Origin of the sequence: Falsiroseomonas oleicola, assembly GCF_019029495.1 — a bacterium.
Taxonomy (GTDB): domain Bacteria; phylum Pseudomonadota; class Alphaproteobacteria; order Acetobacterales; family Acetobacteraceae; genus Falsiroseomonas; species Falsiroseomonas oleicola.
Genome location: NZ_JAERQM010000008.1, coordinates 1 through 220,000, shown reverse-complemented (window position 1 = coordinate 220,000; position 220,000 = coordinate 1). Strand labels below are relative to the sequence as shown.

Below are 220,000 nucleotides of genomic sequence, written 5' to 3'. Positions count from 1 at the left end.
CCCGAACCTGTATGAACAACGCCTGTTCCAGGCCCGTCCGGGCGAGGCCGGCGCCCTGGCCGAGGCCCTGGCGCGGGAAGGCGAGCCGGGCCAGATCGCCGTCTGGACCAGCTTCGCCGGCCCGATCAATGAGGTCGTGCAGCTTCTGGCGCATGCCGACCCGGCCGCGCGGCTGGCGCATAGTCTCCACGGGCGGGACGGGGTGCTCGCCCGCCACGCGGCCCGGATCCAGGAGGTGGAGACCAGCCTGATGCGGGCCGCGCCGCATTCGCCGTTTCGCTGATCGGCTTTTCCTATCACCCCCAGAGCGTATACCCCCCTGCCAAAACCCGTCGTGATCCGGTTTGATCCGGACATCACCAGACCCCAGAGGACGACATGACCGATTCTCCGAAGATCATCGATGACAAAGCGCTGTCCGGGGTGACCGGTGGCGCCATCGGTGGCGGCAATGACAGTGTCCGCGGCGGCAGCGCCGACAACTACATCAACGCCCAGGGCGGCAATGACAGCGTGGCCGGCGGCGGCGGCAACGACATGCTGGATGGCGGCGAGGGCAACGACCTGGTCATGGGCAACAGCGGCAACGACACCATCACCGGCGGCGCCGGCGACGACGTGCTGATCGGCGGCACGGGGGCCGATGTCATCAACGGCGACCAGGTCTGGGGCGCGCAGGGCAATGACGTGATCCGCTGGCACCCCGGCGAGGGCAACGACACCATCAATGGCGGTGGCGGTACCGATCAGCTCGTGCTGGAGGATACCGGGATGACGCTGCAGCAATTGTTCAACGCCATCACGCCCGACCCGGGTTCACCGCGCCCGACCATGTCGAGCCATTCGATCAACCTGACCGGGGTGAGCGGCACCATCACCATCGGCGGCGAGACCATCCGCTTCACCAACATGGAATCGCTGGTGAATGGCAGCTACCAGTACTTCTCGGGCCGCGGCGAGTAGCTGGAGAGCGGGCGCCTCAGGCGGTGGCGGGCACCGCCATCGCCTGCTGTGCCGTCGCGCTGATCGAGGACAGCACCGGCCGGCCCATGTCCCGCGCCAGCCCGGCCAGGAAGGGCTGGGTCGGCAGTTGGGAGCAGCCGATGAACAGGGCGTCGCAATCCGCCGCCATGGTCCGGCGCGCCAGCGCCTCCACCTCCGGCGGCTGGATGGCGCAGAGCGCCTCCAGGTCCTTGGCCCGCAGCGAGTCCATCCGCTTCACCGTGATGCCGCCATCGGCCAGGAATTCCGCGAGCTGCGCGTTCACCTCGTCCGAATAGGGCGTGACCACCGCGATCTCCTTCGCGCCGATCTGCTGAAGCCCCTGCACCATGGCGCGGGCCGTGGTGACCACCGGCAGGCCGGTGACCTGGGCGAGTTCCCGCGCCAGTTCGGCATCGCCCGCCGGCCCGGCGATGAAGCCGGCGGCGGTGCAGCCATAGGCCAGAAGGTCGTGGGTGGCCGGGGAGAAATGTTCGGCGGCCAGCTTCACGGCGGCCTCGCGATAGGCGGGCATCGTCTCCCGCGTCAGCAGGCCCGTGGTGCGGGGGATGCCGATGCGGGTGACGGTCGAGCCTTCGGGCAGGAAGCCCAGCATCTCCCGCTCCATCGTCGTATTGGTGGCCGGCACCATCAGCCCGACCCGGATCGCACGCGGCATGGCAGCCTCTCCTACAGGGGTTTCAGCGGCGGCGTGGCGCCATCCGGCAGCGCCGGGTCGGCGGTGTTCAGCACCATCGCCAGCATCGTGTAGTAGCCGGCGAGCGCCAGCAGATCGAGCACGGCCGCCTTGCCGAAGCGCGCCTCCGCGGCGGTGTAGAGGGCGTCGGTCGGCTTGCCGTCGCGATGCACGGCCATGGCGAAATCATGCACCATCGCCTGGTCCGCATCCATCGGCTCCGGGCGCCGCCCCTCCGCGATCGCGGTGATGATAGGCTCGGGCAGGCCCTCGTTCCGGGCGATGCGGGCATGGGCGAAGAACTCGTACTGGCAGTTCCAGCGCCGCGCCGTGACCAGGATCAGCAACTCCACCAGGGATTGCGGCATGCCGGTGCCGAAGCGCAGATGCTCACCCAGCGCCTGGATGCGCATGGCGAGAGGCGGGTTGTGCAGCAGCGCCAGGAAGGGGCCGCGGACGGAACCGCGCGGCCCGCCGGCAATGGCGGCCGCCACCTCCCGCTGCGTCTCCGTCATCTGGTCGGGCGGAATGGCCGGGAAGCGTTCGGTCATGCGGGGACTTTCGCCATGGGGTGGTTCATCTGCGCCGCGGTCAGGATCGGCCGGGTGATGGAATGTGGCGCCTTTCGCGTGCCGGGCGGAAGGGCACGCCAGTGCAATGCCCGCAGCTCGCCGAATTCATGCGGCAGCCGGACCCAGGATTCGCCGCCATCCTGGCTGCGGAAGACCTGGCCGAGATTGGTGCAGACCAGCACCAGCATCGGGTCGGCGGGATCGGTCGCGATGCACCAGACCGTGCTGTTGGCCACCCCCGGCAGGCCCGCATCGGCCCAGGTCACGCCATGGTCGCGGGAGATCAGCAGGAAGCCGTCATTGCCCGGCGGGCCATTGCCATTGCCCAGGAACACCACGCCCGAATCATCGGCGCGGGGCTGCACGCCACGGGTATAGGGCCAGGGCGCTGGCAGGTCCTGATGCACCCAGTTGGCGCCATCATCCTCGCTGCGGTGCAGGCCGCGATTGGTGGTGGCCAGCAGCGCCTTGCCACCGCCCGGCAGGCGGATCACCGCCAGCCCGTGCACATCGCCCGAGACCAGCCCGTTGCCGCGTTCCGCCCAGGTCAGCCCACGGTCGCGGCTGACGAAGATGCTGCCGATCTCGACGGAGGCCCAGACCGTGCCGTCATCCACCGGGTCGAACAGGATCTGCGTGACCCGCGTCGGCCCCTTGTTCTGTTCCGAGAAGGCGGCGATCCCCGGGGCGGGCACGGCGGACCAGCTCTGCCCGGCATCGGCGGAGCGCCAGAAGCCGGCCGGGCGGGTGCCGGCGATCAGCACATCCGGGTCCTTCGGATCGATGGCGATGGCCCAGACATCCTCCATGGGGGAGGGCAGGTGGATCCAGCGCGCGGTCGTCTCATCCCAGCGATAGGCGCCCATGTCGGTCGCCGCGAAAAGCCGCTCCGGCGTCGCGGGATGGCTGGCGAAACCCCAGACGCGGGCTTCGAGATACATCCCCGAATGGCTGTTCGGATGCACCCAGCTCGCGCCAAGATCGTCGCTGAACCAGGCCGAGTGCCCCGCCGTGCCGGCATAGAGCTGGATATCCGCCACCGTCTTTCCTCCGCCCTTGACCTCTTGGTAAAATCAATCCCACCATACGAGAAGAAATGTCAAGTCACCCGACGGGAAGGGTGTCACAAGGGAGGAACAAGATGATGACATACCGCATGAGCCGCCGTGGGCTGCTGGGCGCCGGCCTGGCCCTGCCACTCGCCGCGCCAGCCTTGGCGCAGGGCTTTCCGAACCGGCCGGTCCGCATCGTCATCGGCTTTCCGCCGGGCGGCGGCATCGACATCCTGGCACGGCTGATGGCGCCGCATATGGGGGCGAAGCTCGGCCAGCCGGTGGTGGTGGAAAACAGGCCGGGCGCCAATGGCCTGGTGGCGACCCAGGCGGTGGCACAGGGGGAGGCCGATGGCCATGCCATCTTCTTCGGCACCACCGGCAATCTGGCGGTGAACCCGGTGCTGTATCCGAACATGCCGGTGGATGTGCTGCGGGATTTCGCGCCGCTGTCGCATGTGGCCTCCCTGGCCTTCGTGCTGGTGGTGAATCCGGAGGTGCCGGCGCGGAGCCTGGCGGAGTTCATCGCCTTGGCGAAGGCGCAGCCCGGCAGGCTGAACTTCGCCTCCTCCGGCAATGGCGGGCTGCCGCATCTGTCGGGCGAATTGCTGAACAGCGCCGCCGGCATCCAGACCATCCACGTGCCCTATCGCGGCAGCGCGCCGGCCTTCACCGATGTGATCGCCGGCCAGTGCCAGTTCATGTTCGACGCCCTGGCCATCGCGCAGCCGCATATTGCCTCTGGCCGCGTGCGCGCCCTGGCGGCGACGGGCCCGACGCGGCTGGCGGCGTTGCCGGATGTGCCTGTGGCGAAGGAGACGCTGCCGGGATTCGAGGTGACGAACTGGTACGGCATGAGTGTGCGCGCCGGCACGCCGCCCGCCATCGTCAACCGCCTGCATGCGGAGGTGGTGGCCGCGCTGGCGGTGCCGGAAGTCGCGGAGCGTGCCGCGGGGCTCGGCCTGGATCTCGTCGGCAGCGGCCCGGACGCCTTCGCCACCTTCCAGCGCGCCGAGATCGAGCGCTGGGGCGGCGTGGTGCGCCGCGCGAATATCACTGCGAGCTGATCGGCACTTCCCGGTTGTCCGGCCGGGCGGGGGCGTGCCAGCCTCCGCCCACGCGCGAACCGGAGGTGCAACGATGCCGGCGAAGAATCCCATCATCCTGCTGCATGGCTATTCGGACAAAGGCCTGTCCTTCGAGCCCTGGAAGCGCCAGCTTGTCGCCGCCGGCCATGCCGAAGCCGATGTGCATATCTGCGAATACAAGAGCCTGACCAATGAGGTCACCATCAAGGACCTCGCCGAGGGCTTTGATCGCGCGCTGCGGACCAGGCTGGAACCTGAACAGGCCTTCGACGCCATCGTGCATTCCACGGGCATGCTGGTGATCCGGTCCTGGCTCGCCACCTATGGCGGTCGGCGGGCGCGGTTGAAGCGGCTGGTGGCGCTGGCGCCGGCGACCAATGGATCGCCGCTGGCGCATCGCGGCCGCGGCTATCTCGGCGCCATCTTCAAGGGCAACCGGATTCCGGGCACGGATTTCATGGAGGCGGGCGACCAGATCCTGGATGGGCTGGAACTCGGCAGCCGCTTCACCTGGGACCTCGCGCATCAGGACCTGCTGGGCAAGGAGCCCTTCTACCAGCGCGGCAAGGACTCGCCCTATGTCTTCATCCTCTGCGGCACGGCGCGCTATTCGGGGTTGAAGGCGCTGGTGAATGAGGAAGGTTCGGACGGCACCGTGCGGCTGGCGGGTTGCAGCCTGGACAGCCAGAAACTCTGCATTGATCTGGCGGTCGATGCGGAGGCGCTGGAAGTGGATAGTCCGAAGCGAATCGCCGCGAGCGATGTCGCGGCACGTAAAGCTTTGCCCATGCGGCTGTATCCCGTGGCGGGCAAGAACCACTCCACCATCCTGGCGAAGCCCGACGGCACATTGCGCGACCTCGTGATCTCCGCGCTGGAGGTGAAGGACGATGCCGGCTTCGATGCCTGGCGCGACACGGCGGAGGATGTGACGCGGGAAGCGCGGGACGGCATCGACCAGTACCAGCAATTCGTGGTGCGGGCGATCGACGAGCGTGGCGATCCCATCAGCGACTATTTCATCGAGCTGTTTTCCCGCGACCAGGCGGCGGACAGGCGCGTGCCCTTCGACCTCGACGTGCACGCCTATCGCGCCGATCCTTCGCTGCGCTGCTTCCACATCAATCTGACGAAGCTCTTCGCGCGCTTTCCCGCGGGGCAGGTGCCGGATCTCTGGGTGCGCATCATCGCCTCCTCCGGCTCCGACCTCGTCGGCTATCACGGACTGAACAGCGAAAGGATAACGCCGGATCTGGCGGCGATGAACGAAACGGGCGTCTGGGATGCGGAGGTGAAGCTGCCAGCGGTGTTCGGCCGCGCCGGCACCAAGCTGTTCTGGCCCTTCACCACCACCTTCCTGGAGGTGCGGCTGAACCGGGACCCGATGCCCTTTGGCCAGGTGGCGAACAAGGTCTGCTATTTTGTGTGATGCCCTCAAGCGCCGGGCGGCTGCATCCGCAGCCTTGGCTCGCCGCATATGCGGCGGCGGCCATTCGGCCGCTCGGCCGGCGAAAATGCCGGCCGCAGGTCCCAAGACCATGCTCATAACGTCAGGATAAATGCCCCGGGGCCGATTTCCAGGCCGCGCGAAACCGCTGTAGCATCCCGCTGCGGATGATGGAGCGGGCATGAGCGATCAGCAGGCGATGGCGCAACCCACTGCGAAGGGACCGCTTTCCATCGCGGTCGATGCCGGCGGCACCTTCACCGATATCGTGCTGGTGGACCGCGCCAGCGGCCACCGCTGGCAGGCCAAGGTGCCCTCCACCCCCGCCGACCGGTCCCAGGCCTTCGCCGATGGCATCGCGCAGATCCTGGCCTCGGCGGCGCGACTGGCGGCGGAGGTGACGCATGTGCTGCACGGCACCACCGTCGCCACCAATGCCATCCTTGAACACAAGGGCACCCAGGCCGGGCTGCTGACCACCGCCGGGCTGCGCCATGTGCTGGAGATCGGCCGTCACGACATTCCGCGCCACGAGAACCTCTACGCCTGGGTGAAGCCGCGCCGGCCGATTCCGCCCGAGCATGTGCTGGAAGCCCGTGAACGCCTGGCCGCCGATGGCAGCGTGGTGACGCCGCTGGAGGAGGCGGATGTGCGCGCCGCCGCCGCGGAATTCCGTCGCCTCGATGTGAAGGCCGTCGCCGTGTGTTTCCTGCACGCCTATGCCGATCCGCGCCACGAACAGCGGGCGGGCGCGATCCTGGCGGAGGAACTGCCGGGCATTCCCATCACGCTGTCCACCGAGGTGCTGCCGGTGTTCCGCGAATACGAACGCAGCATGGCGACCGCGCTGAACGCCTATGTCATGCCCGCCGTCGCCACCTATGTCCGCCGCGTCGAGGACCGGCTGCGGGAGGGTGGCATCGCCGCGCCGCTGTTGCTGATGAAGTCCAGTGGCGGCGTGATCCGTGGCGAGGGGGCAGCGAGGCAGCCGGTGCAGACCGCACTCTCCGGCCCCGCCGCCGGCGTGGTCGGCGCGCGTGCGCTGGGGCTGCGGGCGGGGCATCCGCGGCTCATCACGCTGGATGTTGGCGGCACCTCCGCCGATATCAGCCTGATCGACGGCGAGCCGCGACTGACCAGCGAGGGCCGGGTCGGCGACTGGCCGCTGACCCTGCCGATGATCGACATCCACACCATCGGCGCCGGCGGCGGTTCCATCGCGCGGGTCTCGCCGGAGGGCGCGCTGCTGGTCGGGCCCGAAAGCGCTGGCGCGGTGCCCGGCCCCGTCGCCTATGGCAAGGGCGGCGAGGCGCCGACGCTGACGGATGCGAATCTCGTGCTGGGCCGGCTGCCGCCCTCGCTGCTCGATGGCGGCATCACGCTGGATGTCGATGCGGCGGCACGCGCCATCGAGACGCGCATTGCGAAGCCGCTGGGCCTCAGCCTCGCCGATGCGGCGCGCGGCATCGTCGCGGTGGCGGACAATGCCATGGCGGGCGCGATCCGCGTCGTCTCCGTGCAGCGCGGCTTCGACCCGCAGGATTTTTCGCTGCTGCCCTTCGGCGGCGCGGGGCCGTTGCAGGCCGGCGCCATCGCGCGGCTGCTCGGAATGAAGCGTATCCTGGTGCCGGCACGGCCCGGCGTGCTTTCCGCCGAGGGGCTGCTGGCCGCGCCGCTGCGCAACGAATTTGCGCGAACCGTGATGCTGCGCGCGCCGGTCACGGATCTCGCGCCGCTCACCAATGCCTTCACCGCGCTGGATGCGGAAGCCGCCGCCTGGCTGGTGGCGGAGGCGGTGCCGGAGGAAGCGCGGGAGATCCGCTGGCGCGCCGGCATGCGCTATGTGCATCAGGGCTTCGAACTGTATGTGGACTGGCCCGGCCGCCGCGCCGATGCGGCCGCGCTGGCCGAAGCGGTGGAGCGCTTTCATACCTTTCACGAACAGCTCTACACCTTCGCGCAGCGCGACACGGCGGTGGAGATCGTGACGCTGGACGTGACGGCCCTCGGCACGCTGCCCGGCCCGGCGCCGGCCAGCGTTCCGCCTGCTGGCGCGGTGACGGCGATGGGCGATGCGCTGGTGCAGCTGGCCGATGGCCCGGCGCGCGTGCCGGTCTGGCACCGCGACAGGCTCGGCACCGGCGCGGTGCTGCGCGGCCCCGGGATCGTCGTGCAGATGGATGCGACCACCTGGCTGCATCCCGGCGACGTCGCGACGATGGATGCCTTCGGGAATCTGGTGGTGGAGGTGGGGGAGGCGTAGCGCCTACCCCGCCATCGCCCCCCACCAGTCATCCGCATCGCGATAGGCGCCGTGGCGATGGAACATCGCCTCGTTCCCCCCGCGCTGCGCCCGCAGCGCCGCGGTAGCCTCTTCGTCCACCTCGCGGTCCGGCCCGTCCCGAAACACCACGCCGTAATCGTCCCGCGCACCATCCAGCGTGATGAACCCCCCACGCAGGTCCTGCCGCACGCGCCAGGGCTCACGCTCGAAGGGATGGCCCCAGCCGCCGCCGCCGGTGGATTCCATGCGCACCACATCGCCGCGCTGCATGGGAATGCCGCGTGCGAGGCGCGGCAATTCGCGTTCCTCCGGCGTGCCGGGGTTGAGCAGGAACCGCCCGGGCCGGCCGGCCTGGCCGCCCTTCACGCCCCAGGGCGGATTGTCCACATTGTCCATGCGCGTGTTGAGCGTGGTGCCATCCACCAGCACCTCCATCTCCCGCACCATGCCCGCGCCGCCGCGCCAGCGACCGGGGCCACCGGAATCGGCGCGGACGGCATAGGTGCGGATGCGCACCGGCATGTCGCCTTCCAGGAACTCGATCGGATAATTCTGCTGCGCGACGTAGTAGATGACGTCGATGCCGTCCGCGAAGGGTCGTGCGCCCTGGCCCGTGCCATGCCCGCCGGACTTGTAGAACAGCGACCCGTCCTTCGGCTGCCGCCCCGTCAGCGTGTAGATGGTGTAGATGGAGCTCGCCGCAGGGCTCTCGCCTCCCGTCGCCTGCGCGATCAGGCCGAGGCAACTGGAGATCACCCGCGCCAGCGTGTTGGAGCGCTGGCCTAACGGGGCGGGGAAGGCGGGCTGGATGATCGTGCCCTCCTTGGTCCGCACATCGGAGATGGCGCGCAGCAGACCCTCATTCATCATCAGCCCGGGCTCGTCCTGCAGCAGGTACAGGCCGAAGCAGGTGTTGGGCACGGTCGGGTTCATCAGGAAGTTGATCGGCCCCTGGGCCTGCGGGTCCGATTCCGTGGTGTCCAGCGTGAAGCCATCTTCCCGGGATTCCAGCTTGAAGCGCACGGTGAAGGGGCCATTGCCCTTGCCGTCGCCGTCGACGCGGTCGGCGAAACGCCAGGTGCCACCGGGCGGGAACAGTTCCGCCAGCCGCCGGCGGAAGACGCGGGAGGACTGCTCGATCATCGCCTCCACCGCGCCCAGCAGCGTCTCCGTGCCGAAGCGGGCAAACAGCTCGCCGAGCCGCTTTTCGCCCAGCCGCACGGCCGCCGTCAGCGCCCGCGTGTCGCCGCGCGCATGCTGCGGGAAGCGGGAGTTGCGGACAAAGGTCTCGAACAGGTCGGTGTTCAGCACGCCTTCGCGGTACAGCCGCACCGGCGGCACCATGATGCCTTCCTGGAAGATGCTCTCCGTCCCCGGCGTGTTGGAGCCCGGCCAGGCGCCGCCGATGTCGCGGAAATGCGCCCAGCTCTGCGCGAAGGCCACCAGCCGGTCGCCGACGAAGACCGGGGTGGCGAAGACCTGGTCGGAGGTGTGGGAGACGCCGCCGCGCGAGATGTAGCAGTCATTGTACCAGAAGATGTCGCCCGGCCGGATGTCCTCCGCCGGGAAGCGGTCCAGGATCGGCCGCATCACATCGCCGAACAGCGCCAGCTTGGTGCCGGTGACGAGCCTTCCATCGGCGCCGTAGAAGCCGATGAAATAGTCCTGCTTCTCCCGGATCACCGGCGACATGGCGGTGCGTTCCAGCAGCGCCTCGCATTCCGCCTGGGCCGAGCGCAGCGCGCCCTTGATGATCTCGACCGTGACGGCATCCGGCGGGGTCATGCGGCTTTCCTCGGCCATTCCTGCTCGCCGAGATCCCAGAACAGGCCGGCGGCGATTTCCAGCCCTTCCCGCATGATCGGCAGCAGCGCGTGTTCATTCGGCGCGTGCTGCGAACAGCCGCTGTAGGAATGCGGGATGTAGAGCGTCGGCAGGCCGAGCGTCAGCGCGAAGCTGTCATTCGGCAGCGACCCACCGGCATTCGGCACGATCATCGGCACCTTGCCCGTGGTGCGCTCAATGGAGGCCGCGGCGAGGCGCGGCCATGGCCCATCCGGGTCCATCCGCGTCGCCGCCCATTCCGCGCCGCTGCGAATGCCCTCCACCATCACATCGTCGAAGCCGGCCTCGGCCAGATGCCTGCGGATGGCCGGGATGAAGGTCGCCGGATCGCGATCCACCGTGTAGCGAATCTGGCACCTTGCAAAGGCTTCCGGCGGCACGGCATTCACCGGCGCCTCCGGATGCCCGCATTTGAAGGCGAGGACCTCGAAGGTGTTCCAGCCAAAGACCTTCTCGGCGGCGGTCAACCCGCGCTCGCCCCACCAATGGTTGATCTCCGGGCCGTCCTCGCCGCCATCCACCTGGCATTGCGCCAAGGCGGCGCGCACGCTGTTGGGGATGCGCTCCGGCAGGATGTCGCGCGCCAGCACATGGCCGTCGCGGTCGATGATCGCGGCGATGGCATGGGCCAGCCGGACGCCGGGGTTGGCGAGCAGCCCGCCCCAATTGCCGGAATGGTGCCCGCCCTCGCGGTATTTCACGCGCAGGTCCATCGCCAGCGCGCCGCGCGTGCCGAGCACCAGCGCCGGCACATCCGGCACCAGCCGCGGCCCGTCGGAGGCCACCAGCACATCCGCCGCCAGCTCGTCCCGATGCGCGCGGCAGAATTCGTCGATGCCGGGGGAGCCCACCTCCTCGCTGGTCTCCAGCAGCAGGATGACGTTGAAGCCCAGCTTCCCCCGCGTCCTCAGCACCGCTTCCAGCGCCGCGAGGTTCATCGTGTGCTGGCCCTTGTTGTCGACCACGCCGCGGCCATAGAGGCGCTCGCCGCGCTGCGTCAGCACCCAGGGGGAGAGACCCTCCAGCCATTCCGAATCCAGCCCGCGAACCGTGTCGCCATGGCCATAGGTCAGCAGGGTCGGAAGGCCCTCGCCTTCGATCCTGCGCGCGATCAGGAAGGGGCCGCCCCTGCCGGTGGGGTTGGGGTGGATGGCGCAGGTGAAGCCGATGCGTTCCAGGTCGGGCGCCATTTCCTGTTCCAGGTAGCGCCAGAGATGCGGGCCGCTATCCGGGTCCTGGCTGGCGGTGGGGCAGGCGACGCGGCGGGCGAGCAGCGCCAGCAGGCTGCCATCCTCCAGCATGCCCCGCGCGGCGGCGATGGCGGCCTCCCGGCTCATGCCGCGCTCGCCTGCTGCACGCGGCGCGTGGCGGCGCGCAGCGCGGCGACGAAGCGGTTCTGGCCGCGCAGCAGCTCCACCTGTGCGGGCTTCTGCAAAGCGGCCTCCAGCGTCGCCAGTTCCGCCGCCACGGCCAGGCCGGGCAGGGGTGGCACGGTATAGGCCGGGTCATGCGCGAAGCGCGCCTCCCGCGTGTAGTTGATCGGCACCAGGATGCGCGACAGCTCCTGCACGGCGGCATTGCGCGCCGCTACCGGCGCGCCTTCCAGGCCCGCCAGCGCCGCGCGCAGCCCGGCCACGGCGGCCTTGGCCGGGGCGAGGTTGGCGGCGCCCTTCGAGGCCTCCTCATATTTCGCGATGGTCGCGTCGAATTCGTCGCAGGTCGCGATCCAGTCGAAGGGCAGCACTTCCGCATTCACGATGCGCAGGATGGACAGAAGATAGATCTTCATATCCGTCATCAGCACGCCCTGGTCGGCGATCTCCAGCGTGTCATTCTCCGTATGCCAGGCGATGTTCGCGCCGCAGCCGGAGACATCGTAATAGCCTTTCTCCTTGCGCAGCGCCTCCGGCATCGTGCTGGACAGCATGAAGAAGCTCGGCAGGCCGATATTGTTGAAGGAATAGTCGCCAGCCTGTGGCGGCCGCATGGTCTTGATGTCGGCATCCGGCACGATGTCCCGGATCGCCTGCGTGGCCAGCGCGGCGCTTTCGGTGAAGGCGCGGGTCTGGTGGTAGCTGGTGGCCCAGCGGCAGCCGGGGCTGTCGCAATTCACCTGTGCCAGGCAGTTCTCGTCGAGGTCGGTGGCGAAGGCATCGGTGAACCAGGTGGAGCCCGCATAGCGGCCGGTGGAATGGCCCGGCCACCAGGCGATCTTCACGCCGCGCTTCAGATCGCCGCGCCTGGCCCAGAGCACGCGCGCGATTTCCAGCATCGTCGCATCGCCCGTGGCATTGTCGCCGACGCCGACTTCCCAGGAATCGTAGTGCCCGTGCAGCAGCACGAATTTCTGTGCGTCTTCGCTGCCGGGGATGGTCACCACGGGGATCTTTTGCGGGAACCAGCCTTCCAGCATGTCGGTCATGATGGTCGCCTCGCCGCCGGCTTCCGCCAGGGCCATCAGCTTCTGGCCGTCCGGGTTGTTCACGGCGACCACGGGGATCTTCGGCTTGCGCGGCAGGTCGTGCAGGTCCGGGCTGCCCCAGATGGTGGTGCAGGTGCCCCAATGGATGTCGATGCCCGGATTCACGGCAATCAGCCCCAGCCCGCCCCATTCCTCGATCAGGCTGGTCAGCGCCGGATTGCCGAAACCCTGCATGATGACGATCTTGCCGCCCACCGTTTCCTTTGCATGCGCGACGGAGGTGATCGAACCCCCGAACAGCGTCGCGATGTCGCGCGAATAGGAACGCAGCGCCTTCGGATTGGCCGTCAGCTTCACCAGCGGCGCGGTGCGCCCGCCCGGCACCGGCAAGGCGGAGGAGGGCGGCTTGGCGCGGTAGGTGACGCCGCCGGCGGTGACGGAAGCATCCATCGGCACGGAGAGGCAGATTTCCGGCTCATTCACCTCCACCGGAATGCCATGCCTGCGCAGCTTGGCCACAATGACATCGGCCGCCTTGTTCACATCCTCCGGCTTCCAGCGATGCATGCCGGCGAAGGTGGTCACCAGGTCCCAGGGCGCATCGAGTGTCATGGCATCGAGGAAACGCTGTTCTTCGGTGGTGATCGGCATGCGGAGGGTCCCCTCGATCGGCGGCGCGGCGCACGATGCCAGCACCCCGCGCGGCCCTGCGCAAGCCACCCTGGCCGATGTCCGGATGCGATCGCTGGCGTCGCAGGAAAGTATGGTGCGGCTGGCACGGATTGTGCTGACATCCACGCGCCACCAGGGGATGCCGTCATGAATCGTCGCGCCATTCTGCTTGCCGCCTCTGCCCTCACGGGCCTTTCGCGCCTGCCGCTCGGCGGCGCTTCCGCCCAGGCGCAGGGTGCGCAGGGCGATGCGATCCGTCCGCTCGTGCTCATCACCCGCCCCCAGGCCGCGGCCCCCGCGGCCTATCAGGCGGCGGAGCTGATTGCACAGGAATGGCGCAAGCTCGGCCTGCAAATCGAGCTTCGCCCCCTGCCGAACCAGCAGATGAGCCAGGTGGTCTGGTATGAGCGCCAGCGCTGGGACTTCACCATGTGGCAGATGGTCGGCAGGCCGGAGCGCGGCGACCCGGATGAGATGGTCTATAACCTGCTGCACTCCGCGAACATCGCCACCGGCTACAACTTCGTGGGCTACAACAACCCCGCCTATGACCGCCTGGCGGAGGCGCAGCGCAGCGAGATGGACCAGGCGCGCCGCCAGGCCCTGGTGCGCCAGGTGCAGGAGGTGGTGAACCAGGACCAGCCTTACGCCTTCCTGGTTCATCCGGTGAATCTGCAGGCCTTCAACAAGCAGGTCTTCGTCGAATCCAGCGCCGTCAACCAGGCCGGCCTCGGCATCCGCAATTTCTGGAACTGGATCAGCCTGCAGCCCGCCGGCGCGCAGCGCGACATCATCGTCAACAGCACGGAGCCGGTGAAGGCCACCAACCCCTTCTACGTCTCCGGCGCGCCCGATAGCTGGGTGACCGACCTGGTCTGGGACCGGATGATGCGCGTGGGCCCCGATGGCCTGCCGCAGCCCTGGGCGGCGGAGAAGGTGGAACAGCCTGACGCGCTGACCATCATCTGCACGATGCGCGACGGCATGGCCTTCCACAATGGCTATCCGGTGACGACGGAGGATGTCGTCTTCTCCTTCGAAGCGCCGGGCGTCGGCAATGAATCGCCGATGTACCGCCCCTTCGTGCAGAACATCGCCAGCGTGGTCGCCACCGATGCGAAGACCGTGCGCTTCACGCTGAAGCGCCCCGATGCGGCCTTCCGCATCGCGGTGCTGGCGAAGCTGAACATCGTGCAGAAGAAGACCTGGGCGCCCGTGCTGGCGGAGTATCAGAACCGCCCGGAGAATCTGGAATCCTATGTCGAGGAACGCCCGGTCGGCTCCGGCCCCTATCGCTTCGTCCGCTCCCGCGTGAATGAGGAAGTGGTGCTGGAGGCCAATCCGAACCACTGGGCGAAGCCCAAGGCGGATCGCTGGATCATGCGCATCATCACCAACACCGAAGCCACACTGGGCGCCTTCCGCCGCGGCGAGATCAACGTGTTGGCCGATTATTTCGGCGACCCCGACCTGGTGAAGGAAATGGCGGCGCAACTGCCACGCATGATCGCGGTGAAGGAGGAGGTGGATATCGGCTTTCAGTTCGTCGGCATGAACCTGCGCCGCGCACCCTTCTCCGACGCCGCCTTCCGACGTGCGCTGTCGGCCGCCGTGAACCGGGAGATGATGGCGGGCGCGGCCTGGAACGGGCAGGCGGTGCCGGCCAATTCCATGGTCTCCCCGGCGCTGGCCGCCTGGCATGATGAGGGGATCGCGGGGCGCGTGCCCGGCGGCAACCTCGCCGGGGCGCAGCGCCTGCTGCAGGAAGCGGGCTACCGCGTGGTGAATGGCCGGCTGCACTACCCGGCCGGGGTGCGCGAAACCACCACGCCGTTCCAGTGAAGGGCGCCGGCCTGTCGTGAAGCGTTTTGGGGCGCGGATCCTGCATGCGGCCTTCGTCCTCTGGGCGGTGGCGACGCTGACATTCCTGTTGTTCCGGCTGATGCCAGGCGATCCGACACTGAACTTCCTGTCGGATTCCTTCAGCGAGGAGATGCGCGCCGACCTGCTGCAATCTTTCGGCCTCGACAAGCCGCTGCCGGAGCAATACCTGATCTACCTGACCAGCCTGCTGCGCGGCGACCTCGGCGTGTCCTTCCTGCAGAAGCGCCCGGTGCTGGACATATTGATGGCGGCGCTGCCGAATACGGCGGCGCTGACCATCACCGCGCTGGTCATCGCCTATGTCTTCGGCATCATCGCCGGCGCCTTCCTGGCCTTCGCCCGCGGCACGGTGACGGAGGGCATCGCCATTCCGGCCGCGCTCATCACCCGCGCGGCGCCGGAATTCTGGCTGGGCATGCTGCTGCTGTCCTGGCTGTCCTTCGCCTGGGGAATATTTCCCTCCGGCGGCGCCAATGTCGCGGGGTCCGAATTCACCTCCGAATGGGCGCGCATGACCTCGCCGGATTTCCTCTGGCACCTGGTGCTGCCCGCGCTGACGCTGGCGCTGTATCTGCAGGGCCTGCCGCTGCTGTTGATGCGCGCCACCATGCTGGAGGTGCTGAATGACGAGTTCATCGTCATGGCCCGCATGAAGGGTCTGTCGCGCTGGGCGATCGTGATGCGGCACGCAGCGCGGAATGCGCTGCTGCCGGTGGCCACGGCCTTCGCGCTGGGTCTCGGCAGTTCCTTCGGCGGGAATGTGGTGATCGAGACGGTCTTCTCCTGGCCGGGCCTGGGGCGCGTGCTGGTTTCCGCCGTGCAGGGCGCGGACTATCCGTTGGCGCAGGGTGCCTTCATCATGATCGCGGCGGTGCTGGTGCTGATGAACATGGTGGCCGATCTGCTCTATGCCTGGCTCGACCCGAGGGTGTCCGTCGGTGCCCGGCGCTAGCGCGGTGGCGCGCCGGCCGGTGCTGCCCGGCTTCGTCCGGGCGACGCTGGGCTTCCTGCGCAGCCAGCCCTTTGCCATTGCCGGCCTCGCCATCTATCTGCTGTTCATCGTCATGGCGATCTTCGCGGACCAGATCGCGACGCATGACCCGCGCGAAATCCTGTTCCGCGGTGCCTATCGCGTCGCCCGCTATCTGCCGCCCTCCGCCACGCATTACCTGGGCACCACGGCGGGCGGGCGGGATGTGTTTTCGCAGCTTGTCCATGGCTCCCGTTCCGCCCTGAAGGTCGGCGTCACGGCGGCCTTCTTCGTGGTGGTGATCGGCACGCTGCTCGGCCTTCTGTCCGGCTATCTCGGCGGCTGGGTGGATCGCGTCATCATGCGGATCTCGGACATCATCCTGGGTCTTCCCTTCCTGCCCTTCGTGCTGGTGATCTCGGCGCTGACGCGGCCGGGCACCACCACGCTGGTAGCCTCCGTTGCGCTGATGCTCTGGCCCAATACGGCGCGCGTCATCCGCTCCCAGGTTCTGTCCCTGCGCGAACGCGGATGGGTGGAGGCGGCGCGTGTCACCGGCTGTTCCACGCCGCGCATCATCTTCGTGCATATCGCGCCGCAGGTGGCGCCGCTTGCCGCGCTCTATGGTTCCATCGCCGTGGGCTGGGCGATCCTGACCGAAGCCTCCGCCTCCTTCCTCGGCTTCGGCGACCCGGCCGCCATTTCCTGGGGCCTGATGCTGCAGGACGCCTTCGCCAACCAGGCGCTGTCCCGAGGCGTGTGGAGTTGGTTCGTGCCGCCGGGCATCTGCATCGTGCTGCTGGTGCTGGCGGGCTTCCTGGTCTCACGCGGGTCCGAGAAACTGCTGTTTCCGAAGCTGGGGGATTGATGGACGCGCTGCTGTCGGTTCGCGACCTTGCCGTGCACTACCGCACCGCCGTCGGGCCGGTGCGTGCCGTGGATGGCGCCAGCTTCGATGTGCCGGCGCGTTCCATCGTCGGGCTGGTCGGCGAAAGCGGCTGCGGCAAGTCCACCCTCGGCCGGGCACTGATGGGTGTGATGCCGCGCAGCGCCAGCATTGCCGCCGGCAGCGCGGTGTTCGAGGGGAGGGACCTCGTCACCCTCTCGCCCGCCGAACGCCGCAAGCTGCTGTGGCGACGCATGGCCTTCGTGCCGCAGACGGCGATGAATGCGCTGGACCCGGTGCAGCGACTTGGCGCGCAGATGCTGGAAGTGCTGGTCGAACGCGGCGGCCTCTCCCGCGCCGCCGCTGGCGCCCGGGCGGCGGAGTTGTTCGCGCTGGTCGGCCTGGATGCCGGGCGGCTGCGCGACTGGCCGCATCAGTTCTCCGGCGGCATGCGCCAGCGCGCCTCCATCGCGCTGGCCCTGGCACTGAACCCGGCGTTGTTGATCGCGGATGAGCCGGTGACGGCGCTGGATGTGATCGTGCAGCGCCAGGTGCTCGACGTGATGCGGGAACTGCAATCGCGGCTTGGCCTGTCCATGATCCTGGTGACGCATGACGTCGCCGTGGTCGCCTATGCCTGCGATCGTGTCGTGGTGATGTATGCCGGCCGCGTTGTGGAAAGCGGCCCGGTGCGCGCCGTGCTGGAAGCGCCGCTGCACCCCTATACCATGGGGTTGATGAACGCCTTCCCGGACCTGGAACGCGCCGGTGGCGAGCTGGTGCCGATCGAGGGCTCGCCGCCCTCTCTGCTGCATCCACCCGCGGGCTGCCGCTTTGCCGCGCGCTGCCCCTTCGTCTCATCACGCTGCACGGAAGATCCGGTGTTGGTCGAGCAATCCGCCGACCACCACGTCGCCTGCTGGCGCGCGGCGGAAGCGCCCGCGCTGCGGCCCCTGGCCTCGGAGGCCACGACATGGTCCAACATCGCTAAGGACGCGACATGGTCGCGATGATCGCCGCGAATGACCTCGTAAAGGCTTTCCCCGCCTCCCGCCGCATGCGCGACGTGCTGCGGGGCCATCGCCCGGTCTTGCGCGCTGTGAATGGCGTTTCGCTGGAAGTCGCGGCGGGCCGTGCGCTCGGCATTGTCGGCGAAAGCGGCTGCGGCAAGACCACCACGGCGCGGCTGCTGCTGCGGCTGGAGGAAGCGACCAGCGGCACCGTTCTGTTCGAAGGCCAGAACGTCTCCGCCCTGCGCGGCGCGGCGCTGCTGCCCTTCCGGTCCCGCGTCCAGCTTGTCTTCCAGAATCCCTTCGACGCGATGAACCCGCGTTTCACCATCCGCCGTTCCCTGACCGAACCCCTGCGCAATTTCGGCCTGGCGCCGGAGGAGTGGGAGGCCCGGATTCGGGAGGCCATGGCGCGCGTCCGGCTCGACCCACCCGAGGCCTATCTCGATCGCCATCCGCACGAACTCTCGGGCGGGCAGTTGCAGCGCGTGGTGCTGGCGCGCGCCCTGGTGACGCATCCGCGTGCCATCATCGCCGATGAGCCGGTCTCCATGCTCGACGTCTCGGTGCGCGCCGGGGTGCTGAACGTGCTGCGGCGGGCGCGGGACGAGTTGCAACTCGCCGCCATCTATATCAGCCACGACCTGGCGCTGATCCGCTATGTCTGTGAGGATGTGGCGGTGATGTATCTCGGCCGCATCGTCGAAAGCGGCCCGACGGCGGAGGTCATCGCCGCACCCGCCCATCCCTATACCCGCGCATTGGTCGCCGCCGTGCCGGTGCCGCGGGTGGACCAGGATCGTGGCGACCTGCCGATCAAGGGCGGCCTGCCGGACCAGATGAATCAGCCCAGCGGCTGCGCTTTTCGCGATCGCTGCCCGGCTGCCTTCGCCCGCTGTGCGGAGGAAGCGCCGCCGCTGCGCACCATCGCGCCGGGCCGCCACGCCGCCTGCCACCTGGCCTGAGGGTTCCGATATGGATGATGTGGTCGCGCGACTCTGCAACCCGGTGACGCTGGAGATCGTGCGAGGCGCGATCCGCGCGGCGCAGGCGGAGATGGAGGCGCTGATCGAGCGCACCGCCATGTCCGCCTTCATCCGCGAGAAGAAGGATTTCTACACCGCCCTGTTTGACGACGATGGCGTGATGGCCGTGGGGTCCAATGTGCCGGTCTTCGGCGATATCTGCGGCCCGGTCTTTTCCGCCTTTCCGATCGAGACGATCCGCGACGGCGACCTCTACTGGTACAATGACTGCTACGGATCGCGCGGCGCGGTCAGCCATTCCAACGACCAGGTCTTCCTCGCGCCCGTCTTTCTCAACGGTGCGCGCGTCGCCTTCGTCATGGGCTGGGCGCATTTCGCGGATATAGGCGGGCTGCGGCCGGGTTCCATCAGCCCCGACGCGACCGAGATCTTCCATGAGGGTGTCATCATCCCGCCCACACGGCTGATCCGTGAGGGGGAGATCAACCAGGCGGCGCTCAACATCTTCTACCGCAACTCCCGCTATCCGGAGCAGGCGCAGGGCGACACCCGCGCGCTGATGGCGAGCGTGGAGCTCGGCGTGGTGCGCATGCGTGAAGTCGCCGCACGATTCGGCGCGCCGGTCCTGGCCGATGCGCTGCGGCAATTGCTGGACCGCACCCGAACCACCGTGCGCGACAGGCTGCGCGGCACTTTTCCGGTCGGCACGCACCGCTTCACCGACCGCATCGATGGCGACGGCCATGGCAGCGGCACCTTGCGGCTGCGCTTCGCCTTGACCCGCACGGAGGAGGATCGCTTCATCCTGGATGCGACGGAGACCGACGACCAGTCGCCCGGCCCGGTGAATTTCCTCATGAACCCGGACGTGCCCGGCATGGCGCTGGGCCTCTATTTCCTCGGCGGCGATGCGACCCAGGTGGTGAATGCCGGCGGCCCGCAATCGCTGGACGAAGTGCGGCTGCGCGAGGGGTCGCTGTTGCAGCCGCGCTTCCCCGCGGCGCTCGGCATGCGCGGCCTGACCATGATGCGCATGCTCGCCGCGCTGAACGGCCTGGTCTCCGTGGCCGGCGGCGAGGCGCCTGCGGCCCATGCCGCCTATGTCATCATGCTGCTGCGTGGGACGATCAACAAAAGGCCCTTCCTGATGAGCGATGGCCTCGGCGTCGGCTATGGCGCGCGCGGCTTTGCCGATGGCATCGACGGCGTGTATTTCGTGGCGCAGGAAAATTACCCGGTCGAGTTCCTGGAGCTGGAATATCCGGTGTGCCTGCGCGAATACGGCCTGCATTGCGACAGTGGCGGCCCCGGCCGCTGGCGTGGCGGCTGCGGCATCCTGCGCGAATATGAGGTGATGGCGGAGGAATCCGTCCTCGCCGTGCGCCTCGACGGCGTGGAGAACCCACCCTGGGGCGCGGCCGGCGGCCAGTCCGGCCGGCCGGGCCGCGTCGTGGTCAATCCCGGCACGCCGCAGGAACGCGTGCTGCGGCCGCTGTCGGACGGCAATCGCCTCGTGCGTGGCGACATCCTGCGCATCGAGACCGGCGGCGGCGGCGGCCGCGGCCATCCCTTCGATCGCCCGGCGGAGGCGGTGCTGGAGGATGTGCTGGGCGGCCTTGTCTCCGCCGATGCCGCCAGCCGGGACTACGGCGTCGTCATCGCTGGCCATGCGGTGGATCAGGCCGCCACTGCGACCCTGCGCGCGCAGCGCCCGCCGACAAAGGCCTTTCATCGCGGGAGCTATGCCGATGTCCTCGACTGAGCCGCGACCGCTTTCCGTCGCGGTCGATATCGGCGGCACCTTCACCGATATCACCTTGCAGGATGCCGCGACGGGCCGCGCCTGGACGGCGAAGACGCCCTCGACCCCGCATGATCCCTCCGAGGGCTTTCTCAATGGCGTGCGACTGGTGTTGGACACCGCTGGCGAACAGGCGGCACGCATCGGACGCGTGCTGCACGGCACCACCATCGCCACCAATCTGATTCTGGAAAACAAGGGCGCGCGCACGGCGCTCGTCACCACCGCCGGCTTCCGGCATGTGCTGGAGATCGGCCGGCAGGACATTCCCCGCCGCGCCAATCTGCACGCCTGGATCAAGCCGCAGCGCCCCGTGCCACCCTCCCGCGTCTTCGAGGTGACGGAGCGTGTCGCCGCCGATGGCGCGGTGCTGACGCCGCTGGACGAGGCCAGCGTGCTGCGCGCCGCCGAAGCCTGCCGTCAGGCTGGCGTGGCCGCCGTCGCCGTCTGCCTGCTGCACGCCTTCACCGCCCCCGCGCATGAACGCCGCGTGGCGGAACTGCTGCGGGAGGCGCTGCCGGGCATCGCGGTGACGGCCTCCGTCGATGTGCTGCCGGTGGTGCGCGAATATGAACGCTCGCTGGCCGCCATCCTCAACGCGCAGGTCATGCCCGCCGTCTCGACGTATGTGCGGCGGTTGGAGGATCGGCTGGCGGCGGAATCCATCGACGCGCCGCTGCTGCTGATGAAATCCAACGGTGGCGTGGCCGGCGCCGCCTCCATCCGCCGCGCCCCCGCCGTCACCGCGCTCTCCGGCCCCGCCGCCGGCGTGGTGGGCGCGCGGGCGGTGGCGCAGGCGGCGGGTGTCCCGAACATCCTGACGGTGGATATCGGCGGCACCAGCGCGGATATCTGCCTGATGCAGGGCGGCAGCATCAACCTGACGCAGCGCGGCAGCGTCGGCGACTGGCCGCTGCCCTTGCCGATGCTGGACATGGTGACGATCGGCGCCGGCGGCGGCTCCATCGCCCGCGTCACCGCGGAAGGCGCGTTGGCCGTTGGTCCCGAAAGCGCCGGCGCCCATCCCGGCCCGGCCTGCTACGGCCGAGGCGGCACGCACGCCACCGTCACCGACGCGCATGTCGTGCTCGGCCACCTGCCCACCGCGCTGCTTGGCGGCCGCATGCATCTGGATGCGGCGGCGGCGGAGGCGGTGGTGATGCGGGAGGTGGCGGAGCCGCTGGGTCTCGGCCTGCACGAGGCCGCGCGCGGCATCCTCGCCGTGGTCGATTCCAACATGGTCGGCGCGCTGCGCGTGGTTTCCGTGGAACGCGGGCATGATCCGCGCGACTTCACCCTGGTGCCCTTCGGTGGCGCCGGGCCGCTGCATGGCTGCGCATTGGCAGACATGATCGGCATCGGCCAGGTGCTGGTGCCGCCCGCGCCGGGCGTGCTTTGCGCGCAGGGGCTGCTGTCGGCCGATCTGCGCGCCGAATTTTCGCGATCCGTCCTGCCCGGCCAGGCGGATGTCGCCGCCATCGATTCCGGCTTTGCCGCGTTGGCGGCGGAAGCTGAGGCCTGGTTCGTCGAGGAAGGTGTGCCGCCCGAAGCGCGCAGCACGGCGCCCGTGGTGCTGATGCGCTATGCGGGGCAGGGCGGCGAATTGCCGGTGCCCTGGCGTGGTGCGAGCGCGCCAGGGGATTTCGCGGCGGCGCATCGCGCGCTGTATGGCTTCGACCTGCCGCAGGGCCGGGCGGAGATCGTCACGTTGCGGCTGGAGGCGGTGGGCGCGCTGCCGACGCCGCAGACCACGGCGCTGCCGCCGGGCCAGGGCCTCGCGCCTTATGGGACCCAGCTCGTGCATTTCGAATCCGGCGATGCGCAGGCCGGTCTCTATGACCGCGCCGCCCTCGGCCAGGGCGATGTGCTGCGCGGACCCGCCATCCTCACCCAGCTCGACGCCACCACCCTGCTGCCCCCGGGATGGAGCGCGGAGGCGCTGGCCTTCGGCGCCCTGCTGCTGCGCCGCGACGGAGAAAGCCTGCCCCGATGATGCATCTCGCCGCCTTCCTCTTCACCCCCGGCAGCCATTCCGCCGGCTGGCGGCACCCCGATGCCGTCCCCGAATGCGACATGGAATTTTCCGAGTACGTCCGCATCGCGCAGGTGGCAGAACGGGGAAAATTCGACACGATCTTCTTCCAGGACACTGTCGCGGTGAATGGCAGCGGCGCGCTGGATGGCGTCAGCCGCTATCGCCCCAGCCAGGGCCGCACCGCCTATCTGGAACCGACCACGCTGCTGGCGGCACTTGCCGTGGTGACGCAGCGCATCGGCCTGGTGGCCACCGCCACCACCACCTATAACGAGCCCTACAATATCGCCCGTCGCTTCGCCTCCATCGACCATATCAGCAATGGGCGCGCCGGCTGGAACCTGGTGACGTCCCAGATCGAGGACGAGGCCGGCAATTTCGGCGCCGACCACCACATGCTGCATGCCGAACGCTACGAACGCGCGGAAGAATTCTACGACGTTGTCGCTGCCCTGTGGGACAGTTTTGGCGAGGGCGCGCTGATCCGCGACAAGGCCAGCGGCAACTACATCGACCCCAGCAAGATCCATTTCCAGGATCATGTCGGCAAGCATTTCAAGGTGCGCGGCCCGCTGAACATGGCGCGCTGCCCGCAGGGGCGGCCCGTGGTGACGCAGGCCGGCTCCTCCGGCCCCGGCATGGAACTGGCCGCCCGCACGGCGGACCTCGTCTTCACCGCGCAGAGCGACCTTGGGGAGGCGCAGGCCTTCTACAAGGACCTGAAGGCACGCGCCCGGAAACACGGCCGCGACCCGTCGCATGTGAAGATCATGCCCGGCCTGATGACCATCGTCGGCGCGACGGAGGCGGAGGCGCAGGCGAAGTATCGCGACCTGCAGGGCCTGCTGTCCGACGAGAATTCCATGCGGCTGCTGGCGCGGCTCTGCGGCGATCTCGACATCTTCGCCCTGCCACCGGATTCACCGCTGCCGCCACTGCCGCTGAGCAATGCGGCGCAGGCGCGCCAGCGGCACCTGATGGACAAGGCGGCCCGGGAAAATCTGTCGATCATCCAGACCGCGCGCTATCTCGGCACTTCGCTCGGCCATCATCTGCTCGTCGGCACGCCCCAGCGCATCGTCGACACCATGGAGCAATGGGTGACGTCCGGGGCCTGTGACGGCTTCACGTTGCTCTCGCCGCATTACCCCAGGCCGCTGGAACAATTCGTCGACCTGGTGGTGCCGGAATTGCAGCGACGCGGGTTGTTCCGCACCGACTATGCTGGCCATACGCTGCGCGACCATCTCGGCGTGCCGGTGCCGCCGAACCGCTACGAGATCGCCAACGCCTGATTCAATGCAGCGCCACCCCCGCCGGCCGCGCCGTAGGCAGGGCGGCCAGGCGCAGATGCAGCCCGGCGGCCGAGATCTCCGCCGCGAAGCGCCGCGCGCCACAGAGGGCAGGGGCCAAAGCGGATTGCGGCAGCCAGTCCGCCAGCACCGCGATGGCGCCCTGCATGTCATCGGCCTGAAGCGCCGCGATCATGTGCAGCATCAGCGCCTCATCCGCGCCGACGCCGGGGCAGTGGCAGCAGCGCACTTCCAGCAGCCGTTGCGCCTGGCCGGCCACCACGGACATGACCATGTCAAAGCCCACCGCGCCGGTGGAGCGGACGCCACCTTGGCGGAAGATTTCGCGCCAATCCGGGTGGGCCTCCCCCGGATACATCAGCGGCGCCACCCAGGCGCGCAGCGCGGCGACGACGAACAGGGCGCCGGGCGTCAGGTCGTCGATCGCGGCCTCGCCGGGGTTGAGAGGGTGGTTGGCGTTGCAGGGTTCGGTGGGCATGGCATTCTCCCTTGCGTGCCTGCAGGGTATTGCGAATGAGAGTCGTTCGCAATAACCTCTGCGCGGCAACCCAGGAAGGAAAGCCCGCTCATGTTCTTCGCCAGCAACCGCTTCCGCGTCATTCCCAGCGAGTCCGAGCGCTTCGAGCAGATCTGGCTGACCCGTGAAAGCCGCCTGCATGAGGTGCCGGGCTTCATCGCCTTCCACCTGCTGAAGGGCAAGCAGGAGGAGGACCATATCCTCTATGCCTCGATGACCATGTTCGAATCGCGCGAGGCCTTCGAGGCCTGGACGAAGTCGGACCAGTTCCGCCGGTCCCACAGCAGCGCCGGCAGCAGCAAGCCGACCACCATCGGCCCGCCGCAGTTCGAGGGCTTCGAGACCTTGCAGACCATCAACGCTCCGGCCAAGGCCGCCGCCTGAACGGTCGCGACGCCCCGATCCTGGTCAGTCGGAGTCGAGCAGGCTGGCATGCACCCAGCCGGCCGGCTCCGACGCATCCCCGACCTGCACCCAGCCGCCTGGCGCGTGGCCATGGACGGTGAAGGACCGGCCACGCTCCGCGACCCACAGGATGTCGGAACTGCCGCTGGGTCCGGCGCGAACCCGTACCGGGCTGACCACCGTCACGGCTTCAAGCAGGCTGTCGGGCGTGTGGGGCTGGGGGGCCGGCTCCGCGACCGGCGTTGGGGCGGACATCGGCGTCGCGACCGGCGCAGCGTCGGCTGCTGCTTCCGGTGCCGTATCGGGTGCGCCCCCGGCGGCTTCGGCTTCCGCGGCCTTGCAGAAGCGCTGCCGTGGATAGCCGATGGCGCCACCCCGCCAGAGGCCGGGTCCATCCTCCATCACGACCATCGCCGCGCGGGTGGGCACCGCCTCGCCGGCGACCATGCGCAAAGGCGGCGCCGGCAGCACACGGGCGATCAGGTCGCCCTCGCTGCCATCGGCGGTGACCCATCGGGCGCAAACCACATGGTCGCGGGGGTTGGGCAGCGAGAAGACGGCGATGTCGCGCAGCTCGCCCTGCATCTGGGCATCGCGCAGATGCGCCCGCAGGGACGCCACGGCGGCTTCCCGCGCCGTCACTTGGGCCCCGGGGCCGTCCTCCGTCCCAACTGGATCGGTCGGGCCCGCCGAACGCCAGCCCAGGGCAACCGCACCACCGATGACGAGGACCGTCGCGGCAATGAGGGGCAGAACGGCCTTACGCATGGCAGGGGGACCAGTACCGGAGAAGGGGAAGCCCTTCAGACGCGCGGCGGGACGGAAAGTTCCGCGTCAGGGGTGCGGCGGCGGCATCTCCACCCTGCCGCCGCCCTGCTTCCAGGCGGTGAAGCCGCCGCCGAGATGCGCGGCGCGCTCCAGCCCCATCTCCTGCACCGTCCGCGCCGCCAGGGCCGATCGCCAGCCGCTGGCGCAGTAGAACAGGAAGCGCTTCGGCTCGGCGAAGATCGGCTTGGCATAGGGGCTGTCCGGGTCCACCCAGAATTCCAGCATGCCGCGGGGGCAGTGGAAGGCGCCGGGAATGCGGCCCTCCCGCTGGATTTCGCGCGGGTCGCGCAGATCGACGAAGACCACCTCGGGGTCCTCATGCAGGCTGAGCGCGGTGGCCACCGGCACCGTCTCGATCATCGCCTCGGCTTCCGCCAGCAGCGCCTTATAGCCCTTCCTCATCGCCATGCTCCCCGGATCGCGCCTTCGCATCGCGCGATCCGGGTTGCGTCGTCAACTGCCGCTGGTGATGCCATTGGCGCGCGCCACGGCACCCCAGCGGGCATGGTCGGCGCGCACGCGGGCATCGAAGGCCGCCGCCGTGCCGCCGCCCGGCACCGCACCCTGGGCCATGATCCGGTCCCGCACCGTGGTATCGGCCAGGGCCTCCTCCAGCGCCGCATTGACCCGGGCCAGGATCGCCGGCGGGGTGCCGGCGGGGGCGGAGATGCCGGTCCAGGCGCCGACCACGAAATCCTCCAGCCCCTGTTCGCCGGCGGTCGGAATGGTCTCGAAGCCCGGCACGCGCGCGGCGCTGGTCATCATGAAGCCGCGCACCTGTCCCGCCCGCAGCGCCGGTGCCATGACGGAGAGTGAATCGGTCATGATCGGGAAGCGCCCGGCGATGAAGTCCAGCAGCGCGGGGCCGCTGCCGCGATAGGGGATGTTCTGCATCTCCGGCAGGCCCAGCCGCGACCGCAGCAATTCCATGGCCAGGTGCGGCAGGCTGCCGGCGGCCGGGATTCCGTAGTCCAGCATGCGCCCCTGCGCCTGGATCCAGGCGGTCATGGCCCGCACATCGGTGGCCTCCACGGAGGGATGCGCGCAGAAGGCCAGCGGTGCGTCCAGGATCATGCCGATGTTGCGCAGATCCAGCGGATTGAAGTTCACCGCCGGGAAGGTGTGCGGGTTGATGACCATTGGGCTGGAGTTGGCGGCGAGCAGCGTATAACCGTCCGGCCGCGCGCGTATCACCGCCTCCGTGCCGATATTGCCGCCGGCGCCACCGCGATTCTCGATCACCACCGATTGGCCCAGCGCGCGGGCCAGGCCGGGCTGCACGATGCGGGCGGCAAAGTCGGTCTGCCCGCCCGGCGGATAGCCGACGACCAGGGTGATGGGCCGGCTCGGCCAGGTCTCGGCGGTGGCCAAGCGTGGCGCGGCAAGGCCCGTGGCGGCCAGGGTGGTGCCGAGGCCGAGCAGGCCACGGCGGGATATCGTGCAGGATGTGGGCATGGTTTCGGTCTCTCCGGTTCAGGTCAGAGCGGCGGCGAGGATGGCGGCGGCCTCGGGGGCGGGGCCTTGCAATTCCGGGCAGCGGGCGCCGGCGCGCGCGGCGATGGCGCGGCGCTGCGGGTCCAGCGTCAGGAAGACCACCCACGCCGGGGCGACGCCGAACAACTCGGCCATGCGCGGGATGAGGTTCGCTTCCGTGGTGATCTGCTCCGCCGGCAGGCGGCGTCCGCCGCCCCCGCTGGCGGGCAGATAGAGGCACAGCGCGTCGCCCTGGGTGATGGCGGGGTCCAGCGCCTGGAAGAAGGCGTCGTGCAGGTATTGCAGCCCGCGCCAGCTCGCCTCGGCGCTTTCCGGCGCCTGCCAGGGGGAGGCGATGGCGACATGGCCCTGCGCGGCCAGGCCTTGCAGGATGTCCGCGATATCGGCGCGTGGCGCCAGCGGCGCCTCGGAGGAGGAGGAGGTGAGAAGGCCGGGGCGGTCCACCAGCAGCAGGGGCCGGTCGCTGGGGAAGGACAGGCCGAGCCGCTCCTCCCGCCAGGTGATCGGCTGGCCCGGCGTCATCTCGAAGACGCGGTAGGGGTGGGGCGGCTCGCAGAAGGCCGGGCAGGCGCCGATCAGTGCCTGTCCCAGCGGCACCATCGGCGTCCCGCCATGCCAATGGCCCGACAGCAGCAGCCGCCGGCCGGGCGCGGAGGCGGCGCGCGCGGCGATATCCCCAGCATCGCCGTAGAGCAGGGGATAGTTGTAGTCGACCTCCGGATGCACGACGAAATGCTGGAGATGCAGCTCCTCCGTCGCCGGGGTCGCGGCGGCGGTCAGCGCCTCGAAGCGCTGGCGGGACTCGCCGAGCCGGAGCGCCTGATTGCCCTCCTGCTCCCAGTCATGGAAGGCATGGGCCTCCAGCGTGCCGATGCGCAGGTGGCGCGGGGCATTGCCGAAGACGACATCGAAGGCGGCGGCGTGGTCGTGATTGCCGGGCAGCACCATCCAGGGCAGGCCGAGGCCTTCCAGCCAGCGCCGCACCAGCCGGTAATCGGCGATGGCGCCCTGCACCAGCGCGCGCAGGTCATGCGCCTTGTCGCGGTCGAGCAGCGCATGCGGCACGTCCAGCAGGTCCCCGGTAACGGCCAGAAAGTCAGGCGCCTCCGCCGCGATACGGGCCGAGAGGGCTTCCAGCAGCTTCGGCAGATGCCGCGACAGGCGGTGCACATGGCCGTTATGACCGGGCAGGGCCGCGCGCAGATGCAGATCCGTGACCTGGAAGACCTTCGCCATGCCGTATCCGCCCCGCCGTGCCCGGGCCTTCGATAGCCGCTTGGGCAGTGAAATTTTGTAATTCTTATATTACAATATCTCGGATCGACGGAGAGAGTCCATGCGCAGCGACAGGGAACAGATGCTCTGGGTGGGCTGGCTGCACCTGGTGGAGGGGGTGACGCAGGACGCCATCGCCCAGCGGCTGGGCCTGACCCGGGCCAAGGTGAACCGCCATGTCGCCGCCTGCCGGGAAAAGGGCCTGATCCAGGTCTCGATCGACACCGATCTGCGCTTCTGCTTCGAGGTGGAAAGCGCGCTGCTGCGCCGGCATGGCCTCCAGGCCGCCTATGTGGTGCCCTCGCCGGAGGATCCGGCGCTGACCGCGCGCGTCGTCGGCACGGCGGCCGGCGCCTATGTCTCCCGCCATCTCGAACCGGGGCAGACCCTGGCGCTGGGCTGGGGGCGGACGCTGGATGCCTCGCTGCGGGGGCTGGAGCCGCGTTCGGGCAGCGGCAATGTGGTGGTCGGGCTGATGGGCGGGCTGGCCCAGGCCGGCAGCATCAACCCCTATGACATCGCCGCCCGCTATGCCCGTGGGCTGGATGCGGCCTGCTACTACCTGATCGCGCCGATCCTGGCCGACACCGCCGAGGCGGCGGAGGTGTTTCGCGGCATGCGGATCGTCCGCCAGGTGCTGGACCGGGCGGCGGCGGCCGACCTGGCGCTGGTCGGCGCCGGCGACCTGGGGGCGGATACGATCGAGCTCGCCTCCGGCCTGCTCACCGCCGAGGACCAGGCGCGGCTGCGGCGGGCGGGGGCGGTGGGCAATGTCTTCGGCCTGTATATCGCCGCCGATGGCCGGCTGGTGGCGGATGAGGTGAATGCCCGCCGCGTGCATATCGGCGAGGCGGCGATCCGCCGCATCCCTGGCCGCATCGTCGCCGCCGGGGGGCTGGGCAAGGTGGAGGTGCTGCGCGCGGCGCTGGCCTCCGGCCTCTGCACCACGCTGGTGACGGATCTGGAGACGGCGCGGCGGCTGCTGGATTAGCTCCGGAGGACCGTCACGCCCGCCGCCACATGCGGCAGCGGCGTGCCGGTGGCCTTGCGGAAACCCTCGGCGAAGGCGGTCCTTTCCCGCGCCTCGCAATCATCCAGGTAGCGCAGCAGGCGGCGCTCGGCGCGGGCGCTGCTGCCGGTCTGGCGGCGGAAGGACTGCCAGAGCATCAGGGCGTTCACCGCCCAGCCGTCATAGGCATGGTCGCCCAGGCGGCGGCGGATGGCCGGTGGCAGGGCGTCGAAGGCGGCCCAGTCATCGCCGGGCCAGCGGCGCCAGAGGCGTGGGCGCTCGGTGACGTCATTATCGGCCTGGGGGGCGGCCGGGGGCAGGATCAGGGGCAGCGGCATCGCGTCGAAGGGCATGGGGGGGCCGATATCAGACCAAGTGTCGAAGTATGTTATAATGTTCCATTCGATCGGCGAAAAGGGGCGTCGACGCCCCGGCGTCACGGCCTTCCGGCGAATTGCGGCGCCGCCTGTTCCCAGACCGCCAGGATCTCGGCGCTCGGCATCACGTCGTAGCGGGACCGCTGCACGAGCAGGGAGGCCGCGTGCAGATCCGGGTCGTGATTGGCCACCGCATCCTCCACCACCACCGGGTAGTAGTCGTAGAAGCCGGCATCCCGCGCCGTGGATTCCACGCAGCCCTGGGTGATGAAGCCGCAGCACACTACGCTGCGGATGCGATGGACGCGCAGCAGCATGTCGAGATTGGTGCCGACGAAGGCGGAGCTGCGCCATTTCTGCACGACGATATCGGTGCCGGTCGGCTGCAGCTCCGGCACGAATTCCGCGCCCCAGCTTCCGGCCAGGCACACCTCCGGCTCTTCCGTGATGCCGTTGCGAACCGTCAGGAAGCGCAGCCAGGCCGGGGAGGTGGAGCGGCCATTGGCGAGCTTCTGGTTCTGGATGAAGAAGACGGTGACACCCGCTGCGCGGGCGCTGTCCACCAGCCGCGCGCAGGCCTGGATCGCCGCGGGCATGGTCGACATGTCCTTGCCCGCGCGCGCAAAGATGCCGCCCTCCGCGCAGAAATCGTTCTGCGGGTCGATCACCACAAGGGCGGTATGCGCCGGGTCCACCAGCTCATGCGTCTCGGTGAAGACCTGCTGGTTGTCGATGGTGATCATGGCGTGGCTCCGCGAGGCAGGGTCTGGTGCAGGTGTTCCGCGATGTCGCGCCGGCGTGCGACCCAGACGGCATCGCCCCGGGCTTTCAGGGCCCGCAGAATGCCTTCCACGGCGCGGAAGCGCGCGGGGCGGCCGCAGATGCGCAAGTGCAGCCCGATGTTGAGCAGTTTTGGCACACCGCGCGCGCCTTCCTCGATCAGCTGGTCCATCGCCGCTTCGGCATAGCTGACGAAGTGTTCCGGCAGCACGAAGCCGTTCGGGTGGAAGAACTTCATGTCGTTGCAGTCCAGCGCATAGGGCAGCACCAGCATGCCCGCATCCCAATAGGGCAGGTCGTCGTCGAAGGCGTTGCTGTCATAGCGATAGCCATGTTTCGCCAGCAGCCCGCGGGTCCAGGCGGAGGCGCTGCCACGGCAGAAGAAGCCCACCGGCCTTTCGCCCGTCGCGGCCTCGATCGCTGCCGCCGAGCGCAGCAGCGCCGCCTCCTCCTCCGCCTCATTCGAAAAATCCGCATGCGGGCGCCAGACCCAGCCGTGATTGGCCGCCTCATGCCCGCGCCGCACCACCTCCGCCGCCAGGTCTGGCGTGCGTTCCACGGCCCTGCCGCACATGAAGAAGCTGGCTTTCACCCCATGCCGGTCGAAGGCTTCCAGGAAGCGCGGCAACCCGGCGCGCAGGCCGTATGCAAAAATGCCCTCCTGGCCGAGGTCGCGGCGGCCGGGTGGGACCACGCTGATGACCTCGCCGATCCGCTCATTCTCCGGATCGCCGGCCTCCACCGCCATCTCCGCCCCTTCCTCGTAGTTCACCACCAGGGAGACGGCGAGCTTCGCGCCGCCGGGCCAGGCGATGCGGGGCGGGTTCAGGCCGTAGCCGACCAGGTCGCGGCGCATGGCGAAATATCCTCACTTTTGGCCCGGATGTTGCAAGCCCCGTGCCGCATTCGCTGCCAGGAGAGTCGCCATGCTTCGCCTTTCGCGCCATCTCGCCGCCGGCTGTCTGGCCGTCGCGGCCGCCTTCGGCTTCGCCGCCCCGGTTGCGGCACAAACGCAAATTCCGTTGCGCGTTGCCGGCAATTTCAGCCAGAACACCAAGCATGTGGATGGCGTGGAGCGGCCCTTCTTCGCCGGTCTCGGCGCGGCCTCCGGCACCCCGCTGGCGGTGAACTACAACCCGCTCGACGTGCTCGGCATCCAGGCGGCGGACAGCCTGCGCCTGTTGCGCTCCGGCGCCTTCGACGTGATGAGCGTGCAGATCGGCATGGTCGCGCGCGACGATCCCTTCTTCGAGGGGCTGGACCTGATCGGCGTTTCCACCACGGTGCCGGAGCTGCGCCGCGCCGTGGAATCCTACCGCGAGGCCTTCGATCAGCGCCTGCAACAGCGCTTCGGCACGCGGGTGATGACGCTCTGGCCCTTCGGGCCCCAGATCATCTACTGCAATGCGCCGATCAATTCGGTGCGCGACCTGCGCGGGCTGAAGGTGCGGTCCTTCACGCCGACCATGTCCGCGCTGCTGCAACATCTGGGCGCAACGCCGGTGACCCTGCAGTTCAGCGAAGTGTACCCCGCCTTGCAGCGTGGCGTGGCAAGCTGCGCCATCACCTCTGCCACCAGCGGCAACACCGGCAACTGGCCGGAAGTGACCACGCATATCCTGCCGCTGGGCCTGTCCGGCGCCGTGCAGGGCCACTTCATGACCATGGCCGCCTGGCGCCGCTTCTCGCCGGAACAGCAGACGGCGCTGACCCGCGAGTTCCGCCGGATGGAGGATGCGATGTGGGACATCGCCACCAATTCCAACGGCGATGCGCTGTCCTGCTCCACCGGCGGCGCCTGCACCGAGCACAAGCCCTTCCGCAACACGCTGGTGACGGTGAACGAGGCGGATGCGGCGCTGGTGCGGGAAGCGGTGGGTGCGGTGATCCTTCCGACCTGGCGCGACACCTGCAACCGCGTCTGGGCGCAATGCACCCAGACCTGGAACGGCACCGTCGGCGCCGCGCGCGGCTTCACGATCAACTGAGTGCGTCGCGGTGGAGCGTTCAGCCAAAACGCTCCACCGCCCCCGCCGCAATCCGGAAGGCGGCCGCGAAATCGTCCATCTCCATCGCCTCCTGCGGATTGTGGCTGCCGCCATCGTTGCGGATGAACAGCATGGCGGAGGCCACCCCCTGGCCCGCGAAGGTCGCGCAATCATGTCCGCCGCCGGAGGCCATCGCCATGGTCGCCACCCCCGCCTCCGCCGCCGCCGCGCCCAGCGCCGCGCGCAGCCGCTGATCCATCAGCGCGGGGGGAACATGCAGGGCCGGGCCGAAATCCACCTCCACCCCATGGCGCGCCTTGGCCTCCGCCGCGGCGCCGCGCAGCCAGGCCTCGGCGCGATGCAGCGCGGCCACATCCTCGCTGCGGATATCCAGCGTGAAGCGCACTTCGCCCGGCACGCGCGTCGGCGCATGGCGCGTCGCATCGGTGAAGAACTCGCCGATGGTGCAGACCAGGTCGGTGCCGGCCGCTTCCTCCGCCGTCCAGAACTCGTCCAGCCCGGCGACCAGCCGCGCCGCCGCGATCACGGCATCGCGACGGCTGCGCCGTGGCGCGCCTCCCGCATGGGCATCCTGCCCAATTGCGCGGCAGTTGCGGTGACGCAGCGAGCCGCGGATGCCGGTGACGATGGCGGCTGGGAGGCCGGCCTCCACCAGCACCGGCCCCTGCTCGATATGCGGCTCCAGGAACCAGGCGATGCGCTCGGCGGAAAGGCTGGCGCGACCTTGGCGGATGAAGTCAGGTTCAAAACCTTCTTCCGCCATGTGATCGGCCAATGTGCGGCCCGTGTCGCTGCGTCGCAGGGTGTCGGGCGCCTCCGGCGACAGCAGGCCGAAGGCGGCGCGGCTGCCGAGGTAGTTGGCCGGGAACCACACCATCTCCTCCGCGCGGATCGCCAGCACCGTCAGGTCCCTCGGCAGTCGTCGGCCGAGATGCCGCAGCCGCGCCGCCACGGCGAGGCCCATGGCGACGCCGGCCGCCCCATCGAAGTTGCCGCCATGCGGCACGCTGTCCGCATGGCTGCCGATCATCCCCGCGGGCAGGCTGCGATCCGCGCCGGGCAGGGTCATGAACAGCGTGCCGATGGGGTCCACATGCACTTCCAGCCCCAGCCCCTCCGCCGCCTCCCGCGCCAGGCGGTGGGACAGGCGCTCGCCGGGGCCGTAGGAGGCGCGGGTGACGCCGGGCGCATCGAGGCTGCCCTCGCGGATCGTCTCAAGATAGGTTTGGGCCAGGTCCAGCGCGCGGGCTTCGGCGGTAAGGGTCATGGAGAACTCCGATGAACGGTGACGGCGGCATCATCCTGACGGCGGAGGCGCTGATCGCCGGTGCCACGGATACCACGGTGCGTGAAGGTCTTGGCGTGCTGGTGGCGGAGGGGCGCATCACCGCCATCGGGCCGCTGGACGACCTCGCGGTGATGGCGCCCGGCGCGGAACGCCTGCATCTCGAAGGCTGCGTGCTGATGCCAGGCCTGGTGAATGCGCATCAGCACGGGCGGGGACTGACACAAATACAGCTCGGCTTTCCGGACATGATCCTGGAGGCCTGGCAGACCACGAAACGCCGGCGCGGTTGGCTCGACCCCGCGGCGATGGTGCCGCTGGCGGCGATGCAGATGCTGGCCTCCGGCGTCACCGCCACCATCCATGCGAACACCACCTGGGGCGAGGCCGGCCGCCAGCCCGACGATCTGGCGCGCACCATCGCGGCGTACGACGCCGCCGGACTTCGCGCGCTGGTCGGCATCGGCGCGCAGGACCGCGCGAGCCTGGTTTTTCCGGCGGAAGACCAGCCCGGCTTCGTCGCAGGTCTGCCGCCCGAACTGCGCGAACTGGTCGGCAACCCCGACCCGCCGATCTTCGCGACCACGGCCGATGAGGCGGCGACGCTGCATGACCGCATCGCCGAAAGCCTGCCGGGCCATGGCCGCATCACCCTCGCCTTCGCCCCTGCCGGCCCGCAATGGGTCAGCGATGCGCTGTTCACCGGCCTCGCCCAGGCGGCGCGCACCCGCGGCGGCGTGCCGATCCACATGCATGCGCTGGAAAGCGTGGCCCAGGCGGCGGCGGCGCAGCGCCTGTACCCCGAAGGCACGCTGGCGCGGCTCGAGGCGCTGGGCGTGCTCGGCCCGGCCACGTCGCTCGCCCATGCGGCGCATCTGACGCCCGCGGATATCGCGGTGGCCGCGCGGACAGGCACGCGGCTTGTGCGCAATCCTGCGAGCAACCTGCGCCTCGGCTGCGGCACGGCGCCGTTGGCGGCCTATCTCGCCGCCGGCGTCGGCGTGGCGGTCGGCACGGATTGCCAGACGATGGATGACGACGAGGATCTGTGGAAGGAGCTTCGCCTCGCCGCGCGGCTGGCCACCGTGCCGTCCTGGCAGGCTGCGGGGCCGCCCGATTCCGCGACGCTGCTCGGCATGGCGACCACGCAGGGCGCGGCGACGATGGGACTGGCGGGGCGCATCGGGCAGCTGGCGCCCGGCCTGGCGGCGGATGTCATCGCGGTTGATCTGCGGCGGGTGCGCGGCGTCTATGCCGATCCCTCCGTGCCGCTGCTCGACCTGCTGCTGGCCCGCGCCGATGCGCGGGATGTGCGGCTGACCATGGTGGATGGCCGCGTGCTGTACCGCGACGGCGCGTTCCCCCAGATGGATGCGACGGCCATCGCGGCCGCCGCGGCGGAGGCCGCCAGCCGCGCCCGCGCGCCCTGGAGCCCCGGACGCGAGGCGGCAGTGGCCGGGCTGGTGGAGGCGGTGCGCGCGCACTACGCGGCGCGCGCCCCCTAATCGAACATCAGCCCCGGCAGCCACAGGGCAATCGACGGAAAGGCGATCAGCAGCAGGGTCAGCAGGATCATCACGCCGAGGAAGGGCAGGGTGCCCTGGATGACCTCGGCCACCGAGCCGCCGCTGCGCACCCCCTGCACCACATAGAGGTTCATGCCGACCGGCGGCGTGATCAGCGCGATCTCGCACATGATGACCAGGAAGATGCCGAACCAGACCGGATCGACGCCGAGTGCGACGACGATCGGGAAGACGATGGGAATGGTGCCCACCATCATCGACAGCGTCTCCAGGAAGCAGCCGAGGATCAGGTAGAAGACGACCAGCACGAAGAGGATGCCGATCGGCCCGACGCCCAGCGAGGTGACAAAGGCCGACAGCGCCTGCGGCACGCCCAGGATGCCGAGGACGAAATTCAGGTAGAAGGCCGCCGCCACGATCAGCACGATCATCGAAGTGACGGTCACCGTCGTCTCGAAACAGGCATGCAGCATCGAGACCTTGAAGCGCCCGTAGAACATCGACAGCAGGAAGGCAAAGACCACGCCGACGGCCGCGCTTTCCGTGGGCGTCGCCCAGCCGGCATAGATGCTGCCCATCACGACCACGAACAGCGCGACCGGCGCCGCCAGCCCGCCCAGCGCGCGCAGCCTTTCACCCAGCGGCAGGCGCGGTTCCGGCGCCCCGGCCAGTGCCGGCCGCCAGAGACACAGCACGGCCACGATGGCCATGAACATCGCCGTCAGCAGCAGCCCCGGCACCACGCCCGCCGCATAGAGCTGGCCGACGGAGGTATTCGTCATCGCCCCATAGATGATCATGTTGATGGAGGGCGGAATCAGGATGCCGAGTGTCGAACCGGCGGCGATGGTGCCCAGCACCAGCCGCGGATCGTAGCGCCGATCCGCGAACGTCGGCAGCGCCACCGTGCCGATGGTGGCCGCGGTGGCGACGGAGGAGCCGGAGACGGCGGCGAACATGGCGCAGGCGCCGATATTCGTATGCAGCAGCCCACCCGGCAGCGGTCCCAGCCAGACCGACAGTGCCTTGTACATGCGGTCCGTCGCGCCGCCCTTCACCAGAAGCTCCCCCAGCAGCACGAAGAGCGGCACGGCGAGCAGGGTGAAACTGTCCGTCGCGCCCCAGAACTGCGTGCCAATGGCGTTGATGACCGGCCCGCCGAGATAGAGATCCGCGCCCAGCAGCGCGACGGCGCCCATCACCACGCCGATATGCAGGCCGGTCATCATCAGCGCCAGCATCAGCACGAAGCCGATGGCCGCCTGGGCGATTCCGAAATCGCTCATCGCAGGGCATCCTTGCCGGTCTCGGCGGCGATTTCCTCATCCACCGTGGGCGGGCCGTACCAGGCATTCACCTCCCGCACCCGGCCGCGCAGCAGCAGCGCCGCGGCGTGCAGGGCGAGGATGCCGGCCACCAGCCCGAACAGCGCGAAGCCGGCGAACCAGACGCCCTGGGGAATCCACAGCGGCACCTGAAGCGGGCTGGTGGAGACCGACATGAAGTCGATGCTGTCGGCAACCTCCGCCCATCCCCGTGTCGCGACGAGGCCGGCGAAGGCGGCGATGGCGATGGCGGCCAGCACATGCGCGAAGGCCCTGGGCCAGGCCGGCATGCGTGACAGGAACAGGTCGATCCGCGTATGCCGGCGCACCAGCAGCGTATGGGCGAAGCCGAAGGCGCAAAGCCCCGCCAGGGTATAGCCGCCGATCTCGTCGGTGCCCTGGAGCGAAACGCCCAGATAGCGCCGCGCCACCAGGTCGGCGCAGACCAGCAGGCTGTAGCCCAGCAGCCACCAGCCGCAGAGCAGGGTGAAGAAGCGCGTCACCGGTGTCAGCCGCCGTGCGACCGGATTCGTGCCAGTTGGAGCGACGCTGGGGGAGGAGAAGGCCATGGACACCTGCTGCAAGGATGCCCCCGCTTTGCAACTTCGGTGCCATCGCTTGACCTTGACGCAAGCTGCGGCGAATTTTGTGCATGCCCCGCACCGCGCTCGAATTTCGTCACCTCGAAGCCTTCCGCGCCATCATGCGCAGCGGCACGGTGACGGGTGCCGGCGCGCTGCTCGGCGTTTCCCAGCCCGCCATCAGCCGTCTTCTGGCGCAGACCGAAACCATCGCCGGCTTTCCGCTGTTCGAGCGGGTGCGGGGAAGGCTGGTGCCCACCGCCTCGGCCCAGGCGCTGCATGAGGAGACGGAGCGTATTTTCACCGGCGTGGAGGAGCTGGCCGCCCTGGCCCAGCGTCTGCGCCTTGGCGCGCCGCGCCGCGTCGTCATCGCCTCCCTCCCCACCGTCACCCTGGCCGTGCTGCCGGAGGCGGTGGCGGCCTGGCGCGCGGCGGGGCGGGCGGAAACGCTGTCGATCCATTCCCGCACGGCCGGCGGCGTGATCGGGCTTGTGGCGTCGCGCCAGGCCGATCTCGGCATCACCATCAGCGCGCCGACCATTCCGGGCCTGCGATCCTCCCTTCTGCTGCGCAGCCGCGCCTGGTGCGTGCTGCCGCAGGGTCATCGCCTGGCGCGCAAGGCCGTGGTGCGCGCGGCCGACCTGCAGGGGGAGGCCTTCATCGCCTTGTCGCGGGAAGAAGGGCGGCAGGGCCTGGTGGAGGCGGCGCTGCGCGACAGCGGCGCGCAACCGGTGGAGGCGGTGGAATGCCGCATGACCACGGGCGCCGTCGCCATGGTGGCCGCGGGCTGCGGCATCACCATCGCGGATTCGCTGGCCGTCGCCACCTTTCTCGGGCGCGGCATTGTGCTGCGCCCCTTCGAGCCGGTGGTGAGCTTCGACTATCGCCTGATCTGGCCGGAGGCCGTGCGCGACGGCTTTGGCCGCGCCGCGTTGGCGCAACGCATCCGCGAGACCGCGCGCGCCGTGCGCGACCGTGTCGCCGCGCATGTCGCCGGGGCATAGCGCCAGCGGTCCCGGTATAACCGATTGGTATGGTGCGGTATCCCACGCGCATGCGAGGCTCCGCCGGATGAATGGATCCGACGCCATCTTCGCCCCCGGCTTCCGGGACAGCCCCTATTGGTGGGAGGCCGCGCCGCCCGGGGCCAGCACCGCGCCACTGCCCGATGTGGCGGAGGTCGTCATCGTCGGCGGCGGCATCGCCGGCCTGTCCACGGCGCTGGAACTCGGCCGCAACGGCATCAAGGCGCTGGTCATCGACCGCGAGACGATCGGCTGGGGCGCCTCCTCCCGCAATGGCGGCGCGCTGTCCGGCGCGGGCAGCCTCGGCAAGGTCCGCGCCGATCTGAAGGAGGCCTTTGGCGAGAGCCTGGTCAATGAGATGGTGGAGGAAGGCGAGGCCGCCTATGAGGATTTTGCGAGTCTGATCGCGCGCGAAAACCTCGATTGCGATTTCGAGCGCAGCGGCCGCTTCGTCGGTGCCCATGCGGCGAAGGCGATGGAAGGGCTGAAGCGCCGCGCCGAGATGCTGAACGCGGCAACCGGTGCCGAGGAAGCCTTTGTCGTGCCGCGCGGCGCGGTGGCGGAGGAGATTGCCACCACGAAATACCATGGCGGCATGGTGATGCTGCGGGCCGGCGGGCTGCATCCGGCGAAGTATGTGCGGTCGCTCGCCGAGGCGGCCACGCGGCATGGCGCCACACTTGTCTCCGGCGTCACGCTGGAAAGCTACGCAAGGCAGCCGGATGGCAGCTTTGTCGTCACCACCGACAAGGGCCGTATCGGCACGAAGCACCTGATGCTGGCGACCAATGGCTATACCGGCGCGGCTACCCCCTGGTTCCGCCGCCGCCTGATCCCCGTTGCCAGCTACATGATCGCGACGGAGGAGCTGGGCGAGGACCGCGTGCGCCGCGCGCTGCCGAAACTGCGCGTCTATGGCGACACGAAGAAGATCCTCTACTACTTCCGCCCCTCGCCGGACCATCGACGCATCCTGTTCGGCGGCCGCGCCAGCTTCGTGCAGACGGATCCCCGAAAGGCCGCGGCGACGCTGCACCGCTTCCTGGTGGACCTGATTCCGGATCTGGCCGGCGTGCGCATCACCCATGGCTGGAAGGGCAATGTCGCCTTCGCCTTCGACATGATGCCGCATGTCGGCATCCAGGATGGCGTGCACTACGCCATGGCCTGCAATGGCAGCGGCGTGGTCGGAATGACGCATTTCGGTCGCGTCGCCGCGCAGCAGATCCTCGGCGGTTCCAACCGTGTCTCCGCCTTCGCGCGGCTGAGCTTTCCCACGAGGCCGCTCTACACCGGCCATCCCTGGTTCATGCCGCTTGTCGGCACAGCCTATCAACTCCGCGACCGGCTGGATGGCTGGCGCGTCACGAATGGAGGCGTCTGATGCTGTCGTTCAGCAAGATCCTGGGCCGCAAGACCCAGGGCCGCAAGACCCTGGGCCGCAAGACCCTGGGCCGCAAGACCCTGTCCCGGCTGCTCGCCCTGGGCGCGATGTGCCTGCCGCTGGCCGCGCCCGCTGGCGCGCAGACGCTGACCATGGCGACGCAATCGACCTTCGGCATCGATCCGCATTTCTTCTTCAACGGCCCGAACATGGCCGCCGCCCGGCACATCTACGACACCGTCATCAGCCGCGACGAGAACAGCCGCCAGGTGCCCGGCGCGGTGGAAAGCTGGCGCGCGGTGGAGCCCACCATCTGGGAGCTGAAGCTGCGCCCCGGCGTCACCTTCCATGACGGCTCGCCCTTCACGGCGGAAGACATCGCCTTCTCCATCGCCCGCATTCCGAACGTGCCGGGCAATATCGGCCCCTATACCATCAACCTGCGCACCATCGCCCGTGTGGAGATCGTCGATCCGCTGACGGTACGCCTGCACACCAGCGAGCCGAATCCGCTGATCCCCGGCCAGATGACGAATGTCTTCATCGTCTCGGCCCGCGCCGCGGCGAATGCGAGCACCGAGGATTTCAACCGCGGCCGCGCCGCCATCGGCACCGGCCCCTATCGCGTCGTCGGCAATGGCGTGTCGCCCACCGGCATGCGGCTTCAGCGCAACGACTCCTATTACGGCACGAAGCCGGCCTGGAGCGAGGTGGAGGTTCGCGTCATCGCCAATGATGCCGCGCGGCTCGCCGGGCTTCTCGCCGGGGATTACGACCTGATCGAGGATGTGCCGCTGACCGACCTCTCCCGCCTGCGGCGGGAAGGGCGGGTGAACATCGCCAGCCGGCCGACCGATCGCATCATGTATCTGTCGCTGAACGTGGCGACCGATCCGCTGCCGTTGGTGGTCGATGGCCATGGCCAGCCGCTGCCGGTGAACCCGATGTCGGATGTCCGCGTCCGCCGCGCCCTGTCCATGGCGATCGACCGCAACGCGCTGGTCGAGCGCGTCATGGAAGGCCAGGCCGTCGCCTCCGGCCAGCTCACGCCGGAGGGTTTTGGCGGCTATGATCCGGCGGTGCCGGTGCCGCCCGCCGATGTGGCCGGCGCGCGCCGCCTGCTGGCGGAGGCCGGCTTTCCGGATGGCTTCGGCCTGACCATCTCCTGCTCCAACGACCGCTACGTGAACGACGCGCGCATCTGCCAGGCCGTCGGCCAGATGCTGGCGCGTGCCGGGCTGAAGATGAATGTGGATGTCACGCCGAGCACGGTGTTCTTCCCGCGCATCCGCCCCGCCCGCGTGCTGCTGCCGATGCATTTCGTCGGCCGGTCCTTCTCCTCCGGCGATGCGACCTATGTGCTCTCCACCTCCTTCCACACGCGCGACGTGCCGCGGAACCTCGGCGGCGCGAACCGCAGCGGCTTCAGCGACCCGGCGGTGGATGCCGTGGTGCGGGAGGTGATGGTGCGGATGGATGACGGGCGTGAGGCCGCCGTCCGCCAGGCGATGCACCAGGTGCAGGACCTGCATGTGCAAATCCCGCTCTATGTGCAGATGTCGGCCATCGGCACACGGCGCGGCATCACCTATACGCCGCGAATGGATGAGCAGGTGGTCGCCGTCCACGCGCGCCCGGCGCAGTGACCGTGACCGGCCGGCCCACCCTCTACGGCACCCGCCACGCGGTCTCCGCAGGGCATTACCTGGCCACCGCCGCCGGCCATGCGGTGCTGGAAGCCGGTGGCAATGCCATCGATGCGGGGGTGGCGGCCGGCATCACCCTCGGCGTGGTGCAGTCGGACATCGTCAATGTCGCGGGCGTCGCGCCGATCATTTTGCGGACCGCCGCCGGCGAGGTGGAGACCATCGCCGGCCTCGGCCACTGGCCGATGTCCTTCCCCGCCGACCTGTTCCTGCGTGAGCACGCCGGAAAGATGCCGCCGGGCGTGCTGCGCACCGTGGTGCCGGCGGCGCCCGATGCCTGGATCACCGCGCTGCAACGCCACGGCACCATGACCTTCGGCGAGGTCGCCGGCGCCGCCATCCGCCATGCGCGGGATGGCTTTGCCATGCACCCGACCATGGCGAAGAACCTGGTGCAGAAATTCGAGTCCTATATGCGCTGGCCCAGCACGGCCGCGATCTACCTGCCCGGCGGACGCGCGCCGGCGGTCGGCGAGAAATTTGTGCAGACCGACCTCGCCGCCATGCTGAGCTATATGGTGGACCAGGAAGCCGCCGCCGGGGGCGACCGCGCCACGGGTCTCGCCGCCGCCCATGCCGCCTTCTACAAGGGCGACATCGCGGCCCGGATCGTCGCCTTCCAGCAGGAGCAGGGCGGCTACCTCTCGCGCGACGACCTTGCCAACTTCCGCAGCCGCATCGAGCCGGCGGTGACGCGGATGTGGCGCGGCCATGCCATCTCCACCTGCGGCCCCTGGTGCCAGGGGCCGGCGCTGCTGGAAGCACTGCTGATCGCCGAGCGCATCGGTTTTTCGGGAATGGCGCATAACAGCGCCGAATATCTGCATGTGATCGCGGAGGCATTGAAGGCTGCGCTGGCCGATCGCGAATACCATTTCGGCGATCCGGCGATGGTGGATGTGCCGCTGGAGGCGCTGCTCTCCGCCCCCCACCTCGCCGCCCGCGCCGCCGGCTTCCGGGGCGATGCGGCCTGCCCGGACATGCCGCCGCCGCTGATCGGCAACGGCACGGAACTGCCCCCGCCGATCCGCGAAAAGCCGCCGGAGGTGGAGGCCGACACCTCCTATGTCTGCGTCATGGACCGCTGGGGCAATGCCTTCAGCGCCACACCCTCCGACGGTTCGTGGAATTCGCCGGTGGTGCCGGGCCTCGGCATCGTGCCTTCCGCGCGCGGATCGCAGAGCCGGGTCGATCCGGCGCATCCCTGCGGCGTGGCGCCCGGCAAGCGGCCAAGGCTGACGCCGAACCCGGCGCTGGCGGTGCTGGCCGATGGCGGCGTCATGCCCTTCGGCACGCCGGGCGGCGATGTGCAGGTGCAGTCCATGCTTCAGGTGCTGCTCAACGTGCTGCATTTCGGCATGGAGGTGCAGGAGGCCATCGAGCCGCCGCGCATCGCGACCTACGCCTTCCCGTCCTCCTTCGCGCCTTTCGAGTATTTCCCGCGCAAGCTGGCGGTGGAATCGCGCATCCCGGCGGAGACCCGCGCCGCGCTGACGGCGCTGGGCCATGAGATTCAGACCTGGCCCGAATGGGCCTATGCCGCCGGCAGTGTGGAGGCGATCCGCACCGATCCGGCCACCGGCCTGATGGCCGCCGGCGCCGACCCGCGCCGCCCGGCCTATGCCATCGCGAGCTGAGCGGCGGCCGGCTGCACAGCCGCGCGTGCTCTCGCCGGGGGCAAAGGGGACGCCAAACAATGGGGAAGCGTGGTGCTGCTGGACAGGATTGAACTGTCGACCTCTCCCTTACCAAGGGAGTGCTCTACCACTGAGCTACAGCAGCGTACCGGTGCTTAGGGTGCCGGTTCGTAGCCGTTCAGCCGGGCCGCCGCAACCCCTGTCGGGGCGTTCCGCATCGCAAAAGCTGGCATCCTTCGGCGGCGAGGCCAGATAGGCTAGGTCCGCGCGTAACCGGCCCACCTGGCCCGGCGAAGCCCGAACAGCCTCTCTGCAAGGACCGCAGCTTGTCGAACCTCACCCAGACCCTGCCGCGCCCGCTCGCCCCCGGGAAATTCCAGGACCCGCGGGTCACCGCCAAGGGGGAGCGCCGGGCGACGGTGGCGCTGGCGGGGCTGGAGACGCTGTGGTTCAACACCGGCACGCTGTGCAACATCACCTGCCGCGCCTGCTACATCGAAAGCAGCCCGCGCAACGATGCGCTGGTCTATCTGACCGCCGCCGAGGTCGCCGCCTACCTCGATGAGGCCGATGGCCTGCGGGAGGTGGGCTTCACCGGCGGCGAGCCCTTCATGAACCCGGACATGCTGCCGATGCTGGCCGATGTGCTGGCCCGCCCCGGCGACCTGCGCGCCTTGGTGCTGACCAATGCCATGCGACCGATGACGCGCCGCGCGGCCGGGCTGCTGGCGCTGCGCGACCGCTTCGGGCCGGACCGCCTGGTGCTGCGCGTCAGCCTGGACCACCACACCGCCGCGCATCACGACTTCGAGCGGGGGGAGGGCAGCTTCGTCCTGGCCATGGAAGGCCTGCGCTGGCTGGCGCGCGAAGGTTTTCGAATCAACGTCGCCGGCCGCGCCAGCTTTGGCGGGGAGGATGAGGCGGCGATGCGCGCCGGCTTCGCCCGCCTCTTTTCCGAGTTCGCCATTCCGCTGGACGCCGCCGACCCGGTGGCGCTGATGCTGTTCCCCGAAATGGACGCCACCGTGGATGTGCCGGAGATCACCGAGGCCTGCTGGGGTATATTGGGCAAGCATCCGGACCAGATGATGTGCGCATCTTCCCGCATGGTGGTGAAGCGGCGCGGCGCGGCGCGCCCCGCGGTGGTGGCCTGCACGCTGCTGCCCTACGACCCGCAATTCGAACTGGGGGCGACACTGGCGGAGGCGGCCCGGCCGGTGGCGCTGAACCACCCGCATTGCGCGAAGTTTTGCGTGCTGGGGGGGGCGGCTTGTTCGCGGTGAGAGCACTGCCCAATAGTAGGATTGAGGCTATCCAGTGAGCGACCAGAGCCCACCATTGATGCGCGCGATGCCAAGGCTCGGCCACGTGGGGCTTTCAGCACAGATCATCTGCGAGGCGAGCGCGCGGTGTAGCCGGGCCGTTTGCCTGCTCGACCGCAGTCATGGCCTATGAAACCAGCACAGGTCGAGAAAGGTGACGTCGTGATCCAGGGCTTCCCACTCTTGGCGCAGCCGTTGCAACACGTCGGCATTGCCCTGTTCGGGCCATGGCGCGCTGGGCGGATCGGCGTAGGGACTAGACACGGGGACGAAGCCTTGGTCGAGCATAAGGCCGACGAAATGCAGCATGCGCTCGGTGTCATCGTTGCCTGGCGGGACCTCAGTGAGATCGCGCAGGGCGTCGAGAACACTCGGAAAGGTCACGTCGTCAGTCTTGGCATATTCCCAGAACCGCGAAGTCTGGTCCCTCATGGTGGTCATTTTGACGTCCTTCAAAAATGAAGTTTCCGAACGGAGGTAAAGCCAGGGATGTTGAGGTCGATCGAAGGGCTACCGCTCGACGTGGATGGCCGATACCCGATGATGGTACCGTCATCGAGGCGGTACATCCGCCCCGGATGCCCCCGCGGGGTGATATCAACGGCACCCCTGCCCTGCGTCAGTCGTCCGAGCATCGCCTCGGCCCCCGCCTGCCCTCCGGGCAGGGTGCGGATATTGGCTTCTGCCCCGCCCCGCTGCGATCCAATCGGTTGCCCTCCTGGCGCAACCATGTCCACGAGTTCCTGGCCGCGTCGAGAGACGGTGGGAGCCTGAGGTACTTGCGCCGGACCACGCGAACCGGGAGGCCGATAACCACCACCCCCACCGCCGCCTTCTGGGATGACGCCTGAGCGACCACCCACGACCCCATTTTCCGGTCGTCGAGCCATCGCGGGCACGACCAGGGCGTCGTTTAAAAGATTTCGACGACGAAGCATCAGGCCACGAAACCCAACATCCACGGGTCCCGGCGTTTCAATTTGCCCATCGCGCGCTGGCTGACCGATCCGATCATCGATGCCACCTTCGTCGCCGGACGCGGGAGCACCGCGAGTATGTGCTGCGACGGGCTGGCCGTTGCGGACATAGGCGCGGACATGAACGACACCGCTGCTCGGCCGAGCGTCACCACCATACATGGCCTGAAATCCGTCAGTGACCCAGGCGCGCCAGGCATCACGCTCGGGATGGCCTGCCTGCCAATATCTTTGGTCCGAGACGGCGGCGCGAAGGCCGGCAGCGTCGATGGGCACCTTGTCTGACATGCGCACAAATCTCCGCTGTCGAGAGGGCGTTGGCACCTTTCGAGCATGATAAATTAGGCATAAATTCTGACCTGGGTGGTGCCTTTCAGCGCGAGGCTGTCGGCAGAGGTGGAATGCTGACGGTCGCCGTCGAAGCGCCCTGATGGCCCTTGGCTGACTGCAATGGCTTTCGACCACACGCTAATCCCAGGCGTCGAAGAGGCGGGAGCCAGCGCGCGCCATCCGGTCGAGGATGAGCCTGATATGGCAAGCCGCGCTCAGGACGCATTTCGGGCGAGGGCTGCTCTCCTATCGCCTAACTGCGAGCATTTTGCAAGATAATTTTCCTAATATTGGCGGAGCATGTTCTGGCGTCTTAAGGATTGGCGCCGCAACGCAATCTGCTCCGACCGACGCGCCGATCTCGTTCTCTCGGCCTGCGTATTTGCCGCCGACCCGCTTTTCTGATTGGGAGAGCTGAGCCTGCAGAGCCATCAGCCCGGCCCCCTCTACCCCTTCGGCGTCTGCCTTCGCGCCTCCGCCTGCAGCACCCGAATCGCCTCCTCCAGCACCGCCAGCGTCTCCGCCGGCAGTGCCCCGCGAAACGCCGCGTCGCGCTCCCGCGCCGCCTGCATCAGCCCGTCCTGCACCCGCGCCCCCTCCGGCGAAAGGCGCAGCGCCACTTCGCGGGCATCGGCGCCGGCCGCGCGTTCCACCAGCCCCCGCGCCACCAGCGCCTTCACCGCGCGCGAAGCCTGCGCCTTGTCCAGCCCGCTTTCCCGCGCCAGATCCCGCAAAGTCAGAGGCGCGAAGCCGCCGAGCAGGGCCAGGATGCGCCATTCCATCAGGCTGACACCGAAATCGCGGCGGTAGCGGCGCGCCGCCCCGCGGCTCAGCGCGTTGGCCAGCCGGTGGATGCGATAGGAAAGAAGGTCCCGGATCGTCGCCGGCGCGGGGGGGCTCATCGCGGAGGAGTCTCGCCCCGCCCCGGATTCGCCGCAACCCCGTGCCATAATGCCCCCATGCCCAGCGATCTCGCCCCCTATCCCCCCGCACTGCAGGCCGCCACCCTGGCCCGCCCGGCGCTCTCCGTCGTCGTGCCCGCCTATGATGAGCAGGAGGTGCTGCCCGCCTTCCACGCCCGGCTGGTGCCGGTGATGGAGGCCATCGGCCTGCCGTGGGAGGTGGTCTATGTGAATGACGGCTCCCGCGACGGCACGCTGGCGCTGATGCTGGCGCTGCGGGCGCAGGACAGCCGGGTGGCCGTGGTCAATCTCAGCCGCAACTTCGGCAAGGAAATCGCCCTGACCGCGGGGCTCGACCATGCGGCGGCGGAACAGGCCGTCATCGTCATCGATGCCGACCTCCAGGACCCGCCGGAGGTGATTCCGGACCTCGTCGCCGCCTGGCGCCAGGGTTTTGACGTCGCCTATGCCAGGCGCCGCGCGCGGGAAGGGGAGACCTGGCTGAAGAAGGCCACGGCCGCCGCCTTCTACCGGGTGATGAAGCGCATCGGTGGCAAGGTGGACCTGCCCGCCGACACCGGCGATTTCCGGCTGATGAGCCGCCGCGCCTTGGATGCGCTGCTGGCGCTGCGCGAACAGCACCGCTTCATGAAGGGGCTGTTCGCCTGGGTCGGCTTCCCCTCCATCCCGGTGCTGTATGACCGCGCGCCGCGCGCGGCCGGGGAGACGAAGTGGAACTACTGGCGGCTGTGGAACCTGTCGCTGGAGGGGATCACGGCCTTCACCGTCGGGCCGCTGAAGGTCGCCACCTATCTCGGCCTGTTCACCGCCTTCGGCGCCGTCATCTACGGCGTGCAGCTCATCATCCGCACCATCCTGTTCGGCAATCCGGTGGCCGGCTATCCCAGCCTGATGGCGGTGGTGCTGTTCCTCGGCGGCGTGCAGCTGATGACGCTGGGCATCATCGGCGAATATCTCGGCCGGGTCTTCAACGAGACCAAGCGCCGGCCGCTGTACATCGTGGAGCGCCACGTGCCGAGCGAAGCGCAGCCTCCGGGCTGAACCCCGGCCCCCCCGCAGGAGGCCGGGATTCGGAAGAATCAGTTTTCCGGCTGGAACCCACTCTCCCGCACGATCTCGCCCCATTCCTGGCGCTCGCGCCGGATGCGGGCGGCGAAGTCGGCGGGGCTGGCGGAGATGGTGGGCAGGTATTCCAGCCGGTCCAGCGCCGCCACGATCTCCGGCATCCGCGCCACCTGGGTGATGCCGGCATGCAGGCCGTTGACGATGGCGGCCGGGGTGTTCGCCGGCAGCAGCACGCCGAACCACTCATCCTTGGTCAGCGCCGGCTGCCCCAGCTCGGCGAAGGTCGGCAGGTTGGGGTAGCGCGGATTGCGCTCGGGCGAGGAGATGGCGAGCATCCGCGCCCCGCTGCCCTCCTGCGGGGAGATGTCGCCCAGCACGCCGACGAAAATCGGCAGCCGCCCGCCGATCAGGTCCTGCATCGCCGGCGCGGCGCCGCGATAGGGCACATGCGTCATCCGCACCCCGATCGCCTTGCCCAGCATCACGCCCATGAAGTGCGGCGCGGAGCCAGCGGCCGGGGAGGCGAAGGGCACATCGCCGGCCTGCGCCTTCATCCAGGCCACCAGCTCCGGAAACGTCTTCGCCGGATGGGTGCTGGGCACGGCGATGGCGAAGGGGAAGGTGCAGACGGTGGCGACGGGGGTCAGGTCGGTCAGCGCGTCGTAGCGCACCTCCCGCGGGAAGACATGCGGCTGCAGGGTCAGCATGGAGGCGGGGGTCTGGAGATAGATGCTGCCATCGGCCTCGCCCGATTTCACCGCCTCCACCGCGATGCGCCCCGCCGCGCCGACGCGGCCCTCGACGATCACATTCGGCGCGTAGAGGCCGCGCAGCTTGTCGGCATAAAGGCGGGTGACGACGTCCGACGACCCGCCGGCCGGGAAGCCGACGATGGCGCGGGCATTGCGGTTGATGGTGGGCGCCGCGGTGGTCTGGCCCCAGGCGGGGCGCAGCAAGGCAGGGGCGGCGAGTGCGGCGGCGCCAAGGCCGAGCATGTGGCGGCGGGGCAGGGTGGGCTTCATCTTGGTTCTCCTCCTCGGCGTCGTTGCGCCGTTTCATGATGCAGTGTGCCGTCGCGTCGGCTATAGCACGCTGCGTTCGCTTGAACGCAGCTCGTGCTCTGGAAGGCATTGAATCCAGAGCAAGAAATGCGTTCAGATGATTCCATCTGAACGCATATTGCTCTACGGCGCCATCATTCCGATGGCGCCGCCTCGATCAGCAGTGCGATGCCCTGGCCGCCGCCGATGCAGGCGGAGGCGATGCCATAGCGCCCGCCGCGCAGACGCAGCCCGCGCGCGCAGGTCAGCGCCAGCCGGATGCCGGTGGCGGCGAGGGGATGGCCGAGGGCGATGGCGCCGCCATGCACATTCAGCCGCGCCTCATCCAGCTCGAGTTCGCGGGCGCAGGCCATCACCTGGGCGCCGAAGGCCTCGTTGATTTCCACCAGGTCGATCTGGTGCAAGGCGAGGCCCACCCGGTCCAGCAAAGCGCGGATGGCGGGCACCGGGCCGATGCCCATCACCTCCGGCGCGCAGCCCACCGCCACGGCCGCGACCAGCCGGGCGAGGGGCTTTCGCCCGCGCGCGAAGGCGCCGTCGCAGACCAGCGCGGCGGCGGCGCCATCGACCACGGCGGAGGAATTGCCGCCGGTCTGCACGCCACCGAAGGCCGGCCGGATTTTTGCCAACGCCTCCACCGGGGAAGGGCGGGGATGGGTGTCGGCGGTCAGCTCCGCCACCCGGCGCGGCAGGGTGATGCCGCGATCGCGCAGCCCGTCCCGGGAAAAGGTCTCGGAACGCACGGCGACGATCTCATCGTCGAAGAACCCGGCCTCCCGCGCCGCCAGCGCGCGGTCAAAGGACCGCGCGGCATAGGCATCCACTTCGGCCCGGGAAATGCCGTGGCGCTTTGCCAGTTCTTCCGCCGTGCCGCCCATCGACAGGCCGCAGGCGGGGTCGTCCAGCGCCTCCCACAGAAAGTCCTTGAACCCGACGGGCGCGCCGAGGTCGAAGCCGGTGCGGTGGGTGAAGGCGGCGATGGGGTTGCGGCTCATGCTCTCCGCCCCAACACACAGCGAAAGGCCCGCCCCCTGGCGTTCCACCGCCGTGGCGCCCTGCACCAGCGCCTCGATCCCCGTGCCGCAGACCCGCTGCACCAGCAGCGCCGGCACCGCCATCGGCGCGCCGGCATAAAGGCCGATATGGCGCGGCAGCATATAGGCGTCGAAGCTGGCCTGGGCGACGGAGCCGGCGACGACATGGCCGATCGAGCCTGGCTCGATCCCCGCCTTGGCGATGGCGCCCCGCGCCGCGGCGATGCCGAGGTCGATCGGCGAGACCTTGGCCAGCACCCCGCCGAGATCGGCGAAGGGCGTGCGGGCGCCTGCGAGCAGCCAGGCATCCCGCCATTCGGTGTGCAGCGCGGTCAAACCTTGGCCTCCGTCAGGCAGATGATGTCGGGTCCGGGCGCTTCGTCATACAGCGCCGCCACCAGCGCCGCCCGCTGCGCCAGCACGGCGCGCTGGTTGATCGAGCCCTTGTCGGTGATCTCCCCGGCATCGAGCGACAGCGGCGCGTCGAGCAGCACGGCGCGGGTGACGCGGTTGGAACTGCCGGTGGCCTGGGCGGCCAGCCGCGCCAGACCCTCCGCCAGCCTGTCAGGCAGGTCCGTGAGGCCGGCGCAGGCCTCGCGTTCGGGGATCAGGATGGCGGCGATATGGTCGCGGTCCTGGCCGGCGATCACGGCATCCTTCACATAGGGCGCGCAGGCGGCGATCAGCTTCGCCCGCAGCGGCCCGACGCTGACCCAGGTGCCGGTCGCCAGCTTGAAGTCCTCGGTGATGCGGCCATCGAAGCGGAAACCCTTGTGCAGGTCGGCGGGGTCCAGCGGCACCAGCGCATCGCCGAGTCCGTAGAAGCCTTCCGCGTCGAAGGCGGCGGCGGTGGCCGCCGGATTGCGCCAATAGCCCGGCGTGATGGAGGGTCCGCGCACCCGCGCCTCCATCTTCCCCGCCACCGGCACCAGCTTCAGCTCCACGCCCGGCGCCGGCAGTCCGACCGCGCCGGATTCCGAAAAACCCTCCCGCACCACCAGGCAGAAGGGCGCCGTCTCGGTGGCGCCGAGGCCGGTGAAGATCGGGATGCGGCGGCCGCGTTCGGCCAGGGACAGCGCGTCCAGCGCATCCCACAGATGCTGCGGCAGGCCGGCGGCGGCGTAGTAGATCATCCGCAGCTTTGCGAAGAAGCGCCGGCGCAGCGCCGCATCCTGGCGCAGATGGTGCACCAGCTCCTCCAGCCCGCGCGGCACGTTGAAATGGATGCTGGTCGCGACCTCGCCGAGGTTGCGCAGCGTCTCGGCATAGCCGCCGGGCACCGGGCGGCCGTCATCCATGTGGAAGGTGCCGCCATTGTACAGCACCAGGCCGAGATTGTGATTGCCGCCAAAGGTGTGGTGCCAGGGCAGCCAGTCCAGCAGCACCGGCGGTTCCTCCGCCACGAAGGGAAAGGCCTCCCGCAGCATCTGCTGATTGGAACACAGCATGCGATGGGTGTTGATGACGCCCTTGGGCTGCCCGGTGGAGCCCGAGGTGAACAGGATTTTTGCCACGTCATCCGGCTGCACGGCGGCGGCGGCGGCCTCCACCGCGGGGGTCGGAGTCGTGGCCAGCAGCGCCGCCATCTCCGTGCCACCGCGCACCACCTCCACGTCCGGCGGCACGGCGGCGGCGATGGCTTCCGCGAAGCGGGCGCCCTCCTCGGCGAAGACCAGCCCGGGCGTCAGCAGCGCGAGGCAATGCCGCAATTTCGAAAAATCCCGGGCCAGCAGCGAATAGGCCGGGGAGACCGGCGCCACCGGCACGCCGACATGCAGCGCGGCCAGGGTCAGCATCGCCTGGTCCAGCCCATTGCCGGAAAGGATCACCAGCGGCCGATCCGCCGACAGCCCCCGATCCAGCAGCGCCTGCCCCAGGGCCCGCACCTTCGCCAGCGCCTCGGCATAGCTGATCCGTCGCCAATCGCCGTCCAGCGCCGGATCGCGCCGGGCGATCAGCGTGCGGCCGGGGGCGACATTCGCGAAATGGACCAGGCGTTCGGTCAGGCAGCGGGGATAGGCGCCGAGCTGCGGCACCGGCGTGACCAGCACGGCGCCATCCGGCCGATGCGCGACGCGCACCGGGGCGGCGCCCATCGCTTGACGGGCTACGGACATCCCTATCCCTCCGGGGCGCGGCAGCCCCTGATTGTTATATCCCATAATAGTAGGATCGCGGCCCCCTTCCAAGAGGCATGTCGCGTCCTGTAAGTCACCGCGATGCCCATCGCCCGCCGCCAGCCACGGGACCGTGCCGGATTGTCCGATGCGGCCGCGCCGCCCGACATGTCCCCGCTGGACCAGAAGCTGGGATTCCGCCTGCGCCTGGCGCAGCAGACCGCCTTCGAGGCCTTCCACCGGCTGATGTCGCCGCTGGGCCTGACCCCCGGCCGCATGGGCGTGCTGCTGCTGCTGGAGGCCAATCCCGATATCCGCCAGACGGCGCTGGCGGAGGCGCTGCGCATCAAGCCCTCCAACCTCACCGTGCTGCTGGCGGCGCTGGAGGCGGAGGGGCTGCTCCGCCGGGCGGAGGATGCGGGCAATCGCCGCGCCAACCTGCTGCGCCTGACGGCTGCCGGCCGCGCCCTGCTCACCCGCGCCAAGGCGGCGGAGGCGGAGGTGGAGCGGCAATTGACCGAGAGCCTGACGCCCGCGGAACGCGCCGCCTTGATTGCCGCGCTGGCCCGCGTCGCGGCAGGCTGAACTTGCCCATGCGGGCCGCGCCGCTTAACGTTATGGCGCATAACAAATGAGGGGAAGCCCGGCATGGCCGAGGATCTGGTCAGCCTGGACATCCGCGACGCCGTCGCCTGGATCGGCCTGAACCGCCCGGCCAAGCGCAACGCCATCAGCGATGCGCTGCTGGCCGCGCTGGACGGGGCCGTGGCGCGGGCGCAGGGATCGGCGCGGGCCATGGTGGTGTTCGGCCATGGCCCCTGCTTCTCCGCCGGCCTCGACCTGTCCGAACACAAGGCCCGCACGGCGGAGCAGGTGCTGCATCACTCCCGTGGCTGGCACGCCGTGTTCCGCCGCATCCGCACGGGCCATATCCCGGCCATCGCCGCCATCCATGGCGCCTGTGTCGGCGGCGGGCTGGAACTCGCCGCCGCCTGTCATATCCGCGTGGCGGATGCCACGGCGCGCTTCGCCTTGCCGGAAGGCAGCCGCGGCATCTTCGTGGGTGGCGGTGCCAGCGTGCATGTGGCGCGGCTGATCGGCGCCGCCCGGATGGCCGACATGATGCTGACCGGCCGCAGCCTGGATGCCGACGCTGCCGAGCGGGCCGGCCTCATCACCTATGTCACCCCGGAAGGCGGCGCGCTGGAACAGGCGGCGGAGCTGGCGGTGAAGGTGGCGCGGATGGCGCCGCTGACCGTGCTCGGCGTGCTGCATGCCCTGCCGCGCATCCAGGACATGGCGGAGGAGGATGGGCTCTTCGTGGAAAGCCTGATGGCAGCCCTGGCCCAGACCGGGGCGGAGGCGCAGGCTGGCCTCGCGGACTTCCTCGAAAAGCGGTCGGCCAAGGCGGTGGAGGGCTGAGCATGGAACTGACAAACGCATCGGCGGTGGTCACCGGCGGCGGCTCCGGCCTCGGCGCCGCGACGGCGGAGGCGCTGGCCGAGGCTGGCGCGCGGGTGGTGGTGTTCGACATCAATGCCGAGGCCGCGCAGGCGGTGGCCGCGCGCATCGGCGGCGTCGCGGTGGTGGGCGATGTGGCGGAGGAAGCGCCGCTGGCCGCGGCGGTGGAAGCTGCCGCCGCGCTGGCCCCGCTGCGCCTGGCGGTCGCCTGTGCCGGCATCGCCCCGGCCGGCCGCGTCGCCGGGCGGCAGGGGCCGCATGACCTGGCGCTGTTCGAGCGGGTGATCCGCGTGAATCTGGTCGGCACCTTCAACCTGCTGCGCCTGGCCGCCGCCCGCATGACCACCAACGACCCGCTGCCGAATGGGGAGCGCGGCCTGGTCGTCGCCACCGCCTCCATCGCCGCCTATGAGGGGCAGATCGGCCAATGCGCCTATGCGGCGTCGAAGGGCGGGGTGGTGGCGCTGACCCTGCCAGCGGCGCGCGAACTTGCACGATTTGGCGTGCGGGTGGTGACGCTGGCGCCCGGCCTGTTCCACACGCCGCTGATGGACACGCTGACGCCGGAGGCGCGCGACAGCCTCGGCAGGATGCCGCTGTTCCCGGCGCGGCTGGGCAAACCGGACGAGTATGCGGCGATGGTGCTGGCCATCGCGGCGAACCCGCTGCTGAACGGGGAGACGATCCGGCTGGATGGCGCACTGCGACTGCCGCCGGCCTGATCGGGCCGGCTATCCCGGCGGCGGCGAGGGACGGGCGCGCCGCTGCCAGGCCAGTACGGCCCAGTTTCCGGCGATCAGCACCGGCCAGGCCGCCATGCCCAGCAGCAGCACCTTCAGGAAGGTGGCGCGGGATTGCCGCGCCAGGGCCGCGGCGTCGGGGGCCCAGAGGATCATCACCGGGGCACCCTCCACCGGGCTGCCCCATTCCGCCGCCATCCCGCGGGCGAGGTCGCGGCCATCGGCGATGTTGATGGCCGGCGCCAGCACCGCCCGGTCCAGTGGCGCGGACCAGGGCGCCTGTGCCGCACGACGGCTGGCGCGAAACGCCCAATAGGGCACCGGTTGCCCCGGCGCCCAGCCGGCGGGCACCACGGGCGCCACCTGGAAATGCGTCTCCACCGTCCGCCCCCGGCGCACCGCCGCGCGGGCGATGGGCTGAACGTGAAGGCCTTCGGTGGTGACCAGCATGCGCGTGGGATCGAGCAGCGCCCGGGGGCTCATGCGCGTCTCCAGCAGCAGGAACTGGAACAGCACCACCGCGAAGGCCAGCAGGAAGAACATCAGCAGGCCCTCGAGCGTATGGCGCAGCCACCTCGCCCCGCCCGCCAGGGTGAAGGCGGCGCAGGCCAGCAGGCCGAGGAACGGCCAGTCCAGCATCAGGAACAGCACCATCACGGCGCTGGTGGCGGCCAGCAGAACCCAGCCGGCCAGCAGGCCGCGCAGCCAGGCACCCGGTGTGGGCGGTGGCCAGCCCGCGACGGTTGTATCCGGGCTCCCTGGTCCAGGCTGCCTGGTCGACGCTTCAACCTTCTGCCGAGGCATCCTCAGCCTTCCCCGTCCAACACCGCCCGCAGCTTCGCCGCCCGCGCCTGCCGGCGGAAGGGCTTGCCGAGCATCGGCAGGGCCTGGGGATCGGGCACGCGCTCACCCGGTCGCCGAACTGGCCGGCAACATGCTCGCGCACCGAATGGTCATCCTCCACCACCAGGCGCTGCGGCCCAATCCTGCCCTGGTGCCCTGCAGGGACGTCCCTGGAAGGACGCTCACCAGACCAGCCGATACCCCTTGCCGCGCTGCGCGGTGATGGTGATCCGGCCGGTGGAGGCGGCCAGCAGCTTCTGCCGCAGGTTGGAGGCGAGTTGGTCCACGCCGCGCTGTTCCGGCAGCAGTTTGCGCCCCAGAACGCTTTCCGAGATATGCGTGCGGGTCGCCAGATGGCCTGCGCCTGTCAGCAGCAGGTGCAGCAGCCCCGCCTCGCCACCCGTCAGCCGGGTTTCCTCCGTCCCCGGGCCCAGCAGGCGTTGGCGTGCGGGCTGAAGCGTGAGCCCGGCGATGGTCCAGGATGCTGGCTCGGACACCCGCGCGGCCTCGCCGGCCGCTGGCACCTCCGCCTCCGCGCGCGGCCTGGTGGCAGCGGGTTGTTGGGCGAAGGCCGGGGGGGGTAAGGCCGGCGGGGCGAAGGTCTGGATGGCATCCAGCCGCCGGCTGAGCGCCCGGACCCTGGCCACCATCTCCCGCAGGGAGAAAGGCTTGGCCAGATAGTCGTCGGCGCCCACCTCCAGCCCCACCACCCGGTCCACCTCCGCGCTCCGGCCGCTGACCACGATGATCCCGAGGTCGGGCAGGCTTGCGGCCTGGCGTACGAAGGCGATGCCATTGCCATCGGGCAGGCCGAGATCGACGATGAGAAGGCGGGGATTGTCGTCCTGAAGGCGCTGGCGGCCGCCTGCCAGGGTGGTGGCGGTGACCGTGTTCCAGCCATCGCGCTCCAGCGCGGCGCAGATCGTGGTGGCGATCGCCTCGTCATCCTCGAGCACCAGGATCGGCCGCTGCGCCAGGGGCGCGGCCAGCATGGAAGCGGCGAGCGGGGATGCACCCATGCACGGATTCCCTGGTGCCAGACGCGCGGTAACCAGCAAGTCCCGCCTAACCTATAGTATTGGTTAAGGGCGTGTCCACACGCGACAGGCGAACCAACGCCGAAATTGAGCCTGTTGAGACGGTTGCTCAGCCCGTGGACACCCGGTTGCGCCCCGCTGCCTTGGCGGTGCGCAGGGCTGCCTCGGTCCGATGCAGCAGGGCGGTCAATCCCTCGCCTGGTGCCAGGCAACAGATGCCCAGGCTGCAGGTGATGTACAGCGGCCCGGCCTCCGTCGGGAAAGCGGCGGCGGCGATGGTGGCGCGAAGCCGCTGGGCCGCGGCTTCCGCCTCCGCCGGGCCGAGGCCGGGCATGCAGATGACAAACTCCTCGCCGCCCATCCGTCCGAGCAGGTCCGCGCGCCGCAGGTTCTCGGCCAGCAGATCCGCCACCCCCATCAGCACGGAGTCGCCGGCGGCTTCCCCGAAGGTCTCGTTGATGCGGTCGAACCGATCGATGTCGAGCCATGCGAGGGCCATGCCGGTCGTGGCCATGCCCGGCGCGACCGCCGGATCCTGGCGCGCCGCGACCTCCGCCACCGCGCGCAGCAGGGCACGGCGATTGGGGATGCCGGTCAGCGTGTCGCGGTCGGTCAGATGCGCCAGCTCGTCCATGCGCCGCCGGACCAATGTCGCATCGCGCGCGATGGAGGCGAAGCCGGTGATGTGCCCGCCGGGTCCCAGCAGCGGCACGATCCGCATGTCGATCCAATAGGGGGCGCCATTGCGGGCATAGTTCATCACCTGCGCCGCGCAGCGTTCGCCGCGACGCAGTGCGGCGCCGATCGCGGCCAGGGTGGCGCGGTCCGTGCCCGGGCCTTGCAGCATCCGCGGTGACTGGCCCAGCACCTCCTCCGGCCGCCAGCCGGTCAGCCGCGTGAAGGCCGGGTTGACGTAGCGGATCAGCGGCCCAGGCCGGTCGAGCAGCGCATCGGTGACGATGACCAGATCCTGCGTGTTCTCGACCAACTCGCGGAAGACAATCTCCATGCCTGTTTCATCCAAGCTGTGGCGCGCCGCTGGCCCCACATCTGCCGCATCATTCCGACCCACCGGCCCGCCTTCATCACGCATCCTGCGGGCCCTGGGGGATGGTCCGCGGCGGCATCGCCCATTCATCGCCATCCAGCGCGAGCGCCGCGCCGATGGCGGGGGAGGGCCGCGCCAGGCAGGCGGCCAGGATGGCGGCGAAGCGCGGGTCGAAATGGGTCCCGCTGCAGGCGTCGATCTCGGCCAGGGCGGACGCCACCGTGATGGGCTGGCGATAGGCGCGGCCAGGCTCCACCATGGCGACGAAGGCGTCGGCCACGGCCACGGCGCGCGCCAGGGATGGCAGCCGGGCGGCTGGCAGGCCGGTGGGATAGCCGCCGCCCTGCCACCGTTCATGGTGATGCCGCGCCGCCGCCACCACTTCTGGCGCGAAACCCTGGCCGCGCAGCAATTCGGCGCCTGCCTCCGGATGGCGTCGCACCAGCGCGGCCTCTGCCGCATCCAGGCGCTTGTCGGAGGCCAGGATGCTGGCCGGTACGGCCAGTTTGCCGATATCGTGCAGCAGGGCGGCGACCAGCAGTGCCTCCCGGTCGCCCAGCGTCTCGGGCGCGCAGGCCCACATCGCCATCAGGACCTGCGTGACCCTGATGGCGTGGGCGGCACTCGCCTCATGGTGGTGGCGCAGCCGGCCAAGCCAGGCCAGGCCAGGGCTGGCGCAAGCCGCGATCCAGGTGCCGCGGGGCAGTGGCGATGGCCAGCCATGACCGGAGCCGAAGGCCGGCTGGCTGGTCGCCGCTTCCCCAGAAGTCACATTCATTCCTGAATTTTCCCGCGCGTGATGTGCCCATGATCCTCCGCCCACCCGGCCCGGCGCATGCCTGGACTCGTCCGGAATTGTAGGTGTCTGTCAGCGGAATATGGCGGCGCGCGGGGTGGGGATCAGGACAGACATGCGCCAAGAAATACAACGTATGGTTGTTTCAATTTACCTATAACAACTTTTGACAAAAGCTTGTTGGCTGCGCTCCACGCCCTGGCGTTACCCAGGGGCATACGCATGACGAAGGGGGGCAGGGACGATGACGCGGCACACGCAGCCCCTGCCTGGCCTGGTGAACCGGCCCGCCATGCCTGGCCGGCGCCTTTTGCTCGGTGCCGCGCTGTGCGGTTCTGCCGCTGGCGGCCTCATCCGGCCGGCCGGCGCGGCGGCGGCGATCGGGGACTGGCTGGATTTCCGGCGGCGCTTCCTGCACGCCGATGGCCGGGTGATCGATACCGGCAATGGCGGCATCTCCCATTCCGAGGGGCAGGGGGCCGGGCTGCTTTTTGCCGCGCGCTTCGACGACCAGGCCAGCTTCGCGCGCATCCTGGACTGGACCCGCGGCGCGCTGCGGCGGCCGGAGGACCAGCTCCTGGCCTGGGCCTACCGCCCCGGCGCGCCGATCCCGGTGCCCGACCTGAACAATGCCAGCGATGGGGACCTGCTGGTGGCCTGGGCGTTGGCGGAGGCGGGGGAGCGCTGGGGACGCGCGGATTACCGCGCCCTTGCCACGGAGATCGCCCGCGACCTGATGCGCCGGGTGGTGCTGCGGCAGGGGGACCGGACGCTGCTGCTGCCGGGCTCGGAGGGTTTCCTCAAGCCCGACCACGTGGTGGTGAATCCCAGCTACTACATTCCACCAGCCTTCCGCGCCCTGGCGCGGCTGCTGCCCTCGCCGCAATGGCAGTCACTGGAGGAGGAGGGGGTCGCACTGGCGGACCAGGCGCGTTTCGGACGCTGGCGGCTGCCGCCGGATTGGGTGGCGCTGTCCCGCGGCGCGGGGCGTCCGGCGCCGGCCGCCGGCTGGCCTGCGCGATTCGCCCACGACGCCATGCGGGTTCCGCTGAACCTCGCCTGGGGCGGGCATGTGCAATCCCAGGCGCTGGGCGCGGCGGTGGCCTTCTGGCGCGACCCCGCCCATGCGGCGCCGCCGGCCTGGGTGGACCTGCGAAGCAATGCGCTGGCGCCCTATCCCGGTGATGCGGGGCTGCGGGCTGTCGCGCAATTCGCCGCCGCCGTGCTGGCCGGCGGCGGGCGGGAGGAGACGCTGCCGAAAGTGGCGGAGGCTTCAAGCTACTACCCGGCGGTGCTGACGCTTCAGGCGCGCCTGGCCTGGGCCGATCGCGGACTGACGCCGGGAAGCTGCGCCCGGATGGTGACGATGCCGCCCCCCGCCGCGCCGGCCGAGGCGGGGCGCGGCGGGGTGCTGGGCTGGTTGCGCGGAATCCTGCCGGCGCGCGGCTGAGCCGAGCAGCGCCCCGGCCGGCCTCAGGACATCCCGCGCTATTCCGGCGTGACGCTCAAGGCATTGCCGGTCAGCGTCACCACGCCGGGGCCGGCCACCGTCACGGGTGTGGTCAGCGCCGACCAGGTCAGCGGATTGCCGCCGCTGACCGCGTCGTAAAGGCCGATATGCGTCAGCGTGCCGACCGCGCCGGTGAAGGTGAAGCGGATCGCTTCCGCATTGCGCTGCATGCCGGTGCCGGTGAAGGTGGCGCGCTGGCGGGCATAGCCGCTGCCCGCGGCCTCCCCCGTCAGGCCGGCGGCATCGGTGCCGCCGGTGCCGAGCCCGGCCCAGACGGCGGTGGGCAGGGTGGGCAGGCGGGCGCAGAGTGCACGGCCCAGCAGGTTCTTGGCATAGTCGGTCAGGTTGGACATCCGGGGAATCCTCAAAGCATGTAGGGGAATCACGCATGTTCATGAAGGGCGCTGCTGTCGGGGCTTCATGCGCAGGCGTTTGGCGGGCGGGGCGCCGGCGGCTTCAGAAGCTGCCGAGCAGCGTCCGGGCCAGCTCCGGCCCGGCGGGTTGCAGGCCGGGCGGGGTGCTGATCGGCGCATTGGCCGCCACGGCGACATAGGCGGTGCCGTCGAAGGTCCGCGGCAGGCAGCCCGCCTCCGGCATGTAGCCGCCGATGCGCCTATCCGGCAGCGCCGCGGGTGCCTCATCCGGCCCATGCCAGCCGAGTTCGCGCAGCGCCGCGGTGCTGGCCTCCAGCGGGCCTTGCCAATAGATCATGGTCCAGTCGGTCATTGCTCGATCCTTCTTGGGAAAGGCTTTGTGAAGAGGACGCCGGGCCGCGTCACGGCGCGGCCGCGCCGGCCAGCATCAGCAGCTTCGTCGTGCCGCCATCCGGGCTGAAGGCCAGCAGCGTCGCCAGGCCGCCGGCACGGATCTTCGTCAGCCCGTCCGGATTGGTCGGCGTGCTGCCCGTGAAGCCCGACATGCTGATGGCCAGGTCGCTGCTGCCGCGATTGACGACGAGGCAGGTGAAGCCGTCGCCGGTCGAGGCCCAGTTGATGCTCAGCGTGGTGCCGGCATTGGCCGAGACGAGCCGGCCATTGTGGCTGGCCAGCGTCAGCGCCGTGGCGCCGGAGGTGGCGACCACCGGCAGCCGCCGCGCGGTGAACTGCGCATCGACATAGCCCTTGCGCGCCGCCTGGTTGTCGCTGGCCGGATCCGCCGACAGCAGCAGCGGCCCGGTCAGCGTGACGGTGCCGGAGGTGCTGATGCGGAAACGCTCCGCCAGCGTGCCGCCGCTGCGGGTCTCGACCACGAAGGCGCCGCCCTCGGCCCCGCTGGTCACCGTTTCGCTGATGCCGCCGGCGCGGGCATATTCCACCTGGGTGCCGGCGGCGTTCTTGCCGCTGAAGGCGAGCTGGCCCAGCGAATGGCCCGCCGCGCCGCTGGCCGAGGCACGGCGAAGCGTCAGCTTCATCGGCTGCGTCATCGCCGATGCCGCGCCGAGGACGATGCCGCCATTCGGATTGACGGTGGCATCGCCACCGAGTTCCAGCGGCGCCAGCGCGCCGCTGCCGAGGCTCATCGAATAGGCGACCTCCGCATCCTGGTTCTCCAGGTCGAGCGCGGCGCCAAGGGCTTCGGTGCGGCGCCGCAGCAGCGCACGTTCCTGGTCCGGCGAGGAGCCCAGCGCCTGGAGCCGGTTGCCGACCAGGGCGATGCGGCCCAGGTCGGCCGGGGTCTGCGCCTCGAAGGTGGCGGAGCGGGTGTCGGAGGCGACGACCGAAAGGTTGTCGCCGCCGCTGGCCAGGTAGACCCGGCAATTGGGCAGGTCGCAGGCCACCAGCGTCAGCCCGCCATCGAAGACCTCCACGGCGCGCCCGGCGCCAGCGCCACCGACCATGACGCCGACGAACTGGTTGTCACCCTGGTTGGAGGCGTTGGAATTGACGCGGATGGCGGTGGCCTGGCTGCTGATGAAGCCGCCGACCCATTTGGTGCGGAAGGCGGTGCCCTGGATCAGCGCGCCGATCGTGTTCGGGTCCTTCAGCTCCAGCTGGTCATCGACGCTGCAATTGTGCAGCTGGATCGACTGCGCGCCATCGCCCAGGTCGAAGCCGCGCTCGTAGCCGTAGCAGAAGCAATTGATCAGCTCCGCCACGTCGCTGTTCTCGATGCGGAAGGCGGTGCCGCTGCGGCGACCGTTCCAGACCTGCAGCGTGCCGCTGGCGATCCAGCTTCCGGTGAAGGTGCTGCCCTGCAGATCGACGCGCGTGGAATCGATGACGGTCACGGCAAAGCGACCATTTCCCCCGGGGACGCCGTCGATGCCAAAGATATTGACCACATCGCCGGTGATCAGCCCGTGCGCGCTGGTGGTGGTGATGCGCACCGCGCCGCTGCCATTGTTGGCCACGCCGCCGATGGGGAAGGAGACGCGGGAGACGGCGCTGAGATTGGCCGTCAGGAAGGGCCAGAAATGCACGTCGTGGATGCGGGCGATGTCGAAGCTGTTGGTCATGTAGATGCCGCTGCGGTTGTCGCCACGCAGCCGCTGCACATTCATCCGCTGGCTGCTGGTGCAGCGGATCGCCAGGTCGAAGCCCAGCACCAGCAGGTCCTGCAGCAGCACGTCGTGCTGCCCGGCGCCGGTGGTGCCGATGCTGATCGCGGTGCCTGCCATCTGCTCGCGGATGTTGATGCCGGCACGCACATTCGTGGGTGGCGCGCCGGCGCCATCGCGCAGCAGCGTCACCGCGCGCATGGTGCTGGCGCGCAGCATCTGCATGGTGCGGCTGGAGGAGAGCAGGATGGTGCCGGGGATGTTGCGGTAGTCGCCCAGCGCGCGCTGTGCGCCGGGGATCGACGGCCCCTCCAGGCAGACATTCTCCTTCACCACGATGCTGGCACCGGTGACTCGGTAGCGGCGCGGGCCGAGGCGGACGATGCCGCCGCCCCCGGCCGCGGCCGCATCGATCGCGGCCTGGATCGCGGCCGCGTCATCGGTGGTGCCGTTGCCGGCGGCGCCGTAGTCGCGCACGTGATACATGCGCTCGGCATGCACGCCGGCGGTGATCTGCGCGAAGGTGGCGCGGCGCGTCGTCGCGGCGACGCCGCTGCCCTGCACGATGGGGGCGAGGTCCGCGGCGGCAAGCGCCGCGGCTGCCGGCAATTCTGAGATCTTGGCGTCGGCCATGGGATGTCCGTTTCCAGTTCGGGAAGGGGCGGGGGGATGCGGCGCGGTCAGGTCAGCAGGCGGCCGCCATCCTCGATCAGCAGCGCGCCGCCAGCCTGGAGCAGCAGGGTGTCGGGCAGGGTGACGTTGAAGCTCGGCGAGACGGCCGCCACGGCCGCGTCATTGGTGGCCTGCACACGCAGCCGGTAGCCGGTGCCGGCGGCCGGCGCGGGCAGGCTGGCGCTGGCGCTGCCGGCGGTGACGGTGGCCAGCTGCGGTCCGCGCACCGTGGTGCCGGCGGCATCGCTGATGCTGAAGGCCACCTGCGTCACCGGGCCGGCGAGCGTCGCCTGTGCATCGACGAAGCCGGTGGTGAGGATGGCGGCGGTGATCGGCGCCAGCACCACGGTCATCGCCACGGCGTTGGCCGCGACGCGGATCGAGAATCGCTGCGCGGCGGTGACCTGGACGCTGAAGGGGGCCGAGGCGGTGTCCAGTACCAGGCCGGGCGCCACCTCGTCGCCCACGCGCACCGGGCAGATGGAGATGCTGTCCGAGGCGTTGAGGATGATGATGTCACCGGTGTTGAGGCGCGGCGCCGCAGGGTCGAAATAGCCCGTGGCCAGCGCGACTGAACGCGTGTCTGTGGTGCGGTACAGCCACAGCGTGAATCCGCTGTTGTCGACGAGCGGCACCAGCGCCGTATCGATGTAGGGCATGTTCGGGAGGCTCCGTTCTTGACGCGCGGACGGGGCCGGGCGCGCGGCTGCGCATCCCGGGGGCGAGGAGGGCGTAGAGAAAAAATACCTATGATCCGAACACGAAAACCCCACCAGACGGGTCTGGCAGGGTTCGGTATTCGCGATCCGGCCATTCCGGGCCGTGCCATGGGCGCATCTCGCCCGTTGGTGGCGTTTGATTACCCGCGGGCTAGGAACAAGTCAAGAACAAATTCCTGGGTCCTGGACATCTTCAGCCTCGTGCACGCCCGGTGCGACCTGTGTAGGATCGTGCCGATCCGCATGTGGGAGCGCCCGAACGATGCTGCGTCGCCTGGCCCTGCTGGCTACCCTGATGACCGCCTTCGCCATGCCGGCCGCCCAGGCGCAGGAACGGGTGGTGAATGTCTTCAACTGGAACGACTATATCGACCCCTACATGGTCCAGCGCTTCACGCGGGAGACCGGCATCCGCGTGCGCTACGACATCTATGACAGCCTGGAGACGCTGGAGGGCCGGCTTTCCGCGGGCCGCTCCGGCTACGATATCATCGTGCCGACCGGGGAGCCCACCTTCTCCCGCCTCGCCCGGGCCGGTGGGCTGCTGCCGCTGGATCGTGCGCAGATCCCGAACCTCGCCAATCTCGACCCGGCCCTGCAGGCGCAGGTGGCCTCCTCCGATCCCGGGAACCGCTTCGGCGCGCTGTATCTGTGGGGCAGCATCGGGCTCGGCGTGAACCCGGCGCGCATCCAGGCGCTGGCGCCGGACGCACCGATGGACAGCCTGAAGCTTATGCTCGACCCGGCCCATGCGCGCCGCATCGCGCGCTGCGGCATCAGCATGATGGACAGCGCCTCCGACGTGATCCCGACCGTGCTGCGCTACCTCGGCAAGAATCCCGACAGCACCGATGCGGGCGATCTTCAGGAGGTGTCGCGCACGCTGATGGCGGTGCGCCCCTTCATCCGCAACTTCTCCACCGGCGGCACGATCGAGGCGCTGGCCAGCGGCCAGACCTGCCTCGCCTTCGCCTATTCCGGCGACGCCATCCAGGCCAGCGTGCGGGCGCGGGAGGCGAACCAGGGCGTCGCCGTGCAATATGTGGCGGCGGCGGAGGGTGCGCAGCTCTGGTTCGACCTGCTGGCGATCCCGGCCGATGCGCCCAATCCCGAGAATGCGCATGCCTTCATCAACTTCCTGCTGCAGCCGGATGTGATGGCGGCGATTACCAACCAGGTGCGCTACCCGAACGGCGTCCCCGCCAGCCGCGCCGCCGTGGCGCCGGAGGTTGCGGCCGATCCGGCGGTGTTCCCGCCGGAGGCGATGCGCGGGCGCTTCTTCACCATCGGCCCCGTGCCGCAGGCGGCCGAGCGCGCGCGCAACCGCATGTGGGCGCGCTTCAAGGCGGGGCGATGAGTTTCGCCGAGCGGCCCGGTACGGCCGAGCCCTGGCGCGATCCTTCGGCCGAACCTTTCCTGCGCATCGAGAAGCTGACGAAGCGTTTTGGTGATTTCGTCGCGCTCGATGAGGTTAGCCTGCCGATCTATCGCGGCGAACTGTTCGCGCTGCTCGGCGGTTCAGGCTCGGGAAAATCCACGCTGCTGCGCTGCCTCGCCGGCTTCCTGGAACCCGATGCCGGGCGCATCGTGCTGGATGGCCAGGACATGGCCGGCGTGCCGCCCTATGCGCGGCCGGTGAACATGATGTTCCAATCCTACGCGCTGTTCCCCCATATGACGGTGGCCCAGAACATCGGCTTCGGATTGAAGCAGGAGGGGGCGGCCAAAGCCGTCATCACCGCGCGCGTGGCGGAAATGCTGGCCATGGTGAAGATGGAGGGGTTGGGCGATCGCAAACCGGCGGCGCTCTCGGGCGGCCAACGCGCCCGCGTCGCGCTCGCCCGCGCCCTGGCAAAGCGCCCCAAACTGCTGCTGCTGGATGAGCCGCTCTCGGCGCTGGACAAGAACCTTCGCGAGGCGACGCAGTTTGAGTTGGTGAACATCCAGGAGCGCACCGGCACCACCTTCGTGATCGTCACCCATGACCAGGAGGAGGCGATGACCATGGCAACCCGCCTCGCGGTGATGGATCGTGGCACGCTGGCGCAGGTGGGCACGCCATCCGACGTCTATGAATTCCCCAACAGCCGCTTCACCGCGGAATTCCTGGGAACCGCCAATATCCTCGAAGGCGTCGTCGAAGGCGTCGAGGCGGAGGGCGTCCGCATCGGCAGTTCCGAACTGGATTTCGACATCCTGGCCGAACCCGCGGCCAGCAAGCCGCTGGGCAGCCGCGTCTTCGTCGCGCTGCGGCCGGAGCGCTTGCGGATCGAGCGCGTGGCGCCGGGCAGCGCCCTGGGTGACAACCGCCTGGTCGGGCGGGTGCGCGACATCGGCTATTACGGCGACTTCTTCGTCTATCACGTGGTGCTGGAGAGCGGGAAGGAGGTCCGCGTCAGCCAGCCGAACCTCCGCCGGCGCACGGAACGCCCGGTGGATTGGGAGGATACCGTCGCCGTCACCTGGGACCGCCAGGCCAGCATGGTGCTGCCGGAATGACGCCGCGCCTGCGCCGCCGGCTGGTGCTGGCGCTGCCCTGGGGCTGGATGGCGCTGTTCTTCCTGGTGCCCTTCGCCTTCGTGCTGACCATCGCCTTCGCGGAACCGAGCGAGGGACTGCCGCCCTATGCGCCACTGCTGCGCTGGTCGGGCGAGGCGACGGCCGTGCTGCAATTGAACCTCGCGAATTTCCAGCTTCTGCTGGAGGATCCCTACTACCTCGACGCCTATCTGCGCAGCCTGCGCGTGGCTGCGGTTTCCGCGACGCTGTGCCTGCTGATCGGCTACCCCATGGCGCTGGCCATCGCACGCGCGCCGGAGCATCGGCGGAACCTGCTGCTGATGCTGGTGATCCTACCCTTCTGGACGAGCTTCCTGCTGCGCGTCACTGCCTGGATCGGCATTCTGCAGGACCAGGGCTGGCTGAACGGGCTGTTGCTGGGCCTGGGGATCATCGCGGCGCCGATCCCGCTGCTCTACACCGACACGGCCATGTATCTCGGCATCACCTATTGCTACCTGCCCTTCATGGTCCTGCCGCTCTACGCCACGCTGTCGAAGCTCGACCCGTCGCTGCTGGAGGCGGCGGAGGATCTCGGCGCGCGGCCCTGGCGCGCCTTCCTGCAGGTGACCCTGCCGCTGTCGCTGCCTGGCATCGTCGCCGGTTTTCTCCTCGTCTTCATCCCGGCGGTGGGGGAGTTCGTCATTCCCGAACTGCTCGGCGGGCCGGGGGCACAGTTGATCGGGCGTGTGCTCTGGACCGAGTTCTTCCAGAACCGCGACTGGCCGCTGGCCTCCGCGCTGGCGATCGTGCTGCTGGCCGCACTGGTCGGGCCGATCGCGCTGTTCCAGTGGCGGGCCGGGCGATGAGGGGCATCGGCCGCCTCGCGATCCCGCTCGGGCTCGGCTTCGCCTTCCTCTATCTGCCGATCCTGCTGATGGCGCTTTTCTCCTTCAACGACAGCCGCATGGTGACGACCTTCACCGGCTTCTCGCTGCGCTGGTATGACAGCCTGTGGCGGAACGAGGTGCTGATGGGCGCACTGGGCCTGTCGCTGCGCATCGCCGCCATCTCCGCCACCATGGCGACCATCCTGGGCGTGCTGGCCGGTTTCGCGCTGGCCCGCTTCGGGCGCTTCCGCGGTCGTGCCGGTTTCGGCGCGGTCATGGCGGCGCCGCTGGTGATGCCCGAGGTCATCACCGGCCTGTCGCTGCTGCTGCTGTTCGTGGCGATGGAGTCGGCCTTCGGCTTCCCCGCCGGCCGCGGCGCCAGCACCATCGCCATCGCGCATGCCACCTTCGGCGCGGCCTATGTCGCCGTGGTGGTGCAGTCCCGCCTCGCGGATTTCGACCTGAGCCTGGAGGAGGCGGCGATGGACCTGGGCGCCCGGCCCTGGAAGGTCTTTTCCGTGATTACCCTGCCGCTGATCGCCCCGGGGATCGCGGCGGGCTGGCTGCTGGCCTTCACCCTGTCGCTGGACGACCTGGTGATCGCCAGCTTCGTCTCCGGCCCCGGCGCCTCCACCCTGCCGATGGTGATCTTCTCCACCGTGCGGCTCGGCCTGACGCCGGAATTGTATGCGCTGGCGACGCTGCTGGTGGTGCTGGTCGGGCTGGCGCTGGGCCTGGCGCTGCGGCTGCTGCGGGGGCGGTCGGCGCCCTGATTTCTCCACATCGCTGGCCCATATGAACCCGATGCGCCCGATCATTCCCCTGCTGCTGATCGCCCTTCTGGCCGGCTGCGCCGAGCGCTGGGCCCGCCCTGGAACCTCGGAGGCGGAGTCGGAGGCGATGAACGCCGCCTGCGGGCAGGAGGCGGCGGGGGCGGTGCCGCCGCAGATGGTCTGGCAACAGGTGGCCCCCGCCCGGATCGAGCGGGAGCGCAATTGCTGGCGGGATGGCGACCGCGAGCGCTGCCGCGTCACCGAACGCTACCGCCCCGCCCGCTACGACATGGTCGATGTGGCGACCGCGGCGCGGGAGGCGCATCGCACCGCCTGCATGCGGGAGAAGGGCTTTGTCTTCCAGGGCTACCGGCCCCTTCGCCTCGAATAGCCGGCGCGATCCTGTGGACGTGCCCGGCGGCCGGCGGTAGGAACGTCGCACTGCCCGGAAAGCGTGCAGTCAGGAACCCCGGAAGCCGTCATGAACCTCATCGCCGATCGCCTGAACCGCATCTCCCCCTCCCAGACCATTGCCATGACCGGCAAGGCGCGGGCGCTGAAGGCGGCGGGCAAGGACATCATTTCCCTTTCGGTCGGCGAGCCGGATTTCGAGACGCCGCGCAACGTCAAGGACGCCGCCATCGCCGCCATAGAGCGCGGCGAGACGCGGTATACGGATGTCGCCGGCACCATGGAGCTGCGGCAGGCAATCTGCCAGAAATTCAAGCGTGACAGCGGCATCGACTACAAGCCGGAGGAAATCCTGGTCGCCACGGGCGGCAAGCAGGTGATCTTCGACGCGCTGGTCGCCACCATCAATGCGGGCGACGAGGCGATCATCCCGGCCCCCTGCTGGGTCTCCTACCCCGATATCGTGGCGCTGGCCGAGGGCACCCCGGTCATCGTCCCCTGCGGCCCGAACCAGGGCTTCCGCATGACCGGCGAGCAGTTGGAAGCCGCGATCACCCCGAAGACCAAGTGGCTGATCCTGAACAACCCCTGCAACCCGACCGGCGCCGGCTACAACGCCGCCCAGCTCAAGGAACTGACGGATGTGCTGCTGCGCCATCCGGATGTCTGGATCTTCTCCGACGATATCTACGAGAAGCTGGCCTATGACGGCATGAAGCCGGCCACGATCGTGGAGGTGGAGCCGCGGTTGAAGGACCGCACCGTCACCATGAACGGCTGCTCCAAGGCCTATGCCATGACCGGCTGGCGCATCGGCTTCGCCGGCGCGCCGATGCAGCTCATCAAGGCGATGGACAAGCTGCAGAGCCAGTCCACCTCCAACACCAGTTCCATCAGCCAGGCCGCGGCCATCGAGGCGCTGACCGGTCCGCAGGACAGCGTGGAGGAGATGCGCCAGGCCTTCGAGCGCCGCCGCAACCTGGTGGTCGGCATGCTGAACAAGGCCGAGGGCATGCGCTGCCCGATGCCGGAAGGCGCCTTCTACGTCTTCCCGGACGTGCGCGGCTGCCTGGGCAAGACCAGCGCCGGCGGGGCGAAGATCGACAGCGACGAGGCCTTCGTCCTGGCGCTGCTGGAGGAGAAGGGCGTGGCGGCCGTGCACGGCGCGGCCTTCATGTTCCCCGGCCATATCCGCATCAGCTATGCGACGGACGACGCGACGCTGACCGAGGCCTGCACCCGCATCCAGGATTTCTGTGCCGGCCTGAAGTGACCTTCGGCTTCCGCCCTGCCACAGGGGCGGATTTCGAGGCGCTGCTGGACCTTTCGATCCGCGTCATGCGGCCGCATCTGGAGCGCGTCGGCCGCTGGGACCCGGCGCGCCGCCGCGCCCGGATGGAGGCGGCCTTTGCCGGTGGCGGCATGCTGGTGATCGAGGATGGTGGCCAGCCCATCGGCTGCATCGGGCTGGAGCCAGGGGCGGAGGCGGTGGACCTCCACAGCCTGTATCTGGAGCCGGACCGGCAGGGCAGGGGCCTCGGCGCCGCCATCCTCGTCCAGGCCCTGGCGCGGCATCCCGGCCAGACCTTCCGCATCGAGGTGCTGAAGGACAGCCCCGCACGCCGCTTCTGGGAACGCCAGGGCTTCGTGCTGGTGGGGGAACAGCCATTCGACTGGGTCATGGAACGCCCACCCACGGATTGAGCAGCGGCCCGTCCGGGACTAACTTGTGCTCCTTCGCCTGGAGTCACACGAAAAAATGCCCGCGCTTGCCAATCGCCTGAAGGATATCGAGCTTTCCGCCTCCGCGGTGATGACCGCCAAGGGCCGCGAGCTGGCCGCCAAGGGCATCAAGGTCATCAGCCTGGCCATCGGCGAGCCGGATTTCGAGACGCCGCGCCACGCCATCGATGCCGCCTATCAGGCCGCGCTGGCGGGCGACACCAAGTATCCGCCGCAGGATGGCACCAAGGCGCTGAAGCAGGCGGTGCAGCGCAAGTTCAAGCGCGACAACAATCTGGACTACGCGCTGGACGAGATCATGATCTCGAATGGCGGCAAGCAGGTCATCATGAACGCCCTCCTGGGCACCTGCGATCCGGGCGACGAGGTGCTGATCCCTGCGCCGTTCTGGATTTCCTATGCCGATATGGCGAAGCTGGCGACCGCCAAGCCGGTGCCGGTGACCTGCCCGCAGAATAACGGCTTCAAGCTGCGGCCGGAGGATCTGGAAGCGGCGATCACCCCGAAGACCAAGTGGCTGATCCTGAACTTCCCGAACAACCCGACCGGCGCCGCCTGTTCGCGGGAGGACATGAAGGCGATCGCCGAAGTCCTGCTGCGCCATCCGCATGTCTGGGTGATGACCGACGACATGTATGAGCACCTGGTCTATGACGGCTTCGAATTCTGCACGATCGCGGAAGTCGAGCCGCGCCTGAAGGACCGGGTTCTGACGGTCAACGGCGTGTCCAAGACCTATGCGATGACCGGCTGGCGCGTCGGCTTCTGCGGCGGCCCGAAGCCGCTGATCGCCGCCATGGTGAACATGCAAAGCCAGCTCACCTCCGGCATCAGCACGGTCGGCCAGGCCGCCGCCGTCGCGGCGCTGGATGGCCCGCAGGATGTCGTGAAGGAGCGCGCGCTGATCTACAAGCAGCGCCGCGACATGGTGGTGGAGATGCTGAACCAGGCGCCGGGCATCCAGTGCCACAAGCCGGAAGGCGCCTTCTACGTCTTCCCGAACATCGCCGGCTGCCTCGGCAAGACCAGCAAGGGCGGCCGCAAGATCGACACCGACACCGACTTCGCCCTCGCGCTGATCGAGGAAGTGCATGTCGCGCTGGTGCAGGGCTCGGCCTATGGCATGAGCCCCTATGTCCGCATCTCCTACGCCACCGACACGGATAGCCTGCGTGAGGCCTGCACGCGCATCCAGGAGTTCTGCAAAGGCCTCTCCTGATGACCCTTCGGCCCGGCCGCGACGAGGACGCTGAGGGCTTCATCGCCCTCGTCGACGATTGCTGGGCCGAATACCCCAACTGCGTGCTGGACGTGGATGGGGAGGTGCCGGAGCTGCGCGCGCTCGCAACCTATTTTGCGGAAGCGGGCGGCGCCTTATGGGCGGCGGAGCAGGATGGCCGGATCATCGGCATGGCGGCCACGCGGCCGCTCGGCGATGACCAGGCCTGGGAGATCTGCCGCGTCTATGTGGCGAAGGCCGCGCGCGGCACGGGCCTCGCGCAGCGCCTGCTGAAGGCGGCGGAATCGCATGCACGCGACGCCGGCGCCGAACGCCTGGTGCTCTGGACCGATACGCGGTTCGAGGCGGCGCATCGCTTCTACGAGAAGACTGGCTATGTGCGGCAGGGCTCCATCCGTATCCTGGATGATGTCTCGAACAGCCTGGAATTCCGCTACACCAAGCCCCTGCGCGGGTTGGTGGTGGAGGCGCTGGATGCCGCCGCCGCCGCGAGCGCCGAGACCCAGCTTGCCCGCATCCTGGTGAATTGCGTCGCCGCCGGCGCCAGCGTGTCCTTCTTCCCGCCGCTCGCCCCTGCCGTGGCGCGGGATTTCTTCAAGCGCGTGTCGTCGGATGTCGCGCTGGGCAAGCGCGTGCTGCTGGCGGCCTGGGTGGATGGGGTGCTGGTGGGCACGGTGCAGCTCGTGCTCGACACGCCGCAGAACCAGCCGCACCGGGCCGATGTGGCGAAGCTGCTGGTCGACCCCGCCGCCCGCCGCCGCGGCGTCGCCCGCGCGCTGATGCGCCGGGCCGAACAGGCCGCGCGGGGGCTCGGCCGCCGGCTGCTGGTGCTGGACACGGCGCAGGGGGAGGGGGCGGAGGTGCTTTACCGCGAGCTCGGTTGGGTCGAGGTCGGCGTCATCCCCGGCTACGCGCTGTGGCCCGACCGCACGCCCTGCGACACCGTCTTCTTCTGGAAGAATGTGTGATGGTCACGGTGGAATGGGTGCGGCTGATGGCCGCCTACAACACCGAGATGAATGGTCGTCTGTACGCCGCGGCGTCGACGCTGACGGAAGGCCAGCGGCGTGAGGATCGCGGCGCCTTCTTCGGCTCCGTCCATGGCACGCTGAGCCATCTCATGTGGGGCGACGCCATCTGGATGTCCCGCTTCGCCGGCTGGCCCGCGCCGGGCTGCGGCATCAAGGACAGCCCGGCGCTGCACCCCGACTGGGCCTTGATGCACGCGGCGCGGCGCGACCTGGATGCGCGGATCGAGGCCTGGGCCGAGGCGCTGGAGCCTGCCTGGCTGGAGGGTTCGCTCGGCTGGTTCAGCGGCGCCATGGGGCGCGAGATCAGCCGCCCGCGCTGGGTGCTGGTCACGCATTTCGTCAATCACCAGACGCATCACCGTGGCCAGGTGCATGCGCTGCTGACGGGCCTCGGCGCCCGCACCGGGGACACCGACCTGCCCTTCATCCTGCCCGAGACCAGCTTCGGCTGAACGTCAGCGGGCCAGAAACCCCTCGAGCGCCGTCAGCACCTCCTCCGGCGCTTCCTCGGCCAGATAGTGCCCCGAATTGACGCTGTGCCCGCTGACCGGGCCATTCGCATAGTCGCGCCAGACGGCCAGGGCGTCGTACCAGACCGCGATCTTGCCCTTGGCGCCCCATAGCGCCAGCAATGGGCATTCCACCTTCTGCCCCGCCGCACGGCTGGTGCGGTCATGCACCAGGTCGATGCTGGCCGAGGCGCGATAATCCTCGCAGATGCCCATCACCGTGCCCGGCTGGTGCAGCGCCGCGACGTAATCCGCCCGCGCTTCGCATGTGAAGACATCGCCCTGGCCGCGCGTGGTGTGGCTGGCGAACCAGTCCTCCACGTCTCGGAGAATCATGCGCTCGGGCTTCGGATGCGGCTGGGCCAGGAAGAACCAGTGGTGGTAGCCCATGGCGAAGTCCATATCCGCCGTCTCGAAGTGATGCAGCGTCGGCACGATGTCCATCACGCAGAGCCGTTGCACCGCCTGCGGCGCATCCAGCGCCAGCCGATGCGCCACCCGCGCGCCCCGGTCATGCGCCACCACCTGGAATTCCGGAAAGCCCAGGCCGCGCATCAGCGCCAGCATGTCGGCCGCCATCGCCCGCTTGGCATAGGCGGCATGGTCCTCGCTGGGCGAGGGCTTGTCCGAGAAGCCGTAGCCGCGCAGGTCCGGGCAGATCACGGTGAACCGCTTCGCCAGTTCCGGCGCCACCCGGTTCCACATCGCATGGGTTTGCGGATTCCCGTGCAGCAGCAGCAGCGGCGGACCCTCCCCGCCGCGCCGCAGTCGCAGGGTCACACCCTCGCCGGCGCGGCGTTCCTCCACGAAGCCTTCGAACATCGCATCCTCCCTGCCGGCTTGACCCCCGAACCTGCCGCCGCCAGCCTTGCCCGCACAAGAGGGGGAAACGGCATGGACGGCACAATCGGCCGCATCGGCTTCATCGGCATCGGGCGCATGGGCTGGCCCATGGCCATCCGCCTGATCGAGGCGGGTTTCACCGTGGCGGTGCAGGATGCCGTGCCCGGCCGCGCCCTGGAATTCGCCCGCGCCCATGGCGGCATCGCCACCAGCAGCGCGGCGGAGGCCGCCCTGGGCGCCGACGCCGTCATCACCATGCTGCCCACCAGCCGCGACGTGGCCACGGTGCTGGCCGCCATCCGCCCGGCTTTGGCACGCGGCGCGGTGGTGATCGAGATGTCCTCCGGTGAGCCTTCCGCCACCCGCGCCATGGCGGCGGAGCTGGCACCGCTCGGCGTCGCCATGGTCGATGCCCCGGTCTCCGGCGGCGTCGCCCGGGCGGAAACCGGCAGCCTCGCCATCATGACGGGCGGCGATGCGGTGCCGCTGGAACGGGTGGAGCCGGTGCTGCGCGCCATGGGCGGCAGCATCACGCGCTGTGGCGATGTCGGCGCCGGCCAGGCGATGAAGGCGCTGAACAACCTGGTCAGCGCCGCGGGCTTCCTCGTGAGTGTCGAGGCGCTGCTGATCGGCAGCCGCTTCGGGCTGGATCCCTCCGTGATGGTGGATGTGCTGAACGCCTCCACCGGCATGAACAACAGCACCCAGCGCAAGCTGAAGCAGTTCGTGCTGTCCCGGAAGTTCAACTCCGGCTTCGGGCTGGACCTGATGGTGAAGGACCTGTCGATCGCGCTCCAGGTCGGCCGCGAGACCGCCACGCCCACGCCGCTCGCCGCGCAAACGCGGGAAATGTGGGCCGCCGCCGCCGCCCTGCTCGGCCCGGGCCAGGACCACACGGATGCCGCCCGGTTCAGCGAGGCGCTGGCCGCCGGTGAACTCAACGAAGGGAAGGGCTGAGACGATGTGGCAGGTCCTCGCCCTGCGCTATGCGCATCATGAGCGCACCGCCCAGGCCAATTTCATGTCGCCCGTGCCGGATGCGCATGAGGCGATGCCGATGGACTACTTCGTCTGGCTGCTGCGTGGCCCCGAAGGGCGGGAGATCCTGGTCGATACCGGCTACTCCGCTGACACCGCCGCCCGCCGCAACCGCAGCCTGCTGCGCCCGGTGGAGGAGGCGCTGCGCGCCGTGGGCAGCGACCCCGCCGCCATCCGCGACGTCATCATCACCCATCTGCATTACGACCACGCCGGCAATCTCGACCTGTTCCCCAACGCCACCTTCCATATCCAGGACCGGGAGGTGGCCTTCGCCACGGGCCGCCACATGTGCAGCATCTGCCTGCGCCAGACCTTCGAGGTGGAGGATGTGGTCCGCCTAATCCGCGCCCTGTATGCCGAGCGGGTGCAGTTCCACGATGGGGAAGGGCAGGTTGCACCCGGCGTCACCCTGCACGGTGTGGGCGGCCATTCGGACGGGCTTCAGATGGTGAAGATCGCGACCGAGCGCGGCCCGCTGGTGATCGCGGGCGATGCCAGTCACTACTACGCCAATATGCAGCGGCAGATTCCCTTCCCGATCGTCTTCGACGTCGGCGCGCTGATCCAGGGCTGGCGCAAGGCCCGCGCTTTGGCCGGGGGGGACGAGACGCTGGTGATCCCGGGCCACGACCCGCTGGTGCGCCAGCGCTTTCCCGTCTCCGACCTGGATGCCGAGGCCTGGCGCCTCGACCTGGCACCTCATACCAAATCCCGGTGATCGTGCCGATCACCGCCTCTGTCGCCGGCGCCGGCATCCGCCGGCTTGGCGACGCGCCACTTGGCGCGGCGCCCATCGGGCGCTCGGCCAGCTTCGCTGGCCGCAGGTTTCGATCAATGGGATTTGGAATCACTCGTAGAGAAAGGAATAGGTCGCCAGCCCCAGCCCAACTGCGGCGAATAGCACGGAGACCAGCGGCCATCCCGGCTTCGGCCCACGATGGCCGAACCACCAGTTCAGGGCGAAGGAGCCGAACAGCGCGGCGGTGGGCTCCGACCAGTAGCGCGTGGTGTAGCCGTGCAGGATGAGCGCCACCCAGGTCAGCAGGGCCGCGGCGGAGGAGATGCGCCAGAGAACCTCCGCCGCGGGCTTCTCCAGCCGCAGGCCGAGCTTGCCGGAGACGGTGTGGATATAGGCGGCCACGGAGAGCATCAGCGTGGCGATCATGAATGCGGACATGGCGACAGATTCAGCGCGCCAGGATGGGAAACACAAGGTGGCTGACGGGTTTATCCGCCCATGACACCCCTGTTCGATGGCACCCTGATGGCCGACTACCACCAGTTCCTGCTCTGCGACGCCGTGTCCTGGCCGGATGCGCCGATCTACTGGCCGGAGCCCGTGCTGCGCGCGCGGCTGAATACCGCGCCGGGCATCCTGGTTGTCTCGACGGTTCGGAACATGCCGGTGCCCGTGCGGGTCCTGCTGCATGCGGCGCGACCGGCGCTGGACCTCGCCGGCCTCGATCATGTGGCGGAGGCGCCGTTGCACGCGCCCAGCGGGCGGATCGCGATCCTCGGCCTGACCGATGCGCGGGCAGGGGCGGCGCTGGCACGGGTGCCGCCTGTGCCGCTGCGCGCCCTGGTGACCTTCGCCGGCCTCGGCGCCCTGAGCCCGGACGGGCTGGACGGGGCGGATCGCTACGAGGTCCATCTGTTCCCTGGCACCGTGACCGGCGTGACCGTCACGAAGCAGTGGGAGGAGGCGTAGGATTTCAGCCGCGGGAGGGTAGCAGCAACCGCAGGCCGAGCCCCAGGAACACCGCCCCCGCCAGCCCCTCCAGGCACCGCGCATGGCGCGCCAGCCGATCCGCCGCCCGCCCGGCGCCGGCGATCAGCAGCCCATAGGCGGGCAGCGACATCAGTGGCACCAGCGGCCCGAGCAGCGCCATCTGAAGCCAGGCCGGCCCGCGCGCGGGGTCGACGAACTGCGGCAGGAAGGCCAGGAAGAACAGGATGACCTTGGGGTTGGTCAGGTTGGTCAGGAACCCCTCGCGGAAGGCATGCCGCACCGGCCCTGCCGGCCGCACCGCGCCGCCACCGCGCCAGGCCGCCCGCAGCGCGCCGATGCCGAGCCAGATCAGGTAGCCCGCTCCCACGACCCGCAAGGCCTCGAACAGCAGGGGCGAGGTCGCGATCAGCGCCGCGACGCCGGAGGCCGCCAGCGCCACATGCACCATCGCCCCGGTGACGATGCCCGCCATCGCCGCCCAGCCGCGGCGCGCGCCCCCCGCCAGGCTCTGCCCGATGACGAACAGCATGTCCGGCCCCGGGGTGAGGATCAGCACCCAGGCGGCGGCGAGGAAGGCGAGGAACAGGGTCGGGTCGATCGGCATGGCCCGATGCTGCGCGCGGCCGCGCCGCGCCGGAAACGAATAGGGCTGATCCCGCGCATCAGCCCCGTTGATGGTTCAGCCGAGCCCGGCCATCTCCCGCCACTCGGCTTCCGTCAGCACCCGCAGGCCGAGCTCCGCCGCCTTCTTCGCCTTGCTGCCGGCATCGGCGCCGACCACGACGAAATCGGTCTTCTTCGACACGCTTTTCGTCACCTTGGCGCCGAGCCGTTCCGCCTGCGCCTCCGCCTCGTCGCGGGACATCGTCTCCAGCGATCCTGTGAAGACCAGGACCTTGCCGGCGAAGGGGCTGTCGGCGGTGGCGGCCACCACCGCATCCTCCGGCGTCACTTCCCGCGCCAGATCGTCCAGCGCCTCCCGGTTCCGGGCCTCGGCAAAGAACTCCGCCAGTTCGGTCGCGATGGCCGGGCCGATGCCCTGGATGGAGCCCAGCTCCTCCCGCGCCTCCGACCCGATGGTGGTCGCGGCCAGCATCCTGGCGCGCCATTCGGGGTAGGAATGGTAGTGCCGCGCCAGCAGCTTGGCATTGGCCTCGCCGATCCGGCGGATGCCCAGGGCGAAGATGAAGCGTTCCAGCGGCACGCGCCGCCGCGCCTCGATGGCGGCCAGAAGGTTGGTGACCTTCTTCGCATCGGCCTTGGACCGCGCGCCCCAGCCCTCCCAGCCCCGCATTGTCTCGGCGTGGCGGGACAGGCGGAACAGGTCGGCGGGGGTCTTCACCAGGCCCTCGTCGAACAGCTTCTGGATGTTCTCCCCGCCCAACCCCTCGATATCCATGGCGTTGCGTCGGGCGAAATGGATCAGGCGCTCCACCGTCTGGGCCGGGCAGATCAGCCCGCCGGTGCAGCGCTTCACCACCTCCCCATTCGGACGAATCGCGTGGCTGCCGCAGGCCGGGCAGCGGTCGGGGAATTCGAAGGGTTTCGACTCCGCCGGCCGCTTTTCCAGCACCACGGAGACGATCTGCGGAATCACGTCGCCGGCGCGTTGCAGCACCACGGTATCGCCGATCCGCACATCCTTGCGGGCGATCTCATCCTCATTGTGCAGGCTGGCATGGGTGACCATGACGCCGCCGACGCCGACCGGCTGCATCACCGCCCGCGGCGTCAGCGCGCCGGTGCGGCCGACCTGGATTTCGATATCCAGCAGCACCGTCTCGGCCTGTTCGGCCGGGAATTTCCAGGCGATGGCCCAGCGCGGCGCACGGCCGACGAAGCCCAGCCGGCGCTGCCAGTCCAGCCTGTCGAGCTTGTAGACGACGCCGTCGATATCGTAGCTCAGCCCCGCCCGGCCTTCCGCCATGCGCTTCTGGAAGGCGAGGGCCGCCGTCTCATCCGGCAGCAATTCGGAGGCCGGATTGACCCGGAAGCCCCAACCCCGCAGCCGTTCCAGCCAGTCGGAATGGGTTTCCGCCGGCGCCTCGCTCGCCTCGCCCATGGCATAGGCGAACAGTTTCAGCGGCCGCCGGGCGGTGATCTCCGGGTCGAGCTGCCGCAGCGATCCAGCCGCCGCATTGCGCGGATTGACCGGCACGACCACCGCCGGGCCAAGTTTTTGGCCACGCTCCCGCCGTTCCTCGCGCTCCGCCGCCGCGCGTGCCTGTTGCTCGCGATAAGCCAGAAAATCGGCCTTCTCCATGAAGACCTCGCCGCGGATTTCGATGCGGTCGGGGGCGGCGCCCTTCAGCCGGCGCGGCAGTTCCGCCTCCGGCAGGGTCAGCAGGTTGCGGGTGACGTCCTCGCCCTCCATCCCGTCGCCGCGCGTGGCGCCACGGATGAAGGCGCCGCCCTCATAGGTCAGGCTGATCGACAGCCCGTCGATCTTCGGCTCGCCCACGAAGGCCAGCGCATCCTCCGCCGGCAACCGCAGGAAGCGGCGGACGGAGGCGGTGAATTCGAGAAAATCCGCGTCGCCAAAGGCATTGTCGAGGGAGAGCATCGGCACGCCGTGGCGGATCTTCGCGAATCCCTCCGCCGTCTCCGCGCCGATCTTGCGGCTCGGGCTGTCCTCCCGGATCAGCTCCGGGAAGCGGGCCTCGATGGCGCGGTTGCGGCGCACCAGGGCGTCGTATTCCGCGTCGGTGATCTCCGGCGCGTCCTGCCGGTGATAGGCCTCGTCGTGATGCGCGATCTCGGCCGCCAGCGCGGCGAGTTCGGCGGCGGCCTCCTCCTCGGTCAGGGCTTCGGGCGCACGGGCGCGCAGGGGGGAATCGGTCACAGCAGCCCGCCCGCCAGCAGGCTGTCGGCCGCCATCCGCGCCGCTTCCGTCACATGTTCCCCGGCCAGCATCCGGGCAATTTCCTCGCGCCGCTGCGCCGCGTCCAGCGGTGTCACGCGCGTCTCCGCGCGGCCGGCCTTCACCGACTTGGCAACCGACAGATGCCGGCTGCCGCGCGCCGCCACCTGGGGCGAATGGGTCACCACCAGCACCTGCAGGCGTTCCGCCACTCGCAGCAGGCGTTCGCCCACCGCCGCCGCCGTGGCACCACCGACGCCACTGTCCACCTCGTCGAAGACCAGGGTCGGCACCGGCGATCCGCGCGCCAGCACCACCTTCAGCGCCAGCATCAGCCGCGACAGCTCGCCGCCCGAGGCCACCTTGTCCAGCGCGCCGGGCGCCTGGCCGGGGTTGGTGGAGACCAGGAAGGTCACCCGGTCCACCCCTTCCGGCCCCCAGGCCGCCTCCGGCTTCGCGCTGACATCCACCACCAGCCGGGCGCGATCGAGCTTCAGTGGCGGCAATTCCCGCCCGAGCGACTTTTCGAGTTTCGCCGCCGCATCGCGCCGCGCCGCGGTCAGCTTGCCGGAGGCGTCCAGATAGGCGCCACGGGTCCGGGCCAGGGCCGCCTCGGCCGCCGCCACCTCGCCGGTCCCGGCATCCAGCGCCGCCAGGCGGTCCTTCAGGCTGGTGAGCAGCGCGGGCAATTCGACGACCGGCACCAGATGCTTGCGGGCGGCGGCGCGCAGGGCGAACAGCCGCTCCTCCACCTGTTCCAACCGGCGGGGATCGGGCGCGGCATCCTGCACCAACCGCTCCAGCGCCGTCTCGGCCTCGGCCAGCGCGTCCAGGGCGCGGCCAATAGCCTCCAGCGCCGGCTCGGCCTCGGTATTCGGGGCGGGCAGGCGTTCCAGGGCGCGGGAGGCGCCGCGCAGGGCATTGGCGGGGTTGGCGCTGCGGCGGTCGCGCGGCTGCAGGCTGGCCAGGGCCTCGGCGATGGCCTCGCCCCGCCGCTCGCCCTGTTGCAGCCGCTGGCGTTCGACCGCCAGCTCATCCTCCTCGCCCTCCTCCGGGGCAAGGGCCTCAAGCTCCGCCACGGCATGGCGCAGGAAATCCTCGTCGCGCTGGGCGGCGGCGATGCGTTCGCGTGCCGCGGTCAGCACGGCCTCCGCGGCACGCCAGGCCCGGTGCGCGGTGGTGGTGGCGCCGCGCAGCGCATCCAGCCCACCGGCGGCGTCCAGCAACCCGGCATGCTGCGCCGGATCGGTCAGCCCGACCTGGTCGTGCTGGCCCTGCACCTCCACCAGCAACGCGCCGAGCCGCCGCAGCAAGGCGAGGCCCACCGGCTGGTCGTTGACGAAGGCGCGGGACCGGCCATCGGCGGTCAGCACGCGCCGCAGCACGATCTCATCCTCCGCCTCGATCCCCTGCTCGGCGAGCATGGCGCGGGCCGGGTGCTGCTCGGCGGGGGCGAAGGCTGCGGCGACGCTGGCCTGGGACTGGCCGGATCGCACCAGCCCGCTTTCGGCCCGCGCGCCGAGCGCCAGGCCGAGACTGTCCAGCAGAATGGATTTGCCCGCGCCCGTCTCGCCGGTCAGCACCGTCAACCCCGGCCCGAAGCCGAGGTCGAGGCGCTCGATCAGCACCACGTCGCGAATGGCGAGCGAGGTCAGCATCGCGCGACAGGCGCGTTCAATCGCACCAACCGCGCGCGCGGCGTCAGAAGATGGACCCGACCACGCGGCGGATGAAGCCGGGGCGGTTCGGTTCGGTGCCCTCGGCGCCGTCCACCAGCAGGGCATAGCTGTCCTGGTACCACGGGCTGCCGGGGTAGTTGTGGCCTAGCACGGAGGCGGTGCGGCGGGCTTCCTCGACCAGTCCGAGGGTCAGGTACAGCTCCGTCAGGCGGTGCAAGGCCTCCGGCACATGGTTGGTGGTCTGGAATTCATCGACCACGCGGCGGAAGCGGCCGATCGCGGCGGTGTGCAGCTGGCGCGTCTGGTAGAAGCGGCCGATCGTCATCTCCCGGCCCGCCAGATGGTCCCGGGCGAGGTCCATCTTCAGCCGCGCATCGCGAGCATAGGGGGTGTTGGGAAAGCGGTTGGAGACATCCTGCAGCGCCGCCATGGCCTGTTCCGTGGTGCGCTGGTCGCGCTGGATGTCGTTGATCTGCTCGTAATAGCTCAGCGCCCGCAGATAGTAGGCATAGGCGATGTCGCGATGCGCCGGATGCAGCTGGATGAAGCGGTCCAGCGCACCGAGGGCTTCCGTGTAGCGGTTGCGCATGTATTCGCCATAGGCCGACATCAGCTTGGCGTTGGTGGCGAAGGCCGAATAGGGGTGCTCGCGCTCCACCAGGTCGAACAGCTCGACCGCGCGCTGGTAGCGCTCGGCGGCCAGCGCCTCCATGCCCTGGGCGTAAAGCGATTCGGCCGACTGGTCGCGATCGGCGACCCGGGCGGTGCCGGCGCCGAGCGAATTCATGCGCCCGTCCCAGGCCGAGCAGGCGGCGATGGGCAGGATGAGCAGGAGGGGCATAAGGCGTCGAAGCATCGCGCACCGGTCAGGCATGGGGCTTCCCTATACCATGCCGGGGCATGGTGACGGCAAGGCGTGGCGCCGCCGCTTCGACGCTGCTGTAGGTCATCGCCGCCGGCCTGTCACCCGGCGCCGGAAACCTGGTGATAAGGCGCCGGCTTTACGCCATCGCCGGGGCGGCGGCGGCGGGCAGGCGGGTCGCGACTCCGTCCATCGGCATCTCGCCATCCACCATCCGCCAGGCGCTGCGATCGGCGAACATCGCCCGCAGCAGCTTGTTGTTCAGCGCATGGCCGGAGCGATGGCCAACGAAGCGGGCGGAGAGCGCGGCACCGGCCAGGGCCAGGTCGCCCACCACGTCCAGCAGCTTGTGGCGGACGAATTCATCCGGCCGGCGCAGCCCGCCGGGGTTCAGCACCAGCGGGCCGTCGACCACGATGGCGTTCTCCAGGCTGCCGCCCTGGGCCAGGCCCGCGGCGCGCAGTCGGGCGATTTCCTCGGCCAGGGTGAAGGTACGGGCATCGGCCAGGCCGGCGCGGAAGGCAGCGGGCGTCAGGCGGAGACTGACCTGCTGGCTGCCGATGGCGGTGGCCGGGAATTCGATGCCCATGGAGGCCTCGAAGCCCGGCAGGCTGGCGGGATGCAGTTCGACGAAGGCGTCCTTTTCCTCGACCCGCACGCGGCGCAGAACCTCGATCACGGGGGCCGGCGCGTCCAGGCTGACCAGCCCGGCGCAGTCGATCAGGAAGATGAAGGGCGCGGCGGAGCCGTCCAGGATCGGCACTTCCGGCCCATCCAGGTCGAGGATCGCGTCGGTGACGCCGGAACCGGCCAGCGCCGCCATCACATGCTCCACCGTGCCGATCCGCGCCTGGGGCGCGCCTTCGGCGACGAGGGCGGTGCAGAGGCGGGTATCGACCACGCGGTCGAAGCGGGCGGGAATATCGATGCCGAGATCGGTGCGGCGGAAGACGATGCCGGTGCCGGCCACGGCCGGGCGAAGGGTGAGGGAGACGCGGCGCCCGCTGTGCAGGCCGACGCCCACGCAGCCGATCGCCGTCTTCAGCGTCCGCCGCCGCCGCCGCTCGATCGGAAGGAAACCGTCCATGCTCGTCCTGCGCCCCTGACCTCATCCGGCGGCGCGGCCTTGGCCGCTTGTCCGGATGTGCCTTTCAGAAGCGGTGCCGGCCATCCAAGGCCGGCTTCCGCGGGGCGCCGAAACCCGATTCCCCAGTGCTGTAATGCCATCCCGGTGGCGGGGATGCCATTCAAGCGTTGTTTCTCCGTATTACGTCGCAAGCCATTGAAAAACAACATATGCTGCGCTGCGTTGCGGCCTCAATTTCGCCGCAATCTGCCCTGTTTTGCCTTATATCGACCGGGCCGCATTTCAACTGCCGGTACCGGCCTTGTTCCGGCCTCCGGACGGCGATGTGCGCCGTCCGGGCTTGCATGGGATTGGATACGGGATCGGACAACAACGCCCGAAATGCCAGACCTGCGGCCGGTGAAGCCGGCCGAGGCCGCGAACGCGGCCCGCCGGAAGTCCGGCGAGCCAAGCACCCGGAGGGTGCGCCCGGCGCCTGAGGGCCGGTAAAATACCCTCAGTTGCTCTGGCGGCGCAGGAAGGTCGGGATGTCGAGGCCCATCTCATCCTGCTGCGCCGGCGCGGTCACCGGGCGCGGCGCGGCTGCCGGCTCCATCCGCGGCGCCGGCGCGGCATGGTGCTGCGGCGCCTCCGGCAGGTCGCGACGCATCAGGCCGGTGGCGCGACGGAACAGGTTGTTCAGCCCGCCCGGCTGGGCCTGGGGCATCGGCGCCGCGGGCTGGCGGGTGCCGGCCGGGGCGCGCAGCGCGGGCTCCGCCGGCTGGGCCAGCGTCACCGGCGCTTCCGCCACCGGGGCGACAACGGCTTCGGCCACCGGGGCGGGGTTCGGCGCCGCATAGGTCTGCGCCGGGCGCATCGCACCGGGCTGTGCCTGCGGCTGGCTGTGGGGCTGGGCCGCGACGCGCGGCGTGAAGCCGCCCGGCGCACGGTTGGCCGGCTGGGCCGGGGCCGCATGCGGCACGGGCGCGCTCGCCACCGCCTGAAGCACACCGCCGCCGCCCACCGCGACCAGCTTCGGCCGCTCCGCCTCCCGTGCCTCACGCGCATCGATGCCGGTGGCGACGACGGAGACGCGGATGCGGCCGTTCATGTTCTCATCGACCGAGGAGCCGAAGATCACATTCGCGTCCTCGTCCACTTCCTTGCGGATGCGGTTGGCCGCCTCGTCCACCTCGAACAGCGTCATGTCGAGGCCGCCGGTGATGTTGATCAGAACGCCGCGCGCGCCGTGCATGGAGGTGTCCTCCAGCAGCGGGTTGCTGATGGCTTCCTCGGAAGCCTTCACCGCGCGGCCCTCGCCCTCGGCCTCGCCGGTGCCCATCATCGCCTTGCCCATCTCCGCCATCACGGTGCGGATATCGGCGAAGTCGAGATTCACCAGGCCGGGATTGACCATCAGGTCCGTCACGCCGCGCACGCCCATGTAGAGCACGTTGTCGGCCATGCGGAAGGCTTCCGCGAAGGTCGTGCGCTCATTCGCCAGGCGGAAAAGGTTCTGGTTCGGGATGACGATCAGCGTATCGACGAACTGCTGCAGCTCCTCGATGCCGGCATCGGCCGCCTTGCGGCGCTTCGGCCCCTCGAAGTCGAAGGGCTTGGTCACCACGCCGACGGTCAGGATGCCGCGTTCCCGCGCCATGCGGGCGATCACCGGCGCCGCGCCGGTGCCGGTGCCGCCGCCCATGCCGGCGGTGACGAAGACCATGTGGCTGCCTTCCAGATGGCGCGCCAGCTCGGTTTCCGCTTCCTCCGCCGCGCCGCGGCCGATCTCGGGCTTCGCGCCGGCGCCGAGGCCCTGGGTCAGATAGGAGCCGAGCTGCACGCGGCGATCCGCCTTGCTGTTCTGCAGCGACTGCGCATCGGTATTCGCGACCAGGAACTCGACGCCTTCCAGCCCCATCGAGACCATGTTGTTCACGGCATTGGTGCCGCCGCCGCCGACGCCGATCACGGTGATGCGCGGGCTGAAATCCGTGTGCTGCTGGCTCGGGATGGTCAGGTTCAGGGTCATAGGAGGGGCCTTTCCTGGATGGTCAGCCTTGAGTCAGGCCGTGAAGAGGGGGAGGGGTGGAAGCCGGCGGGGCGCATCAGACGCGCACCCGCAGCCATTCGATGAAGCGTCGGAGCCGGCCTTGCCGGTCCGCGCCGGGGATGATGTCGATCAGCGGGCGGCCTTCGCCGGCACCCCAGGCGAGCAACCCGATGGCGGCGGCGAAGGGCGGACCGCCGGCGGTCTCCGGCAGGCCGCGCACGCTGCGCGGGCGGCCGATCCGCACCTGGCGATCCAGGATGCGGGCGGCCAGTTCGCGCGCGCCGATCAACTGGCTGGCCCCGCCGGTCAGCACCACGCGGGTGCCGGCCTCCTTGGCCAGGCCGGCCGCTTCCAGACGTTCGCGCACGAATTCGAAGGTCTCCTCCAGCCGGGGCCGGATGATGTTGACGATCATGGCGCGCGGCACGCGCGCTATATGATCCTCATCCTCGCCGACCAGCGGCACGGGCAGCATCTCCCGCTCATCATCCGCCGCGGCCATGGCGCCGCCATGCAGCGTCTTCAGGCGTTCCGCATGGTTGATCGGCGTGGACAGCACGCGGGCGAGGTCGTTCGTCACCTGCCAGCCGCCCACCGGGATCTGCGCGGTGTGCAGCAACTGCCCCTCGCTGAACACGGCCAGGGACGTGGTGCCGCCGCCCATGTCGATGACGGTGGCGCCGATGCGCTTCTCATCCTCGACCAGCGTGGCGAGCCCGGCCGCGAGCGGGGAGGAGACCAGTTCCTGCACCTCCAGGTCGCAACGCGCCAGGCAGGCGCCGAGGTTGCGCAAGGCGGCCTGGGAAGCATCGACCAGATGCACCCGCGCGCCGAGCGTGTCGCAGACCATGGCGCGCGGATCCTCGACGCCGGGCGTGGCATCGACGGTGAAGGAGACCGGCGCGCCATGCACCGTCTCCCGACCATCCTCCGTGCCACGGCGACGGCCCTCGGTGAGGATGGCGCGCAGGTCGGCCTCGGTCACGGCACGGCCGCCGATCGGCCATTGCACATGCAGCAGCCGCGAATCCGGCTGGCCGCAGGAGAGGTTGACGATGGCGCCCGAAAGCTGGGTATCCGCCATCTCCTCCGCCTGGCCGACGGCGGCGCGGATGGCGCGCTCCGCCTCCTCCAGGTCGATGATGGAACCGCCCTTCACGCCGCGGCCGCGCTGCCAGCCGAAGCCGAGCACGCGCGGTTCGCCATCGCCCTCGATGCGCGCGATCAGGCAGACCACCTTGGTGGTGCCGATATCGAGCACGCCGAACACGCCGCTGCGCGCGCCGCGGCGGCGGCGTTCGCTGGGCGGTTCCACGCCGATGGGCAGGCGGGACAGCGCATTCATGCGCGGGGAACCCGGATCGCGTTCATCCGCGCGTGCTCCGCACCGCATTGCGTCGCTGCGCCGGCTGTTCCGTGGTCGGGTGCTGGCGCACCACCAGGCGGTCCGGCAGGCGCATGTCGACGGCGACCAGAGGGCGGTCGAGCAGAGCGTTGCGTGTCTGCAGTTCCGCCAGCCGGTTCAGCGCCGGCGCTTCCTGACCCTCCGGCAGCAGCACATCGGTGCCGCTGTGCAGGCGCAGGTTCCAGCGACGTTCGCCGACGCGGACCAGCGCCTGGGTGCGTTCCAGGATGTTGCGATGCGCCAGCAGCAGGTCGTACAGCGCCGCCGCGTGCTTTTCCGCCCCCGCGCCCACCACCAGCGGCAGCGGCCCGAAGGCGTCCAGCGTTTCCGTCTCCACCACCAGCCCGTCGCGGTCGATCACCGCGAAGCGGCCTTGATGCTGCCAGATGGCGAAGGGCGCGCGTTCCACCAGCCGCACCAGAATGGTGCCGGGAAGGCGGCGTTCGACATGGGCGGATTCCACCCAGGCGATGGTCTCCAGCCGCTCCCGCGCCTCGCTCGGGGAGAAGCCGAGCATCGGGTCGCCGAGTTCGGCGCCGATGGCCGCGCGGATCAGGTCGGCAGGCGTGTTCTGCCGGCCTTCCACCACCACCTCCGCCACTTCCAGCCCGGCGGCGAGGCCGAGTTCCGCCGTGTTCTCCACCACCGCGCGCACCCGGCCGGCGGGGTCGGCGGCATAGATGGCATAGCCGGTCGCACCCAGCAGGCCGCAGCCGATCAGCCACAGCCCGGCCGGGCGCAGCAGCCCACGGCGGCGCTTCAGCCACAGCCGCAGCCGGCTCGGCCGGTCGGGTTCCTTGCGCGGCGCGGTGCGCACCGGGGCGCGCCGCGGCGTCAGCGGTTCACGGGCCATTGCGCGCCTCCCTCACCATCCAGGCACAAAGCTCCGGGAAGGTGATGCCGAGATGCGCCGCCTGTTCCGGCACCAGCGAGGTCCGCGTCATGCCCGGCTGGGTATTGACCTCCAGCAGATAGAGCTGCCCGGGTTCGCCCGCCGTGTCGTCATAACGCAGATCGGCGCGGGACACGCCGCGGCAGCCCAGCGCCTGATGCGCGCGCAGGGCGATTTCCATGGCCTTGGCGCGGGTCTCGGGATGCACCGGCGCGGGCAGCGTGTGGCGGCTGCCGCCATCGGCATATTTCGCCTCGTAGTCGTAGAAGACGTGGCCGGTGTCGATCTCGGTCACTTCCAGCGCGCGGTCGCCCATCACGGCGACGGTCAGCTCGCGGCCAGGGATGAAGGCCTCCGCCATGATGCGCTTGTCGAACTTCCAGCCGCGCGCCACTTCCGCGCGGCGGTTGCTGCCTTCCCGGAAAATCTCGACGCCGACGGAGGAGCCTTCGTTCACCGGCTTGACGACATAGGGCAGGGGCAGCGGGTCCGCCGCCTCCAGCTCCTCCGGCGTCACCAGCCGGCTCTGCGCCACGGGCAGGCCGGCGGCGAGGAACACCGCCTTGGCCGCCGCCTTGTCCATCGCGACGGCGGAGGCGCGGATACCGGAATGCGTATAGGGCAGGCCCATCCAGTCCAGCACGCCCTGGATGCAGCCATCCTCGCCGTAGCGGCCATGCAGCGCGTTGAACACCACATCGGGCTTCGCCGCCTGGAGCGCGCCGATGACGGCGCCGAGGTCGGCGCCGACATCGATCGGCGTCACCTCGAACCCCGCCGCGCGCAGCGCCGCCATCACCTGTTGTCCGGTGGCGAGGCTGACCTCGCGTTCCGCCGAGACGCCGCCGAACAGGACCGCCACTCGAGTCATGCCGCGCTCTCCCCGATCCGTCGGATTTCCCAGTCCAGCGCGATGCCGGATTGCGCCAGCACCCGCGCCCGCACCGTCTCGCCCAGCGCCTCCAGCTCCGCCGCCGTGGCGCCACCGGTGTTGAGCAGGAAATTCGTGTGCAGCTTCGACACCTGCGCGCCGCCGAGCGCCAGGCCCCGGCAGCCGGCGGCATCGATCAGCGCCCAGGCCTTCTGGCCCGGCGGATTCTTGAAGGTGGAGCCGCCGGTGCGGGCGCGGACGGGCTGCGTCGCCTCCCGCGCCGTGCGGATTCGCGTCATCTCGGCCGCGATCATGGCGGCATCGCCGGGCGTGGCGCGCAGCCGGGCGCGCACCACGACGCCGCGCGGCGGCAGGGTGGCGTGGCGATAGGCGAAGTGCAGCTCGGCGGCGCTCAGGCGCAGCAGGCCGGCGGGCGTCGCCACCTCCGCCCAGTCCAGGACATCGACGATCTCGCGCCCATAGGCGCCGGCATTCATAGCCACCGCGCCGCCCAGGCTGCCCGGAATGCCGCAGAGGAATTCGAGGCCGGCGAGGCCGGCCGTCGCGGCATGTTCCGCCACCACCGCATCCAGCGCCGCGGCGCCGGCGACGATGCCATCGGCCTCGACCGTCACGTCGCCAAAGCCGCGCCCGCCGAGCCGCAGCACCACGCCGCGCAGCCCGCCATCGCGGATGATGAGGTTGGACGCCGCGCCCAGCACGGTCAGCGGCATCGCATCCGGCAGGTCGCGCAGCAGCAGCAGCAGGTCGTCGATATCCGCCGGCCGCACCAGCCATTCCGCCGGCCCGCCGACGCGGAACCAGGTGAAGGGCGCCAGCGGCGCGCCTTGCTGCACGCGCCCGCGCAGGGGCGGCAGGGTGGCGTGCGGGGCCATGTCGCGCGGCGCCGTCACTTCAACCCGCCGGCCAGGCGCGGCCGCGTGCGCGACTGCAGCGCCTGAAGCTGTTCCGGCAGGGCATGCGCCCAGTTGGTGATGGTGCCGGCGCCGAGGCAGATCACGTAGTCGCCGGACTTGGCGATGGCATTCACCATCTCCGCCAGGCTGTCCGGCCCGGGCAGCGGCACCACGCTGCGATGCCCGCGCGCGCGCAGACCCTCGACCAGCGCATCCCGGTCATAGCCCGGCATCGGTGCCTCACCCGCCGCATAGACATCCGCGACGATCACCGTCCCGGCGTCATTCATGCACGTACAAAAATCCTCGAACAGCGAGGCGAGGCGGGAATAGCGATGCGGCTGGACCACGGCCACAACGTCCCGCGCGCCCGCCTGCCGCGCCGCCTTCAGCACGGCCGCGATTTCCACTGGATGGTGGCCGTAGTCGTCGATCACCGTGATGCCGCCGGCATCGCCGGTGCGGGTGAAGCGGCGCTTGACGCCCTTGAAGCCCATCAGCGCGGTGCGGATGGTGGCCTCGTCGATATCCATCTCCAGCCCGATGGCGATGGCGGCCAGCGCATTCTGCACATTGTGGCTGCCCAGCATCGGCAGGCGCATCGGCTTCAGCGTGCGGCTGCGCCCGGTGGCGCGGTCGCGCACCGCCACTTCGAAGGTCGCGCCCATGCGGTCGGTGATGAGCTTCTCCGCCCGCACATCGGCCTGGGGCGAGAAGCCATAGGTGATGATGCGGCGATCCGACAGGCGCGGGATCATCGCCTGCACCTCGTGATGGTCGGCGCAGAGCACCGCGAAGCCGTAGAAGGGGATGTTGCCGACGAACTGGACGTAGCCCTCCTTCATCGCCTCCGCCGTGCCCCAATGGTCCAGGTGTTCCGGATCCATGTTGGTCACCACGGCGCAGACGGCGGGCAGCTTCAGGAAGGACCCGTCGCTCTCATCCGCCTCCACCACCATCCAGTCGCCGGAGCCGAGGCGGGCGTTGGTGCCATAGGCGTTGATGATGCCGCCATTGATGACGGTGGGGTCGAGCCGCGCCGCTTCCAGCACGCAGGCGACCAGGCTGGTGGTGGTGGTCTTGCCATGGGTGCCGCCGATGGCGACGGCCCATTTCAGCCGCATCAGCTCCGCCAGCATTTCCGCACGACGCACCACCGGCACCAGCCGCGCGCGCGCGGCCTGGACTTCCGGATTGTCCTTCTTCACGGCGGTGGAGGTGACGACGACCTGCGCCGCGCCGAGATTGGCGGCGTCGTGGCCGACCATCACCGGGATGCCGGATTCGCGCAGGCGGGTGACGTTGTAGCCCTCTGCGATATCGCTGCCCTGCACGGTGTAGCCGAGGTTGTGCAGCACCTCCGCGATGCCGGACATGCCGATGCCGCCGATACCGACGAAATGGATAGGCCCGATCGAAAGGGGCAGCGCGCGCATCAGCGGGACTCCGCCATCGCGATACCGCGATGGGTCAAATTCTGAACAAGATCGGCCAGCCGCCGCGCCGCATCCGGTCGCGCCAGGGTGGCGGCCGCCGCGGCGGCACGGGCCAGCACGGCGGGGGTGGTGAACATCGCCTGCATCTGCCGCGCCAGCGCTTCGGGGGTGAAGGCAGGTTGCTGCATGATCCAGCCGCCGCCGGCACCTTCCAGCAGCCGCGCATTGGCCGTCTGGTGGTCGTCGATGGCCTGCGGCAGCGGCACCAGCACGGAAGGCCGCCCGGCGCAGGCGAGTTCCGCGACGGTCGACGCCCCGGCGCGAGCCACCACCAGATGCGCCATGGCCAGCCGCACGGCGATGTCGCCGAAGAAGGGAGAGAGGTCGGCCGGCACCCCGGCCTGGCGATAGGCGGCCTCGACGCGGGGCAGGTCTTCGGCACGCGTCTGCTGGGTCACCACCAGGCGCTGGCGCAGGGCTTCCGGCAGCAGTGCCACGGCACCCGGCACCACATCGGCGAAGATGCGCGCGCCCAGGCTGCCGCCCAGCACCAGCAGGCGGATGGCGCCATCCTCGCCCGGCGCGGAAAAGCCCTGGCCGGTCAGCGCGGCGAGCGCCGGCCGCACCGGATTGCCCACCACCTCCACCGTCGCCGAAACCGGCACGCGCGCGGTGTCCGCAGCCGACAGTGCCAGCAGATCCGCGCCCCGCGCCAGCAGCCGGTTGGCGCGGCCCAGCACGCCATTCTGTTCATGCAGTGCGGTTGCCGGCCGCGTCGCGCGGGGCAGGGTGCGGGCCGCGATCAGCGGGGGGACGGAGGGATAGCCGCCGAAGCCGATCACCGCAGCCGCATCCAGCCGCGTCAGGATGCGCCGCGCCTCCACCGTGCCGGCGGCCAGCGCCAGTGCGCCCTGCGCCGCGCCGCGCAGCCCGCGCCCGGCGAGGCCCGAGCCCCGCAGCACGAAGCGCTCGGCATTGCCGAAGGCCGGGCTCTCATAGGCGGCGCTGCGTGCATCGGTCATCAGCGCGATGCGTTCGCCGCGCGCGACCAGCTCCGCCGCCAGCGCTTCCGCCGGGAACAGATGCCCGCCGGTGCCGCCGGCGGCGATGACGATGGGGCGCACCGCGGGGCCTCGCATCATTCTTCCTCGGCACGGGACAGGCGGCGGCGCGTCAGCGCCAGCAGCATTCCCATCCCGAGTGCGATGGCGATGACGGAGGATCCGCCATAGGAGACGAAAGGCAGGGTCATCCCCTTGGTCGGGATCAGGTGCAGGGTGGAGGCCATGTTGATGAAGCTCTGCAGCCCGAACTGCGTCAGCAGCCCGGCGCAGGCCAGCACCACGAACAGGTCGGTCTCGCCCAGCAGCCGCACCAACCCGCGCACCACGACGAAGGCGAACAGCGCCAGGATCACCAGGCAGACCACCAGGCCGAATTCCTCCCCGGCCACGGCAAAGACGAAGTCCGCATGCGCGTCCGGCAGCACGTTCTTGATGCGGCCCTCGCCGGGGCCACGGCCCAGCAGCCCGCCATTGCCGAAGGCCTCCAACGCCACATCGGCCTGATAGTTGTCCGCATTGGGGTCGAAGAAGCGCTGCACGCGGGACTGCACATGCGGGAACAGGAAATAGGCGCCGACCGCCGCGGCGACGCCACCGGCGCCGGCCACCGCGACGAAGATCATGTTCAGCCCGGCCACGAAGAACTGCGCGAAGAAGACGGCGCTGACCACCAGCAGCATGCCGATATCCGGCTGCCGCTGAAGCAGCAGTGCGATGACGCCGAACAGCAGCACCGCGAGCGCGGTGGCGCCGTAGCGCCGGTTCAGCTTGCCCTCCGCGATCAGCCAGGCGGCGACCACGGCGAAGCAGGGCTTGAGGAATTCAGAGGGCTGGAGGGAGCCGATGCCGGGCAGGGAAATCCAGCGCCGCGCACCCTTGATCTCCGCGCCGATGACCAGCGTCGCCGCCACCATCACCATCGCGCCACCCAGCCCAAGCCAGGCCAGCAGCCGCACCTGCTTCACCGTCAGCATGGAGACCACCACCATCACGCTGGCGGCGAGCGCCAGATAGGCGATCTGCCGGATGAAGAACATGTTGCGCGATGCGGCGCCGATGCGCTCGGCCACCGCCGGGCTCGCCGCCAGCATCATCACATAGCCGAAGCCGATCAGCGTCAGCAGCGCCGTCAGCGTCCAGCGATCGACGGTCCACCACCAGCGTCCGACCGTCGAGGTATCGGCGCGCGAAACCTGGATCATGCCGCCTTCCCCATATCCGCGGATGCCATGGCCTGCACCAAAGCGCGGAAGCGATCGCCCCGGGCGTCGAAGCCGGTGAACTGGTCCCAGGAGGCCGCGGCCGGGGACAGCAGCACCACCGGCGCCGCCCCGCCCCGCGCCGCCGCCGCCGCGGCCGGCAGGGCTGCCTCCAGCGTCTCCGCCACCTCATGCGCCACGCCATGCGCGGCCAGCGTCGCGGCGAAGGCCGGGCCGTCGCGGCCGATCAGGATGGCGCGCGCGATGCGGCCAAACTGCGGCGCCAGGCTCTCGATTCCGCCATCCTTGCCGGTGCCGCCGGCGATCCAGACGACGCGGTCATAGGAGGCCAGGGCGCGCGCGGCGCTGTCGGCGTTGGTGGCCTTGCTGTCATTGATGAAGCGCACGCCGGCGATCTCGCCCACCAGTTCCTGCCGATGCGGCAGGCCGGCGAAGCCGCGCAGCCCGGCGGCGACATCCGCGCGCGTCAGGCCGAGGGAGAGCGCCACGGCGGCGGCGGCGGCGGCGTTCTGGGCATTGTGGGTGCCGGGCAAGGCAGGGGCGTCGCGCAGGTCGGCGATCTCGCCATCGGCGTCGCGCAGGCTGCGCCCCTCGGCCCAGATGCCGTCCTTTACCTTATGGTAACCCGAAATCGGCACCATGCGCGCGGTCAGTCCGGCGGCCATGCCTGTGGACAAATCATCGTCCTGACCGAGCACCGCGAAGTCCTCGCGGGTCTGCCGCGCGAAGATATTCGTCTTCGCAGCAGCATAGCCGGCCATGCTGCCATGGCGGTCGAGATGATCGGGGCTCAGGTTCAACATGACACCCACCTTGAAGCCGACCGACGCGATTCGCTCCAAGCTGTAGCTCGACATTTCGAGGGTGTAGAACCCTTCCGACCCCAACATGTTGAGTCCGAGCGCCGCCGGGCCGAGGTTGCCACCCACCTCCGAGACCCGCCCCGCGCCGGTCAGGATGTGGTGCAGCAGGGCGGTGGTGGTGGACTTCCCATTGGTGCCGGTGATGCCGAGGAAGGCCGCCTGGCTGCCGGCGGCGCGCACCGCGCGGAACAGGTAATCCACGTCGCAGAGGATCGGCGCCCCGGCCGCCCGCGCCGCGACGGCGGCCGGATGCGGCTTCGGCAGCAGATGCGGAATGCCCGGGGAGAGCAGCAGCGCGTCGAAGTCGAAACGGCCCTGGGAGGGGTCGCGCAGCGCGAAGCCGGCCGCTTCCGCCGCCGCCCGGGCCGGGGCGCCATCGTCCCAGCAGGTCACCTCCGCCCCCCATTCCGCCAGCCGCGCGGCCGCGGGCAGCCCGGCGCGGCCGAGGCCGACCACCGCGATCCGCTCGCCGGAGAAGGGCAGAAAAGTGCTCATCGCAGCTTCAACGTCGAAAGGCCGACCAGGGCCAGGATCATGGCGATGATCCAGAAGCGGATCACGATGGTCGGCTCCGCCCAGCCCTTCTTCTCGAAGTGATGGTGCAGCGGCGCCATCAGGAATACGCGCTGGCCGGTGCGCTTGAACCAGAAGACCTGGATGATGACGGACAGCGTTTCCACCACGAACAGCCCGCCGACGATGGCCAGCACGATCTCATGCTTGGTGGCGACCGCCACCGCGCCCAGCGCGCCGCCGAGCGCCAGCGACCCGGTATCGCCCATGAACACCGCCGCCGGCGGCGCGTTGAACCAGAGGAAGCCGAGGCTCGCCCCGATCAGCGCCGAGCAGAACACCGCCAGCTCGCCGGAACCGGCGACGGCATGCAGCTGCAGATAGTCGGCAAAGATGCGATTTCCGACGAGGTAGGCGATCAGCGCGAAGACGCCGGCGGCGATCATCACCGGCACGATCGCCAGCCCGTCCAGCCCATCCGTCAGGTTCACGGCATTCGACGCGCCCATCATCACCAGCATGGCCAGCACGGGGAAGACGATGCCGAGCGGGATCAGCACTTCCTTGAACACCGGCAGCGCCAGCTTGTCGGCCAGCGGCTCCGGCATCAGCAGCACCAGCCATACTGCTGCCACCAGCCCGATCGCCGCCTGGGCGATCAGCTTCTGCTTGCCGGAGACGCCCTTGGTGTTGCGCTTGGTGACCTTCAGCCAGTCATCGGCGAAGCCCAGCGCGCCATAGCCCAGCGTCACCATCAGCACGCACCAGACAAAGCCGTTGCGCAGATCGGCCCAGAGCAGGGTGGATCCCGTGAGAGCCAGAAGGATCAGCACGCCACCCATGGTGGGCGTGCCCTTCTTGGTCAGCAGGTGGCTCGCAGGCCCGTCCTCGCGGATCGGCTGGCCGCCATTCTGCTTGGCGCGCAGCCAGCGGATCAGCATCGGGCCGAAGAACAGCGCGATGACCAGCGCGGTCAGGCAGGCGGCGCCCGCGCGAAAGGTGGTGTAGCGCACCACGTTGAAGGGCGTGAAACCCTCGGAGATGAGCGTGACGAGATGGTAGATCATCGGGGAGGGCTTTCGGTCAGCGCCTGCACCACGGTCTTCATCCCCGTCGCCAGGCTGCCTTTGACAAGAACGGCATCGCCATCGCGCAGCGCGGCCGCGACGATTGGCGCCAGCTCGGCGGAGGTTTCGGCCCAGGCGCCGACCCGCCCGGCGGGCAGGGCCTCGATCGCATGGCGCATCATCGGCCCGCAGGCGAAGACGAGGTCAGCGGTGGCCGCGATATGCGGCGCCAGCCCGGCATGCTCGTCCCGCGCAAAATCGCCCAGCTCGCCCATCTGCCCCAGCACCGCCACCCGGCGCTTCGCGGGCAGCAGCCGCAGCAAGGCCAGCGCCGCGCGCATCGAGGGCGGCTGGCCGTTATAGGCCTCGTCCAGCAGCGTCGCGCTGCCGCCGTCGCGGGTGGCGATGGCCCGGCGGTCGCCGCGCCCCGGCAAGGCCCGGAAGCCTTCCAGGGAGGCTGCCGCGCTGGCGACGTCCAGGTCCAGCGCCGCCACGGCCGCCAGCGCCGCCAGCGCATTGCGCGCCATGTGCAGCCCGGGCGTGCCGAGCCGGAAAGCGAGCTTCGTGCCGGTGATCTCCGCCACGATGTCGCTGCCCTCGGCATCGGCGGCGACGGACACGGCCCGGGCATCACCGCCCTCGCCGAAGGTCAGCACCCGCGCCGTACCGGCAGCCGCCCGCAGCAGCGGCAGGAAGGGGCTTTCGGCCGGCAACACGGCAATGCCGCCGGGCAGCAAGCCCGACAGGATCGCCGCCTTCTCCCGCGCAATGGCCTCCAGGCTGCCCATATGGCCGAGATGCGCCGCCTCGATGGCCGTGATGATGGCGACATGCGGCGTCGCCAGCGCGGCCAGCGGCGCGATCTCGCCCGGATGGTTCATGCCCATCTCGATGATGGCGAAGCAGGCGTCGCGCGGCATGCGCGCCAGGGTCAGCGGCACGCCCCAATGGTTGTTGTAGCTGGCGACCGCCGCATGGGTCGCGCCGAAGGGGGAGAGCAGCGCGCGCAGCATTTCCTTCGTCGTGGTCTTGCCGACGCTGCCGGTCACGCCGATCACGCGCGCATCTGTGCGCGCCCGCGCGGCGGCGCCCAGGGCGCGCAGCCCCTCCAGCGTCTCCGCCACAAGCAGCAGCGGCGCATCGGCGGCGACACCCGCCGGCACATGATCCACCAGCGCCGCCGCCGCGCCGCGCGCCAGCGCATCGGCGACAAAGCCATGCCCGTCCCGCGCATCGCGCAGCGCCACGAACAGGTCGCCGGCTGCCACGGAGCGGCTGTCGATCGACACGCCGGTCACCGCGACATCCGCCCCCAGCGTCCCGCCGGTCGCGGCGCGCAGCTCCGCGCTGGTCCAGAGGATGCTCATGCCAGCCCCGCCGCGTCGCGCACCACTGCGGCATCGTCGAAGGGCAGGGTCACCCGCCCGATGGTCTGGCCGCTCTCATGCCCTTTGCCGGCCACCGCCAGCACATCCCCCGGGCCCAGCGCCGCGACGGCACGCGCGATGGCGCCGGCACGCTCGCCGGCATCGATCCCGCCCGGGCAGGCGGCGAGCACCGCGGCGCGGATCGTGGCCGGATCCTCGCTGCGCGGATTGTCATCCGTCACCCAGCAGATATCGGCCTGCGCCGCGCAGGCCGCGCCCATCAGCGGGCGCTTGCCGGGGTCGCGGTCGCCGCCGGCGCCGAACAGCACATGCAGCTTCGCACCGGGCGCGACATGCGCCCTCAGCGCCCGCAGCAGCCGGTCCAGCGCATCCGGCGTATGGGCGTAGTCGACATAGGCGGCCGCGCCATTGGGCAGCCGCGCCGCCAGTTCCATCCGCCCGCGCACGCCGGCGAGCCGCGGCAGCAGCGCCAGGGTGCGGTCCGGCGCCATGCCGGTGCCGATCGCCAGCGCCGCCGCCATCAACGCATTGTCGGCCTGGAAGCGGCCGGGCAGGGACAGGCGGAGGGTGCGGACCAGCCCGAAACCCTCCACGGTCAGCTCCTGGCCCTCCGGCAGCGGCACCTGCGCGACCAGCCGCAGCGCCTCCCCGGCCTCTCCCACCGTCAGCAGGCGCAGCCCGCGCGCCTGCGCGATGTCGCGCAGCGCGGCCAGCGTCGTCGCATCCATATCCGCATTCGCCACCGCCGCCGCACCTTCCGGCAGCAGCGTGTCGAACAGCCGCAGTTTGGCGGCGCGGTAGGCGGCCATGTCGCCGTGGTAGTCCAGGTGATCGCGCGTCAGGTTGCTGAAGCCGGCCGCCGCCAGCCGCACCCCGTCCAGCCGCCGCTGCTCCAGCCCGTGGGAGGAGGCTTCCAGCGCCGCCGCGCCGAAGCCGGCCTTGGCGAGTGCCGCCAGCGTGGCGTGCAGTGCGACCGGATCCGGCGTGGTCAGCGATGGCCCTTCCGGGAATCCCTCGGCCCGCAGCCCCAGCGTGCCGAGCGAGGCGGCGCGCTGGCCGTCCAGGGTCCAGAGCTGGCGCAGGAAATCGACGCTGCTGGTCTTGCCATTGGTGCCCGTCACCGCGACCACGCAATCGGGCTGCGCGCCATGGAAGGCGGCGGCGATCAGCGCCAGGGCGCGGCGCGGATCGGCGGCCTGGATCATCGGCAGGGTGGCGACTTCCGACGGCCAGCCGGTGCCCTCCGGCGCCAGCACGGCGGCGGCGCCGCGCGACACGGCCTCGGCGATGAAGCGGCGGCCATCGGCCTGGCTGCCGGGCAAAGCGGCAAACAGGTCGCCGGGCGCGACGCGGCGGCTGTCGGCCGTCAGCCCACCCAGCGGTGGAAATTCGCCCGCCGGAACGGTCAGCCCTGAAAGCGCGCGCAGAAATCCATCGAGGCGCCGCATCGTTCCGGGCTCATCGGGGCGCAATGCTCACCTCCCGCAGCAAGGCGGGATTCGGGGCTGGGCGTGCGGCCGCCTGGCTCGGCGCGGGGGCAGGCGCGACGCGCGGGGCGGCGCGGGTGGGGGCTGCCGGGGCGCGCTGCGGGCGGCCGGGCTGGAGGGGCATGTGCAGTGCCGCCTGGATCTCCGCCATGCGATCCGTCTCCGGCGCCATGCCGAGGATCGGCGCGACGCGGCGCAGGATTTCCCCGGCCGCGGGGGCGGCGACCCAGCCGGCCGTGGCGAAGCCATGGCTGCGCGCGTTCGGCTGCGGCTCGTCCACCATCACATACAGCGCGTAGCGGGGCGCCTGCATCGGGAAGGCGCCGACGAAGGCGGCGATGCGCTTGTTCTGGAGGTAGCGGCCATTGGGGCCGATCTTCTGCGCCGTGCCGGTCTTGCCGCCCAGGAAATAGCCCGGCACGTCGCCGCTGCGGCCGGAACCCTCGGTCACCACCAGGCGCATCAGCCGCCGCATGGTGTCGGAGGTGCGCTCGCTGATCACGCGCGTGCCCTCCGCCACCGTGCCCGGCGGCCGCGCCAGCAGGGTCGGCTGGCGCAGGATGCCGCCATTGGCCACGGCGCTGACGCCGGTGATGACATGCAGCGGCGTCACGGAGATGCCGTGGCCGAAGCCGATGGTCAGCGTGTTGATGTCGCGCCAGGCATTGGGGCGCGGAATCAGCGGCAGCGCCGTCTCCGGCACCTCCAGCCCGATGCGGGACCCCATGCCCATGCGGACCATGAATTCGCGGTGCCGCTGCGGCCCCACCGCCGCGGCCATATGGGCGGAGGCGAGGTTCGACGAATAGGCCAGGATCTCCGGCAAGGCGAGCCAGCGGTTCTTGCCGCGATAGTCGTTGATGGTGAAGCGCCCGTAGCGGATGGGGCGGGAGGCATCGTAGCCGCCCCAGACATTCACCGTGCCGAGTTCCAGCGCCATGGCGGCGGTCAGCAGCTTGAAGGTGGACCCCGGCTCATAGACGCCGACGGTGGCGCGGTTGAAGCGCGGATTGGTGCCCTGCTGGTCAGCGCCCGGCGCCACGGCATCCACCCGCGCCGGCTCGGCCAGGTCGAAATCGGGCAGGGAGACCATGCCGAGGATCTCGCCGCTGCGCACATCCATCAGGATGCCCGCGCCGCCGACGCCGTTGTAGTCCGTGATCGCGTGCTGCACCGCGTCGCGGATGGCGAGTTGCACCCGCGCATCGATCGAAAGCCGCAGATCCTCGCCACGGCGCGCGCGAAGCCGCTCGTCGAAATAGCGCTCGACGCCGGCGGTGCCGTTGCCGTCGACATCGACGCCGCCGAGTATATGCGCGGCGGCGCGGCCCTGCGGGTAGATCCGGCGCTCCGATTCCTCGAAATACAGGCCCGGAATGCCGAGCGAGTTCACCGCCTGCTGCTCGCGCGGCGTCAGCGCCCGCGCCAGATAGGCGAATTGCCGCTCGCCGCTCAGCCGGGCCGTCACGCGCTCGACATCCAGTTGCGGCAGCACCTGCGCCAGGCGGCGGGCGACGAAGGCCGCGTCATGGATCTCGCTGGGATTGGCGTAGAGCGCGACGATCGGCAGCGTCACCGCCAGCAATTCACCATTGCGGTCGGTGATGGCGGCGCGGCCGGGCAGGTGCTCGGCCGGTGGCATGTTCTGGCGCACCATGGCGGCCAGCCGCCGGGGTTCCGCCGGGGAGATCAGCGTCGCATCGGCCAGCCGCGCGGCGACCGCGCCGAACAACACCGCGAAGCCGCAGGCGGCGACCAGCAGGCGGGACCGGGTGCGTTCCATCACCGCGCGCCGCAGCAGCTCCGGCTGGCCGATCCGCACGACATCGGTGCGGGCGGTGGCGGCGTGGCCGATGGTGCGGCCGGCGGGGGGCGCGTCCGGGGCGGGGGGGAAGTTGTTCATGCCGGGTCTCAGCGCGTCGTGCTGTTCAGCGTGGCGGCATTGGCGGAGGAAAAGGGTACCGGCGGCGCCAGCGTCGGCCGGCCGAGCGAGGAGGCGGCGCCGAGGGCGGAGACATAGGTCGGCGCCGGCGCCCGGGGTGCCGCCTGGGTCGTGCGGAGCACCGGGGCGGCCGGGCGGGCCGGGGCGACCAGCACTGCCGGCTGCATGGCCTGCGGCGGCGCGGCGGCGCGGCGCGGCGCCACGGGGGTGGCGTCACGCAGGGGCGCGGCGCGCGGCGGCACCGGGGGCGCCGCGCGCCGCGGGGCGGCCTGCTGCGCCGCCAGGGTGGCGGCCAATGCCTGCGGCGCCGGCACTTCGTCCCCGCGCAGCGCTTCCGTCGTCGCAGCGGGGCGTGACGGGGCGGCGCGCATGGCGGTCTCCACCGGACGGGCGGCGGCCAGCAGCAGGGGCGGCGCGGCGGGCGGCGGCGGCGGCAGGGCGTCGACGTCGGTATCCTCGGCGCCGGCGATGGGGGCCGGCATCTGTGCCGCGGCCAGCATAACCTCCGCCTCATGGCGCGACCGTTCCGGCACGAAGAGGTTGGGCGGGCCGGCGAAGGCGACGGCCTGCGGCAGGCGGCGCACCGCTTCCGGCAGCCGGGTGAACTGATGGGGCTGCATCGGCTCCAGCGTCAGGTGCCGCTGCGCCACCTGGCGCAGGCGGTCCGGCTCGTTCAGCATCGCCCATTCGGCGCGCAGGATGGCCGTGCGGTCGCGCGCCTGTTCGGTCTGGCGCCAGACCTCCCGCAGGTCGCGGTCCAGCGTCGTGACCTCATGCTTCACGTGATAGAGCCAGGCACCCGCCCCGGCGAAGGCGGCGAAGCAGAGGATGGTGAAGGGCCGGATCATGGCTGCATTCCCTGGTTCGGCATCAGGTGGCGTTCGACGGCGCGCAGGCGGGCGGAGCGGGCGCGCGGATTGGCATGCGTCTCGGCATCCCCCGGCCGCTGGGCGCGGAAGGTCAGCAGGCTGAAATCCGGCTTCGGCGGCGGCAGCAGCGCGGCGGGGTCGTGGCGGGAGGCGGTGCCGGCGCGGCCGGCCGCACCCACCATGGCGCGCTTGACGATGCGGTCTTCCAGCGAATGGAAGGACACCACCACCAGCCGCCCGCCCGGCGCCAGCATCGACTGTGCCGCGGCCAGGCCGCGCTCGATCTCGCCCAGCTCGTCATTCACGGCGATGCGCAGCGCCTGGAACGACCTAGTGGCGCCATCGATGCCGGAGGGGTCGCGCGGCACTGCGCCGCGCACGATCTCGGCCAGCCGCGCCGTCGTGGTGATCGGGGCCGCTTCGCGTTCGCGCAGGATGGCGCGGGCGACGCGGCGGGCGTGCCGCTCCTCCCCGAAGTCGGAGATGATGCTGGCCAGTTCCCGTTCCGGCAGGGTGTTCACCAGGTCGGCCGCGCTCGGCCCGTCGCGGCCCATGCGCATGTCGAGCGGGCCGTCCTGGCGGAAGGAGAAGCCGCGTTCGGCCTGGTCGATCTGGAAGGAGGAGACACCGAGATCCATCACCACGCCGTCGAGCGATTCCACGCCGCGTTCCGCCAGCGTGGCCAGCATGTCGCCAAAGCAGGCATGCAACAGATGCAACCGGCCCGGATACCGCGCCGCCAGCGCGGCACCGCGCGCGATCGCATCCGGGTCGCGGTCCAGCGCCCACAGCGTGCAATCGGCGGCGGCCAGGATCGCCGCCGCATAGCCGCCACCGCCGAAGGTGGCATCGAGATAGATGGCGCCGTCGCGCGGCTGCAGTACCGCCAGAACTTCCTCCAGCATCACGGGGATATGCGTGCTCATGACACGCCGCGCGGAGTCGTGTTGAGGGGCGTTGCAGCAACGGTCAGACGCAATTCGCGCGCCCGCTTCTTGGCATCCGCGACATGGGCGCGGGCCGCCTCCTCGTTCCAGATCTCGAAACGATCGCCTTTTCCAAGGAAGCCGACCTGCTCGCCCAGCGCGCAGTCCTCGATCATCTCGGCGGGCAGCACCAGCCGGCCTTCGCCGTCCAGCTTCAGCATTTCGCTGCCCGAGATCAGGGTGGCTTCCAGCAACTCACGCTCCTCGGAGAAATGCGGCAGGGCCTGGATGCTGTCGACGATCTGCTGGAAAACCGGGCGCGACCGTGCCTCAATGCAGGGATGTGTGTGGGCAAGCCGGAAGACGAGCTGGTTGGTGGCGGCGGCCTCCAGCTCTGCGCGGAAGATCGCGGGCACGGAAATGCGGCCCTTGCGGTCCAGCTTTCCAAAATGCGTGCCCACGAATTGGGTCATCGCGCGTTGCTGTTGCCCCCAAAAGACGATCCATGGACCGCCATGCCCCCAAGAGGCGGCCCTTGGACCGCCGTGCCCCCGCCTTGTCAGCGCGCCGGCGAGGCCCCCCGACCTCGCCGGCTCGCCCGACCATCCCTTCGAAGCCCGCGCCCCCCAGCGCTGTAATCTGGGCCCCAGTTGGGATAACCCGGGAATACCCGGGATTTTCTGGGCAGGCAAGCTAAATTCCCGGTGGCGCCTGGGACGTGCACAGAAAAAACACGCATTAACAGATCAGTAGCGATCGGCTCTTCCCGGCCGCCGGAGAAAACTGCGCGTGATCGTGGGGTGCTTCATGTATTCGCGATTTGTTCTTGTGTTCTCGCGCCTCGCGCCGTCGATACGACTGGCTGGCGGGACAGGAACGATACCAGCGGGCCGGTCTCCTGACCGGTCCGAGCGTCCCGGTCGGGGCGCTGCCCCGACGCGCCGCGGCCTATGCGTCGTGCCGCAGGCGCGCCTTCGGCGCGGCGAAGCCGAGGAAACCGGAGGCTTCCGCCCGGCAATTGAGGGGGGCCTGGAGCGGTCACGCGGAAGGGCCGCTGGTATGAGTGGTGCCGGGTGGCCTGTAAGCCGGGTTCTGTCCCCATCCGAGGATGATGGACGACCATTCCTCTGGAGCCTGCGTCGCCGCAGGCTTCTCGCGGCCAACCCGGGCGACGGGGCGAGAATGCCCCCGCGTCCATCCTACCCGAAGGTCGGATCACGCCGGCCGCCCCTATTCGGCCTTGCTCCCGGTGGGGTTTGCCGTGCCTCCCACGTTGCCGTGGGAGCGGTGCGCTCTTACCGCACCCTTTCACCCTTGCCGCGGGACGTGTCCCTTGCGGGGCGCGTGCCGAGGCGGTTTGCTTTCTGTGGCACTTTCCCTGGGGTTTGACCCCCGCCGGTCGTTGACCGGCACCGTATTCCCGTGGAGCCCGGACTTTCCTCCAGCCCCCATGCTCCGAAGAGCATCGGGACCAGCGGTCGCCCAGCCACCCGGCACCGCGCGTCACATCGCCGCTTCACGCCCCGCGGTCAATCGGCCGAGCGGTGCAATCGCGCCGGCCCGCCTTTATTCGATTGCCTGGGCCACCGCCGCCAGCCGGGCCAGCGTCGCCGCATGCGCCTGGCCATCCACCCGCGCCGGCGCCCAGTGACGCTGGAAAGCCCGCAGAAGCACCGGCAGGGGCAGGTCGGTGCGGTAGCCGATGCGGCCCAGCAGGGTCAGCGCATCCGCGTGGGGCTCCGCGCCGTCGCTCGGCCACAGGCCGACGCCATTCGCCGCCAGCCCCTCCCAGTCGAACAGCTCGCCCGGATCGTCCTTGCGGTCCGGCGCGATATCCGAATGCGCCACCACGTCGCGCGGCGCGATGGCGTGGCGCGACAGGATATCGAGGCACAGATCGCAGACGGCGGCCATCTGCAGGGCGGGGAAGGGGCGGTAGCCGAATTCATGGCCGGGATTGACGATCTCGATGCCGATGGAGCGCCCGTTGAGCAGGGTCGCGCCACGCCAATGGGAGATGCCGGCATGCCAGGCGCGCCGATCCTCCGCCACCAGCCGGAAAATCGCGCCATCCTCCTCCACCACATAATGGCTGGAGACGCGGGCGACGGGGTCGCGCAGCCGGGCGATCGCCTCGGCGCCGGAACGCATGCCGGTATAATGCAGCACCAGCATGTCCACCGGCTGCGGACGTTCGTCGTGGTTCGGGCTGGGGGCGTCGTGGATGCGCAGGCTGTCCGGGTTCCGCGCCGGTCGCGGGGACAGCATCGCTAAAGCCCGCGCTGCCGCTTGATGCGGTCCCAGGCCGCGTTGATCTCGGCCACCTTGCGGGTGGCGCGATCGACGAATTCCGCCGGCACGCCGCGCGATGCCAGGCTGTCCGGGTGGTTCTCCCGCATCAGCTTGCGCCAGGCGAGGCGCACCTCCTCATTCGTCGCGGTGCTGGGCAGGCCGAGGATGGCATAGGCGTCGATCTCCTCCACCTGCCGCTGCGCCGCGCCACCCTGGCCGCCCTTGGCGCGGTTCCAGGCCGCCTCGTCCAGGCCGAAGCGCAGATGCACGCCCTGCAGCATGCGCAGCTCGCCCTTGGTCATCGGGCCATCGGCGCGGGCGATGTAGAACAGCGCGTTCAGCACATCCTCCAGCATCCCGCGATTGTCGGCGAAGGCCTCGCCCAGCCGTTCGGCGAAGGTTTCCCACCCGCCGGCATCGCGCCGCGCCTCGTCGAACATCTGCGCCACCTGGCGCAGATTCTCGGGCGGGATGCGGAACATCGCCTTGAAGGCGTCGATTTCCGTGCGCTGCACCGGGCCATCGGCCTTGGCCAGCTTGGCCGAGAGAACGATGACGGAAATGGCGAACAGCGTTTCCCGGTTGCCCAGCAGCGCGGCCATGTCCGCCGCGCCCGGCCCGATGCGCCCGCCTGGCCCCTGATCCGCCGCATGGCCCAGCGCAGCGCCCATCACCGCGCCGAGCGGCCCGCCGGTGACGAAGCCGGCGACCCCGCCCAGCAATTTGCCCCAGATGCTCAAGCTGGCCTCACTTTTGTCCAGGTGGTCCTAGTGTCCTGCCCGCGCAGTTCGCTGCACTTCGCAGCGAACGGTGCGGATAAGCAGGCCACTGAAAACAACAGCTAGTGGACCGAAAATGAAATTCGCCGCACTGGCGGCGAATTTCAGGTTCGGGACACTAGCATGGGTGGGGCTGGCGCTACAGGGTGGCCGCGGCGCGGGCGGCCTGATCGTAGAAGCCCGACAGACCGCGCAGCAATTCCGCCACTTCGGAGAGCTGAGCCTCGCTGGGGCCGGCGGCGCGCAGCGGGCGGGCGAGCAGGCGTTCCCGCACGGCCGCATATTCGGCGCAGAGCGTGGCGCCGGCCTCGGTCGCCGCCACCAGCTTCTCCTTGGCCGCGCGGCTGGTCGCGACCAGGCCGGCGGCGGCCAGCTTGCGGATGGCATAGGTCACGATGTGCGCATCCTCGATATCCAGCACCAGCAGGATATCGGCCAGCCGCTTCGGCCGGTCGCGGTGGCGGACCGTGTGCAGGATCAGGATCTCGGTGGGCGAGAGGCCGGGGCGGCCGGCGGCGGCCATGCAGCGCGTCATCCAGCGGTGGAAGCCATGCCCGGCCAGGATCAGCCCGTATTCCACCTCCGACAGGCCGGGGGAGGCGCCGGCGGCGAGATGGGCGGAGGAGACGACGGGGGTCGCGGCTTTGCTGGTCATCCTGGGCCTCCGATCACGACGCAACACGGCCCATGGACCGAATGCGCAACCTGCGGCCGGCATGGCCGGCCGAGCGGCCGACTGGCCGCCGCGGCTTTATGCCGCGAAGCCAAGGGGCGCGGATGCGGCCGGCCCGGCGCCTGAGGGCACTGAAAAAATATTGACGATTTATCGGTAAATCGTCAATGACGCCGAAGCCCGCCGGCCGGCCTTGCGTCGATCCGGCATGGGTGTGATCAGCGACGGACCTTGGGGGTTTGCGGCAATGGGCGGCTGGCAGTTCTGGATCGATCGCGGCGGCACTTTCACCGATATCGTGGCACGCGATCCGGAAGGGCGCCTGACCACCCGGAAGCTGCTGTCCGAGAATCCCGGCCGCTACCGCGACGCAGCCCTGGCCGGCATCCGCGCCTGCCTCGACCTGGCGCCGGAGGCACCCCTGCCGCCCGGCCTGGTGGAGGCGGTGAAGATGGGTACCACGGTGGCCACCAATGCCTTGCTGGAACGCAAGGGGGAGCGGGTGCTGCTGCTGGTCAATCGCGGCTTCGCCGACATGACCCGCATCGGCAACCAGGCCCGGCCGCGCCTGTTCGACCTTCAGGTGAAGCTGCCCGAGCTTCTGCAGGAAGACGTTTCTGAAATTGGCGGCCGCATGGCCGTCGATGGCAGCGAGATCGAACCCCTGGACGAGCAGGCCGCCCGCGCGGCCCTCGCTGCCGCCCATGCCCAGGGCATCCGCGCCGTCGCCATCAGCCTGATGCATGCCTGGGCCTATCCGGCGCACGAAGTCCGCCTCGGCGAACTGGCGCGCGACGCGGGCTTCACCCAGGTCAGCCTGAGCCATGAGGCGAGCCCGCTGCCGCGCATCGTGCCGCGCACCGACACCGCCGTGGTCGATGCCTATCTCTCGCCGATCCTGCGCCGCTATGTGGAGCAGGTGGCCGGCGAGATGCCGGGCGTGAAGCTGTACTTCATGCAGTCCTCCGGCGGGTTGGCGGAGGCGCGCAGCTTCCAGGGCAAGGATGCGATCCTGTCCGGCCCGGCCGGCGGCATCGTCGGCGCCGCCCGCACCGCCGCCATGGCGGGCTTCGAGAAAATCATCGGCTTCGACATGGGCGGCACCAGCACCGATGTCGCGCTCTATGCCGGCGAGTTCGAACGCGCCTTCGAAACGCAGGTGGCCGGGGTGCGCATGCGCGCGCCGATGATGGCGATCAACACGGTGGCGGCCGGGGGCGGCTCCATCCTGAAATTCGATGGCGCCCGCTTCCGCGTCGGCCCGGAGAGCGCCGGCGCCGTGCCGGGACCCGCCTGCTACCGCCGCGGCGGACCGCTGACCGTGACGGATGCGAATGTCATGACCGGCAAGATCCAGCCGGCGCAGTTCCCCGCCATCTTCGGGCCCAATGGCGACCAGCCGCTGGATGCCGATGTGGTGCGCGAGAAATTCGCGGCGCTGGCGGCGGAGATCGAGGCCGCCACGGGCCAGAAACAGGATGCGCAAGCGGTGGCCGAGGGCTTCCTGCGGGTCGCCGTCGCCAATATGGCCAATGCCATCAAGCAGGTCTCGATCCAGAAGGGCCATGACGTCACCCGCTACGCCCTGACCTGCTTCGGCGGCGCCGGCGGGCAGCATGCCTGCCTGGTGGCGGATGAGCTCGGGATGGAGACGGTGTTCCTGCACCCCTTCGCCGGCGTGCTCTCCGCCTATGGCATGGGCCTCGCCGATCAAAGCGTGATCCGGGAGGCGGCGGTGGAAGCGCCGCTGGCCGCCGAGACCATGGCCGATCTCGCCACCCGGCTGGACGCGCTGGAACAGGCGGGGCGGGAGGAGCTGGCCCGCCAGGGCGCCGCCTCCGAGGCGCTGCGCGCCGCGCGCCGCCTGCATCTGCGCTATGCCGGCACGGATTCCTTTCTGCCCGTGCCCTTCGCCGATCACGCGGCGGCGCTGGAGGCCTTTACGGAAGCCCATCGCCGCCGCTTCGGCTTCGCCACGCCGGAACGCCCCGTGGTGGTGGAGGCCTGCGTCGTGGAGGTCACCGCCCCCGGCGAACAGGTGGCCGAGGCCACGCTGACCCCGCGCCCGGATGGCGAATCGCTGCCCCTGCTGGCCCAGGTCCCGGTCTTCATGGCCGGCGCCGCCCATACCGCCCCGGTGCTGGACCGCGACGCGCTGCGTGCCGGCGATCGCATCCCCGGCCCCGCGCTGATCCGGGAGGCCATCGCCACCACGGTGGTGGAGCCCGGCTGGACGGCGGAGGTCACGCCGGCCAACCACATGATCCTGCGCCGCACGACCCAGCGCGAAGCCGCTCGCATCGCCGACGCCACCCGTGTCGATCCGGTGATGCTGGAGCTGTTCAACAACCTGTTCATGTCGATCGCCGAGCAGACCGGCGCGGTGCTGCAAAACACCTCGCTCTCGGTGAACATCAAGGAACGTCTCGACTTCTCCTGCGCCATCTTCGATGCGACGGGCCGGCTGGTGGCCAATGCGCCGCATGTGCCGGTGCATCTGGGGGCCATGGGCGAAAGCGTGCGCACCGTCATCCGGTCCCGCGCCACGACCCTGCGGCCGGGCGACGTGGTGGCACTGAACAATCCCTTCAACGGCGGCACGCATCTGCCGGATGTCACCGTCATCACGCCGGTCTTCGACCAGGCGGGGCAGGAGATCCTGTTCTTCGTCGGCTCCCGCGGCCATCACGCCGATATCGGCGGTCTTACCCCCGGCTCCACGCCGCCCGGCTCCGCCACGCTGGAGGAAGAAGGCGTTGTCATCGACGACTTCCTGCTCGTCTCCGAGGGCCGGATGCGGGAGGCCGAGTTCCGTGCCCTGCTGGCCTCCGCCAAATATCCGGCGCGCAGCCCGGATGTGAATGTCGCGGACATCACCGCCCAGGTCGCGGCGAATGAGAAGGGCGTGCAGGAACTGCGCCGGGCCGTCGCCGAATTCGGCCTCGACACCGTGCGCGCCTATATGCGCCACGTGATGGACAATGCCGAGGCGGCGGTGCGCGGCGTGCTCGACCGGCTGGCCGATGGCGCCTTCGAGACGACGATCGACGACGGCACCCCGCTGAAGGTCGCCGTCCGGGTCAATCGCGAAACCCGCAGCGCCGTCATCGACTTCACCGGTATCGGCCCGCAGCGGCCGGACAATTTCAACGCCCCGGCCGCCGTCTGCCGCGCCGTGGTGCTCTACTGCTTCCGCTGCCTGGTGGGGCAGGAGATTCCCCTGAATGATGGCTGCCTGGTGCCGCTGGAGATCATCGTGCCGGAGGGCACCTTCCTCTCGCCACGTCCCGGTGCTGCGGTGGTCGCCGGCAATACGGAGGTCAGCCAGATGACCTGCAATGCGCTGCTGGCGGCACTCGATGCCTGCGCCTCGGCCCAGGCGACGATGAACAACCTGCTTTTCGGCGATGCGGTTTACCAATACTACGAGACCGTCTGCGGCGGCACCGGCGCCGGCCCCGGCTTTGCCGGAACCGCCGCCGTGCAGACGCATATGACCAACACGCGCATGACGGACCCCGAAGTGCTGGAACTGCGCTACCCCGTGAGGCTTGAGGAGTTCTCCATCCGCCGCGGCTCCGGCGGTGCCGGGCAATGGCCGGGTGGTGATGGCAGCCGCCGGCGCATCCGTTTCCTGCGGCCGATGGAAGCCGTCATCGTCGCCTCCCGCCGCCGCGTCCCGCCGCATGGGCTGCATGGCGGCGCGGCGGGCGCCCCCGGCCGGCAGTGGGTGGAACGCGCCGATGGCAGCGTGCAGCCGATGCAGGGCTGTGACCGCGCCAGCCTGAACCCCGGCGACGTGCTGGCGCTGGAAACCCCCGGCGGCGGTGGCTGGGGCAGCGCCCCGGCGGCATGAGAAAGGGATTCGCCTTAGGGATCACTCCCTCTCCCCCTGACAGGGGGAGAGGGCGGGGTGAGGGGGGCAGTGCCCCGCGACCCGACATGCCGTCCAAAAAGCGGCTTTGGAAAAGCGCCTTTCCTCCAGGATCACGGCTCGATTCGGCTGTGACCCCCTCACCCAACCAGCCTTCGGCGTTGCGGCAGTGCCGCAACCTCCCCCTGTCAGGGGGAGAGGGCTTTCCAGCCCCATGCTCATGAAGCGCCTTCTCGCCGCACTCGCCCTGCTGGTCCTGGTCGTCATCGGCGGCCTCTGGTTCGGGCCGCGCTTCGTCGATTGGGAGCCCTGGCGCGCACGCCTGGCCGAACTCGCCTCCGACCAGCTCGGCCGGCCGGTGACGCTGGAAGGCCCCGTCGAGCTCGCTTTGCTGCCGCAGCCCGTGGTCCGCGCCGGCGGCGTCGCGGTGGGGGAGGCGGGGGAGGAATACAGCTTCACCGCGCGCCTGCTGCGCGTGCGGCTCGACCTGCCGGCGCTGCTGCGCGGCACGCTCTCCCCGCGGGAGATCGCGCTGGTCGGCGCCGAACTGACCCTGCCCTGGCCCCCCGGCCCGATGCTGGCCCTGCGCCCGCCGGCCTGGATCACCCAGCTCGATGCGAATCTGGAGGATGGCCTGGTCCGGGTCGGCGATGCGGTGCTGGAAGGGGTCACCGCGCGGCTGACCTCCGGCGGCGCCGCGCAGACGCTGGAAATGGCCGGCGCCTTCACCTGGAACGGCCGCGCCACCCGCTTCACCGCCTCCCTCGGCCGGCCCGGCTGGGACGGTGTCTCGACCTTCGAGGTGGCGCTGGTGCTGCCCGAGATCCTCGGCAATGCACGCGGCGTGCTGATTCCCGGCACCGGCTTCGAAGGCACGGTGGAGGCCAGCGGCCCCGACCTCTCCGCCCTGTTGCCCAGCCCCGCCGGGGCCTTCCGCGCCGCCGGCCGGCTGAGTGCTTCCGCCGAGCTGATCGCGGCGGATGAACTGGCGATCGAGATCGCCGGCAATCCGGCACGCGGCGCCATCGCGCTGCGGCTGGCGCCGGCGCCACGGCTGGATATCGCGCTGGTCGCCGGGCGGCTGGACCTGGATGGCTGGGTGGGCGCGCTGCGGGGGGCGGGCACGCGACCCTGGCCGATCTCCATCGACCTCTCGGCCGAGGCCGGGATGTTCCGCGGCATCACCCTGCGCCGGCTGCGCGGCGCCGCCTTCCTGGAGGAAGGCCGGCTGACGCTCTCCGACATCTCCCTGCTGCTGCCCGGGGAAACACAGCTCGACCTTGCCGGCGCCACGGCGGGCCAGAGGCTGGAACTCAGCGCCCGCTTCGCCGGCCCCGACATCCGCACCAGCCTCGCCGCGCTGGGCCTGCCGGTGGAGGAGCTGGACCCGACGCTGCTGCGCCGTGGCGAGGGCCGGATGCGCCTGGTGCTGGAGGAAGCGCAGGCGGCGATGCCGGAGCTGGTGGCGAGTTTCGGCGACATCCAGATCTCCGGCGCCGGGGTGCTGCGCCATGGCCCGCGCCCGGCGCTCGGCCTCGGCCTGTCCATCGACACGCTGGACCTCGCGCGCTGGCTGCCCCAGGGCTTCGATCCCACACGCGCCGGCCGCGCGCTGGGCACCGTCGACCTCAACCTGCGCCTGGCGGCCGAGCGCGTCGTGCTGCGGGATGCGGTGATGCAGCGCGCCGCCCTGGATGCGGCGCTGGAAGGTGGCCGGCTGACGCTGCGCCGGCTGTCCGGCCGGCTGGCGGAGGTCGATCTCACCGCCTCCGGCGTGCTGGCGCTGGCCCCGCAGCTGCGGCTCCAGGACCTGAATATCGAGGCGACCGGCCCCAATGCCCGCGGCCTCGCCGCCCTGCTGCCGGGCGGCTGGCCGGCCGGCGCCGCGCTGGTCGACCTGCCGCTGGCGCTGCGCCTGTCCGGCGGTGGCGCGATGGAGGCGCTGGCGCTGCGCGGCAACCTGGACCTTGGCGAATTGCGGCTGGAGGCCAATGGCACACTGAACGCGCCCCAGCGCAGCGGCAATCTGGTCCTGACCCTGCGCCATCCCGGCGCCCCGCGCCTGCTCTCGGAGGCTTTCGGGCTGAGCGTCGGGGAGTGGATGGGGGAGGGGTCCTTCTCCCTGATCGCCAACCTCGCGGCTGGACCGCGGGAGATCCGGGCGGAGAGTTTCGAACTGGTCGCCGCCGCCTTGCGGGCGCGGGGCGCGGTGGCGCTGGCCGCCGGCGCCCGCCCCCGCCTGACCGGCCGCATCACGGCGGAGACCCTGCCACTGCCCTTCCCCGGCTGGCGCGCCACCAGCCCGCTCGGACTGCCAGCGCTGGCGGCGCTGGATGCGGAACTGGCGGTGGAGGCCGGGCGGCTGATGATCGGGGCGGCGGTGGCCGAGGCGGCGGCCGCGACACTGTTCCTGGGCGAGGGGCAGCTCCGGCTGGAAGGCTTGCGCGCCCGGCTCGCCGGCGGCCAGGTGGAAGCGACGCTGACGGCAGAGACCGAGCCTGGGCTGCCGCCGCGCATGGCGCTGCGGGGGCGGCTTGCCGATGTGACGCTTGGCGCGCCGCTGTTCGGCGTGCCGGTCGACCTGACGGCGGCGCGTGGCAATCTGGGCTTCGATCTGACGGCGGGCGGGCACAGCCCGGCGGCGCTGCTCGCCTCGCTGTCCGGGCGGCTGGAGGTCGATCTGCGCGATGGCGTCCTGACCGGCTTCGATCTGGCGGCCGCCGCCGCCGCCTCCGCCGCTTCGGATGCCCTGGCGGCGGAGGCGGTGATCCGCGAGGCGCTGCTGGCCGGTGCGACCGCTTTCGATCAGTTGCAGGGCACCGCCACCCTGGCCGCCGGCCGGCTGCGGCTGGAGGCGGTTCGACTGGCGGCGGAAGGCGCGGCTTCCGCCACCCTGGAAGGCGGCATCGACCTGCCGCGCGCGACGCTGGATCTGCGCGTGCTGGCGCGGCCCGCCATGCCGGATGCCCCTGATCTGGGCCTGCGTCTCAACGGACCGGTCGAGGAACCGCGCCGGCTGCCGGAGACCTCCGCCTGGGCGCGTTGGCGGGCGGAGCGCGGCTGACCTTCGATACTATTTTATTTATCACGTTTTTGTGATGCATCCACCCCGGAGGCTGGTCCCGATGGACCAGGGTCAATCAATTGGGGAAGAGGCATGACGGAGACGCCCGACGGCGCTGGGCACAAGCCGATCTACACACGAAGGCTGTCGGACAAGATCCTGTTGGCCTTCCATCACGCCTGCGACCATGACGATCTGGAAACCGCGCGCATGCTGCTGGAGTGCTGCGAGGTTGCGATGAACAATGCGCGGCAGCCGATGCGCGACCGTCGCCGCGTCGCCGAGACGCTTTGCGCGGCGCATGAGCGGCTCTGGTTCCTGCGGAACAAGGACCGGGTCGCGGCGGATCAGGCGGCCGTCGAGGCCGGGTGAGGGGCGGCCCGGCGCAGCGCCTCCACGCGCAGCGCGCTGGCCAGGGGCAGGGTGGGGTCAGGCCGCGCCGCATCAACCGCCGCGACCAGCGCTGCGAGGCTCAGCCCCTGCTGCTGTGCCGCGGCCTCCAGCACCGTCCAGAATTCGGGTTCCAGCGCCACGGAGGTGCGGTGGCCGGCGAGGCGGAAGGAGCGTTTCCGCAGATGCCTCATGCCAGATCCCATGGATCGGAACCTGCCGCCGGCACAGCCGGCCGAGGCGCCGCACGGTGCCGGCCGCAACTTTGGCGCAGCCGGACGCGCGCAGACCCGTGCCGGCGACTGTGGGCAGGATTTGGTCTCACCCGCCGCCGTCCAGCGTGCCGCCGGGGCGCAGCATGTCCTCCGGCCGCACCCAGCGGTCGAAATCGGCTTCCGACACATGGCCGAGTGCCGCGGCGGCGGCCTTCAGGGTGATGTCCTCGGCCAGGGCCTTCTTGGCGATGGCGACGGCCTTGTCGTAGCCGATGCGCGGGTTCAGGGCGGTGACCAGCATCAGCGACTTGCCGAGATTGTCCGCCAGCTTCGCCCGGTTCGGCTCCAGCTTGTCGACCATGTTCTGGGCGAAGCTCTCGGCCACATCGGCCAGCAGCCCGGCGGATTGCAGCACCGCCTGGATGATGACGGGCTTGAAGACGTTCAGCTCCAGATGGCCCTGGGCGCCGCCGATGGTGACGGTCACATGGTTGCCCATCACCTGGGCGCAGACCATGGTCATCGCCTCGGACTGGGTGGGATTGGTCTTGCCCGGCATGATGCTGCTGGACAGGCCATCGGCGGGGATCACCAGTTCCGAAAGCCCGGCGCGCGGCCCGCTGCCGAGCAGCCGCACGTCATTGCCAATCTTGTTGAGCGACACGGCGATGGTGTTCAGGGCGCCGGAAAGCTCCACCAGCGCGTCATGCGCGCCCATCCCTTCGAAGGGATTTTTGTTCGCGGTGAAGGGCAGGCCGGTCAGTTCCGCCATGATGCCGGCGAAAGTGCGGGCAAAATCCGGATGGGTGTTGAGCCCGGTGCCCGCCGCCGTCCCGCCCTGGGCCAAGGGCATCAGCCGGGGCAGGGCATCGCGCAGCCGGGCGATGCCGAGCTCCACCTGGCAGGCCCAGGCTGCGGCTTCCTGGCCGAGGGTGACCGGCACGGCATCCATCATATGGGTGCGGCCGATCTTGGTCAGCCCGGCCCATTCCCGCGCGCGCCGGTCCAGGCTGGCATGCAGCACGCCGAGTGCCGGGATCAGCCGCCCCGCCACCGCCTCCGCCGCCGCCACATGCATGACGGTGGGGAAGCTGTCATTGGAGGACTGGCCGCGATTGACGTGGTCGTTCGGATGCACCGGCTTGCGGCTGCCAAGCGGCTGGCCCAGCGCCCGGTTGGCGAGGTTCGAGATGACCTCATTCGCATTCATATTGGTCTGGGTGCCGCTGCCGGTCTGCCAGACGGGCAGGGGGAATTCGGCGTCGTGCTGCCCGGCGGCAACCTCCGCCGCCGCCGCCGCGATGGGCTCCGCGATGTCCGCGGGCAGCTCCCCCAGCTGGGCATTGGCCTGAGCCGCGGCCTGCTTCTGCAATCCGACCGCGCGGATCAGACCGGGCGGAAAACGCTCCGAGCCGATGCGGAACAGCTGCCGCGCGCGCTCGGTCTGCGGTCCCCAGAGCCGGTCGGCCGGGATGTCGATGGTGCCGAGGCTGTCGGTCTCGCTGCGGGTGGCCTGGGTCATGCGGATCTCCTTGGTCGGAGAGATAGGGGCCAAGGGGGCCGCACGCCCATCACGGATACTTATTCCGTGAATCGGTCCCCATAGGTCGCGATCTCGATCAGGTTGCCATCCGGGTCGCGGCAATAGACCGAGGTGATGGGACCGAGCGCGCCCGCCTTGGCCACCGGCCCCAGCTCCACCGTCACGCCGCAGCTCCGCAGATGCGCGGCAATGTCGTCGGCGGAGACGGTGACGATGAAGCACAGATCCTGCGTCCCCGGCTCCGCCACCACGGAGGAGAACCACTCGGCCTGGCTGGCATCGCGCGGCCGCAGGTTGATTTTCTGGCCACCGAATTTCACCGCGGTGCGGCGCTGCTCGCCATAGCTCTCACGCTCCATGCCCAGCACGCGCTCATACCAATTGGCGCTGGTGCCGACATCGGCGCAGGTGATGACGAGGTGGTCCAGCCGGTCGACGGCGAAGCGCATGGCCTATTTGTCCCCATCGCGGCGGCGCAGGCGGGCCGTCACCTCGATCTCGATCCGCATCTCCGGCCCCTGGAGCCCGGCCACCATCATGGTGGAGGCAGGCCTGGCCCGGCCGAGCCACTTCTTCACCACCGGCCAGCAGGGCGGCCAATCGGCGCGGTCGGGCAGGATGAAGGTGACGCGCAGGATGTCGTCGATGCGGCCGCCGGCCTGGCGCAGGGCGGTCTCGATGTTCTTGAAGGTCTGCTCGCACTGCTCGACCACGCCGGGCTCGATGGTCATGGTCGCGTAGTCGTAGCCGGTGGTGCCGGAGACGAAGATCCAGTCGCCATCGATGACGGCGCGGGAATAGCCGATCTCTTCTTCGAACCGGCTGCCGGAGGAGAAGCGGGTACGGGCCATGTAGGGGTTGGTTCCCGGAGTGTGGCTGGGTGTCGCGGAAGCCATATCCCACTGTCGCCGCGGCAGGAAGGGCCGCCTTCCGCCGCAAAAGGCGCCGCGACACCGGTGCGCCGGCGGCGGGAGGGTGGCACTCTGCCGGAATCGCGCCCGCCCGGGCGAATGGCAGCCAAGGATCGCACCATATGAGCCTCGTCAAACGCCTTGCCCTGGGCCTGTCGCTGCTGGCCGCGCCGACGGGGCTTCTGGCCTCCGCCGAGGCGCAGACGCTGCGAATCGGCATCCAGGCGCCGCCCAGCACGATGGACCCGCACTGGCTGCTCAACCTGTCGAACACCGGCGCGCTGCGGAACATCTTCGACACGCTGGTGGCGCGCGACCCGAGCATGGCGCTGAAGCCGGGCCTGGCCGAATCCTGGCGGGTGGTGGATGACACGACCTGGGAGTTCAAGCTGCGGCCCGGCGTGCGATTCCATGACGGTTCGCCGCTGACCTCGGCCGATGTCGCGGCCTCCTTCGCCCGGGTGCCGAATGTGCCCGGGAACCCCAACCCCTACACCATCTACCTGGCGGGTGTGACCGGGGTGGAGGTGGTGGACGACCTCACCTTCCGCGTCCGCACCAGCGGGCCGACGCCGAACCTGCCGACCAACCTGACGCAGATCTTCATCGTGCCGCGATCCGTGGCCGATCTCGGCAATGCGGAGTTCAATTCCGGCCGCGCCGTGATCGGCACCGGGCCGTTCCGGCTGGAGAACTGGCGCGCCAACGATCCCCTGGTGCTGCGCCGGAACGAGACCTGGTGGGGCGGCAACGTGCCGTGGCAGACGGTGAGCATGACTCCGATCCCGAACGATGCGGCGCGCGTGGGCGCGCTGCTGGCCGGCGACGTGGACTTCATCAACAACGTGCCGCTTCAGGATGCCGAGCGCATCCGCGGCGATTCCCGCGTCGCGCTCTTCGCCGGCCCCTCGATCTATGCCGTGAACATCTATCCGGATGTGGAGCGGGACGATGCGCCGGGCATCGATGCCGGCGGCCGCAACCCGATGAAGGATGTCCGCGTGCGCAGCGCCATGTCGCTCGCCCTGAACCGGGAGGGGATCGCGCGGACGATCCTGGAAGGATTCGCCGACCCGACGGACCAGCCGGTGCCGCCCTTCATCTTCGGCGCCGTGGCCGACCGCCCGGTGCCGGCGGCGGACCTCGCCGCGGCGCGGGCGCTGCTGGCGGAAGCCGGCTGGGGCCAGGGTTTCGGGCTGAACCTGTTCTGCTCGCCCAACCGCACGCCCCGCATCTGCCAGGCGGCGGCCGCCGCCTGGACCCGCATCGGCATCCGCACGACGGTGGAGGTGGTGCCGCAGGCGACCTTCCTGCCGCGCCGCAACCGTCGCGACTACGGCGTCTTCGTGACGGTCTTCGGGTCGCTGACCGGCGAGACCTCCTACCTCATCGGCTCCCAGCTGCATCGCCGCGGCGTGGTGACAGGGCTGGGCGCGCTGAACTTCACGGGCGCCGGCACGCCGGAGATGGATGCGCTGATCCAGCGCGCGCGGGGCACGCTGGACAATGCGGAGCGCAGCCGCCAGCTCGCCGCCCTGGTGCGGCAGGCGTCGGATGAGGCGCTGATCATCGGGGTGGGCATCTTGCGGTCGGTGAACGCCGGCAAGGCCGGGCTGACCTTCGAGGCGCGGGCGGATGAGGAAGTGCAGGCGGTGGCGATCCGGCCGCGGTGAACGGGAACCCTCTCCCCCCAGGGTGAGGGGGCGCGCGGAGAACAATCCGCGCCTTCGACGCCTCGCCCGGCTCAGCTACAGGCGGGCAGGGTACTGCGCTTGCGGGTCGCGGAGGCCGGGAAGCGCTCCAGCTTCCCCGCCGGCCGGATCGGCCGCGGCACCAGGTTGCCGCCGCAATTCGGGCAGAGACCGCCGGCCAGGCGATGGGCCGCGCAGTCCCGGCACCAGGTGCATTCGAAGGAACAGATCAGCGCCTCGGCCGAATCGGGCGGCAGGTCGCGCCCGCAGCATTCGCAATTCGGCCGAAGCTCCAGCATCTATTCCAGGCCTTCGTAGAAGTCGTTCCCCTTGTCATCCACCACGATGAACGCAGGAAAATCCTCGACCTCGATCCGCCAGACGGCCTCCATCCCAAGCTCCGGATATTCCAGCACTTCGACCTTGCGGATGCAGTCCTGCGCCAGCCGGGCGGCGGGGCCGCCGACGGAACCCAGGTAGAAGCCGCCGTAGGATTGGCAGGCCTTCAGCACCGCCTTGCTGCGATTGCCCTTGGCCAGCATCACCAGCGATCCGCCGGCCTTCTGGAAGGCTTCGACATAGCTGTCCATGCGCCCGGCGGTGGTCGGGCCGAAGCTGCCCGTGGCGTAGCCATCGGGGGTCTTGGCGGGGCCGGCGTAATAGACGGGATGGTTCTTCAGGTAGTCGGGAAGACCCTCGCCACGATCCAGCCGTTCCTGGAGCTTGGCATGGGCGATGTCGCGCGCCACCACCACCGTGCCGGTCAAGGAGACGCGGGTCTTCACCGGATGCTTCGACAGCTCTGCCCGGATCGCCGCCATCGGCTGGTTCAGGTCGATCCGCACCACGTCGCCGCCCAGGATCTCGTCGGTCGCCGCCGGCAGGTAATGCGCCGGATCCTGCTCCAGCTGCTCCAGGAACACCCCTTCCGGTGTGATCTTGGCTTTGATCTGCCGGTCGGCCGAGCACGAAACGCCGATCCCGATCGGCAGCGAAGCCCCGTGCCGCGGCAGCCGCACCACACGCACGTCATGACAAAAGTACTTGCCGCCGAATTGCGCGCCGATGCCCAGGTTCTGGGTCAGCTTATGGACTTCCGCCTCGAATTCCACGTCCCGGAAAGCGTGGCCGGCCTTGCTGCCCTCGGTCGGCAGCGCGTCCAGCCATTTGGTGGAGGCCAGCTTCACCGTCTTGAGGTTCGCCTCCGCGCTGGTGCCGCCGATGACGATGGCCAGGTGGTAGGGCGGGCAGGCGCTGGTGCCCAGCGTCTTGATCTTGTCTTCCAGGAAGGCCAGCAGCTTCGGCTTGTTCAGAACGGCCCGGGTCTGCTGATAGAGAAAGGTCTTGTTGGCCGATCCGCCGCCCTTGAGGACGAACATCAGCTTCATCTCATCCGCGTGGTGATCGCCCGGCTCCGCCATGATGGAGAATTCCACCGGCAGGTTGTTGCCGGTATTCACCTCGTCCCACATGGTCAGGGGGGCCATCTGCGAATAGCGCAGGTTGGTCTCGGTATAGGTGCGGTGGACGCCGTAGCTCAGCGCCTCCTCCTCATCGCCCTCGACCCAGACGCGCTGGCCCTTCTTGCCGAAGACGATGGCGGTGCCGGTGTCCTGGCACATGGGCAGCACGCCGCCGGCGGCGATATTCGCGTTCTTCAGCAGGTCGAGCGCCACGAAGCGGTCATTCGGGCTCGCCTCCGGGTCCTGCAAAATCTTCGCGAGCTGGGCCAGGTGCGCCGGGCGCAGCAGGTGGGAGACGTCCTTGCAGGCGGCGAAGGCCAGTTCTTCGAGCGCCTGTGGCTTGATCTTCAGCACGGTCTGACCGTCGCAGGTCGCGGTGCTGACGCCCTGGATGTCCAGCTTGCGATAGGGCGTGGAATCGGCGCCCAGCGGATACATCGGGCTGTACCGAAAGCCCTCGGGCCGGGTCGGCGCGATCACGGGCGAGTCGAGGTCGAGCGGTGCGGACACGGCGGTTCTCCGTGGGCGCCGGCACGCAGGGTGGGCGGCGCCTCGTGGGGTCGGCAGGAATTCAGCCCCGGATGGTCGGGGCAGGCGGGATCAGTCCCGCGCGGGGCGGCGCCGGAAAGCGTCCAGGCTGACCACCTGGGCGGGGGCCTCCGGCGGGGCGGGGGCGGCTTCCGGCTCGGGCGGCGCGGGTTCCTCGACCGGGGCCTCCTCCATGCTGGGCTGGAAGCGCAGGCCGTAGCGCACGGCGGGGTCGGCGAAGCCGGCCAGGGCGGCGAAGGGCACCACGAGGGTGGAGGGCACGCCGCCGAAATGCAGCCGCACGGAGAACAGGTTGGCGACCCGGTCGACCGTCAGCGCCTCGAACTGGTGCTGCAGGACCACGGTCATTTCCTGCGGGTAGCGGGCCTTCAGATGGCCCGGAACCTTGGTGCCGGCATGGTCGGTGCGGAAGGTGATATAGAAATGGTGCTCGCCGGGCAGGCCTTCGCGCCCCGCCAGCTCCAGCGCGCGCATCACGACCTCGCGCAGCGCGTCGTCGGTCCAGCGGTCATAGGGGATAAGGCTGTCGGCCGGACGTGCGTCATCACTCATGCGGAATTCCCTTTGCGCGGACCATAGTCCCGGGGCGCCGGGTGCGAAAGAGGCGTGAGAGTGGGGGGCTTCTGTTGCCCGGTGCCCCCCGAACCGCGCTTACCTTATTCAGGCAGCGAGTGCGTAAGCCTCGCGGCTATTGTCGTTCGCACTTAGAGATTAGCCCGATAACGGCGGTACAATGCCGGGCAAAAACGACCTCTTTACCACGCGCGTCGAAGCTGTTTCGCCCCCATGGTCCTGCCGAGGCAGGGTTTGGTGGAGGCGCCGGGCACTGCCCCCGGGTCCGCAACGATTATTCCAGGTCGCGTTTATCACCATAGTCGCCGAGGCGACGACACCTATGTAGGCGCATCGCGCGGCAGAATCCAGGGGCAGGTGGTGCCGACCCGCAAAGGGGGTGCCGCCCCCGGCGTCATGGGCTAGTGAAGCGCCACCTTTGACCTTTGGACGACTCGTCATGGCGCTCACCGACGCCCAGCAGCAGGAAATCGACGCCGCGCGCAGCGCCGCGCATGCCACCCGGCGGCCGACCGTGCCGGCCCTGGAAGACATGCTGTTCACCGCCACCCCGGTGCTCGACCACGGCTTCGTCCGGGTGGTCGACTATATGGGCGACGATGCCGCCATCGTGCAGGCTGCCCGCGTTTCCTATGGCCGCGGCACCCGCGCGGTGACCGAGGATCGTGGCCTGATCCGCTACCTGATGCGTCACCGCCACTCGACCCCCTTCGAGATGTGCGAGATCAAGTATCACGTGAAGCTGCCGATCTTCGTCGCCCGGCAATGGATCCGCCACCGCACCGCCAATGTGAACGAATACTCGGCGCGCTATTCGATCCTCGACCGCGAATTCTACATCCCGGCCCCCGAGAACCTGGCCGCGCAGTCCTCCATGAACCGGCAGGGCCGGGGGGCAGTGCTGGAGGGCGCGGAAGCCGCACGGGTCCTGGACCTGCTGCGGGAGGATGCGACCCGCAACTACGACCACTATGTCGAGATGCTGAACGAGGATGAGCAGGGGGACCCGATCGATCCGGGCCGGCAGGGGCTGGCCCGCGAACTCGGGAGAATGAACCTGACGCTGAACGCCTATACGCAATGGTACTGGAAGACGGACCTCCACAACCTGTTCCACTTCCTGTCGCTGCGCGCCGACGCCCACGCCCAGTACGAGATCCGCGTTTATGCCGAGGCGATGATGCAAAGCGCCGAGGCCTGGGTGCCGATCGCCACCGCGGCCTTCCGCGACTACCGCCTGGGCGCCGTCACCCTCTCCGCCCAGATGCTCGGCATCCTGCGGCGGATGCTGGCGGGGGAGGCGGTGGACCAGGCGGCCTCCGGCCTGTCCAAGCGCGAATGGCGCGAATTGATGGAGACGCTTGGTCGTGCCGCCGCCTGAGGCCCCGGCTCGGGCCCCCCGCACCCGCCCGGCCAGCCCGCGCCCCGCCGCCGGCCGCGCCAAGGGCGCGTCCCGGCCGCGCGGCAAGGCGGCGGCGCCGGCGCGGCTGGATTGGCTGACGCGCTGGTGGAAGGTGGCGCTGCTGGTGGCGCTCATTACCCTCGGCCTGCCGCTGGCCCATGCCATGTTCGGGGAGGTCGTGGCGCTGCTGGGCGGCGCCGTGCTGTTCGGCTTCCTGCTCGGCCGCTGGACGGCCGGAGTCTGAAAGAGACAAAGATGGATGCCGACCGCACCGCCGCCCTGATCGGCTTCCTGGCCCTGGCCGACCGCCTCAAGCACATCGAGCGCCGGGGCGAGACCGCCCATCCGGACGGCACCTCCCGCCGCGAGAACTCCGCCGAGCATTGCTGGAACGTCGCCCTGGTGGCCCTGCTGCTGCATGGCGAGATGCCGGAGCCGCGCCCCGACCTCGGCCATGCCCTGGCGATGATCGCCGCCCATGACCTGGTGGAGATCGAGGCCGGCGACACCTTTGCCTATGACGAGGCCCACCTGCTGACCCAGGCGGCGCGCGAAAAGGCCGCCGCCGACATCGTCTTCGGCATCCTGCCACCCGACCTCGGCGCCAGGCTGCGCGGGCTGTGGGAGGAATTCGAGGACGGCGAGACCCCCGAGGCCCGCTTCGCCATGGCCTGCGACCGCGCCCAGGGTTTTCTCCAGGGCGTCATCGGCACCGGCCATTGGCGCCATGCCGGCATCGCCGAGGCCGCGACCCATGGCCGCATGGCACCGGCCCGCGCCGTCGCGCCGGCCTTCGAGGCCCTTATAGCGAATCTCTATGACCGCGCCCGGGCCGGGCGCATGTTCGCGGAATGAGCATTCTCGTCTTCGGCTCCGTCAATACGGACCTCGTCTTCACCGTCCCCAACCTGCCGGCGCCCGGCGAAACCGTGCTCGGCGAGGGCTTTGCCCAGATGGCCGGCGGCAAGGGCGGCAACCAGGCCGTCGCCGCCGCGCGCGATGGGGCGGAGGTGGCCTTCGTCGGCTGTGTGGGGGAGGACGGGCTGGCCAAGGTGGCCCTCGGCGCGATGCGCGACGCCGGGGTGGACCTCTCGCGGCTGATCGCGGTGGATGAGCCGACCGGCGTCGCCAGCATCTGCGTCGATGCCGAGGGCCGCAACCAGATCGCCGTCGCCCCCGGCGCCAACCGCATGACCCGCGCGGCGCAGGTGGAGGATGCGGCGCTGCATCCGGGCGTGACCCTGCTGATGCAGATGGAGGTCCCGGCGGAGGAGGTCGCGGCGCTGATCCTGCGTGCCGCCGAGGCCGGCGCCCGCTGCATCCTGAACCTCGCCCCGCCGCGCGAGATGCCGGAGGAGGCGCTGCGCGCCTTGCACCTGCTGGTGCTGAACGAGCATGAGGCCGCGGTGCTCGCCACCCGCCTGGGCACGGAAGCCACCGCCGGCGCGCTGCACCTGGCGCTCGGCATCACCGTCGCGGTGACGCGCGGCGCGGCGGGGGCGGAGGCCGCCGGCGCGGAGGGGGCCATCGCCATGCCCGCCTTCACCATGATGCCGGTGGACACGACCGGCGCCGGCGACACCTGGTGCGGCGTGGTCGCCGCCAGCCTCGATCGCGGGTTGAGCCTGAAGGACGCGATGCGCCGCGCCGCCGCCGCCGCCGCGCTGGCCTGCACCCGCGCCGGCGCCGCACCCTCGATGCCGGTGGCGGCGGAGACCGAGGCGCTGCTCTCTACGCGATGACGATCTTCGGGCCGGCGGGGGTTGCCGCGCCCTCCGCCAGCTTCTCCCGCAGCCGGGTCGCGATGCGCTGATAGGTCGCGGCCTCCTCCGTCTCCGGCCGCGCGGCGACGATGGGGGTGCCGGCATCGGCCAGTTCGCGGATCGCCAGCTTCAGCGGCAACTCGCCCAGGAACTCCACGCCGAGCCGCTCCGCCTCCGCCCGCGCGCCGCCATGGCCGAAGATATCGGTCTGGTGGCCGCAATTCGGGCAGCAGAAGAAGGCCATGTTCTCGATCAGGCCGAGCACCTTCACGCCCACCCGCTCGAACATCCTGACGCCGCGCCGCGCATCCAGCAGCGCCACATCCTGGGGTGTGGAGACGATGACGGCGCCGGCCAGGGGCACGCGCTGGCTCATGGTGAGCTGGGCGTCCCCGGTGCCCGGCGGCATGTCGACGATCATGATGTCCAGCTTGCCCCAGGCGACCTGGCCCATGAGCTGTTCCAGCGCGCCCATCACCATCGGGCCGCGCCAGATCATCGGCGTCTCCTCCTCCACCAGGAAGCCGATGGACATCGCCTTCAGCCCCCAGCGGGACAGCGGGATGATCTGCTGCCCCTCAGTCCGGGGGCGTTCCCGGGTGCCGAGCATCTGCGGCAGGGAAGGGCCATAGATATCCGCATCCAGCAGCCCGACCTTCAGCCCCTGCATGGCCAGCGCCACGGCCAGGTTCACGGCGGTGGTGGACTTGCCGACGCCGCCCTTGCCGGAGGCGACCGCGATGATGGCGCCGACATCGGGCAGCAGCATCTGGCCCTGGCCGGGCGTGCCCCCCGGCGGCGCCTTGCGGCCGGGCTCCGGCGCGGGCTTCGCCGGCTCGGCCCGATGCGCGGTCAGCACCACGGTGGCGGAGAGCACGCCCGGCACGCCGGCGGCGGCGCGTTCGGCGGCGGCGCGCAGCGGCTCACTCTCCCGCGCCCGTTCGCGTGGCACCTGGATGGCGAATTGCACCATGCCGGCCTTCACCGCGAGGCCGTCCACCATGCCGGCGCTGATCACGTCCTGGCCGCTGACCGGGTCGCGCACCCCACGCAGCGCGTTGCGCACCGCCTGCTCCAACCCTTCGCCCATCGCTTGAAAAACCCCCTGTTCCATACGATATCCCGCGCGTCGGCCGATGACGCCGCATGCGCGCGCATGCCCGCCATTCCGCCCGGCCTCCGGTCAGACCGGATGGTTGGCGTGCGCCACCCCGGCCCGGTGTCCCGGTTCGGTTCCTCCGCGGATGACGAGCCTCATATGGACCGTCGCCGCGGCTGCTGCACCCCTCCCCATCGACGGAGTGGCGTGGCAGGATTTTGACTGCGTTTGGAGGAGGCCTAAAGCCCGATGGCGTGGAACAGCAGCGGCGGACCCAGCCCCTGGGGCAATCCCCGGCCCGGCGGACCTTGGGGCCAGCCGCAGCCGCCTTCGGGCGGAGGCCAGGGTGGCGGCGGCGGCGGTGGCCGCGGACCCGACCTCGATGACATGATCCGCCAGGCGCAGGATGCGGCACGCCGCATGCTGCCGCGCGGCCTCGGCGGTGCCGGCCTCGGCCTGCTGGCCCTGGTGCTGGTGGGCGGCTGGCTCGCCTCCGGCATCTACCGGGTGCAGGCGGATGAGCAGGGCATCGTGCTGCGCTTCGGCGCCTATACCCAGACCACCCAGCCGGGCCTGAACTACCACCTGCCCTGGCCGGTGGAGAGCGTGACCACGCCGCGCGTCACCCGCATCAACCGCGTCGATGTCGGCTTCCGCGCCGCTGCGGATTCCGGCCAGGCCGTGCGCCCGATTCCGGCGCGGGACGTGCTGGAAGAAAGCCTGATGCTGACGGGCGACGAGAACATCATCGACATCGACTTCGCCGTCTTCTGGCGCATCCGCGATGCCGGCGACTTCCTGTTCAACACCCGCAACGCCGAGGCCACGGTGAAATCCGCCGCCGAGAGCGTGATGCGGGAGGTGATCGGCCGCACGCCGATCCAGCCGGCCCTGACCGAGGCGCGCGCGCAGATCGAGCAGGCCGTGCGCACCGGCACCCAGGGGATCATGGACCAGTATCGCGCCGGCGTGGAAATCACCCAGGTGCAGCTCCAGAACGCCCAGCCGCCGGCCCGCGTGGTGGACGCCTTCATCGACGTGCAGCGCGCCGGCGCCGACCGCGAGCGTGCGCGGAACGAGGCGGAATCCTACCGCAACGGCATCATCCCGGCCGCCCGCGGTGAATCGCAGCGCCTGGTGCAGGAGGCCGAGGGCTTCCGCGAAAGCCAGATCTCCCGCGCACGCGGTGAATCGCAACGCTTCCTCTCCGTGCTGTCGGCCTATCAGGTGGCGCAGGACGTGACGGTGCGCCGCATGTACATCGAGACGATGGAGGAAGTGCTGCGCCGCAACCCGGCCATCCTGATCGACAACAACCTGCAGGGCATGGTGCCCTTCCTGAACCTGGATGGGGCCCGGCCCGGCCCGTTGCAGCCGCAGCGCCAGGGGGGGCAGCCCGCCCCGCAGCCCAATAACGCGCCGCGCCCGGCGGGAGCGACCCGATGAACAAGCTCGTCGCCCTCGGCGTTGCCGTTGCCGTTGTCCTGGTGGTTGCCGCCTCGACCCTTTTCACCGTGCACCAGACCCAGCAGGTGCTCATCACCCAGTTCGGTGAGCCGATCCGCGTGATCCGCGATCCGGGCCTGCATGCCAAGATTCCCTTCGTGCAGTCGGTCATCGCCTTCGACCGCCGCCTGCTCGACTTCGACGCGCCGGCGGAGGAGATCATCCTTGGCGACCAGCGCCGGCTGAGCGTGGACAGCTTCACCCGCTATTCCATCACCGACCCGCTGCGCTTCTACCAGACCGTCGGCCCGCTGGAATCCGGCATCCGTGCCCGCATCAACTCCGTCGTCACCTCCGCCGTCCGGCGGGTGCTGGGCAATGAGCCGCTGCTGTCCGTGCTGTCGAACGACCGCGCCCGGATCATGGGTGAGATCCGCCGCCTGGTGAATGAGGAGATGCTGGCCTTCGGCATCGAGGTGCTGGATGTCCGCATCCGCCGCGCCGACCTGCCGGAACAGAACACCGACGCCATCCTGTCCCGCATGCAGTCCGAACGGCAGCGCGTCGCGGCCGAGGAACGCGCCCGCGGCCAGGAGGAAGCCACCCGCATCCGCGCCGGCGCGGATCGTGAGCGCACCGTGCTGCTGGCCGAGGCGCAGGCCCAGGCCGACATCCTGCGTGGTCAGGGCGAGCAGGATGCGATCCGCATCTTCGCCGAGGCCTTCCAGCAGGATCCGGAGTTCTTCCAGTTCTACCGGAGCATGCAGGCCTATCGGGACGCCTTCTCGGGTGGCGAGACCCGGCTGCTGATGTCGCCCGACAGCGAGTTCTTCCGCTACTTCCGGGGGAGCATGCCGGACAGCCTGCTGCCGCAGGGCAGGGGTGGCCGGCCGGCCCCGGCCGCCGGCGCCGCCCAGGCGCCCACGACCCAGGCTCCGGCGCCTCAGGCTCCGGCGTCCCAGGCTCCGGCGCCCCAGGCGCCTGCCGCCCCCAGCGCCCCGCCGGCGGTGGTGGCCCCGACGCCGGCGCCACAATAGCCGGTGCTGGAGTTCAGCCACGTCCTGGCGGGCGTGGCGGTGATGCTGGCGGTGGAGGGCCTCTGCTACGGCCTTTTCCCCGCCGCCATGAAGCGGATGATCGCCAGCCTGCTGACCGTGCCGGACAACCGGCTCCGGCAGTTCGGGCTGGTGGCGGCGACGATCGGGGTCACGGCCGCCTGGATCATTGTCCTGATTTGAGCGTGACAGCCTCGTCATGCCGCACTGGGCTTCCGATTCATCCCTCCCGTGCCAATGTCATGCCGCATGCTGCCTGGGGCCACGCCCTGGCATCGAGTCCATCCGGAAGAAGGTCGCCGCCCTTGCGCTTCGCACCCCTGCTCCTCGTCGCGGCGCTGGCCGCGCCGCTCGCCGTGCCGGCGCCCGTCCTCGCCCAGATTCCGCCGCCGGGCGCGCCGATGACCTTCGCGCCGCTGGCGCAGCGCCTGCTGCCGGCGGTGGTCAATATCCAGACCAGCCAGGCCGCCGCCCAGGCCCAGGCGCAGCGCCGCCCCGGCGCGCCCGACGTGCCGCAGGCCCCGCCGGGCAGCCCCTTCGAGGAATTCTTCCGCGACTTCCTGGAGCGCAACCGCCCGCCCGGCGGCCAGCAGCCCAACCGGCCCCAGCCGCCGACGCGGCGTGGCCAGTCGCTCGGCTCCGGCTTCATCATCGACGCCTCCGGCATCATCGTGACGAACAACCACGTCATCGAGGGCGCGGATGAGATCAATGTGGTGATGTCCGACAACACCACGCTGCGGGCCGAGCTGGTGGGTGCGGACCCCCGCACCGACGTGGCCGTGCTGCGGGTGCGGCCGGAGAGGCCCTTGCCCTTCGTCACCTTCGGCGACAGCGACACCGCCCTGGTCGGCGACTGGGTGCTGGCCATCGGCAACCCCTTCGGCCTTGGTGGCTCGGTCACGGCCGGCATCGTCTCCGCCCGCGGGCGCGACATCCGCCAGGGTCAGTATGACGACTTCATCCAGACCGATGCCGCCATCAACCGCGGCAATTCCGGCGGTCCGCTGTTCAACCTGGCGGGCGAGGTGGTCGGCATCAACACCGCCATCTACTCTCCCTCCGGCGGTTCGATCGGCATCGGCTTCTCCATCCCCTCCAACCTCGCCCGCAACATCGCCGCGCAGCTTCGCGATGTCGGCCGGGTGCGGCGCGGCTGGCTGGGCGTGAACATCCAGCAGGTGACGGATGAGATCGCCGAGAGCCTCGGCCTGCAGGGCGGCACCCGTGGCGCCCTGGTGGCGCGCGCCCAGGAAGGCGGCCCGGCGGCCAGCGGCGGCATCCAGGCCGGCGACGTGATCCTGCGCTTCAACGGGCAGGAGGTGCGGGAGATGCGCAACCTGCCGCGCATCGTCGCCGACAGCGCGGTCGGCGCCCAGGTGCCGGTGGTGGTCTGGCGCGACGGGCGGGAGCAGACGCTGACCATCACCATCGCCGAACTGCCCGACGAGGCCGCCCAGGCCGGCACCCCGGCCCCGACGCCGGAGGCCGCGCCGCAGACGCAGCAGCTCGCCGGCCTCGGCCTGACGGTCGGCCCGATCACGCCGGAGGCGCGGGAGCGCTTCAGCCTGCGCCCCGAAAGCCGCGGCGTGGTCATCACCGAGGTCGCCCCCGGCACCCCCGCCGCCGAGCGTGAACTGCGCCCGGGCGATGTGATCGTGGAAGTGCAGCAGGAACGGGTGAACAGCCCCGCCGAGGTGCAGACGCGGCTGGAGGCGCTGCGCCGCCAGGGTCGCGCCACGGCCCTGCTGCTGATCGAAAGCGCCCAGGGCCAGCGCTGGGTGCCGCTGCGCCTCGCCGCGCCGCGCGGCAATCCGGGGTGATCGGGTTGGGCTGAGCCTCGACGAAAGGGCCCTCTTCCCGGATCGGGAAGGGGGCTTTTTTCTGGGCGGATCAGCCCGTCCGGAACTCCGTCCGCCGAAACCCCTGCGCATAGAGCAGCGCCAGCAGGTCCGTATGGTCCACCCGGGCGCGGGCCGCCGCCGCCACGATCGGCTTGGCGCGATAGGCCACGCCCAGCCCGGCCGCGCCGATCATGTCGAGGTCGTTGGCGCCGTCGCCCACCGCCAGGGTCGCGGCCATCGGCAGCCCGTTCTCGGTCGCCAGCCGGGTCAATGTGGCCAGCTTGGCGTTGCGGTCGAAGACCGGCTCGGCCACCTTGCCGGTCAGCTTGCCGCCCTCGATCAGCAGGGTGTTGGAGACGTGGTGATCGAAGCCGAGTTTTTGGGCGACCCGCCCGGTGAAGAAGGTGAAGCCGCCGGAGGCGAGGCAGCACACAGCGCCATCGGCCCGCATGGTGGCCACGAGCGTCGCGGCGCCGGGCATCATCTCCGTGGTCGCCCAGGTGGCCTCCAGCGCATCGACGGACAGGCCGGCCAGCATGGCCACGCGCGCGTGCAGCGCCTGGGCGAAGTCGAGTTCCCCGTTCATCGAGCGCGCGGTGATGGCGGCGATCTGGTCCTTCAGCCCGGCATAGGCGGCGATCTCGTCCAGCGTCTCCGACGTCACGATGGTGCTGTCCATGTCGGCGACCAGCAGCTTCTTGCGGCGGCCCTCCGCCGGGCTGGCGATGGCATCCACCGGCGCCCCCTCCAGCGCCGTGCGGGCGGCGGCGGCGGCGAGTTCGGCCGGGGCGTTCTCGAAGGGCAGGTCCACCGCCTCCGCCTCCGCCAGCCAGTCCGGCGCGCCGGGGGTGGCGCCGAGGGCCGTCAGCGCGGCGCGGCAGCGGGAAACCAGGGCTGGGTCGAGGGCGCCGGGGGCGGCGACCAGGGTCAGGATATGGGGCATGGCCCGCGCCCTGTGCCACTGCCATGACGCCAGCACAACCGCCCGCGATCCTGGTCGCGGGTCCGACCGCCAGCGGCAAGAGCGCCCTGGCCCTGGCGCTGGCCGAAAGCCTGGGCGGGACGGTCATCAACGCCGATTCCATGCAGGTCTATGCCGGGCTGCGGGTGCTGACCGCGCGGCCGACGCCGGCCGAGGAGGCGCGGGTGCCGCATCTTCTTTACGGCGTCCGTCCGCCGGGGGAGGCGGGGACAGTCGCCTGGTGGCGCGGTGCGGCGCTGGCGGCGATGGCGGAGGCGCAGGTGGCGGGGCGGGTGCCGATCCTGTGCGGCGGCACGGGCCTGTATTTCCTTTCCCTCACCGAGGGCCTGTCTGCCATTCCCCCCGTCCCGGAGGCGGCGCGGGCGGAGGCGCGGCGGTTGCTGGCGGAGGAGGGGCCGGCCGCGCTGCATGCCCGCCTCGCCGTGCTGGACCCGGAGACGGCGGCGGCGCTGCGCCCCTCCGACAGCCAGCGCCTGGCGCGGGCCTATGAGGTGGTGACCGGCACCGGCCGCGGCCTGCGGGACTGGCAGCGGGAAGGGGGCACCGGCCCGGCGCCCTGGCGCTTCGCCGCCATCCTGCTCGACCCGCCGCGCGATGCGCTGCGCGCCGCCATCACCGCGCGCTGGCAGGGGATGCTCGACCAGGGCGCGCTGGAGGAAGTGCGGGCGCTGGCCGCCCAGGGCCTGGACCCAGCGCTGCCGGCGATGCGCGCGCATGGGGTGCCGGAGCTGATCGCCCATCTGGAGGGGCGGATGACACTGGCCGCTGCCTCGGCGCGGGCGATCCTCAATACGGGCCAGTACACCAAGCGGCAGGCCACCTGGTTCCGCCATCACGCGCTGGCGCGCCCGGAGCATGCGCATAGCATCCATGCGCGCGCCGATGGTCTCTCGCAACTTTCGGAAAGTGTTCTGGGTCATTTGAGGATGTTTGTTTATCCGGGCGTTGACGCGTCGCAGCACCGGGGGTAAGGAAACCGCGTCCGTGGCACCGCCCCGGGCCAACCCGCCAGATCACAGGAAAGCCACCCACCCCATGTCCGCCACCTCTCAGCACGCCGCGACGCAGCCCCTGACGATGTCGGGCGCCGAGGTCGTCCTTCGCGCGCTGAAGGAGCAGGGGGTAGAGGTCATCTTCGGCTATCCCGGCGGCGCGGTGCTGCCGATCTACGACGCGATCTTCCAGCAGAACGCCATCCGCCACATCCTGGTGCGCCACGAACAGGCCGCGGTGCATGCGGCGGAAGGCTATGCCCGCTCCACCGGCAAGGTGGGCTGCGTGCTGGTCACCTCCGGCCCCGGCGCCACCAATGCCGTGACGGGGCTGCTGGACGCGCTGATGGACAGCATCCCGCTGGTCTGCCTGACCGGCCAGGTGCCGACGCATCTGATCGGCAATGACGCCTTCCAGGAAGCCGACACCACCGGCATCACCCGCCCGGCCACCAAGCACAACTACCTGGTGAAGCGCAGCGCAGACCTGGCGCGGGTGGTGCATGAGGCCTTCCACGTCGCCCGCAGCGGCCGTCCCGGCCCGGTGGTGATCGACCTGCCGAAGGACATCCTCATCAACAAGGCGCCCTATACGGAAGCGCCGCCCGCCGCCCAGCCGCACCGCTCCTACCGCCCCGTCACCAGCCCGGACATGGCGCAGGTGCGCAAGGCCGTGGCGATGATGAAGCAGGCGAAGCGCCCGGTGATCTATGCCGGCGGCGGCGTCATCAATTCGGGGCCGGAGGCGGCGCGGCTGCTGTCCGACTTCGCGCATCTGACCGGCTTCCCGGTGACCAATACGCTGATGGGCCTCGGCGCCTTCCCGTCCCAGGACCCGCAATTCATCGGCATGCTCGGCATGCACGGCACCTATGAAGCCAACCTGGTCATGCATGGCTGCGACGTCATGCTGAACATGGGCGCCCGCTTCGATGACCGGGTGACCGGCAACCTGGCCTTCTTCTCGCCGGGCTCGAAGAAGATCCACGCCGATATCGACCCCTCCTCCATCAACAAGAACGTCAAGGTGGAGGTGCCGATCGTCGGCGATGCCGGGCAGATCCTGGCCGCCATGATCCAGGTCTGGAAGGAAGACAGCCAGCCGCCGATGCGGGAGGCCCTGGCCGAGTGGTGGCGCCAGATCGACCTGTGGCGCGGCAAGAACTGCCTTCAGTATGTCCAGCAGGGCAAGATCATCAAGCCGCAGCATGCGGTGAAGCGGCTGTACGAGATCACCCGGGAATCCGGCCGCGAGACCTTCATCACCACGGAGGTCGGCCAGCACCAGATGTGGGCCGCCCAGTACTTTGGCTTCGAGAAGCCGAACCGCTGGATGACCTCGGGCGGCCTCGGCACCATGGGCTACGGCCTGCCGGCGGCGATGGGCGTGCAGATCGCGCATCCGGATGCGCTGGTCATCGACATCGCCGGCGAGGCCAGCATCCTGATGAACATCCAGGAGATGGCGACGCTCTGCCAGTACCGCCTGCCGGTGAAGGTGTTCATCCTGAACAACGAATATATGGGCATGGTGCGGCAGTGGCAGGAACTGCTGCATGGCGGCCGCTATTCCGAAAGCTATTCCGAGGCGCTGCCGGACTTCGTGAAGCTGGCCGAAAGCTTCCATGGCGTCGGCCTGCGCGCGACCGAGGAAAGCCAGCTCGACGACGTGATCCGGGAAATGCTGGCGACCGACCGGCCCGTGATCGCCGATATCGCGGTGGCAAAGGACGAGAACTGCTTCCCGATGATCCCCTCGGGCGCCGCGCATAATGAGATGATCCTGGGCCCGGGGCAGGAGGGTGGCGTCGCCGGGGTGACGGATGAGGGCAAGGTTCTGGTCTGAACCTTCGCCCGACCTGCTCCGCCGTCCCCTGTCCTCCTGCTGAACTGCTGAACCCATGTCCGACAATCTGGAAAATTTCCGCTCCGCGACCATCGCGGTGCTGGTGGAGAACGAGGCCGGCGTGCTCGCGCGCGTCATCGGCCTGTTCTCCGGCCGCGGCTACAATATCGAAAGCCTGACCGTCGCCCCGGTGGATGAGGATCGGCGCCTGTCGCGCATCACCGTCGTCACTTCCGGCACGGGGATGGTGATCGAGCAGATCAAGGCGCAGCTCGACCGGCTGGTGCCGGTGCACAAGGTCTCCGACCTGTCGCTGGCCGGGCCGCATCTCGTGCGCGAACTGGCGCTCATCAAGGTGGTGGGCAGCGGCGAGCATCGGGTGGAGGCGCTGCGGCTGGCGGATGCCTTCCGCGCCCGGGTGGTGGATGCGACGACCGAAAGCTTCGTCTTCGAGATGACCGGCAATGCCGACAAGATCGACGCCTTCTGCAACCTGATGCGGCCGATCGGGCTGAAGGAGGTCAGCCGGACCGGCGCGGTGGCCATCGTGCGGGGCAGCTCCGCGCTGACGGTCTGAAACTTTGCGGGCCTTTCCGCCGTTCGCGGGGCGAACCGTTTCCGGAGCCCATGCCATGCGCCTCTTCGCCTGCCAGAATTGCGGCAACCTGCTGCACTTCGAAAACACCGCCTGCGAGCAGTGCGGCGCGCGTCTTGGCTTCCTGCCGGAGGCGGGGCGGCTCTCGGCCTTCGACGTCGATGGCCTGGCCATGCTGGATGGCGCTCGGAAAAAGCCCTGCGCCAATGTGGCGAAGGACGCCTGCAACTGGTTCCTGCCGGAGGACGACGCCGAGGATTACTGCCCGGCCTGCCGGCTGAACACCATGGTGCCGGACCTGTCGGTGCCGGAGAACCTGCCGCTCTGGCGGCGGATGGAGATGGCCAAGCGGCGCCTGATCTACACGCTCGACCGGCTGCGCCTGCCGCACCAGGACTCCGCCCTGCGCTTTTCCTTCCTGGCCGACCTCGATGGCGAGCCGCCGACCATGACGGGGCATGAGGACGGCCATATCACCATCGCCCTCGCCGAGGCCGATGACGTGGAGCGGGAGGCGCGGCGCACCCGGTTGAACGAGCCCTTCCGCACCCTGCTCGGCCATATGCGGCATGAGGTGGGCCATTGGTACCACATCGTGCTGGTGGAACAGGCCGGCCGGGTGGATGAATTCCGGTCGATCTTCGGCGACGAAAGCGCGGACTACGCCGCCGCGCTCCAGGCGCATTACGCCAGGCCGCCGAATGACGACTGGCGTGGCGACTACATCTCGGCCTATGCCGCGGCGCATCCGCATGAGGATTGGGCGGAATGCTTCGCCCATTACCTGCATATGGTGGACAGCCTGGAGATGGCGACGAGCTTCGGCATGAAGATCAGCCCGGTGCTGGACAAGCAGGGCGTGCTGGAGACGGAGCTGGATTTCAGCCCCTACCGCGCCGGCATGGAGGAGATCCTCAATGCCTGGACGCCGCTGACCATTGCCATGAATGCGATGAACCGCTGCATGGGCACGCCCGACCTCTACCCCTTCGTGCTCAGCGCGCCGGTGGCGCGCAAGCTTGGTTTCATCCACGAAGTGGTGCATCACCGCCCCGTTATGGGGCAATAGAGCCCCCAACGGGGCAACCGAAGGAAGCTGTGACGATGCGTGTGTATTATGACCGCGATGCGGATGTGAATCTGATCAAGGCCAAGAAGGTCGCGGTCATTGGCTTCGGCAGCCAGGGCCATGCCCATGCCCAGAACATGCGCGACAGCGGCGTGGCCGACGTCGTCATCGGCGCCCGCCAGGGCGGGTCCTGGAAGAAGGCGGAAGCCGCCGGCTTCAAGGTGATGACCCCCGCCGATGCGGCGAAGTGGGCCGATGTGGTCATGGTGCTGACGCCGGACGAGCTGCAGGGCGACCTGTACCGCGACCATCTGCACGACAACCTGAAGCCCGGCGCGGCGATGGCCTTCGCGCATGGCCTGAACGTGCATTTCAACCTGCTCGACCCGCGCGCCGACATCGACGTGTTCATGATCGCGCCGAAGGGCCCCGGCCACACCGTGCGCGGCGAATACCAGAAGGGCGGCGGCGTGCCCTGCCTGGTGGCCGTCCACCAGAACCCCTCGGGCAATGCGCTGGAAATCGCGCTGTCCTACGCGTCGGCCATCGGCGGCGGCCGCTCCGGCGTGATCGAGACGACCTTCAAGGAGGAGTGCGAGACCGACCTGTTCGGTGAGCAGGTCGTGCTCTGCGGCGGTCTGGTCGAGCTCATCAAGGCGGGCTTCGAGACGCTGGTCGAGGCCGGCTACGCCCCCGAGATGGCCTATTTCGAGTGCCTGCACGAGGTGAAGCTGATCGTCGACCTGATCTATGAGGGCGGCATCGCCAACATGAACTATTCGATCAGCAACACGGCCGAATACGGCGAATACGTCACCGGCCCGCGCATCATCACCTCCGAGACCAAGGCGGAGATGAAGCGCGTGCTGACCGACATCCAGACCGGCAAGTTCGCCCGCGACTGGATGCTGGAGAACAAGGTGAACCAGGCCAGCTTCAAGGCCACCCGCCGCCGCCTGGCCGAACACCCGATCGAGGAAGTGGGCGAGAAGCTGCGCGGCATGATGCCCTGGATCAAGACCAACCAGCTGGTCGACAAGGCCAAGAACTAAGGACGATACCTCCCTCTCCCCCCGACGGGGGGAGAGGGCCGGGGTGAGGGGGCTGCGACGACCATGCGCCACATCGCCTGCCTCCACACCGCCGCCAGCAATCTTCCGCTGTTCGATGCCGCCTGTCCGCCAGGGCTGGCGCTGCATCATACGATCCGCCCCGACCTGCTGGCCGAGGCCGAAGCCGCCGGCGGCCTGACCCCCGATATCGCCGCGCGCACCGCCGCGGCGCTGGAGGCCCTGGCCCTGCCGGGCATCGATGCGGTGCTCCTCACCTGCTCCACCCTTGGCCCCGCTGTCACCCTGGCCCAGGCCGGCGTGCCGGTTCGCCGGGCCGATGCGGCGCTGGCAGCCGCCGCGGCGGATGGCGGGGGCAGGGTGGTCGCGCTCTGCGCGGTGGAGACCACGATGGCGCCGACCGCCGCGCTTTTCCAGGCGAGCGGCGCCGTGGCGAGCATCCGCCTGGTGCCGGAGGCATGGGCGGCCTTCCGGGCCGGGAATGTCGCCCTCTACGCGGAAATGGTGGCGGCGGCCGCCGATGCGGCCTTCGCCGCGGGGGCGGATTGCGTCGCCCTCGCCCAGGCCAGCATGGCGCCGGCCGCCGCGCTCTGCCGCCTTGGCCAGCCGCTGACGGTGCCGCATGCGAGTCTTCGCGCCCTGATTTGAGGACCCGTGCAACGCCTCGCCCTGCGCCGCGTTGTCGCTTCGGAGCAGGTCCGGAAGGGGCTGGTCCAGACCGGTTTTCAGCCCGGCCGTGCCCGTCTTTGTGACGCCACGCCCCGGCCTGCCGACGCTACACATCCCGGAATGGGCGCGCGGGCCGGAGTCGCGCCCCAGCATTGCGCCGAGCGCGGCGCGCGGGAGCTTCTCACTCGACCATGCGCCGCATCCCGCCATCGCCGGCCGGCCCCCAGTGTGATGATGGGGCGCCCGTGGTTTCGACGGGCGAGGCTGACTGGTCCGGCACCCCACTGGGTCCGATGGCCGGCTGGTCCTCCGCCCTGCGCGGCTTCTCCGACCTGGTGCGCGAACATGCCGGTCCGGCTGCGCTGATCTGGGGGCCGGACCTGTCCTGCCTGCACAATCCCGCCTTCGCCCCGCTGCTGCCGCCGGACGCGCCGCAGGGCCAGGCCTGCGGACTGCTCTGGCCCGGCGCGGATGGCATTGCAGCCATGGTGCGCGCGGCCCTGGCCGGCCGTCCTGGCCGCCTGGCATCGCTGGAACGCCCCGGACCCCGTTTCTTCGATCTTCTGGCGGTGCCGCTGCGGGATCTGGAGGGCTGCATCGCCGGCGCCCTGCTGACGGCGACGGACATCACCCGGCCGGTCCTGGCCGAACGACGCGACGGCTTTCTGCTCGACCTCGATGCGGCGTTGCGGGACCTGGATGCGCCGGAGACCCTGCTGCGCACCGCGACGGCAGCGCTCGGCCGGCATCTTGCCGCCGGGCGCTGTGCCTTTGCCGAGGTGGATGCGACGGAAACGAGCTGTGGCATCGCGGCCGACTGGACCGATGGCACCCTGCCCAGCGCGCCGGGCACCTGGCCCCTGGCGCGGTTCGGCGCCGGCATCGCCACCCTGCGCGCCGGACGCCCCCTGGGTCTGGACGTGGCGGAGGCGGATGGCGGCCTGACCGTGCCGCTGCTGAAACAGGGCCGGCTGGCAGCCCTGCTTGGCCTGCATCATCCCACGCCGCGCCGCTGGACGGAGTCGGAGGCGGCGCTGGCGCTGGAAGTGGCGGAACGGCTGTGGTCGGCGCTGCGGCGCCGGCGCGCAGAGGCGGCGCTGCGTGCCAGCGAGGCCCGGCTGCGCCGGGTGCAGCAGGTGGGCCGCGTCGGCGGCTTCGAGATCGACCTGCGCACCGGGCAGAACCTGCGCTCCCCCGAATATATGGACCTGCAGGGCCGGGACGCCCTGCCGGCGGAGGAACAGCATGCCGACTGGGTGGCGCGGCTGCATCCGGAGGATCGGGTGCGGGCCGAAACCCGCTTTCTCGACGCGATCGCGCCGGACTCCGTCGCCACCGAGTATGCCCAGGAATACCGCATCGTCACGCCGGCCGGCGCCGTGCGCTGGATTGCTGCGCGGGCGGAGATCCAGCGCGACGCCTCCGGCCGGGCGCTGCGCATGCTGGGCGCGCATGTCGATGTGACGGAGCTGAAGCAGGCCGAGGCCGCGCTGGCCGAATCCGTGCAGCGGGCGCGGGAGGTGCTGGAAAGCCTGGGCGACATGCTCTACGCGCTCGACGCCCAGGGCGCGATCCGCTTCGCCAGCCGCCGGGCGCTGGAACTGTGGGGGCTGCGGCGGGAGGAAGTTCTGGGCCGGGATTTCCTGGACCTGTTCCCCACGGTGCGCGGCAGCCAGAGCTGGGAGGCCATCGAACGGGTCATCGCCACGGGGCAGGAGGCGCATCTCTGCGCCCGCTCACCGCTCGCCGGCACCTGGTTCGAGCTGAATATCCACCCCGCCCAGGGCGGCGGCGTCACCGTCGCGGCGCGGGATGTCGAGGCCGCGCGCCAGGCGGAAATCCAGCGCCGCATGGCGGAGGTTGCGCTGCGTGGCAGCGTCGAAAGGCTGCGCCTGGCGCAGGAGGCGGGGCAGGTCGGCACCTGGGAGTGGGACATCCGGACCGGCGATGTGCATTGGTCGGAAAGCTGCCACCGCCTCTACGGCACAGATCCCGCGGAGCCGATCGATCTCCTCCGCTGGCGTCGCGGGGTCGAAGCGGCCGATCGTCCGCGCGTCGAGACCGGGCTGCGCCGCCTGCTGGCGGGCGATCAGCGGGATTGGGCGGAGGAATTCCGCATCCGTCGCGTTCATGACGGGGCGCTGCGCTGGATCGCCGAACGCGGGGAAGTGGTGCGGGACCGCGTGACCGGCCAGGCGCTGCGCCTGCTCGGCGTGGCGCTCGATGTCACGGAGCGCCGCGAGTCGGAGGAACGCCAGACCGTGCTGATGCGGGAGTTGGACCATCGCGCCAAGAACGCCCTGGCGGTGGTGCAGGCGGCGGTGCGGATGACGCCGAAGGATGACCCGGAGGCCTTCGCCAACGCGGTGCTCGGCCGCATCGCGGCCCTGGCCCGCGCCCATACGCTGCTGGCCGATGGCAAATGGGATGGCGTTGGCTTGCAGGAGCTGGTGGCGGCGGAACTGGCGCCCTTCCTGGCCGCCGATGGCCAGCCGCTGGTACGGGTGGAGGGGCCACCGGTGCGCATCGCCCCCACCGCGGCGCAGGCGCTGTCCATGGCGCTGCATGAACTCGCGACCAATGCGATACGGCATGGCGCCCTGTCGGTGCCCGGTGGGCAGGTATCGCTGGGATGGTTCTCCGAATCCGGCCTTCTGCATCTGCGCTGGATCGAGACCGGAGGGCCGCCGCTGGCGGCTCCGCCACGGAGGCAGGGCTTCGGCACCCGGGTGCTGGAGGCGACGATCGCCGGCCAGCTCGGCGGTTCCATCGCCATGGATTGGCGGCCGGAAGGCTTGCTCTGCCAGATGACCATGCCGCTCGCCCGCGCCTCGGCACCGGATCTGGAGCGCGAATTGGCGAATTCGGCGCATGCCTTGCCCCGGCGGGCGGCGTATCGGAATTGAGATGTCTCACAGCCCTGTCATGTGCTGAAATTCCGTTGACTTGGCGCGGCCGCTTCGCTTTGTGGTCCCCGGTGCGGATCCAAAAGGGAATGCCATGACGCGTCGGAATTTGGCCTATCTGGCAGGGACCTTGTGCCTGCTTGTCGTCGTGGTCGGCGTCGTCCTCGTCATGCGCCGGGCGCCGGAGCCGGGCACTGCCGCCGCCTTCCGCGCCATGTCCGCGGCTTCCGGCACCATCGCGCCCTATGCCGTGCCGATGGAGCGGCGTCGTGCCGCGGCGGATACCTGTGAAGGCTACAACCTGGAGTTGGAGGAAGGGGCCGGCATCCAGCGCCGCATCGGCAACAATGCGGAGGCACAGCGGCTGCTCGCCATGCGGCAGAATTGCGCGGGCAACGCGCCGGTGGTGATCCGGTCGGCGCGCTGAGAGGACCTACGGGAAGAAGCGGTTCTCCGGCCGCTTCAGGCCGAGGTGGTCGCGCAGCGTGGTGCCCTCGTAGTCCTGACGGAACAGGCCGCGGCGCTGCAATTCGGGCACCACCTTGTCGACGAAGTCATCCAGCCCCGCCGGCACATGCGGGAACATGATGTTGAAGCCGTCGCAGCCGCGGCCATCCAGCCACTGCTCCATCTCATCCGCGATGGTCTCGGGCGTGCCGACCAACGCCAGGCCGGCATAGCCGCCGAGGCGCTGCGCCAGCTGCCGCACCGTCAGCCCCTCCCGCCGCGCCAGGTTGATGGCGCGCTCGCGGCCGGACTTGCTGGCCTCGGTCTCGGGAATCTCGGGCAGGGGGCCGTCCGGGTCGAAGGCGCGGGCATCGACGCCGAGGGCGATGGAGAGCGAGCCGATGGCGCTGTCCTCATGCACCAGGCTGTCCAGGTGGTCGCGCGCGGCGCGCGCTTCGGCCACCGTGTCGCCCACCACCACCAGCGCGCCGGGCAGGATTTTTATCGATTCGGGATCGCGGCCGTACCGGGCCGCGCGGCCTTTCACGTCGGCGTAGAAGGCCTGCGCATCCGCCAGCGTGCCGCCAGCCGCAAAAACCATTTCCGCCGTCTCGGCGGCGATCTGGCGGCCGGCGTCGGAGGCGCCGGCCTGCACGATCACCGGCCAGCCCTGCACCGGGCGCGCCACGTTCAGCGGGCCGCGCACCGAGAGCTCGGGGCCCTTGTGGTCCAGCACATGCATCCGCGCCGGGTCCCAGAAGATGCCGCTCTCCTGGTCGCGGATGAAGGCGTCATCCGCGAAACTGTCCCATAAACCCGTGACCACGTCATAGAACTCGCGGGCGCGCTTGTAGCGCTCGCCATGCGCCATGTGGGCGTCCTGGCCGAAATTCAGCGCGGCGTCGGGGTTCGCCGTGGTAACCAGGTTCCAGCCCGCGCGACCGTTCGAGATATGGTCGAGCGAGGCGAATTTTCGGGCGACGTGATAGGCGTCGTTATAGGTGGTCGACGCCGTCGCGATCAGCCCGATGCGCTCGGTCACCGCGGCGAGTGCCGGCAGCAGGGTCAACGGGTCGAAGCTGGTCACGGTGTGGCTGCGGCGCAGCGCCTCGATCGGCATGTTCAGCAGGGCCAGGTGATCGGCCATGAAGAAGGCGTCGAATTTGCCCGCCTCCAGCTTCTGGATCAGGTACTTCAGCCGGGCAAAGTTGAAGTTGGCGTCGGCCCAGGCGCCGGGGTAGCGCCAGGCGCCGGTGTGGATGCTGACCGGGCGCATGAAGGCGCCCAGATGCAGCCGCCGGCGCTCAGCCACCGGAGATCACCGCGCCGCCAAAGGTTTGTTCGACGAAGGCGCGGACCTCCGGGTGGCGGTAGCCTTCCGCGAGGCGCTTCGCCCAGGGGCGCTCCGCATCGGCGCGGCGGACCACGACCAGCACGGTATAGACGCTCTGCTCCGTCTCCCGCGCCAAGGCGTCGCGCAGCGGGTTCAGGCCGGCGGGCACGGCGTAGTTGCCGGTGATGGCGCCGGCATCGACATCCTGCAGCGACCGCGCGATCGATGCCGCCTCCAGCTCCACGATGCGGATGCGCTTCGGGTTCGCGGTGATGTCGGCGACCGTCGCGGTGTGGTCGGCACCCGCGCGCAGCGTGAAGACCCCGGCCTGGGCCAGCAGCAGCAGCGCGCGGCCGCCATTGGTCGGGTCGTTCGGGATGGCGACGCGCGCGCCATTCGGCAGCGCGTCCAGGCTGCGATGGGTGCGGGAGAAGACGCCCATCAGCGTCAGCACCGTCTTGCCCACGGGGACGAAATCATAGCCGCGCTGGGCGCGCTGCGCCTCCAGGAAGGGCAGGTGCTGATAGGCATTGGCGTCGAGGTCGCCGGCGGCGAGCGCAGCATTCGGCTGGATGAAGTCGCCGAATTCGACGCCGCGGGTGATGAAGCCGTCGCGCGCCAGCACGTCCCGCACCTTCTCGAAGGTCTGGCCATGCACGCCCTGCGTCACGCCGACGCGCAGCGGCCGCGCGGCGGTGCCGAACTCGGCGGTTTGCGCCCGCGCGGCGAGAGGCAGCAAAGCGGGAAGGGCGAGAAGCGAACGACGGAGCATTGAAGAGAATCCTCAGAAGGCGGGGACGACGGCGCCGGCAAAGGTGGTCGCGACGAAATCCTTCACGGACTGCGTCTGGTAGGCCGCGACCAGACGGCGCACCCACGGCGCCTGCGCGTCCTGCTGCCGCACGGCGATCAGGTTGGCATAGGGGCTGTCGGCGCTTTCGATGGCGAGGCTGTCGCGCACCGGGTTCAGGCCGGCGGGCATTGCGTAGTTGGTGTTGATGGCGGCGAGGTCCACCTCATCCAGCACCCGCGGCAGCTGCGCCGCCTCGAGTTCCACCACGCGCAGGCGGCGCGGGTTTTCCGTAATGTCGGCGACGGTCGCCCGAAAATCGGCGCCCTCGCGCAGCTTGAAGGCGCCGTTCGCGGCGAGCAGCACTAGCGCGCGGCCGCCATTGGTCGGGTCGTTCGGCACGGCGACGCGGCCGCCATTGGGGATGGCATCCAAGGCGCGATGGCGCTTGGAGTAGAGGCCCATCGGGAAGACCAGCGTCTTGCCGGCGGCGACCAGCGCCAGGCGGCGGTCGCGCACCTGCTGATCGAGGAAGGGCTGGTGCTGGTAGCTGTTGGCGTCGAGGTCGCCGGCGGCCAGCGCCACGTTCGGCTGGATGTAGTCCTGGAATTCCGTGATGCGGATGAGGAAGTTTTCCCGGGCGGCCTGGTCCCGCACATGCTCCATCACCTGGGCATGCGGGCCGGCGGTGACGCCGATGCGGAGCGGCCGTGCGGCGGTGCCGATCTCGGCGGATTGGGCCTGCGCGGCGAAGGGGAGGGCAAGGCCGGCGAGCAGCAGGGGGCGACGTGCGATCATGGTTTTTCTTCCCTCAGCGATGTGACAGGCGGCGGGTCAGCCAATCGCCGAGCGATTGCAGCCCCTGGACCAGCAAGATGAGGATGACGACGACGGTGGCCATCACCTCCGGCATGAAGCGCTGGTAGCCGAAGCGGATGCCAAGATCACCCAGGCCGCCGCCACCGACGGCACCCGCCATGGCGGAGAAGCCGACCAGCGAGACGAGGGAGACGGTGGTGGCCGCGACCAGACCCGGAAGCGCCTCCGGCACCAGAACCTTCCACACGATCTGCAGCCGCGTGGCACCCATGGCGCGGGCGGCCTCGATCACACCCTTGTCCACCTCGCGCAGCGCATTCTCGAACAGCCGGGCGAGGAAGGCGGTGGCGGCCAGCGCCAGCGGCACGATGGCCGCGCCGGTGCCGATCGAGGTGCCGGCCACCAGCCGCGTGAAGGGCACGATGGCGACCATCAGGATGATGAAGGGCGTGGAGCGCGCCGCATTCACCAGCAGCCCCACCGGCCGGTTGATCCAGGGCCTTGGGGTCAGCCCCTCCGGCGAGGTCACATGCAGCAGCAGCGCGATCGGCAGGCCGAGGACCGCGGCGATGGCGGCGGAGGCACCGACCATGGCCAGCGTCTGCCACAGCGCCTCAATCAGCAGGTCCTGGATGGCGGGGGCGAGCCAACTCATCCTTCAAGCTCCGTCACGGTGAGGCCCAGGCCGAGCATCCAGGCAAAGGCAGCCTCCAGTCTTTCGGGCGGGCCATAGGCAGCCAGCGCCATGACGCCAAAAGGCTCGCCGGCGATCTCGTCGACGCGGCCGGAGACGATGTTGATGTCGATGCCGAAGTCGCGGCTGGCCTCGCTGACCACGGCCCGCGTGCTGGCCGGGCCGGCGAAGACCACCTGCACCAGGCGCCGCGTTTCACCCTCGCCCGGAGCGGGCAGGCGGGCGAGGGTGGCGGCGGGCACGGAATGGCCGATCACCTCCGCCACGAAGCGGCGGGTGGTGGGATGGGCGGGCTGGGTGAAGACGTCGAAGACGCGGCCCTGCTCGATGACGCGCCCGGCCTCCATCACCGCCACGCGGTCGCAGATGGCCTTCACCACACCCATCTCATGGGTGATGAGCAGCACGGTCAGGTCCAGCCGCGCCCGAAGGTCGCGGATCAGGGCCAGGATTTCCTGCGTCGTCTCCGGGTCCAGCGCGCTGGTCGCTTCGTCGCAGAGCAGGATTTCGGGGCGGGAGGCGAGCGCGCGGGCAATGCCGACGCGCTGCTTCTGACCGCCGGAAAGCTGGGCCGGATAGGCGTCCCGCTTCGCCTCCAGCCCCACCAGCGGCAGGATTTCGGCGACACGCGCCTGGCGTTCGGCGCGCGCAATGCCGGCGACTTCCAGCGGGAAGGCGATGTTCTCGGCGACGGTACGGCGGCTGTGCAGGTTGAAGTGCTGGAAGACCATGCCGATGCGGCGCCGCGCGGCGCGCAGGGAGGCCTCGTCCAGCGCCAGCATGTCCTGGCCGAGCACGGTGATCCGCCCGGCATCGGGCCGTTCCAGCAGGTTCACGCAGCGAATCAGCGTGGATTTGCCGGCCCCCGAGCGGCCGACGATGCCGAAGATTTCACCCGGCGCCACATCCAGCGCCACATCGTCGAGCGCCACCGTGCCGCCCTGGGCGAAACGTTTGCGGAGGCCGGAGAGGGCGATGGCAGGCTGGGTGCTCATGATGACAGGGGTATGGCCCGGGTTGCTGCGGTGCAAAAGCCTCAAGGGACGCAGGTCAGCCATGGTCTGGATCACACGCCCTTGTGGTCGCAGCGGGTGAATACGTCTGTGGGAGGTATTTTGTCAATTTATACAGATGTAAATCGTGAAAACGCAGCCGCCCGTCCCGCGTTGCTCGCGCGGGAGGACCTGCCGATGCCCCGTGGTGACAAATCCAGCTACACCGACAAGCAGAAGCGCAAGGCCGCGCATATCGCCGAGGGCTATGAAAACCGTGGCGTGCAGGAGCCGGAGGCCGAGGCGCGGGCCTGGGCGACCGTGAACAAGGAAAGCGGCGGCGGCAATCGTAGCGGCAGCGGCCGGGGCCAGGCGGAGACGACGGTCTCGGCACGAAAGGGCGGCGCCATCGGCGGCAAGACCGCAGCCTCGCGCACGCCGGAGGAACGCTCGGCCAGCGCGCGCAAGGCGGCGGCGACGCGCAAGAGGAACGCGGCGGCCAGGGCGCATTGAACGGGCGGTTCCCTGCTGCGTTCAGATGCGATGACCCAGACCCAGATGTCCGACGACCCCAAGGCGCCGCCGCCCGAACTGCCGGGCCTGCCGCCGGTCAATCCGCCAACCCCGGAGCGGGAACTGCCGCCCCCGCAGCCTGACACCATGCCTGGCCCGCCGGAGGCGCCGCCCACCCCCACCCCGGGGCCGGATCTGCCCTATCCGGGCCAGTATCCTGAGGTGCCGAGCATCTCCCCGCCCGGCCCGCAGATGCCACAACCCATCGCCTGAGCCGTCATGCGTTGGCGCCGCGCAGGGCGGCGATCACCGCCTCGGTCACCTGATCGGTGGTGGCGCTGCCGCCGAGGTCGGGGGTCAGCACCGTGCCCTTGGCGGTGACGCTGGCGATCGCCGCCATCAGGCGCTTGGCGGCCGGGGCCTCCCCCAGATGCTCCAGCATCATCGCGCCGGTCCAGAAGGAGCCGAGCGGATTGGCGATGCCCTTGCCGACGATGTCGAAGGCCGAGCCGTGGATCGGCTCGAACATCGAGGGGTTCTTCCGGGACGGGTCCAGGTTCGCCGTGGCGCCGATGCCGAGCGAGCCGGCGCAGGCGGAGGCGAGGTCGGACAGGATATCGGCATGCAGGTTGGTCGCCAGAACGGTATCGACGCTGCCGGGCTTCACCACCATGCGGGCCGCCATGGCGTCCACCAGCATCTTGTCCACCGTCAGCTCCGGATAGTCGGCGACCACGCCGGCCACCACCTCATCCCACAGCACCAGGCCGTGGCGCTGGGCGTTGGACTTGGTCACCACGGTCAGCTTGCGCCGCGGCCGGGTCATGGCGAGGTCGCAGGCAAAGCGGGCGATGCGCTCCACGCCGCCGCGCGTGAAGACGGCGACATCCATGCCGACTTCCAGCGGCAGGCCGCGATGGGCGCGGCCGCCGACGCCGGCATATTCGCCTTCCGAATTCTCGCGCACGATCACCCAGTCGATCGCCGCGCCCAGCTCGTCCTTCAGCGGGCCGACGATGCCGGGCAGCAGGGTGGTGGGGCGGACATTGGCGTATTGGTCGAAGCCCTGGCAGATCGCCAGCCGCAGATCCCACAGGGTGATGTGGTCCGGAATCTCCTTGTCGCCGACGGCGCCGAAGAAGATGGCGTCGAAGGGGGCGAGCTGGGCGAGGCCGTCTTCCGGCATCATGCGGCCGGTGCGGCGGTAATAATCGCTGCCCCAGTCGAAGCTGGTGGTCTCGAAGGCGAAGCCGGCATCGGCCTTGGCCACGGCCTCCAGCACCCGCAGCCCGGCCTGGACCACCTCCGGCCCGATGCCGTCACCGCCGATCGCCGCGATCCTGTGCTTGCGCATTGCCCTGTTCTCCCTTGTCGTTCTCGCCATCGCGCGGGGTGATGCCATAGGGCGCGACCAGCGCCCAGACATGCGGCGGCACCATGTTCTTCATCCGCGCCGGAAGCTGGCGGCGCAGATGCAGCACCGTCTCCACCGCCTTCATCTCCACCCGGGCGCGGGCGAATTCCAGCCCGCGCGGGCCGATGCGCGGCATCAGCCAGCCGACGATGCCGCGCATAAAGTTGGGCATGCGCCGCAGCGGCAGGCCGCCGGCGGCGCGTTCGGTATTGGCCAGGAAGCCCTTCACCGGGCCGGCGCGCTTACCGGCGCTGCCGGGGGCTGTGGTGACCACCTCATCCCCCAGCAGGCCCAAAAGTTCCTCGCCCCGGGCGTTGCGCACCAGCAGCCACTGGTCGCCCTCGCCGGCCATGTAGCCCACGGTGATATCGGCCAGCACATTGGTGTAGTCGACGCAGCTTCGGCAGGTGAGGGGGAAGAAATCCCCCGGCAATTGGCTGATCGGCAGTTGCAGGAACGGAATTTCCCGAATTCGCCCATCGGCGAAGCGCAGCTCGACATGGAAGTCGGCGCGGAATTCGAGGTAGGTGATGCTGTCCGGATCGGCGTCCAGCAGCGCCAGGAACTGATGGAAGTTTTCCGTGGTGGTGTTGTCGGAACAGGGCGTGCCGATGACGTAGAGCCGTTCCAGCCCCAGCTCTGCCTCCAGCGCCCGCAGCGCATAGACCTGGCAGGGGATGCCGATGATGGCCAGGCGCCTGTGGCCGGCGGTGCGGGCCGGTTCCAGCAGCGCCAGCAGGGGCGCATAGCCCATCCGCATGCCGCGGCACTGGGCCATGCCTTCCGGCTTCGTCACCAGCACCGGCACCGGGCGCCATTTGTCCTCGGGGTCCGGCGCCATGGTCAGCACGGCATCGACCGCGCCGGCCTCCAGCAGCTTTTCGGCGAGGCGGGTGGTGATGCCGGTCCATTGCGCGCCGGGGCGGGGCGCCGCCAGCCGTGCCCGCAGCATCTGGCGGAAGGGGCCGAAATGCAGCTCGTCCGGCCGGGCGGGGTCGCGCGCCCTGCCATGCACCTGGGCCTCCAGCCGCGCATAATCCGGCTGGATGAACTGACAGGCCCGGCCGCAGGCCTTGGCGTCCGCGGTGCGAGAGACGCCGCAATCGGTACACAGCCCGCGCGGCGCCGCAGGGCCGAGGACCGGCGCCTGCACCGCCGCGGGGGCCATGGGCGCGCTCAGACGCCTTCGCAACCAAGCTTGCGCAGCGTGGCATCGACCCAGGCGCGGTCGATGGTGCCGGCCTCGATCTCCGCCATCTGCTTGTTCTCGGCGGCGTGCTTCGCCTCCGTCGCGGCGCAGACCTTCTCGGCATCGGCGTAAGCCACGGAAACAAAACCGTCCTCGTCGCCCAGGATCAGGTCGCCCGGCTCGATCACCAGCCCGCCCATGGAGATCGGCACATTGATCTCGCCCGGCCCGTCCTTGTAGGGGCCGCGATGGGTCACGCCGGCGGCATAGACCGGGAAGGACTGCTGCGACAGCGCGCCGAGGTCGCGGATGGCGCCGTTGATGACGATGCCGCCCAGCTTGCGGCGGACCATCTGGGCCAGCATCAGCTCCCCGATGATGGCATTGGTCAGGTCGCCACCGGCATCGACCACGACGATGTCGCCGGGCTCGGCGATGTCGATCGCCTTGTGGACCATCAGGTTGTCGCCCGGGCGGCTGCGCACGGTGAAGGCCGGGCCGGCCATGACGCCGCCCTTGTGCATCGGCCGCAGGGTCGGGCCGGCGGCGAAGATGCGGGACATGCTGTCGGAGACATTGGCCACCGGCAGCTTGCGGAAGCGCTCGATCAGCGCGGGCGCCACGGCGCGGCTGCGGGGCAGGATACGGAAACCGACAGGCATGGGCGTCTCTCCAGGCAGGACTTTTTCCTCGCCTACAGGGGGTGCGCGGCGGCGGCAAGGTGCCTGCGCGCGGCATTGTCATCGCAAAGCGCGCGGCCGCGCCCCATCTGCCGCCCCGTCAACAGAAGGAGACTACCCATGGCGAGCATTTCCCGCAGCGGTTCGGCCCATTGGGAAGGTGGCGGCAAGGATGGCACAGGGCATGTGTCCACCCAGTCCGGCGTGCTGAAGGAGGCCCCCTACGGCTTCAACGCCCGCTTCGGCGAGGGCCGCGGCACCAATCCGGAGGAGCTGATCGCCGCCGCCCATGCCGGCTGCTTCACCATGGCGCTGGCCTTCCAGCTCGCCGGGGCGAATTTCACGGCGGAGCGGATGGACACCTCGGCCAAGCTCGGGATGGACCAGGTGGAGGGCGGCTGGAAGATTTCTCGAGTTGCGCTGACCCTGAAGGCGAAGGTGCCGGGCTGCGACGACGCCACCTTCCAGAAGCTGGCGGCGACGGCCAAGGCGAACTGCCCGGTCAGCAAGGTGCTGAACGCGGAGATCACCCTGGAGGCGACGCTGGAAAGCTGAGCGGCAGAACCCTCTCCACCCAAAGGAGGGAGAGGGCAGGGTGGGGGGGGGGCGCACAGGACTGGAGCCGTCCGCGCTCCCCATTGAGGTTCAAATCAAGGCTGTCAGCAGCGGCCGCCCATCCAGCTGCGCTTCCAGATTCTCCCGCATCAGCCGCCCCATATCCTTGCGCGTCTCCACCGTGCCGCTGGCGGCGTGGGGCTGGAGCACGACATTGGGGAAGGTGAGGAATTCCGGGTCGATCGCGGGCTCGTTGAGAAACACGTCGAGCCCCGCCGCGCCGATCCGCCCGCTTCGCAGCGCCTCCAGCAGCGCCGCCTCATCCACCACGGTACCGCGGGAGACATTGACAAAAATCGCGCCCGGATTGAGCGCCTCGATCGCCGCGCGGTCCACCAGCCCGCGCGTCGCGGCACCCCCGGCGGCCGAGACGCAGAAGACATCCACCTGGGGGGCCAGGGCGGCCGGCGTCGGATAATGGGTATAGGGCAGCCCCGGCTGGGGGCTGCGGCCGGAATAGGCGATGTCCATGCCGAAGGCCGCCGCTCGCTGCGCGATGGCCTTGCCGATGCGCCCCAGCCCGACAATGCCGAGCCGCTTGCCCCAGACGCGCGTGGACAGCGGCATCGGCCCCTTCACGGGCCAGGACCCGTCGCGAATCCAGGCCTCGCCCAGGCGCAGGTTCCGCGCGGCGGCCAGCATCAGCATCATGGCCATGTCGGCCACTTCCTCGGTGAGCACATCCGGCGTGTTGGTCACGCGGATGCCGCGCGCCCGGGCGGCCTCCAGGTCGATCGCATCCACGCCCACCCCATAGCAGGCGATGATTTTTGTCAGTGGCAGCGCATCCATCAGCGCGGCGTCGGCGCCGATCTCGCCCTTGGTGCAGATGGCGACGATGCTGTCCCGCCCCGCCGCCAGCAGCGTCGCCTTGTCCGGGGCGCTCCAGTAGTGGTGCAGGGTGAAGCGTTGGGCGAGTGCCACAAAATCCCAATCGGGCAATTCGCCCACCACCAGCAGCCCCGGCTTGTCCGTCATCCCATTTCCCCCCACCCTCGCCCTGAATGAAGGGCAGGAGGCAATGATGACGCAAGGGCTGTTCGACCTGAAGGGGCGCCGGGTGCTGATCACCGGCTCCAGCCGCGGCATCGGCTTCGCCTTGGCGCGCGGGCTGGGCCAGGCGGGCGCCAGCGTGGTGCTCAACGGCCGCGACCCCAAGGTGCTGGCGGAGGCGACCCGCACCCTGGCCGGGGAGGGGCTGGACGTGACCGAGGCCGGCTTCGACGTCACCGACCCGCATGCGCTGGACGCCGCGATTGCGGAAATCGAGACACGGCTCGGCCCGATCGAGGTGCTGGTGAACAATGCCGGCATCAACCGCCGCTTCCCGGCAACGGCGGTGACGCCCGAAACCTTCCGGGAGGTGATGTCCACCAATGTGGAGGCGGTGTTCTTCATGGCCCAGGCCTGCGCGCGGCGGATGCTGGAACGCGGCCATGGCAAGATCATCAACATCGCCAGCGTGCAGTCCGAACTCGGCCGCGCCACCATCTCCCCCTATGCGACCAGCAAGGGCGCGGTGCGGATGATGACGCGCACGCTCTGCGCCGAATGGGCCAAGGGCGGCATCCAGGTGAATGCCGTGGCGCCGGGCTATTTCGCCACCGACCTGACCAAGCCGCTGGTGGATGATCCGAAGTTCACCGACTGGCTGTGCCAGCGCGTGCCGGCCGGGCGCTGGGGCAAGGTGGAGGAGCTGGTGGGAGCGACGGTGTTCCTGGCCTCCCGCGCCTCGGATTTCGTCAATGGGCACCTGCTGTATGTGGATGGCGGGATGACCGCGGTGGTGTAGCGCCGAAGCCTGGGAGCAACGCCTCAGGCAAAATAGCTGCCAAGTATCCGATAGTTGGAACGGCTGGCCCGACAGATGACGTGCTTCACGCAATAGTTCGTGGCCAGTTGGTGAAGTCGCTGTTCCGCGCGTTGCTGCGGCAGCGCAAATAGGTCAAGGCGCAGGGGTTAGCCGACCTCAAGGAATGCGCCAGATGCTTCTTACCTCGCCGGCAGAACCTTCCTCAAATCGGAAGCTGGCCTGGCTGGCCGTCGCCATCGGCGCCTATCTCGCCGTTCTTATGCTGCCGACGCCCGCGGGCCTTTCGGCTTCGGGGCAGGTGGCGCTGGGGCTTCTGGCCCTGGTGGTCATCCTCTGGATCACCGAATGCGTCTCCCCCGCCGCCAGCGCCGTTCTGCTGATCGGCGGTGCCGTGCTGGGCCTGATGGGCAAGCCCCTGGTGGCGGGCGGCGCGCCGATGCGCTCCGCCGAGGCCCTGTCGGTGATGCTGGCCGGCTTCTCCTCCTCCGCCGTCATTCTCGTGGCAGGCGCGCTGTTCCTCGCCGTCGCGCTGCGCCTCACCGGCCTCGACCGCCGTGTCGCCCTGCTGGTGATGAGCCGCGTCGGCATTTCGGCCGCCCGGTTGACGGTGGGCGCCATGATCGTGGGATTCGTCCTGGCCCTGTTCATCCCCTCCGCCACCGCCCGCGTCGGCGCCATCATCCCGATCATGGTCGGTGTGACGGTGGCGCTGGGCCTGCCCGTGGCCAGCAGCCTGGGCGCCACGCTGATGATCGTGACGGCGCAGGCCTGCTCCATCTTCAACATCGCGGTGAAGACCGGTGCCGCGCAGAACCTGATCAGCCTGAACTTCATGCAGTCCAGCTTCGAGCGGACCGTGACCTGGGGCGAGTGGTTCGTCACCGCGCTGCCGCTGACGCTGTCGATGAGCGTCGTGCTGTTCTTCGTCTCCCTGCTCCTGCTGCGCCCCCAGGTGCCCCCGGCGGAGGAGGCGCGTGCGCGGCTGGCGAAGGAGGTCGCGGGCCTCGGCCCCGTCACGCCGGCGGAATGGCGACTGATGCTGGTGGCCGGCCTGCTGCTGGTCGCCTGGTCCACCGAGGGTTGGCTGCATCCGCTCGACACCACCACGGTCACGCTGGTCGGCATCGCGCTGCTGCTGATGCCGCGCTTCGGCGTCATGACCTGGGCGGGGGCGGAGAAGCAGGTGCCCTGGGGCACCATCGTCCTGTTCGCGGCCGGCATCGCGCTGGGCATCCTGCTGGCCCGCACCGGCGCCGCCACCTGGCTGGCCAGCGTCACGCTGGGGCAGCTGGGGCTGGAGACGCGATCGGTGGTGGCCGTCGTCGGCGCGCTGTCGCTGTTCAGCATCATCCTGCATCTGGGCTTCGCCTCGGCGACCGGCCTCGCCAGCACGCTGATCCCGATCATGATCGCCTTCGCGCAGACCCTGCCCTTCGGGCCGCAGACCATCTTCGGCATCGTGATGATCCAGGCCTATGTCGTGTCCTTCGGCTTCATCCTGCCGACCAACGCGCCGCAGAACATGCTGTGCTACGGCACCGGCGCCTTCACCACGATGCAATTCGCCAAGGTCGGCGTTGTCATGACCTTCGCCGGGCTCGGGCTGATCCTGCTGCTCTCCGCGACGATCTGGCCGATGATGGGAGTGCTGTGAGATGCGCGGCAAAGTGGGCATCGTGGGCGCGGGCCAGGTGGGCGCCGCCTCCGGCTTTCTGCTGGCGCAGACGCCGGGCGTCGACGAGCTGATCCTGGTGGACCAGGACGCCGCGAGGGCGGCTTCCGAGGCGTCCGATATCAGCCATGCCGCGGCCTTCGGCCCGGCGGCGCAGGTGACCTCCGGGGATTATGGTGACCTGGCGGGCGCGCAGCTCGTGGTCGTCGCCGCGGGGGCCAGCCTGAAGCCGGGGCAGACCCGGCTCGACCTGCTGGCATCCAACGTGAAGGTGGTCCGCGCCGTGTTGGACCAGGTGCTGCGGGTGGTGCCCGACGCGGTTCTGCTCTTCGCGACCAACCCGGTCGATGTCATGCCGGCGCTGGCGGTGCGGCGCTTCGGCGTGCCGCCGGGGCGGGCGATCGGCACCGGCTGTGCCCTGGATTCGGCGCGTTTCCGCGATCGGCTGGCGCGGTATCTCGGCGTCTCCCCGGGCTCCGTCCATGCCTATGTGCTGGGCGAGCACGGTGATTCGGAAGTGCTGCACTGGAGCGGCGCGCAGGCCGCGGGCATGCCGCTGCTGCGCTTCGCCGAACAGATCGGCCGCCCGCTGCCGGCCGAGCTGCGCGACAGCATCGCCAGCGAAGTGCGCGGCTCCGCCTATCGGATCAAGGAGGGCAAGGGCGTCTCCAATTACGGGATCGCCGGCTCGGTCGCGCGGCTCGCGCGCAGCATCGTCAATGACGAACAGGCCGTCTTCAGCGTCTCCACCTTCATGGAGGAACTGCTCGGCGTGGCGGAGACCTGCGTGTCGCTGCCCCATCTGCTCGGCGCCCGCGGTGCCTCCCACCCCCTGCTGCCGGAGATGGACGCGGCGGAGACGGCGGCGCTGCGGCACAGCGCCACGCTGCTGCACGACGCCATCCGCGCCGGGCTGGCGGAGCATTAGGGGCTCCTATAGCCCCCGCATCCAGGCTGCCCGGGCCGTCGCCGCCGCCTGAAGCAGCGTGGCGTCATGGGCCGTGGACATCCAGCGCATGCCCAAGGCCTTGGCACGAACAAAATGCGCCTCCTCCACGATGCCGCCCATCCCCGGCACCTTGCCCGCCGCACGGCAGGCCGTGGCCACAACCTCCGCCGCCTCCCACAGCGCCGGATTCTCCTTCATCCCGGCCTGGCCGAGATCGGCGCTGAGGTCGGAGGCGCCGAGGAACAGCACGTCGATCCCCGGCACGGCGGCGATCGCGGCGGCGTTGCGCACCGCCTGTTGCGTCTCGATGATGACCACGACGATGGTCTCGGCCGAGAGCGTCGCCACGGCCTCCCCCTGGCTGACCTTGTGACGGCGGAAATGCGGGAAGACCGGGGGCAGGGGCCGGCGTCCCTCCGGCGCGAAGCGGGCGGCGCGGGCCACGGCCTGGGCCTGGGCGGCGGTCTCCACGCGCGGAATCACCACGCCCAGCGCGCCGGCCGACAACGCCTGGCCGATCGGGCCGGGCGCGTCATCCGGCAGGCGCACCAGCGGCGCGATCCCGGCCTCCAGCCCCGCCAGCAGGATGTCGGCGGCCGCATCGGCGCCGATCAGATTGTGCTCGCAATCCAGCACCAGCGCGTCGAAGCCGCTGCGGGCGAAGATTCGGGCGGTGTCGCCGGAGCGGGCCAGTTGCAGGGTGGCGACCAGTGCCGTATCGCCGGCTGCGAGCCGCGCCTTCAGATCATTCAATTGCATGGGACCGCAGCCTGATGCCTGACTGCCTCATCGTCCAGCCCATCCACCCGGCCGGACTGGACCGGCTGCGGGACGGCGGCGTGACCCCCCGCATCGCCACGGCGCATGACATGGCGACCGTGGCGCGGGAATTGCCGGGCTGCGTCGCCGCCATCACCCGCAATGCCGGGCTGAACGGGGCGGCGATGCGGGCGGCGGACAGCCTGCTGGTCATCGCCAATCACGGCGTCGGCACCAATGAGATCGACCTGAAGCAGGCCGCCGAGCTCGGCATCCCCACCATCTTCACGCCCACCGCCAATGCCCGCTCCGTGGCGGAGCACGCCATGGCGCTGACCCTGGCGCTGGCGCGCAAGGTGGTCCCGGCCGATGCCGCGGTGCGCGGCCTGCGCTGGAGCCTGCGCTACGAGGCGCGGATGATGGAGCTGCATGGCAAGACCATGGGCCTGGTCGGCTTCGGCACCATCGGCCGCCTGACCGGCGCCATGGCGCGCAACGGATTCGGGATGAAGCTGCTGGTCTTCTCCCCCAACGTCTCCGATTCCATCCTGGTCGAGGCCGGCGCCGAGCGCGCGCCGACGCTGGAGGCGCTGCTGGAGCGCGCCGATGTCGTCTCCCTGCACCGCCCGCTGCGCCCCGACACGCGCCACATGATCGACGCGGCCGCACTCGGGAAGATGCAGCCGCATGCGCTGCTGGTGAACACCGCCCGTGGCCAGTTGATCGACGGGGAGGCCCTGGCCGCCGCGCTGCGTGCCGGCACCATCGCCGGCGCGGCCATCGACGTCTTCCAGGTGGAGCCGCCCCCGTTGGAGGACCCGATCCTCGGCGCGCCCAATACCGTGCTCGCGCCGCATATCGGTGGCGTGACGGAGGAGGCGATGCGGGAGACGGCGCTGCAATGCGCCGACCAGATCCTGGACGTGCTGGCCGGCCGCCGCCCGCCGCATCTGGTGCAGCCCGAGGTCTGGGACCGCCGCCGCAAGGGAGCCCCGGCATGAAGTTTTTGGCTTTTTCCGTCGACGGCGTGCCCCGCACCGGGCGCCTGCACGGCGACAAGGTCCTCGGCTTTGGCGGCAACCCGCCTTTGTCGCAGGTGCTGTCCGAAGGCGCCCCGGCGGAGGATGGCGAATGGCCACTGGCCGCCGTCACCATCACCGCGCCGCTGCCGGAGGCGCGGCTGTTCTGCATCGGGCTGAACTACCCAAAACCGCATCCGCTGGGCGGGGAGGTGAAGGGGCCGGCGAATATCTCCTACTTCCTCAAGCACCAGGCGGCGCTGGTCGGCCCTGGCGCGGCGTTGCGGCCGCCGGGTGTCTCCGAACAGTTCGACTATGAATGCGAACTGGCCGTGGTCATCGGCAAGGGCGGCCACCGCATCGCGGAAGCCGAGGCGTTGGCGCATATCGGCGGCTACACCATCCTGAACGATGGCTCGGTGCGGGACTGGCAGGCGCATAGCGTCACCGCCGGCAAGAATTTTTTCGAGTCCGGAAGCTGGGGCCCCACCGTCACCACCGCCGATGAGGTCGCCGATTGGCGCGAGCTGCGGCTGCAGACCCGTCTGAACGGCAGGACCGTGCAGGACAGCAAGGCCGGTGCGATGTTCTTCGGGCTGGAGAAGATCATCGCCTATCTGTCGACCATCACGCCGCTGGTGCCGGGCGATGTGATCGCCACCGGCTCGCCCGAAGGCACCGGCGCCACCCAGAAGCCGCCGCGCTTCCTGGTCCCGGGCGATTCCCTGGAATTCGAGGTTTCGGGCCTCGGCATCCTGACCAATACTGTCGCCTGATCCGCAAAGGGCCTGCCGCCGTCATGGACATCAACACCCCCACCCGCATCCCCGCCGGGATCGACGAGGCCGAATGGGCCATCCGCTGCGACCTCGCCGCGCTGTACCGGCTGGTCGCGCATCACAAGATGACGGACCTGATCTACACCCATATCAGCGCCCGCATTCCCGGCCCGGAACACCACTTCCTCATCAACCGCTACGGCGTGATGTTCCATGAGATGCGCGCCAGCGACCTGGTGAAGATCGACCTGGACGGCAATGTGGTGGATCCGCACCACCCGGCCGCGCCGACCACGGTGAACAAGGCCGGCTTCGTCATCCACTCCGCCATCCATGCGGCGCGGGAGGATGCGCTGTGCGTTGTTCACACCCACACCGCCGCCGGCATTGCCGTTTCCGCCCAGGAACACGGGCTGCTGCCGATCAGCCAGCACGCGCTGAAGTTCTACGGCCGGCTTGCCTATCACGGCTATGAGGGCATCGCGCTGGACCTGGAGGAACGCGACCGGCTGGTGGCCGATCTCGGCGCGAATTCGGCGATGATCCTGGTGAATCACGGGTTGCTGGTCACCGGCCGCACCATCCCGGAGGCCTGGAACCAGATCTACTATCTGGAGCGCGCCTGCCAGGCGCAGGTCGCCGCGCTTTCGGGCGGTGCCAAGCTGATCCTGCCGCCGGAGGAAGTGCGCCTGCGCACCGCCAGCCAATACGGCCGCGACCCCAACAGCCCGACCATGAAGCTGGCCTGGGAAGCGAGCCTGCGCCTGATCGAGGGTGACCGCACGGATTGGCGCTGCTGACATGGCCTTGCATGACCAGACCCGCGCCGCCCTGAAGCGCGTCTCCACCGCCACCCTGGCCACCGCGCTCTACAAGCGCGGCTTCCGCAGCCAGATGATCCAGGGCGTGCTGCCGCTGGCCCCGCTGGGCGAGAGCATGGTGGGGGAGGCCTTCACGTTGCGCACGATTCCGGCGCGGGAGGATCTGAACCCGCTCTCGGCCTTCCGCGACCGTGCCCATCCGCAGCGCAAGGGCGTGGAGGATTGCCCGCCGGGCCACATCTTCGTCGTCGACAGCCGCAAGGACCCGCGCGCGGCCTCCGCCGGCGGCATCCTGGTGACGCGGCTGATGGTGCGCGGCGTGGCCGGCGTTGTGACCGATGGCGGCTTCCGGGATGCGGCGGATATCGCCAAGCTGGCGATCCCCGCATTCCACGCCAGGCCTTCGGCGCCCACCAACCTGACGCTGCACCAGCCCATCGAGGCCAATGTGCCGATCGGCTGCGGCGATGCGCCGGTGTTTCCGGGCGATGTGCTCGTCGGCGACAATGACGGCGTCATCGTCATCCCCGCCCATATCGCCGACGAAGTCACGGCCGAGGCGGTGGAGATGACCGCCTTCGAGGATTTCGTGCAGGAACAGGTGGCCGGCGGCCAATCCATCCTCGGCCTGTATCCGCCGACCGATGAGAGCAACCTGGAACGCTTCGCCGAATGGCGGAAGCGGCACGGGCGGTGAGGTGACCGAAAGCCTCTACGACCGTCCGGACTTCTTCGCCGCCTATGCGCGGCTGCCACGCTCGGAGAAGGGGCTGGAGGCCGCGCCGGAATGGCCGGCCCTCCAGGCCCTGCTGCCGGAGATGGCGGGGAAGCGGGTGCTCGACCTTGGCTGCGGCTATGGCTCGTTCGCCCGCTGGGCGATGGGGCAGGGGGCGGAGAGCGTGCTCGCCCTCGATGTCTCCACCCGCATGCTGGAACGCGCCGCGGCGCTGACCGAGGGCGAGGGCATCGAATACCGCCAGGGGGACCTGGAGGCGCTGGACATTCCCATCGCCGCCTTCGACCTCGTCTTCTCCTCGCTCGCCTTCCACTATGTGGTTGAACTGCCGGACATGCTGCGCCGGGTGCATGCGGCGATGGCGCCGAAGGGGGTGCTGGTCTTCTCCCAGGAACATCCGCTGCTGACGGCGCCGAGCAACCCCGGCTGGATCACGCCGGCCGAGGGCCAGCGGGTCTGGGCGCTGGATGATTATCTGGAGGACGGGCCGCGCGTGACCGACTGGCTCGCCCCCGGCGTGGTGAAGCAGCACCGGGGCCTGGGCACGCTGGTCAACGCCCTGATCGGCGCCGGCTTCACCCTGACGAAGCTGGAGGAATGGTCGCCCAGCCCGGCGCAGCTGGAAGCCGAGCCGGACTGGGCGGAGGAGCGTGACCGGCCGAGTTTTCTGCTCGTGAAGGCGGCCAATTGAGGCGTTCTACTCCGCGACGAAGCGCGTGTTGTTGCGCTGGCGGTCCCAGAACATGGTCACCCGGCTGACGCGGCACAGATCGACCTGTCGCAATTCGGACTGGTCGCGATCCTCATAGACGATCTTGATGTCCCAGAGGCATTCGCGGGAATTGCCGGTGAAGTTCACGTTGAAGCTGCGGCCATTGGCCAGCACGTTCTGGCCGAGCAGGTCGCGGCCCCAGTTCGGGCTGCTGGATGGGCCGACATAGATCTCGTTGATCTGGTAGCCGGTGCGATTGACCATCGTGAAATCCTGGCGCCCCTGCGCCTGGACCGCGGGGGACAGGCACATCGCCGCGAAACCGGCGAGCAGAAGACGACGCATGGGATGTTTTCCTTGGGGTGTGACCGGTCTCAGTCTGTGCGGCCAATCCTGGAAAAATGAAGCACGTTTCGTGTCAGGAATGTGTCAGCCCTGGCGTGCCAGCATCAGCCGGATGTCCAGCCCCTCGGTCGGTGGTCGGTCCAGCCGCAGGCCGAGCTCAAGCTCCGAGAGATGCCGCTGCATCAGGCCGGCGGCGGCGCGGTGGCGGCGGGCGCGGATCAGCGCCACCAGCTCCGCATGGTCGTCATGCCAGCAGGCGAGGCCATTGCGGTCCTCATATAGCGCGACCACCAGGCTGGTGCGCGCCACCAGCAGCCTGACCTGTTCCTCCAGGATCGGATTGCCGGACAGCCGCGCCACCAGGGTGTGGAAGCCGCCCGACAGGCCGATCGCCTCCCGCACCCGCCCGGCCTTTCGCAGCCGGGCTTCCTCCGCCAGGTTGGCCGCCAGAGCGTCCGCCTGTTTCGGATCGCCGCGCCGGGCCACGGCCTCCGTCGTGCCGGCCTCGATGGCGCGGCGGGCGGCGAAGATGGCGCGGGCTTCCTCGGCATCGGGCGCCGCGACGAAGACGCCGCGATTGGGCGGGGCCACCGCCAGTCTCTCCCAGACCAGCCGGCGCAGCGCATCGCCGATGGCGCGGCGGCCGATGTCGAAGGTCTCGACCAGGGATTGTTCGGTGAGCTTGGCGCCGGGCGGCAGGCGCTGGTCGACGATGGCCTGGAACAGATGGGCGTGGACACCCTCCGCATCCTCCGCCTTGGGCCTGGTCGCCGGCGTCACCACCCCCACCAAACGCCCCGCGCCTTGGCGCATATGCCGCACTCCCGCGCACTGGATTGTGCGCAATCCTGCCCGAAGCTGCATTTCGGGGCAAATCCGGCCCCGGAATGGGCTGGCACGACCCTTGCTGTCTGGCCTGCACGGACCAGACAGGGACACGCATCGATGAGGATCACCCGCCGCCTCCTGCTCGCCACCCCCGCCCTTCTCGCCACCCGCGCCCATGCGCAGGCGCCGCTCGACATCAAGGTCTCGCTCGCCGCGCCCTTCGATGGCTCCAACGCCGCCTTCTTCCTCGCCGAGGAACGCGGCTGGTACGCCGAGGCCGGGCTGCGCCCGCAATTCGACAGCTCGGGCGGGTCGGGGGAGGCGGTGACGCGCGTCGGTTCCGGCAGCTACGACTTCGGCATCGGCGATATCAACGTGCTGCTGGAATTCAACGCCAAGAACCCGGCCTCCGCCGCGCGCTGCACCTACATGGTCTATTACCGCAGCCCGCTCTCGGCCGCCTCCTTCACCCGCAGCGGCATCGACAGCGCGGCAAAGCTGGCCGGCAAGCGCATCGGCGCGGCGCTGACCGATGGCGCCTATCGCATCTTCCCGGCCTTCGCCGCGGTGGCCGGCCTCGATGCCAGCACCATCCGCTGGCAATATGGCGACCTGCGGCTGCGGGAGGCCTTCCTGCTGCGCGGCGATGCGGATGCCATCCTCGGCTTCGACAGCACCATGTATTTCGGCCTGACCCGCGCCGGGGCGAAGCCGGAGGATATCCGCTTCACCTATTTCGCCGATGCCGGCCTGCCGCTCTACGGCAATGGCATCCTCGCCTCGAAGAAGATGCTGGAGGGCAATCCGGAAGCCGTGCGTCGCTTCACCGCCGCCTCCGCCCGCGGTTGGCAGGCGGCGATGGCCGAGCCGGAGGCCGCGATCGCCGCGCTGCGCAAGCGCCAGTCGCTGACCGACGTGCCGCTGGAGACGGAGAAGCTGCGCTGGCTCATCACCAAGCAATTGACCACGGAGGAAAGCCGGGCGGATGGGCTGGGCGGCGTGCGTGCCGACCGCTTTGCCGAATCCGTCGCCACCGTCTCCCGCGCCTTCGGGCTGGCGACGCCGCTGGCGCCGGGCGATGTCTTCGATCCCTCCTTCCTGCCCTCCGCCGAGATCCGACGCATCCCCACGTGAACAGCTTCGACACCATCATCCGTGGCGGCACCGTCGCCACGGCCTCCGACGTCTTCCGGGCCGATATCGGCATTTCCGCCGGACGCATCACTGCGCTGGCTGAGAAGCTGCACGGCGCGGATCAGGTGATCGATGCCACCGGGCGGCTGGTGCTGCCGGGCGGCATCGACGCGCATGTGCATATCGACCAGGCGCAGGCGCCGGGGCTGGCCTCGGCCGGGGCGCGCATGGCGGATGGCTTCCTGTCCGGCACCCGCAGCGCCGCCTTTGGCGGCACCACCTGCACAATGTCCTTCGCCGTGCAGCATCGCGGCGCCTCGCTGCGCGCGGCCGTCGCCGACTATCACCGGCGGGCGCAGGGCAATGCCTTGCTCGATTATGCCTTCCACCTCGTCGTCAGCGACCCGACGCCGGAGGTGCTGGGCCAGGAACTGCCGGGGCTGATCGCGCGCGGCCATCGCAGCGTGAAGGTCTACATGACCTATGAGGCGATGCGCCTGTCGGATCGCCAGATCCTCGACGTGCTCGACGTCTCCCGCGCCCAGCGCGCCATCACCTTGGTGCATGCGGAGAATCACGAGATCATCGGCTGGCTCGCCGACCGGCTGGAACGCGCCGGTGACACCCGCCCGAAACACCACGCCACCTCCCGCCCCTTGGCGGTGGAGCGGGAGGCGACGCATCGGGCGCTGACCCTGGGCGAGGTCGCGGATACGCCGCTGGTCATCGTCCATGTCAGCGGCGCCGAACCGCTGGCGGAAATCCGCCGCGCCCGCGCCCGCGGCCTCAAGGTCTTCGCCGAGACCTGCCCGCAATACCTGCTGCTGACCGAGGCCGACCTGGACCAGCCGGACATGCTCGGCGCCCAGGTGATGTGCAGCCCGCCGCCGCGCGACACGGAAAGCCAGGCCGCCTGCTGGCGTGGGCTGGAGGATGGCAGCTTCGACATCTTCAACAGCGACCACGCGCCCTACCGCTTCGACGCGGAGGGCAAGCTGCATGCCGGGCCGAACCCGCCTTTTCGGCGCGTGGCGAACGGCATCCCCGGCCTCGCCACGCGCATGCCGCTGCTGTTCAGCGAGGGCGTGGTCACCGGCCGTCTCTCCCTGCCGCGCTTCGTCGCGCTGACCGCCACCAACAATGCCGCGCTCTACGGGCTGCCGGCCAAGGGGCGGATCGCGGTGGGGGCGGATGCGGACCTGGCCATCTGGGACCCCGAGAAGCGCGTGACCATCACCAACGACCTGCTGCATCACGAGGTGGACTACACCCCCTATGAGGGCCGCATCGTCACCGGCTGGCCGGAACTGGTGATGTCGCGCGGCGAGGTGGTGGTGCGGGACGGCGCGCTGCTGGCCGCACCGGGGCGCGGGCGCTTCCTGGAACAGGACATATCCTCGGCCTTCGGGCCGCGCGCGGAGGGGCTGCCATGGATCTCGGGCTGAGAGGGCGCCGGGCGCTGGTGCTCGGCGGCAATCGCGGCATGGGGCTGGCCATCGCCCAGGCCCTGGCGGCGGAGGGCGCGCGGGTGGCCATCGCGGCGCGGGACAAGGTGGCGCTGGACGCCGCCGTGGCGACGCTGGGGGAGGGCGCGGACGGCTTCCCGCTGGACCTGATGGACACCGCCTGCCTCGACGCCTTCGCCGAGGACGTCGGCCAGAAATTCGGGGCGCCCGAAATCCTGGTGAACAACACCGGCGGCCCGGCCTATGGCGGTGCTTCCGGCCGCGCCGTGACGGATTGGACGGACGCCTTCCAGGGCATGGCGCTCTCCGTCATCCGGCTGACGGACCTGTTCCTGCCGGCGATGCGGCAGGCGGGCTGGGGCAGGGTGCTGACGGTGGTCTCGACCGGGGCGGTGCAGCCGCTGCCGGTGTTGGGCATTTCCAATTCCATCCGCGCCGGGATCATCGCCTGGTCCAAGACCCTGTCGGGCGAGGTGGCGAAGGATGGCGTCACGGTGAACATCCTGATGCCCGGCCGCGTCGGCACCGACCGCGTCCACCTGACGGATGCCGCCGCCGCCGAGCGGGAAGGCGTGCCGGCCGAGGTGATCCGCCAGCGCTCCTGGGCGCAGATCCCGATGGGCCGCTACGCCGAGCCGGAGGAGATCGCCGCCATGGCCGCCTTCGCCTGCTCCGCGCGCGCCAGCTACGTCACCGGCGCCGTGCTTCGCGTCGATGGCGGCTTCGTGCGTCATGTCTGAAACGGGCCGCGACCTGCGGCTGGTGGCGCGGGCCGGCTTTGTGGGGCGCACCGTCGGCCGGGCGCGGGGTTTTGTGCAGGCCAATCTGGTGGTGCTGCCGGCGGAACAGGCCGAAGGTTTTGCGGCGTTCTGCGCGGCCAATCCGGTGGCCTGTCCGCTGCTGGCGGTGGGCGCGCCGGGTGATCCGCGCCTGCCGGCGCTGGGCGAGGACCTGGATGTGCGGACCGACCTGCCGGGCTATCTGCTGCATTGCGGCGGGAAGGTCACGGCCGCTGCCGACCTGCTGGGCGACTGGCATGCCGATTCGGTGGCGCTCGCCATCGGCTGCTGGTTCGGGGCGGAGGCGGCACTTGCGGCGGCGGGCATCCGGATGCGCCATGTGGAGCTGGGCCTGCAAGGCCCGCTGTTCCGCAGCAACCGCATGGCCAACCCGGCGGGCGGCTTCGCGGGACCGCTGGTCGTCTCCGCCCGGCCTTTCGCCGCCGACGATGTGCCGCGCGTCGTCGCCATCACCGCCCGATTGCCGCGCAGCCACGGCGCACCGCTGCATCAGGGCGACCCCGCCGCGCTGGGCGTCGCCGACCTGAACCGCCCCGACTGGGGCGAGCCGATTCCGCCAGAAGCCGGCGAGATCCTTGTCTATTGGGGCTGCGGCCTCACCGCCCTCGCGGCGCTGGAAGCCGCCGGCCTTCCCCACTTCGCGACCCATGCGCCCGGCTGCATGCTGGTGACTGACCTGCCCGAGGAGATGCCCGCATGGCCCTGACCCGCCCCGCCTTGAAGCTGACCCAGGAAGCCGCGCTGGCCCTGGTGCAGGCCGCCGCCGAGGCCTCCACGGCCATGGGCGTGCCGCAATGCATCGCGGTGGTGGATGAGGGCTGCAATCTGCTCGCCTTCCTGCGCATGGACGGCGCCCGCGTTCTGTCCATCGACAGCGCCCGCCGCAAGGCGGAGACCGCCGCCGCCATGGGCAAGCCGAGCGGCAGCATGCATGCGGAGGTGGAGATCAAGCTCGCCATCGCCAGCGACGGCCGCATGACCAACCTGAAGGGCGGCCTGCCGATCATCGTGGAGGGCCAGGTGGTCGGCGGCATCGGCATCGGCTCCGGCACCGGCGACCAGGACCGGGAGATCGCGGCGGCGGCGATCTCCCGGGTCTTCGGCTGAAACCATCCGGCCAGCATGAACGTTCTGGCAACACAAGCCGGAGCATATCCCCCATGGCCGACCGTAAGACGACGCCCGTTGAGGACGAGAACCCCAAGACCAGTGCCGACCCGGGCTCCAACACCATCAAGGACCCCACGGATTGGACCACGGGGGATGAGCCGATGACCGGCGCCCAGGCCTCCTACCTCAAGACCCTGAGCGAGGAGGCGAAGGAGGACTTCGACCCGTCCTTGTCCAAGGCCGCCGCCTCGATCCGCATCGACGCGCTTCAGGCGAAGACCGGACGCGGCAAGGCTCAGGCGTAGGCGCGTTCCACCAGGGGGCCGGGCGGCGGGGCGGAGGCGATTTCGCGGATGATCTTGCGCTTCACCGCCGTCTCGAAGGCGTCGAAGCCCTCCGCCACCATCAGGAAGGCACCCGGCCCGCCGATCACCTCGTCGCGGTAGTAGTTGTCGAGCGAGGGCATGCCGGCGGCCCAGGGCTGCGGCGAACGGTCGAGCACCGCCAGGCCGTTCAGCACGATGCCCTTGTCCAGCGCCTCCGCCCGCGCATCGGCCACCGGCCGGCCGGAATTGCTGATGCCGTCGCCGGAGATGTCCACCACCTTGCGCGTGCCCTCATAGCCCTGGCCGAACAGGCCGGATGCATAGTCGATGGCACCGGAGATGGAGGTGTAGAGCCAGGTGCGGCGCGGCGCCGCGTCCAGCGCCTGGGCCAGGCCCTCGGCGGTGGCGGCGCCATCCACCCGGGTCCAGGGCACCAGCAATTCCTGGATATGCCAGTCGGACCAAGTGAAGAGGGTGACGGCGATCTGGCCGAGCGGGCCACCGGCGATGCCCTCGATCAGGCGCGGATCGCGAAAGGCGGCGGCATAGCCCTTGAATTGCAGTTCCTGTTCCTGCTCATCCACCGACCGGCTGACATCGACGGCGAGCACCAGCTCGATATCGACGGGTTCCATGGCCCTGGCAGGGGCGGGGCGAAGGATCAAGGGGGCCGCGAGGGCGCCGCCGATGAAGCCGCGCCGAGTGGTGGATCCGATCCGCATGTGCAAGCGCTCCTTCGCAGCCGCGATGGCCGTTTCGGACGCTAACTCCCTCTGCGTTTCCTAACCCTGAAAATGCTGCACCGCAACATGGATTTTGCCTGAAATACGGGCGTCTGCCCGGTCTTTGACCCGCATGAGGCAAGTGACGCAAAAACTGCCTGGAAATGCGGCGTCAGCCTTGCCAGCGTGTATCCCCGATCGCGGGGATGGCATTGGCGCGGTCCCGCAGCGCGGCCAAGGCCGTGAAGCGACCCTCGATCACGCCCGGCAGGACCGTCGCGGCGAAATCGAAGCCGGCGACGGCGGTGACATCGGCCTGGGTCAGCGATTCCCCACAAAGCCAGGCGCCGGATTCCGCCAGCCGGTCCAGCGCCGCGAAGCCGGCCTGTGCCTGGCTGGCGAGGCGCGCCTGGTTCTCCGGCCACAGCCATTCCGCGGGGCGGCGCGATTCGTAATAGGCCGCGACCAGCTTCTCGGTCGCCCCCACGGCGAGGGCCAGCGCCCGCAGCACGGTGCGGCGCGCGGGTCCTTCGCGGGGCACGAGGGCGCGGTCCGGTGCCATCTCGTCCAGCGCGTCCAGGATGGCGGCGCTGTCCACCAGCACCTCCCCATCCTCCAGCACCAAAGCCGGCACCCGGCCGAGCGGGTTGAGCGCGCGGATCGCCGCCGCATCCGCGACGGTGCTGAGCGGGCGCTGCGTATAGGGCAGGCCGAGCAGGTTGAGGGAGGCCGCGCTGCGGCGGACGAAGGGGGAGAGGTTGCGGCCGATGAGGATCATGGGCGCAACGTCCCAAGGTTGAGTCCAAAAAGAAAGGGGGGCGCCCTGCGGCGCCCCCCTCATTTCGCTTCGCGAGAAGCCTGCAATCAGCGCAGGACGATCTCGACGCGGCGGTTCTGCGGCTCGCGGACGCCGTCGGCGGTCGGGACCAGCGGGCGGCTCTCGCCGAAGGCCTGGATGGCCATGGCGGCGCGCGGAACGCCACGGCGCTCCAGCTCGGCGGCAACGGCCGCCGCGCGGCGCTCGGACAGGCGCTGGTTGTACTGCGGCGTGCCGGAACGGTCGGCGTGGCCGGAGACCTCGATGCGGGTCGTGCCGACGCGCTGGCTGTTCGTCGCGGCTTCCGCGATGATCTGGCGGGCACGGTCCGTCAGGTCGGCGCGGTCGAAGTCGAAGAACACCAGGTAGGTGCGGGCGACGGCCGGGGCGGCGGCCGGGGCCGGGGCGGCCGGGGCCACGACCGGCGGCGGCGGCGTCACGCCGAAGGCGTAGCGCAGGCCGATCAGCAGGCTGTGGTTGTAGTTGTCCAGCTCGGCGGTGCCGCGGCCGGAGTTGTCACGGCGCGCGTCGACGTCGTTGTCGAGCGTGCCCATGAAGCGATACTCGGTGGTGATGGCCAGGCCCGGCACCTGCGCGATCGGGAAGGCAGCGCCGACGATCGCCTGATAGGCGAACTGGCCGTCGGTGCCATCGACGCGCACGGTGGCGCCGCTGTTCACGCCGCCGCGGATGTCGTTGTCCACCCACTGGTAGCCGGCGCCAACGCCGACATACGGCGTCAGGAAGCTGCCCGGGCCGAGGTCGAAGTCATACAGGGCATTCGCCATCACACCATAGGTCACGGCGCGGCCGGTGGCGCGGCCGTTGCGCGGCACGCCCATGCCGGACACGTCGTCCACGTCATTGCTGCGGTAGGAACCCTCGATCTCGGCGCGGACGCCGTTGCCGAAGCCGTAGCCCAGGCTGATCACGCCGACATAGCCGTAGTTGAACTCGGCGGTGCCGGTCAGCGGGGCGCCGACGGTGCTCGCCATGCTGCGCGACAGGCTGATGTCGGATTCCTGGCGCAGGTTCACGCCGGCGCCGGCGCCGACATAGAGACCGCTGATCGGCTGGGCGTTGGCGGCAACCGGCAGGGCCAGCACCGTCGCGGCCAGAAGGACTTTCTTCAGGCTCATAGAAATTCTCCTCAAACACATATCGCGGCACTGGTCCGCTTCGGGGGTATGCCGCAGAGAACCGCATCCCCGCCGCGCCAAGTGCATAAAGGCTATCTACACCGGATTTCAGCCACCAACAGCGTGTGTTTCGGCACAATCCACGCGGTGTGACAATCGCGCCACAGCTAACCATGGCAAATTGGTCACAGGGGCGCGAGCAGGTCCGGATCGGCCGTTTTTTCAAGGGTTCCCAGCGCGAAAAGCCGTGTGGCATGGCCGAGTTTGCGGCCTGGCCGGGCTTCTGCCTTGCCATAGAGATGCAGTGCGACATCCGGCATGGCGGCCAGCGCCGGCCAGGCATTGTAGCTCTCGGGCCCGACCAGGTTCTTCATGACCGAATCGGCATGGCGACCCGGCTCCGGCAGCGGCAGGCCGGCGACCGCGCGGATATGCAGCTCGAACTGGCCGTGCCGGCAGGCATCCATGGTCCAATGGCCGGAGTTATGGGGGCGGGGCGCCATCTCGTTGGCCAGCAGGGTGCCATCCGGCAGCAGGAACATCTCCAGCGCCAGCACGCCCACCAGATCCAGTGCCGTGGCCAGCGCCGCGACATGGGCGCGGGCCTGGGCGGCAACCTGCCCGGGCACCAGGGCCGGGGCGAAGGTCAGGTCCAGGATGTGGTGGGCGTGGCGATTCTCCACCGCGTCGAAGGTCACGACGGTGCCATCCACCCCGCGCGCGGCGATGGCCGAGACCTCCTTCGCGAAGGGGATGAAGGCTTCCAGGATCAGCGGATGCGGGGCGAGGCGGCCGAAGGCTTCCGCCGCATCCTCCGGCCGGCGCAGCACCGCCTGGCCACGGCCGTCATAGCCCATGCGCGTGGTCTTCAGCACCGCCGGCAGCCCCAGCTCGGCGATGGCACCCTCCAGCTCCGACAGGCTGTGCACGGCCCGCCAGGGTCCGACCGGAATGCCGGCCTTTTCCAAAAAAGTCTTCTCGGCGATGCGGTCCTGGCCGATGCGCAGCGCGGCGACGCCGGGGCGGCAGGGCACCAGGGGGGCCAGGGCGTCCAGCGTCGCCGCCGGCACATTCTCGAATTCGAAGGTCACCACGTCGACGGCGGCGGCGAAGCCCGCCAGCGCGGCCGCGTCGGTATAGGCCGCGACGGTGCGGGCGGCGGCCACCTGCATCCCCGGGCTGTCATCCTCCGGCGCGAAGATGTGGCAGCGATAACCCAGCGCTGCCGCGGCCAACGCCGACATGCGGCCAAGCTGGCCGCCGCCGAGGATGCCGATGGTCGATCCGGGGGGCAGCGCCTCGCTCATACGGGGGACTCCGCCACCGCATCCGTCTGGGCCTGGCGGAAGGCGGCCAGCCGCGCGGCCAGGGCCGGATCCTCCAGCGCCAGGATGGCGGCGGCCAGAAGCCCGGCATTGATGGCGCCGGCCTTGCCGATGGCGAGTGTCCCCACCGGGATGCCGCCGGGCATCTGGACGATGGACATCAGGCTGTCCATGCCCTTCAGCGCATGGCTTTCCACCGGCACGCCCAGCACCGGCAGCGCGGTGAGGGAGGCGACCATGCCCGGCAGCGCCGCGGCCCCGCCGGCGCCGGCGATCAGCACCTTCAACCCGCGCCCGGCCGCGGCCTGGGCATAGTCATACATGCGGGTCGGCGTGCGGTGGGCGGACACCACGCGGGTTTCATGCGGCACATCGAGGCGTGTCAGCACATCCGCCGCATGGCGCATGGTTTCCCAATCCGAGGTGCTGCCCATGATGACGCCCACGCGGGGCGTGGGGGCGGTGGCTTCGGTCATGCAGGCCCTCGGGCTGGTCAGGCGATGATGTCGGGGACGAGCTGGCTTTCCAGCCAGGCGATCTCGTCCTTCAGCTTCAGCTTGCGCTTTTTCAGCCGCTGGAGCTGCAAGGCGTCGGTCCCGGCCTCATCCAGCCGGGCGATGACGGTGTCGAGGTCGCGGTGCTCGCTGCGCAATTCGTGCAGGCGGCGGAGGAGGCTATCGCGATCGGCCTGCATGGGCCCCCAAATGTTTCAGTTGGGTGTCTCAAACTTGGCGCTGGAAAGCGCCAGCCATCCGCATAACATGTCATTCGCGGGCGCAGAAGGGACGGTTGCGCGCCCGGGGCTGGTTATGCCGCCTGATCTATCCCTGCGGCGACCGCCTCTGGCGTGGATCGTGCCGCCGCTGCCCCGCAAGGCAACGGACAAGGAAGATTGCGCATGGCCGAGGCTGCACGTATCCGCTCCCTGGAGGCGCGGCACGCGACACTCGAGACGCGAATCGCTGAGGAAGGCGGCCGACCCCGCCCCGATGACCTGGCGCTGATGCGCCTGAAGCGCGAAAAACTGCGCCTCAAGGAGGAAATGGAGAAGCTCAAGACGCGCCACTGAGTGGTGTGCGGGCGAGGGTTCGACCCTCGCCCATTCGCGTCTCAGGCGGCCGCGTCGTCCAGCGGCTGCGGCGGCGGCACCGGCCCGCCATGGCGATCATTCGCCGTCCCCACCGCCTCATTCAACGCCGTCTGGGTGCAGAGGCCCAGCGTCACCGGGTCCCGCGGCTTGATATTGGCCGTGTTCGGGTGGGTCTTGTCCCGCACCTTGGCGATGGTTTCCTTGGTGGTCGCCAGCAGCTTCACGATCTGCGGGTCCGACAGCTGCGGGTAGTTGCGCAGCAGCCAGGCGATCGCATCCGGCCGCTCCGTCCGCTTCGCCACCGGGATGTAGCGCGCGCCCTTGCTGCGCTGCTTCGGCAGCGGGGTGGAGGATTCGGTCAGCACCAGCCGCGCCGCCGGATTGGCCTCGCAGCGGATGATTTCCTCCCGCTTCAACTGGTCATTGGCGATCGGGTCGTAGCCGACAATGCCTTGCGCCACCTCGCCATCCGCGATCGCCTGGACTTCCAGCGGGTGCATCCCGACGAAATCGGCAATCTGCTCGAAGGAGAGCGACGTCTTCTCGATCAGCCACACGGCGGTGGCCTTCGGCATCAGGGGCGTCTTCATCATGGGACCCTTTGTGGTTCGGGCCGCGGCCCGGGCATGCGACCACGCTGCCGCCGGGGCGCCCGCGCCTCGTCAATTTCGGATATAGAGAGCAGCCGGGGCCGGGTCAAAGGCTCGCGGGACCCTGGACGATAAGGAATGAGGCTGGCCGCATGATGATCGAGGAGGAGGGGCCGCGCCCGACCGGGCGCTTCAAGCCCCCGGTGATCGACCGCTGGGACGAAGCCGAGCTGCGCGCCTATATCGACCAGCTCCGGGCCGAGATCGCGCGGGCCGAGACCGAGATCGGAAAGCGCCAGGCCAGCAAGGCGGCGGCCGACCTGTTCTTCAAGCGGCCCGGCTGAGCCAACGAAAAAGGCCGGCGGATTGCTCCGCCGGCCCGGTTGGCAAGGAAGACGGCCTCAGGCCGCCTGGGCCTGCGGCGCCGCCTGCTCCAGCACCCGCTGCGTCTTGGGGGCCTGGATCTCGATCCGGCGCGGCTTCAGCGCCTCCGGCACCTGGCGCTTCAGCGCCACATGCAGCAGGCCGTGTTCAAGCTGCGCGCCCTCGATGACGATATGGTCGGCGAGGACGAAGCGCCGCTCGAAGGCACGGCCGGCGATGCCACGATACAGGACGCGGCCATTGTCCTGGGTATTGGCAGGGGCGGGCGCGGCCTTGCCGGCGACGGTCAGGGTGTTGTCATGCGCCGTGACCTCGATGTCGTCGGGACCGAAGCCGGCGACGGCCATGGTCAGCACGTAGCTGTCCTCACCGGTCTTCTCGATATTGTAGGGCGGGTAGCTGGGCCCATCCGCCGCCGCGCGGGCGTTTTCCACCAGGCGGGCCATACGGTCGAAACCGATGGCGGAACGGAACAGGGGCGAGAAATCGAAAGCGTTCACGGAAGACCTCCTGCGGTAGCAAGGTCGTTGCACGGCGGATCACCGGGTGGTCTGCCCCCGCTCAGCGGGCGACATGGTCCGGCTTCCGCGCTGTCGGCCCCGATCGGGCACCGCCAGCACGCAGGAGTTAGGCAGCCGCCGGAACGGCTTCAAGAGGGCGCCCAACACGCAAAAAGGGCGCGCCCATCGGGCACGCCCCCCTCGCCAATCGGGAACCCCGCGCCGGATCAGGCGGTCTTGCGGATGCCCAGGCCAGCGAACTTCTTGTTGAACTTGGCGATCTGGCCGCCCGTGTCCATCACGCGCTGCTGGCCGGTCCAGGCCGGGTGCGACTTGGGGTCGATGTCCAGGCGAATGGTGTCGCCTTCCTTCCCGTAGCAGGACCGGGTCGTATAGGCATAACCATCCGTCATGATGACGTTGATGGTGTGATACTCGGGATGGATATCGGGCTTCATCGCAGGGGCGCTCACGCTGATGGGCCCACCGACAGCGACCGGCAGGCGCGGGAAAACGGCCTATAGAGGACAGGCGGGGGCGGCGCAACCTTGCGGCCCAAGGGGCAGAAGCCCGCATCCCCCCATTGAGCCACCGCGCCGCTTGGCCGATCCTGCCATGGTCGCCCGGCCTCGGCGGCCTGTCATTGGGGAATGCCGCATGCGTCTGCAGGGAAAATCCGCCATCGTCACCGGCGCGGCCTCCGGCTTCGGGGAGGGCATCGCCCGCCGCTTCGCCGCCGAGGGCGCCTGGGTGATCTGCGCCGACCAGAACCTGGAAGGCGCCGCGCGCCTGGCCAAGGAGATCGGCGGCACCCCGGTCGGCGGCGATGTGGCGGAGGAAGCGGCGGTGCGCGCCATCGTCGCCCGTGCGGTGGAGGAGTTCGGCGGGCTCGACATCGTGCTGAACAACGCCGGCACCACCCACCGGAACAAGCCGATCCTGGAGGTGACGGAGGACGAGTTCGACCGGGTCTATGCCGTCAACGTCAAATCCATCTTCTGGATGGTGCGGGAAGCGGTGCCGGTGATGCAGCGCCAGGGGCGCGGCGGGTCGATCATCAACATCGCCTCCACCGCCGGCATCCGGCCGCGGCCGGGGCTGACCTGGTACAATTCCACCAAGGGGGCGGTGAACACCGCGACCCAGGCGATGGCGCAGGAATTCGCCAAGGACAATATCCGGGTGAACGCCGTCTGCCCGGTGATCGGCGCGACGGGACTGCTGGAGGCCTTCATGGGCGGGCCGGACACGCCGGAGATGCGGGCGAAGTTCGTGGCCAGCGTGCCGCTCGGCCGCATGTCCACCCCGGCCGATATCGCCAATGCCTGCCTCTGGCTGGCCGAGGATGCCTCCAACTTCATCACCGGGGTGCTGCTGCCGGTGGATGGGGGGCGCTGCGCATGAACCAGCCGGGGATCAACCAAGCCGTGTCGCCGGCCGATGCGGGCCGGCCGCTCAACATCATGTCGATCCAGTCCTGGGTCGCCTATGGCCATGTCGGCAACACCTCCGCCGTGTTTCCGCTGCAACGGCTGGGGGCGGAGGTCTGGGCGCTGAACACGGTGCAGTTCTCCAACCACACCGGCTACGGCGCCTGGCGCGGCCAGGTCTTTGCCAGCGAGCTGATCGAGGAACTGGTGCTGGGCATTGCCGAGCGCGGCGCGCTGGAGCGCTGCGATGCGGTGCTGTCGGGCTATATGGGCGACCCGGGCACTGGCGCCGCCATCCTCTCGGCGGTGGCCAAGGTGAAGGCGGCCAATCCGGGGGCGATGTATTGCTGCGACCCGGTGATCGGCGATGTCGGCCGCGGCGTCTTCGTCCGCCCGGGCATTCCGGAATTCATGCGCGACCGGGCGGTGCCGGCGGCCGATATCCTCACGCCGAACCAGTTCGAGCTGGAATGGCTGACCGGCCTGACGATCACCGGCCTCGACAGCGCCAAGGCCGCCATCGCCGCCTTGCAGGCCAGGGGGCCGCGCTGCGTGCTGGTGACCTCCCTGCATGTCGAGGACACGCCGGCGGATGCGATGGACATGCTGGTGGGGGAGGGTGGGCGCTTCTTCCGCATCCGCACCCCGCTGCTGCCGATTTCGGTGAATGGCGCGGGGGATGCCATCGCGGCGCTGTTCCTGTTCCACCGGCTGCGCTGGGGCGAGCCCTCCGTCGCGCTCTCGGCCGCCGCCTCCTCCATCCACGGGCTGCTGCGGCGCACGGCGGAGGCCGGATCCCGGGAAATCCTGACGGTCGCGGCGCAGGAGGAGTTCGTCACCCCGTCCCGCGTCTTTCGCGCCGTCGCCTGCTGAGGGCGCAACGCCAGGTCGCATGGCGCGTTTCTTCCGCAACGGGAGATCACGCCATGCGACACATCTCATCACGCCGGGCCTTTTTCAGCACCCTGGGCGCCGCCGCCGCCCTGCTCGCCACGCCCGCTTTCGCCCAGCAGCAGGACCTGCTCGGCGAGGTGCTACGCCAGTTCCAGGGCGGCGACCCGCGCGAGGCGCAGCGGCAGCAGGAGGAGGCGCACCGCCAGCAGCGCGAGCGGGAGCGCGAGGGCCGGGAACGCGACCGCGAGGCGCGGGAACGCGAGCGGGAGGCCTATGAGCGCGGCCGGGCCGAGGCGCGGGAGCGGGAATCGCGGCGGGAAGGCCGGCAGGGCCGCTACGGCCGGGAACAGCAGCAGCAGCAGCAGTTGCGTGAACGCGACCGCCAGCTCGCCGAGCAACAGCGCCGGTTGGCCGAACAACAGCGGCGGATCGAGGAGGAGCGGCGGCGTCTGCGCTGAACCCGCTTGTCGCCACGGGTCGCCGATGCAACGTTTCGCCAGCGGCCATCATGGCCGTGGGAAGGGCGACATGCGGCGCGCATCGGGGTCCATGCTTCTGCTCGCGGTGCTGATCACCCCGGGCTGCGTCACCAGCGGGTCTTCCTCCTCCGCCGATGACCGGCGCTGGATCAACCAGTGTCTGCGGGACAACCGGGATGCACGGGTTTCAACCCGGATCGTGCGCGACTACTGCACCTGCATGAACAACCGCATGCCGAACAGCGAGACCCGCTCCATCACCCAGTGGGAGCGGGCTAATCCGCGGGCGCGGGAGGCCTGCGAGCGGCGTTCCGGCTGGCGTTGAGCTATTCCGCCGCCGAGGCAAACTGCGCCTCATGCAGCCGGCGATAATGGCCATTCGCCGCCAGCAATTCCTGGTGGCTGCCCTGTTCCGCGATACCCTCGGGCGTCACCACCAGGATGCGGTCGGCATCGCGAATGGTGGCCAGGCGATGGGCGATGACCAGGGTGGTGCGGCCCGCGGCCAGCTCGGCCAGCGCCTGCTGGATGGCGCGCTCCGTCTCCGTATCCAGGGCGCTGGTCGCCTCGTCCAGGATCAGGATGGGCGGGTTCATCAGGAAGATGCGGGCGATGGCGAGGCGCTGCTTCTGCCCGCCGGAAAGCTTCACGCCCCGCTCGCCGATCAGCGTGTCCAGCCCCTCCGGCAGGTCGGCGATCAGCGCATCCAGCCGGGCGCGGCGGGCGGCTTCCAGGATCTCGGCATCGCTGGCGCCGAGGCGGCCATAAGCGATGTTCTGGCGGATGCTGCCGGCAAACAGGAAGACATCCTGCTGCACCAGCCCGATCTGGCCGCGCAGGGAGGCGAGGGTCATCCGACGGATGTCGATGCCGTCGATGGTGATGCGCCCGGCCTCCACCTCATAGAATCGCGGCAGCAAAGCGCAGATGGTGGTCTTGCCGGCCCCTGATGGCCCCACCAGGGCGATGGTCTCTCCCGGCGCCACCGACAGCGACAGGTCGCGCAGCACCGGCCGGTCCGGCGTATAGCCGAAGGTCACGCCCTCGAACCGCACGGCGCCCTTCAGTGGCGGGGCCTCGATGGCATCCGGCGCATCGGCGATGTCGGGCGCGGTGGCCAGCAGGTCGAGATAGGACCGGAAGCCGGCGATGCCCTTGGGATAGGTCTCGATGACGGCGTTGATCTTCTCCAGCGGCCGGTAGAACACGCCGACCAGCAGCAGGAAGGCGACGAAATCGCCGATGGAGAGCGTGCCCGCCACGATGAAGGCGGCACCCGCCAGCATCACCACAAGCTGCACCAGCCGCATGCCCAGGTAGTTCAGCGTCATGCTGATGGCCATGATGCGGTAGGCGTCGAGCTTGGTGGTGCGGTACTTCGCATTGTCCGCCGCGAACAGCTTCCGCTCATGCGCCTCGTTCGCAAAGGCCTTGACCACGCGGATGCCGCCGACGGCTTCCTCGATGCGGGCATTGAAGGCGCCGACGCGGCCGAACTGGGCCTGCCAGTTGAGCGTCATCCGCCCGCCGAAATGCGCCACCACCCAGCCGATCAGCGGCACGATCGCCGCCGTCAGCAGGGCCAAAGGCGGGCTGACCAGCAGCATCAGGGTGAAGGCGCCGAGGAAGGTCAGCACCGCGATCAGCAGGTCTTCCGGCCCGTGATGCGCGACCTCCCCGATATCCTCCAGGTTCTTGGTGACGCGGCCGACCAGGTGGCCGGTCTTCTGGTTGTCGTAGAAGCGGAAGGACAGCCGCATCAGATGGTCGAAGGCGCGACCGCGCAGCTCCGTCTCGATGGCGATGCCCAGCACATGGCCCCAATAGGTGACCACCGCCATCAGCCCAGCATTCAGCAGGTAGACCGCCAGCAGCACGGCCACCGCCAGCGCCACCACGCCCATGTCCTGCTGCGGCAGCAGATGGTCGATGAAGCCGCGCACGGCCATGGGAAAGCCAAGCTCCAGCAGGCCGGAGAGCGCGGCCGAGCCGAAGGCCACCAGCACCAGGCGGCGGTGCGGGCGGTAGAAGCCGAGGAATTGTCGGAGCATGGGGTGGCGATACACCACCCCATGCTTGGGCTGCAATCTCAGCTCGGCTCGATGCCCGCGGCGCGGATCAGGCGCTGCCAGCGCTGGCTGTCGGCGGCGAGTTGGGCGGCGAAATCCGCCTCGCTGGTCGGGCGCGGGGTCAGGCCGCGGCGGCTGAATTCAACGGCCACCTCCGGATCGGCCAGCACCTCCCGCAGCGTGTCGCCCAGGCGGGTGCGGATCGGGGCGGGGGTGGCCCTGGGCACCAGCACGCCGTCCCAGTTCAGCACCTCGAAATCGGCCAGGCCGGATTCGATCATGGTCGGCACATCGGGCAGGGATGGCGCCCGGCCGCGGGTGGCAACCGCCAAAGCGCGCAGGGTGCCGGCGGCGACATGGGTGGTGACGTTGCCGATCGGGGAGAAGGCGAAATCCTGCTCCCCCGCCAGCAGCCCAAGCATCTGCGGCCCTCCGCCACGATAGGGCACGGCCACGGTCTTCACCCCGGCGATGCTGTCCAGCAGGATACCGCAGAGATGACCCGGGGAGCCGACGCCGCCCGTGCCATAGGTCAGCGTATCCGGCCGCGCCTTCGCCGCCGCCAGGATATCCGCCACGCTGCGGAAGGGTTTTGTGGCCGGCACCACCAGCACATTGGTGGCGTTGAAGATCATCGACAGCGGCGCGAGGTCCGCGATCGGGTCGAAGGGCATGGAGCGCATCAGCGCCGGGTTCACAGCCAGCGTGCCGATATTGGCGGAGACCATCGTGGTGCCATCCGGCAGCGCCTTGGCCGCGGCATCCGCCGCGAGGTTGCCGCCGGCGCCGGCGCGATTCTCGACCACCACATTCTGGCCGAGACGTGCCGAAAGCCTGGGCTGGATGATGCGCAAGGCGGCATCGGAGGCGCCGCCCGGTGGGAAGCCGATCAGCAGGCGGATCGGCCGGTCCGGCGCCCATCCCTGGGCGCGGGCCAGGGATGGCGCGGCCAGGGTTGGCGCGGCCAGGGTTCCGGCCGGGGCGGCGAGCAGGGCGCGGCGCGACAGCATGGGCAAGGGTCCTTGCTATGGGTTCCTTGCAACCATGCAATCATCGCGCCATGAACGTGCCGCAGGCGATCCCTCACACCCTCCGCACGTTGATCGGCAGCGCCATGCCCTTCTGCGGGGTCGAGATATCCTTCCGCCAGGCGCTGTCGACAAAGTACTGGCCGAGGGGGATGAAGGGCACGTCCTGCCAGAACTGCGCCTGCAGCCGGCGGGCGATGCCCTTCTGGGCGTCGAGGTCCGGCGCCTCCAGCCATTCGTCGCGCAGTGCCTCCAGCGCCGGGCTGGTGGGCCAGCCGAACCAGGCCTGGCGGCCATTGGCGCGCAGCAGCGGATGCACGCCCGGATTGCCGAGGTCGACACCGCCGAACAGCACGATCAGCGCATTCCAGCCGCCCTGGCCCGGCGGTTCCATCCGGCCGCGGCGCTGCAGCACCGTGCCCCAGTCGCTGGTCGCGCTTTCGGCATTGAGGCCGGAGCGTTTCAGCGCATCGGTGAGCACCGTGGTCAGGGTGTTGTTGTTCACCACATCGGTCGGGTGCAGCACCGTCACCGGCTGGTTGGCGTAGCCGGCCTCCCGCAGCGCCGCGCGGGCCGCGTCGAAGCTGCGCGGACCGGTGAGGTTGGTGATGCCCTCGTCATTCACCAGGGGCGAGGAACGCGGGAAGGGACCCATGCCATCGGACCAGAGCGCCTTGTCGGTACCCATGATGGAGGTCATGAAATCGGCCTGGTTGATCGAATGCAGCAGCGCCCGGCGCACCCGCACATCATCGAAGGGCGCGTGCAGGTGGTTGAAGCGGAGATTCGCCATCAACCCGCCGAAATCCACCCGCTCCACCGTGATGTCGCGGTTGCGCGCCAGCACGGGGCGCAGGTCGGGCGCCACCTGCTCGTACCAGTCGATCTCGCCGGCCTGGATTGCGGCGGCGGCGGTGCCGGAATCCGGCATGATGTTGAACACCACCCGCTCGAAATGCGCGATCTTGGCGCCGCCCAGCAGGCTCGGCGGGTTCGGGTTCGGCACGTATTCGGCGAATTTCTGATAGACCACCCGGGCGCCGGACAGGCGCTCACTCGCCACGAAGCGATAGGGGCCGCTGCCCACGACCTCGGTGAAGGGGCGGGTCGGGTCGACCGTGGCGAAGCGCTCCGGGAAGATGAAGCAGGGGTAGGAGGAAGGCTTGCCCAGCGCCTCCAGCATCGGGCCGAACTTCTGCTTCAGGCGGATTTCGAAACGGCGCTCATCCAGCGCCGTCATCGATTCCGTGCGGGCGCGCAGCGTCTGGCCCAGCGTGTCCCGCGCCGACCAGCGGGCGATGGAGGCGATGGCGTCCTGGGCACGGATCGGCTCCAGGTCATGGAACTTGATGCCCGGGCGCAGGGTGAAGACCCAGCGCAGCCCGTCATCCTCCACCACATGCCCTTCGCAGAGCTGCGGGCGCATAACGAAGTTGGTGTCCGGGCCATACAGCGTGTCCCAGCACATATGGCCGTGGTTGCGCACGCCGTAGCTGGTGGTGTTCAGCGGGTCGAGCGTGGTGACATCCGCCTGCGGGATGAAGCGCAGGGTATGGGCGGCGGCGCCCTGGGTCAGGGCCGGGGCGGGCAGCCCGAATTTCAGGGTTCCGGCGGCGGCCAATCCGGCCATCAGGCTGCGGCGATACATGGTTCTCTCCGGCAAACGATTGCTCTCGGCCCAGCATGGGGCGGGGCGCGGTTGCGACGCAACCGCCCTTGAAGCGCGCGGCCCGCGCGGCCAGATGCGCGGCGGGTCCGGGCCCCTCTGGCGCAGCCGCGCGATGTCGGATCGTCTATCGCGGAGGCTGTTGCGCATGACCACCATCGACCCCAGCCCGGGTCCTGGCCGATGATCGGCGATCTGATTGCCTGGTTCGTCCTGGCCTTCCTGGTGAACCCCCTGACCGCGGAGGTGCAGTCCCGCCTGGCGGAGGCCAATGCCCCGCCGGCGGTGGTGGGACAGGTCGCGGCCTGTGGCGCCTCGGCCGCCCCGGCGTTGCTGCGGCGCGCGACGGAGGACCCCTGGTGGGCGATCCGGACCGGCATCGGCACCTGGATCGGCACGGTGCAGGCCGATGCCGTGCTGGCCGAGGCGGCGCCCAACTGCGGGCCGGCGATGCAGGCGGCGAGGCCCTATCTGCCGCGAAGCTGAGCAATTACGGCCGGCATCCGCCAAAACCTGCCCCCGACCCGGTTGCAAGCCGGGCAAAGCGGCGCGCATGATCCGCGCCGCAGACATAACGGGGAGGCCCTCGATGGCCATGATGATTTCGCGCCGCAGCGGCTTGCTGCTGGGCGCCGCCGCGCTTTCCGCACCCTTCATCCGCACCGCTCAGGCGCAGCAGACCTTCGAATGGGTGGCCGGTTCCGTCGGTGGCGGCTGGTACACCATGGCCGCCGGCCTTTCCTCCCTGATCGGCGAGGAGAATCCGAACATCCGCATCCGCGTGGTGCCCGGCGGTGGCCTGGCGAATTCCACCCGCGTGAACAACGGCCAGTCGCCGCTCGGCTGGGGCATCGATGCCTTCACCGCTGCCGCGGCGCGGGGCGAGGAGCCCTATACCACCAAGCATGAGCGCCTGCGCAGCCTCGGCACCGGCTACAGCCCGACCGAGCACAACCTGGTCCGCGCCGTCGGCACGGGGCCGGAGGGGATGCGCGAAATCCTGACCCAGCGGGGCCTGAAGATCGCCTGCCCGCAGCGTTCCTCCACCGATGAGATGACGCTTCAGCGCATCCTGCGCTTCCTCGGCACCAGCCCGGACAAGATCCGCAGCGAGGGTGGCCGCTACCTGAATGGCAGCTACGCCGATATCGGCGCGGCCTATGCCGATGGGCAGGTGGACTACCTCTATGCCGCGCTGGCCAAGCCGGCCGCGATCCTGACCGAGATCGGCCAGGGCCGCCGCGCCTCCCAGCTCGTCGGCTTCCCGGACGATGTCCGCAAGCACCTGGCCGATACCTACGCCTATGCCGAGGGCGTGCTGCCGGCGGCGACCTATCCGACGCTGCAGTCCCGCGACCTGATGGTCACCACCATGGACAGCGTGATCCTGGTGAATGAGAGCGTGCCGGATGATGTCGCCTATGGCATCACCCGCACCCTCATCAAGAACCGCGGCACGCGGCTGACGCAGATCCATGCCTCGATGGGCGCCTTCGACCCTGCCAAGGCCTGGCGCTACAACGGCGTGCCCCTGCATCCCGGCGCCGCGCGGGCCTTCCGCGAAGCCGGCGTGATGCCGGCCTGAAGTCTGGCAGGGCTGGCGCGGAAGAATGCGTGATCTCGCCGGCCCACTGAAGTGGGTCTGTTGGGCCTGGGCCGCCGCGGCTGCGGCGGTCCACCTGTATTTCGGCGGCACGGGGTTCCCCGAGCCGATCCAGATGCGCGGCTTTCACCTGCTGGTGTTCACGCCGCTGCTGTTCCTGTTGTACCCGGCCTTCAAGACCCGATCCCCCCGGCACCGGCCCTCGGTGCTCGACTGGGTCTGGGCCGTGGTGTCGGGCGTTCCGCATGCCTGGGTGATGTGGAACTGGATGGCGGTCGCCGACCGCATGGAATATGTCGACCCCTTCACGCCGACCATGATGGTGCTTGGCATCATCGCGATCGTCACACTGCTGGAGGCGATTCGCCGCGCGGTGGAGCCGGGCCTGGCCATCATGGTCGCCGTGTCGCTGGCCTATATGCAGTTCGGCTGGCTGGTGCCGGGGCTGCTGAATGCGCGGCCCTTCACGCCGCAGGAAATCGTCGAGGCCTCCTGGCTCGTGCCCACGGCCGGCGGTGTCTACGGTCCGCTGACCGGGATCGTCGCCACCATCATCGCCGTCTTCATCCTGTTCGGCAGCTTCATGCAGGGCAGCGGCACGGGGCGGCTGTTCTCCAATTTCGGCACGGCCGTGGCCGGGCGCTATTCGGGTGGGCCGGCCAAGGTGGCGGTCGTCACCTCCGGCCTGTTCGGGACGATGAGCGGCTCCTCCGTCTCCAACGTCATCACCACCGGATCGATGACCATTCCGCTGATGATGCGCGTCGGCTACCGGCCGGCGGTGGCCGGTGGGATCGAGAGCGCCTCCTCCGTCGGTGGTGCGCTGATGCCCCCCGTGATGGGGGCGGCCGCCTTCGTGATGGCGGAGATCACCAATATCCCCTACGGCAATATCCTGGTGGCCGCCGCCGCCGGGGCGGTGCTGTACTATTTCGCCATTCTCGCCGCCGTGCATTTCGAGGCGAAGAAGCTCGGTCTCCAGCCCGTGCCCGCCGCCGAGATCCCGGCATGGCGTGAGGTTCTGGCCGATGCCCATCTGGTGATCCCGATCGGCGTGCTGGTCTGGCTGATGACCGAACGCTGGTCCGGCAACTTCGCCGCCTTCTGCGCCACGCTCTCCATGGTCGGCGTCGCCTTCCTGCGCCGGCGCACGCGAATGACGCCGATGCAGGTGCTGGACAGCCTGGCCCGCGCCGGGCTGACCATGGCGCCGCTGGCCGTGACCATCGCCGGTGCCGGCATCGTCGTCTCCGCCCTGACCGCGACGGGCATGGTGGTGGCCTTCGGCGGCATCATCAAGGAAGTCGCCGGCGGCGACCTGGCGATGCTGCTGCTGCTGCTGGCGATCACCGTGCTGATCCTGGGCATGGGGATCCCGACCACGCCGAGCTACATCATCGCCGCCGCCATCGGCGTGCCGCAGGTGCTGGAACTGGGCAGCTACCTGAATGTCGACATGCTGCAGGCGCACATGTTCGTCTTCTATTTCGCGGTGCTGGCGGATACGACGCCGCCGGTCGCCGCGGCCGCCTTCGCCGCCGCCGCGATCGCCAAGGCCAGCCCGCTGATGACGGCGCTGCATTCCTCCCGCTTCGCCATTGCCGGTTTCGCGGTGGGCTTCGCCTTCATCTACGATCCGGGGATCATGATGCGGGGCGGGCTGGTGCAGATCTGCCTGTCCATCTCCATCATGGCCGGCGCCCTGGTGCTGTTCACCTCGGCCTATGCCGGCTTCCTGTTGGCGCCGATGGGGGCGCCGCTGCGCATGGCGCTCGGCGCGCTGGGCCTGGCGGTGGCCTTCCTGCACGCAATCCCTGACGCGGGCCGCTTCGCCCTGGCCTTCGGTTCCCTGGGCGTCGTGGCGGCATGGCAAATGGCGGCGGCACGAACCGCACGCCGCACGGAGGAACACCAATCATGATCCGCAAGACCTTCGCAGCCGCGGGGCTGCTGCTGTCGCTCGCGCTGCCCGCGCTGGCGCAGAGCGTGGCGCAGCCCGGGCCGACGCTGCAGGCGGTGCGCGCACGTGGCACCGTGCTCTGCGGCGGCCATCCCGGCGCGCCGGGCCTCGGCGTGATGGACAGCCGTGGCGTCTATACCGGCCTCGATGCCGATACCTGCCGCGCCGTCGCCGCCGCCGTGCTGGGCGATGCCGGCACCGCGCGCTGGACCATCCTCAACTCCGCCTCCCGCATGACGGCGCTGCAGTCGGGCCAGATCGATATCCTGCCGCGCAGCACCACCTGGACGCAGAGCCGCGACACCGCCAATGGCCTGAACTTCACCGCCGTGAACTTCTACGACGGCCAGGGCTTCCTGGTGCGCCGCAGCCTGGGCGTGACGCGCGGCGTAGAACTGGACGGCGCCAGCTTCTGCGTCACCTCCGGCACGACCAGCGAGCTGAACCTGGCCGACTGGGCACGCTCCAACAACATCCGCGTCCGCCCCGTGGTCTTCGAGCAGAATGACGAGACGCGCATCGCCTACCAGTCCAACCGCTGCGACGTCTTCACCACGGATGCCTCGCAACTGGCCGGCGCGCGTTCGGCCATGCAGAATCCGCGCGACCACGTCATCCTGCCTGACCGCATCTCCAAGGAGCCGCTGGCTGTCGCCGTTCGGCAGGGCGACGACCAGTGGTTCGATATCGTCCGCTGGACCGTCTATGCGCTGATCGAGGCGGAGGAACTCGGCATCACCCGGGCCAATCTGGACGAGATGCTGTCCAGCCCACGCCCCGATGTGCGCCGCCTGCTGGGCGTCACCGGCGACCACGGCCCCTTCATGGGCCTCGATCGCCGCTGGGCCTACAACGCCATCAAGGCGGTGGGCAATTACGGCGAGATCTTCGCCCGCCACCTCGGCGAGAACACGCCGATCGGCCTCGACCGCGGCCAGAACGACCTCTGGACCCGCGGTGGGCTGATGTACGCGCCGCCGATTCGCTAAACTTTCCGCATTCCGGTGGGGTAGAGCCGGCCCGCCGGCTCCGCCCGCATCGCTTCCAGCACGAAGCCGCGCGGCATTTCGACCAGCTCGTGCAGCGGCGCGGCATCCCGCGCCGCGTCCCAGGCGGCGGCCAGCGGGCGGCCCTCGCAGCCCTCCGGGCCCAGCCCCAGCAGATGCAGCACGGTGGGGGCGATGTCGGTGAGGTCGGCGGGGGACTGTGCCACCGCGCCGCGCCGGAACGGGCCACCCTGCATCACCAGCACCGTCGCCAGCTCCGCCCGGTGCAGCCCGCCATGCATGCCGCCACCCTCCGGCACATCCGGCGCATCGAAGGGCGCATGGCCGGGCAGGCCCCATTCATCGGCCTCCGCGCTGCCCGCAAACGTCGCGACCAGATCGGCGCTGCGCCGATGCCCGCTGCCGAGCACCGACAGCGCCATGGCCTGGCCCGCCGGCAGAATCCCCGGATCGCGCGCCAGCAGCGGCCCGGCCCAGGCCTGGGTCGCCAGGAATTCCGCCACCTGCGGCGCCAGCGCCTTGTCCCGGAACCACATCCCCGGCGCGGCGGCGGGCGCCACCACGACATCCACATCCGGCGCCATGCCGGTGCCGGCCCGAAAGCCCGCCCGCCGCAGCTCTGCCGCCAGCGACAGCTTGCCGCGCCCCGTCACATGGCCGTGGTCGGACAGCACCACGATGCCGATCTCCGCCGCATCCGGCTGCGCATCCCGCCAGGCCACCACCTGGCCCACAACCGCATCCGCCGCCGCCAACCCGGCCTTCGCCTCCGGCGACAACAGCCCGCCCCAATGGAAGGCGATATCCGGCTCCGACAGCCACAGCAGCGCCACATCCGGCTTCAGCTTCGGCAGCACATGCTCCAGCAGCACCCGCCCCGCATGCGCCACCCGGCCAAGATTCGGCACGGCATGGGCCGGGGTCTCGCCCAGCGCCGCCCGCACCTCCGCCGCCGTCGCGCCTTCGGTATCCTCGACATTCCAGCGAAAACCGCCCAGCCGCTCCGCCGCCGGATGCAGCAACCGCGCCGCCCCCGCCGTGCCCGCGCTGACCAGCGCAAAGCTGCGCCCGGCCGCCGCCAGCCTCTCCCCAAGGCTCAACCGCTCCAGGGGGCTCTCCGCCCCCTTCGCCATGGCCAGCACATCGGCCACCAGCTTCGTCCGCAACAACCGGTCCGGCGCCACCCCCGCATCGAACAAGGTATTCGCCACCATCCCATGCCCACCCGGCCGGCACCCGGTGATGAGCGACGGCGTCGCCACCCGCGTCTCACTCGGAAACACACTCCGCGCATTCGCAAACCGCGTCCCCGCCGCCACCAACCCCGCCAAATGCGGCGTCGCCGCGGCCGACACCATGTCCGGCCTCAACCCATCCAACGCCACCAGCACGAAACGCGACATCGACACGGACTCCTATGGTTGAGGAAGGTGGTGCGGGTGATTGCAGGGGGACGCTGTCCCCCTGCACCCCCTGCCAAAGGGACAGTGGTCCCTTTGGAATCCCGTTAAGGGGTAGGCGAGAGGAGGGGCATGGCGGGCGCGTCGGGACAAGCGGTCGCTCCGTGCCCCTCCTCTCGCCTACCCCTCATCCAAGGGATCGAAGGGGCCACTGCCCCTTCGCGGGAGGGTGCAGGGAGGGCAGAGCCCTCCTTGCAAACCACCCGCGCAACCCTCCTCACCGCAGGGTCGGGTCGAGGCGGTCGCGGAGCCAGTCGCCGAGGAGGGAGACGGAGAGGGTGGTCAGGATGATGGTGAAGGCCGGGGCGAGCAGGATCCAGGGGGCGCGGGTCAGGTATTCGCGGCCGTAGCCGACCATGGAGCCGAGGGAGGTGGCGGGCGGTTGCACGCCGAGGCCGAGGAAGGAGAGGCCGGATTCCAGCAGGATGATTTCCGGGAAGGCGAGGGTCATCGAGACGATGAGGGTGGAGGCGATGTTCGGCAGCACGTGGCGCCCGTAGATCCGCCAGGGGGTGGCGCCGAGTTGGCGCACTGCGGCAGCGTAGCCCTGGCCGTTGGCGGAGATCGCCAGGCCGCGGGCGATGCGGGCGTAGCGTTCCCAGGCGTGGAAGCCGAGCAGGCAGATGAACAGCACCATCGAGTTGCCGAAGAAGGCGAGGACGGACAGCGCCAGGATCAGGAAGGGCAGGCTGGCCGAGAAGTCGACCAGCGCCAGCACCACCTGTTCCACGAAGCCGCGGAAGTGGGCGGCGAGGAAGCCGAGGGTGGTACCGACCACGGCGCCGATGATGGTGGCGCCGAAGGCGATGAGAAGGCTCATGCGGATCGAGTAGATCAGGCGTGCCAGCACATCGCGGCCGAGTTCGTCCGTGCCGAGCGGGTGCAGCCAGGTGCCGCCCATGCCGATGGGGGGCGAGAGGCGGTTGCGCAGGTCGAGCGCGGTATAGGCATAGGGGCTGATGACATCGGCCAGCAGCGCGGTGGCGAGCATGGCGGCCAGCCAGACCAGGCCGAAGATCACCATCGGCGGTGGCAGCGGCCGCGCCTTGCGGGGCGCGGTGGTGGGCAGGGTGAGGGGGGCGGTGATGTCGGACATGGTTCAGGCCGCCGCGCGCTTGGGTTGGTTGCGAAGTCGCGGGTCGAGCAGGCCGTAGAGCAGGTCCACCACCAGATTGGCGGTGACCATGGTGGCCGCGACCAGCAGCAGGATGCATTGCACGACGGCGAGGTCCCGGTTGGCGACGGCGACGACGAGCAGGCGCCCGACACCGGGCCAGGAGAAGACGCTTTCGACGACGACGGCGCCGGCGATCAGGCTGCCGACCATGAAGCCCACGATGGTGACGGTGGGGATGGCGGCGTTGGGCAGGGCGTGCCCCCAGACCACCGAGCGCCACGGCACGCCCTTGGCGGAGGCCGTGCGGATATAGGGCTGGCCGAGCACTTCGAGCATCGCGGACCGGGTGAAGCGCGCCAGCACGGCGGCGCCGCCGACACCCATGGTGATGATGGGCAGGATGGCGTGGCGCCAGCTTTCCTGCCCGCCGGAGGGCAGCCAGCCGAGCTGCACGGCAAAGACCAGCACCAGCAACAACCCGAGCACGAAGGACGGCACGGTGAAGCCGGCGACCGCCAGCAGCATCACGGCGCGGTCGATGAAGGAGTTGCGGTGCAGCGCCGCGGTGATGCCGGCGGGAATGCCGAGGCCGAGCTTGATGATGAGCGCGGGGATGGTCAGCGCCAGGGTGGCTGGAATCCGCTCCGTCACCAGCACGATGGCATCGCGCCCGTCACGCATGGAACGCCCGAGGTCGCCCTGAAAGATGGCACCAAAATAGTGAAAGTACTGCAGCCACACGGGCTGATCGAGGCCCCAGGCCGTGCGGAAGGCGTCCACCGCCTCGGGCGGGGCATCGGCGCCCATAATGATCTGCGCGGGGTCACCGGACAGGCGCAGCACGATGAAGGCGAAAGTCACCACCATCACGATGGTGATGGCGGCGCGCAGCAGGCGGCTGGCGAAGAATCGCATCATGTCAGGCGGCCTTTTGCAGATTGCCGGGGGCGATCTCACCCTGGGCGACGTGGCAGGCCACGAGGCGGCCGTCGCCGGAGCGCGGCTTCAGCACAGGGGTTTCGCGTGCGCAGAGCGCGGAGGCGAAGGCGCAGCGCGGATGGAAGGCGCAGCCGGAGGGACGGTCGGCCGGATTGGGCGGGTCGCCCTGCAGCACGATGCCGCGGCCGATCTTGCCAGGATGCGGAATCGCGGAGACGAGCGCCTGGGCATAGGGGTGCGCCGGGTCGTGCAGCACCTCGTCCGGCTCGCCCTCCTCGACGATGCGGCCGAGATACATCACGGCCACGCGATGGCTCACCTGCCGCACGGCCCGCAGATCGTGGCTGATGAACAGGATGCCGAGGCCAAGGCGGGATTGCAGCTCCACCAGCAGGTTCATCACCTGCGCCTGGATCGAGACATCCAGCGCGCTGATCGGCTCGTCGCAGACCAGCATGGCGGGGTTGGTGGCGAGCGCACGCGCCAGCACGGCGCGCTGGCGCTGCCCGCCCGAGAGTTCGTGCGGATAGCGCTCCGCCTGGTCCGGCCGCAGGCCGACGCCACGCAGCAATTCGGCGACGCGCTCCTTTCGTTCGGCGGGCGTGCCGACGTTGTGGATCTCCAGCGGTTCCATCACCTGCGCACCGATCGGCAGGCGCCGGTCAAGCGCCCCCAGCGGGTCCTGGAACACCATCTGCATGCGCGCGCGAAGCTTGCGCCACTCCTGCGTGTTGGGCGTTGGCATGGGGCGGCCCTCGAAGGCCACGCTGCCGTCATCCGGCCGCTCCAGCCCCAGCACCAGGCGACCGGTGGTGGATTTGCCACAGCCGGATTCGCCCACGAGTCCCAGCGTGCGGCCCCGCTCCAGCGTCAGGGAGACGCCATCGACGGCGCGCACCTCGACCGACTTGCCCATCACGCCGCGCCGCATCGCGTAGCGACGCGTGATGCCTTGCGCGACGAGCAGTTCCCCATCCTTCCTCATGCGTAGACGGTCTCCGGATGCGGGGCTGGGAGGGTGGCGCGGATGCAGGCGGCGCGGTGGTTGCGCGCGAGGCTGACCTGCTCCGGCACATTGGCATCACATGCGGAGACATGCATGGCGCAGCGCGGCGCGAAGGCGCAGCCGGTCGGCATCGCCCAGGGCTCCGGCACGCCACCGGGAATGGCGGAAAGCGGGCGGCGCGGCCCATGCAGCGGCGGCAGGGCGCCGAGCAGGCCGCGGGTGTAGGGATGCGCCGGCGCCTCGAACAGCCGCGCGGTGGGCACCTGTTCGACGATGCGTCCCGCATACATCACGCAGACCCGCTCGCAGCTATCGGCGACCACGCCGAGGTCGTGCGAGATCAGCACCAGCGCCATCCCCGTCTCCCGCCGCAGCTCCTGCAGCAGGGTCAGGATCTGCGCCTGGATGGTGACGTCGAGCGCCGTGGTGGGCTCATCCGCCACCAGCAGTTCCGGCCGGCCGGCCAGCGCGATGGCGATCATCACGCGCTGATTCTGCCCGCCGGAGAGTTCGTGCGGCCAGGCATCGAGGCGGCGCGCGGCGTCGGGGATGCCGACCTGGTCGAGCAGCCGCTTCGCCTCGGCGCGGGCCTCGGCGCCATTCATGCCACGATGCAGGCGCAGCGCCTCCGTGATCTGCTTGCCGATGCGGTGCACGGGGTTGAGGCTGCTCGCGGGGTCCTGGAAGATCATGGCGATACGGCCGCCGCGCACGCGGTCGAGCACCTGCGGGCGCGCCGGCAACAACTCCTGGCCATCCAGCTTAACGCTGCCGGAGATGCTGGCGCGGCCGGGCAGCAGGCCCAGCGCCGCGAGCCAGGTGACGGACTTGCCGCAGCCGGATTCACCGACAAGGCCCACGGATTCGCCGGGCGCGACATCCAGGTCGATGCCGCGCAGCGCAGCCTGCCCATCGAAGCTGACGCGCAGGCCCTTGAGGGAGACGAGCGGCGCGCTCATGCGCCGACCCGCAGATTGCCGGGGCCGAAGACCATCGCCCAGCCATTCGCGGCGCGCCACTGGATGTCCTTGCGCTTCGCCGTGAAGGCGGCCGCCTGGTGCAGCACGATGTAGCCCGGGTCCTCCCGCTCCACGATGGTCAGCAGGCGGCGGAACAGCTCGCGGCGGCGGGCGATGTCGGTCTCGGCCTCCAGCGCGGTGGCGACGCGGTTGAAATCCTCATTGGCCCATTCGCCGTTGCGCTCGGATTCCGTGCGCGGGCCGAAGCTGCGCAGGATGCCGGCGACCGGGTCGCCGAAAATGGAGGTATTGGACCAATCTCGAACGCCGCGCCCCGGGGTGCGGGCGGTGACCTGCGGGAAGTTCTCCAGCATCTCGATCTGCACGTTCAGGCCCACGGCGCGCCACATCTCGACGGCGATCTGCCCGCTGGCCACCTGATTGGTGTAGTAGTTGTTCAGCAGGCGATAGGTGATCGGCTGGCCCTGGTAGTTCGCCTCCCGCAGCAGGCGGCGTGCCTCCGCCGGGTCGAAGCGCGGATTCTCCCAATCCGGGAGATACATGGCGCCGTAGCTTTCCAGCTGCATGCCGCGCGGAATCGCGGTGCGCCCGGCCCAGAGCGTCTCCACCAGCACGCGCCGGTCGATGGCATGGGTCATGGCACGGCGGATGCGCGCATCGGCCAGCACCGGGTTGGTCTTGTCAAAGGCCAGCTTGCGGATGTTGTTGATCGGGCTGCCCAGCACCTCGAAGCGGCTGTTGCGCTCCACGACGCTGATCTGGTCGGGCGGAATGTCGCAGGCGAAGTCATATTCGCCGGAGAACAGGCCGTTCACCCGGCCGGAGACTTCCGGCACCTCGACGAAGCGCAGGCGCCGCGCGGGCGGTCGGCCGCCCCAGTAGCTGTCATGCGCTTCCATGACGAGGGAGGTGTCGGGGCGGAAGTCCGCGATGCGGTAGGGGCCCGTGCCGACGGGCGCGCGGCCCCATTCCAGCCAGCTCGGCGCGGCGGCGAAAGCCTGGCGGGAGAGGATGGCGCCGACGCTCTGTGCCAGGCGGCCTTCCAGCGTCACATCCGGCGTGCGGTTGATGAAGCGCAGCGTGTTGCGACCTGTGATCTCGATCCGCTCCAGACCCGGATAGGTGCGGCGGCTGACGGCGACCACCTCGGCCGGCGGCTCCTTGGTCGCGGTGCCTGCCAGTACGCCGGATCGCCCCGTGCCGGCTGCGCCCTGCGTGCCGAACAGGCGCTCGCCGAAGGAGAAGGCGACATCTTCCGCCGTCATCTCCCGCCCGTCATGGAAGCGCACGCCCTGCCGCAGCGTGAGTTCCAGCGTGGAGGCATCCGGACGGCGCCATTCGGTGGCAAGGCCCGGAACCAGCTCCGCATTGCCGAGCCAGTTCGTGCCGACCAACTGCTCCGCATAGAGGCCATGGATGCGGAAGCCGACATTGGATTGTTCGCGCGGCGGCTCGAAGGTGTTGGAATTCGACAGCTTCTGCACGGCAATCGTCAGCGTCGGCCGGTCATCGCTCTGCGCGATGGCCGGCATCGCCAGCAGCGTCGGTGCCGCGAGAAGGGCACGGCGGGAGATCTTGGTCATGTTCAGGCTCCCCAGTTCCGGCTGCGGAAATCCATGGCGAAGGATTGCGCCGCGTTCCAGGCGATGTCGCGGCGCTTGGCCGTCAGGTTCACCGACTGGTGCAGCACGGTGTAGGCGGGGTCCTCGCGCTCCGCGATTTCCAGCAGGCGGCGGAACACCACACGGCGACGGGCGCGGTCGGTGCTGGTCTCCAGCTCACCGGACAGGCGGCCGAATTCCTCGTTGCGCCATTCGCCGATCTGCCATTGCTGGCCCTGCGGCCCGTGCTGCGCGGTGATGGAGGCGGTGGGGTCGTTGAAGCTGGCGCTGTTCGACCAGTCCCGCACGCCACGCTGGCCTTCGCGCGACAGCACCTGCGGGAAATTCTCGCGCATCTCGATCTGCACGTTCAGCCCGACCTGGCGCCAGCCTTCCACCAGGATCTGCGCGGTCGGCGTCTGGTTGGTGTAGTAGTTGTTCAGCAGGCGATAGGGGATGGCCTCGCCGCGATAGTTCGCCTCGCGCAGCAGGCGGCGTGCCTCGGCGAGGTCGAACTTCGGTGCTTCCCAATCCTGGTGGAACATCTCGCCATAGAAGGGGAATTGCAGCCCCTTCGGCACCGGCGCGCGGCTGTCCCACAGCGCCGCGGTGATGGCGTCGCGGTCGATGCTGTGGGTGAAGGCGCGGCGCACCAGCGGGTTGGCGAGCACCGGGTGGTTCTTGTCGAACACTGTCAGCCGATGGTTCATGATCGGGCCGCCGACCACCTGGTGGCGCGGGTTGCGTTCGATCTGAACGATCTGGTCGGGCGGCATGTCGCAGGCGAAGTCGGCCTCGCCGGACAACAGCATGTTGATGCGCGACGCCACCTCCGGAACTTCCATGAAGCGCAGCCGCGCGATCGGCGGGCGGCCACCCCAGTAATCGTCGAAGGCTTCCAGGATCAGCGACTGGTCGGGGCGGAATTCCGCGACGCGATAGGGGCCCGTGCCGATGGGTCGGCGCGCCCAGTCGAGCCAGGAGGCAGACTGCTCGAAGGCGTGGCGGGAGAAGATCGCGCCGACATTGCGGCTGATGCGGCCTTCCAGCGTGACGTCGGGCACCTTGTTCACGAAGCGCACCGTGTGGCGGTCCACGATCTCGATGCGCTCGAAGGCCGGATAGGTGCGGCGCGCCACGGCGAGCACCTCGGGCGGCGGTGTGCGGCCGGGGTTCTGGCCAGGGATCACGGCGAACAGGTTGCGCGCCTGCTCCACCGTCATGCCCCAGCCCATGCGTTCCGCGCTGAAGGAGAAGGCGACGTCTTCCGCCGTCATCTCCCGCCCGTCATGGAAGCGGACGCCGCGGCGCAGCGAGAGCTCCACCGTGCGGTCGTCGATGCGGCGCCAGGATTCGGCGAGCGCCGGCTTCAGGCCGAGATCGCCGGTCCAGCTCTGCTCGATCAGCGTCTCGGCATAGCTGTGCCAGGTGCGCGTGCCGACATTGGACTGCTCGCGCAGCGGCTCCAGCGTGTTGGTGTTCGCCAGCTTCTGCACCGCGATGGTGATGGTCGGACGCTGGTCCGCCTGCGCAATCGCGAAGCGCGGCAGGATCAGCGAGGCGCCGGCGAGCCCGAAGGCGCCGCGGCGGGTGAGGGTGGTCATGTTCAGGCTCCCCAATTGCTGCCGCGGAAATCCATCACGAAGGACTGCGCGGCGCGCCAGGCGATGTCGCGGCGCTTGGCGGTGAAGTTTCCGTTCCGATGCAGGACGGTATAGGCAGGGTCCTCGCGCTCAATGATCTGAAGCATTCGCCGCCAGGCCTGGCGCCGACGCGGGCGATCGACGCTGGACTGCAATTCGGCGGCGAGTGTTCCGAACTCCTCGTTGCGCCATTCGCCGCGCACCCAGGGCGCGCCACCGCGGCCGTAATTGGGCACCATCTGCGCGGCCGGATCGGGCAGGGTGGAGGATTGCGACCAGTCGCGGATGCCGGGCTGCGTCGCACGGCCGGTGATCTGGCCCCAATTCTCCATCATCTGGAGCTGCACATTGAGGCCGACCGCGCGCCAGCCTTCGACCAGGATCTGCGCCGTCGCGGTCTGGTTGGTGTAGTAGTTGTTCAGGCAGCGATAGGGGATCGGCTCGCCACGATAATTCGCCTCACGCAGCAGGCGGCGCGCCTCAGCCATGTCGAAGCGCGGCACCTGCCAGTCTGAGACCAGCATGTCGCCGTAGAAGTCCCATTGCAGGCCACGCGGGATGTCGATGCGCCCGGCCCACAGCGCCTCCACGATCGACTGACGGTCAATGCTGTGGGTCAGGGCACGACGGACCAGCGGATTGGCGAGCGACGGGTGCTGCTGGTCGAAGCAGATGATGCGGGTGTTGTTGATCGGGCCGCCGGCGACCTCGAAGCGAGGATTGCGTTCGATCTGCACGATCTGGTCGGGCGGAATGTCGCAGGCGAAATCCACCTCGCCGGACAGCAACGCATTGATGCGGGAGGCGACTTCGGGAACCTGTACGAAGCGCAGCCGGCGGATCGGCGGGCGGCCCTGCCAGTGGTGGTCAAAGGCTTCCAGTACCAGCATCTGGCCGGGCCGGAAGTCGGCAACGACATAGGGGCCGGTGCCCACCGGCTTGCGCGCCCAGTCCTGCCAGCTCGGCGCGGCCTCGAAGGCGCGGCGATTGGCGATGACGGCGGCGGTGCGCGCCATCTGGCCTTCCAGCGTCAGGTCAGGCGTGCGGTTGATGAAGCGGACGGTGCGCGCATCCACCACCTCCATCTTCTCGAAGCCCGGGAAGATGCGGCGTGCGGTCTGCGCGCCGCCGGCGGGCGGCGCCTTGCCGCCCTCGCTGCCACCCCACATGCGTTCGGGGCCGAAGGAGAAGGCAACCTCCTCCGCCGTCAGCGGATCGCCATTGTGGAAGCGCACGCCATCGCGCAGCGTGAATTCGACGCTGCGGTCGTCGATGCGGCGCCAGGCGCTGGCCAGGCCAGGGCGCATCGCCATGTCGCCGATCCAGTCCGTATCGACCAGCGGCTCCACATAGTTGCGAAAGATGCGGGTGCCGACATTGGATTGTTCCGTCAGCATCTCCAGCATGTTGGAGTTGGTGATCTCCTGCACCGCGATGGTGATGACCGGGCGTGTATCGGCTTGCGCCAAAGCGGGCGCGGCCAGCGCGACAGGCAGGCCGGCGCCCAGTTTCAGCGCGGAACGACGGGACAGTTTCATGGGCTCAGGCCCCCCAGTTCTGGCGGCGGAAATCCATCACGAAGGATTTCGCGGGACGCCAGGTGATGTTGCGGCGTTTCGCGGTGAAGTTGGCGGTCTGGTGGATGACGTTCACCACCGGGTCCTCGCGTTCCATGATCTGGAGCATGCGCGCCCAGATGGCGGCGCGGCGCGTGCGGTCCGTGCCGGATTCCAGCTGCGGGACCAGCGCCATGAACTCGGCATTCTTCCACATGCCGTTGCGGCTGAGCGAGCCGCGCGGACCATAGGTGGTGGGAACGAAGGAGACGGGGTCGTTGAAGAAGGCGGTGACGGAGTGTTCGAACATGCCGCGGCCGGGGCCGGCGGCCTGCGCCTGGCCCCAATTCTCCACCATCTGCATTTCGACATTCAGCCCCGCGGCGCGCCACATCTCCATCATCACCTGACCGGTGGAGGTCTGGTTGGTGTAGTAGTTGTTCAGCATGCGATAGGGGATCGGATCGCCGCGGTAATTCGCCTCGCGCAGCAGGCGGCGGGCTTCCGTGACGTCGAAGCGCGGCACGGACCAGCCCTGCGCCATCATGCCCTCGAAGAAGGGGAATTGAAGGCCGGCGGGGATTTCGGTGCGGCCGGCCCAGAGGCTGTCGACGATGGCCTTGCGGTCCACAGCATGCGTCATCGCGCGGCGGACCAGAGGGTTCTCCAGCACCGGATGCGTCGTGTCGAAATGCGTGACGCGGTGGTTCATGATGACGCCACCCACCACCTCGAAGCGCGGATCACGCTCGATGGTCGCGATCTGGTCGGGCGTGATGTCGCAGGCGAAGTCGTATTCGCCGGCGAACATGCCGTTGATGCGGGAGGACAGCTCCGGCACTTCCAGGAAGCGTATCTGGCGGATCGGCGGGCGGCCGCCCCAGTAGTCGTCGAAGGCTTCCAGCACCAGACGGCTGTCGATGCGCCATTCGGCGACACGATAGGGGCCGGTGCCGATCGGTGATTGGGCGAAGCGGCTCCAGCCACCGGCGCGCGCAAAGGCCTCCGCAGGGAAGATGCTGCCGGCGCGGTGCGAAAGGCGGCCTTCCAGCGTCACGTCACCGGTGCGGTTGACCCAGCGGAGCCGGTGTGGGCCGAGCACTTCCACCTTCTCGAATCCCGGGAAGGTGCCGCGTGCACCAGCCACGACTTCGGGCGGCGGCGCGGCGGGGCCGGCCAGGCCCTCGCGGCCGAACATGCGTTCCGCGCTGAAGGTGAAGGCCACGTCTTCGGCGGTCAGCCTTGTGCCGTCATGGAAGCGGACATCGTCGCGCAGATCGATCTCGACGGTGCGGTCATCGATGCGGCGCCAGGCGCTGGCCAGGCCCGGGCGCAAGGCGAGATCGCCCGTCCAGTCCGTGTCGATCAGCGGCTCGCCGAACAGGTTGTACCACCGCGTGCCGACATTGCTGGCTTCGCGAATGATATCCAGCGTGCCGTTATTGGCGATCTTCTGCACGGCGATGGTGATGACGGGGCGCTGGTCGCCCTGGGCGATGGCGAAGCGCGGCAAGGTGGCCGCCGCCGCGCCGATCGGCGCGGCGGCCAGCAGGGTGCGGCGGCGGAGCATGGATCAGGCCCCCCAGTTGGTGGCGCGGAAATCCATCGCGAAGGCTGGGCTCGCCTTCCAGCGGATATCCTTGCGCTTCGCCGTGAAGGTCGCGTTCTGGTGGATCACGGTATAGGCCGGGTCCTCGCGCTCCGCGATCTCCAGCATGCGGCGGAAGACGGCGCGGCGGCGCGGGCGGTCGGTGCTGGTTTCCAGCTCGACCGACAGGCGGTTCATCTCCTCATTCGTCCATTCGCCGACCTGCTGCTGCTGGCCGTTCGGGCCGTGCTGGTTCACCAGCGAGGAGACCGGGTCGTTGAAGGGGGCGCTGTTGGACCAGTCGCGCACGGCGCGCGTCGGGCTGCGCTCCAGGATCTGCGACCAGTTCTCCTTCATCTCGATCTGCACGTTCAGGCCGACCTGGCGCCACATCTCGACCAGCACCTGCGCCGTCGCATTCTGGTTGGTGTAGTAGTTGTTCAGCAGGCGATAGGGGATCGGCTCACCGCGATAGTTCGCCTCGCGCAGCAGGCGGCGGGCGAGTGCCGGGTCGAAGGCGGGCACGGACCAGTCGGCGTGGAACATCTGGTCGTAATAGGGCCACTGGAGACCCTTCGGCACTTCCGTGCGCCCGGCCCAGAGGCTGTCCACGATCGCCTGGCGGTCCATCGCATGCGTCAGCGCGCGGCGCACGCGGGCATCGCGCAGCGCGGGGAAGTTCTTGTCGAAGCAGATCAGGCGATGGTTCAGGATGGTGCCGCCCTGCACTTCGAAGGCGCTGTTCGCCTCGATGCCCGGGATCTGGTCCGGCGGCAGGTCGCAGGCGAACTGGTACTGGCCGGAGAGCAGGCCGTTGATGCGGGAGGACACCTCCGGCACCTCGACGAAGCGGATCTGCTTCAGCGGCGGGCGGCCGCCCCAATAGGCGTCATGCGCCACCAGCGTCAGCGACACGTCCGGGCGATATTCGGCCACCATATAGGGGCCGGTGGTGATCGGCTTGCGCGCCCATTCCAGCCAGTTTGCGGCTTCCTCGAAGCCACGGCGGCTCATGATGTCGCTGCCGTAGCGCGAGAGGCGGCCTTCCAGCGTCACATCCGGCGTCGCGTTGTGGAAACGCACCGTGTACTTGTCCACGGCCTCCACACGCTCCAGCGCCGGCCAGGAACGGCGGGCGACGGCGGGAACCTCCGGCGGCAGTTCCTTGCCGGCGCGTGGCGCGGGCATGCCCTCGCCGATCGGGATGGTGCGGCCCTGGGCGGTCGCCAGCGTATTGCCGAACATGCGGTCGCGGGAGAAGGAGAAGACCACGTCTTCCGCCGTCATCTCGTCGCCATTGTGGAAGCGCACGCCCTGGCGCAGCTTCAACTCCACCACCTGGTCGGAGATGCGGCGCCATTCGGTGGCGAGCCCCGGCACGGCGCCGAGCTGGCCGAGCCAGTCGCGGCCGATCAGCCCTTCCCACAGCGAGGAGAAGAACACGCGCTCCCCCACATTGGACTGCTCGCGCAGCACTTCGAGGGTGTTGCTGTTCACCACCTTCTGCACGGCGATGGTGATGGAGGGGCGGTTGTCGCCGTGCGCGATGGCGAAGCGCGGCAGGGCCAGCGCGGCCGGTGCGGCGAGGATCAGGCGGCGGGAGATCTGCATCGATATTCTCCTTATTCGGCGGCGGCGCGCAGCGCGGGCGGCGCCGGGCGGCGCTCGTCCAGGCCCTGCGGTGTGGCGCGGAAATGGGTCAGCGTGCGGTCGGCGTGGCGCAGGCGCAGCGACAGGGCGCGCTGGGCGTAGTCCTTCACGCGGGCGGCGTATTCGGGATCCTCGGCGCGGTTCTCGAACTGGTTCGGGTCGCGCTTCAGGTCGAAGAACAGCGGCGGCAGGGCGGCGAAGTGGACGTATTTGTAGTCGGCATCCTGCACGACGCAGAGGCTCGACGTGTCCATCGTCAGGCCCAGTGCCGTCTCGGGCTGGGAGTAGTGGATGTCGCGGAAGTCGTATTCGTAGTGGTGCAGCTCACGCCAATCGGCGGGCTTGTTGCCGGCCAGAACCGGCAGCAGCGAACGGCCGTCGCAGGCGCGCGGCACGTCGCCGCCGAGGATGTCGAGGATGGTCGGCATCACATCGACGCTTTCCGTCAGCGTGTCGTCGATCAGCCCGGCCTGCGCACCGGCGCCCTTCACCACCAGCGGAATCCGAAAACTCTGGTCGAAATAGCCGAGCTTGCCGAGCAGCCAATGGTCGCCGAGTTGCTCGCCATGGTCGGAGGTGAAGATGATGGTCGTGTCATCCCACTGCCCAGTCTGTTCGAGATAGGCGAAGACGCGGCCGAGCGCGTCGTCGATCTCGGTCATCAGGCCGCAGTAGCTGGCGCGCATCTGGCGGATGCTGGCCTCGTCGAGGCCCGCGCCGGCACCCTGGCCGCCACGGAAGAAGCTGGCCTGGCCGATGGCGCGCAGGTAGTGGCGCAGCAGCGGGTGCTGTTCCGCCTCCTCCTCCCAGCGCGGCGCGCGCACGGGGGCCGGCATGTCCGCCGGGTCGTACATGGTGTTGTAGGGCGCGGGCGCGATGAAGGGGGGATGCGGGCGGTAGTAGCCGAGGTGCAGGAACCAGGGCTTCTCGCCCTTGCCCTTCAGATAGGTCAGCGCCTTTTCCGTGAAGAAGCTCGTGTCCGACAGTTCCGAAGGGATGCGGGAGGGGCGGTTGGTCGCGCCCGGCACGGCGTCCTCACCCTCCGGCAGCCAGATGTCCTCGCGCTTCGCCGGCAGTTCGTAGCCCTGATGCGCGAGCCAGCCGAAATAGCCGTCCATGTTCGGCTCGAAGGCGCCGACACTGCGAAAGCCGTCCATCAGATCGCCGAGCGTGGTGAAGCGCGGGTCCTTCGGGCCGGTGGTGCGCGGGTCCGGCGTCGTCGTCGTGTAGCCGATCAGCGCCGGGTCGTAGCCGATCAGGCGAAGCTGCTTGCCGAGGTTGGTGTGGCGCGCATCCAGCGGCACCGTGTTCTGCACGGCGCGATGGTTCATCAGATACAGGCCGGTCAACAGGCTGGCGCGCGCCGGGCCGCAGGGGACGGTGTTGGTGACGTGGTTGCGGAAGGTGACACCCTCGCGGCACAGCCGGTCCAGGTTCGGCGTGCGCAGGAAATCCGCGCCGAGGGCGGGCACGAAATCCGCCCGCCACTGATCCACCACGATGAGAAGTACGTTTTTCCGCCTGGCCATGCTGCGCCGCTCCATTCGATGCGGCGGGGCTTAGCCGGGGAGTGGCGACCGTCTTGTGACGGCTCGGCTTAGTCTTTGTGACAGAAGGCCGGGTCGTGCCGTTCGCAGAACTGCTCTGCGGACAAGCGACGGATGTCATCCAGTCCTGCGGCCAGCTTGTCGCGCGACCAGTCCCACCAGGCGATGCGCCGCAGGCTGTCCTGCACCGCCTGCGGGAATCGGAAGCGCAGAATCCGCGCTGGATTCCCCACCGCGATGGCGAAAGGCGGGATGTCCTTCGTCACCACCGCACCCGCGCCGATCGCAGCGCCAGTGCCGATCGTGACGCCGGGCAGCACCACCACGCCATGGCCGATCCAGACATCATGGCCCAGCGTGACATGGTGTTCGCGCCGCCAGTCGAAGAAGCCGGCCTCATCCTCGCCCAGGCCATAGGCGCTGGCCCGATAGGTGACGTGGCTCAGCGCCACGCGCTGCAGCGGGTGGTTGCCGGGGTTGATCCGCGTATGGCTGGCGATGGAGCAGAACTTTCCCACCGTCGTGTAGATGATCTGGCTGTCCTGCACGACGTAGGAATAGTCGCCGAAGCTGGTCTCCGCGACCGTCGTGCGGGCGCCGACTTCCGTATAGATGCCGAACTGGCTGTCGCGCACCTGGGCGGTCGGATCGATGCAGGGCTCCAGCCCCAGGGTCTTCTTCGCCGTGGCAGGGTCACGGTAGGGAGTTGTGTCTTTCATGACGGGCAGGATGCGCCGGCCCTGTTGCATTCGTTTGACGGATTTGTGGCGCGGCGGGGAAGGGCGCTTGATGGCCGGGGCTGGTTGGCTAATTGTTATGCTATATAGCTTTCAAGGCGCGCCCCGCTGAAGGCCGGGGCGGCAGGGGAGAGAGGCGATGCGCACCCAGATCGGCATCATCGGCGCCGGGCCCGCCGGCCTGCTGCTGTCCCACCTGCTGCACCTGGCGGGCATCGACAGCGTGGTGCTGGAAGCCCGGTCCCGCGCCTATGTCGAGGAACGGGTTCGCGCCGGGCTGCTGGAACAGGGCAGCGTCGACACGCTGACCGAGGCCGGGGTGGGGGAGCGCCTGCACCGCCAGGGCCTGGCGCATCACGGCATCGAGCTGCGCTTCGACGGCAAGGGCCACCGCATCCCGCTGACCGAGCTGACCGGCAAGGTCGTCACCATCTATGGGCAGCAGGAGGTGGTGAAGGACCTGATCGCCGCCCGGCTCGCCGCCGGCACCCGTTCCGGCAATCCGCCGATCCTGTTCGAGGTGGCGGATGTCGCGGTGCATGACGTCACCTCCGACAGCCCGCGCATCAGCTTCACGCATGAGGGCCGGGCGCAGGTGCTGGATTGCCTGTTCATCGGCGGCTGCGACGGCTTCCACGGCATCTGCCGCGGCGCCATCCCGCCGGAGATCATCCGCACCTATGACCGCATCTACCCCTTCGCCTGGCTCGGCATCCTGGCCCATTCCAGGCCGGTGTCGGAGGAGCTGATCTACGCCCGTCACAGCGACGGCTTCGCGCTGGCCACCATGCGCAGCGAGACCGTGACGCGCATGTATCTGCAATGCACGCCGGATGAGGACCTTTCCCTCTGGCCCGATGACCGCATCTGGGCGGAGCTGCACAAGCGGCTGGGCTGTGGGCCGGAATTGCAGGAAGGTCCGATCTTCCAGAAGGGCGTCACCGCCATGCGCAGCTACGTGGTGGAGCCGATGCGCCATGGCCGGCTGTTCCTCGCCGGCGACGCCGCCCATATCGTGCCGCCCACCGGGGCCAAGGGCATGAACCTGGCGATCGCCGATATCCGCGTGCTGGCGCGCGGCCTGGAGCGCTACTTCGCGAAGAACGACGCGGATCTGCTGGAGCAATACTCGCAAATCTGCCTGCGCCGCATCTGGAAGGGCCAGCGCTTCTCCTGGTGGATGACCTCCATGCTGCACCGCTTCGACGGGGACGACGCCTTCGAGCATCGGGTGCAGGTGGCGGAGCTGGATTATGTCGCGACCAGCCGCGCGGCGATGACCACGCTGGCGGAGAATTATGTCGGGCTGGACTACGAAGTGTAGCTTTCGGCCAGCAGCGCGGCCAGCACGCGCTGCGACGCCTCCCCGATCGGCCCCGGCGCGCGGCAGGTGATCAGCGCCTTCCACAGCGCCCAGCCACGGGCGCGCGCCCAGGTATCGTCGCCGAGCGGCAGGCTGTCGCGAAACCGTTGGCGCGCCGCGCCCGCGAAGATGGTCCAGGCCGGCACCAGGTCGCAGGCCGGGTCGCCGGTGCCCAGATTGCCGAAGTCGATCACGGCGTGGAGCTGCCCCGCGCGCAGCAGCAGGTTGCCAGGCGCCACATCGCCATGGACCCAGACCGGCGCGCCCGCCCAGCGCGAGGCCAGCGCCGCATCCCAGATCGCGGTCGCCGCCGGCGCGTCGATCTCCGCGCCCAGCGCCGCGATCGCCGCGCGGGTTTCCCCGTCATAGACGGCGAGCTGCCCGCCGCGATGGAAGTTGTGCGCCCCGGCCGCCGGACCCTCCTGCGCCGTGATGGATTGCAGCACCCGCAGGAAGCCGGCCAGATCGGCGGCGAGGCGGCAGGGATCGGCGATGCGCTCCGGCCGCGCCGTCTCGCCCTCGATCCAGTCGTAGATCGACCAGGGGAAGGGGAAATCCGCGCTGGGCCGGCCGAGCGCGATGGGGCGCGGAATCGGCAGGGGCAGCAGGGGCGCGAGGCGCGGCAGCCAGGCCTGTTCCTTCGCCACCTGGGCCACATAGCGCTCGGCGCTGGGCAGGCGGATCAGCAGATGGGCGCCGAGGCGAAAAGTCAGGTTGTTCTGCCCGCCCTCGGCCAGCGGGCAGACCGGGAAATCGGCCCATTGCGGAAATTGTGCCTGGACCAGCCGTCGGGCCAGGGCTGCATCGCGAAGGCTCATCGGTATCCGTGCTGACATTCCGCGGCGCGCGTAGCAGGCTTGGGGGCGATCGAGGCGTGAAGCTTGCGTGGCGCTTCTCAGCCGCAGTCGTGAAACCCGCCACCCGGCAGCGGCACGATGTCGAGGATGCCCAGCACCCGGAAATCCGCACCGCCCGGCGCCAGGAGCAGCGCCGCGCCTTCCGGGAAGGCGCGGCCGCCCACGCTGTCACCCGCGACCATGATGGCCGGCGTGCGATGGCCGACCAGCACGCGGTTGGTGCCGGCGGGGACGGGTTCGGAGAACAGGCGGCGATGCTCCGCCAGCACCCAGGCGAGGCGCCCGCCGGCATAGTCATCCGCCAGCAGGCTGTCCGTCACCACCACCTGCTCGGCGCCGAAGGCCAGCTCCGCCGTGTCCTGCGCCCGGAACACCGGCCCGGCCAGCACCGGGCGCGTGACAGGAATGCCGAGCTCCTCCAGCCGGCGGCCAATTGCCGCCGATTGCGCGCGGCCCTGCGGCGAGAGGTTGCGCTGGCCAGGCCGGTCGCCGAGGCGGAAGCTGCGGTCGCAGGGCTGGCCGCGGGTATCGGCATGGCGGAAGAACAGCACCAGCCCGCCCTGGCGCAGCCGGTCCAGAAGGGGTCCCGCCTCCGCGACGCCCTGGGGCACCAGCCGTCCCTGCGCCACAGCCGGGCCGGCCAGCAGCGCCAGCCCGAGCAGGGCGCGGCGGTCAACCGCCAAGGATCGCCTCCACCACCTCCTGCACCTCCAGCGCCTCCCGCAATGTGGCGAGGTTCTGGGGCTCGCCCCGGGTCAGGGCCGCCAGCTTCGAAAGCTGGTCGCGCAGCACCATGGGCCGCATGCGCTCATTCGGCAGGGCGTCCGGGGCTGGGCGGTAGATGCCGTCGGCGTCCCGCTTTTCGGCAAAGGACCAGTCGCGCAGGCGGATGCTGCCGGTCTCGCCTTCCAGCCGCCATTCGTTGGATTCATCGCGATCGGTGCCGCCGACCTGCCCGGCGAGATCCACCGGGACGCCGCCGGCGGTGAGACGTGCTTGCACCGCGATCTCCGACCCATCGCCCGCCGGGAAGGTCGCGTCACGCTCCAGCAGCACCAGCGGGCCGAGCTGACGGCGCGTCAGGAACAGGAAATGCGACAGCACCTCCCGCGTGAAGCCGCCTTCCGCCCGCTTCGCCAGCCAGCTCGCCGCATCCTGCTGCCAGCCGCGCGGCCATTTGGCGAAATCGGCGCGCAGTGTCAGGGCGCGGGGCGCGCCGATCCCCGCCCGCCAGGCGGAAAGCTGCGCCACGGCGGGGGAGGAGGCCATGGGGAAGTTCACCGCCGCCCGCGCCTCGCCGGCCTCGGCCGCCGCCACGAAGTCCCGCGCGGCGGCCAGGTTGGCGGCCAGCGGCTTTTCCAGGAAGGCGGCGCGGCCGGCGGCGAAGGCGGCGCCGGCATGCTCCAGATGCGAGCTGGGTGGGGAGGCGATGTAGAGCACCTCGCAGGCCGCGATCACCGCCCGCGGGCTGTCCAGCATCGGCAGCTCCGGCGCGATCTCCGCCAGCCGCGCGGCGGCGCTGGGGGAGGGGTCCCAGACCGCCACCGGGCGCACCGCCGTCTGGTCGGGCGCCAAGGCGGCACGCAGCAGGCGCTCCCCCATGATGCCGAAGCCGACCACCCCGAGCCTGATCGCCATGCCGCGCTCCCCTGTCGATAGGCGGGCAGCTTTACCGGCTGCCGGCGCGGCCTCCAAGCATCAGGACGAAGGTGGAGACGGCGGCCAGCAGCCCGCAGGCCACCAGATAGGGCAGCACCCAGCTTCCCGTGGAGGTCACCGCCCAGGCGAAGGCGGAAGGCGCGGAGAGGTAGCCCAGGAAACACAGCAGGATGGCGCCGGAGGAAGCCTCCGCCACCCGGTCGGGCGGGGAGACGCGGGCGACCTCGGCCAGGAAGATGCCGTTCCAACTGGCGGCGGTGAAGCCGCAGGCCACCGCCAGCACCAGCCCCACCGCCCAATGCGCCTGCGGCCCGAACAGCACCCAGAGCAGCGACAGGAAGGCGGCGACCAGCCCGTGGATGGCCAGGCTGCGCGTGGCATCCCCCAGCCGGTCCGCCGCCCAGCCCAGCACCAGCCGCCCGGCCACGCCGGCCAGTTGCATGGCGGCGAAGACACTGCCGGCGGCGGTCAGGCTGGCGCCATGCGCCTGCACCAGCCAGGTGACGGTGAAGGCAAACAGGCTGCCCTGAAGCGCCGCGAAGGCGAAGGCCTGAAGCGTCAGCGGCGGCAGCACCGGGTGCATGCGCAGCGCGGTGATCGGCGCGGCCAGGCGGCGCAGGCGAAACGCCTCCCGCAACGGTCTTTGCGGGTCCCGTTCCGCATCCAACTGGGGACGCAGCGGCTGGATCAGCACGGCGCAGGCCAGGGCGACCGCGATGCCCACCAGCAGCGCCGCCTGCCAGCCCCAGATGGCGGCGACCGGGGCGGCGACCAGCCCGGCCAGCGCGCCGCCGGCCGGGGCGCCGGCCTGCTTGACGGAGAAGATCAGCACCCGGTGGCGCGGCGGCGCCGTGGCCTGGAGGATGCGGCTGCCGGCCGGGCCGGTCGGGCCATAGCCGATGCCCATCAGCAGCGCCGCCAGCGGCAGCAGCCAGACGATGCCCGCCGCCGCCGCCAGCAGCGCGACGCTGCCCAGCACCGCGCCAGCCTGCAACATGCGCAGCGGCCCGAAGCGGGCGACCAGCGGCGTGCCGAACAGCAGAAAAAGGATGGCACCCAGCGTGTTGAGGCTGGCGAAATTGCCCACCGCCTCCGGCCGCAGCCCCAGCTCCGCCGTCATCAGCGGTGCCACCACGGGCACGGCCTGGCTTAGGAAGGTGCCCACCGTCTGCATCAGCAGCGTGGCCGACAGCGCCGCGACCCAGGGAGAGAGCATCGGGCGGGTCAGCGCCGCAGCCGCAGGTCCAGCCCCTTGGCGATCCACCGCGCCTCGATGCGGTCGAGATCGGTCTGGCCGGAGGGGCGGGCCTTGGAGGGCTGGTCACCAAGTCCCGGCGCCCGGTCCCGCAGCCAGATCCCATACAGCCGGCGCAGCTCCACCAGCGGCAGCGGGTGGTCATCGACGCGCAGAGAGATGTCCGGGAAGTCCTCCGTCGTGGTCAGCACCAGCGCCGCCGATTGCCGGCCGCGCTTGTCGCCGCCCGCGGCCTCCCCGGCATCCATCGCGGCGAGCAGGCGCTCGGCGAGCGGCAGGTCCGGGTTGCTGACGAAGCCGGCATAGGTATCGGCCAGCACCGACGGCCCGGCCAGCATATTGCCGGCGAAGGCGACATGGGCGGAGGTCAGCTCGCCGCACCATTCCACGCAGTTGGTCCCGGTGAAGGCGGCGCTGCGGCCATGCCGGTCCACCGCATGCACCTGGCGCAGCCCCTTGCCCTCATCCCCCGCCAGCGCCCCCTCGATCGCCGCCGCGGGCGACAGGCCACGCGCCAGGCCGTCCAGCACCGCGGGGCCGAGATAGCGGTTGGTCATGGACTGGGTGGAGACCGCACCGACACCGGCCCGGACAAAGGGGCAGGAGGCGCCGACGGCGAAGGCGCAGGTGGTGACGGCGACGGCGAAGGCGCCGGTCGCCGGGTCATGGGCGACAATGGACCAGGTCATGGCAGGGTTCCGACTCGGAATATCGTCACACTACAGCCTGTGCCATGATTGCGCGTCGGCTCGCGTTGGGTCAAATTTATTAAAACGTCCCATGGGAGAATTATCAAATGTCCATCAAGCTCTTGCGTCGTCATCTTCTTGCCGGAGCGGCGGCGCTGGCGACGCCGGCCGTTGCCCGCGCCCAGGGAAACGCCTGGCCTGACCGGCCGATCCGCCTGATCGTGCCCTTCGGCGCCGGCGGCGCCATCGACACCCTGTCGCGCACCTTCTCCGCCAAATTCGCCGAGGTGACCGGCGGCCAGACGCTGGTGGTGGAAAATCGCCCCGGTGCGGGCGGGACCATCGCCGGCGGCTTCGTGGCGCGGGAGAAGCCGGATGGGCTGACGCTGATGATGGCCGATGTGGGCGCCAATGCCATCGGCAAGGAGCTGATCCCCAGCCTGACCTACGACCCGACCACCGCCTTCACGCCGATCATCCATCTGGTGAACCTGCCGGCGGTGCTGATGGCACATCCCTCCGTCACCGCCACCACCATCCAGCAGGTGATCGACCAGGCCAAGGCGCGGCCCGATGGCTTCACCTATTCCTCCGCCGGCAATGGCAATGGCAGCCACCTGTTCATGGCGCTGTTCCTGAAGGAGGCCGGTATCCGCATGGTGCATGTGCCCTACCGCTCGGGCGCGGAGATGGTGACCTCCCTGATCCGGGGCGATGCGCAATTCGGCTTCCCCACCGTCTCCTCCGGCATCGGGCAGATCCGCCAGGGCAATGCGCGGGCGATCGCGGTGGGCAATGCCGCCGGCACGCCGCTGCTGCCGGATGCGCCCGCCATCTCCACCGTGCTGCCGGGCTTCGAGGTGGCGGTCTGGCACGGCATCGTGGCGCCGGCGGGCATGGATGCGGGGCTGGCGCGGCAGATCAACCAGGTCTTCGGCCGCATCGCCGCCATGCCGGATGTGCAGCAGCGCATCTTCGAGGCGCAGGCCGGCCGCGTGGTCGGCGGCACGCCGGAGGATTTCGCCGCCCATATCGCGAAGGAAGTGGCACGCTGGACGCCGATCATCCGCGAGGGCGGCATCGCCAGCGGCTGAATCGCGAGGCCTGGGAGGCGGCCTCGCGCCGTCTTCCAAGCGGCGCCCATTCATGCAAATGAGAGTCATTCGCATGAATGAGGCAGAGCCATGACCGCCATTCCGCATCCGCTGGCCCGCTGGATGGACCCCACCACCGGCGCGCTGCTCGATCCCGCCGTGCTGATGCGCGACCTGGCAGGCCGGCAGGCGGTGCTGCTGGGGGAGACGCATGACGTCGCGGAAATCCATCGCTGGCAGCTTCAGGTGACCACCTGCCTGCATCTGCTGCGGCCGAACATGGCGGTGGGGTTCGAGATGTTCCCACGCCGGCTTCAGCCGGTGCTGGACCGCTGGGTGGCCGGCGGCCTGCGCACCGCGGATTTCCTGCGGGAGGCGGAGTGGGAGACGGTCTGGGGCTTCCCGCCCGAAATCTACCTGCCGATCTTCCACTTCTGCCGCCAGCAGGGCGTCCGCATGCTGGCGCTGAACTGCTATCGCCCGCTGGTGACGCAGATCGGCAAGGAAGGCTGGGATTCGGTGCCGGAGGCGGAGCGGGACGGCATGACCCCGGCCGCCGCGCCCACCCCCGGCCATCGTGACTACATCGCCTGGCTGACCGGCCGTCCCGCCGCCGATATCTCCGACCGCTTCCTGCGCGCCCAGCAGGTCTGGGACCGCGCCTTCGCCTGCAACATCGCGCAGGCGATCGCGGCGGCGGAGGCTGCGCCGCCGCTGGTTGTGGGGATCATCGGCCGCGGCCATCTCGACTTCGGCCATGGCACGCCGCACCAGCTTCGCGACCTCGGCATCACCGATGTCGCCGTGCTGGCGACCACCGAGGCGGCCGAGATGAACACGGCGGAGATGGCTGGCATCGCCGAGGCGGTGTTCCGCATCGACCCGCCGGAGGACCGGGCGGTTCGGGTGCCGAAGGCGGCTTAGGCTTTTCGCGCCAGCAGACAAAAGCCGAGCGCATCCTCCGGCCCGGCGCGGCGGCCGAGGCGCCGGGCGGCCTCGATGAATTCCGGCTCCTCCTCCAACGCCGCCAGCCCTGGCGCGGCGCCGGGCAGGGCCCAGCCGGGGGAGACGAACAGGCCATCGGCGCGCTGCACCGCCAGGCCCGCGGCGCGCAGCATGCCCGTCAGCTCCGCCACGCCGAAGCCCAGCGGGGGCACGGGAAGACCCAACCGGCGCTGGGCGCGCAGGAACAGGCTGTCGCGGTTCATCGCGCTGACCATCAGCCGGCCACCGCGCGCCAGCACCCGCGCGGCCTCGGCCAAAGCGGCGGCGGGCTCGGCGAGCATGTCCAGGCTGTCGATCAGCAGCGCCGTGTCGAAGCTGGATTCGGGAAAATCCAGCCGGGCCGCATCCATCCGGGCGAAGGCGAAGCGCGGCAGCCCGGCATGCCGGGCGGCGGCCTCGGCCAGCGCGGCCTCGGCGATATCGATGCCGGTGATCCGCGCCGCGTCGGGCAGCAGCGCGCCCAGCCGGCCCTGGCCGCAGGCGATGTCGAGCACCGCTTCCTCCGCCGCCGGGCCGAGGTAGTCGGCGATCAGCCAGTCCAGCTCCGCCTGGAAGGCCGCCTCCCGCCGCGTGCCGGGCACGCCGCCCGGGATCAGCCAGGGGCGGGGCGGGGCCGGGGCGGGCCGGGATGGCGGGCGGGGCGCGCGGGGCGGCGGGGTCATGGCGGGGGCAGGCAGGGGCGCTGCGGGGGGGGGCGGCTCCGGCTCGTCCAGCGCCAGGAAAAGGGGTTCGGGCTCCGGCGCCGCTTCGGGCGGCAGTGCGGCCAGATTGGCGGCGAAGGCACGAACATGGTCGGTTTCCGTCAGGTCCGGCTGATCGGGCTGCGGCTTGGTGACGAAGACGACGAAGACCGGGTTGGCGAAGACCGGCCGCGCCTGCCGCACCACGGCATCCAGGAAGCTCCGGGGGATACGGTCCAGCTCGCCCTTATGGGTCACCACCCAGCGGTAGTCGCCCGGCGGGCGGCCGGCGGCGGTGGCGAAACGCTCGGCCCGGGGGATCGCCCAGCGGAAGGGGTCCGGCGCCAGCACCCGGTCGGAGGGGGCGAGTTGCCCCCTCAGGAACTCCGCGGTTTCGGCCCAGGCGGCATCATCATGGGGGAAGGACATGCGGTATCGGGGGCCTGTCTGCGCTGCTGGAGCGTGATGCGTTCACCTTCGTTCACGCAGCACGTTCCAACCTTTTGTTTGGTCGCGTGATTCAGACCTCCGGTGCCTTCGCACCTTCGGTCATCATGCTCCAGTGTCGCGGCGCGACAGGTCTTAATCAAGCCGGGCCGCAGCCCAGCGCATCGGCCAGCGCCGGGAAGTCCGCCGCGACGAAATCCCAATCCTGGTCGGGGCCGAAATCCTTGTCCTGGTGCGGACCGTACTCCCTGGGGCGCGGGACGAAGGCGGTGCGGAAGCCGACCCTGCGCGCCGCCGCCAGATCGTTGTTATGCGCCGCCACCAGCATGCATTCCGCCGGCGCCAGGCCGAGGATCTCGGCGGTGTTGAGATAGGCGGCCGGGCTCGGCTTGTAGGCCCGCGCCACCTCCGCCCCCAGGATCGCGTCCCAGGGCAGGCCGGCGCGTTTCGCGACATTCAGCATCAGCGCGATATTGCCGTTGGACAGCGGCGCGATGATGAAGCGGGTCTTCAGCCGCCGCAGCCCCTCGACGCTGTCGGGCCAGGGGTCCAGCCGGTGCCAGGCCTTGTTCAGATGATCCAGCACGGGCTCCGCCAGCGCCGCCGGGTCGATGCCGTGGTCGCGCAGCACCGCCTCCAGGTTCTCGCGATGCAGGATGTCGAGCCGGGTGAAGGGCCGCGCGCCGCTGCGCACCGCCTCCATCGCCGGCTGGTAGCGGCGGCGCCAGGCATGGGCGAAGTCGGCGGGGTCGGTGCCGGGGGCATGTTCCGCCAGGAAGGGCGCCACCTCCCGCGCCACCGATGTGCGCCAGTCGACGACGGTGCCGAAGACGTCGAACAGCAGGGCGCGCGGCTGGTCCATGGGCGATGTCCTCTTCGGGTTTCCTCCGGCCCAGACTGCCGCGCCGGCAAGGCCCTGGCGACCCCATCCGGGTCAGATCGGCTCCGCCCCCAGCGCTGCCGCCCAATGGGCCAGCCGGGCCTTCAGGGCGCGGTCGCGGTCATCGGCCGAAAGATCGGTCGGCAGGGCTTCCAGCACCTCGAAGCGAAAGGCCTCGGCGCCATGCGTCGCGCAGGCCTCGCGCAGGGAGCCATGGGGCATGGCGCCCTGGCGCAGGGTGAAAGCCATGCGGTTCCAGATGGTCGAGACGTCCGGCGCGCGGCCGACCCAGCGGCGCGCCGCCGCAGGGCAATGCAGGGCGTAGATGCCCGGGGTGACCTTCCGCTCCCGCCAGGCGTCGGCCGCCGCCTTCCGTTCCGCCCTTTGCATCGCCGCCCGATCCTTTTCCGTGACCAGGGTGGTAGCGGCCGGACGTCGGATGGTCAATAATACCCGGGTAAAATTACAGATGGCTCAGCCCCATGTCGCCGCCACGCCTTTGCACCGCCTTCATCGATACCCACCGCCTTGCGGGCGGCCCGGCCCCCCTGGTCGCCCTGGCGGTGCGGGAGGCGCTGCGACGCGATCCCCTGGCGCCTGTCCTGGTGTTCGACGATGCCACCGGGGAAGCGGTGGATTTCGACCTGCGCGGCACGGAGGCGGAGATGCTGGCCCGCCTGGCCCCGCCGCCGGCGGAGGAGGCCCCTGCGCGCGGCCGCGGCCGGCCGCGTCTCGGCGTGACGGCGCGGGAGGTGACGCTGCTGCCGCAGCAATGGGCCTGGCTCGCCGCACAGCCGGGCGGTGCCTCCGTCGTGCTGCGTCGGTTGGTGGAGGCAGCGCGCCGGGCTGATGACGGCCCTGCGCGCGCCCGGGCGGCGCAGGCTGCCGCCTATCGCTTCACCTCCGCCATCGCCGGCAATTTTGCGGGCTTCGAGGAGGCGGCGCGGGCTTTGTTCGCAGCGGATCTTGCCGGGTTCGAGGCCCGCATGGCGGGCTGGCCCGAGGATGTCCGCGCCCACGCCATGGCGCTGGCGCGGGGATGACTATTCCGCGGCCTTGGGCAGGTTGCCGGCGGCCTCGGCCCATTTACGGTCGAAGTCCCAGACATCCGGGAAGCCCATCAGCTCGCACATCTTGGCGAAGTTGTAGTCGGCATTGACCGACATGTTGTTGGAATGGCCGTCCGCCTTGAGCTGGCCATAGGCCTTCTCGAGCGCCGCCGCGACGGTCAGGAAGCCGACCGCCGGGTAGATGGCGATGCGGTAGCCCATGGCATGCAGCCGGTCCGCCGGGACGATCGGCGTGCGGCCGCCCTCGACCATATTGGCAAACAGCGGCTTCTTGATGCGCTTGCCCACCTCGGCCATCTCGGCCTCGCTTTCGGGGCTTTCGATGAAGATCACATCGGCCCCGGCCTCCGCGAACATCTGGCCGCGACGGATCGCCTCATCGAGGCCGAGCGAGGTCCGCGCATCGGTGCGGGCGATGATGAGGAAGTCCTCGCTGCGGCGGGTCTCGGCGGCGACGCGGATCTTCAGCGCCATCTCCTCCGCCGGGATCACCTTGCGGCCGGGTGTGTGGCCGCATTTCTTCGGCACTTCCTGGTCTTCGAGCTGGATGCCGGTGACGCCGGCATCCTCATAGCCGCGCACGGTGTGGCGCACGTTCAGCAGGCCGCCATAGCCGGTATCGGCATCGGCGATCACCGGCGTCTTGCAGCCCCGGGCGATGGTGCCCATGCGGCCGACCATGTCGGTATAGGTGGCGATGCCGGCATCCGGCAGGCCGAGATGCGATGCCGTCACCCCGAAGCCGGTGGCGTAGAGCGCCCGAAAGCCCATGCCATCCGCGACCTTGGCGGAGATCATGTCGAACACGCCCGGGGCGAGGATGAATTCATCGGCGGCGAGCGCCTGGCGCAGACTGGGATGGGCCATGGGTCGGGGTTCCTGTCAGGCTTCGGTCAGAAGGAAGGGCAGGCCGGCGCGTTCGCAGATCCCGCGGATCTGCTGTTCCAGCCCGGCCGGGATGGGGATGCCATGGGCGCCGCGGTCGGCATGCTCGGCGCGTTCCGGGTCGCCGGGGACCAGCACGGGCTGGGCAGGGTCGGCCGGCGGGGTGGCGCGGAGCACGTCGATGGCGGCGTCCATATCCGTCTCGAAGGCACCGGCCGCGCGGAAGGCCGTGGGATCGATGGCCAGCATGAAATGGCCGATATCGTCTGGGTCCTCCGGCCGCTGGGTCTTCACCCGGATCGGGGAGAAGCTGGCGCCGGACAAGGTCGCGCCGAGGATATGCGCCATCAGCCCCAGGCCGTAGCCCTTGTGGCTGGCCATGTCCGGCGTGCCGCCGACCGGGGAGAGGCCACCCTCCGGCTTCTCGAACACCTGGGCCACGGCGGCGGCGCCTTCGGTGACGGGCTGGCCCTGGCCATCCATCACCCAGCCGGCCGGGATCGGCTTGTTGCGCAGCGCCTTGGCCTTCACCTTGTTCGCCGCCGCCGTGGTGGTCGCCATGTCCAGCACCACCGGCGGCTGTTCACGGGCGGGGGCGGCGAAGGCGATGGGGTTGGTGCCCAGCACCGGCACTGCGCCATGGGTCGGCACCATCGCCATGGTGCGGGTGCCGCTGGTAACCAGGCCGAGGCAGCCCTGTTGTGCGGCCAGCTTCACATACCAGCCCGCGGCGCCGAAATGGTGGCTGTTGCGCACCGCGACGGCGCCGATGCCGAAGCGCTTCGCGCGGGCAATCGCCTCGCGCATCGCGAAGGCGGCCGCCGGATGGCCGAGGCCGGCGCCGCCATCCACCAGGGCCACCGCGCCATTGTCGCGCTCGATCCGCGGCCTTGCGTCCAGCTTCACCTGGCCGGCGCGGCGCATGCCCTCATAGCTCGCCAGCATGCCGATGCCGTGGCTGTCGACGCCGGCGAGGTCGGTGTCCAGCATCACCTCCGCCGTCTGCGCCGCCAGATCCTCCGGCATGCCCCAGGCCCCGAGAATGGCCAGGATCTGTGCCCTGACGCTGTCCGCACTCGCCCGCATGGTCTTGTCGTTTCCCCGCATCGCTGTCGCGGCCGAAGGGGTGGACCGGGGCGGGCGCGGCGTCAATCGGCCGGGCGCGCGGCCACACCATATAGGAACGATTCGACAACAATTGTATCCCGTCATCGGCGCTGGTAGCCTTGTGCCCGCTTGCTTCCAGAAGGGAGGTGCGGCGATGTCCGGTCGGCAACCCGATGCAGACGAGGCCAGGCGAATGGCGGAGGCCGCGCCGCGCGACCCCTTCGCCCATGCCGAGTTGCCGCAGCGACCGACCTTTCTGCCGGAGGAGGCGGAACCTTCCGGAAATCGCTCGGAGATCTGGGCCACTCTGAAGGGTCTCGCCTTGGCGGCAGGCGCGATTTTTTTACTGAGCTGGCTGCTGACTTCGCTGTAGCCGCTGCGTTGGAGCTTTCGATCAGGTCGTGAGGTCGCCGCCTGGCGTCCTCCGCCACATGAACGGAAGGAGCCATCGATGCCGTCAGACACCACGCAAGACCTTCCCCCGAAGCGTCATGCCGCGCCGCCAGTCCTGCCGCCCTCCCAGCGCAATCCGTTCAATCCGCGGGTGCCCACGACGCAGCGGCCGATCTTCCATCCGGAGGAGGGTGAAAGCCGGGGGGATGGGCTGGCGGCCGCCGGGTCGGGCCTGATCGTGCTCGCGGTGGCGGGCGTTCTCGCCTGGCTGGTCTACCTGACCTTTGGCGGCTGAGTCGTATCGGGCCGGGGTTGTGCCGGGCAGGGGCGGTGAAGGCCGTGCCCCTCGGGTCACGCAACGCGACGAAACCCTTATGCGTTTGCAACCCTGACGGCGCTTCGGTATTTCAGCTTCATGCAGATCCAACGCCGGCCGCTTTTCGCCGCAGCCCTCGCCCTGGTCGCAGCACCAGCCGCGGCGCAGATGCGCCCTGTGAACCTTCCGGTGTCGGAGCCCGTCGCCAATCCAGGCTTCGCCCCGCTGCCGCCCACCGACGCGCTGCTGCGCCTGGTGGACCGGCTGTTGCGGCTGGAGGAGGACGGGCTGGACCCGGCGCATTACGCCATACCGGACAGCACCCTGGCGGCCAGCGACCCGGCGGCCTACCGCGCGGCCCTGCACGCCGCCTCGGCCGCCGCGATGTCCGACCTGCTGCTCGGCCGGGTGCGCAGCATGCCGGGCCGACCGGATTTCCGGCGTGACCCGGCGCTGATCGGCCTCGATACCTGGCTGATGGAACTGGCGACCACGCCCGACCCGGCGGCGTTGCTGGACCGTGCGGCGCTGCTGCCGCGCAATGCCGCCGCGCTGAAGGCGGAACTGGCCCGGCAGCGACAGATCGCCAGCCGCCCCTGGTCGCCGATTCCGGGCGAGTCGACGATTGATCCCGGCATGGTCGATTCGCTGCGGGTGCCGCTGCTGCGCGCCCGCCTTGCGGTGGAGGACCCGGTGCTGGCCGCCGCGCCCGATGCCGGCAGCCTCTATGACCCGGTGCTGGAGGAGGCGGTGCGCCGCTGGCAGGCGATGAACGGGCTCCAGGTCGATGGCCGCGTCGGCCGTATCACCATCGGCCTGCTCAACCGCCCCCTGACGGCCCGCGTCGACCAACTTCGCGTCGCGCTGGACATGGCCCGCGCCCAGCCGCCGGCCTCCGCCGAGCGACGGGTGGATGTGAACGTGCCAGATTATCGCCTTCGGGTGGTGGAGGGCGAGCGCGAGATCCTGGCCATGGACGTGATCGTCGGCCGTCCCGACCGCGCCACCCCGATGATGGCGGTGCGGCTGACGGCGATCCAGTTCAACCCGCCCTGGGGCGTGCCGGAGCGCAATGCGCGGGAAGACCTGCTGCCGCGCTTCCGCCGCGACCCGCAGGCGATGATGGAACGCGGCTTCCGGGTGTTCTCTGTGGTGGGTGGGGAGCGGATGGAGATCGATCCGCGCACCATCGACTGGTCCAGCATCAATGGCCGGCGCTTCCCCTATTTCGTGCGGCAGGATGCGGGCGATTCCAGCGCGCTCGGCCGGCTGAAGTTCATCATGCCGAACAATGAGGACATCTTCCTGCACGACACCCCGGATCGGCACCTGTTCCGCCGGCCCGACCGCGCCTTCTCCTCCGGCTGCATCCGGCTGGCGGAGCCGAATGCGCTGATGTCGACGCTGCTGGAGGGGACCGCGGGTTGGAACCTGTCCCGCGCGGAACGGGCTCTGGCCAGCCGTGGCACCAGCGTGGTGTCGCTCGGCCGCAGCCTTCCGGTGCGGCTGCACTACAACACCGTGATGGTGGAAGCCGGTGGCCGGGTGCGAATCCGGCCGGACATCTATCGCCTGGACGCGGCCTATGCCCGTGCCATGGCGAATGCACCGCGGCCCCAGGTCGCGGGGCTCGCACGGCAGGCCGCCCGCTGATGCGGATTCCCCATGGCGGTCTCTGGTCCGGTGCCTGCCCCTGCTGCGGGGAAGCCGGGCTGGTGCCGGTGGAGGCGGTGCCGCGGCGTGGTGTGCTGGCGGCGGTGATCGCCGGTGTCGGTGTGGCGGCGGCCGGGCCGGTGGCGGCGCAGGGCGCGACGCGCAGCCTGCGGGTGCGACGGCAGGTGACCAATGACAGCTTCTCCGGCGTCTATTTCCGCAATGGTCGCTATGACCGGGAGGCGCTGCGCCAGCTCGACGTGGTGTTCCGCGACCTGTCGCGCGCCGAGACCACGCCGATGGACCCACGCCTGTTCGATGTGATGTCCACGGTGGCCCAGCGCATGGACGCGGATGAGGCCTTCGAAGTGGTCAGCGGCTACCGCACGCCGGAAACCAATGCCGGCAATGCCAGCCGCAGCCGCCGCGTCTCCCGTGTTTCGCTGCACATGTCGGGCATGGCGGCGGATTGCCGGCTGCCCGGAAGGTCCAGCCTGCAGATGGCCCGGCTGGCGGCGGATATGCGCCTGGGCGGGGTCGGGCTGTATCAGCGCGACGGCTTCGTCCACCTGGATTGCGGGCCGGTCCGGCGCTGGTAGGGCGCTGAGAGACCGTTTGAGAACACTGGCGGGTCGGCTTCGCGGCGCTTTTGCGCCACCGCGGCGTTACGAAACTTGCCGATGCAATTAGCATCGGCGGCGTTCCGTGCCTTGCGGTGACGTAAAATCACCTGCGAATCCTCAGCCGCCCGCATTCTCAAACGGTCTCTGACCTCACGCCGCCAGCACCACGGGTGACTCGGCGGCGCGGCGGAAACCCTCCTGGATATGTTCGGCCAGGGTGTCCACGGCCGGCACGCCGAGGGCGGATTCGTGGCGCAGCAGCAGGATGCCCATATCCGGCAGCGGCGGCAGCGCCTCTGCCTCACCCAGCCAGGCAAGGCCGACGGGCAGGGTGGTCGGGGTGCTGACGGTGAGGGCCAGCCCCGCCAGGGCGACGGTGAAGCAGCCAGTCTGGGTGGCGGAGTTGTAGGTGACGCGGCAGTCGCGCCCGGCGGCGCGCAGGCTGGCCAGCGCGGCCTCACGCCAGGCGCAGGCGAATTCGGGGCGGGCCGGGTTCATGCTCGGCCGGGACAGGGCCAGGGGCAGCGGGTCCCGGCGATGCAGCCCGTGGGTCGGGCTGCCGACCCAGCGCAGCGGGCCGCGCCAGATGCGCTGGGCCGCCACGCCGGGCGGCTCCTGGCCCTCACTGACCAGGGTGAGGTCGAGCTGGCCCTGGCGGAACTGCTCCACCAGCACATCCGAATTCAGGCAGGTGACGTCCAGCTCCACCGCCGGATGCGCTTCCGCGAAGCGGGCCAGGATGCCTGGCAGCCAGTTCAGGGCGTAGTCGTCGGGCGTGCCCAGGCGCACCGAGCCGACCATCGGGGGGGCGCGGAAATTGGTGATGATCTCGTCATTCAGCGCCAGCAGGTCGCGGGCGCGGTCCAGCAGCCAGGCCCCCTGCGGGGTCGGCTGCACACCCTTCGAGGTGCGGACCAGAAGGGTCTGGCCCAGCATCTGCTCCAGCCGGCGGATCTGCATGGAGACGGCGGATTGCGTCCGGCCCACCCGGTCGGCCGCGCGGGTGAAGGAGCGGCCCTCGGCGATGAGGACGAAGGCGCGCAGCAGGTCGGGGTCGAGGGCGGGGGGCAGGGGGGCCATAAGGCGAGCATCAGCGACATTGATGCTTCACGTCAACATTAGTCGTTTTACTGATCCCTTGGCGCGACCGATCCTTCCCACCGATGGATTGGTAGAAGGATATCCCGACATGTCCGGCTTTTCGCTTTCGCGGGGCGGCGTGCGGCGCACAGCCCAAGCCCCTTCGCGCCAGGATGGTCTGCCCGCGCGTGGCTGGGCCGACCGGATCGCGATGATGCTGCACGCGATGACCACCCGCCGGCACCTGGCGGCGATGGACGACCGGATGCTGAAGGATATCGGCGTCAGCCGGTCCGAGGCACTCCAGGAATCGTCACGGGCGCCCTGGGACACGGGTCCCCGCGCCCAATAGGACCGGAGGTCAGCGGGCGGAAGCCTCAGCGACTTCCTCATAGGTGTCGATCTGGCCGAGGGGACGCACCACCACCTCGGCCAAACCGGCCCGGCGCATGCCCAACTCTTCCGCGATCCGGGGGGAGACGTCGATGATGCGGCCCCGGATGAAGGGCCCGCGGTCGGTGATGACCACGACTCGGCTCTCGCCGTTCCGGAGGTTCGTCACCTCGACCACTGTTCCAAAAGGAAAAGTGCGGTGCGCGGCGGTATTGGAATTGGGATTGAAACGGTCGCCATTGGCCATAGTGCGGCCGGTGAATTTATGATGGTAATAGGAAGCAATTCCGCGTTGCTGTGTGACCTCGAAGGCCTGGGACGGTATCGGCAAAGTCGCCAGCGCCAGAGCGGCCAGCAGCGCGAGGCGCCGCATGGGCAGGTTCGGCATGTCTTCTCCTCCTTCACGCCACCCCTTCTGGGGAATGGCCTCGCAGGCGCGGGCAGCGTCTGGCCGGTTGCGGAACCGGACCGAAACGGCACGAAAAAGCTGGCCGCCGGCGGGGTGCCGCGGTTGCCCATGCCTGTGGTGACGAGGCGGCGCGCCGGGGGGTGCGTCGCGGTGGTCATGTCGTCCGTTGGGGGCGACGACGTGTGCTATGGGCCGCAGGGGACGGTCCTGCGTCAAGCAATGATGCGCCGCGGGCTAGCCCGCGGGCGCGATCCGCTCAGAATCGACGCTTGTCGACGCAGTCGATAGGACGCCGAGCCTAAATATATCACGCATTTGTGATGATAGCTCCGATGATGGCGGCATTGTGGCGCAGGCTCCGAGCAGGAGTCCGGCCGCCAGTCCCAGGGCCAGGACGCCGAAAAGCCGTCCGGCCTCGACGGCAAACGATGCCAGTCGGTGATGCAGGGGTATCGATCTTTGCATGGGAACATCCTGTGCCGCATGGGGGGTGCGTCACCTTGGGACGACGGGCCTTGCCCATTCCTGAACGATGGCCGCAAGAATGTTTGCGAATGACTCGCAATTGCGGTAACCCGGAGTCCGTCAGGCAGGAGCGATTCCATGGCAACAACCGGCCTTCCCAACTGGCCCTGGACCGGCGCCGAGGCGGATGCCTTGCCCAATCCGGAGCGTCTGCTGATCGACGCCGCCCGCGCCTGGGCCGCCGCCGCCCGCCAGGGCCAGCCGGCCCTGCTGGCCCTGCGCCGGCTGCTGGCGACGGAGGATGCGATGTCCGCCGCCGAACCGCTGGATGCGCTGCTGCGCAGCCTGGCCCAGCATCCGCTGACGCTCGGCTGCCCGCTCTGCCCGCGCCTGGTGGGGGAGGAGCCGGTGCTGCTGCTGGCGGTCGCCTGCGCCCAGCGCGGCCCGCGGCGAGAGGCCCTGGCCTGCCTGCTGCGCCGGCTGCCGCCCTACCAGGCCTATGCCGCGACCTCGGCCGCCATTGCCCTGGGCTGCGCCTTCCGGCGTGCGGGGCTGAAGCTGGGCGATCCCTGGTCCATCTGAGCGCGACTTCCGGCCCGTCCTCCCGCATGCGATAGCCCCGGTCCCACAGGTCCGGTCGGGCGCCGATACGGGAGAGGGCATGGATCGCCGCATCTGGCTGCTGACCGGCGCGCAATTCGCCGCCGCCACCGGGGCCTATGCCTTTACCGGGCTGATCGCCCGCATGGCCGAGGACCTCGGCGTCAGCCTGGCCACCGCCGGGCAGCTCGCGGCCTTCTATGCGCTGACCTTCGCGCTGGCGGGGCCGCCGATTGCCGCCGCGACCGCGCGGCTCGACCGGCGCTGGCTGCTGACGGTCGGACTCGGGCTGGTGGGGCTGCTGAACCTGCTGACCGCCGCGGTGCCCGATTTCGGCACCGCGCTGGGTCTTCGGGTGGTGACCGCCCTGGCCGCCGCGCTTGTGCTGCCGGCGGTCGCGGCCTCCATGCTCGTGCCGCCCGAACAGCGGGGGCGCGCCATCGCCACGGTCATGGCGGGGCTGACCCTGGCCTTTTCGCTCGGCATCCCGCTCGGCACCGCGATCGGCGGCATGGTCGGCTGGCGTGGCACCTTCCTTTTCTCGGGTGTCCTGGCCGGGGTGGCGGCACTGGCGGTGCGGATCGGCCTGCCGCCACTGCCCAGCACCGACCGCGGCGGGGCCGGATCGCTGGGCATCGCGTTGAAACCGGCGGTCCTCGCCGTGCTCGGCACCAGCTTCCTGGCCTTCGCCGGCCTGTTCTGCATCGCCGCCTATCTCGGCCCGATCGTCACCGCGACCACGGGAATCGAGGGCTCGGGCATCGGCGCGGTGCAGGTCTTCGTGGGACTTGGCAGCCTGGTCGGCATCGGACTGGGCGGACGGATGGCGGAGCGGCGGGGGCCGGGGCTGCCCGTGGTCCTATATATCGTGCTCGCCCTGGCGCTGGTCGGTTATTCCGCGCTGCTCGCCGCGCCGGCGGCCTTCTGGCATGTCGGCCCGCTATGCCTGCTGGTCTTCCTGGGCTCGGCCAGCCTTTTCGCCCTGGCGCCGATGGTGCAGGCGCGGCTGATGGGTCTGGCGCCGCAGGATCGCTCCGTGGCCCTGGCGCTGAACGGCGCGGTGATCCTGGCGGGGCAGGGGGTAGGCGCGGGTTATGGCGGGCTGGTTCTGGCGACCGGCGGGCTGGCCTGGACCGGGCTGGCGGGGGCGATGCTGGCGCTCGCCGGGGCCGTGCTGGCCAGGCGCGCCTTTCGCTGAGGCTTTCCGCGCTTGCTTTCGGCCATGCCGCCATGCGGCAATGCCGAAAGGGAAACCGGAGACGTCACAAGATGCATCGCCGCACATTGCTGGCAGCGCCCGCTGCCGCGGCCCTGGCCATGCCGGGGCTTGCCCGCGCCCAGGGTTCCTGGCCGGAACGGCCGGTCCGGATCATCGTGCCCTACCCACCCGGCGGGTCGAACGACACGGTGGCGCGAATCCTCCAGCCCAAATTGACGGAGCTGCTCGGCCGGCCGGTGGTGGTGGAGAACCGGGCAGGGGCCTCCGGCTCGGTGGGCGCCTCGGAAACCGCGCGGGCGGCGCCGGATGGCCATACCTGGCTGCTGGCGAACGACACGCTGGCCACCAATGAGACGTTGATGCAGCTTCCCTACCGGGTGATGGAGGCGTTTTCCTTCTGCACCCTGGTCGGCACCTGCCCCTATGCGCTGGTGACCCACCCCTCCACCCCCTTCCAGAACTTCACCCAGATGGTGGCGGCGGCGAAGGCACGGCCGCAGACCCTGAACTACGCCACCACGGGGGTGGGCAGCGGGGCGCATATCGCCACGGTGCTGCTGCAGCAGCGCGGCGACTTCAAGCTGGAACACGTGCCCTATCGCGGCGGCGGACCCGCGCTGCAGGATGCCCTGGCCGGGCATGTGCCGCTGTTCATGTCGAACATCGTCATCATCCTGCCGCATATCCGCGCCGGGGCGCTGCGCCCGCTCGGCCTGACCCAGAAGACCGACAGCCGCTACCTGCCCGGCGTCGTGCCCTTCACCCGCCAGGGTTTTCCGGAGTTCGAGGCGCTGACCTATTGGCAGTTGGTTGGCCCCGCCGGGATCCCAGCGCCGATCCTCAACCGTATGCAGCAGGCAGTGAAGCAGGTGCTGGCGGAGGCGAATGTCCAGGCCCGCATGGCGGAGCAGGGGGCGGATATCGTCGGCTCCACCCCCGCCGAGACCGAGGCCTTCGTCCGATCGGAGATCGAGAAATGGGGGGCGGTGATCCGGGACAACGGTATCCGCGCGGATAGCTGAACGACCGGCGCGAAGGTTCAGGCTTGGCGAAGCCGCGACGCTGACCCTAACCTGTATGACGAAGAACAATGGGAGGGTTTCTGCAGATGATGCAGCGTCGCAAGTTGATCGCCTTGACCGCGGCCGGGCTCGCCGCGCCTTCCGTGCTGCGGGCACAGGGCGCCTGGCCGGAGCGGCCGATCCGGCTGATCGTGCCCTGGGCACCCGGTGGGTCCACCGACACGGTGGCACGCCTGTTCCAGCCTCGGCTGGCCGCCGTTCTGGGCCAGAACGTCATCATCGAGAACCGGGGCGGTGCCTCGGGGTCCATCGGCGCCTCCGAAATGGCGCGGGCGCCTGCCGATGGCAGCGCCTGGATGCTGGCCTATGACAATGAGGCGCCGAACCAGTCGCTGCTGCGCCTGAACTACAAGACGATGGAGGATCTGGTCCCGGTCAGCCTGGTGGCGACCGGCCCGCTGGTGATGACCGCCCATAAGGACACCCCCTTCCAGAACTTCCGGGAGGTGATGGAGGCGGCGAAGAAGGACCCGGACCGGCTCAACTACGCCACCTCCGGCGTCGGTGGCCTGGCGCATATCGCGACCACGCTGCTGCAACAGCAGAACGGCTTCCGGATGACCCATGTGCCCTATCGCGGCGGTGGGCCGGCCGTGACGGCGGCGATCGCGGGGGAAATTCCGCTGTTCATGACCAATGTGGTCATCGTCTCCCAGCATATCCGTGCCGGGACGCTGCGGCCGCTGGGCGTGACGACCCGAGGGGAGACGCGGCATGTGCCCGGAACCCAGAGCTTCGCGCAGCAGGGCTTCGGCAATTTCGAGGCACCGACCTGGTGGGCCTTCTTCGGCCGGACCGGCACGCCGCAGCCGATCGTCGACCGGATGCACGCCGCGCTGCGCCAGGTGTTGAACGAGCCGGAGGTGAAGGCGCGCATCGAGGAGCAGGGCTGCGACATCGTCGCCTCCTCCCCTGATGAGGCACGGAGCTTCGTGGGGGCGGAGATCGAGCGCTGGGGGGCGGTGATCCGCGAAAACAACATCCGGATGGATAGCTGAACCTTTTTCGCCGGAAAAAATGCAGGCTGATGACAGGGGCGGCCTGCCGGGGCCGCCCCTTTTGCGTGCCGAGGCCAGGGACTTCCTGGGGTTTTGGGGCGGGAGAGGGAGCGCAGAGGCCCATTTGACAGGGAGGCCCCCCGCCATTAGAAAGCGCCCACCGACGACGAGGCGGCCACTTGAAAGACGCGGAACACTCCGCTAGCTTCAACGGCCCGCCAAGGCGGAGGTAACCGGGACAGCAAGGGCTGGCCTCTCGAAAGAGGGATCGGCCACTTCGTCCCACCGCTCATTCAAACTGTGTATCTGTTGAGGGAAGAGTAATTAGCTGCTCTTTGGTCCTTGTATCGCTTGCTGATGATCCTGAGGGATTGTTGGTGATGGTGCGGGGG

The 220,000-nt window shown here is 69.9% G+C and carries 214 protein-coding genes, 1 tRNA gene and 2 other RNA genes (1 of these 217 cut by a window edge); 100 read left to right on the top strand and 117 right to left on the bottom strand.

Annotated elements, in window-relative coordinates:
• Positions 1-283: the final stretch of an NIPSNAP family protein gene (locus tag JJQ90_RS23270; protein ID WP_216878672.1), read on the top strand. The gene continues 326 nt to the left of window position 1, outside the view; only the last 283 of its 609 coding nucleotides appear in the window; the start codon falls outside the window, past its left edge; its stop codon occupies positions 281-283.
• A gap of 95 nt (positions 284-378) precedes the next feature.
• Complete coding sequence (locus JJQ90_RS27365; RefSeq protein ID WP_216878671.1) at positions 379-963, top strand: calcium-binding protein; 585 nt, start codon at positions 379-381, stop codon at positions 961-963.
• 16 nt (positions 964-979) lie between these two features.
• On the opposite strand, the gene JJQ90_RS23260 is transcribed toward JJQ90_RS27365, so the two are convergent.
• The 3 genes from JJQ90_RS23260 to JJQ90_RS23250 are packed head-to-tail and all read right to left on the bottom strand — an operon-like array spanning position 980 to position 3,290.
• A complete protein-coding gene (locus tag JJQ90_RS23260; protein WP_216878670.1) occupies positions 980-1,660 on the bottom strand; it encodes a maleate cis-trans isomerase family protein in 681 nt (226 codons plus the stop codon).
• A gap of 11 nt (positions 1,661-1,671) precedes the next feature.
• Positions 1,672-2,229 carry a carboxymuconolactone decarboxylase family protein gene (locus JJQ90_RS23255; protein WP_216878669.1) on the bottom strand — a complete coding sequence of 186 codons (558 nt, stop codon included), beginning with the start codon at positions 2,227-2,229 and terminating at the stop codon, positions 1,672-1,674.
• Positions 2,226-3,290 carry a WD40/YVTN/BNR-like repeat-containing protein gene (locus tag JJQ90_RS23250; protein ID WP_216878668.1) on the bottom strand — a complete coding sequence of 355 codons (1,065 nt, stop codon included), beginning with the start codon at positions 3,288-3,290 and terminating at the stop codon, positions 2,226-2,228. Before JJQ90_RS23250 ends, JJQ90_RS23255 begins: the two co-directional genes overlap by 4 nt.
• A gap of 116 nt (positions 3,291-3,406) precedes the next feature.
• Here JJQ90_RS23250 and JJQ90_RS23245 point away from each other — a divergent pair, with 116 nt between their 5' ends.
• The 3 genes from JJQ90_RS23245 (at position 3,407) to JJQ90_RS23235 (ending at position 8,100) form a co-directional block, all read left to right on the top strand.
• The gene (locus tag JJQ90_RS23245; RefSeq protein WP_216878667.1) at positions 3,407-4,369 is read left to right on the top strand and encodes a Bug family tripartite tricarboxylate transporter substrate binding protein; all 963 of its coding nucleotides are present in this window, start codon (positions 3,407-3,409) and stop codon (positions 4,367-4,369) included.
• Positions 4,370-4,442: 73 nt separating this feature from the next.
• Positions 4,443-5,819, top strand: a complete 1,377-nt coding sequence (locus JJQ90_RS23240; RefSeq protein WP_216878666.1) for an esterase/lipase family protein — start codon at positions 4,443-4,445, stop codon at positions 5,817-5,819.
• 199 nt (positions 5,820-6,018) lie between these two features.
• Complete coding sequence (locus JJQ90_RS23235; RefSeq protein ID WP_216878665.1) at positions 6,019-8,100, top strand: hydantoinase/oxoprolinase family protein; 2,082 nt, start codon at positions 6,019-6,021, stop codon at positions 8,098-8,100.
• 3 nt (positions 8,101-8,103) lie between these two features.
• Here the strand turns inward: JJQ90_RS23235 and JJQ90_RS23230 are convergent, their stop codons facing one another.
• Genes JJQ90_RS23230 through JJQ90_RS23220 form a run of 3 tightly spaced genes read right to left on the bottom strand, consistent with a single transcriptional unit; the run spans position 8,104 to position 13,039 of the window.
• The gene (locus JJQ90_RS23230) at positions 8,104-9,906 is read right to left on the bottom strand and encodes a hydantoinase B/oxoprolinase family protein (RefSeq protein WP_216878664.1); all 1,803 of its coding nucleotides are present in this window, start codon (positions 9,904-9,906) and stop codon (positions 8,104-8,106) included.
• Positions 9,903-11,303, bottom strand: coding sequence for a M20 family metallopeptidase (locus JJQ90_RS23225; RefSeq protein WP_216878663.1), 1,401 nt, complete (start codon positions 11,301-11,303; stop codon positions 9,903-9,905). The genes JJQ90_RS23230 and JJQ90_RS23225 overlap by 4 nt, the downstream gene beginning before the upstream one ends.
• Positions 11,300-13,039, bottom strand: a complete 1,740-nt coding sequence (locus JJQ90_RS23220) for a M28 family metallopeptidase (protein ID WP_216878662.1) — start codon at positions 13,037-13,039, stop codon at positions 11,300-11,302. Before JJQ90_RS23220 ends, JJQ90_RS23225 begins: the two co-directional genes overlap by 4 nt.
• A gap of 168 nt (positions 13,040-13,207) precedes the next feature.
• On the opposite strand from JJQ90_RS23220, the gene JJQ90_RS23215 reads away from it, so the two are divergent.
• The 8 genes from JJQ90_RS23215 to JJQ90_RS23180 are packed head-to-tail and all read left to right on the top strand — an operon-like array spanning position 13,208 to position 23,927.
• Positions 13,208-14,902: an ABC transporter substrate-binding protein gene (locus JJQ90_RS23215; RefSeq protein ID WP_216878661.1), complete on the top strand. Its 1,695-nt coding sequence runs from the start codon at positions 13,208-13,210 to the stop codon at positions 14,900-14,902.
• 16 nt (positions 14,903-14,918) lie between these two features.
• Positions 14,919-15,896: an ABC transporter permease gene (locus JJQ90_RS23210; protein WP_216878660.1), complete on the top strand. Its 978-nt coding sequence runs from the start codon at positions 14,919-14,921 to the stop codon at positions 15,894-15,896.
• Positions 15,883-16,782: an ABC transporter permease gene (locus JJQ90_RS23205; RefSeq protein WP_216878659.1), complete on the top strand. Its 900-nt coding sequence runs from the start codon at positions 15,883-15,885 to the stop codon at positions 16,780-16,782. Before JJQ90_RS23210 ends, JJQ90_RS23205 begins: the two co-directional genes overlap by 14 nt.
• On the top strand, positions 16,782-17,813 hold the full coding sequence (locus JJQ90_RS23200; RefSeq protein WP_216878658.1) for an ABC transporter ATP-binding protein: 1,032 nt from the start codon (positions 16,782-16,784) through the stop codon (positions 17,811-17,813). The genes JJQ90_RS23205 and JJQ90_RS23200 overlap by 1 nt, the downstream gene beginning before the upstream one ends.
• Positions 17,801-18,775 carry an ABC transporter ATP-binding protein gene (locus JJQ90_RS23195; protein WP_216878657.1) on the top strand — a complete coding sequence of 325 codons (975 nt, stop codon included), beginning with the start codon at positions 17,801-17,803 and terminating at the stop codon, positions 18,773-18,775. The genes JJQ90_RS23200 and JJQ90_RS23195 overlap by 13 nt, the downstream gene beginning before the upstream one ends.
• Before the next feature lie 10 nt (positions 18,776-18,785).
• Positions 18,786-20,558 carry a hydantoinase B/oxoprolinase family protein gene (locus JJQ90_RS23190; protein WP_216878656.1) on the top strand — a complete coding sequence of 591 codons (1,773 nt, stop codon included), beginning with the start codon at positions 18,786-18,788 and terminating at the stop codon, positions 20,556-20,558.
• Positions 20,545-22,590 carry a hydantoinase/oxoprolinase family protein gene (locus JJQ90_RS23185; protein WP_216878655.1) on the top strand — a complete coding sequence of 682 codons (2,046 nt, stop codon included), beginning with the start codon at positions 20,545-20,547 and terminating at the stop codon, positions 22,588-22,590. The genes JJQ90_RS23190 and JJQ90_RS23185 overlap by 14 nt, the downstream gene beginning before the upstream one ends.
• On the top strand, positions 22,587-23,927 hold the full coding sequence (locus tag JJQ90_RS23180; protein ID WP_216878654.1) for an LLM class flavin-dependent oxidoreductase: 1,341 nt from the start codon (positions 22,587-22,589) through the stop codon (positions 23,925-23,927). The genes JJQ90_RS23185 and JJQ90_RS23180 overlap by 4 nt, the downstream gene beginning before the upstream one ends.
• Before the next feature lies 1 nt (position 23,928).
• Here JJQ90_RS23180 and JJQ90_RS23175 read toward each other — a convergent pair whose 3' ends face one another.
• Positions 23,929-24,423, bottom strand: a complete 495-nt coding sequence (locus JJQ90_RS23175) for a hypothetical protein (RefSeq protein WP_216878653.1) — start codon at positions 24,421-24,423, stop codon at positions 23,929-23,931.
• 90 nt (positions 24,424-24,513) lie between these two features.
• Between JJQ90_RS23175 and JJQ90_RS23170 the strand changes: the two genes are divergently transcribed.
• The gene (locus JJQ90_RS23170) at positions 24,514-24,846 is read left to right on the top strand and encodes an antibiotic biosynthesis monooxygenase family protein (RefSeq protein WP_216878652.1); all 333 of its coding nucleotides are present in this window, start codon (positions 24,514-24,516) and stop codon (positions 24,844-24,846) included.
• 24 nt (positions 24,847-24,870) lie between these two features.
• Here the strand turns inward: JJQ90_RS23170 and JJQ90_RS23165 are convergent, their stop codons facing one another.
• From JJQ90_RS23165 to JJQ90_RS23150, 4 genes are all read right to left on the bottom strand, one after another.
• Positions 24,871-25,488, bottom strand: a complete 618-nt coding sequence (locus tag JJQ90_RS23165) for an SH3 domain-containing protein (RefSeq protein ID WP_216878651.1) — start codon at positions 25,486-25,488, stop codon at positions 24,871-24,873.
• A 213-nt stretch (positions 25,489-25,701) separates the two neighbouring features.
• On the bottom strand, positions 25,702-26,097 hold the full coding sequence (locus tag JJQ90_RS23160; protein WP_230410912.1) for a rhodanese-like domain-containing protein: 396 nt from the start codon (positions 26,095-26,097) through the stop codon (positions 25,702-25,704).
• Positions 26,098-26,148: 51 nt separating this feature from the next.
• Positions 26,149-27,150, bottom strand: coding sequence for a Bug family tripartite tricarboxylate transporter substrate binding protein (locus JJQ90_RS23155; protein WP_216878649.1), 1,002 nt, complete (start codon positions 27,148-27,150; stop codon positions 26,149-26,151).
• A gap of 18 nt (positions 27,151-27,168) precedes the next feature.
• Positions 27,169-28,425, bottom strand: coding sequence for a metallophosphoesterase family protein (locus tag JJQ90_RS23150; protein ID WP_216878648.1), 1,257 nt, complete (start codon positions 28,423-28,425; stop codon positions 27,169-27,171).
• Positions 28,426-28,525: 100 nt separating this feature from the next.
• On the opposite strand from JJQ90_RS23150, the gene JJQ90_RS23145 reads away from it, so the two are divergent.
• Positions 28,526-29,455, top strand: coding sequence for a sugar-binding transcriptional regulator (locus tag JJQ90_RS23145; protein WP_216878647.1), 930 nt, complete (start codon positions 28,526-28,528; stop codon positions 29,453-29,455).
• On the opposite strand, the gene JJQ90_RS23140 is transcribed toward JJQ90_RS23145, so the two are convergent.
• The 3 genes from JJQ90_RS23140 to JJQ90_RS23130 form a co-directional block, all read right to left on the bottom strand.
• Positions 29,452-29,826: a DUF6525 family protein gene (locus JJQ90_RS23140; protein ID WP_230410911.1), complete on the bottom strand. Its 375-nt coding sequence runs from the start codon at positions 29,824-29,826 to the stop codon at positions 29,452-29,454. The two genes, JJQ90_RS23145 and JJQ90_RS23140, sit on opposite strands and share 4 nt — an antisense overlap.
• An 83-nt stretch (positions 29,827-29,909) precedes the next feature.
• On the bottom strand, positions 29,910-30,593 hold the full coding sequence (locus tag JJQ90_RS23135; protein ID WP_216878646.1) for a cysteine hydrolase family protein: 684 nt from the start codon (positions 30,591-30,593) through the stop codon (positions 29,910-29,912).
• A complete protein-coding gene (locus JJQ90_RS23130) occupies positions 30,590-31,486 on the bottom strand; it encodes a polysaccharide deacetylase family protein (protein WP_230410910.1) in 897 nt (298 codons plus the stop codon). Before JJQ90_RS23130 ends, JJQ90_RS23135 begins: the two co-directional genes overlap by 4 nt.
• Before the next feature lie 70 nt (positions 31,487-31,556).
• Between JJQ90_RS23130 and JJQ90_RS23125 the strand changes: the two genes are divergently transcribed.
• Positions 31,557-32,618, top strand: coding sequence for a TRAP transporter substrate-binding protein (locus JJQ90_RS23125; protein ID WP_216878645.1), 1,062 nt, complete (start codon positions 31,557-31,559; stop codon positions 32,616-32,618).
• Between the two features lie 19 nt (positions 32,619-32,637).
• On the opposite strand, the gene JJQ90_RS23120 is transcribed toward JJQ90_RS23125, so the two are convergent.
• Positions 32,638-33,906, bottom strand: coding sequence for a hydantoinase/carbamoylase family amidase (locus JJQ90_RS23120; protein ID WP_216878644.1), 1,269 nt, complete (start codon positions 33,904-33,906; stop codon positions 32,638-32,640).
• A gap of 11 nt (positions 33,907-33,917) precedes the next feature.
• On the opposite strand from JJQ90_RS23120, the gene JJQ90_RS23115 reads away from it, so the two are divergent.
• Positions 33,918-35,429, top strand: a complete 1,512-nt coding sequence (locus tag JJQ90_RS23115; protein ID WP_216878643.1) for an amidohydrolase family protein — start codon at positions 33,918-33,920, stop codon at positions 35,427-35,429.
• On the opposite strand, the gene JJQ90_RS23110 is transcribed toward JJQ90_RS23115, so the two are convergent.
• Positions 35,426-36,736, bottom strand: a complete 1,311-nt coding sequence (locus tag JJQ90_RS23110) for a TRAP transporter large permease (RefSeq protein ID WP_230410909.1) — start codon at positions 36,734-36,736, stop codon at positions 35,426-35,428. The genes JJQ90_RS23115 and JJQ90_RS23110 overlap by 4 nt on opposite strands.
• A complete protein-coding gene (locus JJQ90_RS23105; RefSeq protein WP_216878642.1) occupies positions 36,733-37,344 on the bottom strand; it encodes a TRAP transporter small permease subunit in 612 nt (203 codons plus the stop codon). Before JJQ90_RS23105 ends, JJQ90_RS23110 begins: the two co-directional genes overlap by 4 nt.
• An 83-nt stretch (positions 37,345-37,427) precedes the next feature.
• On the opposite strand from JJQ90_RS23105, the gene JJQ90_RS23100 reads away from it, so the two are divergent.
• The 4 genes from JJQ90_RS23100 (at position 37,428) to JJQ90_RS23085 (ending at position 43,108) form a co-directional block, all read left to right on the top strand.
• Entirely contained in the window at positions 37,428-38,360 is a 933-nt protein-coding gene (locus JJQ90_RS23100) for a LysR substrate-binding domain-containing protein (RefSeq protein WP_216878641.1), read from the top strand.
• A gap of 67 nt (positions 38,361-38,427) precedes the next feature.
• Positions 38,428-39,765, top strand: coding sequence for an NAD(P)/FAD-dependent oxidoreductase (locus JJQ90_RS23095; RefSeq protein ID WP_216878640.1), 1,338 nt, complete (start codon positions 38,428-38,430; stop codon positions 39,763-39,765).
• Positions 39,765-41,411: an ABC transporter substrate-binding protein gene (locus JJQ90_RS23090; RefSeq protein WP_216878639.1), complete on the top strand. Its 1,647-nt coding sequence runs from the start codon at positions 39,765-39,767 to the stop codon at positions 41,409-41,411. The genes JJQ90_RS23095 and JJQ90_RS23090 overlap by 1 nt, the downstream gene beginning before the upstream one ends.
• A gap of 2 nt (positions 41,412-41,413) precedes the next feature.
• On the top strand, positions 41,414-43,108 hold the full coding sequence (locus tag JJQ90_RS23085) for a gamma-glutamyltransferase family protein (RefSeq protein ID WP_216878638.1): 1,695 nt from the start codon (positions 41,414-41,416) through the stop codon (positions 43,106-43,108).
• Between the two features lie 70 nt (positions 43,109-43,178).
• Here the strand turns inward: JJQ90_RS23085 and JJQ90_RS23080 are convergent.
• Positions 43,179-43,253, bottom strand: a tRNA-Thr gene (locus JJQ90_RS23080).
• A gap of 181 nt (positions 43,254-43,434) precedes the next feature.
• On the opposite strand from JJQ90_RS23080, the gene JJQ90_RS23075 reads away from it, so the two are divergent.
• Positions 43,435-44,391 carry a radical SAM protein gene (locus JJQ90_RS23075; protein ID WP_216878637.1) on the top strand — a complete coding sequence of 319 codons (957 nt, stop codon included), beginning with the start codon at positions 43,435-43,437 and terminating at the stop codon, positions 44,389-44,391.
• Positions 44,392-44,550: 159 nt separating this feature from the next.
• Here the strand turns inward: JJQ90_RS23075 and JJQ90_RS23070 are convergent, their stop codons facing one another.
• The 3 genes from JJQ90_RS23070 to JJQ90_RS23060 form a co-directional block, all read right to left on the bottom strand.
• Positions 44,551-44,871 carry a hypothetical protein gene (locus tag JJQ90_RS23070; RefSeq protein ID WP_216878636.1) on the bottom strand — a complete coding sequence of 107 codons (321 nt, stop codon included), beginning with the start codon at positions 44,869-44,871 and terminating at the stop codon, positions 44,551-44,553.
• Between the two features lie 11 nt (positions 44,872-44,882).
• Positions 44,883-45,695: a hypothetical protein gene (locus JJQ90_RS23065; RefSeq protein ID WP_216878635.1), complete on the bottom strand. Its 813-nt coding sequence runs from the start codon at positions 45,693-45,695 to the stop codon at positions 44,883-44,885.
• Between the two features lie 488 nt (positions 45,696-46,183).
• Entirely contained in the window at positions 46,184-46,639 is a 456-nt protein-coding gene (locus tag JJQ90_RS23060; protein ID WP_216878634.1) for a MarR family winged helix-turn-helix transcriptional regulator, read from the bottom strand.
• Positions 46,640-46,696: 57 nt separating this feature from the next.
• Between JJQ90_RS23060 and JJQ90_RS23055 the strand changes: the two genes are divergently transcribed.
• Positions 46,697-47,701, top strand: a complete 1,005-nt coding sequence (locus tag JJQ90_RS23055; RefSeq protein ID WP_216878633.1) for a glycosyltransferase family 2 protein — start codon at positions 46,697-46,699, stop codon at positions 47,699-47,701.
• Between the two features lie 38 nt (positions 47,702-47,739).
• On the opposite strand, the gene JJQ90_RS23050 is transcribed toward JJQ90_RS23055, so the two are convergent.
• The 3 genes from JJQ90_RS23050 to JJQ90_RS23040 form a co-directional block, all read right to left on the bottom strand.
• Positions 47,740-48,747 carry a tripartite tricarboxylate transporter substrate-binding protein gene (locus JJQ90_RS23050; protein ID WP_216878632.1) on the bottom strand — a complete coding sequence of 336 codons (1,008 nt, stop codon included), beginning with the start codon at positions 48,745-48,747 and terminating at the stop codon, positions 47,740-47,742.
• 173 nt (positions 48,748-48,920) lie between these two features.
• Positions 48,921-50,156 (bottom strand): thiolase family protein, encoded by a 1,236-nt coding sequence (locus JJQ90_RS23045; RefSeq protein WP_216878631.1) that lies wholly within the window; start codon positions 50,154-50,156, stop codon positions 48,921-48,923.
• Positions 50,153-51,937 (bottom strand): feruloyl-CoA synthase, encoded by a 1,785-nt coding sequence (locus tag JJQ90_RS23040; RefSeq protein ID WP_216878630.1) that lies wholly within the window; start codon positions 51,935-51,937, stop codon positions 50,153-50,155. Before JJQ90_RS23040 ends, JJQ90_RS23045 begins: the two co-directional genes overlap by 4 nt.
• A 102-nt stretch (positions 51,938-52,039) precedes the next feature.
• Here JJQ90_RS23040 and JJQ90_RS23035 point away from each other — a divergent pair, with 102 nt between their 5' ends.
• The 3 genes from JJQ90_RS23035 to JJQ90_RS23025 all read left to right on the top strand — a co-directional run bounded on the left by JJQ90_RS23035 (position 52,040) and on the right by JJQ90_RS23025 (position 54,120).
• On the top strand, positions 52,040-52,522 hold the full coding sequence (locus JJQ90_RS23035) for a MarR family winged helix-turn-helix transcriptional regulator (protein WP_216878629.1): 483 nt from the start codon (positions 52,040-52,042) through the stop codon (positions 52,520-52,522).
• A 63-nt stretch (positions 52,523-52,585) separates the two neighbouring features.
• Entirely contained in the window at positions 52,586-53,359 is a 774-nt protein-coding gene (locus JJQ90_RS23030; RefSeq protein WP_216878628.1) for a crotonase/enoyl-CoA hydratase family protein, read from the top strand.
• Between the two features lie 2 nt (positions 53,360-53,361).
• A complete protein-coding gene (locus JJQ90_RS23025; protein WP_216878627.1) occupies positions 53,362-54,120 on the top strand; it encodes an SDR family NAD(P)-dependent oxidoreductase in 759 nt (252 codons plus the stop codon).
• A 9-nt stretch (positions 54,121-54,129) separates the two neighbouring features.
• On the opposite strand, the gene JJQ90_RS23020 is transcribed toward JJQ90_RS23025, so the two are convergent.
• The 4 genes from JJQ90_RS23020 to JJQ90_RS23005 form a co-directional block, all read right to left on the bottom strand.
• Complete coding sequence (locus JJQ90_RS23020) at positions 54,130-54,942, bottom strand: hypothetical protein (protein WP_216878626.1); 813 nt, start codon at positions 54,940-54,942, stop codon at positions 54,130-54,132.
• Between the two features lie 221 nt (positions 54,943-55,163).
• On the bottom strand, positions 55,164-56,000 hold the full coding sequence (locus tag JJQ90_RS23015) for a response regulator transcription factor (RefSeq protein ID WP_216878625.1): 837 nt from the start codon (positions 55,998-56,000) through the stop codon (positions 55,164-55,166).
• A gap of 127 nt (positions 56,001-56,127) precedes the next feature.
• Positions 56,128-57,027 carry a sensor domain-containing diguanylate cyclase gene (locus tag JJQ90_RS23010; protein ID WP_216878624.1) on the bottom strand — a complete coding sequence of 300 codons (900 nt, stop codon included), beginning with the start codon at positions 57,025-57,027 and terminating at the stop codon, positions 56,128-56,130.
• Between the two features lie 76 nt (positions 57,028-57,103).
• On the bottom strand, positions 57,104-57,844 hold the full coding sequence (locus JJQ90_RS23005; RefSeq protein ID WP_216878623.1) for an HD-GYP domain-containing protein: 741 nt from the start codon (positions 57,842-57,844) through the stop codon (positions 57,104-57,106).
• A gap of 262 nt (positions 57,845-58,106) precedes the next feature.
• Between JJQ90_RS23005 and JJQ90_RS23000 the strand changes: the two genes are divergently transcribed.
• A complete protein-coding gene (locus JJQ90_RS23000) occupies positions 58,107-59,312 on the top strand; it encodes a glycosyl hydrolase family 8 (protein ID WP_216878622.1) in 1,206 nt (401 codons plus the stop codon).
• 38 nt (positions 59,313-59,350) lie between these two features.
• Here JJQ90_RS23000 and JJQ90_RS22995 read toward each other — a convergent pair whose 3' ends face one another.
• From JJQ90_RS22995 to JJQ90_RS22980, 4 genes are all read right to left on the bottom strand, one after another.
• Positions 59,351-59,725, bottom strand: coding sequence for a phage tail fiber protein (locus JJQ90_RS22995; RefSeq protein ID WP_216878621.1), 375 nt, complete (start codon positions 59,723-59,725; stop codon positions 59,351-59,353).
• Positions 59,726-59,828: 103 nt separating this feature from the next.
• Positions 59,829-60,098 (bottom strand): hypothetical protein, encoded by a 270-nt coding sequence (locus tag JJQ90_RS22990; RefSeq protein ID WP_216878620.1) that lies wholly within the window; start codon positions 60,096-60,098, stop codon positions 59,829-59,831.
• A 49-nt stretch (positions 60,099-60,147) separates the two neighbouring features.
• The gene (locus JJQ90_RS22985; protein ID WP_216878619.1) at positions 60,148-62,502 is read right to left on the bottom strand and encodes a glycosyl hydrolase family 28-related protein; all 2,355 of its coding nucleotides are present in this window, start codon (positions 62,500-62,502) and stop codon (positions 60,148-60,150) included.
• A gap of 47 nt (positions 62,503-62,549) precedes the next feature.
• The gene (locus JJQ90_RS22980) at positions 62,550-63,200 is read right to left on the bottom strand and encodes a hypothetical protein (RefSeq protein WP_216878618.1); all 651 of its coding nucleotides are present in this window, start codon (positions 63,198-63,200) and stop codon (positions 62,550-62,552) included.
• 322 nt (positions 63,201-63,522) lie between these two features.
• On the opposite strand from JJQ90_RS22980, the gene JJQ90_RS22975 reads away from it, so the two are divergent.
• From JJQ90_RS22975 to JJQ90_RS22930, 10 genes are all read left to right on the top strand, one after another.
• Entirely contained in the window at positions 63,523-64,617 is a 1,095-nt protein-coding gene (locus JJQ90_RS22975) for a polyamine ABC transporter substrate-binding protein (RefSeq protein WP_216878617.1), read from the top strand.
• A complete protein-coding gene (locus JJQ90_RS22970; RefSeq protein ID WP_216878616.1) occupies positions 64,614-65,759 on the top strand; it encodes an ABC transporter ATP-binding protein in 1,146 nt (381 codons plus the stop codon). Before JJQ90_RS22975 ends, JJQ90_RS22970 begins: the two co-directional genes overlap by 4 nt.
• Entirely contained in the window at positions 65,756-66,628 is an 873-nt protein-coding gene (locus tag JJQ90_RS22965) for an ABC transporter permease subunit (protein WP_216878615.1), read from the top strand. The genes JJQ90_RS22970 and JJQ90_RS22965 overlap by 4 nt, the downstream gene beginning before the upstream one ends.
• Complete coding sequence (locus JJQ90_RS22960) at positions 66,625-67,422, top strand: ABC transporter permease subunit (RefSeq protein WP_216878614.1); 798 nt, start codon at positions 66,625-66,627, stop codon at positions 67,420-67,422. The genes JJQ90_RS22965 and JJQ90_RS22960 overlap by 4 nt, the downstream gene beginning before the upstream one ends.
• Before the next feature lie 31 nt (positions 67,423-67,453).
• The gene (locus JJQ90_RS22955) at positions 67,454-67,813 is read left to right on the top strand and encodes a hypothetical protein (protein ID WP_216878613.1); all 360 of its coding nucleotides are present in this window, start codon (positions 67,454-67,456) and stop codon (positions 67,811-67,813) included.
• A gap of 90 nt (positions 67,814-67,903) precedes the next feature.
• Entirely contained in the window at positions 67,904-69,106 is a 1,203-nt protein-coding gene (locus JJQ90_RS22950; RefSeq protein WP_216878612.1) for a pyridoxal phosphate-dependent aminotransferase, read from the top strand.
• Positions 69,103-69,537, top strand: a complete 435-nt coding sequence (locus JJQ90_RS27115) for a GNAT family N-acetyltransferase (protein WP_216878611.1) — start codon at positions 69,103-69,105, stop codon at positions 69,535-69,537. The genes JJQ90_RS22950 and JJQ90_RS27115 overlap by 4 nt, the downstream gene beginning before the upstream one ends.
• Before the next feature lie 55 nt (positions 69,538-69,592).
• Entirely contained in the window at positions 69,593-70,795 is a 1,203-nt protein-coding gene (locus JJQ90_RS22940) for a pyridoxal phosphate-dependent aminotransferase (RefSeq protein WP_216878610.1), read from the top strand.
• Positions 70,795-71,784 carry a GNAT family N-acetyltransferase gene (locus JJQ90_RS22935; protein WP_216878609.1) on the top strand — a complete coding sequence of 330 codons (990 nt, stop codon included), beginning with the start codon at positions 70,795-70,797 and terminating at the stop codon, positions 71,782-71,784. The genes JJQ90_RS22940 and JJQ90_RS22935 overlap by 1 nt, the downstream gene beginning before the upstream one ends.
• Positions 71,784-72,299: a DinB family protein gene (locus JJQ90_RS22930; RefSeq protein WP_216878608.1), complete on the top strand. Its 516-nt coding sequence runs from the start codon at positions 71,784-71,786 to the stop codon at positions 72,297-72,299. Before JJQ90_RS22935 ends, JJQ90_RS22930 begins: the two co-directional genes overlap by 1 nt.
• 3 nt (positions 72,300-72,302) lie before the next feature.
• Here JJQ90_RS22930 and JJQ90_RS22925 read toward each other — a convergent pair whose 3' ends face one another.
• Complete coding sequence (locus tag JJQ90_RS22925; protein WP_216878607.1) at positions 72,303-73,178, bottom strand: alpha/beta fold hydrolase; 876 nt, start codon at positions 73,176-73,178, stop codon at positions 72,303-72,305.
• A 72-nt stretch (positions 73,179-73,250) separates the two neighbouring features.
• Here JJQ90_RS22925 and JJQ90_RS22920 point away from each other — a divergent pair, with 72 nt between their 5' ends.
• The gene (locus tag JJQ90_RS22920; RefSeq protein ID WP_216878606.1) at positions 73,251-74,156 is read left to right on the top strand and encodes an NAD(P)-dependent oxidoreductase; all 906 of its coding nucleotides are present in this window, start codon (positions 73,251-73,253) and stop codon (positions 74,154-74,156) included.
• 4 nt (positions 74,157-74,160) lie between these two features.
• The gene (locus JJQ90_RS22915; RefSeq protein WP_216878605.1) at positions 74,161-74,958 is read left to right on the top strand and encodes an N-acyl homoserine lactonase family protein; all 798 of its coding nucleotides are present in this window, start codon (positions 74,161-74,163) and stop codon (positions 74,956-74,958) included.
• Positions 74,959-75,087: 129 nt separating this feature from the next.
• Here the strand turns inward: JJQ90_RS22915 and JJQ90_RS22910 are convergent, their stop codons facing one another.
• Positions 75,088-75,417, bottom strand: a complete 330-nt coding sequence (locus JJQ90_RS22910; RefSeq protein ID WP_216878604.1) for a hypothetical protein — start codon at positions 75,415-75,417, stop codon at positions 75,088-75,090.
• A 60-nt stretch (positions 75,418-75,477) separates the two neighbouring features.
• Between JJQ90_RS22910 and JJQ90_RS22905 the strand changes: the two genes are divergently transcribed.
• The gene (locus JJQ90_RS22905; protein WP_216878603.1) at positions 75,478-75,948 is read left to right on the top strand and encodes a hypothetical protein; all 471 of its coding nucleotides are present in this window, start codon (positions 75,478-75,480) and stop codon (positions 75,946-75,948) included.
• A gap of 4 nt (positions 75,949-75,952) precedes the next feature.
• Here the strand turns inward: JJQ90_RS22905 and JJQ90_RS22900 are convergent, their stop codons facing one another.
• The 25 genes from JJQ90_RS22900 to JJQ90_RS22780 form a co-directional block, all read right to left on the bottom strand.
• Complete coding sequence (locus tag JJQ90_RS22900; RefSeq protein WP_216878602.1) at positions 75,953-76,573, bottom strand: LysE family translocator; 621 nt, start codon at positions 76,571-76,573, stop codon at positions 75,953-75,955.
• Between the two features lie 75 nt (positions 76,574-76,648).
• A complete protein-coding gene (gene ligA / locus JJQ90_RS22895) occupies positions 76,649-78,796 on the bottom strand; it encodes an NAD-dependent DNA ligase LigA (protein ID WP_216878696.1) in 2,148 nt (715 codons plus the stop codon).
• A gap of 11 nt (positions 78,797-78,807) precedes the next feature.
• The gene (gene recN / locus JJQ90_RS22890) at positions 78,808-80,487 is read right to left on the bottom strand and encodes a DNA repair protein RecN (RefSeq protein ID WP_216878601.1); all 1,680 of its coding nucleotides are present in this window, start codon (positions 80,485-80,487) and stop codon (positions 78,808-78,810) included.
• Positions 80,488-80,530: 43 nt separating this feature from the next.
• Positions 80,531-81,349, bottom strand: a complete 819-nt coding sequence (locus JJQ90_RS22885; protein ID WP_329959503.1) for an outer membrane protein assembly factor BamD — start codon at positions 81,347-81,349, stop codon at positions 80,531-80,533.
• Positions 81,350-81,509: 160 nt separating this feature from the next.
• On the bottom strand, positions 81,510-82,457 hold the full coding sequence (gene lpxC / locus JJQ90_RS22880; RefSeq protein ID WP_216878599.1) for a UDP-3-O-acyl-N-acetylglucosamine deacetylase: 948 nt from the start codon (positions 82,455-82,457) through the stop codon (positions 81,510-81,512).
• Positions 82,458-82,953: 496 nt separating this feature from the next.
• Entirely contained in the window at positions 82,954-84,468 is a 1,515-nt protein-coding gene (gene ftsZ / locus JJQ90_RS22875) for a cell division protein FtsZ (RefSeq protein ID WP_216878598.1), read from the bottom strand.
• 76 nt (positions 84,469-84,544) lie between these two features.
• Positions 84,545-85,834 carry a cell division protein FtsA gene (gene ftsA / locus JJQ90_RS22870; protein ID WP_216878597.1) on the bottom strand — a complete coding sequence of 430 codons (1,290 nt, stop codon included), beginning with the start codon at positions 85,832-85,834 and terminating at the stop codon, positions 84,545-84,547.
• Positions 85,835-85,856: 22 nt separating this feature from the next.
• Positions 85,857-86,747 (bottom strand): cell division protein FtsQ/DivIB, encoded by an 891-nt coding sequence (locus tag JJQ90_RS22865; RefSeq protein WP_216878596.1) that lies wholly within the window; start codon positions 86,745-86,747, stop codon positions 85,857-85,859.
• Positions 86,737-87,657 carry a D-alanine--D-alanine ligase gene (locus JJQ90_RS22860; RefSeq protein WP_216878595.1) on the bottom strand — a complete coding sequence of 307 codons (921 nt, stop codon included), beginning with the start codon at positions 87,655-87,657 and terminating at the stop codon, positions 86,737-86,739. Before JJQ90_RS22860 ends, JJQ90_RS22865 begins: the two co-directional genes overlap by 11 nt.
• On the bottom strand, positions 87,654-88,553 hold the full coding sequence (gene murB, locus JJQ90_RS22855) for a UDP-N-acetylmuramate dehydrogenase (protein ID WP_216878594.1): 900 nt from the start codon (positions 88,551-88,553) through the stop codon (positions 87,654-87,656). The genes JJQ90_RS22860 and murB overlap by 4 nt, the downstream gene beginning before the upstream one ends.
• 14 nt (positions 88,554-88,567) lie before the next feature.
• Positions 88,568-90,010, bottom strand: coding sequence for a UDP-N-acetylmuramate--L-alanine ligase (gene murC, locus JJQ90_RS22850; protein WP_216878593.1), 1,443 nt, complete (start codon positions 90,008-90,010; stop codon positions 88,568-88,570).
• Positions 90,010-91,149 (bottom strand): undecaprenyldiphospho-muramoylpentapeptide beta-N-acetylglucosaminyltransferase, encoded by a 1,140-nt coding sequence (murG, locus tag JJQ90_RS22845; RefSeq protein ID WP_329959502.1) that lies wholly within the window; start codon positions 91,147-91,149, stop codon positions 90,010-90,012. Before murG ends, murC begins: the two co-directional genes overlap by 1 nt.
• Positions 91,149-92,276, bottom strand: coding sequence for an FtsW/RodA/SpoVE family cell cycle protein (locus JJQ90_RS22840; protein WP_216878591.1), 1,128 nt, complete (start codon positions 92,274-92,276; stop codon positions 91,149-91,151). Before JJQ90_RS22840 ends, murG begins: the two co-directional genes overlap by 1 nt.
• Positions 92,273-93,652 (bottom strand): UDP-N-acetylmuramoyl-L-alanine--D-glutamate ligase, encoded by a 1,380-nt coding sequence (gene murD, locus JJQ90_RS22835; RefSeq protein WP_216878590.1) that lies wholly within the window; start codon positions 93,650-93,652, stop codon positions 92,273-92,275. Before murD ends, JJQ90_RS22840 begins: the two co-directional genes overlap by 4 nt.
• Entirely contained in the window at positions 93,649-94,737 is a 1,089-nt protein-coding gene (gene mraY, locus JJQ90_RS22830) for a phospho-N-acetylmuramoyl-pentapeptide-transferase (RefSeq protein ID WP_216878589.1), read from the bottom strand. The genes murD and mraY overlap by 4 nt, the downstream gene beginning before the upstream one ends.
• Positions 94,734-96,104: a UDP-N-acetylmuramoyl-tripeptide--D-alanyl-D-alanine ligase gene (locus JJQ90_RS22825; protein ID WP_216878588.1), complete on the bottom strand. Its 1,371-nt coding sequence runs from the start codon at positions 96,102-96,104 to the stop codon at positions 94,734-94,736. Before JJQ90_RS22825 ends, mraY begins: the two co-directional genes overlap by 4 nt.
• Positions 96,101-97,573: a UDP-N-acetylmuramoyl-L-alanyl-D-glutamate--2,6-diaminopimelate ligase gene (locus tag JJQ90_RS22820; RefSeq protein WP_216878587.1), complete on the bottom strand. Its 1,473-nt coding sequence runs from the start codon at positions 97,571-97,573 to the stop codon at positions 96,101-96,103. The genes JJQ90_RS22825 and JJQ90_RS22820 overlap by 4 nt, the downstream gene beginning before the upstream one ends.
• 10 nt (positions 97,574-97,583) lie before the next feature.
• The gene (locus JJQ90_RS22815; RefSeq protein ID WP_216878586.1) at positions 97,584-99,515 is read right to left on the bottom strand and encodes a peptidoglycan D,D-transpeptidase FtsI family protein; all 1,932 of its coding nucleotides are present in this window, start codon (positions 99,513-99,515) and stop codon (positions 97,584-97,586) included.
• Positions 99,516-99,523: 8 nt separating this feature from the next.
• Positions 99,524-100,402, bottom strand: a complete 879-nt coding sequence (ftsL, locus tag JJQ90_RS22810) for a cell division protein FtsL (RefSeq protein ID WP_216878585.1) — start codon at positions 100,400-100,402, stop codon at positions 99,524-99,526.
• Complete coding sequence (gene rsmH / locus JJQ90_RS22805; RefSeq protein WP_216878584.1) at positions 100,399-101,349, bottom strand: 16S rRNA (cytosine(1402)-N(4))-methyltransferase RsmH; 951 nt, start codon at positions 101,347-101,349, stop codon at positions 100,399-100,401. The genes ftsL and rsmH overlap by 4 nt, the downstream gene beginning before the upstream one ends.
• Positions 101,346-101,822 carry a division/cell wall cluster transcriptional repressor MraZ gene (locus JJQ90_RS22800; protein WP_216878583.1) on the bottom strand — a complete coding sequence of 159 codons (477 nt, stop codon included), beginning with the start codon at positions 101,820-101,822 and terminating at the stop codon, positions 101,346-101,348. The genes rsmH and JJQ90_RS22800 overlap by 4 nt, the downstream gene beginning before the upstream one ends.
• A 592-nt stretch (positions 101,823-102,414) precedes the next feature.
• Positions 102,415-102,843, bottom strand: an RNA gene (gene rnpB / locus JJQ90_RS22795) — RNase P RNA component class A.
• Between the two features lie 72 nt (positions 102,844-102,915).
• Positions 102,916-103,617 (bottom strand): N-acetylmuramoyl-L-alanine amidase, encoded by a 702-nt coding sequence (locus tag JJQ90_RS22790; RefSeq protein WP_216878582.1) that lies wholly within the window; start codon positions 103,615-103,617, stop codon positions 102,916-102,918.
• Positions 103,618-103,619: 2 nt separating this feature from the next.
• Positions 103,620-104,381 (bottom strand): TerB family tellurite resistance protein, encoded by a 762-nt coding sequence (locus JJQ90_RS22785; RefSeq protein WP_216878581.1) that lies wholly within the window; start codon positions 104,379-104,381, stop codon positions 103,620-103,622.
• Between the two features lie 178 nt (positions 104,382-104,559).
• Positions 104,560-105,075 carry a winged helix DNA-binding protein gene (locus JJQ90_RS22780; RefSeq protein ID WP_216878580.1) on the bottom strand — a complete coding sequence of 172 codons (516 nt, stop codon included), beginning with the start codon at positions 105,073-105,075 and terminating at the stop codon, positions 104,560-104,562.
• A gap of 265 nt (positions 105,076-105,340) precedes the next feature.
• Between JJQ90_RS22780 and JJQ90_RS22775 the strand changes: the two genes are divergently transcribed.
• The 3 genes from JJQ90_RS22775 (at position 105,341) to JJQ90_RS22765 (ending at position 112,403) form a co-directional block, all read left to right on the top strand.
• A complete protein-coding gene (locus JJQ90_RS22775) occupies positions 105,341-108,949 on the top strand; it encodes a hydantoinase B/oxoprolinase family protein (protein ID WP_216878579.1) in 3,609 nt (1,202 codons plus the stop codon).
• Between the two features lie 238 nt (positions 108,950-109,187).
• Complete coding sequence (locus JJQ90_RS22770) at positions 109,188-112,031, top strand: AsmA family protein (protein WP_216878578.1); 2,844 nt, start codon at positions 109,188-109,190, stop codon at positions 112,029-112,031.
• A 93-nt stretch (positions 112,032-112,124) separates the two neighbouring features.
• A complete protein-coding gene (locus JJQ90_RS22765) occupies positions 112,125-112,403 on the top strand; it encodes a hypothetical protein (protein ID WP_216878577.1) in 279 nt (92 codons plus the stop codon).
• Here the strand turns inward: JJQ90_RS22765 and JJQ90_RS22760 are convergent.
• From JJQ90_RS22760 to JJQ90_RS22745, 4 genes are all read right to left on the bottom strand, one after another.
• On the bottom strand, positions 112,379-112,615 hold the full coding sequence (locus JJQ90_RS22760) for a ribbon-helix-helix domain-containing protein (protein WP_216878576.1): 237 nt from the start codon (positions 112,613-112,615) through the stop codon (positions 112,379-112,381). The two genes, JJQ90_RS22765 and JJQ90_RS22760, sit on opposite strands and share 25 nt — an antisense overlap.
• Before the next feature lie 127 nt (positions 112,616-112,742).
• Positions 112,743-114,158 (bottom strand): class II fumarate hydratase, encoded by a 1,416-nt coding sequence (locus tag JJQ90_RS22755; protein WP_216878575.1) that lies wholly within the window; start codon positions 114,156-114,158, stop codon positions 112,743-112,745.
• Between the two features lie 59 nt (positions 114,159-114,217).
• On the bottom strand, positions 114,218-114,628 hold the full coding sequence (locus JJQ90_RS22750) for a VOC family protein (RefSeq protein ID WP_216878574.1): 411 nt from the start codon (positions 114,626-114,628) through the stop codon (positions 114,218-114,220).
• Between the two features lie 3 nt (positions 114,629-114,631).
• Positions 114,632-115,030 (bottom strand): RidA family protein, encoded by a 399-nt coding sequence (locus JJQ90_RS22745; RefSeq protein WP_216878573.1) that lies wholly within the window; start codon positions 115,028-115,030, stop codon positions 114,632-114,634.
• A gap of 182 nt (positions 115,031-115,212) precedes the next feature.
• Between JJQ90_RS22745 and JJQ90_RS22740 the strand changes: the two genes are divergently transcribed.
• A complete protein-coding gene (locus tag JJQ90_RS22740) occupies positions 115,213-116,763 on the top strand; it encodes an ABC transporter substrate-binding protein (protein WP_216878572.1) in 1,551 nt (516 codons plus the stop codon).
• A gap of 71 nt (positions 116,764-116,834) precedes the next feature.
• Here JJQ90_RS22740 and JJQ90_RS22735 read toward each other — a convergent pair whose 3' ends face one another.
• From JJQ90_RS22735 to ssrA, 4 genes are all read right to left on the bottom strand, one after another.
• Positions 116,835-117,080, bottom strand: coding sequence for a DUF1272 domain-containing protein (locus JJQ90_RS22735; protein ID WP_216878571.1), 246 nt, complete (start codon positions 117,078-117,080; stop codon positions 116,835-116,837).
• A complete protein-coding gene (locus tag JJQ90_RS22730; RefSeq protein ID WP_216878695.1) occupies positions 117,081-118,682 on the bottom strand; it encodes a fumarate hydratase in 1,602 nt (533 codons plus the stop codon).
• A 162-nt stretch (positions 118,683-118,844) separates the two neighbouring features.
• Positions 118,845-119,345: an SspB family protein gene (locus JJQ90_RS22725; RefSeq protein WP_216878570.1), complete on the bottom strand. Its 501-nt coding sequence runs from the start codon at positions 119,343-119,345 to the stop codon at positions 118,845-118,847.
• A 59-nt stretch (positions 119,346-119,404) separates the two neighbouring features.
• Positions 119,405-119,720, bottom strand: a transfer-messenger RNA (tmRNA) gene (gene ssrA / locus JJQ90_RS22720).
• Positions 119,721-119,805: 85 nt separating this feature from the next.
• Between ssrA and thyX the strand changes: the two genes are divergently transcribed.
• The 4 genes from thyX to JJQ90_RS22700 are packed head-to-tail and all read left to right on the top strand — an operon-like array spanning position 119,806 to position 122,510.
• Positions 119,806-120,747, top strand: a complete 942-nt coding sequence (gene thyX, locus JJQ90_RS22715; protein WP_216878569.1) for an FAD-dependent thymidylate synthase — start codon at positions 119,806-119,808, stop codon at positions 120,745-120,747.
• The gene (locus tag JJQ90_RS22710) at positions 120,734-121,012 is read left to right on the top strand and encodes a hypothetical protein (RefSeq protein WP_216878568.1); all 279 of its coding nucleotides are present in this window, start codon (positions 120,734-120,736) and stop codon (positions 121,010-121,012) included. The genes thyX and JJQ90_RS22710 overlap by 14 nt, the downstream gene beginning before the upstream one ends.
• An 11-nt stretch (positions 121,013-121,023) precedes the next feature.
• Entirely contained in the window at positions 121,024-121,623 is a 600-nt protein-coding gene (locus tag JJQ90_RS22705; RefSeq protein WP_216878567.1) for an HD domain-containing protein, read from the top strand.
• Positions 121,620-122,510, top strand: a complete 891-nt coding sequence (locus JJQ90_RS22700) for a ribokinase (RefSeq protein ID WP_216878566.1) — start codon at positions 121,620-121,622, stop codon at positions 122,508-122,510. Before JJQ90_RS22705 ends, JJQ90_RS22700 begins: the two co-directional genes overlap by 4 nt.
• Here JJQ90_RS22700 and JJQ90_RS22695 read toward each other — a convergent pair.
• A complete protein-coding gene (locus tag JJQ90_RS22695; protein WP_216878565.1) occupies positions 122,500-123,621 on the bottom strand; it encodes an Mrp/NBP35 family ATP-binding protein in 1,122 nt (373 codons plus the stop codon). The genes JJQ90_RS22700 and JJQ90_RS22695 overlap by 11 nt on opposite strands.
• Positions 123,622-124,017: 396 nt before the next feature.
• Here JJQ90_RS22695 and hflK point away from each other — a divergent pair, with 396 nt between their 5' ends.
• The 4 genes from hflK to JJQ90_RS22675 all read left to right on the top strand — a co-directional run bounded on the left by hflK (position 124,018) and on the right by JJQ90_RS22675 (position 127,954).
• Positions 124,018-125,076: an FtsH protease activity modulator HflK gene (hflK, locus tag JJQ90_RS22690; protein ID WP_329959501.1), complete on the top strand. Its 1,059-nt coding sequence runs from the start codon at positions 124,018-124,020 to the stop codon at positions 125,074-125,076.
• Positions 125,073-126,113, top strand: a complete 1,041-nt coding sequence (hflC, locus tag JJQ90_RS22685) for a protease modulator HflC (protein WP_216878563.1) — start codon at positions 125,073-125,075, stop codon at positions 126,111-126,113. The genes hflK and hflC overlap by 4 nt, the downstream gene beginning before the upstream one ends.
• Before the next feature lie 3 nt (positions 126,114-126,116).
• Entirely contained in the window at positions 126,117-126,314 is a 198-nt protein-coding gene (locus JJQ90_RS22680) for a DUF2065 domain-containing protein (protein WP_329959500.1), read from the top strand.
• 122 nt (positions 126,315-126,436) lie between these two features.
• Entirely contained in the window at positions 126,437-127,954 is a 1,518-nt protein-coding gene (locus JJQ90_RS22675; protein ID WP_230410907.1) for a DegQ family serine endoprotease, read from the top strand.
• A gap of 70 nt (positions 127,955-128,024) precedes the next feature.
• Here the strand turns inward: JJQ90_RS22675 and serB are convergent, their stop codons facing one another.
• The gene (serB, locus tag JJQ90_RS22670) at positions 128,025-128,918 is read right to left on the bottom strand and encodes a phosphoserine phosphatase SerB (protein WP_216878561.1); all 894 of its coding nucleotides are present in this window, start codon (positions 128,916-128,918) and stop codon (positions 128,025-128,027) included.
• 23 nt (positions 128,919-128,941) lie between these two features.
• Between serB and miaA the strand changes: the two genes are divergently transcribed.
• The 8 genes from miaA to JJQ90_RS22630 all read left to right on the top strand — a co-directional run bounded on the left by miaA (position 128,942) and on the right by JJQ90_RS22630 (position 138,531).
• Complete coding sequence (gene miaA / locus JJQ90_RS22665; RefSeq protein ID WP_216878560.1) at positions 128,942-129,928, top strand: tRNA (adenosine(37)-N6)-dimethylallyltransferase MiaA; 987 nt, start codon at positions 128,942-128,944, stop codon at positions 129,926-129,928.
• A gap of 64 nt (positions 129,929-129,992) precedes the next feature.
• Positions 129,993-131,795, top strand: coding sequence for an acetolactate synthase 3 large subunit (locus JJQ90_RS22660; protein ID WP_216878559.1), 1,803 nt, complete (start codon positions 129,993-129,995; stop codon positions 131,793-131,795).
• A gap of 55 nt (positions 131,796-131,850) precedes the next feature.
• On the top strand, positions 131,851-132,372 hold the full coding sequence (gene ilvN, locus JJQ90_RS22655; protein ID WP_216878558.1) for an acetolactate synthase small subunit: 522 nt from the start codon (positions 131,851-131,853) through the stop codon (positions 132,370-132,372).
• A 55-nt stretch (positions 132,373-132,427) separates the two neighbouring features.
• A complete protein-coding gene (locus JJQ90_RS22650; RefSeq protein WP_216878557.1) occupies positions 132,428-133,459 on the top strand; it encodes a zinc-binding metallopeptidase family protein in 1,032 nt (343 codons plus the stop codon).
• 35 nt (positions 133,460-133,494) lie between these two features.
• Positions 133,495-134,511, top strand: coding sequence for a ketol-acid reductoisomerase (ilvC, locus tag JJQ90_RS22645; protein ID WP_216878556.1), 1,017 nt, complete (start codon positions 133,495-133,497; stop codon positions 134,509-134,511).
• A gap of 63 nt (positions 134,512-134,574) precedes the next feature.
• Positions 134,575-135,177, top strand: a complete 603-nt coding sequence (locus JJQ90_RS22640) for a hypothetical protein (RefSeq protein ID WP_216878555.1) — start codon at positions 134,575-134,577, stop codon at positions 135,175-135,177.
• Between the two features lie 266 nt (positions 135,178-135,443).
• Complete coding sequence (locus tag JJQ90_RS22635) at positions 135,444-138,104, top strand: PAS domain-containing protein (protein WP_216878554.1); 2,661 nt, start codon at positions 135,444-135,446, stop codon at positions 138,102-138,104.
• A gap of 94 nt (positions 138,105-138,198) precedes the next feature.
• Positions 138,199-138,531 (top strand): hypothetical protein, encoded by a 333-nt coding sequence (locus tag JJQ90_RS22630; RefSeq protein WP_216878553.1) that lies wholly within the window; start codon positions 138,199-138,201, stop codon positions 138,529-138,531.
• A gap of 6 nt (positions 138,532-138,537) precedes the next feature.
• Here JJQ90_RS22630 and JJQ90_RS22625 read toward each other — a convergent pair whose 3' ends face one another.
• Genes JJQ90_RS22625 through JJQ90_RS22605 form a run of 5 tightly spaced genes read right to left on the bottom strand, consistent with a single transcriptional unit; the run spans position 138,538 to position 143,245 of the window.
• Positions 138,538-139,863 carry an LLM class flavin-dependent oxidoreductase gene (locus tag JJQ90_RS22625; protein WP_329959499.1) on the bottom strand — a complete coding sequence of 442 codons (1,326 nt, stop codon included), beginning with the start codon at positions 139,861-139,863 and terminating at the stop codon, positions 138,538-138,540.
• Positions 139,856-140,656, bottom strand: coding sequence for a MetQ/NlpA family ABC transporter substrate-binding protein (locus JJQ90_RS22620; protein WP_216878552.1), 801 nt, complete (start codon positions 140,654-140,656; stop codon positions 139,856-139,858). Before JJQ90_RS22620 ends, JJQ90_RS22625 begins: the two co-directional genes overlap by 8 nt.
• 12 nt (positions 140,657-140,668) lie before the next feature.
• Positions 140,669-141,472, bottom strand: a complete 804-nt coding sequence (locus JJQ90_RS22615) for a MetQ/NlpA family ABC transporter substrate-binding protein (RefSeq protein ID WP_216878551.1) — start codon at positions 141,470-141,472, stop codon at positions 140,669-140,671.
• A gap of 13 nt (positions 141,473-141,485) precedes the next feature.
• Positions 141,486-142,148: a methionine ABC transporter permease gene (locus JJQ90_RS22610; protein WP_216878550.1), complete on the bottom strand. Its 663-nt coding sequence runs from the start codon at positions 142,146-142,148 to the stop codon at positions 141,486-141,488.
• Complete coding sequence (locus JJQ90_RS22605) at positions 142,145-143,245, bottom strand: methionine ABC transporter ATP-binding protein (RefSeq protein WP_329959498.1); 1,101 nt, start codon at positions 143,243-143,245, stop codon at positions 142,145-142,147. Before JJQ90_RS22605 ends, JJQ90_RS22610 begins: the two co-directional genes overlap by 4 nt.
• A 132-nt stretch (positions 143,246-143,377) precedes the next feature.
• Here JJQ90_RS22605 and JJQ90_RS22600 point away from each other — a divergent pair, with 132 nt between their 5' ends.
• Complete coding sequence (locus tag JJQ90_RS22600; RefSeq protein WP_216878549.1) at positions 143,378-143,692, top strand: plasmid stabilization protein; 315 nt, start codon at positions 143,378-143,380, stop codon at positions 143,690-143,692.
• Between the two features lie 30 nt (positions 143,693-143,722).
• Positions 143,723-143,965 carry a hypothetical protein gene (locus tag JJQ90_RS22595; protein ID WP_216878548.1) on the top strand — a complete coding sequence of 81 codons (243 nt, stop codon included), beginning with the start codon at positions 143,723-143,725 and terminating at the stop codon, positions 143,963-143,965.
• 4 nt (positions 143,966-143,969) lie between these two features.
• On the opposite strand, the gene JJQ90_RS22590 is transcribed toward JJQ90_RS22595, so the two are convergent.
• Genes JJQ90_RS22590 through JJQ90_RS22580 form a run of 3 tightly spaced genes read right to left on the bottom strand, consistent with a single transcriptional unit; the run spans position 143,970 to position 146,957 of the window.
• The gene (locus tag JJQ90_RS22590; protein ID WP_216878547.1) at positions 143,970-145,046 is read right to left on the bottom strand and encodes a tartrate dehydrogenase; all 1,077 of its coding nucleotides are present in this window, start codon (positions 145,044-145,046) and stop codon (positions 143,970-143,972) included.
• On the bottom strand, positions 145,012-146,274 hold the full coding sequence (locus tag JJQ90_RS22585) for a Coenzyme F420 hydrogenase/dehydrogenase, beta subunit C-terminal domain (protein WP_216878546.1): 1,263 nt from the start codon (positions 146,272-146,274) through the stop codon (positions 145,012-145,014). The genes JJQ90_RS22590 and JJQ90_RS22585 overlap by 35 nt, the downstream gene beginning before the upstream one ends.
• Before the next feature lie 8 nt (positions 146,275-146,282).
• Positions 146,283-146,957, bottom strand: coding sequence for an RraA family protein (locus JJQ90_RS22580; protein ID WP_216878545.1), 675 nt, complete (start codon positions 146,955-146,957; stop codon positions 146,283-146,285).
• Between the two features lie 138 nt (positions 146,958-147,095).
• Here JJQ90_RS22580 and JJQ90_RS22575 point away from each other — a divergent pair, with 138 nt between their 5' ends.
• Positions 147,096-147,530, top strand: a complete 435-nt coding sequence (locus JJQ90_RS22575; RefSeq protein ID WP_216878544.1) for an OsmC family protein — start codon at positions 147,096-147,098, stop codon at positions 147,528-147,530.
• Between the two features lie 90 nt (positions 147,531-147,620).
• On the opposite strand, the gene JJQ90_RS22570 is transcribed toward JJQ90_RS22575, so the two are convergent.
• A complete protein-coding gene (locus tag JJQ90_RS22570) occupies positions 147,621-148,568 on the bottom strand; it encodes a 2-hydroxyacid dehydrogenase (protein ID WP_216878543.1) in 948 nt (315 codons plus the stop codon).
• A 43-nt stretch (positions 148,569-148,611) separates the two neighbouring features.
• Here JJQ90_RS22570 and JJQ90_RS22565 point away from each other — a divergent pair, with 43 nt between their 5' ends.
• The 3 genes from JJQ90_RS22565 to JJQ90_RS22555 all read left to right on the top strand — a co-directional run bounded on the left by JJQ90_RS22565 (position 148,612) and on the right by JJQ90_RS22555 (position 152,003).
• Entirely contained in the window at positions 148,612-149,382 is a 771-nt protein-coding gene (locus JJQ90_RS22565; RefSeq protein ID WP_216878542.1) for an SDR family oxidoreductase, read from the top strand.
• A 193-nt stretch (positions 149,383-149,575) separates the two neighbouring features.
• The gene (locus JJQ90_RS22560) at positions 149,576-151,057 is read left to right on the top strand and encodes a DASS family sodium-coupled anion symporter (protein ID WP_216878541.1); all 1,482 of its coding nucleotides are present in this window, start codon (positions 149,576-149,578) and stop codon (positions 151,055-151,057) included.
• Between the two features lies 1 nt (position 151,058).
• Positions 151,059-152,003, top strand: coding sequence for a lactate/malate family dehydrogenase (locus JJQ90_RS22555; protein WP_216878540.1), 945 nt, complete (start codon positions 151,059-151,061; stop codon positions 152,001-152,003).
• Between the two features lie 6 nt (positions 152,004-152,009).
• Here JJQ90_RS22555 and JJQ90_RS22550 read toward each other — a convergent pair whose 3' ends face one another.
• Positions 152,010-152,783, bottom strand: a complete 774-nt coding sequence (locus tag JJQ90_RS22550) for an HpcH/HpaI aldolase family protein (RefSeq protein ID WP_216878539.1) — start codon at positions 152,781-152,783, stop codon at positions 152,010-152,012.
• Between the two features lie 14 nt (positions 152,784-152,797).
• Between JJQ90_RS22550 and JJQ90_RS22545 the strand changes: the two genes are divergently transcribed.
• The 5 genes from JJQ90_RS22545 to JJQ90_RS22525 are packed head-to-tail and all read left to right on the top strand — an operon-like array spanning position 152,798 to position 156,829.
• A complete protein-coding gene (locus JJQ90_RS22545; RefSeq protein ID WP_216878538.1) occupies positions 152,798-153,784 on the top strand; it encodes a hydroxyacid dehydrogenase in 987 nt (328 codons plus the stop codon).
• Complete coding sequence (locus tag JJQ90_RS22540; protein WP_216878537.1) at positions 153,781-154,578, top strand: fumarylacetoacetate hydrolase family protein; 798 nt, start codon at positions 153,781-153,783, stop codon at positions 154,576-154,578. Before JJQ90_RS22545 ends, JJQ90_RS22540 begins: the two co-directional genes overlap by 4 nt.
• Positions 154,579-154,601: 23 nt before the next feature.
• Positions 154,602-155,381: a class II aldolase/adducin family protein gene (locus JJQ90_RS22535; RefSeq protein WP_216878536.1), complete on the top strand. Its 780-nt coding sequence runs from the start codon at positions 154,602-154,604 to the stop codon at positions 155,379-155,381.
• A 1-nt stretch (position 155,382) separates the two neighbouring features.
• Positions 155,383-156,099: a ribonuclease activity regulator RraA gene (locus JJQ90_RS22530; protein WP_216878535.1), complete on the top strand. Its 717-nt coding sequence runs from the start codon at positions 155,383-155,385 to the stop codon at positions 156,097-156,099.
• 1 nt (position 156,100) lies between these two features.
• Entirely contained in the window at positions 156,101-156,829 is a 729-nt protein-coding gene (locus tag JJQ90_RS22525) for a class I SAM-dependent methyltransferase (protein ID WP_216878534.1), read from the top strand.
• A gap of 6 nt (positions 156,830-156,835) precedes the next feature.
• Here JJQ90_RS22525 and JJQ90_RS22520 read toward each other — a convergent pair whose 3' ends face one another.
• Positions 156,836-157,195: a hypothetical protein gene (locus tag JJQ90_RS22520; protein WP_216878533.1), complete on the bottom strand. Its 360-nt coding sequence runs from the start codon at positions 157,193-157,195 to the stop codon at positions 156,836-156,838.
• 84 nt (positions 157,196-157,279) lie between these two features.
• Positions 157,280-158,008 carry a GntR family transcriptional regulator gene (locus tag JJQ90_RS22515; RefSeq protein WP_216878532.1) on the bottom strand — a complete coding sequence of 243 codons (729 nt, stop codon included), beginning with the start codon at positions 158,006-158,008 and terminating at the stop codon, positions 157,280-157,282.
• Between the two features lie 132 nt (positions 158,009-158,140).
• On the opposite strand from JJQ90_RS22515, the gene JJQ90_RS22510 reads away from it, so the two are divergent.
• The 6 genes from JJQ90_RS22510 to JJQ90_RS22485 are packed head-to-tail and all read left to right on the top strand — an operon-like array spanning position 158,141 to position 162,838.
• A complete protein-coding gene (locus JJQ90_RS22510) occupies positions 158,141-159,157 on the top strand; it encodes an ABC transporter substrate-binding protein (protein WP_216878531.1) in 1,017 nt (338 codons plus the stop codon).
• A complete protein-coding gene (hydA, locus tag JJQ90_RS22505) occupies positions 159,154-160,602 on the top strand; it encodes a dihydropyrimidinase (protein WP_216878530.1) in 1,449 nt (482 codons plus the stop codon). Before JJQ90_RS22510 ends, hydA begins: the two co-directional genes overlap by 4 nt.
• Positions 160,587-161,363, top strand: coding sequence for an SDR family oxidoreductase (locus tag JJQ90_RS22500; protein WP_216878529.1), 777 nt, complete (start codon positions 160,587-160,589; stop codon positions 161,361-161,363). The genes hydA and JJQ90_RS22500 overlap by 16 nt, the downstream gene beginning before the upstream one ends.
• Positions 161,356-162,129 (top strand): D-glutamate cyclase family protein, encoded by a 774-nt coding sequence (locus JJQ90_RS22495; RefSeq protein WP_216878528.1) that lies wholly within the window; start codon positions 161,356-161,358, stop codon positions 162,127-162,129. The genes JJQ90_RS22500 and JJQ90_RS22495 overlap by 8 nt, the downstream gene beginning before the upstream one ends.
• The gene (locus JJQ90_RS22490; protein WP_216878527.1) at positions 162,120-162,530 is read left to right on the top strand and encodes a GlcG/HbpS family heme-binding protein; all 411 of its coding nucleotides are present in this window, start codon (positions 162,120-162,122) and stop codon (positions 162,528-162,530) included. Before JJQ90_RS22495 ends, JJQ90_RS22490 begins: the two co-directional genes overlap by 10 nt.
• A gap of 53 nt (positions 162,531-162,583) precedes the next feature.
• Positions 162,584-162,838 carry a DUF3072 domain-containing protein gene (locus tag JJQ90_RS22485; RefSeq protein WP_216878526.1) on the top strand — a complete coding sequence of 85 codons (255 nt, stop codon included), beginning with the start codon at positions 162,584-162,586 and terminating at the stop codon, positions 162,836-162,838.
• On the opposite strand, the gene JJQ90_RS22480 is transcribed toward JJQ90_RS22485, so the two are convergent.
• The 6 genes from JJQ90_RS22480 to JJQ90_RS22455 all read right to left on the bottom strand — a co-directional run bounded on the left by JJQ90_RS22480 (position 162,829) and on the right by JJQ90_RS22455 (position 167,556).
• Complete coding sequence (locus JJQ90_RS22480; RefSeq protein WP_216878525.1) at positions 162,829-163,581, bottom strand: DUF1194 domain-containing protein; 753 nt, start codon at positions 163,579-163,581, stop codon at positions 162,829-162,831. The genes JJQ90_RS22485 and JJQ90_RS22480 overlap by 10 nt on opposite strands.
• Positions 163,582-163,753: 172 nt before the next feature.
• The gene (locus JJQ90_RS22475; RefSeq protein ID WP_216878524.1) at positions 163,754-164,359 is read right to left on the bottom strand and encodes a glutathione S-transferase family protein; all 606 of its coding nucleotides are present in this window, start codon (positions 164,357-164,359) and stop codon (positions 163,754-163,756) included.
• A gap of 86 nt (positions 164,360-164,445) precedes the next feature.
• Positions 164,446-165,537 carry an OmpA family protein gene (locus tag JJQ90_RS22470; protein WP_216878523.1) on the bottom strand — a complete coding sequence of 364 codons (1,092 nt, stop codon included), beginning with the start codon at positions 165,535-165,537 and terminating at the stop codon, positions 164,446-164,448.
• A gap of 185 nt (positions 165,538-165,722) precedes the next feature.
• On the bottom strand, positions 165,723-166,844 hold the full coding sequence (locus JJQ90_RS22465) for a 5-(carboxyamino)imidazole ribonucleotide synthase (RefSeq protein ID WP_216878522.1): 1,122 nt from the start codon (positions 166,842-166,844) through the stop codon (positions 165,723-165,725).
• Positions 166,841-167,338, bottom strand: a complete 498-nt coding sequence (gene purE, locus JJQ90_RS22460; protein ID WP_216878521.1) for a 5-(carboxyamino)imidazole ribonucleotide mutase — start codon at positions 167,336-167,338, stop codon at positions 166,841-166,843. The genes JJQ90_RS22465 and purE overlap by 4 nt, the downstream gene beginning before the upstream one ends.
• A gap of 17 nt (positions 167,339-167,355) precedes the next feature.
• On the bottom strand, positions 167,356-167,556 hold the full coding sequence (locus tag JJQ90_RS22455; protein WP_216840108.1) for a YdcH family protein: 201 nt from the start codon (positions 167,554-167,556) through the stop codon (positions 167,356-167,358).
• 204 nt (positions 167,557-167,760) lie between these two features.
• Between JJQ90_RS22455 and JJQ90_RS22450 the strand changes: the two genes are divergently transcribed.
• Positions 167,761-167,931 (top strand): YdcH family protein, encoded by a 171-nt coding sequence (locus JJQ90_RS22450; protein ID WP_216878520.1) that lies wholly within the window; start codon positions 167,761-167,763, stop codon positions 167,929-167,931.
• 41 nt (positions 167,932-167,972) lie between these two features.
• On the opposite strand, the gene JJQ90_RS22445 is transcribed toward JJQ90_RS22450, so the two are convergent.
• Entirely contained in the window at positions 167,973-168,545 is a 573-nt protein-coding gene (locus JJQ90_RS22445) for a cell cycle transcriptional regulator TrcR (RefSeq protein ID WP_216878519.1), read from the bottom strand.
• Between the two features lie 149 nt (positions 168,546-168,694).
• Between JJQ90_RS22445 and JJQ90_RS22440 the strand changes: the two genes are divergently transcribed.
• Entirely contained in the window at positions 168,695-168,886 is a 192-nt protein-coding gene (locus JJQ90_RS22440; RefSeq protein ID WP_230410906.1) for a DUF1192 domain-containing protein, read from the top strand.
• Positions 168,887-168,943: 57 nt separating this feature from the next.
• Here the strand turns inward: JJQ90_RS22440 and JJQ90_RS22435 are convergent, their stop codons facing one another.
• Entirely contained in the window at positions 168,944-169,426 is a 483-nt protein-coding gene (locus JJQ90_RS22435) for an Hsp20 family protein (RefSeq protein ID WP_216878518.1), read from the bottom strand.
• Between the two features lie 227 nt (positions 169,427-169,653).
• Positions 169,654-169,884, bottom strand: a complete 231-nt coding sequence (gene rpmE / locus JJQ90_RS22430) for a 50S ribosomal protein L31 (protein WP_216878517.1) — start codon at positions 169,882-169,884, stop codon at positions 169,654-169,656.
• 199 nt (positions 169,885-170,083) lie between these two features.
• Between rpmE and JJQ90_RS22425 the strand changes: the two genes are divergently transcribed.
• The 4 genes from JJQ90_RS22425 to JJQ90_RS22410 all read left to right on the top strand — a co-directional run bounded on the left by JJQ90_RS22425 (position 170,084) and on the right by JJQ90_RS22410 (position 172,554).
• Complete coding sequence (locus JJQ90_RS22425) at positions 170,084-170,830, top strand: glucose 1-dehydrogenase (RefSeq protein WP_216878516.1); 747 nt, start codon at positions 170,084-170,086, stop codon at positions 170,828-170,830.
• Positions 170,827-171,729 carry a pyridoxal kinase PdxY gene (gene pdxY / locus JJQ90_RS22420; RefSeq protein ID WP_216878515.1) on the top strand — a complete coding sequence of 301 codons (903 nt, stop codon included), beginning with the start codon at positions 170,827-170,829 and terminating at the stop codon, positions 171,727-171,729. Before JJQ90_RS22425 ends, pdxY begins: the two co-directional genes overlap by 4 nt.
• A gap of 53 nt (positions 171,730-171,782) precedes the next feature.
• Positions 171,783-172,208 carry a hypothetical protein gene (locus JJQ90_RS22415; RefSeq protein ID WP_216878514.1) on the top strand — a complete coding sequence of 142 codons (426 nt, stop codon included), beginning with the start codon at positions 171,783-171,785 and terminating at the stop codon, positions 172,206-172,208.
• Between the two features lie 91 nt (positions 172,209-172,299).
• Positions 172,300-172,554, top strand: coding sequence for a hypothetical protein (locus JJQ90_RS22410; RefSeq protein ID WP_216878513.1), 255 nt, complete (start codon positions 172,300-172,302; stop codon positions 172,552-172,554).
• Between the two features lies 1 nt (position 172,555).
• On the opposite strand, the gene JJQ90_RS22405 is transcribed toward JJQ90_RS22410, so the two are convergent.
• The 3 genes from JJQ90_RS22405 to JJQ90_RS22395 all read right to left on the bottom strand — a co-directional run bounded on the left by JJQ90_RS22405 (position 172,556) and on the right by JJQ90_RS22395 (position 176,974).
• A complete protein-coding gene (locus JJQ90_RS22405; protein ID WP_216878512.1) occupies positions 172,556-174,280 on the bottom strand; it encodes an ABC transporter ATP-binding protein in 1,725 nt (574 codons plus the stop codon).
• Positions 174,281-174,318: 38 nt separating this feature from the next.
• Positions 174,319-175,308 carry a Bug family tripartite tricarboxylate transporter substrate binding protein gene (locus tag JJQ90_RS22400; RefSeq protein ID WP_216878511.1) on the bottom strand — a complete coding sequence of 330 codons (990 nt, stop codon included), beginning with the start codon at positions 175,306-175,308 and terminating at the stop codon, positions 174,319-174,321.
• 73 nt (positions 175,309-175,381) lie between these two features.
• Positions 175,382-176,974 carry an ABC transporter substrate-binding protein gene (locus tag JJQ90_RS22395; protein WP_216878510.1) on the bottom strand — a complete coding sequence of 531 codons (1,593 nt, stop codon included), beginning with the start codon at positions 176,972-176,974 and terminating at the stop codon, positions 175,382-175,384.
• A 201-nt stretch (positions 176,975-177,175) separates the two neighbouring features.
• On the opposite strand from JJQ90_RS22395, the gene JJQ90_RS22390 reads away from it, so the two are divergent.
• The 4 genes from JJQ90_RS22390 to JJQ90_RS22375 all read left to right on the top strand — a co-directional run bounded on the left by JJQ90_RS22390 (position 177,176) and on the right by JJQ90_RS22375 (position 181,544).
• Positions 177,176-177,478, top strand: coding sequence for a hypothetical protein (locus tag JJQ90_RS22390; RefSeq protein WP_216878509.1), 303 nt, complete (start codon positions 177,176-177,178; stop codon positions 177,476-177,478).
• A 103-nt stretch (positions 177,479-177,581) separates the two neighbouring features.
• Entirely contained in the window at positions 177,582-178,577 is a 996-nt protein-coding gene (locus JJQ90_RS22385) for a TAXI family TRAP transporter solute-binding subunit (protein ID WP_216878508.1), read from the top strand.
• Positions 178,578-178,602: 25 nt separating this feature from the next.
• Complete coding sequence (locus JJQ90_RS22380; protein WP_216878507.1) at positions 178,603-180,516, top strand: TRAP transporter permease; 1,914 nt, start codon at positions 178,603-178,605, stop codon at positions 180,514-180,516.
• Complete coding sequence (locus JJQ90_RS22375; protein WP_216878506.1) at positions 180,513-181,544, top strand: amino acid ABC transporter substrate-binding protein; 1,032 nt, start codon at positions 180,513-180,515, stop codon at positions 181,542-181,544. The genes JJQ90_RS22380 and JJQ90_RS22375 overlap by 4 nt, the downstream gene beginning before the upstream one ends.
• On the opposite strand, the gene JJQ90_RS22370 is transcribed toward JJQ90_RS22375, so the two are convergent.
• The 12 genes from JJQ90_RS22370 to JJQ90_RS22315 all read right to left on the bottom strand — a co-directional run bounded on the left by JJQ90_RS22370 (position 181,541) and on the right by JJQ90_RS22315 (position 197,368).
• On the bottom strand, positions 181,541-182,965 hold the full coding sequence (locus JJQ90_RS22370) for an alkaline phosphatase family protein (RefSeq protein ID WP_216878505.1): 1,425 nt from the start codon (positions 182,963-182,965) through the stop codon (positions 181,541-181,543). The two genes, JJQ90_RS22375 and JJQ90_RS22370, sit on opposite strands and share 4 nt — an antisense overlap.
• 274 nt (positions 182,966-183,239) lie before the next feature.
• A complete protein-coding gene (locus tag JJQ90_RS22365) occupies positions 183,240-184,118 on the bottom strand; it encodes an ABC transporter permease (protein ID WP_216878504.1) in 879 nt (292 codons plus the stop codon).
• 3 nt (positions 184,119-184,121) lie between these two features.
• The gene (locus JJQ90_RS22360) at positions 184,122-185,057 is read right to left on the bottom strand and encodes an ABC transporter permease (RefSeq protein WP_216878503.1); all 936 of its coding nucleotides are present in this window, start codon (positions 185,055-185,057) and stop codon (positions 184,122-184,124) included.
• A gap of 1 nt (position 185,058) precedes the next feature.
• On the bottom strand, positions 185,059-186,063 hold the full coding sequence (locus JJQ90_RS22355) for an ABC transporter ATP-binding protein (RefSeq protein ID WP_216878502.1): 1,005 nt from the start codon (positions 186,061-186,063) through the stop codon (positions 185,059-185,061).
• Positions 186,060-187,043, bottom strand: a complete 984-nt coding sequence (locus JJQ90_RS22350) for an ABC transporter ATP-binding protein (RefSeq protein ID WP_216878501.1) — start codon at positions 187,041-187,043, stop codon at positions 186,060-186,062. The genes JJQ90_RS22355 and JJQ90_RS22350 overlap by 4 nt, the downstream gene beginning before the upstream one ends.
• Entirely contained in the window at positions 187,040-188,647 is a 1,608-nt protein-coding gene (locus JJQ90_RS22345; protein ID WP_216878500.1) for an ABC transporter substrate-binding protein, read from the bottom strand. The genes JJQ90_RS22350 and JJQ90_RS22345 overlap by 4 nt, the downstream gene beginning before the upstream one ends.
• 2 nt (positions 188,648-188,649) lie before the next feature.
• Positions 188,650-190,269, bottom strand: a complete 1,620-nt coding sequence (locus JJQ90_RS22340; protein ID WP_216878499.1) for an ABC transporter substrate-binding protein — start codon at positions 190,267-190,269, stop codon at positions 188,650-188,652.
• Positions 190,270-190,271: 2 nt separating this feature from the next.
• On the bottom strand, positions 190,272-191,846 hold the full coding sequence (locus JJQ90_RS22335) for an ABC transporter substrate-binding protein (protein WP_216878498.1): 1,575 nt from the start codon (positions 191,844-191,846) through the stop codon (positions 190,272-190,274).
• Positions 191,847-191,850: 4 nt separating this feature from the next.
• Positions 191,851-193,434, bottom strand: coding sequence for an ABC transporter substrate-binding protein (locus tag JJQ90_RS22330; RefSeq protein WP_216878497.1), 1,584 nt, complete (start codon positions 193,432-193,434; stop codon positions 191,851-191,853).
• 3 nt (positions 193,435-193,437) lie between these two features.
• Positions 193,438-195,063 carry an ABC transporter substrate-binding protein gene (locus tag JJQ90_RS22325; protein ID WP_216878496.1) on the bottom strand — a complete coding sequence of 542 codons (1,626 nt, stop codon included), beginning with the start codon at positions 195,061-195,063 and terminating at the stop codon, positions 193,438-193,440.
• An 11-nt stretch (positions 195,064-195,074) separates the two neighbouring features.
• A complete protein-coding gene (pehA, locus tag JJQ90_RS22320) occupies positions 195,075-196,631 on the bottom strand; it encodes a phosphoric/sulfuric ester hydrolase PehA (RefSeq protein ID WP_216878495.1) in 1,557 nt (518 codons plus the stop codon).
• Positions 196,632-196,699: 68 nt separating this feature from the next.
• A complete protein-coding gene (locus JJQ90_RS22315) occupies positions 196,700-197,368 on the bottom strand; it encodes an LbetaH domain-containing protein (RefSeq protein WP_216878494.1) in 669 nt (222 codons plus the stop codon).
• Positions 197,369-197,525: 157 nt separating this feature from the next.
• Between JJQ90_RS22315 and JJQ90_RS22310 the strand changes: the two genes are divergently transcribed.
• The gene (locus JJQ90_RS22310) at positions 197,526-198,710 is read left to right on the top strand and encodes a 4-hydroxybenzoate 3-monooxygenase (protein WP_216878493.1); all 1,185 of its coding nucleotides are present in this window, start codon (positions 197,526-197,528) and stop codon (positions 198,708-198,710) included.
• Here the strand turns inward: JJQ90_RS22310 and JJQ90_RS22305 are convergent.
• The 5 genes from JJQ90_RS22305 to JJQ90_RS22285 form a co-directional block, all read right to left on the bottom strand.
• Positions 198,698-199,567 carry an aminoglycoside phosphotransferase family protein gene (locus tag JJQ90_RS22305; RefSeq protein WP_216878492.1) on the bottom strand — a complete coding sequence of 290 codons (870 nt, stop codon included), beginning with the start codon at positions 199,565-199,567 and terminating at the stop codon, positions 198,698-198,700. The genes JJQ90_RS22310 and JJQ90_RS22305 overlap by 13 nt on opposite strands.
• 77 nt (positions 199,568-199,644) lie before the next feature.
• The gene (locus JJQ90_RS22300) at positions 199,645-200,289 is read right to left on the bottom strand and encodes a histidine phosphatase family protein (RefSeq protein ID WP_216878491.1); all 645 of its coding nucleotides are present in this window, start codon (positions 200,287-200,289) and stop codon (positions 199,645-199,647) included.
• Positions 200,279-201,244 (bottom strand): Gfo/Idh/MocA family oxidoreductase, encoded by a 966-nt coding sequence (locus JJQ90_RS22295; protein ID WP_216878490.1) that lies wholly within the window; start codon positions 201,242-201,244, stop codon positions 200,279-200,281. Before JJQ90_RS22295 ends, JJQ90_RS22300 begins: the two co-directional genes overlap by 11 nt.
• Before the next feature lie 31 nt (positions 201,245-201,275).
• Positions 201,276-202,481, bottom strand: a complete 1,206-nt coding sequence (locus JJQ90_RS22290; RefSeq protein WP_216878489.1) for an MFS transporter — start codon at positions 202,479-202,481, stop codon at positions 201,276-201,278.
• A gap of 8 nt (positions 202,482-202,489) precedes the next feature.
• Positions 202,490-203,209, bottom strand: a complete 720-nt coding sequence (locus tag JJQ90_RS22285) for a DUF1028 domain-containing protein (RefSeq protein ID WP_216878488.1) — start codon at positions 203,207-203,209, stop codon at positions 202,490-202,492.
• 107 nt (positions 203,210-203,316) lie between these two features.
• On the opposite strand from JJQ90_RS22285, the gene JJQ90_RS22280 reads away from it, so the two are divergent.
• Positions 203,317-204,303, top strand: coding sequence for a Bug family tripartite tricarboxylate transporter substrate binding protein (locus JJQ90_RS22280; protein ID WP_216878487.1), 987 nt, complete (start codon positions 203,317-203,319; stop codon positions 204,301-204,303).
• A gap of 90 nt (positions 204,304-204,393) precedes the next feature.
• Entirely contained in the window at positions 204,394-205,227 is an 834-nt protein-coding gene (locus JJQ90_RS22275) for a ChaN family lipoprotein (RefSeq protein ID WP_216878486.1), read from the top strand.
• Here JJQ90_RS22275 and JJQ90_RS22270 read toward each other — a convergent pair.
• From JJQ90_RS22270 to JJQ90_RS22260, 3 genes are all read right to left on the bottom strand, one after another.
• On the bottom strand, positions 205,224-206,417 hold the full coding sequence (locus tag JJQ90_RS22270; RefSeq protein ID WP_216878485.1) for a class I SAM-dependent methyltransferase: 1,194 nt from the start codon (positions 206,415-206,417) through the stop codon (positions 205,224-205,226). The two genes, JJQ90_RS22275 and JJQ90_RS22270, sit on opposite strands and share 4 nt — an antisense overlap.
• 157 nt (positions 206,418-206,574) lie before the next feature.
• Positions 206,575-207,297 carry a haloacid dehalogenase type II gene (locus JJQ90_RS22265; RefSeq protein WP_216878484.1) on the bottom strand — a complete coding sequence of 241 codons (723 nt, stop codon included), beginning with the start codon at positions 207,295-207,297 and terminating at the stop codon, positions 206,575-206,577.
• Between the two features lie 72 nt (positions 207,298-207,369).
• A complete protein-coding gene (locus JJQ90_RS22260) occupies positions 207,370-207,705 on the bottom strand; it encodes a GIY-YIG nuclease family protein (RefSeq protein ID WP_216878483.1) in 336 nt (111 codons plus the stop codon).
• Between the two features lie 92 nt (positions 207,706-207,797).
• Between JJQ90_RS22260 and JJQ90_RS22255 the strand changes: the two genes are divergently transcribed.
• Positions 207,798-208,358, top strand: a complete 561-nt coding sequence (locus tag JJQ90_RS22255; RefSeq protein ID WP_216878482.1) for a DUF2239 family protein — start codon at positions 207,798-207,800, stop codon at positions 208,356-208,358.
• Here the strand turns inward: JJQ90_RS22255 and JJQ90_RS22250 are convergent, their stop codons facing one another.
• Together JJQ90_RS22250 and JJQ90_RS22245 are read right to left on the bottom strand one after the other, a co-directional pair.
• Complete coding sequence (locus JJQ90_RS22250) at positions 208,359-209,252, bottom strand: isocitrate lyase/PEP mutase family protein (protein ID WP_216878481.1); 894 nt, start codon at positions 209,250-209,252, stop codon at positions 208,359-208,361. It lies immediately after the preceding gene.
• Between the two features lie 15 nt (positions 209,253-209,267).
• On the bottom strand, positions 209,268-210,356 hold the full coding sequence (locus JJQ90_RS22245) for an Ldh family oxidoreductase (protein ID WP_216878480.1): 1,089 nt from the start codon (positions 210,354-210,356) through the stop codon (positions 209,268-209,270).
• A gap of 214 nt (positions 210,357-210,570) precedes the next feature.
• Here JJQ90_RS22245 and JJQ90_RS22240 point away from each other — a divergent pair, with 214 nt between their 5' ends.
• From JJQ90_RS22240 to JJQ90_RS22225, 4 genes are all read left to right on the top strand, one after another.
• The gene (locus tag JJQ90_RS22240) at positions 210,571-210,750 is read left to right on the top strand and encodes a hypothetical protein (RefSeq protein WP_216878479.1); all 180 of its coding nucleotides are present in this window, start codon (positions 210,571-210,573) and stop codon (positions 210,748-210,750) included.
• Positions 210,751-210,828: 78 nt separating this feature from the next.
• On the top strand, positions 210,829-211,065 hold the full coding sequence (locus tag JJQ90_RS22235; protein ID WP_216878478.1) for a hypothetical protein: 237 nt from the start codon (positions 210,829-210,831) through the stop codon (positions 211,063-211,065).
• A 120-nt stretch (positions 211,066-211,185) separates the two neighbouring features.
• Positions 211,186-212,739, top strand: coding sequence for a L,D-transpeptidase family protein (locus JJQ90_RS22230; RefSeq protein ID WP_230410905.1), 1,554 nt, complete (start codon positions 211,186-211,188; stop codon positions 212,737-212,739).
• Positions 212,739-213,338: a DUF882 domain-containing protein gene (locus tag JJQ90_RS22225; RefSeq protein WP_216878477.1), complete on the top strand. Its 600-nt coding sequence runs from the start codon at positions 212,739-212,741 to the stop codon at positions 213,336-213,338. Before JJQ90_RS22230 ends, JJQ90_RS22225 begins: the two co-directional genes overlap by 1 nt.
• 174 nt (positions 213,339-213,512) lie before the next feature.
• Here JJQ90_RS22225 and JJQ90_RS22220 read toward each other — a convergent pair whose 3' ends face one another.
• Positions 213,513-214,442 carry a LysR family transcriptional regulator gene (locus JJQ90_RS22220; RefSeq protein WP_216878476.1) on the bottom strand — a complete coding sequence of 310 codons (930 nt, stop codon included), beginning with the start codon at positions 214,440-214,442 and terminating at the stop codon, positions 213,513-213,515.
• Between the two features lie 22 nt (positions 214,443-214,464).
• Between JJQ90_RS22220 and JJQ90_RS22215 the strand changes: the two genes are divergently transcribed.
• Positions 214,465-214,794, top strand: a complete 330-nt coding sequence (locus tag JJQ90_RS22215; protein WP_216878475.1) for a DUF1127 domain-containing protein — start codon at positions 214,465-214,467, stop codon at positions 214,792-214,794.
• A 9-nt stretch (positions 214,795-214,803) separates the two neighbouring features.
• On the opposite strand, the gene JJQ90_RS22210 is transcribed toward JJQ90_RS22215, so the two are convergent.
• On the bottom strand, positions 214,804-215,223 hold the full coding sequence (locus JJQ90_RS22210; RefSeq protein WP_230410904.1) for a septal ring lytic transglycosylase RlpA family protein: 420 nt from the start codon (positions 215,221-215,223) through the stop codon (positions 214,804-214,806).
• 624 nt (positions 215,224-215,847) lie between these two features.
• Between JJQ90_RS22210 and JJQ90_RS22205 the strand changes: the two genes are divergently transcribed.
• From JJQ90_RS22205 to JJQ90_RS22190, 4 genes are all read left to right on the top strand, one after another.
• Positions 215,848-216,291, top strand: coding sequence for a hypothetical protein (locus JJQ90_RS22205; protein WP_216878474.1), 444 nt, complete (start codon positions 215,848-215,850; stop codon positions 216,289-216,291).
• Positions 216,292-216,370: 79 nt separating this feature from the next.
• On the top strand, positions 216,371-217,507 hold the full coding sequence (locus JJQ90_RS22200; protein WP_216878473.1) for an MFS transporter: 1,137 nt from the start codon (positions 216,371-216,373) through the stop codon (positions 217,505-217,507).
• A gap of 71 nt (positions 217,508-217,578) precedes the next feature.
• Positions 217,579-218,550, top strand: coding sequence for a tripartite tricarboxylate transporter substrate binding protein (locus JJQ90_RS22195; protein ID WP_216878472.1), 972 nt, complete (start codon positions 217,579-217,581; stop codon positions 218,548-218,550).
• A gap of 86 nt (positions 218,551-218,636) precedes the next feature.
• Entirely contained in the window at positions 218,637-219,608 is a 972-nt protein-coding gene (locus tag JJQ90_RS22190) for a Bug family tripartite tricarboxylate transporter substrate binding protein (protein ID WP_230410903.1), read from the top strand.
• Positions 219,609-220,000 lie beyond the last annotated feature (392 nt).

Excerpts from the sequence above, each read along its gene's own strand:
- JJQ90_RS27365 (WP_216878671.1), top strand. The coding sequence starts at position 379 with ATGACCGATTCTCCGAAGATCATCGATGACAAAGCGCTGTCCGGGGTG.
- JJQ90_RS23260 (WP_216878670.1), bottom strand. The coding sequence starts at position 1,660 with ATGCCGCGTGCGATCCGGGTCGGGCTGATGGTGCCGGCCACCAATACG.
- JJQ90_RS23255 (WP_216878669.1), bottom strand. The coding sequence starts at position 2,229 with ATGACCGAACGCTTCCCGGCCATTCCGCCCGACCAGATGACGGAGACG.
- JJQ90_RS23245 (WP_216878667.1), top strand. The coding sequence starts at position 3,407 with ATGAGCCGCCGTGGGCTGCTGGGCGCCGGCCTGGCCCTGCCACTCGCC.
- JJQ90_RS23240 (WP_216878666.1), top strand. The coding sequence starts at position 4,443 with ATGCCGGCGAAGAATCCCATCATCCTGCTGCATGGCTATTCGGACAAA.
- JJQ90_RS23235 (WP_216878665.1), top strand. The coding sequence starts at position 6,019 with ATGAGCGATCAGCAGGCGATGGCGCAACCCACTGCGAAGGGACCGCTT.
- JJQ90_RS23230 (WP_216878664.1), bottom strand. The coding sequence starts at position 9,906 with ATGACCCCGCCGGATGCCGTCACGGTCGAGATCATCAAGGGCGCGCTG.
- JJQ90_RS23225 (WP_216878663.1), bottom strand. The coding sequence starts at position 11,303 with ATGAGCCGGGAGGCCGCCATCGCCGCCGCGCGGGGCATGCTGGAGGAT.
- JJQ90_RS23220 (WP_216878662.1), bottom strand. The coding sequence starts at position 13,039 with ATGCCGATCACCACCGAAGAACAGCGTTTCCTCGATGCCATGACACTC.
- JJQ90_RS23215 (WP_216878661.1), top strand. The coding sequence starts at position 13,208 with ATGAATCGTCGCGCCATTCTGCTTGCCGCCTCTGCCCTCACGGGCCTT.
- JJQ90_RS23200 (WP_216878658.1), top strand. The coding sequence starts at position 16,782 with ATGGACGCGCTGCTGTCGGTTCGCGACCTTGCCGTGCACTACCGCACC.
- JJQ90_RS23195 (WP_216878657.1), top strand. The coding sequence starts at position 17,801 with ATGGTCGCGATGATCGCCGCGAATGACCTCGTAAAGGCTTTCCCCGCC.
- JJQ90_RS23190 (WP_216878656.1), top strand. The coding sequence starts at position 18,786 with ATGGATGATGTGGTCGCGCGACTCTGCAACCCGGTGACGCTGGAGATC.
- JJQ90_RS23185 (WP_216878655.1), top strand. The coding sequence starts at position 20,545 with ATGTCCTCGACTGAGCCGCGACCGCTTTCCGTCGCGGTCGATATCGGC.
- JJQ90_RS23180 (WP_216878654.1), top strand. The coding sequence starts at position 22,587 with ATGATGCATCTCGCCGCCTTCCTCTTCACCCCCGGCAGCCATTCCGCC.
- JJQ90_RS23175 (WP_216878653.1), bottom strand. The coding sequence starts at position 24,423 with ATGCCCACCGAACCCTGCAACGCCAACCACCCTCTCAACCCCGGCGAG.
- JJQ90_RS23170 (WP_216878652.1), top strand. The coding sequence starts at position 24,514 with ATGTTCTTCGCCAGCAACCGCTTCCGCGTCATTCCCAGCGAGTCCGAG.
- JJQ90_RS23160 (WP_230410912.1), bottom strand. The coding sequence starts at position 26,097 with ATGAGGAAGGGCTATAAGGCGCTGCTGGCGGAAGCCGAGGCGATGATC.
- JJQ90_RS23155 (WP_216878649.1), bottom strand. The coding sequence starts at position 27,150 with ATGCCCACATCCTGCACGATATCCCGCCGTGGCCTGCTCGGCCTCGGC.
- JJQ90_RS23150 (WP_216878648.1), bottom strand. The coding sequence starts at position 28,425 with ATGGCGAAGGTCTTCCAGGTCACGGATCTGCATCTGCGCGCGGCCCTG.
- JJQ90_RS23145 (WP_216878647.1), top strand. The coding sequence starts at position 28,526 with ATGCGCAGCGACAGGGAACAGATGCTCTGGGTGGGCTGGCTGCACCTG.
- JJQ90_RS23140 (WP_230410911.1), bottom strand. The coding sequence starts at position 29,826 with ATGCCCTTCGACGCGATGCCGCTGCCCCTGATCCTGCCCCCGGCCGCC.
- JJQ90_RS23135 (WP_216878646.1), bottom strand. The coding sequence starts at position 30,593 with ATGATCACCATCGACAACCAGCAGGTCTTCACCGAGACGCATGAGCTG.
- JJQ90_RS23130 (WP_230410910.1), bottom strand. The coding sequence starts at position 31,486 with ATGCGCCGCGACCTGGTCGGCTACGGCCTGAACCCGCCCCGCATCGCC.
- JJQ90_RS23125 (WP_216878645.1), top strand. The coding sequence starts at position 31,557 with ATGCTTCGCCTTTCGCGCCATCTCGCCGCCGGCTGTCTGGCCGTCGCG.
- JJQ90_RS23120 (WP_216878644.1), bottom strand. The coding sequence starts at position 33,906 with ATGACCCTTACCGCCGAAGCCCGCGCGCTGGACCTGGCCCAAACCTAT.
- JJQ90_RS23115 (WP_216878643.1), top strand. The coding sequence starts at position 33,918 with ATGAACGGTGACGGCGGCATCATCCTGACGGCGGAGGCGCTGATCGCC.
- JJQ90_RS23110 (WP_230410909.1), bottom strand. The coding sequence starts at position 36,736 with ATGAGCGATTTCGGAATCGCCCAGGCGGCCATCGGCTTCGTGCTGATG.
- JJQ90_RS23105 (WP_216878642.1), bottom strand. The coding sequence starts at position 37,344 with ATGGCCTTCTCCTCCCCCAGCGTCGCTCCAACTGGCACGAATCCGGTC.
- JJQ90_RS23100 (WP_216878641.1), top strand. The coding sequence starts at position 37,428 with ATGCCCCGCACCGCGCTCGAATTTCGTCACCTCGAAGCCTTCCGCGCC.
- JJQ90_RS23095 (WP_216878640.1), top strand. The coding sequence starts at position 38,428 with ATGAATGGATCCGACGCCATCTTCGCCCCCGGCTTCCGGGACAGCCCC.
- JJQ90_RS23090 (WP_216878639.1), top strand. The coding sequence starts at position 39,765 with ATGCTGTCGTTCAGCAAGATCCTGGGCCGCAAGACCCAGGGCCGCAAG.
- JJQ90_RS23070 (WP_216878636.1), bottom strand. The coding sequence starts at position 44,871 with ATGACCACCATGAGGGACCAGACTTCGCGGTTCTGGGAATATGCCAAG.
- JJQ90_RS23065 (WP_216878635.1), bottom strand. The coding sequence starts at position 45,695 with ATGTCAGACAAGGTGCCCATCGACGCTGCCGGCCTTCGCGCCGCCGTC.
- JJQ90_RS23060 (WP_216878634.1), bottom strand. The coding sequence starts at position 46,639 with ATGAGCCCCCCCGCGCCGGCGACGATCCGGGACCTTCTTTCCTATCGC.
- JJQ90_RS23055 (WP_216878633.1), top strand. The coding sequence starts at position 46,697 with ATGCCCAGCGATCTCGCCCCCTATCCCCCCGCACTGCAGGCCGCCACC.
- JJQ90_RS23050 (WP_216878632.1), bottom strand. The coding sequence starts at position 48,747 with ATGAAGCCCACCCTGCCCCGCCGCCACATGCTCGGCCTTGGCGCCGCC.
- JJQ90_RS23040 (WP_216878630.1), bottom strand. The coding sequence starts at position 51,937 with ATGTCCGTAGCCCGTCAAGCGATGGGCGCCGCCCCGGTGCGCGTCGCG.
- JJQ90_RS23035 (WP_216878629.1), top strand. The coding sequence starts at position 52,040 with ATGCCCATCGCCCGCCGCCAGCCACGGGACCGTGCCGGATTGTCCGAT.
- JJQ90_RS23030 (WP_216878628.1), top strand. The coding sequence starts at position 52,586 with ATGGCCGAGGATCTGGTCAGCCTGGACATCCGCGACGCCGTCGCCTGG.
- JJQ90_RS23025 (WP_216878627.1), top strand. The coding sequence starts at position 53,362 with ATGGAACTGACAAACGCATCGGCGGTGGTCACCGGCGGCGGCTCCGGC.
- JJQ90_RS23020 (WP_216878626.1), bottom strand. The coding sequence starts at position 54,942 with ATGCCTCGGCAGAAGGTTGAAGCGTCGACCAGGCAGCCTGGACCAGGG.
- JJQ90_RS23015 (WP_216878625.1), bottom strand. The coding sequence starts at position 56,000 with ATGGGTGCATCCCCGCTCGCCGCTTCCATGCTGGCCGCGCCCCTGGCG.
- JJQ90_RS23010 (WP_216878624.1), bottom strand. The coding sequence starts at position 57,027 with ATGGAGATTGTCTTCCGCGAGTTGGTCGAGAACACGCAGGATCTGGTC.
- JJQ90_RS23005 (WP_216878623.1), bottom strand. The coding sequence starts at position 57,844 with ATGAATGTGACTTCTGGGGAAGCGGCGACCAGCCAGCCGGCCTTCGGC.
- JJQ90_RS23000 (WP_216878622.1), top strand. The coding sequence starts at position 58,107 with ATGACGCGGCACACGCAGCCCCTGCCTGGCCTGGTGAACCGGCCCGCC.
- JJQ90_RS22995 (WP_216878621.1), bottom strand. The coding sequence starts at position 59,725 with ATGTCCAACCTGACCGACTATGCCAAGAACCTGCTGGGCCGTGCACTC.
- JJQ90_RS22990 (WP_216878620.1), bottom strand. The coding sequence starts at position 60,098 with ATGACCGACTGGACCATGATCTATTGGCAAGGCCCGCTGGAGGCCAGC.
- JJQ90_RS22985 (WP_216878619.1), bottom strand. The coding sequence starts at position 62,502 with ATGGCCGACGCCAAGATCTCAGAATTGCCGGCAGCCGCGGCGCTTGCC.
- JJQ90_RS22980 (WP_216878618.1), bottom strand. The coding sequence starts at position 63,200 with ATGCCCTACATCGATACGGCGCTGGTGCCGCTCGTCGACAACAGCGGA.
- JJQ90_RS22975 (WP_216878617.1), top strand. The coding sequence starts at position 63,523 with ATGCTGCGTCGCCTGGCCCTGCTGGCTACCCTGATGACCGCCTTCGCC.
- JJQ90_RS22970 (WP_216878616.1), top strand. The coding sequence starts at position 64,614 with ATGAGTTTCGCCGAGCGGCCCGGTACGGCCGAGCCCTGGCGCGATCCT.
- JJQ90_RS22965 (WP_216878615.1), top strand. The coding sequence starts at position 65,756 with ATGACGCCGCGCCTGCGCCGCCGGCTGGTGCTGGCGCTGCCCTGGGGC.
- JJQ90_RS22960 (WP_216878614.1), top strand. The coding sequence starts at position 66,625 with ATGAGGGGCATCGGCCGCCTCGCGATCCCGCTCGGGCTCGGCTTCGCC.
- JJQ90_RS22955 (WP_216878613.1), top strand. The coding sequence starts at position 67,454 with ATGCGCCCGATCATTCCCCTGCTGCTGATCGCCCTTCTGGCCGGCTGC.
- JJQ90_RS22950 (WP_216878612.1), top strand. The coding sequence starts at position 67,904 with ATGAACCTCATCGCCGATCGCCTGAACCGCATCTCCCCCTCCCAGACC.
- JJQ90_RS22940 (WP_216878610.1), top strand. The coding sequence starts at position 69,593 with ATGCCCGCGCTTGCCAATCGCCTGAAGGATATCGAGCTTTCCGCCTCC.
- JJQ90_RS22935 (WP_216878609.1), top strand. The coding sequence starts at position 70,795 with ATGACCCTTCGGCCCGGCCGCGACGAGGACGCTGAGGGCTTCATCGCC.
- JJQ90_RS22930 (WP_216878608.1), top strand. The coding sequence starts at position 71,784 with ATGGTCACGGTGGAATGGGTGCGGCTGATGGCCGCCTACAACACCGAG.
- JJQ90_RS22925 (WP_216878607.1), bottom strand. The coding sequence starts at position 73,178 with ATGTTCGAAGGCTTCGTGGAGGAACGCCGCGCCGGCGAGGGTGTGACC.
- JJQ90_RS22920 (WP_216878606.1), top strand. The coding sequence starts at position 73,251 with ATGGACGGCACAATCGGCCGCATCGGCTTCATCGGCATCGGGCGCATG.
- JJQ90_RS22915 (WP_216878605.1), top strand. The coding sequence starts at position 74,161 with ATGTGGCAGGTCCTCGCCCTGCGCTATGCGCATCATGAGCGCACCGCC.
- JJQ90_RS22910 (WP_216878604.1), bottom strand. The coding sequence starts at position 75,417 with ATGTCCGCATTCATGATCGCCACGCTGATGCTCTCCGTGGCCGCCTAT.
- JJQ90_RS22905 (WP_216878603.1), top strand. The coding sequence starts at position 75,478 with ATGACACCCCTGTTCGATGGCACCCTGATGGCCGACTACCACCAGTTC.
- JJQ90_RS22900 (WP_216878602.1), bottom strand. The coding sequence starts at position 76,573 with ATGCCGATCGACCCGACCCTGTTCCTCGCCTTCCTCGCCGCCGCCTGG.
- recN (WP_216878601.1), bottom strand. The coding sequence starts at position 80,487 with ATGCTGACCTCGCTCGCCATTCGCGACGTGGTGCTGATCGAGCGCCTC.
- JJQ90_RS22885 (WP_329959503.1), bottom strand. The coding sequence starts at position 81,349 with ATGCCCCTCCTGCTCATCCTGCCCATCGCCGCCTGCTCGGCCTGGGAC.
- lpxC (WP_216878599.1), bottom strand. The coding sequence starts at position 82,457 with ATGGACGGTTTCCTTCCGATCGAGCGGCGGCGGCGGCGGACGCTGAAG.
- ftsZ (WP_216878598.1), bottom strand. The coding sequence starts at position 84,468 with ATGACCCTGAACCTGACCATCCCGAGCCAGCAGCACACGGATTTCAGC.
- ftsA (WP_216878597.1), bottom strand. The coding sequence starts at position 85,834 with ATGAATGCGCTGTCCCGCCTGCCCATCGGCGTGGAACCGCCCAGCGAA.
- JJQ90_RS22865 (WP_216878596.1), bottom strand. The coding sequence starts at position 86,747 with ATGGCCCGTGAACCGCTGACGCCGCGGCGCGCCCCGGTGCGCACCGCG.
- JJQ90_RS22860 (WP_216878595.1), bottom strand. The coding sequence starts at position 87,657 with ATGACTCGAGTGGCGGTCCTGTTCGGCGGCGTCTCGGCGGAACGCGAG.
- murB (WP_216878594.1), bottom strand. The coding sequence starts at position 88,553 with ATGGCCCCGCACGCCACCCTGCCGCCCCTGCGCGGGCGCGTGCAGCAA.
- murC (WP_216878593.1), bottom strand. The coding sequence starts at position 90,010 with ATGCGCGCGCTGCCCCTTTCGATCGGGCCTATCCATTTCGTCGGTATC.
- murG (WP_329959502.1), bottom strand. The coding sequence starts at position 91,149 with ATGCGAGGCCCCGCGGTGCGCCCCATCGTCATCGCCGCCGGCGGCACC.
- JJQ90_RS22840 (WP_216878591.1), bottom strand. The coding sequence starts at position 92,276 with ATGATCCAGGTTTCGCGCGCCGATACCTCGACGGTCGGACGCTGGTGG.
- murD (WP_216878590.1), bottom strand. The coding sequence starts at position 93,652 with ATGAGCACTTTTCTGCCCTTCTCCGGCGAGCGGATCGCGGTGGTCGGC.
- mraY (WP_216878589.1), bottom strand. The coding sequence starts at position 94,737 with ATGATCTACCATCTCGTCACGCTCATCTCCGAGGGTTTCACGCCCTTC.
- JJQ90_RS22825 (WP_216878588.1), bottom strand. The coding sequence starts at position 96,104 with ATGAGCATCCTCTGGACCAGCGCGGAGCTGCGCGCCGCGACCGGCGGG.
- JJQ90_RS22820 (WP_216878587.1), bottom strand. The coding sequence starts at position 97,573 with ATGCGGCGCCTCGATGGATTTCTGCGCGCGCTTTCAGGGCTGACCGTT.
- JJQ90_RS22815 (WP_216878586.1), bottom strand. The coding sequence starts at position 99,515 with ATGAACAACTTCCCCCCCGCCCCGGACGCGCCCCCCGCCGGCCGCACC.
- ftsL (WP_216878585.1), bottom strand. The coding sequence starts at position 100,402 with ATGATCCGGCCCTTCACCATCCTCTGCTTCGCCGCCTTCGCCGGGGCG.
- rsmH (WP_216878584.1), bottom strand. The coding sequence starts at position 101,349 with ATGAGCACGCATATCCCCGTGATGCTGGAGGAAGTTCTGGCGGTACTG.
- JJQ90_RS22800 (WP_216878583.1), bottom strand. The coding sequence starts at position 101,822 with ATGACCCAATTCGTGGGCACGCATTTTGGAAAGCTGGACCGCAAGGGC.
- JJQ90_RS22790 (WP_216878582.1), bottom strand. The coding sequence starts at position 103,617 with ATGCTGTCCCCGCGACCGGCGCGGAACCCGGACAGCCTGCGCATCCAC.
- JJQ90_RS22780 (WP_216878580.1), bottom strand. The coding sequence starts at position 105,075 with ATGACCAGCAAAGCCGCGACCCCCGTCGTCTCCTCCGCCCATCTCGCC.
- JJQ90_RS22775 (WP_216878579.1), top strand. The coding sequence starts at position 105,341 with ATGGGCGGCTGGCAGTTCTGGATCGATCGCGGCGGCACTTTCACCGAT.
- JJQ90_RS22770 (WP_216878578.1), top strand. The coding sequence starts at position 109,188 with ATGAAGCGCCTTCTCGCCGCACTCGCCCTGCTGGTCCTGGTCGTCATC.
- JJQ90_RS22765 (WP_216878577.1), top strand. The coding sequence starts at position 112,125 with ATGACGGAGACGCCCGACGGCGCTGGGCACAAGCCGATCTACACACGA.
- JJQ90_RS22760 (WP_216878576.1), bottom strand. The coding sequence starts at position 112,615 with ATGAGGCATCTGCGGAAACGCTCCTTCCGCCTCGCCGGCCACCGCACC.
- JJQ90_RS22755 (WP_216878575.1), bottom strand. The coding sequence starts at position 114,158 with ATGACCCAGGCCACCCGCAGCGAGACCGACAGCCTCGGCACCATCGAC.
- JJQ90_RS22750 (WP_216878574.1), bottom strand. The coding sequence starts at position 114,628 with ATGCGCTTCGCCGTCGACCGGCTGGACCACCTCGTCATCACCTGCGCC.
- JJQ90_RS22745 (WP_216878573.1), bottom strand. The coding sequence starts at position 115,030 with ATGGCCCGTACCCGCTTCTCCTCCGGCAGCCGGTTCGAAGAAGAGATC.
- JJQ90_RS22740 (WP_216878572.1), top strand. The coding sequence starts at position 115,213 with ATGAGCCTCGTCAAACGCCTTGCCCTGGGCCTGTCGCTGCTGGCCGCG.
- JJQ90_RS22735 (WP_216878571.1), bottom strand. The coding sequence starts at position 117,080 with ATGCTGGAGCTTCGGCCGAATTGCGAATGCTGCGGGCGCGACCTGCCG.
- JJQ90_RS22730 (WP_216878695.1), bottom strand. The coding sequence starts at position 118,682 with ATGTATCCGCTGGGCGCCGATTCCACGCCCTATCGCAAGCTGGACATC.
- JJQ90_RS22725 (WP_216878570.1), bottom strand. The coding sequence starts at position 119,345 with ATGAGTGATGACGCACGTCCGGCCGACAGCCTTATCCCCTATGACCGC.
- thyX (WP_216878569.1), top strand. The coding sequence starts at position 119,806 with ATGGCGCTCACCGACGCCCAGCAGCAGGAAATCGACGCCGCGCGCAGC.
- JJQ90_RS22705 (WP_216878567.1), top strand. The coding sequence starts at position 121,024 with ATGGATGCCGACCGCACCGCCGCCCTGATCGGCTTCCTGGCCCTGGCC.
- JJQ90_RS22700 (WP_216878566.1), top strand. The coding sequence starts at position 121,620 with ATGAGCATTCTCGTCTTCGGCTCCGTCAATACGGACCTCGTCTTCACC.
- JJQ90_RS22695 (WP_216878565.1), bottom strand. The coding sequence starts at position 123,621 with ATGGGCGAAGGGTTGGAGCAGGCGGTGCGCAACGCGCTGCGTGGGGTG.
- hflK (WP_329959501.1), top strand. The coding sequence starts at position 124,018 with ATGATCCGCCAGGCGCAGGATGCGGCACGCCGCATGCTGCCGCGCGGC.
- hflC (WP_216878563.1), top strand. The coding sequence starts at position 125,073 with ATGAACAAGCTCGTCGCCCTCGGCGTTGCCGTTGCCGTTGTCCTGGTG.
- serB (WP_216878561.1), bottom strand. The coding sequence starts at position 128,918 with ATGCCCCATATCCTGACCCTGGTCGCCGCCCCCGGCGCCCTCGACCCA.
- miaA (WP_216878560.1), top strand. The coding sequence starts at position 128,942 with ATGACGCCAGCACAACCGCCCGCGATCCTGGTCGCGGGTCCGACCGCC.
- JJQ90_RS22660 (WP_216878559.1), top strand. The coding sequence starts at position 129,993 with ATGTCCGCCACCTCTCAGCACGCCGCGACGCAGCCCCTGACGATGTCG.
- ilvN (WP_216878558.1), top strand. The coding sequence starts at position 131,851 with ATGTCCGACAATCTGGAAAATTTCCGCTCCGCGACCATCGCGGTGCTG.
- JJQ90_RS22650 (WP_216878557.1), top strand. The coding sequence starts at position 132,428 with ATGCGCCTCTTCGCCTGCCAGAATTGCGGCAACCTGCTGCACTTCGAA.
- ilvC (WP_216878556.1), top strand. The coding sequence starts at position 133,495 with ATGCGTGTGTATTATGACCGCGATGCGGATGTGAATCTGATCAAGGCC.
- JJQ90_RS22640 (WP_216878555.1), top strand. The coding sequence starts at position 134,575 with ATGCGCCACATCGCCTGCCTCCACACCGCCGCCAGCAATCTTCCGCTG.
- JJQ90_RS22630 (WP_216878553.1), top strand. The coding sequence starts at position 138,199 with ATGACGCGTCGGAATTTGGCCTATCTGGCAGGGACCTTGTGCCTGCTT.
- JJQ90_RS22620 (WP_216878552.1), bottom strand. The coding sequence starts at position 140,656 with ATGCTCCGTCGTTCGCTTCTCGCCCTTCCCGCTTTGCTGCCTCTCGCC.
- JJQ90_RS22615 (WP_216878551.1), bottom strand. The coding sequence starts at position 141,472 with ATGATCGCACGTCGCCCCCTGCTGCTCGCCGGCCTTGCCCTCCCCTTC.
- JJQ90_RS22610 (WP_216878550.1), bottom strand. The coding sequence starts at position 142,148 with ATGAGTTGGCTCGCCCCCGCCATCCAGGACCTGCTGATTGAGGCGCTG.
- JJQ90_RS22605 (WP_329959498.1), bottom strand. The coding sequence starts at position 143,245 with ATGGCTGACCTGCGTCCCTTGAGGCTTTTGCACCGCAGCAACCCGGGC.
- JJQ90_RS22600 (WP_216878549.1), top strand. The coding sequence starts at position 143,378 with ATGCCCCGTGGTGACAAATCCAGCTACACCGACAAGCAGAAGCGCAAG.
- JJQ90_RS22595 (WP_216878548.1), top strand. The coding sequence starts at position 143,723 with ATGACCCAGACCCAGATGTCCGACGACCCCAAGGCGCCGCCGCCCGAA.
- JJQ90_RS22590 (WP_216878547.1), bottom strand. The coding sequence starts at position 145,046 with ATGCGCAAGCACAGGATCGCGGCGATCGGCGGTGACGGCATCGGGCCG.
- JJQ90_RS22585 (WP_216878546.1), bottom strand. The coding sequence starts at position 146,274 with ATGGCCCCCGCGGCGGTGCAGGCGCCGGTCCTCGGCCCTGCGGCGCCG.
- JJQ90_RS22580 (WP_216878545.1), bottom strand. The coding sequence starts at position 146,957 with ATGCCTGTCGGTTTCCGTATCCTGCCCCGCAGCCGCGCCGTGGCGCCC.
- JJQ90_RS22575 (WP_216878544.1), top strand. The coding sequence starts at position 147,096 with ATGGCGAGCATTTCCCGCAGCGGTTCGGCCCATTGGGAAGGTGGCGGC.
- JJQ90_RS22570 (WP_216878543.1), bottom strand. The coding sequence starts at position 148,568 with ATGACGGACAAGCCGGGGCTGCTGGTGGTGGGCGAATTGCCCGATTGG.
- JJQ90_RS22565 (WP_216878542.1), top strand. The coding sequence starts at position 148,612 with ATGATGACGCAAGGGCTGTTCGACCTGAAGGGGCGCCGGGTGCTGATC.
- JJQ90_RS22560 (WP_216878541.1), top strand. The coding sequence starts at position 149,576 with ATGCTTCTTACCTCGCCGGCAGAACCTTCCTCAAATCGGAAGCTGGCC.
- JJQ90_RS22555 (WP_216878540.1), top strand. The coding sequence starts at position 151,059 with ATGCGCGGCAAAGTGGGCATCGTGGGCGCGGGCCAGGTGGGCGCCGCC.
- JJQ90_RS22550 (WP_216878539.1), bottom strand. The coding sequence starts at position 152,783 with ATGCAATTGAATGATCTGAAGGCGCGGCTCGCAGCCGGCGATACGGCA.
- JJQ90_RS22545 (WP_216878538.1), top strand. The coding sequence starts at position 152,798 with ATGCCTGACTGCCTCATCGTCCAGCCCATCCACCCGGCCGGACTGGAC.
- JJQ90_RS22540 (WP_216878537.1), top strand. The coding sequence starts at position 153,781 with ATGAAGTTTTTGGCTTTTTCCGTCGACGGCGTGCCCCGCACCGGGCGC.
- JJQ90_RS22535 (WP_216878536.1), top strand. The coding sequence starts at position 154,602 with ATGGACATCAACACCCCCACCCGCATCCCCGCCGGGATCGACGAGGCC.
- JJQ90_RS22530 (WP_216878535.1), top strand. The coding sequence starts at position 155,383 with ATGGCCTTGCATGACCAGACCCGCGCCGCCCTGAAGCGCGTCTCCACC.
- JJQ90_RS22520 (WP_216878533.1), bottom strand. The coding sequence starts at position 157,195 with ATGCGTCGTCTTCTGCTCGCCGGTTTCGCGGCGATGTGCCTGTCCCCC.
- JJQ90_RS22515 (WP_216878532.1), bottom strand. The coding sequence starts at position 158,008 with ATGCGCCAAGGCGCGGGGCGTTTGGTGGGGGTGGTGACGCCGGCGACC.
- JJQ90_RS22510 (WP_216878531.1), top strand. The coding sequence starts at position 158,141 with ATGAGGATCACCCGCCGCCTCCTGCTCGCCACCCCCGCCCTTCTCGCC.
- JJQ90_RS22500 (WP_216878529.1), top strand. The coding sequence starts at position 160,587 with ATGGATCTCGGGCTGAGAGGGCGCCGGGCGCTGGTGCTCGGCGGCAAT.
- JJQ90_RS22495 (WP_216878528.1), top strand. The coding sequence starts at position 161,356 with ATGTCTGAAACGGGCCGCGACCTGCGGCTGGTGGCGCGGGCCGGCTTT.
- JJQ90_RS22490 (WP_216878527.1), top strand. The coding sequence starts at position 162,120 with ATGGCCCTGACCCGCCCCGCCTTGAAGCTGACCCAGGAAGCCGCGCTG.
- JJQ90_RS22485 (WP_216878526.1), top strand. The coding sequence starts at position 162,584 with ATGGCCGACCGTAAGACGACGCCCGTTGAGGACGAGAACCCCAAGACC.
- JJQ90_RS22480 (WP_216878525.1), bottom strand. The coding sequence starts at position 163,581 with ATGCGGATCGGATCCACCACTCGGCGCGGCTTCATCGGCGGCGCCCTC.
- JJQ90_RS22475 (WP_216878524.1), bottom strand. The coding sequence starts at position 164,359 with ATGATCCTCATCGGCCGCAACCTCTCCCCCTTCGTCCGCCGCAGCGCG.
- JJQ90_RS22470 (WP_216878523.1), bottom strand. The coding sequence starts at position 165,537 with ATGAGCCTGAAGAAAGTCCTTCTGGCCGCGACGGTGCTGGCCCTGCCG.
- JJQ90_RS22465 (WP_216878522.1), bottom strand. The coding sequence starts at position 166,844 with ATGAGCGAGGCGCTGCCCCCCGGATCGACCATCGGCATCCTCGGCGGC.
- purE (WP_216878521.1), bottom strand. The coding sequence starts at position 167,338 with ATGACCGAAGCCACCGCCCCCACGCCCCGCGTGGGCGTCATCATGGGC.
- JJQ90_RS22455 (WP_216840108.1), bottom strand. The coding sequence starts at position 167,556 with ATGCAGGCCGATCGCGATAGCCTCCTCCGCCGCCTGCACGAATTGCGC.
- JJQ90_RS22450 (WP_216878520.1), top strand. The coding sequence starts at position 167,761 with ATGGCCGAGGCTGCACGTATCCGCTCCCTGGAGGCGCGGCACGCGACA.
- JJQ90_RS22445 (WP_216878519.1), bottom strand. The coding sequence starts at position 168,545 with ATGATGAAGACGCCCCTGATGCCGAAGGCCACCGCCGTGTGGCTGATC.
- JJQ90_RS22440 (WP_230410906.1), top strand. The coding sequence starts at position 168,695 with ATGATGATCGAGGAGGAGGGGCCGCGCCCGACCGGGCGCTTCAAGCCC.
- rpmE (WP_216878517.1), bottom strand. The coding sequence starts at position 169,884 with ATGAAGCCCGATATCCATCCCGAGTATCACACCATCAACGTCATCATG.
- JJQ90_RS22425 (WP_216878516.1), top strand. The coding sequence starts at position 170,084 with ATGCGTCTGCAGGGAAAATCCGCCATCGTCACCGGCGCGGCCTCCGGC.
- pdxY (WP_216878515.1), top strand. The coding sequence starts at position 170,827 with ATGAACCAGCCGGGGATCAACCAAGCCGTGTCGCCGGCCGATGCGGGC.
- JJQ90_RS22415 (WP_216878514.1), top strand. The coding sequence starts at position 171,783 with ATGCGACACATCTCATCACGCCGGGCCTTTTTCAGCACCCTGGGCGCC.
- JJQ90_RS22410 (WP_216878513.1), top strand. The coding sequence starts at position 172,300 with ATGCTTCTGCTCGCGGTGCTGATCACCCCGGGCTGCGTCACCAGCGGG.
- JJQ90_RS22405 (WP_216878512.1), bottom strand. The coding sequence starts at position 174,280 with ATGCTCCGACAATTCCTCGGCTTCTACCGCCCGCACCGCCGCCTGGTG.
- JJQ90_RS22400 (WP_216878511.1), bottom strand. The coding sequence starts at position 175,308 with ATGCTGTCGCGCCGCGCCCTGCTCGCCGCCCCGGCCGGAACCCTGGCC.
- JJQ90_RS22395 (WP_216878510.1), bottom strand. The coding sequence starts at position 176,974 with ATGTATCGCCGCAGCCTGATGGCCGGATTGGCCGCCGCCGGAACCCTG.
- JJQ90_RS22390 (WP_216878509.1), top strand. The coding sequence starts at position 177,176 with ATGATCGGCGATCTGATTGCCTGGTTCGTCCTGGCCTTCCTGGTGAAC.
- JJQ90_RS22385 (WP_216878508.1), top strand. The coding sequence starts at position 177,582 with ATGGCCATGATGATTTCGCGCCGCAGCGGCTTGCTGCTGGGCGCCGCC.
- JJQ90_RS22380 (WP_216878507.1), top strand. The coding sequence starts at position 178,603 with ATGCGTGATCTCGCCGGCCCACTGAAGTGGGTCTGTTGGGCCTGGGCC.
- JJQ90_RS22375 (WP_216878506.1), top strand. The coding sequence starts at position 180,513 with ATGATCCGCAAGACCTTCGCAGCCGCGGGGCTGCTGCTGTCGCTCGCG.
- JJQ90_RS22370 (WP_216878505.1), bottom strand. The coding sequence starts at position 182,965 with ATGTCGCGTTTCGTGCTGGTGGCGTTGGATGGGTTGAGGCCGGACATG.
- JJQ90_RS22365 (WP_216878504.1), bottom strand. The coding sequence starts at position 184,118 with ATGTCCGACATCACCGCCCCCCTCACCCTGCCCACCACCGCGCCCCGC.
- JJQ90_RS22360 (WP_216878503.1), bottom strand. The coding sequence starts at position 185,057 with ATGATGCGATTCTTCGCCAGCCGCCTGCTGCGCGCCGCCATCACCATC.
- JJQ90_RS22355 (WP_216878502.1), bottom strand. The coding sequence starts at position 186,063 with ATGAGGAAGGATGGGGAACTGCTCGTCGCGCAAGGCATCACGCGTCGC.
- JJQ90_RS22350 (WP_216878501.1), bottom strand. The coding sequence starts at position 187,043 with ATGAGCGCGCCGCTCGTCTCCCTCAAGGGCCTGCGCGTCAGCTTCGAT.
- JJQ90_RS22345 (WP_216878500.1), bottom strand. The coding sequence starts at position 188,647 with ATGACCAAGATCTCCCGCCGTGCCCTTCTCGCGGCACCGACGCTGCTG.
- JJQ90_RS22340 (WP_216878499.1), bottom strand. The coding sequence starts at position 190,269 with ATGACCACCCTCACCCGCCGCGGCGCCTTCGGGCTCGCCGGCGCCTCG.
- JJQ90_RS22335 (WP_216878498.1), bottom strand. The coding sequence starts at position 191,846 with ATGAAACTGTCCCGTCGTTCCGCGCTGAAACTGGGCGCCGGCCTGCCT.
- JJQ90_RS22330 (WP_216878497.1), bottom strand. The coding sequence starts at position 193,434 with ATGCTCCGCCGCCGCACCCTGCTGGCCGCCGCGCCGATCGGCGCGGCG.
- JJQ90_RS22325 (WP_216878496.1), bottom strand. The coding sequence starts at position 195,063 with ATGCAGATCTCCCGCCGCCTGATCCTCGCCGCACCGGCCGCGCTGGCC.
- pehA (WP_216878495.1), bottom strand. The coding sequence starts at position 196,631 with ATGGCCAGGCGGAAAAACGTACTTCTCATCGTGGTGGATCAGTGGCGG.
- JJQ90_RS22315 (WP_216878494.1), bottom strand. The coding sequence starts at position 197,368 with ATGAAAGACACAACTCCCTACCGTGACCCTGCCACGGCGAAGAAGACC.
- JJQ90_RS22310 (WP_216878493.1), top strand. The coding sequence starts at position 197,526 with ATGCGCACCCAGATCGGCATCATCGGCGCCGGGCCCGCCGGCCTGCTG.
- JJQ90_RS22305 (WP_216878492.1), bottom strand. The coding sequence starts at position 199,567 with ATGAGCCTTCGCGATGCAGCCCTGGCCCGACGGCTGGTCCAGGCACAA.
- JJQ90_RS22295 (WP_216878490.1), bottom strand. The coding sequence starts at position 201,244 with ATGGCGATCAGGCTCGGGGTGGTCGGCTTCGGCATCATGGGGGAGCGC.
- JJQ90_RS22290 (WP_216878489.1), bottom strand. The coding sequence starts at position 202,481 with ATGCTCTCTCCCTGGGTCGCGGCGCTGTCGGCCACGCTGCTGATGCAG.
- JJQ90_RS22285 (WP_216878488.1), bottom strand. The coding sequence starts at position 203,209 with ATGACCTGGTCCATTGTCGCCCATGACCCGGCGACCGGCGCCTTCGCC.
- JJQ90_RS22280 (WP_216878487.1), top strand. The coding sequence starts at position 203,317 with ATGTCCATCAAGCTCTTGCGTCGTCATCTTCTTGCCGGAGCGGCGGCG.
- JJQ90_RS22275 (WP_216878486.1), top strand. The coding sequence starts at position 204,394 with ATGACCGCCATTCCGCATCCGCTGGCCCGCTGGATGGACCCCACCACC.
- JJQ90_RS22270 (WP_216878485.1), bottom strand. The coding sequence starts at position 206,417 with ATGTCCTTCCCCCATGATGATGCCGCCTGGGCCGAAACCGCGGAGTTC.
- JJQ90_RS22265 (WP_216878484.1), bottom strand. The coding sequence starts at position 207,297 with ATGGACCAGCCGCGCGCCCTGCTGTTCGACGTCTTCGGCACCGTCGTC.
- JJQ90_RS22260 (WP_216878483.1), bottom strand. The coding sequence starts at position 207,705 with ATGCAAAGGGCGGAACGGAAGGCGGCGGCCGACGCCTGGCGGGAGCGG.
- JJQ90_RS22255 (WP_216878482.1), top strand. The coding sequence starts at position 207,798 with ATGTCGCCGCCACGCCTTTGCACCGCCTTCATCGATACCCACCGCCTT.
- JJQ90_RS22250 (WP_216878481.1), bottom strand. The coding sequence starts at position 209,252 with ATGGCCCATCCCAGTCTGCGCCAGGCGCTCGCCGCCGATGAATTCATC.
- JJQ90_RS22245 (WP_216878480.1), bottom strand. The coding sequence starts at position 210,356 with ATGCGGGCGAGTGCGGACAGCGTCAGGGCACAGATCCTGGCCATTCTC.
- JJQ90_RS22240 (WP_216878479.1), top strand. The coding sequence starts at position 210,571 with ATGGCGGAGGCCGCGCCGCGCGACCCCTTCGCCCATGCCGAGTTGCCG.
- JJQ90_RS22235 (WP_216878478.1), top strand. The coding sequence starts at position 210,829 with ATGCCGTCAGACACCACGCAAGACCTTCCCCCGAAGCGTCATGCCGCG.
- JJQ90_RS22230 (WP_230410905.1), top strand. The coding sequence starts at position 211,186 with ATGCAGATCCAACGCCGGCCGCTTTTCGCCGCAGCCCTCGCCCTGGTC.
- JJQ90_RS22225 (WP_216878477.1), top strand. The coding sequence starts at position 212,739 with ATGCGGATTCCCCATGGCGGTCTCTGGTCCGGTGCCTGCCCCTGCTGC.
- JJQ90_RS22220 (WP_216878476.1), bottom strand. The coding sequence starts at position 214,442 with ATGGCCCCCCTGCCCCCCGCCCTCGACCCCGACCTGCTGCGCGCCTTC.
- JJQ90_RS22215 (WP_216878475.1), top strand. The coding sequence starts at position 214,465 with ATGCTTCACGTCAACATTAGTCGTTTTACTGATCCCTTGGCGCGACCG.
- JJQ90_RS22210 (WP_230410904.1), bottom strand. The coding sequence starts at position 215,223 with ATGCCGAACCTGCCCATGCGGCGCCTCGCGCTGCTGGCCGCTCTGGCG.
- JJQ90_RS22205 (WP_216878474.1), top strand. The coding sequence starts at position 215,848 with ATGGCAACAACCGGCCTTCCCAACTGGCCCTGGACCGGCGCCGAGGCG.
- JJQ90_RS22200 (WP_216878473.1), top strand. The coding sequence starts at position 216,371 with ATGGATCGCCGCATCTGGCTGCTGACCGGCGCGCAATTCGCCGCCGCC.
- JJQ90_RS22195 (WP_216878472.1), top strand. The coding sequence starts at position 217,579 with ATGCATCGCCGCACATTGCTGGCAGCGCCCGCTGCCGCGGCCCTGGCC.
- JJQ90_RS22190 (WP_230410903.1), top strand. The coding sequence starts at position 218,637 with ATGATGCAGCGTCGCAAGTTGATCGCCTTGACCGCGGCCGGGCTCGCC.